The organism is Arthrobacter sp. ISL-28 (assembly GCF_018613875.1).
GTDB lineage: Bacteria > Actinomycetota > Actinomycetes > Actinomycetales > Micrococcaceae > Arthrobacter.
This window is the reverse complement of record NZ_JAGGPJ010000006.1, coordinates 11,002-197,080: the sequence shown is the minus strand read 5'-3', so window position 1 is coordinate 197,080 and position 186,079 is coordinate 11,002. Positions and strand designations below refer to the sequence as shown.

At 65.0% G+C, this 186,079-nt stretch carries 187 protein-coding genes, 3 tRNA genes and 3 pseudogenes; 117 read left to right on the top strand and 76 right to left on the bottom strand.

What is annotated here, in order from left to right; genetic code table 11:
* The 4 genes from J7E80_RS04920 to J7E80_RS04905 form a co-directional block, all read right to left on the bottom strand.
* The coding region (locus tag J7E80_RS04920) for a DUF222 domain-containing protein (RefSeq protein WP_215050356.1) at window positions 1-798 on the bottom strand (798 nt) is incomplete at its 3' end.
* A gap of 157 nt (window positions 799-955) precedes the next feature.
* The gene (locus J7E80_RS04915; protein ID WP_215050355.1) at window positions 956-1,531 is read right to left on the bottom strand and encodes a hypothetical protein; all 576 of its coding nucleotides are present in this window, start codon (window positions 1,529-1,531) and stop codon (window positions 956-958) included.
* A gap of 116 nt (window positions 1,532-1,647) precedes the next feature.
* A complete protein-coding gene (locus J7E80_RS04910; RefSeq protein ID WP_215050354.1) occupies window positions 1,648-1,914 on the bottom strand; it encodes a GlsB/YeaQ/YmgE family stress response membrane protein in 267 nt (88 codons plus the stop codon).
* 144 nt (window positions 1,915-2,058) lie between these two features.
* Window positions 2,059-2,889, bottom strand: coding sequence for an aldo/keto reductase (locus tag J7E80_RS04905; RefSeq protein WP_215050353.1), 831 nt, complete (start codon window positions 2,887-2,889; stop codon window positions 2,059-2,061).
* 204 nt (window positions 2,890-3,093) lie between these two features.
* Between J7E80_RS04905 and J7E80_RS04900 the strand changes: the two genes are divergently transcribed.
* Entirely contained in the window at window positions 3,094-3,291 is a 198-nt protein-coding gene (locus J7E80_RS04900) for a hypothetical protein (protein ID WP_215050352.1), read from the top strand.
* Window positions 3,292-3,373: 82 nt separating this feature from the next.
* On the opposite strand, the gene J7E80_RS04895 is transcribed toward J7E80_RS04900, so the two are convergent.
* Both J7E80_RS04895 and J7E80_RS04890 read right to left on the bottom strand, forming a co-directional pair.
* Window positions 3,374-4,345: an aldo/keto reductase gene (locus tag J7E80_RS04895; RefSeq protein ID WP_215050351.1), complete on the bottom strand. Its 972-nt coding sequence runs from the start codon at window positions 4,343-4,345 to the stop codon at window positions 3,374-3,376.
* A 17-nt stretch (window positions 4,346-4,362) separates the two neighbouring features.
* Window positions 4,363-5,232 carry an aldo/keto reductase gene (locus tag J7E80_RS04890; protein ID WP_215050350.1) on the bottom strand — a complete coding sequence of 290 codons (870 nt, stop codon included), beginning with the start codon at window positions 5,230-5,232 and terminating at the stop codon, window positions 4,363-4,365.
* A gap of 489 nt (window positions 5,233-5,721) precedes the next feature.
* Between J7E80_RS04890 and J7E80_RS04885 the strand changes: the two genes are divergently transcribed.
* Both J7E80_RS04885 and J7E80_RS04880 read left to right on the top strand, forming a co-directional pair.
* Window positions 5,722-5,916: a hypothetical protein gene (locus J7E80_RS04885; protein ID WP_215050349.1), complete on the top strand. Its 195-nt coding sequence runs from the start codon at window positions 5,722-5,724 to the stop codon at window positions 5,914-5,916.
* Window positions 5,913-6,155: a hypothetical protein gene (locus J7E80_RS04880; protein WP_251036452.1), complete on the top strand. Its 243-nt coding sequence runs from the start codon at window positions 5,913-5,915 to the stop codon at window positions 6,153-6,155. The genes J7E80_RS04885 and J7E80_RS04880 overlap by 4 nt, the downstream gene beginning before the upstream one ends.
* Window positions 6,156-6,338: 183 nt before the next feature.
* On the opposite strand, the gene J7E80_RS04875 is transcribed toward J7E80_RS04880, so the two are convergent.
* Window positions 6,339-6,548, bottom strand: coding sequence for a dodecin (locus tag J7E80_RS04875; RefSeq protein ID WP_215050348.1), 210 nt, complete (start codon window positions 6,546-6,548; stop codon window positions 6,339-6,341).
* 106 nt (window positions 6,549-6,654) lie between these two features.
* The gene (locus J7E80_RS04870; protein ID WP_215050347.1) at window positions 6,655-7,356 is read right to left on the bottom strand and encodes a FadR/GntR family transcriptional regulator; all 702 of its coding nucleotides are present in this window, start codon (window positions 7,354-7,356) and stop codon (window positions 6,655-6,657) included.
* A gap of 159 nt (window positions 7,357-7,515) precedes the next feature.
* Here J7E80_RS04870 and J7E80_RS04865 point away from each other — a divergent pair, with 159 nt between their 5' ends.
* From J7E80_RS04865 to J7E80_RS04835, 7 genes are all read left to right on the top strand, one after another.
* Window positions 7,516-9,030 carry a four-carbon acid sugar kinase family protein gene (locus tag J7E80_RS04865; RefSeq protein WP_215050346.1) on the top strand — a complete coding sequence of 505 codons (1,515 nt, stop codon included), beginning with the start codon at window positions 7,516-7,518 and terminating at the stop codon, window positions 9,028-9,030.
* A 66-nt stretch (window positions 9,031-9,096) separates the two neighbouring features.
* Window positions 9,097-9,999, top strand: coding sequence for an NAD(P)-dependent oxidoreductase (locus tag J7E80_RS04860; protein ID WP_215050345.1), 903 nt, complete (start codon window positions 9,097-9,099; stop codon window positions 9,997-9,999).
* Between the two features lie 191 nt (window positions 10,000-10,190).
* Window positions 10,191-11,066 carry a class II fructose-bisphosphate aldolase gene (locus J7E80_RS04855; RefSeq protein ID WP_215050344.1) on the top strand — a complete coding sequence of 292 codons (876 nt, stop codon included), beginning with the start codon at window positions 10,191-10,193 and terminating at the stop codon, window positions 11,064-11,066.
* 96 nt (window positions 11,067-11,162) lie between these two features.
* On the top strand, window positions 11,163-12,479 hold the full coding sequence (locus tag J7E80_RS04850) for an acyltransferase (protein ID WP_215050343.1): 1,317 nt from the start codon (window positions 11,163-11,165) through the stop codon (window positions 12,477-12,479).
* Complete coding sequence (locus J7E80_RS04845; RefSeq protein WP_215050342.1) at window positions 12,476-12,829, top strand: GNAT family N-acetyltransferase; 354 nt, start codon at window positions 12,476-12,478, stop codon at window positions 12,827-12,829. The genes J7E80_RS04850 and J7E80_RS04845 overlap by 4 nt, the downstream gene beginning before the upstream one ends.
* A gap of 204 nt (window positions 12,830-13,033) precedes the next feature.
* Complete coding sequence (locus tag J7E80_RS04840; RefSeq protein WP_215050341.1) at window positions 13,034-13,507, top strand: hypothetical protein; 474 nt, start codon at window positions 13,034-13,036, stop codon at window positions 13,505-13,507.
* The gene (locus J7E80_RS04835; RefSeq protein WP_215050340.1) at window positions 13,504-13,776 is read left to right on the top strand and encodes a hypothetical protein; all 273 of its coding nucleotides are present in this window, start codon (window positions 13,504-13,506) and stop codon (window positions 13,774-13,776) included. Before J7E80_RS04840 ends, J7E80_RS04835 begins: the two co-directional genes overlap by 4 nt.
* Before the next feature lie 61 nt (window positions 13,777-13,837).
* On the opposite strand, the gene J7E80_RS04830 is transcribed toward J7E80_RS04835, so the two are convergent.
* Window positions 13,838-14,317, bottom strand: coding sequence for a hypothetical protein (locus tag J7E80_RS04830; protein ID WP_215050339.1), 480 nt, complete (start codon window positions 14,315-14,317; stop codon window positions 13,838-13,840).
* Window positions 14,318-14,787: 470 nt separating this feature from the next.
* Here J7E80_RS04830 and J7E80_RS04825 point away from each other — a divergent pair, with 470 nt between their 5' ends.
* The 6 genes from J7E80_RS04825 to J7E80_RS04800 all read left to right on the top strand — a co-directional run bounded on the left by J7E80_RS04825 (window position 14,788) and on the right by J7E80_RS04800 (window position 22,730).
* Window positions 14,788-16,299, top strand: coding sequence for an aspartate aminotransferase family protein (locus J7E80_RS04825; RefSeq protein ID WP_215050371.1), 1,512 nt, complete (start codon window positions 14,788-14,790; stop codon window positions 16,297-16,299).
* Complete coding sequence (locus tag J7E80_RS04820; protein ID WP_215050338.1) at window positions 16,296-17,720, top strand: lysine N(6)-hydroxylase/L-ornithine N(5)-oxygenase family protein; 1,425 nt, start codon at window positions 16,296-16,298, stop codon at window positions 17,718-17,720. Before J7E80_RS04825 ends, J7E80_RS04820 begins: the two co-directional genes overlap by 4 nt.
* Complete coding sequence (locus J7E80_RS04815; RefSeq protein WP_215050337.1) at window positions 17,717-19,411, top strand: IucA/IucC family siderophore biosynthesis protein; 1,695 nt, start codon at window positions 17,717-17,719, stop codon at window positions 19,409-19,411. The genes J7E80_RS04820 and J7E80_RS04815 overlap by 4 nt, the downstream gene beginning before the upstream one ends.
* The gene (locus tag J7E80_RS04810; protein WP_215050336.1) at window positions 19,408-20,007 is read left to right on the top strand and encodes a GNAT family N-acetyltransferase; all 600 of its coding nucleotides are present in this window, start codon (window positions 19,408-19,410) and stop codon (window positions 20,005-20,007) included. The genes J7E80_RS04815 and J7E80_RS04810 overlap by 4 nt, the downstream gene beginning before the upstream one ends.
* The gene (locus tag J7E80_RS04805) at window positions 20,004-21,791 is read left to right on the top strand and encodes an IucA/IucC family siderophore biosynthesis protein (protein WP_215050335.1); all 1,788 of its coding nucleotides are present in this window, start codon (window positions 20,004-20,006) and stop codon (window positions 21,789-21,791) included. The genes J7E80_RS04810 and J7E80_RS04805 overlap by 4 nt, the downstream gene beginning before the upstream one ends.
* 153 nt (window positions 21,792-21,944) lie before the next feature.
* Entirely contained in the window at window positions 21,945-22,730 is a 786-nt protein-coding gene (locus tag J7E80_RS04800) for an SDR family NAD(P)-dependent oxidoreductase (RefSeq protein ID WP_396020726.1), read from the top strand.
* On the opposite strand, the gene J7E80_RS04795 is transcribed toward J7E80_RS04800, so the two are convergent.
* Both J7E80_RS04795 and J7E80_RS04790 read right to left on the bottom strand, forming a co-directional pair.
* Window positions 22,669-23,772, bottom strand: coding sequence for an FUSC family protein (locus J7E80_RS04795; RefSeq protein WP_215050370.1), 1,104 nt, complete (start codon window positions 23,770-23,772; stop codon window positions 22,669-22,671). The two genes, J7E80_RS04800 and J7E80_RS04795, sit on opposite strands and share 62 nt — an antisense overlap.
* A 216-nt stretch (window positions 23,773-23,988) precedes the next feature.
* Window positions 23,989-25,587, bottom strand: coding sequence for an MFS transporter (locus J7E80_RS04790; protein ID WP_215050334.1), 1,599 nt, complete (start codon window positions 25,585-25,587; stop codon window positions 23,989-23,991).
* Window positions 25,588-26,006: 419 nt separating this feature from the next.
* Here J7E80_RS04790 and J7E80_RS04785 point away from each other — a divergent pair, with 419 nt between their 5' ends.
* Both J7E80_RS04785 and J7E80_RS04780 read left to right on the top strand, forming a co-directional pair.
* Window positions 26,007-26,513 carry a DUF2231 domain-containing protein gene (locus J7E80_RS04785; protein ID WP_215050333.1) on the top strand — a complete coding sequence of 169 codons (507 nt, stop codon included), beginning with the start codon at window positions 26,007-26,009 and terminating at the stop codon, window positions 26,511-26,513.
* Window positions 26,514-26,837: 324 nt separating this feature from the next.
* Entirely contained in the window at window positions 26,838-27,098 is a 261-nt protein-coding gene (locus J7E80_RS04780) for a hypothetical protein (RefSeq protein WP_215050332.1), read from the top strand.
* A gap of 120 nt (window positions 27,099-27,218) precedes the next feature.
* On the opposite strand, the gene J7E80_RS04775 is transcribed toward J7E80_RS04780, so the two are convergent.
* The gene (locus J7E80_RS04775; protein WP_215050331.1) at window positions 27,219-29,987 is read right to left on the bottom strand and encodes an ATP-dependent DNA ligase; all 2,769 of its coding nucleotides are present in this window, start codon (window positions 29,985-29,987) and stop codon (window positions 27,219-27,221) included.
* Between the two features lie 40 nt (window positions 29,988-30,027).
* Here J7E80_RS04775 and J7E80_RS04770 point away from each other — a divergent pair, with 40 nt between their 5' ends.
* Window positions 30,028-31,281, top strand: a complete 1,254-nt coding sequence (locus tag J7E80_RS04770) for a Ku protein (RefSeq protein WP_215050330.1) — start codon at window positions 30,028-30,030, stop codon at window positions 31,279-31,281.
* A gap of 41 nt (window positions 31,282-31,322) precedes the next feature.
* Here J7E80_RS04770 and J7E80_RS04765 read toward each other — a convergent pair whose 3' ends face one another.
* The 7 genes from J7E80_RS04765 to J7E80_RS04735 form a co-directional block, all read right to left on the bottom strand.
* Window positions 31,323-31,589: a Rho termination factor N-terminal domain-containing protein gene (locus J7E80_RS04765; RefSeq protein WP_215050329.1), complete on the bottom strand. Its 267-nt coding sequence runs from the start codon at window positions 31,587-31,589 to the stop codon at window positions 31,323-31,325.
* A gap of 24 nt (window positions 31,590-31,613) precedes the next feature.
* Window positions 31,614-32,084, bottom strand: a complete 471-nt coding sequence (locus J7E80_RS04760) for an SRPBCC family protein (protein ID WP_215050328.1) — start codon at window positions 32,082-32,084, stop codon at window positions 31,614-31,616.
* Between the two features lie 216 nt (window positions 32,085-32,300).
* Entirely contained in the window at window positions 32,301-32,579 is a 279-nt protein-coding gene (locus J7E80_RS04755) for an HPr family phosphocarrier protein (RefSeq protein WP_076799084.1), read from the bottom strand.
* A gap of 55 nt (window positions 32,580-32,634) precedes the next feature.
* Entirely contained in the window at window positions 32,635-34,692 is a 2,058-nt protein-coding gene (locus tag J7E80_RS04750) for a fructose-specific PTS transporter subunit EIIC (protein ID WP_215050327.1), read from the bottom strand.
* A 2-nt stretch (window positions 34,693-34,694) separates the two neighbouring features.
* Complete coding sequence (locus J7E80_RS04745) at window positions 34,695-35,693, bottom strand: 1-phosphofructokinase family hexose kinase (protein WP_215050326.1); 999 nt, start codon at window positions 35,691-35,693, stop codon at window positions 34,695-34,697.
* A complete protein-coding gene (locus J7E80_RS04740) occupies window positions 35,690-36,496 on the bottom strand; it encodes a DeoR/GlpR family DNA-binding transcription regulator (protein WP_215050368.1) in 807 nt (268 codons plus the stop codon). Before J7E80_RS04740 ends, J7E80_RS04745 begins: the two co-directional genes overlap by 4 nt.
* A gap of 278 nt (window positions 36,497-36,774) precedes the next feature.
* Entirely contained in the window at window positions 36,775-37,032 is a 258-nt protein-coding gene (locus tag J7E80_RS04735) for a DUF6458 family protein (protein ID WP_215050325.1), read from the bottom strand.
* Between the two features lie 170 nt (window positions 37,033-37,202).
* On the opposite strand from J7E80_RS04735, the gene J7E80_RS04730 reads away from it, so the two are divergent.
* The 3 genes from J7E80_RS04730 (at window position 37,203) to J7E80_RS04720 (ending at window position 41,473) form a co-directional block, all read left to right on the top strand.
* On the top strand, window positions 37,203-37,835 hold the full coding sequence (locus tag J7E80_RS04730) for an alpha/beta hydrolase (protein WP_215050324.1): 633 nt from the start codon (window positions 37,203-37,205) through the stop codon (window positions 37,833-37,835).
* A 383-nt stretch (window positions 37,836-38,218) separates the two neighbouring features.
* Window positions 38,219-38,965, top strand: a complete 747-nt coding sequence (locus tag J7E80_RS04725) for an HAD family phosphatase (protein WP_215050323.1) — start codon at window positions 38,219-38,221, stop codon at window positions 38,963-38,965.
* Between the two features lie 138 nt (window positions 38,966-39,103).
* On the top strand, window positions 39,104-41,473 hold the full coding sequence (locus tag J7E80_RS04720; protein WP_215050322.1) for a glycoside hydrolase family 65 protein: 2,370 nt from the start codon (window positions 39,104-39,106) through the stop codon (window positions 41,471-41,473).
* A 49-nt stretch (window positions 41,474-41,522) separates the two neighbouring features.
* Here the strand turns inward: J7E80_RS04720 and J7E80_RS04715 are convergent, their stop codons facing one another.
* Window positions 41,523-42,845 carry an MFS transporter gene (locus tag J7E80_RS04715; protein WP_215050321.1) on the bottom strand — a complete coding sequence of 441 codons (1,323 nt, stop codon included), beginning with the start codon at window positions 42,843-42,845 and terminating at the stop codon, window positions 41,523-41,525.
* A gap of 61 nt (window positions 42,846-42,906) precedes the next feature.
* Here J7E80_RS04715 and J7E80_RS04710 point away from each other — a divergent pair, with 61 nt between their 5' ends.
* From J7E80_RS04710 to J7E80_RS04690, 5 genes are all read left to right on the top strand, one after another.
* A complete protein-coding gene (locus J7E80_RS04710; protein WP_215050320.1) occupies window positions 42,907-43,497 on the top strand; it encodes a hypothetical protein in 591 nt (196 codons plus the stop codon).
* A gap of 153 nt (window positions 43,498-43,650) precedes the next feature.
* Window positions 43,651-44,478: a hypothetical protein gene (locus J7E80_RS04705; RefSeq protein WP_215050319.1), complete on the top strand. Its 828-nt coding sequence runs from the start codon at window positions 43,651-43,653 to the stop codon at window positions 44,476-44,478.
* Entirely contained in the window at window positions 44,462-45,211 is a 750-nt protein-coding gene (locus tag J7E80_RS04700; RefSeq protein ID WP_215050366.1) for a LamB/YcsF family protein, read from the top strand. The genes J7E80_RS04705 and J7E80_RS04700 overlap by 17 nt, the downstream gene beginning before the upstream one ends.
* On the top strand, window positions 45,186-45,848 hold the full coding sequence (locus J7E80_RS04695) for an allophanate hydrolase subunit 1 (protein WP_215050318.1): 663 nt from the start codon (window positions 45,186-45,188) through the stop codon (window positions 45,846-45,848). Before J7E80_RS04700 ends, J7E80_RS04695 begins: the two co-directional genes overlap by 26 nt.
* Entirely contained in the window at window positions 45,845-46,759 is a 915-nt protein-coding gene (locus tag J7E80_RS04690; protein WP_251036447.1) for a biotin-dependent carboxyltransferase family protein, read from the top strand. Before J7E80_RS04695 ends, J7E80_RS04690 begins: the two co-directional genes overlap by 4 nt.
* On the opposite strand, the gene J7E80_RS04685 is transcribed toward J7E80_RS04690, so the two are convergent.
* Window positions 46,746-48,944 (bottom strand): M1 family metallopeptidase, encoded by a 2,199-nt coding sequence (locus J7E80_RS04685; RefSeq protein WP_215050317.1) that lies wholly within the window; start codon window positions 48,942-48,944, stop codon window positions 46,746-46,748. The genes J7E80_RS04690 and J7E80_RS04685 overlap by 14 nt on opposite strands.
* Before the next feature lie 176 nt (window positions 48,945-49,120).
* Window positions 49,121-50,458: a DUF445 domain-containing protein gene (locus J7E80_RS04680; RefSeq protein ID WP_215050316.1), complete on the bottom strand. Its 1,338-nt coding sequence runs from the start codon at window positions 50,456-50,458 to the stop codon at window positions 49,121-49,123.
* A gap of 50 nt (window positions 50,459-50,508) precedes the next feature.
* On the opposite strand from J7E80_RS04680, the gene J7E80_RS04675 reads away from it, so the two are divergent.
* The 4 genes from J7E80_RS04675 to J7E80_RS04660 all read left to right on the top strand — a co-directional run bounded on the left by J7E80_RS04675 (window position 50,509) and on the right by J7E80_RS04660 (window position 53,061).
* Window positions 50,509-51,384 (top strand): glycerophosphodiester phosphodiesterase family protein, encoded by an 876-nt coding sequence (locus J7E80_RS04675; protein WP_215050315.1) that lies wholly within the window; start codon window positions 50,509-50,511, stop codon window positions 51,382-51,384.
* Between the two features lie 56 nt (window positions 51,385-51,440).
* Complete coding sequence (locus tag J7E80_RS04670; protein WP_215050314.1) at window positions 51,441-52,217, top strand: AzlC family ABC transporter permease; 777 nt, start codon at window positions 51,441-51,443, stop codon at window positions 52,215-52,217.
* Entirely contained in the window at window positions 52,214-52,525 is a 312-nt protein-coding gene (locus J7E80_RS04665) for an AzlD domain-containing protein (RefSeq protein ID WP_215050313.1), read from the top strand. The genes J7E80_RS04670 and J7E80_RS04665 overlap by 4 nt, the downstream gene beginning before the upstream one ends.
* 200 nt (window positions 52,526-52,725) lie before the next feature.
* The gene (locus tag J7E80_RS04660; RefSeq protein ID WP_215050312.1) at window positions 52,726-53,061 is read left to right on the top strand and encodes a hypothetical protein; all 336 of its coding nucleotides are present in this window, start codon (window positions 52,726-52,728) and stop codon (window positions 53,059-53,061) included.
* 99 nt (window positions 53,062-53,160) lie between these two features.
* On the opposite strand, the gene J7E80_RS04655 is transcribed toward J7E80_RS04660, so the two are convergent.
* Complete coding sequence (locus J7E80_RS04655; RefSeq protein WP_215050311.1) at window positions 53,161-53,385, bottom strand: hypothetical protein; 225 nt, start codon at window positions 53,383-53,385, stop codon at window positions 53,161-53,163.
* 264 nt (window positions 53,386-53,649) lie between these two features.
* On the opposite strand from J7E80_RS04655, the pseudogene J7E80_RS24570 reads away from it, so the two are divergent.
* From J7E80_RS24570 to J7E80_RS04640, 3 genes and pseudogenes are all read left to right on the top strand, one after another.
* Window positions 53,650-53,964, top strand: a pseudogene (locus tag J7E80_RS24570) (GAF domain-containing protein); the annotation flags it as partial.
* Complete coding sequence (locus tag J7E80_RS23685; RefSeq protein ID WP_251036446.1) at window positions 53,964-54,371, top strand: ANTAR domain-containing protein; 408 nt, start codon at window positions 53,964-53,966, stop codon at window positions 54,369-54,371. The pseudogene J7E80_RS24570 and the gene J7E80_RS23685, both read left to right, overlap by 1 nt.
* Window positions 54,372-54,417: 46 nt before the next feature.
* Complete coding sequence (locus tag J7E80_RS04640) at window positions 54,418-54,708, top strand: hypothetical protein (RefSeq protein ID WP_311380762.1); 291 nt, start codon at window positions 54,418-54,420, stop codon at window positions 54,706-54,708.
* Window positions 54,709-54,755: 47 nt separating this feature from the next.
* On the opposite strand, the gene J7E80_RS04635 is transcribed toward J7E80_RS04640, so the two are convergent.
* Complete coding sequence (locus tag J7E80_RS04635; RefSeq protein ID WP_215050307.1) at window positions 54,756-55,376, bottom strand: TetR/AcrR family transcriptional regulator; 621 nt, start codon at window positions 55,374-55,376, stop codon at window positions 54,756-54,758.
* A gap of 110 nt (window positions 55,377-55,486) precedes the next feature.
* Here J7E80_RS04635 and J7E80_RS04630 point away from each other — a divergent pair, with 110 nt between their 5' ends.
* Together J7E80_RS04630 and J7E80_RS04625 are read left to right on the top strand one after the other, a co-directional pair.
* Entirely contained in the window at window positions 55,487-55,819 is a 333-nt protein-coding gene (locus J7E80_RS04630) for a thiamine-binding protein (RefSeq protein WP_215050306.1), read from the top strand.
* A 72-nt stretch (window positions 55,820-55,891) separates the two neighbouring features.
* A complete protein-coding gene (locus J7E80_RS04625; RefSeq protein WP_215050305.1) occupies window positions 55,892-56,569 on the top strand; it encodes an O-methyltransferase in 678 nt (225 codons plus the stop codon).
* 136 nt (window positions 56,570-56,705) lie between these two features.
* On the opposite strand, the gene J7E80_RS04620 is transcribed toward J7E80_RS04625, so the two are convergent.
* Window positions 56,706-58,886: an FG-GAP-like repeat-containing protein gene (locus tag J7E80_RS04620; protein ID WP_215050304.1), complete on the bottom strand. Its 2,181-nt coding sequence runs from the start codon at window positions 58,884-58,886 to the stop codon at window positions 56,706-56,708.
* Window positions 58,887-59,572: 686 nt separating this feature from the next.
* Here J7E80_RS04620 and lepB point away from each other — a divergent pair.
* Window positions 59,573-60,019: a signal peptidase I gene (gene lepB / locus J7E80_RS04615; protein WP_311380763.1), complete on the top strand. Its 447-nt coding sequence runs from the start codon at window positions 59,573-59,575 to the stop codon at window positions 60,017-60,019.
* Window positions 60,020-60,306: 287 nt separating this feature from the next.
* Complete coding sequence (locus tag J7E80_RS04610; protein WP_251036444.1) at window positions 60,307-61,539, top strand: acyl-CoA dehydrogenase family protein; 1,233 nt, start codon at window positions 60,307-60,309, stop codon at window positions 61,537-61,539.
* 142 nt (window positions 61,540-61,681) lie between these two features.
* On the opposite strand, the gene J7E80_RS04605 is transcribed toward J7E80_RS04610, so the two are convergent.
* Together J7E80_RS04605 and J7E80_RS04600 are read right to left on the bottom strand one after the other, a co-directional pair.
* Window positions 61,682-62,809, bottom strand: coding sequence for a YihY/virulence factor BrkB family protein (locus J7E80_RS04605; RefSeq protein WP_215050302.1), 1,128 nt, complete (start codon window positions 62,807-62,809; stop codon window positions 61,682-61,684).
* Between the two features lie 140 nt (window positions 62,810-62,949).
* Complete coding sequence (locus J7E80_RS04600; protein WP_215050301.1) at window positions 62,950-63,924, bottom strand: hypothetical protein; 975 nt, start codon at window positions 63,922-63,924, stop codon at window positions 62,950-62,952.
* 191 nt (window positions 63,925-64,115) lie between these two features.
* Between J7E80_RS04600 and J7E80_RS04595 the strand changes: the two genes are divergently transcribed.
* Complete coding sequence (locus tag J7E80_RS04595) at window positions 64,116-64,667, top strand: hypothetical protein (RefSeq protein WP_215050300.1); 552 nt, start codon at window positions 64,116-64,118, stop codon at window positions 64,665-64,667.
* Window positions 64,668-64,735: 68 nt separating this feature from the next.
* Here the strand turns inward: J7E80_RS04595 and J7E80_RS04590 are convergent, their stop codons facing one another.
* Window positions 64,736-65,827 (bottom strand): NAD-dependent epimerase/dehydratase family protein, encoded by a 1,092-nt coding sequence (locus J7E80_RS04590; RefSeq protein ID WP_215050299.1) that lies wholly within the window; start codon window positions 65,825-65,827, stop codon window positions 64,736-64,738.
* A gap of 351 nt (window positions 65,828-66,178) precedes the next feature.
* On the opposite strand from J7E80_RS04590, the gene J7E80_RS04585 reads away from it, so the two are divergent.
* Window positions 66,179-66,943 (top strand): sigma-70 family RNA polymerase sigma factor, encoded by a 765-nt coding sequence (locus tag J7E80_RS04585; RefSeq protein WP_311380761.1) that lies wholly within the window; start codon window positions 66,179-66,181, stop codon window positions 66,941-66,943.
* Here the strand turns inward: J7E80_RS04585 and J7E80_RS04580 are convergent.
* Window positions 66,838-67,782 (bottom strand): glycosyltransferase family 9 protein, encoded by a 945-nt coding sequence (locus tag J7E80_RS04580; protein WP_215050297.1) that lies wholly within the window; start codon window positions 67,780-67,782, stop codon window positions 66,838-66,840. The two genes, J7E80_RS04585 and J7E80_RS04580, sit on opposite strands and share 106 nt — an antisense overlap.
* A gap of 116 nt (window positions 67,783-67,898) precedes the next feature.
* On the opposite strand from J7E80_RS04580, the gene J7E80_RS04575 reads away from it, so the two are divergent.
* The 7 genes from J7E80_RS04575 to J7E80_RS04545 are packed head-to-tail and all read left to right on the top strand — an operon-like array spanning window position 67,899 to window position 74,712.
* Window positions 67,899-68,447, top strand: a complete 549-nt coding sequence (locus J7E80_RS04575; RefSeq protein WP_215050296.1) for an HAD-IIIA family hydrolase — start codon at window positions 67,899-67,901, stop codon at window positions 68,445-68,447.
* A complete protein-coding gene (locus J7E80_RS04570; RefSeq protein WP_215050295.1) occupies window positions 68,444-69,517 on the top strand; it encodes a glycosyltransferase family 9 protein in 1,074 nt (357 codons plus the stop codon). The genes J7E80_RS04575 and J7E80_RS04570 overlap by 4 nt, the downstream gene beginning before the upstream one ends.
* A complete protein-coding gene (locus J7E80_RS04565; RefSeq protein WP_215050294.1) occupies window positions 69,517-70,602 on the top strand; it encodes a glycosyltransferase in 1,086 nt (361 codons plus the stop codon). Before J7E80_RS04570 ends, J7E80_RS04565 begins: the two co-directional genes overlap by 1 nt.
* Window positions 70,599-71,852, top strand: a complete 1,254-nt coding sequence (locus J7E80_RS04560) for a glycosyltransferase (protein WP_215050293.1) — start codon at window positions 70,599-70,601, stop codon at window positions 71,850-71,852. Before J7E80_RS04565 ends, J7E80_RS04560 begins: the two co-directional genes overlap by 4 nt.
* Window positions 71,849-72,574, top strand: a complete 726-nt coding sequence (locus tag J7E80_RS04555; RefSeq protein ID WP_396020725.1) for an SIS domain-containing protein — start codon at window positions 71,849-71,851, stop codon at window positions 72,572-72,574. Before J7E80_RS04560 ends, J7E80_RS04555 begins: the two co-directional genes overlap by 4 nt.
* Entirely contained in the window at window positions 72,571-73,950 is a 1,380-nt protein-coding gene (rfaE2, locus tag J7E80_RS04550) for a D-glycero-beta-D-manno-heptose 1-phosphate adenylyltransferase (RefSeq protein ID WP_215050292.1), read from the top strand. The genes J7E80_RS04555 and rfaE2 (J7E80_RS04550) overlap by 4 nt, the downstream gene beginning before the upstream one ends.
* Window positions 73,951-74,010: 60 nt before the next feature.
* Entirely contained in the window at window positions 74,011-74,712 is a 702-nt protein-coding gene (locus J7E80_RS04545; RefSeq protein ID WP_215050291.1) for an SDR family oxidoreductase, read from the top strand.
* Here J7E80_RS04545 and J7E80_RS04540 read toward each other — a convergent pair.
* The gene (locus tag J7E80_RS04540) at window positions 74,678-75,889 is read right to left on the bottom strand and encodes a glycosyltransferase family 9 protein (RefSeq protein ID WP_215050290.1); all 1,212 of its coding nucleotides are present in this window, start codon (window positions 75,887-75,889) and stop codon (window positions 74,678-74,680) included. The two genes, J7E80_RS04545 and J7E80_RS04540, sit on opposite strands and share 35 nt — an antisense overlap.
* Before the next feature lie 223 nt (window positions 75,890-76,112).
* Between J7E80_RS04540 and J7E80_RS04535 the strand changes: the two genes are divergently transcribed.
* The 3 genes from J7E80_RS04535 to J7E80_RS04525 all read left to right on the top strand — a co-directional run bounded on the left by J7E80_RS04535 (window position 76,113) and on the right by J7E80_RS04525 (window position 80,250).
* Window positions 76,113-77,606 (top strand): aldehyde dehydrogenase, encoded by a 1,494-nt coding sequence (locus J7E80_RS04535; RefSeq protein ID WP_215050289.1) that lies wholly within the window; start codon window positions 76,113-76,115, stop codon window positions 77,604-77,606.
* Between the two features lie 59 nt (window positions 77,607-77,665).
* Complete coding sequence (gene rfaE2, locus J7E80_RS04530) at window positions 77,666-79,189, top strand: D-glycero-beta-D-manno-heptose 1-phosphate adenylyltransferase (RefSeq protein WP_215050363.1); 1,524 nt, start codon at window positions 77,666-77,668, stop codon at window positions 79,187-79,189.
* Window positions 79,190-79,302: 113 nt separating this feature from the next.
* Window positions 79,303-80,250, top strand: a complete 948-nt coding sequence (locus tag J7E80_RS04525) for a spermidine synthase (protein WP_215050288.1) — start codon at window positions 79,303-79,305, stop codon at window positions 80,248-80,250.
* A 28-nt stretch (window positions 80,251-80,278) separates the two neighbouring features.
* Here the strand turns inward: J7E80_RS04525 and J7E80_RS04520 are convergent, their stop codons facing one another.
* On the bottom strand, window positions 80,279-81,196 hold the full coding sequence (locus J7E80_RS04520; protein WP_215050287.1) for a LysR family transcriptional regulator: 918 nt from the start codon (window positions 81,194-81,196) through the stop codon (window positions 80,279-80,281).
* Window positions 81,197-81,326: 130 nt separating this feature from the next.
* Between J7E80_RS04520 and J7E80_RS04515 the strand changes: the two genes are divergently transcribed.
* Complete coding sequence (locus tag J7E80_RS04515) at window positions 81,327-82,079, top strand: 3-hydroxybutyrate dehydrogenase (RefSeq protein WP_215050286.1); 753 nt, start codon at window positions 81,327-81,329, stop codon at window positions 82,077-82,079.
* 24 nt (window positions 82,080-82,103) lie between these two features.
* A complete protein-coding gene (locus tag J7E80_RS04510) occupies window positions 82,104-82,736 on the top strand; it encodes a flavin reductase family protein (RefSeq protein WP_215050285.1) in 633 nt (210 codons plus the stop codon).
* Window positions 82,737-82,824: 88 nt separating this feature from the next.
* Here J7E80_RS04510 and J7E80_RS04505 read toward each other — a convergent pair whose 3' ends face one another.
* From J7E80_RS04505 to J7E80_RS04495, 3 genes are all read right to left on the bottom strand, one after another.
* The gene (locus tag J7E80_RS04505; protein ID WP_215050284.1) at window positions 82,825-83,037 is read right to left on the bottom strand and encodes a helix-turn-helix domain-containing protein; all 213 of its coding nucleotides are present in this window, start codon (window positions 83,035-83,037) and stop codon (window positions 82,825-82,827) included.
* 48 nt (window positions 83,038-83,085) lie between these two features.
* Window positions 83,086-83,340, bottom strand: coding sequence for a hypothetical protein (locus J7E80_RS04500; protein ID WP_215050283.1), 255 nt, complete (start codon window positions 83,338-83,340; stop codon window positions 83,086-83,088).
* Window positions 83,341-83,643: 303 nt separating this feature from the next.
* A complete protein-coding gene (locus tag J7E80_RS04495; protein WP_215050282.1) occupies window positions 83,644-84,561 on the bottom strand; it encodes an SDR family oxidoreductase in 918 nt (305 codons plus the stop codon).
* A 168-nt stretch (window positions 84,562-84,729) separates the two neighbouring features.
* On the opposite strand from J7E80_RS04495, the gene J7E80_RS04490 reads away from it, so the two are divergent.
* Window positions 84,730-85,578 (top strand): IclR family transcriptional regulator, encoded by an 849-nt coding sequence (locus J7E80_RS04490; protein ID WP_251036443.1) that lies wholly within the window; start codon window positions 84,730-84,732, stop codon window positions 85,576-85,578.
* Between the two features lie 44 nt (window positions 85,579-85,622).
* Here J7E80_RS04490 and J7E80_RS04485 read toward each other — a convergent pair whose 3' ends face one another.
* Window positions 85,623-87,143, bottom strand: coding sequence for an amino acid permease (locus J7E80_RS04485; RefSeq protein WP_215050281.1), 1,521 nt, complete (start codon window positions 87,141-87,143; stop codon window positions 85,623-85,625).
* Between the two features lie 264 nt (window positions 87,144-87,407).
* Between J7E80_RS04485 and J7E80_RS04480 the strand changes: the two genes are divergently transcribed.
* The 4 genes from J7E80_RS04480 (at window position 87,408) to J7E80_RS04465 (ending at window position 93,386) form a co-directional block, all read left to right on the top strand.
* A complete protein-coding gene (locus tag J7E80_RS04480; RefSeq protein WP_215050280.1) occupies window positions 87,408-89,147 on the top strand; it encodes an HNH endonuclease signature motif containing protein in 1,740 nt (579 codons plus the stop codon).
* Window positions 89,148-89,547: 400 nt separating this feature from the next.
* The gene (locus J7E80_RS04475; protein WP_215050279.1) at window positions 89,548-91,245 is read left to right on the top strand and encodes a urocanate hydratase; all 1,698 of its coding nucleotides are present in this window, start codon (window positions 89,548-89,550) and stop codon (window positions 91,243-91,245) included.
* Window positions 91,246-91,394: 149 nt separating this feature from the next.
* Window positions 91,395-92,987 (top strand): histidine ammonia-lyase, encoded by a 1,593-nt coding sequence (gene hutH, locus J7E80_RS04470; protein WP_215050278.1) that lies wholly within the window; start codon window positions 91,395-91,397, stop codon window positions 92,985-92,987.
* A gap of 162 nt (window positions 92,988-93,149) precedes the next feature.
* Entirely contained in the window at window positions 93,150-93,386 is a 237-nt protein-coding gene (locus J7E80_RS04465) for a hypothetical protein (protein WP_215050277.1), read from the top strand.
* 113 nt (window positions 93,387-93,499) lie between these two features.
* Here the strand turns inward: J7E80_RS04465 and J7E80_RS04460 are convergent, their stop codons facing one another.
* Entirely contained in the window at window positions 93,500-93,760 is a 261-nt protein-coding gene (locus J7E80_RS04460) for a hypothetical protein (protein ID WP_215050276.1), read from the bottom strand.
* A gap of 202 nt (window positions 93,761-93,962) precedes the next feature.
* Between J7E80_RS04460 and J7E80_RS04455 the strand changes: the two genes are divergently transcribed.
* The gene (locus J7E80_RS04455; protein ID WP_215050275.1) at window positions 93,963-95,267 is read left to right on the top strand and encodes a cation:proton antiporter; all 1,305 of its coding nucleotides are present in this window, start codon (window positions 93,963-93,965) and stop codon (window positions 95,265-95,267) included.
* 183 nt (window positions 95,268-95,450) lie between these two features.
* Window positions 95,451-97,640: a transglycosylase domain-containing protein gene (locus tag J7E80_RS04450; protein WP_215050274.1), complete on the top strand. Its 2,190-nt coding sequence runs from the start codon at window positions 95,451-95,453 to the stop codon at window positions 97,638-97,640.
* A 74-nt stretch (window positions 97,641-97,714) separates the two neighbouring features.
* On the opposite strand, the gene hutG is transcribed toward J7E80_RS04450, so the two are convergent.
* Both hutG and J7E80_RS04440 read right to left on the bottom strand, forming a co-directional pair.
* On the bottom strand, window positions 97,715-98,749 hold the full coding sequence (gene hutG / locus J7E80_RS04445) for a formimidoylglutamase (RefSeq protein ID WP_215050273.1): 1,035 nt from the start codon (window positions 98,747-98,749) through the stop codon (window positions 97,715-97,717).
* A 139-nt stretch (window positions 98,750-98,888) separates the two neighbouring features.
* Entirely contained in the window at window positions 98,889-100,331 is a 1,443-nt protein-coding gene (locus J7E80_RS04440) for an NCS2 family permease (protein ID WP_215050272.1), read from the bottom strand.
* Window positions 100,332-100,439: 108 nt separating this feature from the next.
* Here J7E80_RS04440 and J7E80_RS04435 point away from each other — a divergent pair, with 108 nt between their 5' ends.
* The gene (locus J7E80_RS04435; RefSeq protein WP_215050271.1) at window positions 100,440-101,039 is read left to right on the top strand and encodes a copper resistance CopC family protein; all 600 of its coding nucleotides are present in this window, start codon (window positions 100,440-100,442) and stop codon (window positions 101,037-101,039) included.
* Between the two features lie 51 nt (window positions 101,040-101,090).
* On the opposite strand, the gene J7E80_RS04430 is transcribed toward J7E80_RS04435, so the two are convergent.
* Window positions 101,091-101,732, bottom strand: coding sequence for an FAD-binding protein (locus J7E80_RS04430; protein ID WP_215050270.1), 642 nt, complete (start codon window positions 101,730-101,732; stop codon window positions 101,091-101,093).
* A gap of 425 nt (window positions 101,733-102,157) precedes the next feature.
* Here J7E80_RS04430 and J7E80_RS04425 point away from each other — a divergent pair, with 425 nt between their 5' ends.
* On the top strand, window positions 102,158-103,195 hold the full coding sequence (locus J7E80_RS04425; protein WP_215050269.1) for a universal stress protein: 1,038 nt from the start codon (window positions 102,158-102,160) through the stop codon (window positions 103,193-103,195).
* A 3-nt stretch (window positions 103,196-103,198) separates the two neighbouring features.
* A complete protein-coding gene (locus J7E80_RS04420; RefSeq protein WP_215050268.1) occupies window positions 103,199-105,898 on the top strand; it encodes a PEP/pyruvate-binding domain-containing protein in 2,700 nt (899 codons plus the stop codon).
* Window positions 105,899-105,928: 30 nt separating this feature from the next.
* On the opposite strand, the gene J7E80_RS04415 is transcribed toward J7E80_RS04420, so the two are convergent.
* A complete protein-coding gene (locus J7E80_RS04415; protein WP_215050267.1) occupies window positions 105,929-106,594 on the bottom strand; it encodes a DedA family protein in 666 nt (221 codons plus the stop codon).
* A gap of 172 nt (window positions 106,595-106,766) precedes the next feature.
* Between J7E80_RS04415 and J7E80_RS04410 the strand changes: the two genes are divergently transcribed.
* The 3 genes from J7E80_RS04410 (at window position 106,767) to J7E80_RS04400 (ending at window position 109,832) form a co-directional block, all read left to right on the top strand.
* A complete protein-coding gene (locus tag J7E80_RS04410) occupies window positions 106,767-107,918 on the top strand; it encodes a hypothetical protein (RefSeq protein WP_215050266.1) in 1,152 nt (383 codons plus the stop codon).
* A complete protein-coding gene (locus tag J7E80_RS04405; protein ID WP_215050265.1) occupies window positions 107,915-108,979 on the top strand; it encodes an ABC transporter ATP-binding protein in 1,065 nt (354 codons plus the stop codon). The genes J7E80_RS04410 and J7E80_RS04405 overlap by 4 nt, the downstream gene beginning before the upstream one ends.
* Window positions 108,980-109,046: 67 nt before the next feature.
* Window positions 109,047-109,832 (top strand): ABC transporter permease, encoded by a 786-nt coding sequence (locus tag J7E80_RS04400; RefSeq protein ID WP_251036467.1) that lies wholly within the window; start codon window positions 109,047-109,049, stop codon window positions 109,830-109,832.
* Window positions 109,833-109,865: 33 nt separating this feature from the next.
* Here J7E80_RS04400 and J7E80_RS04395 read toward each other — a convergent pair whose 3' ends face one another.
* Genes J7E80_RS04395 through J7E80_RS04385 form a run of 3 tightly spaced genes read right to left on the bottom strand, consistent with a single transcriptional unit; the run spans window position 109,866 to window position 112,266 of the window.
* Window positions 109,866-110,786, bottom strand: a complete 921-nt coding sequence (locus J7E80_RS04395; RefSeq protein ID WP_215050263.1) for a cation diffusion facilitator family transporter — start codon at window positions 110,784-110,786, stop codon at window positions 109,866-109,868.
* A 10-nt stretch (window positions 110,787-110,796) separates the two neighbouring features.
* Entirely contained in the window at window positions 110,797-111,225 is a 429-nt protein-coding gene (locus J7E80_RS04390; protein WP_215050262.1) for a metallopeptidase family protein, read from the bottom strand.
* Between the two features lie 9 nt (window positions 111,226-111,234).
* A complete protein-coding gene (locus J7E80_RS04385; protein ID WP_215050261.1) occupies window positions 111,235-112,266 on the bottom strand; it encodes a DMT family transporter in 1,032 nt (343 codons plus the stop codon).
* A 239-nt stretch (window positions 112,267-112,505) separates the two neighbouring features.
* Here J7E80_RS04385 and J7E80_RS04380 point away from each other — a divergent pair.
* From J7E80_RS04380 to J7E80_RS04335, 10 genes are all read left to right on the top strand, one after another.
* A tRNA-Glu gene (locus tag J7E80_RS04380) sits at window positions 112,506-112,578 on the top strand.
* A 95-nt stretch (window positions 112,579-112,673) separates the two neighbouring features.
* Window positions 112,674-112,747: transfer RNA gene (locus J7E80_RS04375), tRNA-Asp, on the top strand.
* Window positions 112,748-112,795: 48 nt separating this feature from the next.
* Window positions 112,796-112,871: transfer RNA gene (locus J7E80_RS04370), tRNA-Phe, on the top strand.
* A gap of 831 nt (window positions 112,872-113,702) precedes the next feature.
* Window positions 113,703-115,298 (top strand): glycoside hydrolase family 68 protein, encoded by a 1,596-nt coding sequence (locus tag J7E80_RS04365; RefSeq protein ID WP_215050260.1) that lies wholly within the window; start codon window positions 113,703-113,705, stop codon window positions 115,296-115,298.
* Between the two features lie 350 nt (window positions 115,299-115,648).
* The gene (locus J7E80_RS04360; protein WP_215050259.1) at window positions 115,649-116,104 is read left to right on the top strand and encodes a hypothetical protein; all 456 of its coding nucleotides are present in this window, start codon (window positions 115,649-115,651) and stop codon (window positions 116,102-116,104) included.
* 83 nt (window positions 116,105-116,187) lie between these two features.
* Window positions 116,188-116,640, top strand: coding sequence for an Asp23/Gls24 family envelope stress response protein (locus J7E80_RS04355; RefSeq protein ID WP_215050258.1), 453 nt, complete (start codon window positions 116,188-116,190; stop codon window positions 116,638-116,640).
* A complete protein-coding gene (locus tag J7E80_RS04350) occupies window positions 116,637-116,828 on the top strand; it encodes a hypothetical protein (RefSeq protein ID WP_215050257.1) in 192 nt (63 codons plus the stop codon). The genes J7E80_RS04355 and J7E80_RS04350 overlap by 4 nt, the downstream gene beginning before the upstream one ends.
* Entirely contained in the window at window positions 116,825-117,205 is a 381-nt protein-coding gene (locus J7E80_RS04345; RefSeq protein WP_215050256.1) for a hypothetical protein, read from the top strand. The genes J7E80_RS04350 and J7E80_RS04345 overlap by 4 nt, the downstream gene beginning before the upstream one ends.
* On the top strand, window positions 117,202-117,849 hold the full coding sequence (locus tag J7E80_RS04340; protein WP_215050255.1) for a DUF6286 domain-containing protein: 648 nt from the start codon (window positions 117,202-117,204) through the stop codon (window positions 117,847-117,849). The genes J7E80_RS04345 and J7E80_RS04340 overlap by 4 nt, the downstream gene beginning before the upstream one ends.
* Complete coding sequence (locus J7E80_RS04335) at window positions 117,846-118,457, top strand: hypothetical protein (RefSeq protein ID WP_215050254.1); 612 nt, start codon at window positions 117,846-117,848, stop codon at window positions 118,455-118,457. The genes J7E80_RS04340 and J7E80_RS04335 overlap by 4 nt, the downstream gene beginning before the upstream one ends.
* Before the next feature lie 122 nt (window positions 118,458-118,579).
* Here the strand turns inward: J7E80_RS04335 and J7E80_RS04330 are convergent, their stop codons facing one another.
* Complete coding sequence (locus tag J7E80_RS04330) at window positions 118,580-120,538, bottom strand: glycoside hydrolase family 13 protein (RefSeq protein WP_215050253.1); 1,959 nt, start codon at window positions 120,536-120,538, stop codon at window positions 118,580-118,582.
* Between the two features lie 149 nt (window positions 120,539-120,687).
* On the opposite strand from J7E80_RS04330, the gene J7E80_RS04325 reads away from it, so the two are divergent.
* The 5 genes from J7E80_RS04325 (at window position 120,688) to J7E80_RS04305 (ending at window position 125,299) form a co-directional block, all read left to right on the top strand.
* Window positions 120,688-121,974 carry an ABC transporter substrate-binding protein gene (locus J7E80_RS04325; protein ID WP_215050252.1) on the top strand — a complete coding sequence of 429 codons (1,287 nt, stop codon included), beginning with the start codon at window positions 120,688-120,690 and terminating at the stop codon, window positions 121,972-121,974.
* A gap of 7 nt (window positions 121,975-121,981) precedes the next feature.
* A complete protein-coding gene (locus J7E80_RS04320) occupies window positions 121,982-123,019 on the top strand; it encodes a carbohydrate ABC transporter permease (RefSeq protein ID WP_215050251.1) in 1,038 nt (345 codons plus the stop codon).
* Complete coding sequence (locus tag J7E80_RS04315; protein ID WP_215050250.1) at window positions 123,016-123,903, top strand: carbohydrate ABC transporter permease; 888 nt, start codon at window positions 123,016-123,018, stop codon at window positions 123,901-123,903. Before J7E80_RS04320 ends, J7E80_RS04315 begins: the two co-directional genes overlap by 4 nt.
* Window positions 123,900-124,166 (top strand): hypothetical protein, encoded by a 267-nt coding sequence (locus tag J7E80_RS04310; RefSeq protein ID WP_215050249.1) that lies wholly within the window; start codon window positions 123,900-123,902, stop codon window positions 124,164-124,166. Before J7E80_RS04315 ends, J7E80_RS04310 begins: the two co-directional genes overlap by 4 nt.
* A gap of 80 nt (window positions 124,167-124,246) precedes the next feature.
* Window positions 124,247-125,299 (top strand): LacI family DNA-binding transcriptional regulator, encoded by a 1,053-nt coding sequence (locus tag J7E80_RS04305; protein WP_215050248.1) that lies wholly within the window; start codon window positions 124,247-124,249, stop codon window positions 125,297-125,299.
* A 3-nt stretch (window positions 125,300-125,302) separates the two neighbouring features.
* On the opposite strand, the gene J7E80_RS04300 is transcribed toward J7E80_RS04305, so the two are convergent.
* Both J7E80_RS04300 and J7E80_RS04295 read right to left on the bottom strand, forming a co-directional pair.
* Window positions 125,303-126,205: a hypothetical protein gene (locus tag J7E80_RS04300; RefSeq protein ID WP_215050247.1), complete on the bottom strand. Its 903-nt coding sequence runs from the start codon at window positions 126,203-126,205 to the stop codon at window positions 125,303-125,305.
* Window positions 126,206-126,235: 30 nt separating this feature from the next.
* Window positions 126,236-127,042, bottom strand: coding sequence for an exodeoxyribonuclease III (locus J7E80_RS04295; RefSeq protein WP_215050246.1), 807 nt, complete (start codon window positions 127,040-127,042; stop codon window positions 126,236-126,238).
* A 259-nt stretch (window positions 127,043-127,301) separates the two neighbouring features.
* Here J7E80_RS04295 and J7E80_RS04290 point away from each other — a divergent pair, with 259 nt between their 5' ends.
* From J7E80_RS04290 to J7E80_RS04270, 5 genes are all read left to right on the top strand, one after another.
* Window positions 127,302-128,801, top strand: coding sequence for a CoA-acylating methylmalonate-semialdehyde dehydrogenase (locus J7E80_RS04290; protein WP_215050245.1), 1,500 nt, complete (start codon window positions 127,302-127,304; stop codon window positions 128,799-128,801).
* Complete coding sequence (locus tag J7E80_RS04285; RefSeq protein WP_215050244.1) at window positions 128,801-129,910, top strand: enoyl-CoA hydratase/isomerase family protein; 1,110 nt, start codon at window positions 128,801-128,803, stop codon at window positions 129,908-129,910. Before J7E80_RS04290 ends, J7E80_RS04285 begins: the two co-directional genes overlap by 1 nt.
* The gene (mmsB, locus tag J7E80_RS04280) at window positions 129,903-130,865 is read left to right on the top strand and encodes a 3-hydroxyisobutyrate dehydrogenase (RefSeq protein WP_285291807.1); all 963 of its coding nucleotides are present in this window, start codon (window positions 129,903-129,905) and stop codon (window positions 130,863-130,865) included. Before J7E80_RS04285 ends, mmsB begins: the two co-directional genes overlap by 8 nt.
* A 41-nt stretch (window positions 130,866-130,906) precedes the next feature.
* A complete protein-coding gene (locus J7E80_RS04275; protein ID WP_215050243.1) occupies window positions 130,907-131,686 on the top strand; it encodes an enoyl-CoA hydratase in 780 nt (259 codons plus the stop codon).
* Window positions 131,687-131,748: 62 nt separating this feature from the next.
* On the top strand, window positions 131,749-132,504 hold the full coding sequence (locus J7E80_RS04270; protein ID WP_251036462.1) for a type II CAAX prenyl endopeptidase Rce1 family protein: 756 nt from the start codon (window positions 131,749-131,751) through the stop codon (window positions 132,502-132,504).
* 63 nt (window positions 132,505-132,567) lie between these two features.
* Here the strand turns inward: J7E80_RS04270 and J7E80_RS04265 are convergent, their stop codons facing one another.
* A complete protein-coding gene (locus J7E80_RS04265; RefSeq protein ID WP_215050242.1) occupies window positions 132,568-132,831 on the bottom strand; it encodes a hypothetical protein in 264 nt (87 codons plus the stop codon).
* A gap of 170 nt (window positions 132,832-133,001) precedes the next feature.
* On the bottom strand, window positions 133,002-133,325 hold the full coding sequence (locus J7E80_RS04260; protein WP_215050241.1) for a helix-turn-helix transcriptional regulator: 324 nt from the start codon (window positions 133,323-133,325) through the stop codon (window positions 133,002-133,004).
* Between the two features lie 340 nt (window positions 133,326-133,665).
* Here J7E80_RS04260 and J7E80_RS23675 point away from each other — a divergent pair, with 340 nt between their 5' ends.
* The gene (locus J7E80_RS23675) at window positions 133,666-134,010 is read left to right on the top strand and encodes a DUF1508 domain-containing protein (RefSeq protein WP_251036460.1); all 345 of its coding nucleotides are present in this window, start codon (window positions 133,666-133,668) and stop codon (window positions 134,008-134,010) included.
* A gap of 2 nt (window positions 134,011-134,012) precedes the next feature.
* Entirely contained in the window at window positions 134,013-134,714 is a 702-nt protein-coding gene (locus J7E80_RS04250) for a PAS and ANTAR domain-containing protein (RefSeq protein ID WP_215050240.1), read from the top strand.
* Window positions 134,715-134,763: 49 nt separating this feature from the next.
* Here the strand turns inward: J7E80_RS04250 and J7E80_RS04245 are convergent, their stop codons facing one another.
* A complete protein-coding gene (locus tag J7E80_RS04245) occupies window positions 134,764-135,270 on the bottom strand; it encodes a MarR family winged helix-turn-helix transcriptional regulator (RefSeq protein WP_215050239.1) in 507 nt (168 codons plus the stop codon).
* A gap of 3 nt (window positions 135,271-135,273) precedes the next feature.
* Window positions 135,274-137,049: an AMP-binding protein gene (locus tag J7E80_RS04240; protein ID WP_215050238.1), complete on the bottom strand. Its 1,776-nt coding sequence runs from the start codon at window positions 137,047-137,049 to the stop codon at window positions 135,274-135,276.
* Window positions 137,050-137,253: 204 nt separating this feature from the next.
* Between J7E80_RS04240 and J7E80_RS04235 the strand changes: the two genes are divergently transcribed.
* Window positions 137,254-138,387: an acyl-CoA dehydrogenase family protein gene (locus J7E80_RS04235; RefSeq protein ID WP_251036459.1), complete on the top strand. Its 1,134-nt coding sequence runs from the start codon at window positions 137,254-137,256 to the stop codon at window positions 138,385-138,387.
* Here J7E80_RS04235 and J7E80_RS04230 read toward each other — a convergent pair.
* The 6 genes from J7E80_RS04230 to J7E80_RS04205 all read right to left on the bottom strand — a co-directional run bounded on the left by J7E80_RS04230 (window position 138,384) and on the right by J7E80_RS04205 (window position 143,667).
* Window positions 138,384-138,542 (bottom strand): hypothetical protein, encoded by a 159-nt coding sequence (locus J7E80_RS04230; protein ID WP_215050237.1) that lies wholly within the window; start codon window positions 138,540-138,542, stop codon window positions 138,384-138,386. The two genes, J7E80_RS04235 and J7E80_RS04230, sit on opposite strands and share 4 nt — an antisense overlap.
* Before the next feature lie 191 nt (window positions 138,543-138,733).
* Window positions 138,734-138,937 (bottom strand): cold-shock protein, encoded by a 204-nt coding sequence (locus tag J7E80_RS04225; protein ID WP_013599688.1) that lies wholly within the window; start codon window positions 138,935-138,937, stop codon window positions 138,734-138,736.
* Between the two features lie 274 nt (window positions 138,938-139,211).
* Window positions 139,212-140,270 carry an NAD(P)-dependent alcohol dehydrogenase gene (locus J7E80_RS04220; protein ID WP_215050236.1) on the bottom strand — a complete coding sequence of 353 codons (1,059 nt, stop codon included), beginning with the start codon at window positions 140,268-140,270 and terminating at the stop codon, window positions 139,212-139,214.
* A gap of 63 nt (window positions 140,271-140,333) precedes the next feature.
* On the bottom strand, window positions 140,334-141,287 hold the full coding sequence (locus J7E80_RS04215; RefSeq protein WP_215050235.1) for a carbohydrate ABC transporter permease: 954 nt from the start codon (window positions 141,285-141,287) through the stop codon (window positions 140,334-140,336).
* Window positions 141,284-142,252: a carbohydrate ABC transporter permease gene (locus J7E80_RS04210; protein ID WP_215050234.1), complete on the bottom strand. Its 969-nt coding sequence runs from the start codon at window positions 142,250-142,252 to the stop codon at window positions 141,284-141,286. The genes J7E80_RS04215 and J7E80_RS04210 overlap by 4 nt, the downstream gene beginning before the upstream one ends.
* Before the next feature lie 65 nt (window positions 142,253-142,317).
* Window positions 142,318-143,667: a sugar ABC transporter substrate-binding protein gene (locus tag J7E80_RS04205; protein ID WP_215050233.1), complete on the bottom strand. Its 1,350-nt coding sequence runs from the start codon at window positions 143,665-143,667 to the stop codon at window positions 142,318-142,320.
* Window positions 143,668-143,934: 267 nt separating this feature from the next.
* Between J7E80_RS04205 and J7E80_RS04200 the strand changes: the two genes are divergently transcribed.
* The gene (locus J7E80_RS04200; protein WP_215050232.1) at window positions 143,935-144,858 is read left to right on the top strand and encodes an AraC family transcriptional regulator; all 924 of its coding nucleotides are present in this window, start codon (window positions 143,935-143,937) and stop codon (window positions 144,856-144,858) included.
* A 124-nt stretch (window positions 144,859-144,982) separates the two neighbouring features.
* Here J7E80_RS04200 and J7E80_RS04195 read toward each other — a convergent pair whose 3' ends face one another.
* From J7E80_RS04195 to J7E80_RS04185, 3 genes are all read right to left on the bottom strand, one after another.
* Window positions 144,983-145,294, bottom strand: a complete 312-nt coding sequence (locus tag J7E80_RS04195; RefSeq protein ID WP_215050231.1) for a hypothetical protein — start codon at window positions 145,292-145,294, stop codon at window positions 144,983-144,985.
* Window positions 145,295-145,429: 135 nt separating this feature from the next.
* Entirely contained in the window at window positions 145,430-146,056 is a 627-nt protein-coding gene (locus tag J7E80_RS04190; RefSeq protein ID WP_215050230.1) for a response regulator transcription factor, read from the bottom strand.
* Entirely contained in the window at window positions 146,053-147,270 is a 1,218-nt protein-coding gene (locus J7E80_RS04185) for a sensor histidine kinase (RefSeq protein ID WP_215050229.1), read from the bottom strand. Before J7E80_RS04185 ends, J7E80_RS04190 begins: the two co-directional genes overlap by 4 nt.
* A 217-nt stretch (window positions 147,271-147,487) precedes the next feature.
* Here J7E80_RS04185 and J7E80_RS04180 point away from each other — a divergent pair, with 217 nt between their 5' ends.
* A complete protein-coding gene (locus J7E80_RS04180; RefSeq protein WP_215050228.1) occupies window positions 147,488-148,078 on the top strand; it encodes a heme-binding protein in 591 nt (196 codons plus the stop codon).
* Between the two features lie 9 nt (window positions 148,079-148,087).
* Entirely contained in the window at window positions 148,088-148,963 is an 876-nt protein-coding gene (locus J7E80_RS04175; RefSeq protein ID WP_251036442.1) for an ankyrin repeat domain-containing protein, read from the top strand.
* Window positions 148,964-149,078: 115 nt separating this feature from the next.
* Here J7E80_RS04175 and J7E80_RS04170 read toward each other — a convergent pair whose 3' ends face one another.
* The 3 genes from J7E80_RS04170 to J7E80_RS04160 form a co-directional block, all read right to left on the bottom strand.
* Complete coding sequence (locus J7E80_RS04170; protein ID WP_215050227.1) at window positions 149,079-150,275, bottom strand: acetyl-CoA acetyltransferase; 1,197 nt, start codon at window positions 150,273-150,275, stop codon at window positions 149,079-149,081.
* Window positions 150,272-150,967: a CoA transferase subunit B gene (locus J7E80_RS04165; RefSeq protein WP_215050226.1), complete on the bottom strand. Its 696-nt coding sequence runs from the start codon at window positions 150,965-150,967 to the stop codon at window positions 150,272-150,274. The genes J7E80_RS04170 and J7E80_RS04165 overlap by 4 nt, the downstream gene beginning before the upstream one ends.
* Window positions 150,968-151,039: 72 nt before the next feature.
* Window positions 151,040-151,756, bottom strand: coding sequence for a CoA transferase subunit A (locus J7E80_RS04160; protein WP_215050225.1), 717 nt, complete (start codon window positions 151,754-151,756; stop codon window positions 151,040-151,042).
* Window positions 151,757-151,945: 189 nt separating this feature from the next.
* Between J7E80_RS04160 and J7E80_RS04155 the strand changes: the two genes are divergently transcribed.
* Both J7E80_RS04155 and J7E80_RS04150 read left to right on the top strand, forming a co-directional pair.
* Entirely contained in the window at window positions 151,946-152,719 is a 774-nt protein-coding gene (locus J7E80_RS04155) for an IclR family transcriptional regulator (protein ID WP_215050224.1), read from the top strand.
* A gap of 81 nt (window positions 152,720-152,800) precedes the next feature.
* Complete coding sequence (locus J7E80_RS04150) at window positions 152,801-153,703, top strand: NADP-dependent oxidoreductase (RefSeq protein ID WP_215050223.1); 903 nt, start codon at window positions 152,801-152,803, stop codon at window positions 153,701-153,703.
* Between the two features lie 164 nt (window positions 153,704-153,867).
* On the opposite strand, the gene nadE is transcribed toward J7E80_RS04150, so the two are convergent.
* Window positions 153,868-154,689, bottom strand: coding sequence for an ammonia-dependent NAD(+) synthetase (gene nadE, locus J7E80_RS04145; protein WP_215050222.1), 822 nt, complete (start codon window positions 154,687-154,689; stop codon window positions 153,868-153,870).
* A 76-nt stretch (window positions 154,690-154,765) separates the two neighbouring features.
* Complete coding sequence (locus J7E80_RS04140) at window positions 154,766-155,788, bottom strand: LacI family DNA-binding transcriptional regulator (RefSeq protein WP_215050221.1); 1,023 nt, start codon at window positions 155,786-155,788, stop codon at window positions 154,766-154,768.
* Between the two features lie 67 nt (window positions 155,789-155,855).
* Between J7E80_RS04140 and J7E80_RS04135 the strand changes: the two genes are divergently transcribed.
* The 5 genes from J7E80_RS04135 to J7E80_RS04115 all read left to right on the top strand — a co-directional run bounded on the left by J7E80_RS04135 (window position 155,856) and on the right by J7E80_RS04115 (window position 160,130).
* Entirely contained in the window at window positions 155,856-157,103 is a 1,248-nt protein-coding gene (locus J7E80_RS04135; RefSeq protein WP_215050220.1) for an FAD-dependent oxidoreductase, read from the top strand.
* A 40-nt stretch (window positions 157,104-157,143) separates the two neighbouring features.
* The gene (pyrE, locus tag J7E80_RS04130) at window positions 157,144-157,716 is read left to right on the top strand and encodes an orotate phosphoribosyltransferase (RefSeq protein WP_215050219.1); all 573 of its coding nucleotides are present in this window, start codon (window positions 157,144-157,146) and stop codon (window positions 157,714-157,716) included.
* A gap of 105 nt (window positions 157,717-157,821) precedes the next feature.
* Complete coding sequence (locus J7E80_RS04125) at window positions 157,822-158,604, top strand: GAF and ANTAR domain-containing protein (protein WP_215050218.1); 783 nt, start codon at window positions 157,822-157,824, stop codon at window positions 158,602-158,604.
* An 88-nt stretch (window positions 158,605-158,692) separates the two neighbouring features.
* Complete coding sequence (locus tag J7E80_RS04120; protein ID WP_215050217.1) at window positions 158,693-159,031, top strand: hypothetical protein; 339 nt, start codon at window positions 158,693-158,695, stop codon at window positions 159,029-159,031.
* Between the two features lie 58 nt (window positions 159,032-159,089).
* Entirely contained in the window at window positions 159,090-160,130 is a 1,041-nt protein-coding gene (locus tag J7E80_RS04115) for a thioesterase domain-containing protein (protein WP_215050216.1), read from the top strand.
* A 7-nt stretch (window positions 160,131-160,137) separates the two neighbouring features.
* Here the strand turns inward: J7E80_RS04115 and J7E80_RS04110 are convergent, their stop codons facing one another.
* Window positions 160,138-160,968: an HAD-IIA family hydrolase gene (locus J7E80_RS04110; protein ID WP_215050215.1), complete on the bottom strand. Its 831-nt coding sequence runs from the start codon at window positions 160,966-160,968 to the stop codon at window positions 160,138-160,140.
* 53 nt (window positions 160,969-161,021) lie between these two features.
* Between J7E80_RS04110 and J7E80_RS04105 the strand changes: the two genes are divergently transcribed.
* The 3 genes from J7E80_RS04105 to J7E80_RS04095 all read left to right on the top strand — a co-directional run bounded on the left by J7E80_RS04105 (window position 161,022) and on the right by J7E80_RS04095 (window position 163,305).
* Window positions 161,022-161,717 (top strand): RNA methyltransferase, encoded by a 696-nt coding sequence (locus tag J7E80_RS04105; RefSeq protein WP_215050214.1) that lies wholly within the window; start codon window positions 161,022-161,024, stop codon window positions 161,715-161,717.
* A 134-nt stretch (window positions 161,718-161,851) separates the two neighbouring features.
* Window positions 161,852-162,871, top strand: coding sequence for a class II fructose-bisphosphate aldolase (gene fbaA, locus J7E80_RS04100; RefSeq protein WP_215050213.1), 1,020 nt, complete (start codon window positions 161,852-161,854; stop codon window positions 162,869-162,871).
* Window positions 162,872-162,873: 2 nt separating this feature from the next.
* Window positions 162,874-163,305: a DUF3151 domain-containing protein gene (locus J7E80_RS04095; protein ID WP_215050212.1), complete on the top strand. Its 432-nt coding sequence runs from the start codon at window positions 162,874-162,876 to the stop codon at window positions 163,303-163,305.
* Between the two features lie 116 nt (window positions 163,306-163,421).
* Here J7E80_RS04095 and J7E80_RS04090 read toward each other — a convergent pair whose 3' ends face one another.
* Entirely contained in the window at window positions 163,422-164,057 is a 636-nt protein-coding gene (locus tag J7E80_RS04090) for a uracil-DNA glycosylase (protein WP_215050211.1), read from the bottom strand.
* A 359-nt stretch (window positions 164,058-164,416) separates the two neighbouring features.
* Here J7E80_RS04090 and J7E80_RS04085 point away from each other — a divergent pair, with 359 nt between their 5' ends.
* From J7E80_RS04085 to J7E80_RS04065, 5 genes are all read left to right on the top strand, one after another.
* Window positions 164,417-165,706: an adenylosuccinate synthase gene (locus J7E80_RS04085; protein ID WP_215050210.1), complete on the top strand. Its 1,290-nt coding sequence runs from the start codon at window positions 164,417-164,419 to the stop codon at window positions 165,704-165,706.
* Between the two features lie 213 nt (window positions 165,707-165,919).
* Window positions 165,920-166,399 (top strand): hypothetical protein, encoded by a 480-nt coding sequence (locus J7E80_RS04080; protein WP_215050209.1) that lies wholly within the window; start codon window positions 165,920-165,922, stop codon window positions 166,397-166,399.
* Window positions 166,400-166,485: 86 nt separating this feature from the next.
* Window positions 166,486-167,034 (top strand): RNA polymerase sigma factor, encoded by a 549-nt coding sequence (locus J7E80_RS04075; protein WP_215050208.1) that lies wholly within the window; start codon window positions 166,486-166,488, stop codon window positions 167,032-167,034.
* Window positions 167,031-167,693 carry a hypothetical protein gene (locus J7E80_RS04070; protein ID WP_215050207.1) on the top strand — a complete coding sequence of 221 codons (663 nt, stop codon included), beginning with the start codon at window positions 167,031-167,033 and terminating at the stop codon, window positions 167,691-167,693. Before J7E80_RS04075 ends, J7E80_RS04070 begins: the two co-directional genes overlap by 4 nt.
* 204 nt (window positions 167,694-167,897) lie before the next feature.
* Entirely contained in the window at window positions 167,898-168,323 is a 426-nt protein-coding gene (locus J7E80_RS04065; RefSeq protein WP_215050206.1) for a CoA-binding protein, read from the top strand.
* Window positions 168,324-168,343: 20 nt separating this feature from the next.
* On the opposite strand, the gene J7E80_RS04060 is transcribed toward J7E80_RS04065, so the two are convergent.
* Window positions 168,344-169,372: an isopenicillin N synthase family oxygenase gene (locus J7E80_RS04060; protein ID WP_215050205.1), complete on the bottom strand. Its 1,029-nt coding sequence runs from the start codon at window positions 169,370-169,372 to the stop codon at window positions 168,344-168,346.
* Window positions 169,373-169,417: 45 nt separating this feature from the next.
* Between J7E80_RS04060 and J7E80_RS04055 the strand changes: the two genes are divergently transcribed.
* Together J7E80_RS04055 and J7E80_RS04050 are read left to right on the top strand one after the other, a co-directional pair.
* On the top strand, window positions 169,418-169,822 hold the full coding sequence (locus J7E80_RS04055) for an MmcQ/YjbR family DNA-binding protein (RefSeq protein ID WP_215050204.1): 405 nt from the start codon (window positions 169,418-169,420) through the stop codon (window positions 169,820-169,822).
* Window positions 169,815-170,087, top strand: a complete 273-nt coding sequence (locus J7E80_RS04050; protein ID WP_215050203.1) for a DUF1990 family protein — start codon at window positions 169,815-169,817, stop codon at window positions 170,085-170,087. The genes J7E80_RS04055 and J7E80_RS04050 overlap by 8 nt, the downstream gene beginning before the upstream one ends.
* Before the next feature lie 609 nt (window positions 170,088-170,696).
* On the opposite strand, the gene J7E80_RS04045 is transcribed toward J7E80_RS04050, so the two are convergent.
* The gene (locus J7E80_RS04045; protein WP_215050202.1) at window positions 170,697-171,731 is read right to left on the bottom strand and encodes a zinc-dependent alcohol dehydrogenase family protein; all 1,035 of its coding nucleotides are present in this window, start codon (window positions 171,729-171,731) and stop codon (window positions 170,697-170,699) included.
* Between the two features lie 569 nt (window positions 171,732-172,300).
* Here J7E80_RS04045 and J7E80_RS04040 point away from each other — a divergent pair.
* Window positions 172,301-172,864, top strand: a complete 564-nt coding sequence (locus tag J7E80_RS04040) for a DUF2511 domain-containing protein (protein ID WP_311380760.1) — start codon at window positions 172,301-172,303, stop codon at window positions 172,862-172,864.
* Window positions 172,865-172,939: 75 nt separating this feature from the next.
* Here the strand turns inward: J7E80_RS04040 and J7E80_RS24215 are convergent, their stop codons facing one another.
* From J7E80_RS24215 to J7E80_RS04025, 3 genes are read right to left on the bottom strand one after another with little or no spacing between them, the layout of a single operon-like run.
* Window positions 172,940-174,454 carry an amino acid ABC transporter permease/ATP-binding protein gene (locus J7E80_RS24215; protein WP_215050201.1) on the bottom strand — a complete coding sequence of 505 codons (1,515 nt, stop codon included), beginning with the start codon at window positions 174,452-174,454 and terminating at the stop codon, window positions 172,940-172,942.
* A 27-nt stretch (window positions 174,455-174,481) separates the two neighbouring features.
* Entirely contained in the window at window positions 174,482-174,790 is a 309-nt protein-coding gene (locus J7E80_RS04030; RefSeq protein WP_251036441.1) for a transporter substrate-binding domain-containing protein, read from the bottom strand.
* Entirely contained in the window at window positions 174,777-175,337 is a 561-nt protein-coding gene (locus J7E80_RS04025) for an ABC transporter substrate-binding protein (RefSeq protein ID WP_215050199.1), read from the bottom strand. The genes J7E80_RS04030 and J7E80_RS04025 overlap by 14 nt, the downstream gene beginning before the upstream one ends.
* 172 nt (window positions 175,338-175,509) lie before the next feature.
* Between J7E80_RS04025 and J7E80_RS04020 the strand changes: the two genes are divergently transcribed.
* The 7 genes from J7E80_RS04020 to J7E80_RS03990 all read left to right on the top strand — a co-directional run bounded on the left by J7E80_RS04020 (window position 175,510) and on the right by J7E80_RS03990 (window position 181,591).
* Window positions 175,510-176,223, top strand: coding sequence for a GntR family transcriptional regulator (locus tag J7E80_RS04020; RefSeq protein WP_215050198.1), 714 nt, complete (start codon window positions 175,510-175,512; stop codon window positions 176,221-176,223).
* A 220-nt stretch (window positions 176,224-176,443) separates the two neighbouring features.
* Entirely contained in the window at window positions 176,444-177,463 is a 1,020-nt protein-coding gene (locus J7E80_RS04015) for an agmatinase family protein (protein ID WP_215050197.1), read from the top strand.
* A complete protein-coding gene (locus J7E80_RS04010) occupies window positions 177,456-178,499 on the top strand; it encodes a threonine/serine dehydratase (protein ID WP_285291799.1) in 1,044 nt (347 codons plus the stop codon). The genes J7E80_RS04015 and J7E80_RS04010 overlap by 8 nt, the downstream gene beginning before the upstream one ends.
* A gap of 26 nt (window positions 178,500-178,525) precedes the next feature.
* Window positions 178,526-179,350, top strand: a complete 825-nt coding sequence (locus J7E80_RS04005; RefSeq protein WP_215050195.1) for a carbon-nitrogen hydrolase family protein — start codon at window positions 178,526-178,528, stop codon at window positions 179,348-179,350.
* A gap of 99 nt (window positions 179,351-179,449) precedes the next feature.
* Window positions 179,450-179,893: a RidA family protein gene (locus J7E80_RS04000; RefSeq protein ID WP_215050194.1), complete on the top strand. Its 444-nt coding sequence runs from the start codon at window positions 179,450-179,452 to the stop codon at window positions 179,891-179,893.
* The gene (locus tag J7E80_RS03995; protein ID WP_215050193.1) at window positions 179,890-180,363 is read left to right on the top strand and encodes a VOC family protein; all 474 of its coding nucleotides are present in this window, start codon (window positions 179,890-179,892) and stop codon (window positions 180,361-180,363) included. Before J7E80_RS04000 ends, J7E80_RS03995 begins: the two co-directional genes overlap by 4 nt.
* Before the next feature lie 315 nt (window positions 180,364-180,678).
* A protein-coding gene (locus J7E80_RS03990; RefSeq protein WP_396020724.1) for an IS5 family transposase occupies window positions 180,679-181,591 on the top strand; the annotation gives its coding sequence in 2 pieces (ribosomal slippage) (window positions 180,679-181,055 and window positions 181,054-181,591; 915 coding nt in all).
* A gap of 170 nt (window positions 181,592-181,761) precedes the next feature.
* Here the strand turns inward: J7E80_RS03990 and J7E80_RS24565 are convergent.
* From J7E80_RS24565 to J7E80_RS03975, 3 genes and pseudogenes are all read right to left on the bottom strand, one after another.
* Window positions 181,762-182,142 (bottom strand): ChbG/HpnK family deacetylase, encoded by a 381-nt coding sequence (locus J7E80_RS24565; protein WP_215050192.1) that lies wholly within the window; start codon window positions 182,140-182,142, stop codon window positions 181,762-181,764.
* Window positions 182,142-182,354 (bottom strand): annotated as a pseudogene (locus tag J7E80_RS24560) (ChbG/HpnK family deacetylase); the annotation flags it as partial. The pseudogene J7E80_RS24560 and the gene J7E80_RS24565, both read right to left, overlap by 1 nt.
* Window positions 182,355-182,681: 327 nt before the next feature.
* On the bottom strand, window positions 182,682-184,094 hold the full coding sequence (locus J7E80_RS03975; protein WP_215050191.1) for an MFS transporter: 1,413 nt from the start codon (window positions 184,092-184,094) through the stop codon (window positions 182,682-182,684).
* 382 nt (window positions 184,095-184,476) lie between these two features.
* Here J7E80_RS03975 and J7E80_RS23655 point away from each other — a divergent pair.
* Window positions 184,477-184,685 (top strand): annotated as a pseudogene (locus J7E80_RS23655) (Tn3 family transposase); the annotation flags it as partial.
* A gap of 422 nt (window positions 184,686-185,107) precedes the next feature.
* Here J7E80_RS23655 and J7E80_RS03965 read toward each other — a convergent pair.
* Complete coding sequence (locus J7E80_RS03965; RefSeq protein WP_215050189.1) at window positions 185,108-185,536, bottom strand: hypothetical protein; 429 nt, start codon at window positions 185,534-185,536, stop codon at window positions 185,108-185,110.
* 159 nt (window positions 185,537-185,695) lie between these two features.
* On the bottom strand, window positions 185,696-186,079 hold a 384-nt coding region (locus tag J7E80_RS03960; protein WP_215050188.1), incomplete at its 5' end, for a hypothetical protein.

The window sequence follows — 186,079 nt, the reverse complement described above, 5'->3', positions numbered from 1 at the left end:
GTGGAGCATGGCGGGGTGGGCGGTGGGGCGGTTTTTGTCCAGGGCGGTGGTGATGATGGTTCCGGCGCGGGAGGCGATGGTTCCGGCGGCCAGGACCGCGGCGGTGTGTTCGCAGTGCGGGGGTGTGGGCTGGCCGGTGATGCCGGTGCGGGGGAGTACGGCGGTGGCCACGGCGAGGCGGCGGCGGGCTTCGGCGGCGCTGATCCGCAGCCTGACGCGCAGGAACTCGGCGGTGTTCCGGCACCCGTCAGCCACCGGCCCCGGGGCGGGCACCGCCACTGGTGCGGCGGCTTCGGCCCCGGCGGTTTCGGTGCCCCAGCCGGTGGTCCAGCCGGCTGCTTTGAGGGCTGGTCCGGCGGCGTTGATCGCCGCAGTGCGTGTCCTGTCCACCACGGCCGTGGCGAGCAGCTGGAGGTGGCCGACCCGGCGGGAGAGCCCCTCAACGAGGTCGGCGAAATCCGCTGCGTCACCGAATCCGGCCAGTGTCAGCTCCTCAGGCATGCTCTCAACCGCGGCCTCCGCCAACGCCAGACACCGGCGCAGGTCCTCCAACGCCCTGCCTCTGAAGGCAGTATGCCCGCCGGAGAAGGGGGTGGGAGCGAAGTGGCCGCCGGTGAGGGAGCCGCCGACCGAAGCACCGCCGTCGGACGAAGAAGTGTCCGCAACGGCGGTGCTGGAAAGGTGGCCAGGAGCGATAGCCCTGGAGCCAGGGACGCCACTGCGCAACAAACCGGTACGCCGGCGGGGCACTGATGCCCGGCCCGCTGTACCAGCTCTGCGTCCCCCAACGGCGTCCATACGAAGACTCTGCCAGCGGGGTCCGACAATTTAGGGCCCGGGCACCGATCTTTAAGACGGGTGTAGCGTCAGCATTTCGCCGATACTGAACGGAAGGCATGCATATAGTTCCTGAACAGAGTTCGAGAACAGAGCCCATGCACAGGCCGAACCTTGGTTAGTGCCTCTTGGAGTCCACGTTTGTGGCGGCCCCAGCGTCAGTGGCACCACCTTCGTCAGACCAGTCCTGACCCATTGCATCGTTCCGGGCAGGATCGGACTCAACATCAGAAGTAGTGCCGAGATTTACTGTCTCCGGGTGCGTGCTGTGAGCGGGAACGTGCCCGCTGCCCAGCGTATCGCCGCCGGCCCCCGCACCGGTTGAAGCGCCGGTCCCTGAAGCGCCGGTCCCTGAAGTGCTGGTCGCGGACGCGCTAGTCCCGCTTGAGACGGATGTTCCGACTGAGGCGGACGTTCCACCTGACGTGGCGTCGGCTGATTTGGAAGCGTCGCGGTGTATGGCCGAGCTGAGCACGGTTCCGGCGCGGCGTGCTGCTTCGGAGAGCTGGTCGCCCACCTCAGGTGCCTTTTCCTTGACGACCTCGGTGGCTGCGGTGACCTTGTCCTGGACGGGCTTGCTGTCCCAAATGCTTGTTGCCCGTGCTTTGAGTTTGTCGTACGCGGCCCGGCCGGACCTGGATCCGAGAACGTAACCTGCAGCAATTCCGGCGCCGAAGAGAAGTTTGGATTTCATGATGAACTCCTGCTCTTGAGAGGGGTATGTAGATGGAGAAAGTTCAGCCGATGAAGCCTTGCTATGGAAACGGCCCCGGGAAAGTGTCCCGGGGCCGGTTTCCTGCCGTGCTCCGCCTAGCGGACGCTGCGTCGATTGGTGACCATGCCGTAAATCAGCAGGACGATGATTGCCCCGCCGATTGCCAGCAGCCACGTCTGAAGTGAGAAGAATTCCTGGAGTCCGGTGCCGAAAATAAGGCTGCCGAGCCAACCGCCGAGGAATGCTCCGACAACACCAAGCAGCAGTGTGACGAGAATGCCGCCGCCCTGCCGGCCGGGGAGGATCGCCTTAGCAATGGCTCCGGCAATGAGGCCCAGAATCAGAAATGCGAAAAAACCCATTTTATCGTTCCTTCTTCTTCATAGAGGAGGCACCCGGTGTGCCGGGTACGCTTCGTCCTTCTCCCTAATACTAAACATGCTTACTATTTTTCTGCCAGTTGGTTTTCAAAGAATCCTGCCTCGGAGGGGTGTCTCAGGCCGGCCTCAATGCCCTTGGACATCTGAGTTCACGCCCGCCTCAGGCCCTTCATCCAGCGTGTCTATGGCTGTCAGGTCCTCGTGGTCCAGAGTGAAACTAAAGACGTCGATATTTTCTTTCATCCGCTGCGCGTTGCCGGACTTCGGGATGGCCACCAAGCCCTGTTGGATATGCCAGCGGAGCACCACCTGGCTCTCCGTTTTGCCGTGTTTTCTCGCAATTCGCGTGAGCACAGGCGCGGACAACAGGCCAGAACTTGCCCCGAGCGGGCTGTACGACTCCGTGACTATCCCGTGGTGCTCGTGGTAGGCGCAGTCGGCCGACCGCGTGACCGAAGGGTTGAGCTGGATCTGGTTGACGGCGGGGACCACTTCGCTTGCCCACATGAGCTGTTCAAGGTGGGATGGTTTGAAATTCGACACGCCGATGGAACGTGCTTTGCCCTCGGCCTGAAGCCGTTCAAACGTCTTCCACGTCGAGATGAAGTCGCCGCGACGGGGGAGCGGCCAATGGATCAGCAGCAAGTCCACGTAGTCCATATTCAGTCGTTTGAGCGAGCCCTCCAGGCCGGCCACAGCCCTGTCCTCGCCTTGGAACTCACCGTCGAGTTTGGTGGCGATGAAGAATTCTTCCCGGTCTAATCCGCTTGCGCGGATTCCTTCGCCTACTCCGGCTTCGTTGCCGTATTTCACAGCAGTATCAATATGGCGGTATCCGGCTTCCACAGCACGTACGACGGCGTCCGCCACCTCGCGGTCGTTGAGCGGCCAGGTGCCAAGCCCGATTTGCGGTATCCGGTGGCCATCGTTCAGCTCGATTAGCGGTGAGAGTGCCATGCGCAAAGTCTTTCCTATGATCAGGCTTTTGCACAGAGGTGGTCTGGCTCTGCCTGTTCCGGCAGCGGTAGTACTGGTCCTCTGGACTATCCGATGCTGCGCTGATATCCCTTGAAGGTCACCGGTACATGGGCAACGGACCGGGCGCACTGCTTGACCTGCACCTGATGACGGGCAATTCCACGCGAGCACAAGGAGTCCCTCATGAGCGAAACACCCGCCGATCCATCCCAAAGCCCTGGCGAGGGATTTCCGTTTGACCCCACCCAGGATCCGCCCCTGGAAGATCCCGCCGTCCCGCCGCAGGATTCTCCGGGACCGCCAACGGGACCATCGGGCCAGCCTGATGATCCGGCGCTGGAAGATCCGCAGCACCCGCCAGCCAGGAACCGACCGGAGTAATCTATGCCAGGGCAGGCCGCCGCCAGGCAGGGCCATTATCAGGTAGCGCCATCACCAGGCACTGCCCTCACCAGCCGGGCCATCACCATGCGTAGTCTTCAGGGGCGGTGCGGTGGCCCGGGAAGATGCTGTCAAGGCGCTTGAGCGCGTCTTCGTTCAGCGTGACATCCAGGGCCCGAATGGCGGCGTCGAGCTGATCCTGCGTGCGGGGGCCAACGATCGGGGCGGTGACCGCGGGTTGGTGCAGCAGCCAGGCGAGGGCGACATCGCCGGGCTCGTGGCCCAGTTCCGCGGCGAAATCCTCGTACTCGCGGATCTGGACGGAGTGCTTCTTCAGCGTTTCCTGGGCGCGCCCCTCAAGGCGGCGAACGCCGTCGTGCTCCTTGTTCAGCACCCCGCCGAGAAGGCCGCCCTGTAGGGGAGACCAGGGAATAATTCCGAGTCCGTATTGCTGCGCGGCCGGGATCACCTCAAGTTCCACGTTCCTGACAATGAGGTTATAGATGGACTGCTCGCTGACCAGGCCGGTGTAGTTGCGCCGGGCGGCGGACTCCTGCGCCTGGGCGATGTGCCAGCCGGCGAAGTTGCTGCTGCCCGAATAGAGGATCTTGCCTTGCTGGACCGCCACCTCGGTCGCCTGCCAGATTTCGTCCCAGGGCGTGTTCCGGTCCACGTGGTGGAACTGGTAGAGGTCGATGTAGTCGGTCTGCAGGCGCTTCAGGCTGGCATCGAGGGCCCGGCGGATATTGAGTGCCGAGAGCCTGGACTCGTTGGGCCGGTCCGTCATGATGCCGTAGAGCTTGGTTGCGAGCACAGTGCATTCGCGGCGCTCGCCGCCTTTGGCGAACCACCGGCCAATGATTTCCTCGGTCCGGCCGCGGTGCTCCGCCCCGCCATAAACATTGGCTGTGTCGAAGAAGTTGATCCCGGACTCCAGTGCGGAATCCATGATGGCATGGGACGCGGCCTCGTCAGTTCGGGGGCCGAAATTCATGGTGCCGAGGCACAGCCGGGAGACTTTCAGGCCGGAGCGGCCCAGATGGGTGTACTTCATGCAGTGCCGTCCTTGGGCTAGAGCTGGGTAAAGGCGGCAACGGCGGGATCCGCGCCAACCCGGGCATCGGCCTCCAACGCGTTGACCGCCTCGATTTCTGCGGGACCCAGGGAGATGGACGCAGCTGCGATGTTCTCCCGCATGCGGGCGGAGTCGGCGGATTTCGGAATGACGATGGTTCCGGCCGCGAGGTGCCAGGCGAGGACGATCTGAGCGGGAGTGGCGCCCCTGTGCTCGGCCAGTTCCGTCACGGACTTGGCGTTCAGGTCGGCGCCCTGGCCCAAGGGGCTGTAGGCCTCGACTGCGATGCCATGTGAACGGCACTTCGCGGCCAGTGCCGACTGCTGGAATGTCGGGTGGAGCTCGATCTGGTTCACGGCCGGAACGATCTCCGCTGCCGCCAGAAGAGTGTCCAGATGCTCTTCTAGGAAGTTGGAGACGCCGATGGCCCGGACCTGGCTGTTGGCGTAAATCTTTTCCATGGCTTTCCAGGCTTCGGTGTAGAGCCCCTGCGAGGGTACCGGCCAGTGAATCAGGTAGAGGTCAACGTAGTCGAGGCCGAGGGTTTTCCGGCTGTTCTGGAAGGCCTCGTGCGCGTTGCCCTGTTCGCCGTTCCGAAGCTTGGTGGTGATGAACAGTTCTTCCCGTGGAATGCCCGAGGCTGCGATCGCCGCTCCCACCCCTGCCTCGTTCCGGTAGGCTGCGGCGGTATCGATGTGCCGGTAGCCGGCATCGAGGGCGTCCTCAACGATCCGCTGGGTCTCCTCCGGCGGCACTTGGAAGACGCCGAACCCCAGCTGGGGAATGGTAATGCCGTTGTTCAACGTGAGCCGGGGGATGTCCAGGCTCTGGGCGGCAGGGTTGGTGGATTCAGGTGTCAGGGACATGACGGTTCTTCTCCTCGGGGCTCACGGTATCGGAAGCGTTCAGGGACTCGGAAGGTTTACGGGATGTGGCTCTTGGTCGAGCCTATGCACCAGGACGGCCTGCGTCAGCAGTTGTGTGTGCGTGATCCAGGCCCGCGCCGGGAAGAAATTGCCCGGCTCGCAGGTGTGAGCACTGACTACTACACGCGCCTTGTGTTTTCTCCGCAAAACCTGGCTCGCCCTCTGCTGACGCGCTGGCCCTGTTGGGCAGCCTGGGCGCGGAAACGGCGGACGGAGGAGGAGGCAAAGCGCTCCGACGCACCAAGCACGCCCGCCGAAGTGGGAGACCGCTCCACGGCCGCACGGCTCAAACCTTTCCTAGGAGAGCGGCCCGTTGTGCTGCTGCCCATACTCCAGAACGGATTCTGGCCATCCGCCCATTGGGAGTGCGCAGCCACCTTCTTAGCCTTAGAGGAGACCTTCTTCGACCACCAAGGATGGCATTCAACGATGAAACGCATCGCATTGCTCAAGGCACGCCAGGCGCCAGCCGCTTCGACCGGAGCCCACTGCCCGGTATCGGGCCTGTGGACTCCGGACGAGTCGCCGCAGGAAACCCACATGTTCTTCGAGGGCCAGGTCCTTCCCGCCTATCAAGGGGCACCCACGCTATGGCGCCGTCGGCAGGGCAGCCGGGAATCATGAGGTCCCATGTGGGGCTGCAGCAGCGCCCTGCCACAGCCGCCACCCCGCTGGCGCCACACCGTTGGACGGAACTGGCGCCCGGCGAAGAGGTGTGGGTGGAAAGGGCCGGCTACGGCTTCGACTCCGCGCACGTCGACGAGGTCTCCCAGCATCAGGAGCTTCTCTGGGTAGAGTTTGCAGGGCAGGGCCGCCGTCTGTTGTGCGGCGGCGACCCCGTCCAGGTGTGGGCTAAGGACTGATCTGACCAGCTGGGCTGCAGCATCTGGGCCGCCGGCCCTGAATTGTCAGCCCTGACTTGCCAGCCCTGACTTGCCAGCCTGAACTTCAGACTGAACTGTCAGCCCGAATTATCGGAAAATGAATGGTCGGAAATGGCGGAATAAGCCGCACGCCGGAACCGGCGGTGGCAAACAGGGCCGGAGTCAGCGCTCCAGCCGGAAGCCGAGCTTGATGGTGACCTGCCAATCGGCAACCTGGCCGTTGTCGAGGTGGCCGCGGATCTCCTTGACCTCGAACCAATCGAGGTTCCGCAAGGTCTTTGCGGCCTCGGCCAGTCCGTTTCGGACGGCAGCGTCCACGCCTTCGGTGGAGGTCCCGACAATTTCAGAAATGCTGTAGGTGTGATTAGACAACTTCGCTCCTCGTGATCGCCATCGATACCCGGCTGCGGGCCGTTCCTGCAGAGTATCGGAACGAGCGGCCCGGAACTAGGTTTTCGGAAGGAAGGGTTTTCGGGTCTCAGCTTTCAAGGACGTAGCTTCGGAGATCGTCCAGGGTCTGCTGCATGTGGGCATCCATCGCATTCCGGGCACGCTGGGGATCGCGCGCAGCCAGTGCCTCGAAAATGTTCTGGTGATGGCCGATTGCATGCTCCTGGATCTGCGGCACCTTGGAGGTTTCCGTGCGGCGCTTTTCCAGAACCCGGTGGAGCGGTTCGAACAGGACCGCCACAAACACGTTCTCGGAAGCATGCAGGATCAAATCGTGGAAGGCGAGGTCGGCCGCCACAAACCGGGTTACATCGTTTGCCCGGTGGGCGCCCCGCATGTCCTCCACGCGGCCGCGGAGTTCCTCGAGTTCGGCATCGGTGATCCTTTGTGCGGCAAGTTCGCAGGCGCCGGTTTCCAGCATCCGGCGCAGCTCAATAAGCTGAATAGCGGCTGCGGGGCCGTTCTGTCCCTCTGAAGCGGCCCGAAGCACGGCCTCGAGGGATGACCAGCGGTTCAGCGGGTTCACAAACGTGCCGCGGCCACGCTCCACACTGAGGATCCGCTGCGCTTCAAGCGTCTTCATGGCCTCGCGGACGGTCATCCGGCTGACCTCGTGGCGTGCACTGAGTTCCAGCTCGCCGGGCACGCTGGCGCCCGGCGGAAATTCGCCGGCAATAATGCGGTCCAGGAGTTCGTCTGCAACGACGCCCACCAATGATTTGCGTGCCATTTTCCCCGTTCAGTGATTCGCGATCATATGTCTGACAAGTCTACTTGCGCCCGGCTGTGCGTTATGCCACACTAGCATCAAATGCTAGATGTCTGACATCTGATCGAGACATCTCAGAGAACTTTCCGCAATATAGATTCGAACACAATGGAGTGCACTGTGCCCCTTGAAGCAGACATCCTGGCCCCCTACCCTGCGGAGCTCCAGATCCCGGCGCGGCTCGTCGCCAGCTCGCTTGCCGCTTCCGCTGCAACGTCCCCGCGGGTGCTGGTGGTCCTCGACGACGACCCCACCGGAACCCAGTCCGTTTCCGATCTGCCGGTGCTCACCCGCTGGGAAGTAGAAGACTTCACCTGGGCCTTCAATCAGGGTAAGGCCGCCGTATACGTCCTCACCAACACCCGCAGCCTGGATCCGGCAGAAGCCGCGGCTCGGAACGAAGACATTGTCCGCAATGCCCTGGCGGCCGCACGTGCCACCGACGGTGAGGCCGCAGTCCGGCTTGGCTTCGTCAGCCGCAGCGATTCGACGCTGCGCGGGCACTTCCCGCTTGAACCCGACGTCATCGCCGCCACCGTGGCCGCCGAGAGCGGCGAGATGACTGACGGTGTCGTGATTGTCCCCGCCTTCCCCGACGCCGGACGTGTCACCATTGGCGGCATCCACTACATGCGCGGAACCGGGAACGACGCTGGCCAGCTCACGCCGGTTGCGGAGACCGAATTCGCCCGGGATGCGACGTTCGGCTTCGCCAATTCGGAAATGGCCAAGTACGTCGAGGAGAAATCGCATGGCCGCTTCGCCGCGGAGTCGGTGATCGTGCTGGACCTCAACATCATCCGAGCTGGTGCCGCCGGCAACGGCGACGCGGGTGATTCCGAGGTGTCCGCCAAGGCCATCGCCGACGCCATTGAGCCGGCCACCGCCTCGACGCCGATCGTGGCCGACATCGTCACCGAAAATGACCTCCGCGCGCTCGCCCTCGGCCTGGAGGAAGCGGAGCGCCGCGGCAAGAAGCTGCTTTACCGCGTTGGCCCGCCCTTCGTCCGCGCCCGGATCGGGCAGGAGATCCGGACCGAACTCAGCGGCGAGGAAGCCTATGCCGGCAACGTCCCGTCGGAAGCCGGCGGCTTGATCGTCGTCGGTTCGCACGTGGGTGTGACAACGCGCCAGCTGAAGGTCCTGACGGACCAGCACAGCGCAGCCCGAATCGTGGAGATCGACGTCGAGAAGCTGCTCGGAGATGCCGCGGACGCCTACCTTGATGAGACGGTGGACGCCGTCGTCGAGGCCCTCCACAGTGGGGACGTCATCGTCCACACAAGCCGCCTGCTCATCAAGACGGAGGACCCCGCCGAAAGCCTTCGGATCGCGCGCACCGTCTCTGCCGCCGTTGTCGCGGTGGTGAACCGGACGCTGAAGACGTTCCCGCCGCGGTTCGTCATTGCCAAGGGCGGCATCACGTCCTCGGATGTGGCTGCATACGGCCTGGAAATCCGGCACGCGATCGTCCGCGGGCCGATGTTGCCGGGCATCGTCAGTCTGTGGGAACCGGTGCATGGTCCGGCCAAGGGCATTCCGTACATCGTGTTTGCCGGCAACGTCGGCGACGACGATTCGCTGGCCCATGTAACCCGCAAGCTCAGCAACACCTTTGCCCCACGTACCCCCTAACCTCGCTACCTCGGCCAGGGAACCCGGTCCGCGTGGGCCCAGGCTCGATCAGAATTGGAGAACATCATGACCTCGAACTACACCGTCACGGTCCTCGGCCTGGGCGCCATGGGCCTGCCGATGGCCACCCGCCTGGCCAGCCAGCTCACCGTCCACGGCTTCGACATCGCTGAGCCCCGGCTGCGCCTCGCAGAGGACGCCGGCGTGCACACTTTCTTCTCGGCGCGCGAAGCCGCCCAGGACACGGACGCCCTGTTGCTGGCCGTCCGTAACAGCGAACAGCTCAACGACGTCCTCTTCGGCGAGAACGGCGTGGCGTCTGTGCTGAAGCAGGGCGCTGTCGTCATCCTGACGAGTACTGTGGGCACCGATGCCATCCCGGCCACTGTCGCGCGCCTGGCAGAATACGGCGTCGCACTGGTCGACGCGCCGCTGTCCGGCGGTCCCAAGCGCGCCGGCGAGGGGGACCTGCTGATTGTAGTGGGCGCCGAGCCCGCCGCCCTCGAGTCAGCACGGCCCGTACTGGAGCTGCTCGCGTCCACGCTGACCGTTGTGGGCGACAAGCCCGGCGACGGCCAGGCACTGAAGACCGTTAACCAGTTGCTCTGCGGCATCCATATCGCCGCCGCCGCTGAGGCCATGGCGCTGGCCGATGCCCTGGGCCTGGACCAGGCGAAGACCCTCGCGGCCCTCGAAGTCGGGGCAGCCGGTTCCTTCATGCTTTCCAACCGCGGACCGCGCATCCTGGAGGCGTACACGGAGGAAGGCGCCGAGGTTCTCAGCCGCCTGGACATCTTCGTCAAGGACATGGGAATCGTGGGCAAGGCAACCCGTGCTGCCGGCTTGGCGGCACCCGTTGCCGCCGCCGCCGAGCAGCTCTACCTGCTGGGCCAGGCCCACGGCCTTGCCGCAGCCGACGACTCCGCGGTTATCAAAGTAGTGGCCCCGGCCAAGCGCACCGTCGCCTGATCTGGCGCCGTACACCACACACCCTCGGAAACTCCGACGACGGCGGTCCCCCCTCCGCCGTCGTCGGCCGCCGATCATAGAACTGCTGACTGCGAAGCTTGTCCTGAAGGAGAACCCGACGTGAACGCCCTGACCGTGCAGGCAACCGCCGCCGCAACCACCGCCGAGCCGATGGAACGGGTGGCAGGCTGATGCGCGCGCAGCTCGACGAGCTCGTAGGCTCCGCCCTCCAGCAGGGCGCTGCAGTGCCTGCCTTTACCTGCTACGACTTCACCACCGCGCTGGCGGTAGTGGGCGCCGCCGAGGAGGCGGGCCGCGGCGTGATCCTCCTCGTGGCTCCCAAGACCGCCGCCACCACGAATGGACTGAGGCTCATTTCCGCGCTGCGCGGCCTGGCCGATGCCGCCTCGGTTCCGGTTGCCGTGCAGCTGGATCATGCCTCGGACATTAGCGTCATCACTGCCGCGGTCACAGCAGGGGCGGATTCGGTCCTGGCGGACGGCTCATCCTTGCCTTACGAGGAGAACATCGCGCTGGTTCGCGACGTGCAGGCGGCCCTGGCCGCCCAGGGAAGCGCCGGCGTCGTGATTGAAGCGGAACTCGGCGGGCTCGCCGGTGATGAGGACCGGGCCTTCGGGGCTGATCCCGAAGCGCCCTCCGCCGGAAACGATGTGGCCGGCCTCACTGATTCCGCGCAGGTGGAGGATTTCGTGGCAAGGACGGGTGCGCAGTTGCTGGCCGTTGCGGTGGGCAACGTCCACGGAAAGTACAAAGGCAAGCCAGAACTGCGCTGGGACGTCCTGCAGGACATCGCCGTGCGCACGCACATCCCGCTGGTGCTCCACGGGGCATCCGGAATTCCGGCCGAGGAACTGGCCAAATCCCCGGCCATGAACGTAGGCAAGGTCAACTTCAACACCGAACTGCGGACCGGCGTCCTTTCCACTCTTGAGGCACAGACGGCTGCACACCGGGCCGACGGTGAGGACCTCCAGGGCCTCCTGGCCCGTTGGAACGAGTCCGCCAAGGATTTTGCCGCGTCGGCGCTGGCCATCTTGAGCCGCTGATTGCTGGCACGCCCTCGATTGCTGGCACGCGCCCGGGCGCGGGCGGACAATGGACGTGACAACAACGTTCGCCAGACGCGTTGATGAGGTGCGCCGATGGAGGGTTCATTGCAGCGGGCAGGGTCCGGTGGTGCTACGGCTGCGCCGGAGCGTGACCTGGCCATCGATCTGGCGCGGTTTGTCTGCCTCGTACTGGTAGTGGTTGGACACTGCATGATGGCCAGCCCGGTGCTGCATCCTGACGGCACGGTGACCACGGAAAATACGCTGGGGGAACAGGACTGGTTTGAGCCGGTCATCTGGATCTTCATGGTGATGCCGCTGTTCTTTGTGGCCGGCGGCATCACCGGGCTGCAGTCATGGCGCCGCATGGTGGCCCGCGGGGGAACTGTCTACGAGTTCGCCCAGACGCGGCTGCTGCGCTTGATCCGGCCGGCCTCGGCGCTGCTGGCCGTGATGTTCGTCGGTTTGTGGGGCGCGCTGCTTCTCGGCGTTGATCCGCAGGTGGTGGAACTTATGGCCAGCGGGGCAGGCATGCCACTCTGGTTCCTGGCCGCCTACCTTGCCGCCCAGCTGAACATCCCGCTCCTTGCCCAGCTTCATCAGCGCGCACCGTGGCTGACGTTGGGCGGCCTCGCGGCGCTTGTTATTGCGGTCGACTGTTTCCGCGGTGCCATGCCACTGTTCGCCTATGTCAACATGCTCTTCCTCTGGTGTGCCGTGCAGCAGCTCGGCTTCTTCATGGCCGACGGATATCTCGCCAGGCTCAGCAATTCGTTGCTGGTCGGGCTGATCCTCGCCAGCAACCTGCTGCTTCTCGTCCTCACAGGCCTGGGTCTGTACCGGGACAACATGCTGGTCAACCTGAACCCGCCCAATTTCTGCCTGCTGCTGCTGGGCGTGTCCCAGGCCGCTACCCTCCAGCTTTTCCGCCCGGCGTTGGACCGGATCGCGTCCGTTCACTGGATCCTGGCGATCGTGACCCTGGTGGGGCGCCGCGCGATGACGATCTACCTCTGGCATCTGCCGCTGCTCGCCGCCATGGCCGGGCTGCTCCTGCTCACTGATTTCCCCAAGCCTGCTTCCGCCACCGCAGAATGGTGGTGGTCGCGGCCCTTGGTGCTGCTGGGCGTCAGCGTCCTGCTGCTGCCGGCCATCGCACTGTTCGGGCGGCTCGAGGAACGGCCGACAGCGGCAGCCCATTCGCGCGGGCGGCCCCCTGCCGCCGTGGTGACTTCCGCCGTCGTCGTCTTTATCCCCGTGGTGGACGCTGCGTTCAACGGGCTGACGCTGACGCTGCTGGGTGGGGGTGCCGCGTGCTTCACCCTTGCCGTCCTGTTGCTGGGACGGGTGCCCGCGCGCGTGCCGGAGCCATTGCCAGCACCGTCATTAAGTGCCAATCTCGAACCATGACGGAGAACACGGTATCCACTGAGGACAAATTCACCGCGGATGTCTCGACCTTCCGGAACGATGCACTTCACCGCTATGAGCTGCATGTCGGCGGGAAGCTGGCGGTGGAAGTCAGGTTCGTGGACAAGCCTGGCCACGTTGACTTCATCGATACCCAGACGGCCGAGGAATTCCAGGGACAGGACCTGGCGAAGGTGCTGGTGCACTTTGCCCTGGACGACGTCGTGGCCGCGGGGAAGCGGATTATCCCGCATGACCCGTTTACGGCAGGCTACCTTCGCCACCACGAGGTTTACACACAGTGCATTGACTGGCCGGAGGAGGCTGCGCCCAAGCTCCTCGGAACGTGACAGCTGTGACCGGTTAGCGTCTGCGAGTCGGACCGAATGGTGGCCGGCGGGATGTGCTGTGCCTCGTCTGTGCCTGTCAGTCGGGGTCTGATGGGTGGATGGGCAGTCGGCCTGGGCCTTCGAGCTTGTGGCCTACACAACAATTTCGTACGATTTCAGTCTGGGCTATGCAGTTGGCTTACGGACTTTCTCTTGGAGAATTCTTTGAATCACAAACTGCGTGTCCTTGTACGGGTGGATCTTGATCCGGGGCGTGTCACCCTCGAGATTGGTGGTTGCCTGACCCAGGCGAATTTCCCCGTCCTGCTTCATCTTCTGCTTCGCGCCCAGCGGCTGGCCACCAGCCCCAGCATCACCCTGGACTTCCGTGACGTAACGCATCTAGAGCCGTCCGTGCTGTCCTACCTGCAGCACGTCGCACTTCCTGAATCGCACAGGGACAGCCAGCAGGCGGACGTGCACCACGAACTGGGAAATGCTGCTGCAGCCCTCGAGGAAGCAGAGACATTCGAGCTGACACTCCTCGAGCCCGATGAACTCCCGGTCTGCCCCATCCACTCCGGCGAGACCGGCCTGGAGTTAGTGCCAGGGATGCTGCCGCTGACCGGGGCCGCCGGTCACCGGCCCGTCCCCGGGGGAAAACTCGCCGGACTGGTTGAAGCGGGAAGTGCCAGATGAACGAGCGTGAGCTTGCCCGATACCTCGACGAAACGGTCGATCCGGCCGAGACAGTGGCCGCCCTGCCCGAATCCGCGCTCGCTGATCTGGCCGATGCTCTCTACCGTCACCTGGATACGCCCAGCCCGCCCTTCGGCGCCCACTCGTGGTACATCCAGGTCACGGATGAGCTGCGGATGCGGCGGCTGACGGCGGCTGAGCTCGAGGCTGCAGGGTCTGACGATCAAGGTTCGGCAGGGGCAGCAGGGCGCGGGTTCCCGACCGTATAGCGCGTCTCAGCGCTGGGTGGATTGATCGGGGTGGACTGCCTGAGTTGATAGCCTGCGTGGATTACCACGGCGGCGGCTGCTGCTCGCGGGTGCGGCGCCATTGCGTCGCGTGCCAGAGCAGGAGTCCCAGCAGGCCGAGGAGGCCGGCGAACAGCAGGAAGGGCGCGAAGGACATCCACATGTAACCCAGCTGCGGTGACTCGGCCGGTATGGGTGTGTTGAGGGTTTCCTGGGCAATCGTGAAGGCCCCGAACGCGGCCAGGATAAGACCTGCGACCAGGACCCAGAGCGCCACGATAAACGGGTTGACGGAGAAGCGGCCCGGCGCGCTGAACCCGGCTCCGCCCGCCTCTTCGGCACCCCATTCGCCGTTGCCAGGGCTAAGCCTCGCTGGGCCGTTGGAGCCAGGGCGGCCGTAGGAGCCGGAGCTCGGGGATCCGGGCGGGGAGTCGCCGCCCCGATGCCCACGCCCGAAACGGGTCGGATTTTCCCGCGCATCAATCTCGCGGAAGTCGATCGGGTCAGAACCGGCGTCGGACATGCCCCCTGCTTCCTGCCGTGCCCGGGCTGCACCGCTGGCCCGGGCCTCTTGAAACCTTGAAGGCACTCTACCCCGGACGTCTTCCGGCGGCCACAGCTTCCTCCGTCCGCGGCTGATCGCGGGACCCGCCGGAGGGGAACTTCGGGCGGATCCCGGCTAAAACGGGACATTATGTGGCGCGTGTGCCCAGTGGGAAAGTCAATGACGCGCGCTTTACGAGCAAATTCCGCGTCATTTCGGGGTTTTTAGCAATTACATCATAAAAGTTTGACTAAAAGGTTGTCCTAAGTAAGGCTTGCCTTGCTCCTTGAGAGTTCCCGAAGCCCGAGAAAAGGATGACCGCCGTGACGTTGCTGCCGCCTGTCCATGAGAGACCAGCGCATGACACATCAGTTGAAGAAGGATCTGGCGATGAGAGTCGCGCGAATGAGGCGCGGACCGATCAGGCTTATCCCGATTTCGGCTCCCGGATAGAGCTCGCGCTGTCCGCCACCAACCACCTCTTCAATGCCCGAAATGCCCCGCGGTACGTGGCGCAGGTGCTCCAGGGAGTCACAGCTGTGGCCACCAAACTTGAGCGGACCACGCAGCCGTTTACCGGCGTCGGACCGGCCGAAATGAAGCGCCGTGTGGGTGCCGTCGACCTGGACCGGCCACTTCCGGACACGGCTGCCGCCCTCGAGGAACTCGAGGACGTCTACCTCCGCGATGCCGTCTACTTCCACGACCCCAGGTACGCCGCCCACCTGAACTGCCCTGTAGTCATCCCGGCGCTCGTGGGGGAGACGGTCCTCTCGGCCGTGAACTCGTCCATGGATACCTGGGACCAGAGCGCAGGCGCCACCATGATTGAACGCCGCCTCGTGGAATGGGCGGCAGAACGCCTGCAGCTCGGCTCCGCGGCGGACGGCGTGTTCACCTCCGGGGGGAGCCAGTCCAACTTCCAGGCGCTCCTGATTGCGCGCAACCACGCCGTGGCGGCGCTGCGGCAGGACCCGGATGCAGCCGGGCTCAGGCTCCCGGCACTGCTGGACAGGCTCCGCATCTTCACCTCCGAGGACAGCCACTTCAGCATCAGGAAGTCGGCCTCCATGCTCGGGCTGGGCTTTGATGCGGTCGTTCCCGTCCGCTGCGGAACCGACCACCGCATGGATCCGGCCGCCCTGGCCGGGGCCTTGGCTGAAGCGCGCACCGCGGGACTGGTGCCCATGGCTGTGGTGGCCACGGCCGGAACCACGGACTTCGGTGCAGTGGATCCGCTCCCGGAAACCGCCGCGCTGGCACGCGCCTACGGAGCCTGGTTCCACGTGGATGCGGCATACGGCGGCGGCCTCATAGTATCCGGGCGCTACCGGCACTTCCTGGCGGGAGTGGGGCTGGCGGACTCCGTCACGGTCGACTTCCACAAGACGTTCTTCCAGCCGGTCAGCTCAAGCGCGCTGCTGGTCAGCGACGGCGCCATGCTCCGGCACGTCACCTACTACGCGGACTACCTGAACCCGGAAGCCGCGGCCCTTGCCGAGATTCCCAACCAGGTGGACAAGAGCATCCAGACCACCCGGCGCTTTGACGCGCTCAAACTGTGGCTCACACTGCGGACCATGGGGGCGGATGCCATCGGTGCGCTGTTCGACGAGGCAATCGACCTCGCCTCGCGGGTGGGTGCCCTGTTGGCGGCTGACGCTGACTTCGAGCTGGCGGCCGAGCCCCAGCTCAGCACTCTCGTGTTCCGCTACCGGCCGGTGCTCGACGACGGGACCCGGCTTTCCGAGGACGGTGCGGACGCCCTCAACCCGGCCATCCGGGCGGCCGTCTTCGCCTCGGGTGACGCCGTGGTGGCGGGAACCAAGGTGGGCGGCCGGCACTTCCTGAAGTTCACGCTGCTCAACGCCGAGGCCACATTGGAGGACATTGACCAGATCATCGGGCTCCTTCGCCGGACCGGTGCCGCACTGTTGAACGGTCAGGAGGCAGCCGCATGAGCACGTCTGAACTGGGCACGTCTGGCACTGCCCGCGTTTACGACTTCGCGGGGATCGGCGTCGGGCCGTTCAACCTGGGGCTGGCAGCGCTGAGCGAGCCGGTCGTGGGACTGGATGGCGTGTTTCTGGAACGCCGCACCTCGTTCGACTGGCACCCGGGCATGATGCTGGAGCCCGCACACCTGCAGGTTCCCTTCATGGCGGACCTGGTGACGCTTGCAGATCCCACGTCTCCCTACTCCTTCCTGAACTTCCTCAAGCAGACCGGGCGGCTCTACCGCTTCTACATCCGGGAAAACTTCTATCCGCTGCGGGCTGAGTACAACCAGTACTGCCAGTGGGTGGCGGGGCAGCTGGATTCCGTCCGGTTTGGTACGGACGTCCGGGAAATTACGTACGACGACGGCGTGTACCGGCTTGCGCTGGAAGGTCCGGAGGGTCCTGAGGTGCTGCTCGCGCGGCGCCTGGTGCTGGGCACGGGAACCACGCCGTATATCCCTGAGGCCTGTGCGGGCATCGCGGAGGGCGGCGGGCTTGTCCTCCACAATGCCGACTACCTGTCGAGGAAGAGTGAGCTCCAGCAGCAGCGGAGCATCACCATCGTGGGCAGCGGCCAGAGTGCCGCCGAGATCTATTACGAGCTGCTGCAGGAGATCGACGTCTACGGATACCGGCTGAACTGGGTGACCCGCTCGGGCCGTTTCTTCCCCTTGGAGTACACCAAGCTCACCCTGGAAATGACGTCTCCGGAGTACGTGGACTACTTCCACGGGCTGCCGCAGGAACGGCGCGACGCGCTGATCCGCAGCCAGAAGAACCTCTACAAGGGCATCAACTCCGAGCTCATCGACGCCATCTACGATCTGCTGTACACCAAGAGCCTGTCCGGCATGACCGATACCAGGCTGCTGACGCACTCTGCACTGACCGGAGCCTCCTGGGATCCTGCGTCATGGACGCACACGCTTGAGCTGCAGCATGAAGAACAGGGCGCCAGCTACACGATCGAGAGTGAAGCCGTGGTTCTCGCCACCGGCTATGAGTACCGTGAACCCGCCTTCCTGACCGGGATCCAGGACCGTATTTCCCGGGACGGCAGCGGCCGGTTCGCCGTGCAGCGCAACTATTCGACCGGCGTCGAACCCGGCGAAATCTTTGTCCAGAACGCCGAACTGCACACGCACGGCTTCGTCACGCCGGACCTCGGCATGGCCGCGTACCGGAATTCCTGCATCCTGCGCGAAATAACGGGCCGCGAGGTCTACGCCGTGGAGCGCAGCATCGCCTTCCAAAAGTTCGGAGCACCCGACGCCGTTCACCAGACAGATGACATCCAACACCTACCCGAGCAGATGGAGTTTTCCATGTCCCAATTCCAGTCAACCAGCCAGGCAGCCTCCCAGATCGGGGAAACCGCATGAGCACGTCTGCAGCCATCGACCTGCAGGTCCTGTCGGACGCGGCCCATGTTGACGCGGTGCTGCGCTGCTGGGTTCGCGAGCGCAATGTTACCGTGAGCGAGGACGGCATCTTCACCCCTGTCCCAGGCACGCCGCTGAACGTGAGCGCCCGCTGCACCCACCTCTCCCGGACAGGTCTGCACAGCTTTACCGACGTCGCGGTGGTGCAGCCGGACGGCACCCGGCAGGAAGTAGGCGCCGAGGAACTGCTCGCGCTCCTTACCGCCGGGGCAGACGAGGAGGAACGTTTCCTCCTGCTGCAGCGCACGGGGGAATCGATCGGTAACATCAGCATCTTTGCCGCGCAGGAGCGGAGTGCTGGCTTGGACCGTCCCCTGTTCCTGGACGGTGAGCGGTCCCTGCTCCTTGGCCATCTGCAGCACCCGGCGCCCAAAAGCAGGGATGGACTTAGTGCGGCTGAACTGGAAGCGTACTCGCCTGAGTTCGGCGGCCGCTTCCAGCTGCACTGGTTCGAGGCCCACCGCTCAGTGGTCACCCAGGACCAGGCCGAGGCCGCCCCTTCCCTCGGGGGCAAGGACGTGCATGAACTGCTGGCCGGGATCGCCGGACACAGCCCCGCACACGGTCACGTGCTGATCCCGGCACACCCTTGGCAGGCGATGGCCGTGCAGCAGCGCACCGCCGTTCAGGAACTGATGGCCGCCGGGCTGCTCCGGCCGCTGGGTCCCCTGGGCGATGAATGGTGGGCCACCTCGAGCCTGCGCACGCTCTTCCACCCGGGCCACGCTGTCATGCTGAAGCTGTCCATGGGGCTGAAAATCACCAACTCCGTCAGGGAGGCAACCGCCACCGAGCTCAAGCGGGGCGTCGAAGTGAACAGGCTGATTGATGCCGGCTACATCACCCACGGCGACCCCGGCTTCACCATCGTCAGGGATCCGGCCTGGGCCGGCGTCGTGGATCCCTCCGACGCCACCGGCGGAACCCTGACCGGGCTCGACGTCTCCCTCCGCGAGGTCCCGGACGGCGTGGAACGTATGGTGTGCCTGGCCGGACTGATCGCACCATCGGCACCCTCCAGCCCGGACCGGTGGGGCCCAAGCCTCCTGGCCCGCTGGTGCACCGACCCCGTGGCCTGGCTTGGCACGTACATCGACCGCGTCCTGGTGCCCATGGTGAGCCTGTACGCTAGCACCGGCGTCGGACTTGAAGGCCACCAGCAGAACACCCTGGTGCGCCTGGACGCCGACGGCACCATCACCGGGGGAGCCTACCGCGACAACCAGGGCTACTACCTGGCCGCGTCCCGCCTGGCTGACGTCCTGGCCTGCACCGGCGAGGAGGGCAGCACCTTGGCCGTCGTTGAGGACGGCATCGTGGACGACCGGCTCACCTACTATCTCCTGCACAACCAGGTGCTCTCCCTCGTTGGGTCGATGGCGGCCGAAGGGATGGCGGATGAGGAAATCCTGCTGGCAGTGGTACGCGAGCGGCTGGAGGCGGCACTCCCCGCCCTGGCTAAAGCGGGCCCGGCCGGCGTGCGCTTGGTAACCCGCTGGTTGAACGCCCCGTCCCTGCCGTGCAAGGCGCATCTGGCGACCCGGCTGGCCGGAATCGACGAGGTGGTGGCACCACTGGACGCACAGTCCGTTTACCTCGATGTTCCCAATCCCCTGGTGGTCCGGGCATGACGGCGTTGACGTGGAGCCGCGACCTTGTGCTGGAGGGGCTGGTCCTGCGCCTGGCCGCCCCGGCCGACGCCGAGGGGCTGGCTGCGCTCATGGCCGAGCCCGACGTTGAGCAGTGGTGGCACCAGGCGTGGGAGCCGGAGAGATGGGCGGAGTGCATCAGCGGCTTTCTCGAGGACCCCGACAGCCTCGCGCTGGCGCTGACCGAAGGGGACCGCGTAACGGGCTACGTTGAGGTGTACCGCGTGGCAACCGACGTCCTGGGCCGGCACATCAGCCACACCCGGACGGACTTGGGGATGCACCTCGCCCTCGCGGAAGGCGTGCGGGGCCGGGGCTTGGGTGCACGCCTGATCAGCGGTGTCCGGGAGAGGGCCCAGCAGATCTTGGACGGCTGCGGGCGTCTCGTCGCGGAGCCTGACCTCAGGAACCAGAGGTCCCACCGCGCCTTTGCCGAAGCCGGGTTCCAGGCCATTGGCGCTGTTCAACTTCCGGACAAGACTGCCTGGTTAATGGCTGCAGAGCCGGGGCTGTTTCAGCCTCACCCGGCACGCCATGGGTTCGCGGGTGCGTTTGGCCGTAAAGGAGCACAGCCATGACCCATCTGCCATCTGCAAGGCTCCTGGCCAAGCTGATCGGAGCCCTGCTTTCCGAGGAACTGCTGAGGGCCGAATCCACCGGGACGGACGGGTGTGAATCCGCGGGAGCGAATGGGCGGGAAAAGGCCCGGCTCCTTCGGCTCGACCTCGATTCTGCCTCGTACCTGTTCCATGCCAGCCGCACAGGCTTCGGCTCCTACACTGTGGATGCGGAGACTATCCGCAGGGTGAGCCGTGGCGTTCTGGGCGACGACGAGAGCGAACCGGCGGATGATCCGGGCCGGTTCGTGGTGGATGCCGCAAGTGCGCTAGGACTGACCGGGACAACCGTGGCCAACTACATGGCTGAACTTTCCGCTACGCTCGCCGCCGATGCACATCTGGCAGCAACAGGAATTTCGGTGAAGGAACTGGTTCGTCTTCCGCACGCGCACATGGAAGGACAGTTGACCGGCCATCCCCTGCTGGTCGCCAACAAGGGGCGGCTCGGGTTCTCCGCCTCCGACTGCACACAGTATGCCCCGGAAGCCTGCACTCCGCTGCGTCCCGTATGGCTGGCCGTATCCAGGCGGCTGGCCGAGTTCCGGTCCGTGCCCTCGGTCTCGGAGCTGGAATTGATCGAACGTGAACTCGGTCCCGTGGTACAGGAACGCTTCACGGCGCTCCTGCGGGAGACCGGCGCAGACCCGTCCGGCTACGTGCTGCTCCCGGCGCACCCCTGGCAGGTGGACCACGTGGTCCGGCAGCTATGGTCCGGCAGCGTGCTGTCCGGCCAGATCATCGTCCTGGGGGAGGCGGACGACCGGTACCTCCCCACACAATCGATCCGCACCCTGGTGAACATTGATGAACCCGCCAGGCTGCAGGTCAAACTGCCGTTGAAGATCCTCAATACCTCGGTTTATCGGGGCATTCCGCGGCACTGTTCGCTGGCGGCACCAATGACCACGCATTGGATGCGCTCCATCTGGGACAAGGATCCACTCCTGGCGAACCAGACCGTACTGCTGGGGGAGGTAGCCTCCGTCACGGTCCGCCATCCCCATCTGGCCGACTACCCGGGGGTGCCGTATCAGTGGGACGAGACCCTGGGCTGCATCTGGCGTGAACCTGTGGACCCCTTCCTGGGAGAGGGCGAGACAGTATGGCCCCTGGCGATGGTCCTGCATGAGGACCCGAGGGGCGATACGGCGATCGCCGCCCTTGCCGAGCTCTCCGGCCGTGAGCTGACGGAATGGCTCAGCGCCCTGGTGTCCGTTACTGTACGGCCGCTGCTGCACTTGCTGCACACCTACGGGGTGAGCGTGAACCCGCATGGGGAGAACCTGATGGTCATTTGCGACGCCGAGGGGATGCCGAGCCGGCTGGTCATTAAGGACCTCGTGGACGATGTCTGCGTCAGCACGGACCCTGTCCCCGAGCGGTCCTGGGAGCCGGACGGCCACGTCCGTGTCCTGCCGCGTAAGCCGTGGCACGTGCTCCGGCAATACATCGTGGACGCGCTGTTCCTCGGCGTCTGGGGTCCGCTGGGGGAGCTGATGGATGGCCACGGGCTGCCCGCGACATCAGCGGAGCTGTGGAACCTGACCCGGCAGGTCATCACGGAATACGCGGACTCCCATCCCGGGCAGGCTGCCCGGCTTGAAGCTACGGGTTTCCTGGGACCGGAGTTCGGGCGCTATCCGCTCAATGGGTACCGCCTGCGTATGGGTTACACCGACCTCGACACCCGGCCGCCTGTTCCGCGCGCCGGAACGATGCCGAACCCGATGTACCGGCCCTGAACTGCGCTGCCGGGCCTGGGCATGCCCAGCCCGGCAGCGCAGACCCGGGAGGGCAGTACGGGCAGCGCAGTGCTGAGAGGCGGGCCTGCCCAGACCGGGCACGGCCCGCTCCCGCCCAGCGTGTCCCGGGAAGGGCGGCGCTAAGCTAGCGTCATGATGACAGCCCTCATTACCGGTGCCACGGCGGGGCTCGGCGCGGAATTCGCGCGCCAGCTTGCAGAGCAGGGCCACAACGTGGTGCTCGTTGCCCGCGATGAGTCGCGTTTGAAGGCGACCGCAGCGGAGCTTGAACGGCGATACGGGACCACGGCGGAGGTGCTGTCCGCGGACCTGACGGACGACGCCGGTGTGGCCGCCGTCGTCGCCCGTCTCTCCGACGCCTCCCGTCCCGTGGAGGTGCTGGTGAACAATGCCGGGATAGGGCTGCTCAAGGACTTTGACCAGAACAGCATCGAGGACGAGAAAAGGCATCTGAAGCTGCACGTCCAAACGGCCATGGAGCTCAGCCACGCGGCCCTGCAGGGGATGCTGGACCGCAACTCCGGCCGGATCATCAACGTGGCGAGCGTGGCCGCGTTTCTTCCCCGCGGCTCCTATTCGGCGGCGAAGGCATGGCTGCTGACCTTCAGCCGCTGGGCCAACATCGCGTACGCACCGCGGGGGATCAAGGTCACCGCAGTCTGCCCCGGGTTTGTCCATACCGAGTTCCACGACCGGATGGGGATGGATAAATCCGTCGCACCGGGCTGGACCTGGCTGCGTCCGGGGAGGGTGGTCCGGGAAGGCCTGGCGGACAACGACCGGGGCAAGGCTGTCTCTGTCCCCACGAAGCGCTATAAGATCCTTGCCGCCGCGGCGCGGATCCTGCCGGACCGGATCACGGCAGGCCCGCCGCGGAAACCGAAGGAGCCGGGGCAGGATTCCGGCGCGACCGGATAAACACGACCACGAGGATGCCGGTGACGGCCCCGACCAGGGTCTCCACCCCGCGCTCGGCAATAAGGATGTAGGGATCGTCCGGCGCGGCCAGCTGGGTCGTCAGGAGGATGACCGGGGTGAAGGAGACCATCGCCAGCCCATAGTGCCGGGCCATGAACAGCTCAGTGGTGAACTGGAAGATGATCACCAGGACCGCGAGGACGGCTGCTTCGGCGCCCGGGAAGAGGCTCAGCGGTGCCCAGGGGCCCGGCAGGAGCACGACGGCGACAATCACCAGACCGAGCAGCGTTCCGATGATGCGGTGGATGCCGCGGTGGACGCTGCTCGGCAGGTCGGCGCCCGCGAGCGGGACGGCGGCGGCTGCCATGGCCCAGTGCGGATGGCCGCTGCCGGTCAGGACACCGATGCTTCCTGCTACGCCGACAGCCAGCACATATCGCGCGGCGTGGACGGCGGCCCGCCGCCGCAGCCGTCCATGCAGCCGGACGGCTTTCCTGGCTGCGCCGGGGTGCCACACGCGGCCGCGGACCCAGCCGACGAAACCAACGAAGAGCGAGAACGCGGCCGAACCCGCAGCGATGAGCAGGGCAACGTACCAGGGAACACCGGTGGGGACCGAGGCGCACGCGCCGAGCGCGAGGATACCGAAAAACGGGCCGTTGGGCTTGAGCCGGACCTTGTCCGAGTACACGGACGCCAGGCCGGCGAACAGCGCTTCGACGGCTACCAGCCACCATGAGTGGAGGTGGTTGACGGCGAGGAAAACACCCACACCTACGCCGGAAAGAAGCACGAGTGCGGCCTGCAACTGGTGCCTGAGACGGAGCTGGTGGGGCTCGTTCCGCCCGTACATCCCCGTCAGCGCGCCGAAGACGGCGTAGGTAATCAGGTCCGGCCGGCCGGCCAGGAGAAGGAGGAATGAAGGCACCGCGACGCTAACGGCCACGCGCAGTGCGGAGAGGTGGTCGTTGTTGGCCGGGCCGAGGCTGTGGAGTTGCCGGACATGGCGCAGGACAGGCCGCACGGCACTACCTCCCACCATGTTGACGATTGCCGCCCCGGCCGGAGCAGGCACCCTAGTGAAAATAACACCGCGGATACACCACGCAGTGGCTAGGACGACACAGTTGTTAATGCATCGCGGGTTATTGCATTGCCGCACATGGTGTCCGGACAAGGCGAAGACCTGCCCAACGTGCTTCCCCCAAGGTCAGCACGCCGGACAGGCCTTCATCACCGACGCGGGGCTGTTAGCGCATCAGGCGTTGGCAGGGACCTTGTCCTCCTGCGCCTCCAGGATGGCCTTCTCCGCGTCCACGGCCTCGAACGGCAGTTCGTCGAGGTCAAGCAGCGGGTTCACGTCCTGGCCGGCCACCAGTTCCCGTGCTTCTGCCGGCGTGTCCACACTCGGCATGGAACCCGGCAGCGGGCGACGCGCGGATTCCTTCAGGAAGTAGATGGCGATCGCACCAACGGCCGAGGTGGCCATCAGGTAGTAGGCCGGCATCATGTCGTTGTCCGTGGCAGAGATCAGTGCGGCAACGATGAACGGGGTGGTTCCGCCGAAGATTGCTACCGAGAAGTTGTAAGCGATCCCCATTGCGCCGTAGCGGCTGGCCGTGGGGAACTGGGCCGGCAGTGCCGATGCCAGGTTCGCGACGTAGAACGTCACGGGGAAGGCCACGAGGGCCAGACCCGCCAGCGTGGACCAGGTGCTGCCGATACCGATCAGCATGAACGCCGGGGCGGCCAGAACGATGGTGCTGACCGCGCCGATCCAGAGGACGGGGCGGCGGCCGATCCGGTCGGACAGCTTGCCGGTCAGCGGGATGCACAGGCTCATGATGATCAGGACGGGAATGGTCAGCAGGGTGCCATGGACAGGGTCGTAGCCCTTGGCCTCGGTGAGGTACGTCGGCATGTAGGACGTCAGGGCATAACCCGCGGTATTGGCGGCTGCCACGAGGATCATGGCCACGATGAGTGAGCGCCAGTAGGCCCTGACGATTCCGACCGGGCCCTTGACGGCGGCAGCGTCTCCGGCTGAACCGTCCTTGGCCTGCTCCTCCTGGGCATCCAGGGTTGCCTGGAACTGCGGGGATTCCTCGATCTTATTCCGGAAGTACACGGCGATGAGGCCGAGCGGGCCGGCAATAAGGAACGGCAGGCGCCAGCCCCATTCCTCCATCGCGGACTGGCCCATCGTCAGCTGGAGCACGGAAACCAAAGCTGCACCGAGGGCAAACCCGAGGTAGCTGCCGAGGTCCAGGAAGCTGGCGAAGAAGCCGCGTCGCTTGTCCGGAGCATATTCGCTCACGAATGTGGTGGCGCCTGCATATTCACCACCCGTGGAGAAACCCTGGACGATCTTGAGCAGCACCAGGAGGGCAGCCGCCCAGATACCGATCTGCGCGTAACCCGGAAGCAGGCCAATGGCGAACGTGCTCGCGGCCATCAGCATCAGCGTGGCGGCGAGAACCTTCTGGCGGCCGATCTTGTCACCGAGCCAACCAAAGATCACGCCGCCCAGCGGACGGGCGATGAAGGTAGCGGCAAACGTGCCCAGGAGGAACAGCGTCTGAACCTTGGCATCGGCCTCGGGCAGGAACACGGGCCCCATGGTGGTGATCAGGTAGCCGAAAACGCCGACGTCGTACCACTCCATGGTGTTGCCGACGATGGTGCCGCCGAGGGCTTTTTTCAGCATGGGCTGGTCTACGACGTTGACGTCGGACTCCTTGAGCCGGCGACGTGGGAGTAGCTTTGGTTTCTTCACACCCTGGGGTGCCACTTGGTTGGTTCCGCCGGCGTTCATGACGCCTGCTGAAGAGTCGGTCGTGCTTCGGTCTATGGGCATTTGGGCGACTCCTGTGGAGGTCATTTGCTTGCGACTTGTAGCTGCCCCGCTCCGGGCAGGCCTTCAATTTTACGGGATTTCCGTGGTAAGCGAGAGTTCAGTGGCGTAGGATGGCCCGTTTTAGGCGCCACCACGAACGGGACGCCGGACTTGGTTTGCCTGATTTCACCGCGTCATCCCGCGGAATTCGGCGTCCCCGCGGCATCGTTACCAAAAAGTTTTGCTCGGCCGCCAGTTTCGGCCGTTTTTTGGGGGTATTGGCCTCACTTTGCTGACCCTCTCGGACCCTGATTGAACCGTTCGACGCCGGTGCTCGTCTGATCGGGTAAGCCCGGTTGGGCGGTCCGGGACATCGGTTCAGATTCTGGTATTTCGAGACAGGTATTTCCAGAAGGGTTTTCCAGACAGGGGTGTTGGGCATGGACTATGTAGTCAGCGGTCTGCCATTACATGTGCTGCTGGTGCATGGCACCGTGGTTATTGTTCCGATGGCCGCCGTGTGCACCGTGCTCAGCATCGTCTGGCCGGAAGCCCGGAGGCGGCTGGGAATTGTGACCCCGCTCCTTGCCCTGGCAGCGCTGGTGATGGTTCCGATTACCCAGCAGGCCGGAGAGTGGCTTCTGCAGCGGGTGGATACGACTCCTGCCATCACCACCCACTCCAACCTTGGCGCCACACTGCTGCCGTGGGTCATCGGCGTCTTTCTCGTGGCCATGGCACAGTGGCTGTGGTTCCGGTACGGGGCCACACAGGCCGATGGGATCCGGAGGAAGCTCGGAACCGCCGGCTCCCGCATAGCGGGCGCGGTCGCCGTCGTCCTGGTTCTTGTCCTGTGTGGCGGAACGGTCTACAAGGTGGTGGAAATCGGGGAAGCCGGATCCCGTGCCGTCTGGGAGGGTTCCTTCAGTAATGATGCCCAGGATTGAATGGCTGGTGGGGGTTCCGGCCCGGCGGGTTTCTGCCTATCGTGGATCCATGGGAACACTGATCTTTGAGTAGTTGGCCGGCTGGCTGCCATCGGTAAATGCCGAGGCTTGCCCGTCCCGTCAGCTGCACCACAAAAGTCCACGCCTGTTGAGGCCTCGCCTCCGGGATGTTCCCGGTCTCGCCGGAACGTTTACCCTCCGGCCAATCGGCAACCCGAAGGCAGCCCCCAAACGGCATCAACCTTCCGTGATTCCAGCAGGCAGGCTCGAATCACGGCCCTAAATATGGGTGAACACTTCGTCTCATAGCGGAAGGAAGAACAAATGGCTGACATGAGTAAAGGACACTCCATCAACCCCGAGACGGCCGCACATTTGGCCGAATCCATGGACAGGCCGCCGCTGCCCACCCCGGAAACCCTCACCATCACGGCGGCCATGGGCGGAGGGCGTCAGTGGCCCGACGGCAATGGCAAGCGCCGTCATCCCAAGGACCGCGGTTCAAGCCATGGCCGCATGGGACAGGGGGCCGCGGTGACGGCGGTCCACCGGACCAGCCGTCCCCAGATGCCGCACTCGTCCTGAGCTGCTCAGGACCAGCAAATGGCCTGAGGATACGCAAAGGGCCTGGCGACGCGTGAATTCGCGTGTCGCCAGGCCGTTTCCGCGTCCGGGGGGCTTTGTGCGTCCCAGGAAGTCGAGCGGTCAGGGGCGGGCGGATTCGGCGATGACGTCCTCCGGCTTTTTGTCCAGCCGCCAGCCGCGCCACACCGGGTGCCGGAGTTTTCCGCTGCCGGTCCATTCCCCAAACGTGACTTCACCCACCAGGTCAGGAGTCACCCAGCGGGCGCCCGCCGCGTCGAGGGCAGGCACCTCCTCGAAGGGGGAGGTCTTCCGGGCCAGTCCTTCCATGGTTTGCCGCAGTTCGTTCAGCTCGCGGGTGCTGAAACCGCTGCCGACACGGCCCACATAGCGCAGCTTCTCGCCGTCCGGCACTCCCAGCAGCAGCGCCCCTACCGTATTGGACCGCTCGCCCTTGCCGGGCCGCCAGCCGCCCACCACGACTTCCTGGGTCTGTTCGATCTTGAGCTTGATCCATGACCGGCTCCGCTGGCCGCTTACATAGCGGCTGTCAGTGCGCTTGGCCATCACGCCTTCTAGGCCGAGTTCCCGTGCGCTTTCCAGGATGTGTTCCACCCGCTCGTCCAGTGTTTCGGACAGCTGCACCGGGCAATGGGACGGCCGGTAGAAGTCGGCGAGCCGCTCCCTCCGTTCCATGAGGGGGCGCCTGCGCAGGTCTTCGCCGCCTTCCGCGAGCAGGTCGAACAGCATGAGCCGCACCGGAATCGAGGCCCGGGCCTTCTTCACGTCACCCGGTTTGGTCAGCTTCATCCGTCCCTGCAGGAGTCCGAAGTCCGGCTTCCCGCGGGGCCCGACGGCGACGATCTCACCGTCCGCGATGAAGTCCTGCGGCGGCCAGCAGTCCCGGTCCGTGAGTTCGGGGTAGCTCGCGGACATGTCGTTGCCGTTCCGGCTGAGCAGTCGGATTTTCGTGCCTTCCGCAACCACCAGGGCCCTGATCCCGTCCCACTTGAGCTCGAATAGCCAGTCGCTGCCGGGAAGGTCAGCGGTGGTTCCCGCTGTTGCCAGCATCGGGGCGGGGTCCTCGGTGATGGTGCTCCTGGTCGGCGAGGTGCTGGCTGCGGTCTGGGTGGATTCGGCCCGGCTCGGCATGGCCTTGGCTGCCAGTTTGGCTGCCGGCTTAGTTGTCGGTGGAGCAGCGCGCTTGCCGCGGATACCCGAGGGCTTGTCCATCAGATGGATGAGCCACTGGCTTTGCTCGCCCTGGGCCTGCCCGGTGTGGATCAAGGCGAATCTCCGGGTGCCCCCGAGCCCGCCGCCTTTCCGGCCGGTCAGCGTGGCGATGACTTCCTTGCCGTTGACCCACTTCTCCAGTTCGTAGACGCCCTTATCCCAGATGCTGACTTCCCCGGCACCGTACTGGCCCTTGGGAATGGTGCCTTCGAAATCGGCGTAGTCCATCGGGTGGTCCTCAGTCTGCACGGCCAGGTGGTTCTTGGCACCCGTCTCCGGCACGCCCTTTGGCAGCGCCCACGAGACCAGCACGCCTTCGTGCTCAAGCCGGAAGTCGTAGTGGAGCCGGCTGGCGTGGTGCTCCTGGATGACGAAGATCTCCTTGGCCCCCTGGGTCCCGGCCTGGATTCCGGGTTCCTCCCCGCCGCTGGCCTTGCCCCCGTTTCCGGCACGGCCGCTGCCGGCTGCTTTGGCTGAAAAATGCTTCTCGGCGGTAAACGGCTCCGGCGTCTCGCCCGGGTCCCGCAGTGAGCGGTACTTCTCCAAACGCGTGTCGCCGTGTCCGCCGCTATGGCGCGTGCCGCCGTCGGGCTTTCCAACGCCGGACTTTCCGGCGCCCGATCCTCCAGAGCCGGGCCCTCCGGACTCCGACTTTCCGCCCTGGCGGCCGGAACCCTCATGCCCCGGCGTGCGGTGACCGGCGCTGTCGGCCCCGTCGCCGTCGATGCCGCTGCTGTCCGCACCGGAGTGCTTCGGGCCCGCGCGTCCGCTGTGCGCGCTTATCGCGGCGAACGGATCCTTGCCATCCTTGACCCGGCGCATGACCTCCTCGTAGCCGAGCTGCCTGAGGGAAGGGGAGGCCAGTTCACGCCACGTCCGCGGCGCGGCCACGGTGGGCGTCAGACGCCCGCGCAGGGAGTAGGGAACGATGGTGGTCTTGGCCGCGTTGTTCTGGCTCCAGTCCACCAGGACCTTGCCGGCCCTCAGCGACTTTTTCATGTCGCTGACGGCAAGGTCAGGGTGGTCGGCCTCAAGTGCCCGGGCCAGTTCGTGGGCGAAATCGGAAATCTGGTCCGACGACTGCGTGCCGTTCAGCCCGGCATAGAGGTGGATGCCCTTGCTGCCGCTCGTTACCGGCACCGGATCGAGTCCCACATCCTCCAGGATGGCCTTGGCCAGCCTGGCCACTTCCGCGCATTCCGCCAACCCTGCGCCTTCGCCGGGATCAAGGTCCAGGACAATCCGGTCAGGAGGCAGGGCGTTGCCGTGCGAGTCCACCCTCCACTGCGTTACGTGGATCTCCAGCGACGCGATCTGCGCCAGCCAGGTTAGCGTCGCAGGGTCGTTGACCAGTGGATAGTAGTTGGTGCTGGTTTTGTGGGTGATGGCGGCCCGCGGAACCCAGCCGGGAGCGGATTCGTCGAGGTTTTTCTGGAAGAACACCTGCCCGGGCTCTTCCGCGGTTCCCACACCGTTGACCCACCGCTTGCGCGTCGCCGGCCGGTTGGCGGCAGCCGGGATCAGGACCGGCGCCACCGTGGCGTAATAGGCCAGGACATCTGCCTTGGTGGTGCCGGTGGCAGGGTAGAGCACCTTGTCCAGGTTGGTTACCGTCAATTCGCGGGCGCCGACCCGGACCCGTTCCTTACTGCCGGCCACAGGGCTTCACCTCCGGCGCAGTGTGATGTTCACTTGTCTCATGAGAGCGATCTGGAAAGGCGCCATTGCGTTCGGGCTGGTCAATGTCCCGGTCAAGGTGTACAGCGCCACCGAGGACCACGACATCAGCCTCCATCAGGTGCACAACGCCGACGGCGGCCGGATCCGCTACCAGCGCCGCTGCGAGGTCTGCAGCAAGATCGTGGACTATGCCGATATTGAGAAGGCCTACGAGAGCGACGGCCGGACCGTCATCCTTACCCGCGAGGAACTCAAGTCCATTCCCGCGGAAAACAGCCACGAGATCGAAGTGGTTCAGTTCGTGCCCTCCGAGCAGCTCGATCCCATCATGTTCGAGAAGAGCTACTACCTGGAGCCTGACTCGAAGTCGCCCAAGGCCTACATGCTGCTGCGCCGGGCGCTCGAGGACACCGATCGGGTGGCGATCGTGCAGTTTGCGCTGCGGGACAAGACCCGGCTGGGTGCTTTGCGGATCCGGGACGACGTCCTGATGCTCCAGGCCCTGCTCTGGGCCGATGAGGTGCGGGAAGCTGAGTTTCCTGCCCTGGACACGTCCATCCGGATCTCCGCCCAAGAGCGTGAGATGTCCGCCGCGCTGGTGGAATCCATGGCCTCCGACTTCGAGCCGGAGCAGTTCACGGACGACTACCAGGCCCAGCTGCACCAGCTCATCGAGGCGAAGCTGGAGAAGGGTGACGCCCTCGATACGGAAGAGACGTTCGGAGTGGAAGCCGCGGAAACCGGCGGTGAGGTGATTGACCTCATGGAGGCGCTCAAGCGCAGCCTGGACCGGAAACGGGGAGCAGGTGCCGGGTCGGACGAGGTCGAGACCGAAGGGTCCGAGATTGAAGAGGCCGGGTCCGAGGCGACCGGGTCTGAGGATTCCGAACCGGCGAAGACCGGGTCGAGGACCGCAGGTAGGACCAAGGCCGGGGCAGAGGCCAAGGCCGGGAGCGCCGGCAGGGGCACGTCCGGCAGGAGCACATCCAGCACGAGCACAGCCAGCAAGGGCACATCGGGCAGGGGTGCCGCCTCCAAGACGGACGATGCCAAGACCGACGACGCCAAGACCGGATCCGCGAAGACTGCGTCGCGGTCCACCTCCAAGCCTGCTGCCAAAACCGCCACGAAGACGGGAACGGCGGCGAAGACTGCCGCCAAGACAACTGCCACCAAGACGGCTGCCAGTAAGACAACTGCCAGCAAGACGGCCGCCACTAAGACGGCCGCCAAGACCGGTACGGATGCCAAGACCGCGCGGAAGGGCGCCTGAGAAATCGGACGCCCTGTCCACGGATCCCATGCGCGCCCCGCTCAGGAGTTTCTGAGCGCGGAAATGAGTTCGCTCTTTTTCTTGCCCGAGTAGCCCTTAAGGCCGATTTCCTTGGCTTTGGCTTTCAGCTGGTCCACGGTCCAGTCATCGTAATCACCGGACTTGCCGCCTTTGCGGCCAACATCGGACCGGCCCTTCTTAGCGGCCGCGTTGGAGATGCGGGCTGCCTTCTGCTTCGAGGCTCCGTCCTCACGGAGCTTTTCGTACAGGTCGGGATCCTTCACGCTGGGGTTCTTTTTCTCAGGCATGGCTACCTCCGCGGAATATGGTGGTTACGGGGCGTCGACTTCGCCGCGTTGAATAGACGCCCGCCAGGCGCCGGTCTCGATGCCGCGTGATTCGATGAACTCCTTGAATCGCAGCAAATCTGTCGAGACTTGGGTTTCATCCACGTGCGCGGCGGCGCCCGTCCTTTCAAGGAGGCCCTCCGGCTCCCATTCGAGTTCCACGTTTACCCGGCACAGATCCTCCCCGAGGCTTTCGAAGGTGACCCTGCCGGCGTTGCGTGGCTTGTCTTTGCTGACCCACGCAATGCACCGGTCCGGCGTCTGCTCAAGGATTTGCGCGTCGTATTCGCGCTTGATGTGGGCCACCCGCGTCCGGAAATGCAGTGAGGTCTCGTCGATCTGCTCGACAGACTCGACTCCCTTCATGAACTGCGGAAACGATTCGAACTGCGTCCACTGGTTGTAGGCGGTGCTGACGGGAACTTCGACCTCGATGCTTTCGTGCAAAGTTGCCACTGTGTCATCCTCCTTCAGCCCGGGTCTCCCGGGGCGGTCTTGAACGGCGTGGGCCTCAATTCCAAGCTAGTAGGGCTGAAGAGCAAAAACAAGGAACTGATAAGTTTGCTTACCAGTCGGGATGTGCGGTCCGGAAACGCCAACGGCCGGCTCCTGCGCAGGACCCGTTTGTGGGGAAACTGCGCAGGAAGCCGGCCGTCGTGTGCCTGCTACGGGCTATTCGGCGTCGTGGTCCGTCTCAAGGATCTGGACCAGGCGGTCGAGGGCTGCATCGGCGCCGTCGCCCTCGGCCCGGAGCACCACAACGTCACCGTGGGATGCGCCAAGGCTCATGAGGGACAGGATGCTGGCGGCGTCCATGGCTTCGTCGGCCGGCTCACCTTCACGGGCGATGGTGATGTCAAGGTCAAACTCGCCGGCTGCTTCGGCGAAGATGGCTGCCGGGCGTGCGTGCAGGCCTACTCGGCTGGCGACGGTTGCGGTACGTTCGGACATTTCTGCTCCTTGCTATGCGGTGTGGGGCGGGTGCTGCTGAGGATCAGCGGGCGGATCAGACAGTTACTGGAACTCGCTCCACGGTATCAACGGACTTGCGGACGGCCCAGCGCTTGAGGGCGATCACGACGAGCGCGGTGACCACCATACCGGCCAGGATAGAGACGATGAACATCACCACGTTGCCGATGGCGAAGAACACGAAGATTCCACCGTGCGGTGCCTGAGACGTAACTCCGAATGCCATGGAGAACGCCCCTGTGACTGCGCCGCCGACCATGCTGGCGGGAATGACGCGGAGCGGATCGGCTGCGGCGAACGGAATGGCACCTTCCGAGATGAAGGAGGCTCCCAGCAGCCAGGCTGCCTTGCCGTTTTCGCGCTCAGCCAAGCTGAAGAGCTTCTTGTCCAGGACGGTGGCCAGGGCCATCGCCAGCGGCGGCACCATGCCAGCAGCCATCACGGTGGCCATGATCTGCCAAGGTGCCTGGTTCGTGGCGCTGCCTGCGCTCAAGCCAGCAACCGCGAAGGCGTAGGCGACCTTGTTGACCGGTCCGCCGAGGTCGAAGCACATCATAAGGCCGAGGATGATTCCGAGGACCACGGCCGAGGCGCCGGTCATGCCGGAGAGCCAGCCGTTCAGGGCAGCGGTGAGGCCTGCGATCGGGCCTCCGAGAACCATAAACATCAGGCCCGAGGCGGCAATGGATGCCAGCAGCGGAATGATGACGACGGGCATCAGTCCGCGCAGCCAGCGCGGTACGGCCCAGCTGCCGATCACGTGGGCGATGTAGCCGGCGAGCAGGCCGCCGACGATACCGCCGAGGAAGCCGGCACCCATGAAGCCTGCCACGGCACCGGAAACGAAGCCTGGCGCAATGCCGGGCCTGTCCGCTATGGCGTAGGCGATGTACCCTCCCAAGGCCGGGACCAGGAAGCCCATGGACAGGGCGCCGATCTTGAACATCACGGCTCCCAGGTAGATGGCAAGGCCGCCCTCGGGAAGGTTGCCGAAGTTGTTCTCGACAACTACCTTGTCAGCGACTCCGGTGATGTCGTATCCGCCCAGCAGGAAGCCCAAGGCGATCAGCAGACCGCCGCCGGCAACGAACGGAATCATGTAGCTGACGCCGGTGAGCAGCGCCCTCTTCAGCTTCTGGCCGATGTGCTCGCCCTTTTCGGCGGCTTCCTGCTCGGCCTGCTCTTCGGCGCCGAAGTGCGGCACACGGCGGGCGTTGGGGTTGTCCGCGGCGTCCAGCGCTTCCTGCACCATCTTGGCGGGCTCGTCGATCCCGCGCTTGACTGGGGCGTTGATGACGGGCTTGCCGGCAAACCGCTCCTTGCCGCGCACGTCAACGTCCACGGCGAAGATCACGGCGTCGGCCGCGGCGATGACGGCCGGGTCCAGCGGCTTGGCGCCCGAGGAACCCTGGGTTTCCACCTGCAGGTCAACGCCCACTTCCTGGGCTGCTGCCACGAGGGAGTCGGCCGCCATGTAGGTGTGTGCGATGCCGGTGGGGCAGGCCGTGACGGCCACGAGCCGCTTCGGGCCGCTCTTTGCGGTAGCGCCGCCGGTAGCCCCCGGCATCCCGGCTGCTGATGCTCCTTCGCCGCTGGCCACCGGCTCGCCGGATGGCGTGGCGGCTGCGTGTGCAGCCGGCTTGTCAGCCAGCGCGCCTTCGACGAGTTCAACGATTTCCGCCTCGCTGGATGCGGAGCGCAGCGCCCCGGTGAAGTCCTTCTTGATCAGGGAGCGGGCGAGCTTGGACAGGAGCGTGAGGTGCTCCTGGTCCGCTCCCGCGGGCGCTGCGATGAAGAAAATGAGGTCGGCGGGGCCGTCCTTCGCTCCGAAGTCGACCTTCTGCGAGAGCCGCGCCATGGCGAGCGTCGGCTCAATCACTGCAGTCGAGCGGCAGTGCGGGATCGCAATGCCGCCGGGAACGCCGGTGGCGGTCTTCTGCTCGCGGGCGAAGGCATCGGTGAAGAGGCCTTCTACTTCGCTTGCGCGGCCAACGGCGGCAACCCGGCCTGCAAGATGCCGGATCACGTCCTCGGGCGAATTGCCCAGGTTCTGGTCGAGCTCGACCAGGTCGGTAGTGATGAGCTGAGTCACTGTCAATCCTTCCGGAGAGCCGTGATGGTTACGGCGTCGGGGGTGGTTTGGTGGACTGCCGGAACAGTGGAGCCCGGCAGGGAAGCGGCTGCGGCGCCATGCGCCACAGCTTGTCGGAGGCAGTCAGCCGGGGCGGCGCCCTGGCCTGCGGCGAGCAGATAGCCAGCCAGCGACGAGTCGCCCGCGCCGACCGTGCTGACCGCGGTGACCGGCGGATGCGTGGCGAGCCACGCGCCGTCGGCCGTCACAAGGACAGCGCCCTTTGATCCGAGCGTTGCCAACACGGCCCCCACACCGGAACGCACGACGGCGGCGGCGGCCGCCGCAGCAGCCTCCGGATCCGCTTCGAGTTCCTCAGCCGTGCTCACCGAGGCGAAGCCTGCTGCGGCCGCGAGTTCCGCAAGCTCCTCGGCGTTGGGTTTGAGCAGATCCGGTTTCCCGGAGACTGCCCCTGATGCACCGTCCGCGATGGAGGCTGCGAGCGGTGCCCCGGAGGAATCGACGGCGATCTGCGGGACGCTGTTTCCAGGGCCTGCGGAACGGAGCCTCCGAGTGATGGTGGCGTAGAAATCGGAGGGAACGCCTGGTGGGAGCGATCCGGCGAGGACAACCCAAGTGGCACCCTTGGCGCGTTCGAGAAGCAGCCGGATGAGCGCCTCCTGTGCGTCCTCGTCGAGCACCGGGCCGGGCTCGTTGATCTTGGTGGTGACACCGCCGGGCTCGGTGAGCGCCACGTTGGTCCGCAGCGGCTCGTGAATGGCCATGGCTGCGAAAGGGACCCCCGCCTCCTGCAGGCCGGAGATGACGGGATCGGAGTCGCCGCCGGGGAGCACAGCGATGGTCTCAAGCCCGGAAGCCACCAGCGCCCGGGACACGTTGACTCCCTTGCCGCCAGATTCCTGACTGACGGAGACGGCGCGCTGTACCTCGCCGCGTTCGAGCGGGCCGGATAGAGCCACCGTGCGGTCCAGGCTGGGGTTTGCCGTGAGGGTGACAATCATGCGACCACCACCTCAACGCCGGCTTCTGCAAGGGCCGCGGTTAGTTCCGGGCTGGGTTGGCGGTCTGTGATCACGGTGTCCAGATCTTTCAACGAGGCGAACTGGACAAGCGTTTCCGCGTCCAGCTTGGACGAATCGGCCAGCACCACAATGCGGCGGGCCGAATGGACGAAGGCAGCCTTGACAGCGGCTTCTTCAGGATCGGGTGTGCTGAGGCCAAAGCTTGCGTGGATACCGTTGGTCCCCACGAATGCGATATCAGGGCGGAGCTTGTATGCAGCGTCCACGGTTACCTGGCCGACGGCTGCCTGGGTGAGTCCGCGGACCCGGCCGCCGAGGATCTGCAGTGCGATGCCCGGCGTGCTGGCCAGTTTGGCGGCGATGGGAACGGCGTGCGTGATGACCACCAGCTCCTGGTTCTTTTCAGCTCCCTTGGCTGTTGTTCCCGCGCTGCGGCGGGCCAGGAGGTCCGCAAGGACCTCCGTGGTGGAGCCTGCGTCCAGGACGATGCTGCTCGAGGGGCCCTGCGGCAGGAAGGCAAGGGCGGCGTCCGCGATCCGGAGCTTCTGCGCCTGCCGCTGGATGGTCCGTTCCAGGATGCTTTCTTCCGTAGTGCTGAAGCGGTCGGCGGAGACGGCGCCGCCGTGGACCCGGCGGACGGTGCCGGCCAGTTCAAGGGCGGCGAGATCGCGGCGGACGGTTTCGGTGGTGATGCGGAAGCGTTCTGCAAGGTCAGTGACGCTGGCGCGGCCGCTGGCTGCCACGAGCCCTGCGATCTGCTGCTGGCGCTCCTCGGCGAACACATACCCTCCATTGCGTAAGTACTGCTTCACGTAAGTCCTGCAAAATCACCCGGTCACTACAGGATCGACGGCCAAGTTCCCGGGAATGGGTTCCCAGTGACTGCCATCACATAATCTGTAATTACCTGACTTTATCTTCGTTCTTGTTGCTTTGTCAATGAAAAACAACATGAAACCAAAATGCCGGGCCGGACCCGGAGGTCTGGCCCGGCAAACCGGCATTCGATCTGGAACTTCACGGCCGCCCGCTCCGCGGGATGGAGGTACTGGGGAAGGTGTTAGACCGTGCCGTCCTGGCTTTCGTTGCGGGTGATGCGTTCGCCGGTGTTGGGGTCCACCACCGAGCGGGTCTCGCTGGTGCGGCGGGTCCTGCCCGGGGATGCCAGGACCAGGGATGCGATCAGTCCGATGAGGCCAACAACCATCAGGATGTAGCCGATCAGAGTCTGGTCGACGTTGGGAATGAGGCCGGGGGTGACGGCCCAAGCGAGGATGGCACCCAAGGCGATAAGGAAGATGGCGGAACCGATTCTCATGACGTGCTCCTTGCATTGGCGGGCTTCTCGCAACTTGGTAAGCATGGCCTGCAATGCACCACTTACTAAGCATGCTGTTAATCGTCAGGCTACATCGCGGAAAACACTCTTTCAATCAAACGCGCAGGTCAGGCCCAAGATCAGTTGGCTGGACTGGCTAGGCTGGTCCGATGGAAACAGTCGTCTGGTCGCGGCCGGAAAAGGAGCGTGCCGGCACGCCATTACTGGTGATGATGCACGGCTATGGCACCGACGAGTCACGGATGGTGAACCTGTTCGACTACCTTCCGCCGGAATTTACCTGCGCGGCACTGCGCGCCCCGATGCCAATTGCCAGCGGCTACGGCTGGTTCCTCCTCGACTACTTCCTCACCAACGACTTTGCCGACGTTATTGGAGCCGCCAACTCGGTCTTTTCGTGGATCGACTCGGTCAAGGGCGGGCACAGCAGCGTGAGCCTGCTGGGGTACTCGCAGGGGATGGCGATGGCCAGCACGCTGCTGCGGCTGCGGCCCCGGGACTTTCCTGCCGTCGTCGGGCTTTCCGGTTTTGTCCTGGACAATGACCTCCTGGCCTTGAGTGAATCCTTTGACGCACCGCCGCCGTTTTTCTGGGGGCGGGACAAGGCGGACATGGTCATCAATGACGAAGCCATCGCCTATACGGCGGAGTGGCTGAACGCCCATACCCAACTGACGGCGCGGACCTATCCCGGAATGGGCCATGCCATGTCCAAGACGGAGATGGTGGACGTCAGCGCGTTCCTGCGCCACTACGTCCTGTCACCGGCCCCGCGGCCGTAAAGCTTCAGCCGGTTTTAAACACCGGTTTTAAAAACAGTTGCCGGGCAAATTTGTGAGCGCTTACACTCATCATCGGCCACGACCACTGTCTTGGCCTGAGCGTCGAAAGGGCTGGGCCGCGCATGCAAGCTGCAGGAACAGGCCGCAGGGACCGGGCGGTGAACCGCGGTGCGTTTGCCCTGATCGGGCAACGGCCTCATCATGGTAGTAGACGTTTCTCAGAGCGCCTGCGCATGTACCCACCTGAACGCGCCCTCCGGGTGCCCCCTCAGTCGAGGCACTGCGCCGTACGACGCTCCACCCGCGGTCGCCGACGCCGCACCTCCTCCCCGCATGGTCCCCAACCACTGCTGTCCGTCACCCGAAAGGACACTGCATCAGGCATGACTGATCTTCTGAACACCAGCCCCGGCAATACCCCGAGCAGCTGGGCGGACGCGTCCGCCATTCTCTTCGACCTCGACGGCGTGCTCACACCTACGGCAGTGGTCCACGAGCGGGCGTGGCAGGAACTCTTTGACGGCTACCTTGAGTCCGTTCCCGGGAAGGCCGGCTACCGCGAGAGCGACTACTTCGACCACATTGACGGCAAGCCCCGGTTCGACGGCGTGCGTGATTTCCTGACCTCGCGCGGCATCGAGCTCGCCGAGGGTCCCACGGATGACCACCCGGACAACGAGACCGTCCAGGGGCTGGGAAACCGGAAGAACAAGATCTTCAACGACATCGTCAGCGCCGGCGTTGAACCCTACGAGGGATCGGTGCGCTTCCTGGAAGCCGCGCTGGCCCGCGGACTGAAGGTCGCCGTCGTCTCCTCCTCCCGCAACGCACCTTCGGTGCTGCGTGCCGCGGGACTGGACGTCCACTTCCCTGTGGTGGTGGACGGCGTCGTGGCAGCGGCCGAAGGCCTGCCGGGCAAGCCCAGCCCGGCAACCTACGACTATGCGGCGAGGCTCCTGGAGCTGCCCAGCGAAGAGTGCGTGGTGGTCGAGGACGCCGTGTCAGGCGTGCAGGCCGGCAGCGCGGGAAGCTTCCACTCCGTCATCGGTGTGGACCGCGGCGCCGGGCGCCAGACGCTGATGGATGCGGGCGCCACGCTCGTGGTCAACGACCTCGGCGAACTCCTCTAGCCCCGCTTCACCCGGTAGCCCCCTTCCCGCTACCCCCTTCCCGCTACCCGCTTCACCCGGTAGCCCCCCACTTCCCCGCGCAGCCCCGCCAGGTCCCCAACCCCGGCGGACCCTCCAACCGCCTAAGGAACGCCACTCATGGCACTCATTACCGCTGACCGAGCCCGCTTCCCCAACGATCCCTGGAAGCTCGTGGAAACCAGCCATGCCCCCGGCGATGCCGGAACGCTGGAAACGCTCTTTGCCCTTGGCAACGGCCACCTCGGCATCAGGGGTGCCCATTGGACGGCGGCTGATGCCGAACTTCCGGGCAGCTTCATCAATGGGTTCCACGAAATCTGGGACATCAAGCACGCCGAAAACGCCTTCGGCTTCGCGCGCACCGGGCAGCGGATCCTCTACATCCCCGATGCCAACAACTTCACGGTGATCGTCGACGGCGAGACGCTCAGCCTCGCTGAATCCACCGTGCTGGAATACCGCCGCGCCGTTGACTTCGCAACCGGAATTTACGAGTGCCGCGTGGTGTGGCAGTGCCGTTCGGGCGCGACCGTCACCACGGTGGAACGCCGCGCTGTGGGCTTTGAGTCGCGCGGCTGCCTCGGCATCTCCCTGGAGCTCTCCGCGGACCGGGAAGTCTCCGCCGACGTCACATCATCCGTGGTCAACCGGCAGGACCAGCCGGTGGATGACCACTCCGCGCACGATCCGCGCCGGGCAGGCCGGCACGCCGGGCGCGTCCTGCTGCCCGTGAGGCTGGACGGCGGCGACGGCTCGCTCCGCCTCTCCTGGGAGGCCGCGGAGTCGAAGCAGCGTGTAGGAATCGCCGTCGACCATTGGACTTCGGCGGGTCACCAGCCGTTCGACACCCTGGTGGACCAGGACAACAGCAGCGTCCGGTATGTGCTGGCTGTTGGAGCCGATGAACCCTTCCGGCTCGAAAAGAGCGTCAGCTATGCGGTGGCCGGCGGCACCCGCGAGGGCCTGCCGGGCACGGCGGATGCCGAGGCCGGACAGGATCCGGCCAACGTGGCTGAAGCCGGCCTGAAGTCAGTGGGTGAGGTCTTCGCGGAGAGCGAGGCCCACTACCGCGACTACTGGTCCACCACCGACATCAAGGTGGGTGGCCAGCCTGAGCTGCAGCAGGCCATCCGCTGGAACCTTTTCCAGCTCGCCCAGGCCACGGCCCGCGCGGGCGTAGCCGGCATTCCGGCCAAGGGGGTCAGCGGCTCAGGTTACGAGGGGCACTACTTTTGGGATCAGGAGGTATACCTCCTCCCGTACCTGTCATACTCAAACCCCGACGGCGCCCGCCAGGTTCTGGAGTTCCGTCACGAAATGCTGCCGGAGGCCAAGATCCGGGCTAAGGAGCTCAGCGTGGACGGGGCGCTGTTCCCGTGGCGCACGATCAACGGCTTGGAGGCCAGCGCGTACTATGCTGCCGGCACGGCGCAGTTCCATATCGCCGCGGCCATCGCCTTTGCCGCCAACCGGTACGTGTGGGCCAGCGGCGACGCCGAGTTCCGCAGCGGAATGGGGGCGGACCTGCTGATCGAAACCGCGCGCATGTGGGCGTCGCTGGGCTTCTTCGGCAAGGACGGCCAGTTCCACATCCACGGCGTGACCGGCCCGGACGAGTACACAGCTGTGGTGAACGACAATCTTTACACCAACGTCATGGCACGGTTTAACCTTCGCGCCGCCGCGGCGCTGGACCACCCGGAAATAGATGAAGCCGAGCGGCAGCTCTGGGAGGCCGCCGCTGCCCGGATGCAGCTGCCGTTCGACGAGCGCTTCCAGGTGTACTCCCAGGACAACGACTTCATGACCCTGGAGGCGTGGGACTGGACGACGCCCCGCTCCAAGTACCCGCTGCTGCTGCACTTCCACCCGCTCGTGATCTACCGGCACCAAGTGCTCAAGCAGGCGGACACGGTGCTTGCCATGTTCCTGCAGTGGCAGGACTTCACTGCCGAGGAGAAGCGCCGCGCCTTTGATTTCTACGACCCCATCACCACCGGTGACTCCACGCTCTCCGCGTGCGTCCAGGGCATCATGGCTGCTGAAGTGGGCTACCGCAAAGCGGCCCTGGAGCACTTCACCAATGCCGTGTTCATCGACCTGGATGACTCGCACGGCAACACCATCGACGGCGTGCACATTGCCTCGACAGGCGGCGTGTGGAGCTCCCTGGTATGCGGCTTCGCCGGCCTCCGGGATCAGGGAGCGGTCCCGTACTTCGACCCGCGGCTCCCCGAGGAATGGGACAGCCTCTCCTTCCACCTGAAGGTCCAGGGAAGGCTGCTTCTGGTGGACCTTGACCACGCCGGCATCGCCCTGCGCGTGCTGGAAGGGGAACCGCTGGACGTCGACGTGCGGGGGGCGGTGCACACTGTCGGCGCCGATTCCGTCCGCGTGGACCTCGCTCCGGTGGAAGTCCCGGAACCATCGGTGTTCCCGAGCGGTCCTCCCACGGCAAGCATTCCCGTGGTCCGCACACGCGCCTGACGCATGTGCGCTGGCGCACCTGATGAGCAGTTGGCCGGTGGCCCGTCTGTTAATTGCTGACTTCGGCGTCCACGGAAAAATCATGCCGCCGATCCAGCGGGTGGGCTATCTCGTCCGTGGGCATCTTGGCGGCAAGCATAGCCACGACGGCCATCACGGGGCACACGCCTCCGGCAAAGAGGAAGATGGCCCAGATCGGAAACACTTCCGCAGCAGGACCCGCCAGTGCCATGGAAACAGGCATCAGGGCAAGGGAGACAAAGAAATCGAGGCTTGAGACCCTGCCTAGCAAGTATGCCGGCACCCGCCGCTGAAGCAAGGTTCCCCAGATCACCATGCCCACGCTGCCGGTGGCGCCGAAGATAAACACCGCCGACGCCAGCAGCCAGAAGCTGTCAATCATTCCCACTGCCGCCAGCGGCAGGGTGCCGGTGCCCCAGGAAACCATCATTACCGTCAGGTACCGCCGGGGCAGCCGGAAGGAGGCGGTAATGAGGGAGGCGAGGGCGCTGCCCAGTCCCATGACAGCCAACAGGAAGCCAAACATCCTGGAGTCGCCGTGCAGCTGGTCGCGGACAACGAACGGTAGCAGAACTTCGATGGGGCCGATCAGGAAAAGCACGGAAATGCACGCCCACAGGAGAGTCCAGAGCAGCCAGGGTGTCTGCAGCGTGTAGCTGATGCCTTCACGGAGATCCCGGAAAAACGAAGCCCTTCCGGGTTCTTCTCCGGCCGCCGCTTGTCCGGGGGCAGCCTCCTCCCCGTTGCCGGGAGCGTCGAGCGCATGCTGGCCGAGGAAATTCAGAATGACGAAGGCCAGCAGGTGGCAGGCGGCCACCCCAGTGACGGCATGCGACGGCGACAGCGCGGCAACGATGATGCCGGCCGCTGCGGGACCCGCCGCCTGCTGCAGCATGGGACGCATGGTCCCTTCCATGCCGTTAGCCGCGAGCAGGTCACCGGGCGGCAAGATGCGCGGCAGGATCGCTGAGTACGCCGGGTAGAAAAACGCCGCGCCTACGCCCAAGACGAAGGCGCCAGCCGCAACGTGCCACAGCTGCAGCCAACCCGTCAGGGCCAGACCGCTGATGCTGGCGATCACTCCCAGATTGGCGCCTTCCACCCCGATGATCAGCAGCCGCTGCGGAAACCGGTCGGCGGCGATTCCGCCGGCCAGGACGAACGCGACCAGCCCCACACTTCCCGCCGCGGCCACCAGGGACAGCTCAAGAGGGCCGCCACCGAGATGGATGACCTGGTACACCATGGCCACGGCCCACATTCCGGAGCCGAAAATGGATACCGCCAGGGCGGAGATCAGCACACGGTACTCACGGTGGGCGAAGGGGCGGAGGGCTCGGGGGAGGGACACGGAGCAAGTTTAGGCCGAGCCTGTCTGCAGGGGAACGCCCCCTCCGGGTTAGGCTCGGGGCATGGGGAACACAACCGCGGGATCGTGGCGGCGCGGCGTGGCGCTGATTGGGGCCAATTACGGGCTTGCACTGCATCCCGTGGACCGGAACGGCGTTCACGTTCCCGGTGAGCCCGCGAGCTGTTTCGCTTCCTTCTGGACGGCCGAGTGGTCCAAGTGGGGATCCGGGGCGGCGTTGCTCGTGGCAACGCTCCAAGGATGGCGCAGTTATGGCTCGAACGAGTTTTTTGCCGCAACTCTGGCCACTGAACTTGCCCGGTACCTCCCCGAGGCCGCGCGCTTTCCGCTTAATGCCATCAGCCACACCCAGGATGATTTCACCGTGCAACTGGACCTTGAGCGCGGGTTCAGCGCGACGGGGAGCCGGGCGGCGCTCGAAATCTCCGGCGTCCTGGACCGGCGGCAGTTCTCGGCCCCCGACGTCCAGCTTGGACCGGCCGGTGCGTCGATGACTCATGTCTACCTCCCGTGTGGAGAAGGCAGGCTATCGGAGTTCGGCGTTGAGTGGCCGGGGGCCCCCACGGTCTATCCCGGGCCGCGCGGGCCGTCGTCGTCCGCCTACCTGGCTGTCGCCGAATCCTGGGTGGTCTAGCGGCGGGCCCTGGCTGCGGGGGCCGCCCTCTTTGCGGCCAGGGCGTCCCTCTGGCTGCTGTGCCCAGGGTCCGGCTGCAGGATCAGGGCGTGGCCTAGTGTTAAGGCAAGATGACAGCAACCGGCTGTCGGCTGTTCCGAAGTAGAGGTGAAGATGGCCAAGCGACGCAACCCGGCGATGAAGATCGCGCAGGAAACAGCCCACAATGCGGTGTTCGACGCCCACGGCAATCCCAAGCCCGGCGTCCACAATCTGTTGCTGCGGGCAGTAGAGATCCAGCGGCCGCTGGTTCTGGCCAACATCCGAAGGCTGCAGCGTCGTTATCCCAATGCTTCCGCCGCGCAGCTTGCGGAGAGGCTGGAACGCGACTACCTCTCGGCGGTTACGGGCGGCGGTGCACTGGTGGGCGCCACGGCCGTGGTCCCGGGTGTCGGAACCATTGCCTCACTGGGCCTCTCCGCCGCGGCCACCGTGGCGTTCCTCGAAGCGACCGCGCTCTATGCGACGTCGCTGGCCGAGCTCCACGGGATCAGGATGACCGACCCGGACAAGGCAAGCACCATGGTCATGGCCGTGATGCTGGGCGAAGAAGGGACCTCCCTGCTCGGCTCGCTCAGCGGCCAGGCGCTCGGCAAGGGAAAGGGCGCCACCCAGGCCTGGGGAAACGTCCTGGCGCGGAGGATGCCTTCAGGTTTCGGTTCCGTTCGGCAGCGCGTCCAGAGAGTCTTCCTGCGGAGCCTGCTGAAGCGCCAGGGAACAGCGCTGTTCGGCCGGGCGCTGCCGTTTGGAATCGGCGCGGTAGTGGGCGGCGCGGGCAACCTCATGATGGGACGGGCCGTCGTGACGAACGCCAAGGCGGCATTCGGCCCGATGCCGGACACCATTCCAGGGGAATTAAACGCAGCAGCGGCGACATCGCCGGACGAAACAGAGCGGCTGAACCAGCCGCTGGAAGGCGGCAATGGTGGATCTCAACGCTGATCTCGGCGAATCCTTCGGTTCGTGGACCATGGGCGACGACGCCGCCATGTTCCAGCTCGTCACGAGTGCGAATGTGGCCTGCGGCTTTCATGCCGGGGATCCCGTCACCATGCTGGACAGCTGCCGCGCAGCCTTCGAACTGGACGTGACGGTGGGCGCCCATGTGGGCTACCGGGACCTCGCGGGCTTTGGGCGGCGGTCCCTGGACATGACATTCGACGAACTGTTCGGCGATGTCCTGTACCAGTTGGGAGCGCTGGATGGAGTGGCCCATGCGGTGGGAGCCTCGGTGGACTACGTCAAACCGCACGGCGCCCTGTATAACAGGACGTTCCGTGATGCCGAGCAGGCGGCGGCCGTCGTCGCCGCCATCCAGGCCTACGATCCTGGCCTGCCAGTGCTCGGCCTGCCGGGCTCCGAGCTTCTGAAGCACGCCGAGGAAGCGGGCCATCCCGTGTTCCGCGAGGCGTTTGTTGACCGCGCCTACCTGCCGGACGGCACCCTGGTGCCGCGCTCGCAGGAAGGCGCGGTACTGCACGATGTCGGTCCGATCGTCGAGCGGGCCGTCCGGCTCGCGCTGAAGGGCGAGGTAGTGGCGGTGGACGGCACGGTGGTGCGGGTTGACCCGGATTCGCTGTGCATCCACGGCGATACGCCCGGCGCCGTGGGCATGGCCGCAGCCGTCCGCGCAGGCCTGCAAGAAGCCGGTGTGGAGCTTGAGCCCTTCGCCTGAGAGGTTCACGGTGCTGCCGTACGGGGACGCCGCCTTCCTTGTGGAGCTGCCGGATCTTGCGGCCGTCATCGCGTATTACCGCGGTATCCTCGGGCCCGGGGCCTCCGGGTCCCCGCAGCCCTTTCCCGCAGGGATCGTCGACGTCGTGCCGGCCGCCCGGACCGTGCTGGTGACCTTCGAACCGGAGGTTATGCCGCCGTCGGACGTCCTGGCCTGGCTGTCGGCAGTGACTCCGGATGCAAGCCCCGCGACGTCCGGGTGTGAGGTGGAGATCGACGTGGCCTACGGCGGCGCCGATCTGGCCGCGACTGCCCGCCTCCTCGGCATCAGCGAGGCCGACGTCGTCAGATGCCACAGCGGCTCGCGCTGGACGGCCGCGTTCGCGGGCTTCGCGCCGGGGTTCGTATACCTGGCGACGGACCACGACCGTCTGCACGTGCCCCGCCGTGCCACGCCGCGCACTGCTGTGCCGGCCGGGTCAGTGGGGCTCGCCGGTGAATTCAGCGGCATCTATCCCCGCTCTTCGCCGGGTGGATGGCAGCTCATCGGAACCACGGCGGCGGTTCTCTGGGATTCGGCGCGGCCGGAACCGGCCCTGATCCGCCCCGGAGACACCGTCCGGTTCAGGGAGGCATGATGGGGATTGTGGTGATGAACCCCGGTCCGCTGACACTCGTCGAGGATCTGGGCAGGCGGGGATCGGCGGCACTGGGCCTCAGCCCCTCCGGTGCACTGGACCGGGGTGCACTGGTGCTCGCCAACGCGCTGCTCGGAAATGCGCATGGTGCACCTGGACTGGAAGTGCTGCTGGGCGGACTCCGGCTGAGGTTCGTGACGGGAACCAGCGTGGCCGTCACGGGCGCCGAGGGCAGTGTCACCGTCAACGGCAGCGACATTGCACTAAACCAGGCCGTCCGGGTGCCGCCCGGAGGGGTAATGGCTTTTGCGCCCCCTGCCTTCGGAATCCGCTACTACCTTGGCGTTTCCGGCGGCATCGCTGCCCCTGCGTTGCTGGGATCGTGCAGCGCGGATCTGCTGTCCGGCGAAGGCCCGCCGCCGTTGAAAGCCGGGGACACCCTGGCTGTCGCCCGGAACTTCCGGCCGGTCCCGGGACTCGGAGACCCGGCGGCGGCGCCGGGGTTTCCAGCCTTGTCGGCTGACCCCCGGGTTTTCCGCCGTGCGCCGGACCCTGACCGGCCCCTCACCGTGCGCGTGGACCGTGGACCCAGGGCTGACTGGTTCGACGCCGAATCCCTCCGCCGGCTGACCGGGCAGCTCTGGGCTGTGTCGCCGGAGTCCAACCGAATCGGTGCCCGGCTGCTGGGCAGGCCGCTCAACCAGCGCCGAACGGACGAACTACCCAGCGAAGGTGCCGTGCACGGCGCACTGCAGGTGCCGCCGTCGGGCCTTCCGACGGTGTTCCTGGCAGACCATCCGGTGACCGGAGGCTATCCCGTGATTGCCGTGGTGAGGCGGGCGGACCTGGACCTGCTGGGCCAGGCCAGGCCCGCCCAGCAGATCCGTTTCCTCGGCTCTATCGAGGCTTGATCCCGGGCTGAAGCCGCTGCTCCAGCAGCCGTGCCGTCTCCGGTGTAGCGGTTGGATGCGGGAGAGCTTGGCGGGATACTGAGCTGAGTGCGCCCGGCTTGGACGGCGTGAAGAGCCAGCTGGTGAAGAACCCGGCCAGGTCCTGGCCCGAGAGCCGTTCGGCGAGTTTGATGAAGTCCGCGGTGGAAACGTTGCCGCCGGCCGAGGACTCCGTCCACTCCTCCAGGATGTCGAAGAAGACCTCGTCACCCACCATGGTGCGCAGGGCGTGCAGCGTCATGGCGCCCCGCACGTACACCGCTATGTCAAACAGGGCTGCAGCGCCGGGATCGCCGATCGTGACCGTCCAGAAGGGGGCCTCGGCAGGGACCACGGTGGCGTAGAAGTCGAAGATCTGCTGCGGCGTTTCCCTTCCCTCGTGCTCACTCCACAACCACTCGGCATAGGTGGCGAAGCCCTCGTTCAGCCAGATGTCGCGCCAGGACTCCACAGCAAGGTTGTTGCCCACCCACTGGTGAGCCAGTTCGTGGACCACCACCGAGTCGCCTCCTTGCTGGTTCATGAAGAAGTATTTGGAGTAAATGGGCCGTGTCTGGTTCTCGAGCGCAAAGCCCAGGTCGAGGTCATCCACAATGCCGCCGGCCGCCTTGAAGGGATATCGGCCGAAGTACCCGGAGAGGAAGTCGATGATTTCGGGCTGCCTCGTGAAGGACGCCTGCACGCGGGCGCCCAGGGCCGGAGGGCGGTCCGCCCCCGCGGTCCACCCGGCCTTGTTTGGCGGGCTTCCTTCGGGTGGTCCCGAAGCAGCCCAGCCATCCATGGTGTTCCCGTCATCCTCAAAGGATGTGGTGCCGTCCCCGGTCGAGACTGTGATGTCGTCAACGAACACGCCGTCAAAAGACAGCACGTTGTCACTCATATAGGTGATGGATATTTCCACTTTCTTCCCGGCGAAACGGCTGAGATTGACGCCCCAGGATTCCCAGCCGGTGCTTGGACCTGTGGCGGCCCACCACTGTCCCGTGCTGCCGGTTGACTTGCACGTCCCGTCGCCCTTGTCGGTCAGATAATGCGTCAGGAAGGGGTGCAAAGCCAGCCGGGCGGGGCAGGCGATCCCCGGATTTCCGCTGGTGTGGCCGGTGTCGTCCTTCAGTGTGGTCCAGTTGTCCGAGCCCGCGGAGCGTGCTTCCACGAACGTGAAGTCAAACTGGCTTTCGATGTTGCGTTGGAGCCAGAAGGAGAGGGCGGCTCCGGCCTTTGGGACGCTGACGGTTCTGGTGAGGCGGGTGTAGAAGTTCTCGCCGCTGTGGGACCAGGCGAAGTTCTTGCCTGTTTTTGCCTCCACGATAGGCGTGAAGAGGTCGGGATCGATGGCGTCAACATACCTGATGCGGTCCTTTGTGTATTCGCTGAGCTTGAACTGACCCACGCTGGCGGTCGCCAGGTATGTTGCCATCGGTTCCTCCGCCCGCCACGTCCACGTGGCCTTGCCGTCCGCTGAGTTATGGTCGGCCAGCACTCCGTTGGCAACCACCTCCAGGCCCTCAGGGACAGTGATTCGGAAGGTGAACGCCGCCTTGTCCAGGGGATGGTCGTTGGCCGGGAACCATGTGGCCGCCACGTGCGGCTGCCCGATCACCAGCGAGCCGTCGTCCGTGTGGAAGAACCCCGAGGGACCGAATTGGTCGTTCAAAAGCCGTGGCACGCCGTCGTACGTCACTTTCAATTCGAAGTCGGTCCCGTTTCTGATGCCGTCCGCAGATGTTACCGTGAGCTCGCTCCCGCTCCGGGTGTACATTGCTGCCCTGCCGTCGACGGTGATGGACCGTACGTTGAGTCCGTCCAGGTCCAGGTTTAAGGACGAAAGATTTTGCGTTGCGCGGGCCCGGACAGTGGCAGTGCCGGCAAGGACATCGGTCGCCGGGTCATAGCTGAGGTCAAGAAGGTAGCGCGAGACATCGTAGCCGCCGTTGCCGTCCAGCGGATAGTACGGATCGCCCATTCCAGGGGCCCCGGGCTGGAAGTTGCCGACAGGCTTGACGGAGGGGACGACGCCGGCCGCTGTCGCCGGCACGGCCAGGGCCGTGGCCAAAATCAGGCAGGAAAGCAAGAGGCCAGCCCTTCGGGAGGGCCGGCCAAGGCGGGCACGCTGGTCCGCCGCTGATGTGTTGGGCAAGGGTTTCATGGCTCCTCGTTCGGAACTCCACGGAAGGATTCTGCGCCGGGTCCTTGCTTGCGCGGTGACGAGGCGTGATCGGCGGCGGAAAGGCCGGGCGTTATGTAGGCATCAAAATGCGCCTGACAGCCTTGCCCTGTCAAGGGAGATTTGGTCGGTGGCCGGTCTGCGGGCCGGGATGGGGCTCAGCCGAACGCCAGATGCGCCACCGTGAAGATCGTCAGGCCTGCCAGGGATCCCACAACCGTGCCGTTGATCCGGATGAACTGCAGGTCCTTGCCCACCTGGAGCTCGATCTTCCGCGAGGTCTCTTCGGCGTCCCAGCGGGCCACGGTTTCGGTGATCACGGCCGCAATGTCGGAGCGGTAGGTCCGGACCAGGTAGCCCGCGGCATCGCCGATCCAGGCGTTGACCTTACCGGCCAGTTCGTCGTCGCTGACAAGCCGCGTTCCGAAATCGCGCACGGCGGCCTTGAACTTCACGGTCAATTCGCTGTCGGGATCGTCGACGGCGGTAAGCAGTGCGCTCTTGATGGTCGCCCAGGTGCGCGATGCGAGTTCTCGGACCTCGGGATCGCCGAGGACCTGCGCCTTGATGCCTTCGGCGCGGGCGATCATTGCCGGATCATACTGGAGGTCCTGGGCCAGGTCCGTGAGGTACTTGTCGATGGACTGGCGCACCTGGTGGTTTGGATCCGCCTGAACGGCGCGCGTGAACTTCAGGAGCTCCACATAGACCTTGTCTCCCACGAGGCCGTCCACGAAGCTGGGCACCCACTGCGGGGAGCGGTCGGTGACGAGGCGGCTGACTGTCTCATGGTTGGCCGCCATCCAGTCCGCCGCGCGGTCCACCAGCAGGTCAATAAGTGTGTGGTGGTGCCCTTCGGCGAAGATCCGTTCGGCCATCCGTCCCACCGGCGGTCCCCATGGCGGGGCGAGCAGGTGCCGTCGGACCATGCCTTCGATGACTGCCTGGACGTCGTCGTCGTTCAGTACCTTGAAGGTTCCGCGGATGACGGCGGCGCCCTCCTTGGCCACCCGTTCGGCGCCGCCCGGACCGGACAGCCACTGGCCCGCCCTGCGGGAAATGTTGATGCTTGTGAGCTTGTCCCGCACCACCTGCTCGGAGAGGAAGTTGGTCTCCACGAACTCTCCCAGCGAGGCGCCGATCTGATCCTTGCGGCGCGGAATGATCGCGGTGTGGGGAATTTTCAGGCCCATCGGGTATTTGAACAGGGCTGTCACGGCGAACCAGTCTGCGAGGGCGCCCACCATCCCGCCTTCTGCGGCAGCCCGGACATATTCCAGCCAGGGATACTGCTTCTGCAGGGCAAACGCGAACACGAACACAACCGCCATGGCGATCAGCAGGGAGAGCGCCAGGAGCTTCATTTTCCGCAGTGCTGCCGCCTTTTCAATGTCACCGGCACTGAGCTCGTGCGGCGCGGCGGGGGACGGGGCCAGGAGGGGCGGGCCGGCGGGAGGAGCGGCTGTTTGCGTGGTTGGCTCAGAGTTCACCTGCATGTGCCAAGCCTAGTCCCGCTTACCGGGCAGCAGTCGGCTAACGTGTCAGCATGACAACCGACGAGTCAGTTCCAGCCCGTCCCTTGGTCTACGCGCACCGGGGCGCCAGCGCGGCCTTCGCGGAGCACACCCGGGCAGCCTACCTCCGGGCGCTCGCCGATGGAGCCGACGGCGTGGAATGCGATGTGCAGCTCAGCCGGGACCAGCATGTGGTCCTGTTGCACGACGCCAACCTGGACCGCACCTCGGACGGCACCGGCCCTGTAGCGGAGCGGACGATTGATGAACTGCGGCGGCTGGATTTCTCGTCGTGGAAGGGCGTCCGGATTCCGGAGGCTTACGGAGCGCGCTCGGAACAGTTCCTGACCCTTCCCGACCTCCTGGACCTTCTCCGGGAATCCGGGCGGGACATCGGGCTGGCCATCGAACTGAAACACCCCAGCCCGTACCAGCTGAAACTCGAGGACCGGGTGCTGGAGGTCCTCCGGACCGAGGGCTGGGATCCGCGGACGTCCAGGCTGGGCAACATCAGCATCACGTTCATGAGCTTCAGCCCCGACGCCGTGCGGCATTTGTGCAAGACGGTTCCGTCCAAATACATCTGCCAACTGGTGGATGACATTAACGTTTCTGAAATCCGGGAAGTATGGGGCCTTGGCCCGTTGACAGGCGGAGCCGTGGCCAACGTCCTGAGGGCCGCCCAGCTTGAGGGCGAACGGATCATCAACGACTGCGAAGTCGGCATGGCCGGGCCAGGCATCGAGTACGTGCGCGAGCACGCCCGCACCGTCCAGCGCTGGCTGGATTCGGGCCGCAGGTTCCGGGTATGGACCGTGGACGCCGAGAACGATGTGGCGCTCTGCCAGGGGTTGGGGATTCACGAGATCACCACCAACAAGCCTGCCCATGTGCTCGCCCAGCTATAACCTCCTTCGCTATGGCCGGCTTCGCCCAAGAGCCGCCGCTGTGGTTGAGTGATGTCATGCGCAACACCTGGCCCGCCCGGCTCCTGGAATCTCCGGCTGTCCGGGTAGGCCTCTCCGTCAGCGTGGCCACTGGCCTGTACGGCGTTTCATTCGGCGCCCTGTCCATCACTTCCGGACTGGATTTCTGGCAGACGATGGCCCTGAGCCTGCTGCTGTTCAGCGGGGGACCGCAGTTCGCTTTCATCGGCGTGGTGGCCGGCGGTGGATCGGGGCTGGCCGCCATGGGGGCCGCGACCCTGCTCGGGATGCGCAATGGAATCTACGGCATGCAACTGAACGTGTTGCTCCACCCGAAGGGCTGGCGCAGGTACGCGGCGGCGCAGCTGACCATCGATGAGTCCACGGCCACGAGCACGGGGCAGACAGATCCCGCCGAACAGCAGCGCGGATTCTGGGCCGCGGGGATCGGGATCTTTGTCTTATGGAACATCTTCACCGCCGTCGGGGCCCTCGCCGGGGGCGCCCTGGGTGATCCGAAACAGTGGGGACTCGACGGCGCTGCCGTGGCAGCGTTCCTGGGCCTGCTGTGGCCACGGCTGAAGGGCAGAGAGCCCGTGGCCATCGCCGTCGTGTGCGCGCTGGCCACCGTACTGGCAGTGCCGTTTGTTCCTGCCGGGGTCCCGATCCTGATAGCTGCGGTGGTGGCCGCCCTCATAGGGTGGTTCAGTCATGGACCCAGGGACGAAGGGCTGGAGCCTGATATCGATCCCTACACCGAACACCACCACGGCCCGCACCGGCAATCCGGATCTGTCGGGGGGAGCGGCGCATGACCCTCTGGGGATGGCTCCTTTTGTCCTGCCTGCTCGCCTACGCCTGGAAGCTCGCGGGTTACTTTGTCCCCGCCAGCCTGCTGAAAAATCCCCGGATGTCGCGGGTTGCCGGAACAATGACCATCGGCCTGCTGGCTTCGTTAACCATCGTCAACGCTCTGGCGTCGGGCCAGTCCCTGGTCCTCGACGCCCGGCTGGGTGCCCTGGCTGCCGCCGCGGTCGCGCTCCTCTTCCGTGCACCCTTCCTGGTGGTCGTCCTTGCCGGCGCGGGAACTGCGGCCCTGCTGCGGCTTACGGGCTGGAACTGAGGAGAGCCGCTGCTCTGCATGGAGCCTGCGGCGTAGCAGGGCAACCGGATTGTGCCCTGCCGCCGGCTCCTGGCGGCGACACCCAGCCCCGATTCAGCTGGCTCTGGCGGGCTCCGGCATTGACGTGCCGGGCGGGGTGTGAATGAGTAGATCGTAGGACGACGCCTGGTGTTGTTGAATTCGGAGAGGACCGACTGACGATGAGTGACAAATCAGCCCCGGAGGAATCAGCCTCCAAAAAGGAAGCCCATGAGAGGAGTGGAGCCCCTTATATTGAAGTGAGCGGTTCCCAGGCCACCAGGGAACTCCGCGATACGTCCCGCCGGCGGCGCGAGGCGGAGGAGAAGCTGCAGCAGCATCTAATGGAGGCGAAGGAGCACGCGCATGACGCGGAGCACCATGCCCATGGGAAGGCGCATCCGAAGGCAGCAGGCGGGGGCCACGATTCGGGCGCTCACGGCGAGGGCTCCCATGAGACAGGTTCCCGCAAAACCGGGGCACAGAACGCCGACTCCAAACACGCCGAGGACTCCTAGGATTCCCGGCGCAGCACTGTCCATCCTGTGGAGGATTCCCGGCGCAGGATTGTCCGGCGCAGGATTGTCCAGCGCAGGATTGTTTAGGGCAACCTGGGATCAGGCTGCGCCGTAAGCGTCAGGAGAGCCGGGCATGGCGCGCCTGGCCAGTTCTTCAGTAGCGAGGTCGTACCAGTCCTGGGCTCCGATGACCGGTTTGAGGGTGTCCAGATTCCGGTACAGAGCGTCCACGATTATGCCGAGTTCATCGGTGGAGGCTGCTGTCAGGGTTTCTTCCGGATCAGCGGACTGCCTCATGAAGTGTGTCAGTTGTGAGCGGTTCATGATGACGCAGCCTGCCGAACATATTCACACGTAATGAGTGCCATGGTTTGCTCCATGCATGGAAAACTACCGCAATGAAAATTACCGCAATGAAACTACCGGGGCTGGCTGCCTAACCCACTGGTGTGCCCAGCATACTGTGCCCGCCACTTCAACGGAATATCCCGGCACCTTCCTCATCCCACCGGGGTATCCAACGGATAAGCTGGGATTGACGTCAGGTAGCGGAGAGGAGGCCGTGGATCCAGTGAATTCAGGTGAGCCATGGAAGTAAAGCTTCCGCTGGCAGACGAACTCGTCGCGGTTTTCGCCCGTGCTTCAGAACTGTTACTCACGGATGAAACGGTTGAAAGGGCGCTGCAACTCATCACTGCTGCCGCGCATGCGGCTATTCCCGGAGCTGCCGGGGCCGGCGTCACCCTCATCGGCCGCGACGGTCGGAAACGCACTGCTGCGGCATCAGATGATTCCGTCGCGAAGGCCGATTCCCGCCAGTATGAACTGGGAGAGGGGCCATGCCTCACTGCGTGGGCCACCGGGGAAGCAGTCTTGGTGGCGGACATCCGCTCCGATCCGCGATGGCCGCAATGGTCGGAGGCAGGGCAGGAGCTGGGCTTTCTCTCGTCAGTCAGTGCCCCCTGCTGGCTGGCGGTACTGCCCTCGGGGCGGTCAAGGTCTACTCCCGACAGGCGGATGCTTTCAGCGACGCCTCAGTCCGGCTGATGGAGCTTTTCGCCGCCCAGGCAGCAATCTTCATCTCGAACGCCCAGGCCCGCGAGAGCGCCCAGCAGCTGAGCGGAACCCTGCGTGAAGCCTTGTCGAACAGGGAAGTCATCGCAGCCGGCCGGGGCGTCCTCATGGAGCGGCACGGAATAGATGAAGAAACCGCAATGCAGCAACTGATGACTGAATCTCGGCGGGCTCGGAAGCCCCTGCGGGAGGTGTCTGCTGCGATCGTGGACTCGGCTCTTCGGACCGGCGGGTGATCGGAGGTGCACCTTGGCCCTAGGAAAGGACGAGGATGACCAACGCGTGCGCTCCGCCGATGCCTATCGGGCCGCGCAACTTAGCATGGAGGAACTCTGGCTGAGGTACTTCACCATGGGCGGGATGGCCGGACAGTTTGAAATCGAGGCCTATCTCCATGGCGTCATCGCGCTCCCGCCGCTTCAACGCGACATCTTGACGCATGCCCTCAATGAGCGGCTGGATGAGCTCGATTCCGAAGAACGGCGGGCTTCCTATAGCAATGATTCAGAGGATGCCATGAGTTCCGGCGAGGACAGCGCCGGGCAGGAGGATCCCGACCACGACGAACAGTAGGGCGAGGAGCAAACCGGGCGACCTGCCCGCCTACTCGAACTGCCCGCCTACTCGAACTGCATGCCGGGGAGGGGCATCTGGGGCGGCAGCGGCCGGCCCGGACGCTCCGAACGGATCGCGTCCTCGATGAGGGCCGCCGGTCGCCGCCAGGCCTCGGAGCCCGGTTCCATCGTGTCAACCACGCCGATCAGCATGGCAAGTAGCCTCACCATGTCCGTCAGCGAGATGTCCACCCGGAGGGTGCCTTGGCCCTGACCCCGGCCCAGGAGAATGCCCACGGATTCAATCAGGCTGCCCGTGATGCCTGTCAGCAGGTCACGGCGTCCCGCTACGGCGCCCAGCAGATTGGCATTCTCACTTGCCGCCGCCATGATCGCGTCGATGACGCGGAAGAGCCCGTCCGCCGCGTCCTGCCCCGCGAGTGCGACGTCGATGACCGGATCAACGGTGAGCCGGAGCTGGCGGTTCAGCGCAGCGAGGACAAGCTGTTCCTTGTCTGAAAAGTTGCGGAAGAGCGTTGCCGGGCCGACGCCGGCGGTGGCGGCGATGGTCTGCAGCGGGACATCCGGGCCGTAGTCGCGGAAGCATTCACGGGCGGCGTTGATGATCTTGTCCACGTTCCGCGCAGCGTCGGCACGAAGGGGTTTGCGCTCTACTGCGAGGTTCATAGCAAAAGGTTAGCAACGCGGTGTCCCGCCGACTTCGTTACCGAGTGGTAGCGCCAAATATGACGAGGGACACCCCGCCGGCCACTTTAGCGGCATGCCAGACTAAACCCATGTTGCTTGCATTTTCAGTTGCCCCGTCCGGAGTTCCCGCCGATCCGGCCTACGCCAAGGCGGGAGGTGACGCGTCTGTCCAAGATGCAGTTGCTGCCGCCGTCAGGATCGTCCGCGAATCCGGGCTGCCCAACCAGACGGACTCCATGTTCACCACGATTGAGGGTGAATGGGATGAGGTATTCGATGTAGTTAAACGCGCTGCCGAGGAAGTGGGGAAATACGGCAGCAGGGTTTCACTGGTGATCAAAGCCGATATCCGGCCTGGCTTCTCCGGCGAACTTACAGCCAAGGTGGATCGCCTGGAGAACGCGATCACCGGGCAGTCCTGAGACGTCCGGGCTGGTCCGGAGGGTAACCACCGGGCCCTATCCCGGACGTTCCGTTGCTGGGAGACTGGGGCCATGTTTGAACACAAGACCCGACCCGAGTGGGTGGCCGTAGAGGAATTCCTGTCCGACGTCGTCGTCCGTCCCGACGGCGCGCTGCAGCGCGCGGTGCAATCCGCTGCCGACGCCGGCCTGCCGCCGATTGAGGTGACCCCGAACGCCGGCAAGCTGCTGAAACTGCTTGTCAAGAGTTCCGGAGCCCGCCGCGTGCTGGAGATCGGCACCCTGGCCGGCTTCAGCACGATCTGGATGGCCCAGGCGCTTCCCGACGACGGGTGGCTGGTGACGTGCGAGTACCTCGCCAAACACGCGGACGTCGCGCGGGCGAACGTGGACGCGGCAGGGCTCGGCCACAAGGTGGAGATCCGGGTCGGAGCCGCACTCGACACGCTGGCCGCGCTCGAGGCGGAGGGAGCCGACGCCTTCGACTTCGTCTTCATCGATGCGGACAAGGAGAACGATGCCCATTACCTGGACTGGGCGGTCCGTCTCGGCAGGCCGGGAACCACCATCGTGATGGACAACGCGGTGTGGGAGGGCTCGGTACTGGACCCTTCAATGGACGAGGTTAATGCGCCGGGGATCCTCAATGCCCTGAAGCTGATGGGGGAGGACAGCCGGCTCGACGCCACAGTCATCCAGACGGTGGGCTCCAAGGGCTGGGACGGCTTCGCCCTGGCCGTTGTTCTCTAGGGCCAGGGCTGCTGGAGCCACCGGCTGAATGCCCCAGCAAAAGCACCAAAAGCACCGCCCCGCCAAAAGCACTGCCCGCGTACTGGGTGTACGCGGGCGGTGCTTTTGCTGGTCAGGCTGTAAGCCTTATGGTGCGCTAACTGATGGAGTTCATCGTGTTCCAGCCGGTTCCTACCTGGAGGTTTCCGACGAAGCTTCCGGTTCCGCTGCCGCGGTACAGGAAGAGCCGTCCGCTGGAATCCCGGGCCATCAGGTCGGCCTTGCGGTCGCCGTTGAAGTCACCGGGGGCCATGATGCTGTTCATGGCGTTCCATCCGTTGCCGATCTGAACCTTTCCGAGGAATGCGCCACCTCCGTCGCCGCGGTAGAGGAAGAGGTTTCCGGCCGCATCGCGGGCCACGAGGTCGGCCTTGCCGTCACCGTTGAAGTCGCCTGGAGCGACGATGCTGTTCATACCGCCCCAGCCATTGCCGATCAGGGCGTTGCCAAGGAAGCCGCCGCCACCGTTGCCGAAGTAGAGGAACAGGTTCCCTGCGGCATTGCGGGCTGCCAGGTCGATCCGGCCGTCGTTGTTGAAATCGCCGGGGCCAAAGATGGCGTTCAAGGTGTTCCAACCGTTGCCGATCTGGATCTTTGCACCGACTCCGCCTGCGCCATTGCCGCGGTAGAGCCACAGCCGTCCGCTGGTGTCGCGGGCTACGATGTCGGCCCTGCCGTCACCGCTGAAGTCGCCCGGGCTCACGATAGACGTCATGGTGTTCCAGCCGCTGCCGACCAGGGACTTTCCGATGAAGCCACCGGTGCCGTTGCCCCGGTAGAGCCAGAGCCGTCCGCTGGAGTCGCGGGAGACCACGTCGGCCTTGCCGTCGGAGTTGAAATCCTGCAGTTTGGCCTTCGCCGCTGTCACGCTCTGACCGATGTGCAGGGTCCGGGTCGCAGTGGTGCTGACGTTGCCGGCAGTATCCGTCGCGCGGACGTTGAAGATGTGCGCGCCGTTGGCCTGTGCGTCCCACGTCTTGGGCGAGGCGCAGGTGGCATCCCATGTCGCGTTCGTCGGCAGCAGCTGGCATTCGAACCGCGCCTGAGCGTCAGCACTTCCGAAGTGCAGCGTGGGAGTGTTGTCCAGGCTGGGCGTGGACGGGAGCGGGGTCGTCAGGGCGACGGTGGGCGCCGTGGTGTCCACCGTGAACCTGAGCGTGGCGGACGTCAGATCACCCGCGCGCGCCTGCACGGTGTGGCTGGCTTGGGCAAGCGATGCCAGCCTCAGCGAGTATGTCGAGCCCGTTACCGTGGCGGCGAGCGGAGCGCCGCCGTCGACGATGAGCTCCACGGGACCCTCGGTGCCAGCGGGAAGGGTGCCGGTCAGGGTGGGCGCAGTGACGTTCGTGATGTTGTCCGTGCTGGAGCGGCCGCTGTCACTGGCGGCTGCCAGATCAGGGGTGGAAGGTCCGCCGTCGGTGCCCTCTGCAATCAGGCCCTGGACCGCGAACTGGGTTACCGTCAGAGTGTCGATGCCGGGGCCGCCGACGTCGGGCCCGGTAACGACCACGGCGTTGAGGCCTGAAGGGGCACCTGTCACTGTGCCAGGAGCATTAATATCCCCAATGGCTCCTGCCGGGGCATTCGTCTGGTGCAGGAAGGCGGCGGTTGTTCCGCTGCCGAAGTCTCCGAGGAACGCGGCGCCGACTGCTGCCCAGTCGCAGGGAACGGTTGGACTCGGAGTGCAGACTCCGGCGTCAATCGTCTCGTTGATCACTCCCACGCCTTCTTCGTCGACGGCCTCGAAGGTGTGGGAACCATATGGGTGCTGGATGGTGTAGTTTTCGCCAGCTACCAGGTTGCTGAGCCGGAACCGGAGCCTGGCGAAGCCCTGCTGATCGCCGTCGATCACGGCCTCATTGGCGTGGGCTGCTTCGAGGGCGGCCTCATAGAGATCAAGGTTGCCGCCGGAGGCCTCAGCGGCGAACCAGAATGCCTCGTCCGGGAAGTTGTCGGGGTAGGACGCAGGCTGGTCCGGGTTCGGCGGTTCCGCGAGGCAGCCCATGCCTGCTTCGTAGCAGAGCTGCAGTTTGACGGTTCCGTCTGAATACCAGGTGGGGAAACCGTTCGCCTCATCAATGGGTCCGACGCCGGCAGTTTCGGCGCTCGCGGGAACGGCAGCCAGCGGCGCCAGGGAAGCGGCCAGCAGGGCGCCGGCGACAACGGCGGCGAGACGGCGGGAGGTTGTTGTCGTCGGCTGACGGTGGGCTGGCCGGGACGCTGTGAAGCTGCGCGCTCCGTCTCGCGTCTCGGGCCGGTCTACGGACTTGGAAAACATGGTGACTCCTTATGGACACTCGATTAGTGGCCCCCAGTACCTTCAAGGCCAGGCGGGGAATTGGATTCCCAGCCACCGCCACATTTGCTCAGGGACCTTGGATTAATCTCGGATCGGAGTAAGCGAAAATATCGCCGTTTTCCAAGGTATTTACTGTTGGTTAGCGCTGGAAATAGCGGGAAAAACACCGCTTGCAAGAGGACGCCGGGCCCGCGCCGCTGGGGATATGGCGCCGGACCCGGCGGGGGCCTGTCCTGACCCGGTAGCAGCCACTCTCGCCGGTTCCGGACATTCAAAGAATGCCTCCCGTTGCTTATGAAATCCCGGGCTGGCAGGGGCGCAATCCCCTCAAACAGTGTTCGGTGCCTCCTCGTATCCGTGACCCCACCGGCCCCAGAAGTTAAGCCATCGATTTGAGGGGGCCATTGTGGGGGTGCTCCCGAGGCTGTATACCAGCAGGACCCCTACAGCCAGTTTTTCCCAAGAACAGCCGACCATGCTCAGGGCAGCCGATCGAAGGAGGCGTAGCCATGTCCGTGTCCGGAGGGCGGGTTCGGCTTCGCCGGCCCGTACATGACGGCACGTCCCGAAGGGGACGGCTAGCCAGCAAGACAGGCCCACGGCATAGCAGCCCGGACGGAAATTCCCGGCAGGGATTCTGGGGGAGGAAAACCCCGACGGCGGCGGTGCTCGCCGCCGGTTTGCTCGCCACGCGATTGTGGATCCTTGAGCCGATGACGGTCAACTCCGAAAGCATGGAACCCGCGGTGCCCACGGGAAGCACCATCCTGCTGTACAAGCCGGGCCCGATCCTTGCCGGGGTCCATGCCGGAGATCTTGTGGTCTTCACCAGCCCGGAAGACGGACACCCGGCGCTGAAACGCGCCATCGCCTTCCGGGGCCAGTCTGTCGCGATCGAGGACTCTGTGCTGATGGTGGACGGTGTGCCGCAGCTCGAGCCCGGAGTCGACGGCCGCCGCATTGATGGCACCTACTTCGGGCCTGTCACGGTGCCTGAAGGCCACGTCTTCGTCCTCGGCGACAACAGGTCCGGTTCCATCGACTCGCGCATCTACGGCAGCGTCCCGCTGGAGAACGTGCGGGCCACCGTGCTGTGGCCGCCAGGAGGTTAAGGCCCGGCAATAGCCAGGGTCACGGTGCGGGGGACCTCAGTATGCTTGGTTTATCGTGGCCGGCCGTCCCCGGGCCGGAACCGGGCAATAGCAGCGGAGGAAGAAATGAAAGCGTTCCAGACTCTGGCAGGCAACCTTCAGATGGTCCTCCCTGACCCTGCTCGAACTCCACCTGCAGGGGAAGCCGGCGCACTGGAACCTAGTAGGTACCATGGCTGCCTCGGCCTCGGTGACTTCCGCCACGGAAGACTTGGCAGTTGATGACGCCGGGCAGCAGCGAGCGGAACATGAAACCGTCGCACCGCCGCTGGCAGGCGGTCCGCATCAGCTCGACGCCGGATCAGCTCGCAGAACTTGATCCCACCCTCGAGTCAATCGCCGCGGCAGTGGGAGACGTTCCGGCGCTCCTGGCGGCCGCCCATGAGGCAGGCCGGTTTGCGCCAAAGCCGGGCGACGGCGGTACGGCCCGCCTCTGGGAGTTGCTGGCTTCTGTTGCATCCATCGACGTGGCAGCAAGCCGTGTTCTTGAACCTCATCTTGACGCGGGTGCCATCCTTTTTCAGGCAGGAAGAGGCGACTCCTTCACGGGCACGTGGGGTGTCTTCGTCGCTGAAGGCCCTGGCACCCGCCTGAACGCTGAGTATCGCTCCGGCGCAAATCAGCCTGCTCAGACCTCCACCGCGGGCGGCCAGGCGCAGCTCACGGGGTCCAAGCCTTGGTGCTCCCTGGCGCAATTCGTGGACCACGCTGTCGTCACCGCCCATACATCCAATGGAGGTCGGGGCGCCTTTGCCGTTGACCTCAGGGATGCCGGTGTGACGTGCACGGACCCCGAATGGACCAGCCGGGGTTTGAGGGAAATTCCCAGCGGGACGGTCCATTTCGACCGCGTGCCCGGCATGCAGCTTGGCGACGAGGGCTGGTATTTTCAACGCCCCGGTTACGCCTGGGGCGGCATCGGGGTGGCGGCCTGCTGGCTGGGGGGTGCAATTGCTGTGGGCCGGTATTTCAAGGCGGCCCTGATGAGGCGGGCGCAGTCCCAGCGGGCGCCCGATCAGGTGGCCCTTGCCAGCCTCGGGGAAGTGGACCGGATCCTCACCTCCACCATCCAGTACCTCGCCCGAGCCGCAGAACAGATCGACAGCGGTGTGCTGGGCAACGCCAGGCCCGCCCCTGATGACCGGCAGCCTCCTGAACCTTCTCGTCCGCCTGAAGCAGGGAAGCCTGACGCTGGCCCCTCTGATCCAGGGAAGCCTTCAGCGGAGGCGGGGGCAGAAACCGGAAGTGGGCCGGGCGCCGGTGCGTGGAGCGAGGCGCTCCGCGTCCGCGGGACAGTTGCTGCCGCCGTCGACCGCGTCCAGCTCCTGGTCGGCAGGAATCTGGGGCCCGGGCCGCTGGCCTTCGACGAACGGTACGGCAAGTGCACCGCGGACCTTTCGCTTTACGTCCGCGAGCACCGTGCGGCGCGGGATGACGCCCAGCTCGGCGCACTCACACTGAAGGGGGAGCATACCTGGTGACGTAATGGCACGGGGACAGCGGCGGGTCAGCTTGGGAGGATGCGGCTGGCTGAAAGCCAACAGAGCGGGGAGCGGCCGGCGGCCGCTCCCCGCTCTGTTGCTTTATTGGCGCACAGTTCGTGGGTGTTGGTCCGTCAGCGCATTATTTGCCGTCGCGCCGGCTTGCCCCCCGCCGGCCGTCGTCATCCATGCCGTCATGGCCGTTCTGCTGATTGGCGTGCTGCTCACGGAGTTCGCGCCCGTGCCGGACTTCTTCCTCTTCCTGAGCCTGGATTTTGTCGCTCTTCTTTGTGTCACGAGGCGGCAGTTGGATGGTCTCCTCGGCTTCGATACCCGCCTGGAGCTGGCGCCCGCGTTCCATCTCGGCGTCGATCTCGGCGCCAAACAGCAGGGACATATTCAGGATCCAGAGCCACAGGAGCATGACGATCACGCCGCCGATTGCCCCGTAGGTCTTGTTGTAGTTGCCGAAGTTGGCCACGTAGAAGGCAAACCCCAGTGACGCCAGCACGAAGACCATCAAAGCAATGAACGAGCCGACGCTCATCCAGCGGATCTTGGGCTGCCTGACGTTGGGGGTGGCGTAATAGAGGATCGCGATGACCACAATCACCAGCAAGACGATGACCGGCCATTTTGCTATGGTCCAGACCGTAAGGAACAAGCCACCGAGTCGGAGAACGCCGCCTACGGCTTCGGCCACCGGTCCGCTGACCACCAGCATTACGGCGAGCAGCGCAACAATGATTACGGACAGCAGCGTGACGCCGAGCATGGTTCCCCGGAGCTTGACGAAACCGCGGCCTTCGTCGATTTCGTAAACCCTGTTCATGGCCCGCCCGAACCCGTTCACATAGCCGGAAGCGGACCAAAGAGCTGTCGCGAGACCGATGACCAGGGTGAAGCCGGCCGCCGGGGAACTGGTTAGTTCCTCGATGGGTCCGCGGACAGCATCCATGGCGGTGCCGGGTGCGATGCCCTGCACGATCTCCAGAAGGGCTCCGGTGGTTTTTTCCGCCTGGCCAAAGATTCCCAGGAGCGAAACCAAGGCGAGCAACGCCGGGAACATCGAAAGGACGGCATAGTAGGTGAGGCCGGCGGCGAGGTCGGGGCACTGGTCCCTGCTGAATTCGCGGAGCGCCTTTTTGGCAATGTACTTCCAGGACGGCTTGGACAAATCCGTGGGGCTGTCAGGTTTCCGTTCATCGTCCGGGGCGGGCGCTGTGGACGCCTTGGCCGTGCTGGTATCAGGGGCTTCATTCGTGGCCATGGGGACCATCCTTTCGGCACGTGCAGGCCAGCAGGATCCTGTTTGGGGTGCTGCCGGCACGCAATCAACTGGAGCAAGGTTGGCGGACGTTATCCTGGGCCTCGGTGTTCTTCGGAACGGCACGCATCGTTTCGTTTGGCCTAACGGCGGTCGGTTCGATCGTGCGTGCGCGGGTCGCTGCCCATGGGATCGTCGGCAAGCTGTTTGCCCGCAAGGGGATCATCCGCAATCTGCGTTCTTGACTGTGGATTCTCGGTCAGCTGTGGGGAGTCCAAGGGGTTGGGGGTCTGGGGTCCGGCAACGGACTCAGCCGTCCCCGGCAGTCCGGCAGTGGTGGCATCGGGGCCAGGAAGATGCACCGGTGGTTGGGGGACAGCGGTACCGGGCGCCGGGACGAAGCTCGCGGAAGCGGCGTCGGGACTCGGGAGATCCGCCGGCGGCGGCACGGCGCTACCGGCCGCGGCGGCGGCAGTCGAGAGTCGACGAGTCTCCGCCGGCCAGCTCGGGAATCCGTAGTTGGCGGCATGGCCGGGAACATCGGGCGCTCCGGCGCCCAGCCCACGGGCAAGCCTTCCGGCCAGGACACCCGCACCTGCGGCGAGCAGGAGAAAAGTTCCCGGACGCTGCCTGGCGAAGGACTTTACCTCATCCAGCAGTGAGCCTGGATCTCTGCCGTCAAGCCACGTGGCCGCCGCAGAGGAGCGTTCGGCGGCCTGCCGGACCAGGTCGGAGGCAATGCCAGGCTGATCCGACGTCAGCGCCATGGAATGCAGTTCATCGGAGAGGGCCCGGAGGCCCGAGGCCGCCTTTTGCTGCTGGCTCACGGCTTGGTCGGTCAGCTCGGATTTGGCTTGGTACAGGAGATCCCGGGCGCTCGACTTCGCCTCGGCAGCGACGTTGGCGGCCTCGGTTTTTGCCGTTGTTGCCACGGCACGTGCGGAATCGGTCGCCTGACGGGCAACGTCCGCTGACTCTTCCTTGGCGGTCTCCCCCTTGGACGTGGCCGGCTCCTCAACGCCGAACATGTTTTGCGCTGCCGGGTTTTGAGCGTCCGAGTACTGGGGGGCGGCCGTTTCAGGGTAACTCCCGTCCTGCTGCCATGGGTTCTCTGTCATCATCGCTCTCTCTCAAAGAAGGTGGGTTGCTGATCACAACCGGCGTTACTCGCTGTAAAATAGTAAGCATGATTACTATTAGATAGTAAGTATCGATTGCCCTTAGTTCAATCGGCCGCGAGCTGAGGCCTGCAACGGGCCCTCTACGCATTGGCCGGCCCGTGCTGGAATTGGAGAGAGGTGGATCCACGGTGGAGACAGCTGCCTGGATTTGGATCGTTGTTGGGATCGTCGTCGTCGCACTCATCGTCCTGCTCGTCATGACGAGCCGGAAGCGCAAGGAGGCGTTTAGGCAGAAGCGGGACGAAGCCAACCGTCAGCACGCTGCGGAAATCCGCAGGGAGGCGGAAAATACGGAACTTGAGGCCCGGGAAAACGAGGCCCGCGCGCTCCGGGCCAAGGCGGACGCAGAGAAGGCTCAGGTTGAGGCTGCGCGTCTCAGCCAGGAGGCCGAGCAGCGCCAGTCGGAGGCGCAGGGTCTTCGAACCGATTCAGAGAAGCACATGACCAAAGCGAACGCGCTCGATCCGGACGTAGATGAGGACGGTAACCGGCGTAGCGGGACGGTGCTGGATCCTGATCAGCGGACAGATGCTGCAAGGGCGGATGCTTCCAGGTCGGATGCTGCAAGGACGGACATCGACGCGGGACGCGATTCGCAGGCTGGCGCCACCGCCCCGGATGTCCGGGCGGACGGAGAGGCAAATCCCACCGACACCCGCCGGAACAGCCCCCGCGAGTAGCGGCTCGTCAGCGTGCCGTCTGGCTGGCCTCGTCCCTGTGCCGGCCGCCGTAGTACCCGCCGCCGTAGTCACCGCCGAGGCAGCCATGGGCGAGCCAAAGCTGCTGCTGCCTGCCGCAGTGGGCGCCGGGGCTTGAGCGGCGGGGACGGGGCAACGCCGGCTCCTTTTCCCATGCCCTCGATGACTTCCTTGACGGCGTCCAAAGATGAAATCCGCGGCTCCCAGCCCAGTTCCTTGCGGGCCCGTGCTGTTTCCATGATTGGGGCACCTGCCGCCATCTCGACCCACCCGGAATCTGTCTTCTGAAGCCTAAGCCGCCACGTGGCATCAACGAAGGCGTGCAGGAACCGTACTGGAATGGGGAGTATGCGCCGGGCGTGGAAGATCCGGGCAAGGTTCTGGGGGGTGATGACCGGTTCGGCCGCCACATTGAAAGCTCCAGTTGCCCTGCGTTCCAGGACCCGCCAATAGGCGTCTGCGACGTCGTCCGCGTGCACCGCCTGGAAAACCAACTCGTTCGGAATGGGCAGAATGGGCAGGGCCGGGCGGCGCGGCACAAACTTCGGGTGGACCAGGCCCAGGAAATACCTTCCGATCTCACTTCCTGCATCGTGCTGGAAGATCAGCCCGGGACGCAACCAGGCCACAGCTATGGAAGGGTTGTCGGCCGCGAAGCGGTGCAGGAGCGCTTCCTGCTCGGCTTTGTCCCGGCTGTAGTGGGAGCCCGCCATGCCGTGGACGGGCCAGCCTTCATCCACCCGGCGGTCCTTGTCCGCCTTGCTGTAGGCACCGACGGACGAAGCGCACACCAGATGGCTGACTCCTGCCTCTTTGGCCGCGGCCAGCACGTTGGCGGTGCCCGTAACGTTGGTGCGGTGCAGCAGTGCAAGATCCCGGTTGGGCTGGACCTGCCATGCCAAATGCACCACAGCGTCTGCTCCGGCGAATGCGGCGCGAAGGCCGTTGCCAGGTTCGCCGTCGAGGCCCACGTCTGCCGCATGCCATTCCACCCCGGAGTACGGAGCCTGAGAGGTGTCCGGGATCCGGCGGCTGATGCCCACCAGTTCAAGCCCGCCCGGCAGTTCCGCAGATTCCTGCTGCAGCCTTCGCAGCAGAGCCGTGCCCGCATTGCCGCTCGCTCCCGTGATGGCGATCCGCATGTCATTACCTCCGTGCTCGCGTTGAACTTCCAGCGGCCCGTTCTGATTCCGCCAGAGAGATTCCGCTGGGGAATAGGTGCTTTCCTGAGCCTATCCCCGATAGCCATTGTGTAATAAGCACGCTTATGTTCTCCTACTTCTAAGTCTTGCCGCAGGCTTTCCAGAGATCCACACTCAAAGGAATCCCCGACAATGCCAGAGAATCCTCCCCTCATCTCTGCGGATGTGACATCCGAATGCAGCCGTGAACTTCAATTCGAAGCCACCGGGAGCGGGTCCGTCGTCGTGGGCTCTTCCCGGCGAAAGGTGCCACGGGCAGGCCGTCTCCATGACGCTTTTCAGAATCAGTTGGTGCTGAATTACCTCGACTTGGCGGAGGCCCTTGCTTCGCGTTATGCCACGCGGGGCAGGGACCGGGCCGACCTGGTTCAGGTGGCTTACCTTGGACTGGTCAAGGCCGCCAGAGGATATGACGAGAACAAGGGCGAGAGCTTTCCCGCCTATGCAGCCCCGACGATCAGCGGGGAGCTCAAACGCTTCCTCAGGGACCGCTGCTGGACGGTGCGTCCCCCACGCCGCGTCCAGGACATCCGGACACACCTGCAGCGTACTGCCCCGGACCTTGCCCAATCCCTGGGAAGGGTCCCCACCGCACAGGAATTGGCAGGTGAATTGGGTGTATCGATCGAGGACGTCAGGGAAGCCCAGGCAGCGGGAAGCAGCATGCATCCCGATTCACTCGACAACGCGGATCCCTGGGGTGGACCGCCGTTGGCAGAAGTGCTGGTTTCACCGGACGCCCCCATCGAGCGCCTGGAAGAACTGGTCTGCCTGAATGAGGCAATCCAGGAACTGGATCCGGAGGACCGGGAAATGCTCTACCGGCGTTACTTCCGTGAAGAGACGCAAACCGAACTGGGCCAACGGTTTGGGATCTCCCAGATGCAGGTGTCGCGTCGACTGTCCCGCATCCTTGTCCGCCTGCAGCACCGGCTCCTGGCCGAGGAAGATCAGGGCAGCGGGAGCCCGCGGACGGCAGCGAGCACGTCCTCCACTGAAACAGCCAGAAGTGCCGGGTCCGGCGTGGCGGCGAAAGTGTCGCCCCGGCGCGCTTGAGCATCGGTGAGCACAACGTGCGGCCCCGGCGGTGGCCCCCACACTTCCACCGGCGCGGGTCCGAACAGTACAACCGAGGGCCGTGAATATGCCGAGGCAAGATGTGCTGCGCCGGTGTCGGCCGAGACTACGAGCCTGGCCCCCGCAACGGCCGCCACGAATTCCGTCAGCCCCAATCTTCCAGCCAGGACGTGCTGCTCTCCGAGGCCGGACCGGCGGGCAACATCAAGCGCCCGGGGGCGCTCCGCCGTACTTCCGGTGAAGACGACATTGTGCCCGTCGGCGGCCAGTTCCCGGGCAACCTCGGCAAACCTCTCAGCAGGCCACAGCCGGCTCCCGTAGGCTGCGCCCACATGAAGCACCGTGGCGCCGGGGCAGGGACTGGGAACCCCCGGCGGGAGCAGCCGGTAATCAGCGGGTTCGGCTTCAATGCCGTGCCACTGCAGCAGGCGGGTCCACCGCTCGCGTTCATGGATGTCCTTGATCCACACCGGGCCAGGCCTGCCGTCAGCATGGTGCCCGACGATGGTACGCGGCCTGATCTCAGCCAGCCGGTCGTCACTTTCCGGCCCGCTGCCGTGAAGGTTCACCGCCACGTCCACCCGGCCGGCTTCGATGGGAATCGGAACGTCCAGGCCGTGCGTGGGGAGCAGTTCGTACCCGCCCACCAGATCCAGAGCCTCCGCGAGCCAGCCCTGAGCGGCATAGAGCAGCCGGTGCTCCGGGAAAGCCCGCCGAAGTGCGCGGAGCGCCGGCACAGCGACCAGCAGGTCGCCGAGCTTCAGGGCACGCAGAACCAGCAGGACCGGCTCTTCCGGATTGCGATTCAATGCTTCCACTGCCTGGCCTCCTTAGCTGAAGGACCACCCGTTCGGGCTGCCTGACGAGGAGTCTAGTCCGAAGAAGTAGGCGGCCGGTTGTTTAGGTCTCTGCCAGAGGGGGAACGAAGGGGTGTATGGCAAGCAACGCTTCTCCGCACGCTTCTGCGCTCAAAGCTGTGCTGTTCGACCGGGACGGCACGCTGGTTGTGGACGTGCCCTACAACGGGGATCCCCAGAAGGTCAGGCCGTTCCCCGGTGCGCGGAAAGTCCTGGACGAGCTGCGCCGCCGGGGACTGGCGACGGGCGTCCTCAGCAACCAGTCAGGGATTGCCCGAGGCATCCTGACCCCAGACGAGGTCGATAGCGTCAACGCGAGGGTGGAGGACCTGCTCGGCCCCTTTGACGTTTGGGAAGTGTGCCCGCACGGCGACGGCGATGGCTGCGGCTGCCGTAAACCAGCCCCCGGGATGATCCGCAGTGCCTGCAGCCGGCTCGGCATCGACGCATCGGAGGCGGCGTTCATCGGCGACATCGGCACCGACATGGAGGCGGCGCGGGCCGCCGGAGCCAGGGGCGTGCTCGTACCCACAGCGCTAACACGGGACGAGGAGGTGGCTGCGGCCAGCGAGGTTGCGGTGGATCTGGAGCAGGCAGTCGCGCTGCTGCTCCGGGGACCGGCATGAGCCGGGTGCTGGTGGCGCGGCTGGACAGCGTCGGCGATGTCCTGCTCGCCGGCCCCGCCGTCAGGGCAGTAGCAAACGGCAAGAGGGCCGACGGCGGCAGCCCCAACGACGTGGTGGTGCTCTGCGGGCCACAAGGGCAGTCGGCGGCCTCGCTGCTGCCCCATGTTTCGGATGTTTTCGCCTGGGACAGCCCGTGGATCGCCAATCCCGCGCCGCCCATGACCGGAACGCACCTGGAAACCCTCGTGAACTTTGTCCGCAACTCCCGGATCGCTGAGGCCGTCATCCTCACGTCCTTCCACCAGTCCCCGCTCCCGTTGGCGCTGATCCTGCGGCTGGCAGGGGTGGGTCGCATTACCGGGGCGTCCACCGACTACGCCGGATCACTCCTGGACGTCCGGCTGAGGCCTGGCGAGGACTTTCCCGAAGACCAGCCGGAAGCCGTTCGGGCGCTGGGCATAGCCCGGGCAGCAGGCTTCCAGCTCAAGGCGGGCGACGACGGGAAACTCATGGTCAAGGATCCGCCCGACGTAAAGCATCTGGTGGGTGAGGGGCCTTATGTGGTGGTGCACCCGGGAGCAACGGTTCCGGCACGGGCCTGGCCTCCGCTGCATCACGCTGCGGCGGTGGAACTGCTGGAGGGCGTAGGCCACCGCGTGGTCGTGACCGGGGGACCCGGGGAAACAGAACTCACCGCAACGGTGGCCGGCCCGTCCGGCATTGATCTTGGCGGGCAAACGGACTTGAGGACCCTCTCCGGAGTCTTGGCGAACGCGGCGGTGGTGGTTGCCGGCAATACCGGGCCCGCCCACCTGGCGGCCGCCGTCGGGACGCCGGTGGTGAGCCTGTTTTCGCCGGTAGTCCCGGCCGTCCGCTGGGCGCCCTACGGCGTTCCGTTGGAACTGCTCGGTGACCAAAATGCACCGTGCCGCCTGACCCGCGCCCGGATTTGCCCCGTTCCGGGGCATCCGTGCCTGGGCTCAGTATCGCCGGAGCAGGTGGTGGAGGCGGTTGAACGACTCATGCGCGGGGTTTCTTCCCTCAGCACCCGGAGAAAGGTCCGTATGTAATGAGAATTCTCCTCTGGCACGTGCATGGATCCTGGACGGACGCGTTCGTCCGGGGCCGGCACGAATACCTGCTGCCGGTCCTGCCCGACGGCGGCCCCTGGGGCCTGGGCCGCGCTGGCCGGAACTGGCCGGCGTCAGTCCGCGAGATCTCGCTGGCGGCGCTGGACGCGGACAGCATTGACGCCGTCGTCCTGCAGCGTCCCGGGGAAGCAGCTGAGGTGGCCAGGGTGCTGGGGCGGCGCCCCGGCGTCGAACTGCCTGCCGTATACGTCGAGCACAACACGCCGAAGGGCGATGTCCCCTTCACAGTGCATCCGCTCGCCGGCCAGCGTGAGATTCCGGTGGTCCACGTAACCCATTTCAATGAGCTGTTCTGGGATAACGGCGGGTCGCCGACCACCGTGATTGAGCATGGCATCCCCGACCCCGGCTACCGTTACACCGGGGAGATTCCGGAGCTGGGGGTGGTGGTGAACGAACCGGTCCGCCGGGGGAGGGTGACCGGAACGGACCTGCTGCCCGGTTTCGCGGCGGCGGCTCCACTCCAGGTCTTCGGGATGGGCTGTGATGACCTGCATGCCAGCACCGGGATCGGGCCGACGAGGCTGAGGATCCGGGGAGACCTGAAAACAGCAGAGCTCCACCGGGAACTGGCCCGCTGCAGGATCTACCTCCACCCGCTGCGGTGGACCTCGCTGGGACTCTCGCTGCTGGAAGCGATGCATCTGGGCATGCCCGTCCTCGCCCTGGCGACAACTGAGGCCGTCCGCGCCGTGCCTGCCGAAGCCGGCGGGATCTCCACGGACGTTCACGAACTGCGCCGCTGCGCCGAACTCCTCATCAACGACCCCGAAGAGGCGCGCCGCCGGGGCAAGTCGGCCCGGGAGGCTGTGCTGGAGCGCTATGGCCTCGACCGCTTCCTGGCCGATTGGGACATGCTGTTGGCAGAGCTCAGGGCCGGGCCCCGGCGGCGGAATGCGGTGCAGGGACTTTTGGCGGGGCAGGAAACTTCAGCGGGGAACGGACCATCGATGGGGCCCGGAACCGAGCCCTTAACGCCGGCGCGAGAAAGGAATACCCATTGAGGATCTCAATGATTTCAGAACACGCCAGTCCATTGGCAGCGCTTGGCGGAGTGGACGCGGGAGGGCAAAACGTCCACGTGGCCGCACTGTCCATCGCCTTGGCCCGGCGCGGCCACCGCGTCACGGTCTATACCAGGCGCGACGCGCCGGACTTGCCCGCAAAGGTGCGGGTGCAGCCCGGGCTCGAGGTGGTTCACATCGACGCCGGTCCCGCTTCGCACGTGCCGAAGGACGAACTGCTGCCCTTCATGGGCGCGCTCGCCGACGGGGTGGCCCGGGACTGGGGGAACTCCCCGCCGGACGTGGTCCACGGCCACTTCTGGATGTCCGGCATGGCCGCGCTGGACGCGGGACGCCGCCAACCCGCCGGGTTCCGTGTTCCAGTGGTGCAGACGTTCCATGCCCTCGGCACGGTCAAGCGGCGGCACCAGGGCGCGGACGACACGAGTCCCGCCGAGCGCCGGTTCCTCGAGCCATCCGTGGGACGGTCGGCGGACCGGATCATCGCCACCTGCTCGGATGAGGTTTTCGAGCTGAAATCGATGGGGATTGACACGGGAAAGGTGTCCATCGCACCGTGCGGGGTGGACCTGGACCTGTTCTCCGGCGCAGGGCCAGCTGATTCCAAGACCCGTTCCCACCGCATCCTGTCCGTGGGCCGCCTGGTCCCGCGCAAGGGTGTGGATCTCGTGATCCGGGCACTCGTGCACCTCCGGGATGCCGGGTTCGAGGACGTCGAGCTCCTCATCGTTGGCGGTGGCGGAGCGGCAGACGGACACGATCCCGAGGCGCGCCGGCTCCTGGATCTGGCACGGGACCTTGGCGTGGCGGACCAGGTGGAGCTCCGCGGCCAGGTGCCGCGCGAAGCCATGCCCGGGATTTTCCGCAGCGCCGACGCGGTTGCCTGCACGCCCTGGTATGAGCCTTTCGGCATCGTTCCGCTGGAGGCCATGGCGTGCGGAATCCCCGTGGTCGCCGCAGCGGTCGGCGGCCTAACGGACAGCGTGGTGGACCACGGAACAGGCCTGCATGTGCCGCCCAAGGATCCCGAAGCCATTGCTGACGCTCTGGCGACGCTGCTGGCCAGCCCCGAACTTCGCACCAAGCTTGGCCGGGCCGGCGAGCGGCGGGCGAAGGCCCGCTATTCCTGGAGCCGGGTCGCGGCGGAAACGGAAAAGGCGTACCAGCTGGCCATCGCGGGAGCCGCAGACGCCGCCAGTCTGGAACCGATGGAAGGAGCGGCACTGTGACAACGGAATGGTCCTTGCAGGAAGCTGAGCTTCCGCCCCTGCGGCCGGTCGATGCCGCCACTACGGCCTTGACGAACCCGATGCCCGGACTCGGCGCGGACATCACCAACCCCGCGCCTTCCCGGGAGGCCGTTCGCGTCCACCTGGAAAATGTCCTGCCTGCGCTGCGGTCGCTTGAGAGGCAGGCTGACCGGTTGGCGGCATGGGGCGTTGAGCTGGCCCAGCGGCTGCTCAGCGGCCAACGCCTGCTGACGGCGGGGAACGGCGGCTCGGCCGCCGAAGCCCAGCACCTGACCGCCGAACTGGTGGGCAGGTTCGACGGCGAACGAGTGCCTTTCTCGGCGATCTCGCTGCATGCGGAAAGTTCCGCCGTGACCGCCATCTCCAACGACTACGGCTATGCGGAAATGTTCGCCAGGCAGGTGCGCGCACACGGACGGTCGGGGGATATCCTCATGCTGCTGTCCACGAGCGGAAAAAGCCCCAACCTGCTGCGCGCGGCGGAGGTGGCCGCACGGCTCAACGTCACAACCTGGGCGCTCACGGGACCCGCGCCCAATCCGCTGGCATCCTGCTGCGACGATGCCGTGGCGATCGACGCCATATCCGCCAACGCCCAGGAAGGGCACCTGATTGCCCTGCACGCCATATGCCGGGCATTGGAGGCCGAGGTCGCCCGGAAGAGCCGGGCAGCCAGCGGACTGGAGGCTGATCACGGATGAGGATCACGGTGGTGGGTGACGTTCTGCTGGACGTCGACCTGGCCGGAGAGGCGACCAGGCTGTGCCCCGACGCCCCGGTGCCGGTGGTGGACATCGCTGACGTCAGGAGACGGGCGGGCGGCGCCGGGCTGGTTGCCCGGATGCTCGCCCAGGACGGCCACCGGGTCACCTTGGTGACGGTGCTTTCCGACGACGACGCATCCCTGGAATTGGAGGGGGCGCTCGCCGGCATACGAGTGGTGGCCGGGCCCTCGGATGCCCGGACCCCGGTGAAGACCCGTGTCCGGGCGGGCCGCCACCCTGTGGTCCGCGTAGACGAGGGCTGCGAGCGTCCGCCGGTTCCCGCTGCCACGGCAGCGATGCTGAAGGCCATTCAGCAGGCAGAGGTCATCGTCATTGCCGACTACGGCCGGGGGGTGGCGGCGAATCCTGACATCCGGTCCCTGCTCGTGACCCTGGCACACGACATTCCGATCGTGTGGGACCCGCACCCCTCCGGCGCAGTTCCGGTGCCGGGCGTAGCGGTGGTTACCCCGAACCTGGCGGAGGCAGCCAAAGCCGCGGGCATTGCCGCGGAAACCCTGGAGGAAATAGCCGAAGTGGGCACGGCGCTGCTGGACCGCTGGCAGGGCAAGGCCGTGCTCGTGACCATGGGGGAGCGGGGCGGGCTGCTGGTGGGGCTACGGAACCGCTCGCCGCGGACTTTCCCGGCTCCTTCAACCACTGTCAGTGATCCGTGCGGTGCCGGAGACAGGCTGGCAGCCAGCCTGGCGGTGCACCTGGCCAGCGGCCGCGACCTTGACGACGCCGTGGAGCAGGCAATCCACGAGGCGGCGGCCTTCCTGGGCGCCGGGGGAGTGGCCTCCCTTCCAGACCGTCACCGGCCAGCATGGCACAACAGAGTCTGGCGCCGCCGACGGGACGAGGACGCCCTGGAACTGGCGCGGAGGGTCCGGGCGAACGGCGGAACGGTGGTGGCAACCGGCGGCTGCTTCGACCTGCTGCATGCCGGCCATGTCCGGACACTGTCTGCAGCCCGGGAGCTCGGCGACTGCCTCATCGTGTGCCTGAACTCGGACGAGTCAGTGCACAGGATCAAGGGCGAGCCGAGGCCGATCGTGAGTCAGCAGGACAGGGCCGAGCTCCTCCTTGCCCTCGAATGCGTGGACGCCGTGATGGTCTTTGAGGAAGACACCCCGGAGGCGTGCCTGGACCTGCTGCGCCCGGCTGTCTGGGTGAAGGGCGGGGATTATCAGGCATCCCGGCTGCCCGAATCCGATCTGGTCGAAAGCTGGGGCGGACAGTGCGTCACAGTGCCGTTCCACCAAGCCCGGTCCACGTCGCTCCTGGCGGATGCGCTGGCGAAGGTCAGCTGAGGCACCGTTAAGGTCAGCCGGCGCACGAGACACACCTGGAACCCGAACGAAAGGAACACCATGAATGAATCGACTTTCCGGCCCGGCCGCGTCCTGGTCACGGGCGGAGCCTCCGGCCTGGGGGCCGCCGTCGTGGATGCCGTGCTGAAGGCGGGCGGAACGCCGGTCGTGCTGGACCGGGACATCCGGAACGTGGCGGCGGCGAAGGCCTTCGAGGTGGACGTTTCAGACCGTGCGGCGGTGGAAGCGGCAGTGCGGGCAGCGGCGGAAACGCTCGACGGGCTTGATGCCGTGGTCACGGCGGCCGGAATAGACCGCTGCGGGAAGCTCGAGGATGTGGCCGCGGACGAATGGGAACGCGTCATCGGAGTCAACCTCCTGGGGACGGTCTCTGTGGTCCGCGCGGCACTGCCCTACCTGAAGGAATCCCGCGGCCGGGTGGTGACCATCGCGTCCACGCTGGGCAAGCGGGCGCTTCCGGAGGCTACGGCCTACTGCGCCTCCAAGTTTGGGGTGGTGGGCTTCAGCCATTCCCTTGCAGCCGAGACGGGAGGCGAGATCGGCGTGACCACCATGATTCCGGGCGGCATGAAGACCCGATTCTTCGACGACCGCGCCGAGCAGTACAAGCCGCAGGACGATTCCCGCCTTAACGATCCCGCCAACGTTGCCCAGGCCATCCTGTTTGTGCTGTCACAGCCCACGGGCTGCGAAATCAGGGAAATGCTCATCTGCCACGAGGATGAAGGCTCATGGCCGTGAGCTGGCGGACGTCCTCGTAGACGGCTTCGGGGGCGACCGCCTCCACGGTGGACTCATCGTGCTGGCACCGCGGGGCGGTCCAGCCCACCTGGGTGACGTCGATCCCGCACACCGGGCACTGCGTGGCCCAGCCGAGGTGGATCCGGTGCAGGCTGCGTCCCAGCGGAGCGGCGTTGATGGCGTTGCCGGTCCAGAAGACGCCCACCGTGGGCGTGCCGAGTGCTTGGGCCAGGTGCCGCGGACCGCTGTCGTTTGCCACCATAACGCTGCAGCCGGCAAGGAGTGCCGCGAGCTCGCCCAGACTGAGCTTGCCGGCTAGGGACTCGACCTGCGGCGGGGTGCCGCGCCCCCCGTTGCCGGCTGCCTGGCCTGCTTCTTGGACGCGGCCGACGGCGAGCTCCACCACTGCTTCGGCCAGTTCCTTTTCGCTGTGGTCGCCGATTACCAGAACCCGGAAGCCGTCGTCGGCCGCTTGGTGCGCGACCGCCGCGAACCGTTCCGCCGGCCAGCGCCGCCGTGGATCGGTGGCGCCGGGATGGATCACCACGGTGCCTTTGGCCTCGGGAGCCTGGGGCGGCATGTGCAGCCTCGGTGCGAGCTGCTGGCTGAACTCCGGCAAGGCGCAGAGCCGGGCCTCCAGCTCAAGGGGCGGCGCGCCGGCGAACCCCGCCACCTCGAGAGCGCGCAGCGGTTCGTGCTGGTAGTACAGGTAGGGCACGGTCCGCTCCAGCCGCGCGGCGTCCGGGGTCCTGGTTCCCACGGTGTGGCGCGCCCCGAGCCGGAGCAGGAACGGGTTGGAGTAGCGTCCGCCACCGTGCAGCTGGACGGCGAGGTCGAAATGCCTGGCCTGCATGCCGGCGAAGAATCCCGCCAGCTCCCCCTCGTCCTCGGCGCCCGGCCGGACACCCTCGGAGAACGGCAGAATCACGGTCTCGTCCACCGGCCCTTCAGTCTGGGACAGCAGCTCGGCGTGGATGGGCGTGCCCAGCAGCGTGAGGGAGGCCTGGGGATACGCGGCCTTGAGCGCAGCGACGGCGGGCAGCGCGAACATCAGGTCGCCCAGACCCCCGCCGCGAAGCACAGCGATCCGCGAGACCCCGGTGAATTTTTCCAGGACCGGGCCCACGGCGTACCCGGTGGTGCGTGCTCCGCCGAAGTCGGCGTTGAAGTCTTCCATGGCGTCAGCCCCTTCGGCTCCGGACGGATCAGGGTCGGGTGTGGCAGTTCCGGTGGAGCCACCATACGGCCCTGTCCCGTCCCGCCGCCAGCACCGAAACTCCCGGCGGCGCAGACGTGTAAACCGCCAAAGGCGGGGTACGGATGAGTTCAGGAGCGGCACGACCCGGGACGGCACCAACAAAAGACACAGGGAACAGCGACCTGCGCAGCGAGGAGCCACATTGAACACGACCACCCAGACTTTCCTGTCCACTGCACCGGAGGTGCTGACCATCCGGAATCCCCGCACGGGCGACGTCATAGGACGCTTTCCCTCGGCCCGGGCCGAGGACGTGGCACAGGCCGTTAAGACGGTGCGCGCCGCGCAGCCCGCCTGGTCCGCCACACCGCCGGCGGAACGCGGGAAGCTGCTGCGCGCCGCCGCCGCTGCCCTGGAAGAGGCTGCGGCGGAACTGGCGGACATGAACGCACGCGAAACGGGACGCCCCAAGGACGAGGCCCGTGCCGGGGTGGCTGCAGGGGTATCCACCCTGGAGCAGTACGCCGAGCTCGGCCCGGTGCGCCGCGGCCACAGCCTGCGCGGCAACATGCTCGCCGCCGACTATACGGTGGCCGAGCCCCGCGGGGTGGCCGTCCTGCTGACCCCGTGGAATGACCCCGTCGCCGTGGCCTGCGGCCTGATCGGCGCCGCACTGGTCACCGGCAATACCGCCATCCACAAGCCCAGCGAGCGCTGCCCCGGAGTGGGCGAGCGGCTCGGGCAAGTGCTGGCGTCCGCCATCCCCCCGGGCGTGCTGCTGACCCTCACCGGAGGGGCCGACGTCGGCTCCCTCCTCACGCAGCAAGCTTCCGTCGACGTTTTTGCACACGTGGGATCCAGCGGCACCGGTGCCCGCATTGAGCAGGCAGCCGTGCTGACCGGGGCCCATGTGATCCGGGAAAACGGCGGCAAAGACCCGCTGCTCGTGGACGAGGACGTGGATCCCCGCTGGGCTGCAGAGCAGGCAGCCATCGGTGCCTTCAGCAACAGCGGCCAGATTTGCACGTCGGTGGAGCGGATCTATGTCCACCGCGCGGTTGCCGAACAGTTTTGCGAGGCCCTCACGGAGCAGGCTCGGAATCGCAACCGCGACGGCGGGATCGCACCCCTCGTGGACACGCGCCTTCGTGAGACTGTCCACGGGCACGTTGCGGAGGCACTGCAGCTCGGCGCGCGGGTGGCGGAGGGCGGGACGGTACCGGACGGTCCCGGCGCCTTCTATCCCGCGACGGTACTGCTGGACTGCACGGACACCATGGACGTCATGGCGGAGGAAACCTTCGGCCCGGTGGCCCCGATATGCGTTGTGGACAGCTTTGACGAGGGCCTGCGGCTGGCTGCCGCCGGCCGCTACGGGCTGGCGGCCTCCGTCCTGACGGGAAGCATCGCCCATGCCCAGCAGGCGATCGCGGCCCTTCCGGTGGGGACCGTCAAGATCAACGAGGTGTTCGGCGGAGCGCCGGGCGGTGCGTCCCAGCCCCGCGGTGATAGCGGGCACGGTTTCGGTTACGGGCCGGAGCTTCTGGATGAGTTCACCCGGGTCAAAGTGGTTCATATCGCGGCGCCGCCGCCGGCCCCGGCAGGGTCAGGTCCGGCAGGGTCAGGTCCCGCAGGGTCAGATTCAGCAGGGCCCGGTCCGGCAGGCTCCGCCGCAGCGGAAGGCGCTGAAAAATGACCGCCCGGGAAGGCACGGCCGGACAGGGCCTGCCCGACGGAAGCCTGCCGGACCGAAACATGCCGGACGGAAGCCTGCCCGAGCTCTCGGAGCAGCGCGGCCTGGCGGCGTGGCTTCCGCAGCGGCTGGCCGAGGAGCGCCCCGCAATTCTCGTGGTGGGCGACCTGATTCTCGACGGCTGGTGGAGCGGCCCCAGCGACAGGATGTGCCGTGAGGCGCCCGCCCCCGTGGTGGACATCGACCGGCGCGAATTTTCCCCGGGCGGCGCCGCGAACACCGCCATGAACCTGGCCGCGCTGGGAGCCCGGGTCAGCGTGGCCGGGATCATCGGAACGGACGACGCCGGCAAGGAACTCAAGCGCCAGCTGGTCGCGGCGGGCGTCGACACGAGCCTGCTCACGGAGCATTCGGACATGGTCACCACCACCAAAATCCGGATCAGCAGCGGCGGGCAGGTCCTGCTGCGCTTCGACGATGCTGCCGCCAAAATCCCGGAGGAAGCCCTGGTGCGACTCGCCGCCGCGGTGCCTGCCGCCGTCGGACGCCAGAATGCCGTGGTGATCTGCGACTACGCGACCGGGGTCCTGGCGGAGCCGGTCCGCGGACAGCTCGTCGGCCACCTCTCGCGGCGCGGGCCGGACCAGCTTGTGGTGGTGGATGCGCATGATCCGCGTCCGTGGGCCGGCCTGCAGCCGGACCTCGCGACCCCCAATTCACAGGAGGCGGCAAGACTGCTGGACCGGCGCCTCACCGGCGGGCCGGAGCGCGCCGCCGTTGTCATGGAGCACGGGCAGCAGCTGCTGCAGGCCACGGGGGCGCGGGCCGTCGTGATTACCCTCGACCGTGACGGCACCGTCCTGATTCCGGCCGCCGGCAACACTCACCGGACCTGGGCGAGGCCAGTTGCCGAGAAGCAGGCCTCCGGCGCGGGGGACACGTTCGTGGCCGCCCTGACGCTGGCACGCACCGCTTCGCTGCCGCTGACCACGAGCCTGGACCTTGCACAGGCAGCCGCGGACGTCGTGGTCCATCACCCGGGGACATCCGTCTGCGGGACGGACGAGCTGGGCCGCTACCTCGAGAGCTTCGCGGACACAGCTCTGACAGCCGACGAGCTGGAACGGCACATCCGTGCACACCGCAGTGACGGCCAGCGCGTGGTGCTGACCAACGGCTGCTTCGATGTCCTGCACCGCGGCCATACCCGCTACCTGAACCAGGCCAAGCAGCTGGGGGACATCCTGGTGGTGGCGCTCAACAGTGACGACTCGGTGCGCAAGCTCAAAGGACCGGGCCGTCCCATCAACAGCGTTGCGGACCGGGCGGCCGTGATCGCAGCCCTGAGCTGTGTCGATTACGTCACGGTCTTCGACACGCCCACGCCCATCCCGCTGATCGAGCAGCTGCGCCCGGAGATCTACGCCAAGGGCGGCGACTACACTCCTGAAATGTTGGCCGAAACCCAGGCTGTGGAGGCCTACGGCGGGCGTGTTTCCATCCTGGACTATGTGGCGGAGCGCTCCACCACGGCCATGGTCGAACGCATCCGCAACGGCCAAGATGCTGCGGTGCCTGAAACGTAGCCGAATCTGACGGAGCCCGGGGATGGCGGGGAAACGGGATCCGGGTTCCCGCGGGTCCAAGCAGCGGTGCCGGTCAACTAGGGTTGAAGCATGACCGAAGCGGCGGAAGACTGATGGCACGGCGCGGCAAGTCAGCCGGCAAACCGGGCTCCAAACCCGGCGGCAGGACGGCGGCCACGGCGGTCCGCGGAGTGGTGGAACTGCCCCGGGGTGGCCGCCCGCGCGGCCCGGTCGAGGGCGTCTACTACATCGACACCGGGGACTGCGAGCTGATTGCGGACCAGGACAACTCCACGGGCTGGCTGCTGCGGATCAACGGCGTCATGAGTTCGCACATCGACCTCGCCGATCCGTTGTTCCTCGACTTCGAATACATGCGCTGGATGGCCGCACTCATTGAATCCCGCTGGCCCCCGGAGTCCCGGCCCAAACTGCGCGGACTCCACCTTGGCGGCGGAGCGTGTTCGCTGGCGCGCTACTTCCACGCCGCCTATCCGGAGTCCCGGCAGGTTGTGGTGGAGCTGGACGGAAAACTCGCGGAGTTCGTCCGCGGCTGGTTCGACCTCCCCAAGGCCCCGCTCCTGCGCCTGCGCGTCGGGGAGGCCCGGGCTGTGACGGAAACGCTGACCCCGGAGACGCGCGACTTCATCATCCGTGACGTTTTTGCCGGTGCGCTCACGCCTCGCCCGCTGACCACCAGCGAGTTCAACGCCCACGTGCGACGGGTGCTGGCCCCTGGCGGCCTCTATGTCGTGAATTCCGGGGACGGGCCCGACCTGAAGAACGCACGGGAGGATGCCGCCACCATCGCTGCTGCCTTTGAGCACACCATGATCATTGCTGATCCTGCCATGCTCAAGGGGCGTCGCTACGGCAATATGGTGATGGCCGGCAGCGACCAGCCGTTCGACGACGATCCCGGCCTGGCGCGGCGGCTCCTGGGCGGCGCGATGCCGGCCCACATCTGGGACGACACCAAGGTGCGGGCGTTCGCCGCCGGCGCACCGGTCCGCCACGACCCATCGCCTCCGTCGCCCCTGCCTCCATCCACTGCTCCGTAGCTGCCCTTCTCACGGGTCAAAAGGGCAGCTACGGAGCAGCCGATGAGCTTTTCCCGCGGCCAAGGAGCCACTCCCGGTTCGCCGTCACCTCTTCCCGCAGCGCGTGCACCACGGCTGCAACCGCGGGCCGCCGCAGGGAGTCGGGCCGCAGCACCATCCAGTAGGGAAGCCGCTCCGCGAAATGCTCCGGCAGCAGGCGCACGAGGTCATCGTGCCGGTCGCCCATGAAGCACGGCAGGAAGCCAACTCCGGCTCCTGCCCGCGTTGCCTCCACATGCACGAACACATTGGTGGAAGTCACCCCGTCCCGCATGGCAGGCACCATGCGCCGCGGGGCGTCGAGGTCGTCCACCTGCAGCATGGAATCCACGAAGTACACCAGCGGATGCGTCGCCATGGCGTCCACCGAGTCCGGTGTTCCGTTCTGCTCCAGATACGAGCGGGAGGCGTACATGCCCAGCATGTATTCGCCCAGGCGGAACGCCTCGGCCCGGTGCACCTGCGGTTCGCCCACCACCACTTCGATGTCGAGCCCGGAGCGCTGCTGCAGCGCCCGCCTCGTGACGGTGACGATTTCCACGCTGAGACCGGGATGGTCCCGGCGCAGCTTCGCCACCGCCGGAGCGGCGATATAGGCGCTGAAGCCGTCAGTCGCGGTCATGCGGACGACGCCGGTGACGGGGTCGGGCGGGCGGCCGGAAGGCCCCAGCGCGCGCACCGCGGTTTCCACCTGTTCCGCGACTATGACGGCCTGTGCACCGAGTTCGGTCAGCTCCCAGCCGCCCGCGGCGCGGGAGAGGACCCGCCCGCCGAGCGCCTTTTCCAAAGCGGCAATCCTGCGCGAAACGGTGGTGTGGTTGAGCCCCAAAGCCTGGGCCGCCGTCGTGAATTTTGCCGAGCGGGACACCGCGAGCAGCACGAGCAGATCATCGGGGTTGGCTTCCATATCTGCAATTTTGCACGAATCAAGTGCCCGATTAGCCATTGAACCGAAAACTTTCTGCAGCAATACTCAGGTGAATCGGAAGTGCCGTGATCCATGGCACGTGTCAGCGTGGACACTTTGAGGAGCAGATATGAGCGCAAAAACCCTTAACGGCCGCAAGGCCATGGTCACCGGAGGTGCCAGCGGCATCGGAGCGGCATGCGCGCGGGAGCTCGCAGCACGGGGAGCCAAAGTGGTGGTGGCTGATGTGGATGAAGCGGGCGCCGCCGCCCTCGCTGACGAGCTGGGCGGCACGGCCTGGGCCGTGGACCTGCTGGATGTGGACGCTTTGGCGGCGGTGAGCCTGGACTGCGACATCCTGGTGAACAACGCCGGCATCCAGCGGATCAGTCCCATCGAGGACTTCGATCCGGAAGCCTTCCGCCGGGTCATCAGCCTCATGCTCGAAGCGCCGTTCCTGCTGATCCGGGCGGCCCTTCCGCACATGTACGCCAACGGCTTTGGCCGGATCATCAACGTGTCGTCCGTGCACGGGATCCGGGCATCCCCCTTCAAAAGCGCCTACGTTTCCGCAAAGCACGGCCTGGAAGGGCTGAGCAAAGTGACGGCGCTGGAAGGCGGGGAGCACGGCGTCACATCCAACTGCATCAATCCCGGGTATGTCCGCACGCCGCTCGTCGAAAAGCAGATCGCGGACCAGGCCCGGGTCCACGGCATCCCCGAATCCGAAGTCCTCGCCAAGGTGATGCTCACCGAATCCGCCGTGAAACGGCTGGTAGAGCCTGAGGAAGTCGCGTCGCTGGTTGCCTGGCTGGCTTCCGACGACGCCGGCATGGTCACCGGCGCGAGCTACACCATGGATGGCGGCTGGTCGGCACGGTAGAAACCACCCCGCTAGGCTGGGGGCATGCGCAAGGATTTCAGTCCCGCTGAGTTGCCCTCTGCGGACTTCTACCGGCTGCTGACGGCCGTTGTGGTTCCCCGCCCCATCGCATGGGTGTCCAGCACATCCCCTGAGGGCGTGGACAATCTCGCGCCCCATTCCTTCTTTACCGTTGCCTCGGTGACGCCGCCGATCATCCAGTTCACTTCGGTGGGCAGGAAGGACTCGCTGCGGAATATCTCGGCACGCGGGGAGTTCGTGGTTAATCTCGCGCCGGCTGATTTCATGGCCGAGGTCAACGCGACGGGCACCAACTTCCCGCCGGATGTCAGCGAGTTCGACGCCGCCGGCCTAACCCGCGAACCGGGTCTGACGGTCAGTGTGCCGCGGGTGGCCGAGTCTCCCGTAGCCCTCGAATGCCGGTTGTATTCGACCCTGGAAATGGGCGACTGCGTCCTGGTGTTCGGCGAGGTCACCCATGCCGCGGTCTCCGCTGAGGTCCTGGAAGGCAGCCACCCGCGGATCGACCTGCTCGGACCCGTTGCGCGGCTCGGGCGGGATGAATGGGGGCACCTGGGCGAAGTTCAGGAGCTGGGGCGGATCCGCAAGGCCGACTGGCCGGGGGATTTCCGACGGCGGGACGTGCCGCAGGTCTGACATGCCGCAGGTCGGACGCAGCGCAGACCGGACGTGGCGAGCTCTGCCAGTCAGCCGCCGCCAATCAACCCGGCTGTGAGCCGGGCTCCTATTCAGCGGGGACTTCGGATTCAGCGGGGACTTGGGACTGCCTGATGTACTCCTCCACGGCCGATTCGGGAATGCGGTAGGACTTCCCGAATCTGACGGAGGCCAGGGCGTGGGACTTGACCAGCCGGTAGACAGTCATCTTGGACACCCGCAGGGCAGCCGCGACTTCGGCGATGGTCATGTAGGCGGTGGGCAGGTTTGCAATGGACATCGAAGCGCACTCCTTGGTGGTGCCGGGACGGGATGCTGGCGCCGCCGGCTATTCCGGCCGCCTCAGTTGCCGGTAGTCGTAGAAAAACATCTGTCCGCCGGACCTCAGGCCTACTGAATTGCCGTTCCGCATTTCAACGAGGCCTTCCTGCCGGCCGTTGAACGGGTCATCGCCAACCAAGACGTCGCCGATCTTGTAGGGGATGGCAGCCGTGCGTGCGCGGCTCAGGGCTTTAGCAAGGAACCCGGACAGTCGTCCGGCTCGGATGGATTGGGCCGGGGCTTCGGCCGTGAACTGGATCATCGGAACCACTCCTTCGCAGTGTGTGACCAAGCGTCGATTCACTGGCGGTGCGGAATTCGGTCGCGTTTGTCGGAGAGGGTCTCCGAGCCGGGGTGCACCGTCCGGACAAGGCTAGTCAGGGACACCAAGAGTCACACGAGTAGCAACTACCTCAGTTTCCTCCGCAGCGACTCTTGCTTACCTCCGCGTACTACTTGCGTTTTGGCGGCCGCCGAGGCACATTTCCCTGCCGCGGAACGTCGCTTTGGCGGCACGTCGCCTTGGCGCGTACATCGCGCTGGTCCGGCACAAATAAAGCGCGGTTCAGCGGTAGCCCTGGGGGTCCGCAGGCAGGCCCGCGTCCTGGACCTCGACCAGATAGCGCCAGCAATCCGGGCGCGAGCCGTCGACGTCAGTGAAGCCGTAGTCGCGGGCCAGGCCGCCGGAAGAAAACGAGCCGCCGGTGCGGTGGTGGAGGGCAGGATCAGCCGCGAGCGCCGCAACAGCGCGGCCGACGAAGCGCGGACTTTCCGAAATGGCGGCGAAATGCGGGTTGACGGCTGCACCGTCCCGCCAGTTCGCTTCGCTGACTCCGTAGTGCTCCAGCATCATTTCCGAGCGCATCCATCCGGGCGTCAGGGCAACGGCGGTGCACTGGAAGGGTTTGAGCTCCTCGGCCTGGCTGAAGGCGAGCCGCAGCACCGCGCTCTTGGCCAGGTCGTAAAAGGCTGAGAGCCTGTAGTGGTCTGCGTTGTACTCCCGGGTGCCGTCCGTCATCTCCACAACAAGCCCGCCTGGGCGGCGGATGAGCAGGGGTAAGGCGAAATGGCTCGTGACCAGATGCGTGTCCACGGCACCGTGCAGCATCCGCAGTCCGGCATCGAGGTCATGCTCCCAGACGGGCGTGTTCCATTGGACGAGGTTTTCGCCGCCCCAGACGTCGTTGACCAGAATATCCAGCTGCCCGTGGTCGTCATCAATCCGCCGAACAAGCTGTTCCACCTCGGCCGCGTCCAGATGGTCCACCTCGACGGCGATCCCTGTGCCGCCTGCGGCCGTCACCAGTTCAGCTGTCTCTTCGATCGTCTCCGACCGCCCGTAGTCAGAGCGACTGTGCCGCGTGGTGCGGCCTGTGCAATAGACGGTCGCCCCTGCTTCACCGAGCGCTATCGCTGTTCCCCGCCCCGCGCCACGCGTTGCGCCGGCTACGAGGGCGACCTTTCCTTCCAGCGGGAAGTCCATGCCTAACCCTAACCCAGGAGCCTTCCCCGCCCCCCGGAATTGGGGAGCTGTCTGGCTTCCCAGACAGCAGGCCTTGGCGACTGCAGCCCATCGCGCTTGAGAAGGTGCACGATTAAGTACGGTATCCCGGACTGGATCTCTTCCGGGGCCAGAATGACGGAGGAAAAAATGGCAGACAGCATAGCCCCGCGGCGGGAAGCAGCGGCGCCGGCGACAGCGGGACTTTCAAGGACGGTGAAGGTGACGTCGAAGGTGCCGGCGGCGGAAAATACCCTCCGCATCCTCAAACTGTTGGCCTCCAAGCGGGGGCCGATGGCGGCGTCGAATATTGCCACCGCGCTGGGACTGCCGCGGTCCAGCGTTTACCACCTCCTCGGGGTGATGGAGGCGAACGGTTTTGTCCTGCACCTGCATGAGGAGCAAAGATACGGCCTTGGCATCAGCGCCTTTGAGCTCAGTTCGGCCTATTCACGGCAGGAACCGCTGTCCCGGCTGGGGCGGCCGATGCTCGCCTCCCTGGTGGATGTCATCGGCGAAAGTGCGCACCTGGCCGTCCTGCACGGGCGCGACGTCCTGTATATCGTCGAGGAGCGGGCCAAGAACCGGCCGTCTTTGGTGACCGACGTCGGCGTCCGGCTTCCGAGCCACCTCACCGCGAGCGGCCGCGCCATTCTGGCCGCGCTGCCCAAGTCCCAGGTCCGGGCGCTGTACCCGAACGCTGCTGCGTTCAGCGCCCGGCATGACGTGGAGGGCGCCATCATGAAGTACTCGGCGCTGTCCTCGCACCTTGACCAGGTCCGCCAGCGCGGGTACGCCACGGAACACGGTGAGGTGACGCCCGGTTTCGGCTCCATCGCGGCCGCCGTCACGGACCACCTGGGATGGCCGACGGCGGCAGTCGCCGTCACGTTCCTCGAGGACAAACTGCCGCCGGACCAGTGGCCTGCGCTCGCGGCCAGGGTGCAGAAGGTTGCCGATGAGCTCTCGGTCCGGATCCACGGCCGCCCGGCCCGTTAGTCCTGCACGGGGCCGGGCAGCCGGAGCGCTCTATGCGAAGGCGCTTACAGCGACGCGGGCGCGGGGGATGCCTTAGCAGTGTCCACCATGGGGAGCGACGCTGTTTCATCCACGAGATCCGCACGCACTAGGCCGTCGCCGCGGACCCACAGGCGGTAGGCCAGCAGCAGCAGGCCCAGCCAGACGGCGCCAACGTAGAGGGCCACGCGGGTATCTTCGAAGACTCCCAGGATAACAATCACCATGGCCATGAAACCGATGGCCAGGACCGACGCCGCAGGCCACCAGGGGGAGGGGAATTCCGACGCCCGCAGGCCCTTGCGGGCGATCTCGCGCTTCATCGCAACGTGCGAGGCAAGGATCATCACCCAGACCCACACCGTGGCGAAGGTGGCGATGGAGGCGATCAGCACAAAGACGTCCTCCGGAATGGCGGCGTTCAGAACGACGCCCACCAAGAGGATGCCGGTCATCATCACCACTGTCATCCAGGGAACCCCGTGGCGGGAGACCTTGGCGAAGCTCTGCGGTGCATGGCCCTGGCGGGAGAGTCCGAACAGGATGCGCCCGGCTCCGAAGATGTCGCTGTTAATCGCGGACAGCGCAGCGGTGATCACCACCGCATTAAGGATGTGCGGCGCGGCAGGGACGCCCAGCCCGCTGAAGATCTGCACGAACGGGCTGCCATTGCTGCCTACTTCATTCCACGGGAACAGGCTCATGAGCACTCCAAGGGTCAGCACGTAAAACAGGAGCACGCGGACGGGAACGGTGTTGACCGCCTTCGGGATCACTTTTTTCGGGTCGGCGGCCTCGCCGGCAGTGATGCCGATCGTTTCAATCCCGCCGAAGGCGAACATCACGACGGCGAACGAGGCCAGGAGCCCCTCGAAGCCGTGGGGAAAGAAGCCGCCGTGTTCGACGAGATTGTCCAGCCCTGGAGCCACGGCTGACCCTCCTCCGGCCTGGAAGCCGAAGACAATGATGGCGGCGCCGCCGGCGATCATCCCGATGATGGCCGCAACCTTGATCAGGGAGAACCAGAATTCCAGCTCGCCGAACACCTTGACGTTCAGCAGGTTCAGTGCGGCCAGGAAGAAGATGATGGCGAGGACCCAGATCCAGCGCTCAACGTCCGGGAACCAGAAGCCCATGTAGATGCTGAAAGCCGTGACATCGGCGATGGCCACAATCGCCATCTCGAAGACGTACGTCCAGCCCGTCACGAAACCGGCGCGCGGCCCCAGATAGCGGCTGGCGTACTGGCCGAAGGAGCCGGACACGGGATGGCGCACTGCCATTTCACCAAGGGCGCGCATCACCATGAAGACGGCAGCACCACCGATCATATATGCCAGCAGCACGCCCGGCCCGGCCTTTTGGATGGCTGAAGCGGAACCGTAGAACAGGCCCGTGCCGATCGCCGACCCCAGTGCTATGAAGCGGATGTGGCGCACGTTGAGTCCGCGGTTCAGGAAGGTGTCTGCGGCCTTTTCAATGGCTGAGCCGGGGGAGGCCGGGGCCCGGTGTCCCGCCGTCTGACCGGCAGTTGGGGTTTGTTGCATGCGAATACCTTCTCGTCTTTGGGAGGGGGGATCGCTATCCAGCAGACCATTTTCGGACTGTAGGTGATGAGCCTCACGGGGCTTTGGTGTCTTTGATTCCAGACTGTCCGGGGTGCTGCTGAGGCGGGATTTCCCGGCAGGCACGGTTCCGGGGCCGGCGCGAATGGACCGCTGCGGGAAACAGCGAACGGACATTGCAGCGCGGCGCCGTGACCCGATGCCTGCGCCATCAATAATGTCAGTGCCTCCTGAGATGCTTTGCCCATGGAAAGCAGAGCCGCTGTAGAGACGTTGGAGGCCGTCGAGGCTTCCGTCGCTGCGCTGGCTGCTTTGGTCCGTCGCGCGGCGAACAACTCGTGCTTGGCTGCTGCGGACCCTCTTCGTGACCAGGCGGATGCGTGTCTGGACGGCCTGACTGAGGTGGCCCGGGTGGAAGCAAGAATGGCCGCCCTGAAAGTACACCTCGCCGCGGGATATGCCGATGCTGCCATGGCCATGACGGCACCGGCCCTGTCCCCACAGGAACACGCCTGCCAAGAGATGGCCGTGACCGCTGAGGTTGCGTGCGTCCTGACGGTCAGCGAACGCACCGCCGGCACACTCCTTTCCGAAGCCCGCACACTCACCACCGCCCTGCCGCTGACATTGTCCGCGTTGCGGGCCGGAAGCATTTCATGGCAGCACGCACGGGTCATGGTCGACGAAGCCGCCAATCTCGACAGGGTAGGGGCTGCGAGGATGGAGGCGCATTTCCTGGACCAGGAGGCGCCCACCCCGGCGCGGGGCTGCCCGGCCGGGGAACTTGTACCCGCAAGATTCCGCGCAAAGGCGCGGATCTGGCGGGAACGGCACCACCCCGTCAGCATTGAGAAGCGCCATTCCCGCAGCGTCCTTGACCGGCGGGTGGAGTACGCCCCCGACCGCGACGGCTTGGCCTGGTTTTCTGCCTACCTGCCTGCCGGCCAGGCCGCCGGCATCTGGGACCGCACCACCGCCGCCGCAAGAGCCCTGCAGGGACCGGAGGAAGCGAGGACGCTTGCCCAGCTTCGTGCCGATGTCGCCGCCGCGTGGCTCCTCACTGCCGAATGCGAACGAACGCCCTCCGTCAACAGTGAGGGCAGCGAGGACGGCACCCTCGAGGACGGCGCCCTCGTAGGCGGCATACTGGACGGCGCGACGGCAAGCCATCCGCCGTTTAGCCATGTTCCGTCCCCGGCAGCCCAGGTCCTCATAACCGTTCCGGTGTTCTCGCTGCTCGGCTTGACCGAGGAGCCGGCCGTGCTGGACGGGTACGGCCCCATTCCGCCGTCCATGGGGCGCGCCCTTGTTGCGGACGGGGCGTCGTCGCTCCTGAGGGTGCTGACTGATCCGCGTGATGGTGCCCCTTTGGAGATCGGACGGACCAGCTACCGGATCCCCAAGGCGCTGCGGCAATGGCTGCGGTTGAGGGATGGGAAATGCCCGTTCCCCGGCTGCAACAACCATTCCCTGGACAACGACGCAGACCACCTCCTTGCCTGGGCAGACGGCGGGTCCACCGGGATCAGCAACCTCGGTCAGCCATGCCCCAAACACCACCGCCTCAGACACGCCACCGCATGGACGCCCACCGCTGCCAGCGCCAACGATCCGCCCGGCTGGACCTCACCTACAGGCCGCAACTATGCCAGTGAACAACCCGACTGGGAACCACCTCAATGGCCAAGAGAGATCCTTGCCAAGGCCAACAACCTTGGCCCCGGAATGCCCGGAATGCCCGGAATGCCCGGAATGCCCGGAATGCCCGGAATACCCGAACAGTCAGACAACAAGCGTGGCCACCCCGTGGCCGTGCCCGTGGCTCCTGGGGTGGACGGTGACCCCGACGTGGCGACAGACGTGGCGACAGACCCGGCGACAATCGAGGACCTGCCGCCCGAGGTTGAGCTGACAGATGATCCCGTAGCCGAGGACCCGTTCCGTGACTGGGCGCTCTTTCTGTCCTCCGAGGCATACGCGGCCTAGGAAAACGCAGCCCCTTGCGACTGGTCCTGCCTTGCAATCGTCCTGCTTGCACGTCGATCTGCTATGCACTGGCGGTAGCCGGTGTCCGTGAGCGGCTCGATGGCCGCCGGGATGGATCACGTGAATCTCCGACGACGGCAGCCGCCTTCACATCCCGTAAGGAAAAGACTCCCGCCTGACAAGTGGCCGGCAAGCGTCCGCAGGATCGCGTGCTGCGGCGACCACTCATGCGAATCCAAGGCGCCCCGCGAACTAACACGGTCCCGGTCTGGCAGGCGCGTACACCGTCTGGAATACCGGACAGGGGCGTTCCGAAACCCCTGTTTACGCTGCCGGGGAGGGGCTTTAGTTGATACAGAAGCACTTCACCGAACCACCCAGCAACTCGAAGGAGCCCCTCATGGCACCCGCCGATTTCACCACCGGTGCCCGCCCGGTCAAAGCAGCCCGCGGCACCGAGCTCACCGCCAAGTCCTGGCAGACGGAAGCCCCGCTGCGCATGCTGATGAACAACCTGGACCCTGAGGTCGCCGAACGCCCGGATGACCTGGTGGTCTATGGCGGCACCGGGCGTGCGGTCCGGTCCTGGGCGGCGTTTGACGCGATCATCCGCACCCTGGAGAGCATGGAAAAGGACGAGACCCTGCTGGTTCAGTCCGGCAAGCCGGTGGGTGTGTTCCGCACCAACGAGTGGGCGCCTCGCGTACTCCTGGCCAACTCCAACCTCGTGGGTGACTGGGCGAACTGGCCTGAATTCCGCCGGCTCGAGGCCGAGGGCCTGATGATGTACGGCCAGATGACCGCCGGGTCCTGGATCTATATCGGCACCCAGGGCATCCTGCAGGGCACCTTCGAGACCTTCGCCGCGATCGCCCGCAAACTCACCGGGGACGAGAACGGCACCCTCGCCGGGACCCTGACCCTCACCGGTGGCTGCGGCGGGATGGGCGGCGCCCAGCCGCTCGCCGTCACCCTGAACGACGGCGCGTGCCTGATTGTCGACGTCGACGAGACCCGCCTGCGCCGCCGCGCCGGCAAGCGCTACCTGGACGAGGTCGAAACGGATCTCGACGCCGCCATCGCCAAGGTGCTTAAGGCCAAGGAAGAGCGCCGCGGCTGGTCCGTGGGGTACGTGGGCAACGCCGCGGAGGTGTTCCCCGAGATCCTGCGCCGGCACAACGCCGGCGAGCTCACCGTGGACATCGTCACCGACCAGACCTCCGCCCACGACCCCCTGTCCTACCTCCCCGAGGGCATCTCCGTCGCGGAATGGCACCGCGAGGCCGCCGCGGACCCGGAAGGCTTCACCAAGAAGGCCCAGGCATCGATGGCAAAGCATGTCCAGGCCATGGTGGAATTCCAGGACGCCGGCGCCGAGGTGTTCGACTACGGCAACTCGATCCGCGACGAAGCCCGGAAGGGGGGCTACACCCGGGCCTTCGAATTCCCCGGCTTCGTTCCGGCCTACATCCGCCCGCTGTTCTGCGAGGGCCTGGGCCCGTTCCGCTGGGTGGCTCTCTCCGGAGACCCGGAGGACATCGCCGTCACGGATGCGGCCATCAAGCAGCTCTTCCCGGAGAACAAGCACCTGCACCGCTGGTTAGATGCCGCAGGTGAACGCGTGGAGTTCGAAGGCCTGCCCGCCCGCATCTGCTGGCTGGGCTACGGCGAACGCGCCAAGGCCGGGCTCCTGTTCAACCAGCTCGTCAAGGAAGGCAAGGTCAAAGCGCCCATCGTGATCGGCCGCGACCACCTCGACTCCGGCTCCGTTGCCTCCCCCTACCGGGAAACCGAGGCCATGGCCGACGGCTCGGACGCCATCGCCGATTGGCCGCTGCTCAACGCGCTGCTCAACACCGCCTCCGGGGCCACTTGGGTCTCCCTCCACCACGGCGGCGGCGTGGGCATCGGCCGCTCCATCCACGCCGGCCAGGTCTCCGTCGCCGACGGCACCGACCTCGCAGCCCAGAAACTCGAACGCCTCCTCACCAACGACCCCGGCATGGGCGTCATCCGCCACGCCGACGCCGGCTACCCGCGCGCCGTCGAGGTCGCCAAGGAACGCGGCGTCCGCATCCCCATGACAGAAACCCGCTAACCAGGGTCCAAACATCCATCGATTGCTCCGTAACTGCCGTTCTGAGCCTCCAAAAGGGCCCTTACGGAGCAATCGATCCCCACGATCCCCTAACCTCGCAAGCTCGGCCCAGGAACCCTGCTTGCGTGGCCCCCAGAGAAGTAGGAATCATGACCATCACTACCCAACAACCGCTGACCGTTACCCTCGGCTCCAGCGGCGTCACTCCCGAGGATGTCGTCGCCGTCGCCCGCCACGATGCCAAGGTGACCGTCTCCCAGGAAGCCCTCGACACAGTGGCCAAGGTACGGGCCCACATCGACGACCTCGCCTCCAGTGACGTTCCCGCCTACGGCATCTCCACGGGCTTCGGGGCGCTGGCCAACCGGCACATCCCGAACGAGCTTCGGACCCAGCTGCAGAAGTCGCTCATCCGCAGCCACGCAGCGGGCATGGGCCCGGCGGTGGAGCGCGAAGTGGTCCGCGGCATCATGTTCCTGCGCGCCAAGACCCTGGCCTCCGGCCGTACCGGCGTCCGCCCCGTTGTCCTGCAGACCATGGTGGACGTGCTCAACGCCGGCATTACTCCGGTGGTCCGCGAATTCGGCTCGCTGGGCTGCTCCGGTGACCTTGCGCCCCTCTCGCACTGTGCCCTGGTGCTGATGGGCGAGGGCGAGGCGACGGGCCCCGACGGCGAGCTTTACGGCGGCAAGAACGGGCGCCCCGTGGCCGAAGTCCTCGCCCACCATGGGATCGAGCCGGTCACCCTCGCGGAGAAGGAGGGCCTGGCACTTGTCAACGGCACTGAGGGCATGCTGGGCATGCTGCTCATGGCCATCGCGGACATCCGGCAATTGCTGACGACGGCGGATATCACCGCAGCGCTCAGTGTCGAGGCGCTGCTCGGCACCGATCAGGTGTTCCTGCCGGAACTCCACGCGGCCCTGCGGCCGCACCCCGGACAGGCCGCCAGTGCCGACAACATGCTGCGGGTCCTGTCGAATTCGCCGATCGTGGCGTCGCACCGTGTGGGGGACTCCAAGGTCCAGGACGCCTACTCGCTGCGCTGTGCTCCACAGGTGGCGGGGGCGGTGCGGGACACCGTGGACCATGCTGACCTCGTGGCGTCCCGCGAGCTCGCGGCCGCCATCGACAACCCGGTGGTCCTGCCGGACGGGCGCGTCTCGTCCAACGGCAACTTCCACGGCGCGCCGGTGGGCTACGTGCTGGACTTCCTGGCCATCGCCGTGGCGGACCTAAGTTCCATCGCCGAGCGGCGCACGGACCGGATGCTGGACCCGGCCCGCTCCCACGGACTGCCGGCATTCCTGGCGGGTGACCCGGGCGTGGATTCGGGGCTGATGATCGCCCAGTACACCCAGGCGGGCCTGGTCTCGGACAACAAGCGGCTGGCGGTTCCTGCCTCGGTGGACTCGATTCCGAGCTCCGCGATGCAGGAGGACCATGTCTCGATGGGCTGGCACGCCGCACGCAAACTCAGGAAGGCAGTCGAAAACCTGCGCCGCGTCCTGGCGATCGAACTCGTGACGTCGGCACGTGCCATCGACATGCGCACGCAGCTCTCCGGGGGAGCCCTGACACCGGGCCCCGCGGGGACGGCCGTCATCGCCGCGCTGCGCAACGTCGTCGACGGTCCGGGCACAGACAGGTTCCTGTCGCCTGAGCTGGAGGCAGCTGACCGTTTGGTGGCGTCCGGCGAGGTGCGCGCCGCTGCCGAATCCGCCGTAGGGATTCTTGCCTGAGGCTGAACAATGTGCGGCGCCGGGAAACTTTTTCCGGCGCCGCCGAAATACTCTGCAACGCGACCGGCACACGCGTGCGGAGTGTAGTAGAACTGAAGGTGTAGTAAAAGTCACATCAAAGATGCTGTGGCGCACGAACATCACAAAGGGGTAGAAGTTCAAATGAAAGCACGTGGGGCAGTCCTATCCAGGCGCATCGCACATGCTGCTACGGTTTCCGACTGGGGATCATTGCAGCCTGGCGAGCGGGTCGAGATCATCAAGCACGCGCATGTCATTGCGGCGGGCGAGGTTGAGGAGATCTCACGGAGCGGTAACGTCCTCTGGCTTGTGGGCAGCGGGCATTCCGACTCGCAGCCCTTCATGAAGTCCGACGGCGTGCAGGTCCGGCGGGCCTAGCCGCCCGTACCATCATCAAATACTAGGGTTTACGCACAAAAAAGCCCCCGACCGTGGGATCATCCGGTGCTGTTCAGCAACGGATGAGGCCAGAGGCGGGGGCTTTTTGCGTGCTAGGCTGCGATGTCTTCGTGCGTTTCGCCGAAGGGGACAGACTCGTCGAGGGCGACGGTGTACCGGCCCGCCTCATACCGGGTGACCCGGATGCCGCAGGTGCCCTCCTGGGCGGCTGTTTCGATCAGGGATTCGACTGCAGATTCCAAACCATCGTGGACCTGGTCCGCGCTGGTGAAGGCCAGGTGGATGGACCGGGAATTCGACGAGCTTGACGCGGATGACGAAGCGGTTGGGCGCTCCATTGTTGCTGTGCTCATGTACCGACTTTCTGTGTTTCGTGCCGAGACCGGAGCCAAGTCTACCCCCGCGTATCTTTAAACGTAAGATGACTGGCATTTAACCTGCTTGGCCGGCTCTTTCTCGCTGGTTCCACACCAGTGCGAAAGCTCCCGTCGGGATTGACCCGGCCGCTAATGTGGGTCAGACCCGCGCATACCCGGAATGAACCAGGAGGCGACAGTGTTTGAAGCCCCAAGCATCATCTTCGTCGCGGCCGGTGTCGCCGTTTTCGTCGCCGCAATCCTGCCCAAGCTCCTCCGGAACGCGCCGTTCTCCATGCCCATGGTGTTCCTGGCCGCCGGGTTCGCCGCCTTCAGCCTGCTGGGCGGTCTTCCTGATCCGGACCCTGTCCTGCACGCAGATTTCACGATGCACCTGACGGAAGTCTGCGTCATCATCTCGCTCATGGGTGCAGGGCTGGCCCTGGACCGCCCGATTGGCCTCCGCCGCTGGGCCACCACCTGGCGAATGCTCGGGATTGCCATGCCGCTGTCCATTCTGGGCCTGACAATCCTTGGCCTATGGGTCCTTGGCTTGGGACTGGCTGCCGCCCTGCTCGTCGCAGCCATCCTGGCCCCCACGGACCCCGTCCTGGCTTCCGAGGTCCAGGTCGGCGAGCCGGCCGATGAGGACGAAGAAACGGACAAGGAGGACGAAGTCAGGTTCGGGCTGACCTCCGAGGCAGGACTTAATGACGGCCTCGCCTTCCCGTTCGTTTATTTGGCTATCGCCATGAGCGTCGTGGGCACGTCGCCGTCGGCATGGTTCCCTGGGTGGTTCGCCGTGGATGTCCTGTGGCGGATTGGCATGGGGATGCTTCTGGGGTACGGGACCGGCAAGGCTCTGGCCAGGCTCTTCTTCTCCGCGCGGCATGACAGCATCCGCCTCTCCAACCACTCCGAGGGATTCGTCGCGCTGGCCGCCACGTTCCTGGCGTACGGCGTGACCGAGATGGTCGAGGGCTACGGCTTCATCGCCGTCTTCGTGTGTGCCGTGACCATCAGGGCCGCAGAGCACACTCACGGTTACCACCGCGTGTTGCACGCCTACGTGGAACAACTGGAGCGGCTGATGACCGTCGTGATCCTGGTCCTGTTCGGCGGAGCGATCGCAAGAGGCCTCCTGGCGGGAATGGGCTGGGCCGAGATAGGGGTGGCGCTGGCCTTCCTGCTGCTGGTCCGTCCGCTGTCCGGCTGGCTGGCCCTCGCCCGAGGCAAGACCGGCCCGCGGGAACGGACCGCCATTTCCTTCTTCGGCATCCGTGGCATCGGCTCGCTGTATTACCTGTCGTATGCGCTCGGCAAGGGCGAGTTCGGGCCCCAAGCGGATTACCTTTGGGCGCTTGTCGGCCTGGTGGTGGCCGCGTCAGTGCTGCTGCACGGTGTCACGACTGCCCCGGTGATGTTGCGGCTGGACCGGCTTCGCGAGCGTCGGGCGGCCGAGGAATTCGGGGACGAAGGAAAGGCGCCGCACACTCCGGTCTAAGACGGTCACTCCCGTCTACGACAGTGGGCTGGCGGTGGTGGGCTGGCGGCGGTGGCCGGCCGAGGTGGGTTGTCCGGTGCCTCCTGGCCGGGATGGCACGCCGGGCTGGGTGGCGGTGTGTGGATAGGGTGACAGGGCGGCGCGTATCCTGAAGGCAATCAGGATGCGTGGTGAGCTGGAAGAATGAAGAAGTTTCTGTCCAAGACGGCTGGGGCCTTGGCTGGGATGCTCGGGTTCCTGCTGGTCAGCGGCATCTGTGGAGTCCTCGTGGCCAGTTTCCTCGTGCCGGCGGCCGCCCTCGCCGGCACCACGGTCAGCCGGTCGATCTCCTATTTCAACAGCCTTCCCACTGAACTGGCGGTGGATCCGCCGGCGCAAACCACCAGGATGGTGACGTCGGACGGAAAACCGATCGCCATTTTCTATACCGAAAACCGGGTGCGTGTTCCGCTCCGACAGATGTCCCCGTTTATCAAGGATGCGGTTATTGCGATCGAAGACAGCCGGTTCTACGAGCACAGCGGCGTGGATACCCAGGGCGTTCTGCGCGCATTGACGAGCAATCTCACCCGGGGGGAGCGGCAGGGCGCGTCAACCCTGACCCAGCAGTACGTGACCAACGTCGTCAATGAATCAAAGATCTCCGCCGGTCGTGAAGAGCAGGTGATCCTCAGCGGACAGAAGAACATCGGGGACAAGCTGCGCGAGATGCGGCTGGCCATGGCTCTGGAACAGAGATACACGAAGGACCAGATCCTCGAGGGTTATCTCAACATTGTCTTCTTCAACCGCAGCGCCTACGGAATTGAGGCGGCCGCCCGGCACTTCTACAGTGTTCCGGCGAGCAAACTCACCTTGCCGCAGGCGGCCCTGCTGGCCGGGCTGGTCAACAGCCCAAGTTTCTACGATCCGGTGACCAATCCGGAGAACTCCCTCGCGCGGCGCAACCAGGTCCTGCAGGCGATGCTCGAACAGGGCAAGATCACCAGGAAGCAGTATGTCGCCGCGAAGGCCACGGGCGTGGCCCTGAAGCTGAGGCCATCCAACCAGGGCTGCGCCGCCGCAACGATGGCCCCCTATTTCTGTGACTACGTGAGCCATCTGATCCTGAACAACCCCGCGTTCGGCCCGGACACCGAAGCGCGAGAGCAGAAGCTGTACCGCGGCGGGCTGACCATCACCACCACCCTTGACAGCCGCCTGCAGGCCGCGGCCCAGGCCCAAGTGGACGCGACGGCAGGGGATAACCCTGGCAGGTGGGGGGCGTCCGTGATCTCGGTCCAGCCGGGTACCGGCAAGATCCTCTCGATGGCGCAGAACACGGTGTTCCTGCCCCAGAAGGGGAAGTTCGACACGCAGCTGAATTTCAACGTGGATTCCCAGGACCCCAATGGCAATGATCTTAACGGCGCCGGGGGCTTCCAGCCAGGCTCCACCATGAAGCCGTTCACCTTCGCGCAATGGCTCAACGAGGGCAAGAAGATCACGCAGGTCGTGGACGCGTCCAAGCGGGAATATCCGCTCGGATTCAAGTGGCGGTCCTCCTGCGGGAAGGTCCTCGGCGCCTACAGCACCAAGCAGCGCAAGGCAGGACTTGAAGCCGCCGATGATCTGCAGAACGCCTCTGCCGGTTACTACCGGAAGATGCCGGTCAACTACGGGCTCTACAACTCCATCAACACCGCCACATTTGCCTCCGCGGCACAGCTGGACTTCTGCGGAATCCAGAAAATGGTCGACGCAGTGGGTATCCACAGCGGGCTGGACGGCTCCCGGGTCAACATGCACCAGCTGGGCAATATCCTCGGAGGTACGGCTGTGGCCCCGCTTCAGATGGCCAACGCCTTCGCCACGTTCGCCGCCGATGGCCAGTACTGTGCGCCGATGGCCATCCTTCGGGTGGCGGACCTCGCGGGAAAGCCGCTTCCCGGCCAGAAGCCCAGCTGCAAGGACGCCGTCGACCGGGAGGTTGCCCGCGGCGTGAATGCGGTGCTTCAGGACGTCCTCAAGGTCGGGTCCGGAATTTACATCAAGCCCAAGATCAAGAGCGGCATGCCGATTGCGGCCAAGACGGGCACGAACAACAGCAACGGTGCCAGCTGGGTGGTGGGCTACACCACCGGGCTGGCCACGGCCTCCTTCTTCGGCGACGCACTGGAGGGGCAGAAGCGGCCCGGCCGGAACCTCACCATCAACGGAAAGTTCTACGACCGCGTCGACGGCTACATGATCGCCGGGCCGCAGTGGTCTCAGTACATGAACAAGGTGGCCGGACTGTATCCCGCCGAGGCATTCCCCAAACCCGCTGCCTCCATGATCAAGAAGGTTCCCGCGCCGCGCCCGTCAGTGCGGCACCGCAACAAAGCCCGCTGACAGGTCTGATCGGAGCGACAACCGGTACGATCCGGGTCCGTCCACCGGGCCTGGCGGAGGCCCGTCCTGACGGGCTAAGCCAGCAGGGTGTTGATCAGCCGTGCCGCCACGAGGGCTGTGCGGCCGTCGACGTCGAAAGCAGGGTTCAGCTCCGCCACATCCGCGTGCAGCAGCTTTCCGCTGGCGGCCGCCTGGCGGCAGGCGGCGCTGATGATCCGCAGCGGGACACCGAACGCCGCCGGCGCGCTCACCCCCGGAGCCACCGCAGCCGGCAGCACATCAAGATCAATCGTCAGGTACAGAACGTCAATGTCGGCCAGGAAATCCGCCACAAAAGCATGCACCGCGTCCGGAGTGCAGTCCTCGTCCACGAGATATTTCACGCCCAGGCGGTGGGCGGTGTTGAACAGAGCCTGCGTGTTGTTCGGTTCGGAAAGGCCGACGACGGCGTACTTCAGTTCGCGCCCTGCGGCAGCTTCCGCCCGGGCCATCTGGAGAAACGGCGTGCCGGAACTGGGTGCGGCCTCATCGCGGAGGTCGAAGTGGGCGTCCAGGTTGAGCACCCCGAGGCGCTTGCCGCCGCGCACGGCTTCGGAGCCGGCGACGCCGAGGTAGCTCGCGAAGGCGGTCTCGTGGCCGCCGCCCAGCAGCAACGTCAGGTTGCCGGCGTCGAGCAGTGCCGAGACTGCGACCCCCGCCCTTGCCTGGCCCGCTTCGAGTTGGCCGTCCCGGACTGCCACGTCGCCGGCATCCAGGACGGGTCTGCCCAGATGGAAAGCCAGCGGGCCCAGTGCACTGCGGATGGCGGCCGGTGCTTTTGCGGCGCCGGTCCGGCCCTTGTTGCGCCGGACGCCCTCGTCGCTGCAGAAGCCGAGGACCACGGCCGGGCGGGCCGGCCGGTCAGAAGGGGCAACCCCGGCGGCGGAGGAGGCGCTGACAGGCGGGGCAACCCTGACTGGCGGATCGGCCCGGAACGGACTGACGCCGCTGCGGACTTCCCCGTAAGGGGTCACGGCCTGCCACCACCGGCGGTGTGCTTCGCCGTCGCCGTCGAAACGGCCCGTCCAGGAGTGCGGATGAACGTCGACGGCGAGGGCGGGAAAATCCATGTTCCAAGCTCACCTCAACGGCAGGTCGAAAACCAGCCATGCCGCCGTCGTCCTGTCTGTAATCCCGGAAACCCTTACCGCGAGATGGCATGTGGCGGCAGTGTCGAGCGGCCTCTACAACCCGATCTGGACGAGGCGCCTACTCCATGCCCAGAGCCTGCTCGATGGGCCCGATGCCGAAGAACAGGACGAACGCGGCGGCCACAGCCCACATGAGCGGGTGGACGTCGCGGGCCCGGCCCTGGAAGGTCCGGATGAGGACGTAGGAGATGAATCCAGCGCCCAGGCCGTTGGCGATCGAGTACGTAAACGGCATCAGCGTGAAGGTCAGGAAGGCCGGGAGGGCGATGCCCCAGTCCGTCCAGTCGATCTTGCCCACTTGGGCCGCCATCATGAAGCCCACCACCACCAACGCGGGGGCCACGGCTTCGAATGGCACCAGGTTGATGAGCGGGGTGAAGAACATGGCTACCAGGAACAGCAGGCCGGTCACGATCGAGGCCAGGCCGGTCCGCGCTCCTTCGCCGATGCCGGCGCCGGATTCGACGTAGATCTGGTTGGAGGACACGGACGCGCCGCCACCCACAATGGCGCCGAGTGCATCGACCTGCAGCACGCGGTCGACGTTGGGGATGTTGCCCTCCTCGTCCACCGTTCCGGCTTCATTGGCCAGGCCCACCATGGTGCCCATGGCGTCAAAGAAGATGCTGAGCAGGATTACGAAGGCCAGAAGGGTTGCGGCGAGAAAGCCGAGGTGTTCGAACGCGCCGATGGGATTGGCCTTTCCAAGGAGGGAGAGGTCCGGGGCCGCCCATTCCGTGAATGTGGGGGCAACGAGGGACCAGCCTTGCGGATTGTAGTTTTCACCGTCAACGCTGGGACCGATATGCAGCGTGAATTCAAGAATCACGGACAGGATGGTGGAGGAGACGATGCCGATCAAAATGGCGCCCTTGACGCCGCGTACCAGCAGGCCCATGGTCAGGACGAGTCCGAACACGAACACCAGCGTGGGCCAGCCGAGGAGCTTGCCGTCAAAACCGAGACCCACCGGGACTGTGGTGCCGGCGACGTCGGGGATGCGGCGCACAAAGCCCGCGTTGACCAGTCCGATCAGGGCGATGAACAGGCCGATGCCCACCACAATCGCCGTCTTGAGGCCTTCGGGCACTGCCCTGAAGACGGCCGTCCGGAAGCCGGTGAGCACGAGGATCAGCATGGTGAGGCCAGAGAACATCACCATGCCCATCATGTCCTGCCAGGTAAGGCCCGGATTGGTGGCGACAGTGACCGCCACGAAGGCGTTGACCCCAAGTCCGGTGGCCATCGCGAACGGGTGCTTGGCCCAGGCGCCCATGAGGATGGTCAGGATGCCTGCCACGAACGCGGTGGCAGCCGCCACGGCCGGAAAACCGAGGCTGGCTCCGGAGGAATCCGGGCCGGAAAGGATCAGGGGGTTCAGCACCACGATGTAGCTCATCGCGAAGAATGTCGCAAAACCGCCGCGGATCTCTCGGGAGAAGTTTGACCCCCGTTCGGAAATCTTGAAGTACCGGTCCAGTGCAGAGCCCTGCTTAAGCATTAGTCCTCCGGGAGATTTTGGGGTTGGTTGCATCCTATTGGGTCGCGGGGATGCCCCAGGCAAATTCGCCTAGTCTGTAAGGAAGCCAACACGAGGAGAAATCCGCCCATGCGTTCCATCCGCCAACTGCTGACCGCCATCCTTGGTGCCGTCGCTTTTGCTGCTCTGCTTTTGGCCGCCGTTCCGGCCTATGCCCACGACGCTGCCGAGTCAAGCAGCCCGGCCGACAGCAGCACCGTGGCCGCCCCTCCGGCCAAGGTGTCCATCACGTTCAACAGGGACCCCCTGGGCCTGGGCTCGCAGGTCAAGGTCAGCGATGCCGCCGGCACTGACTGGGCTGACGGCAAGGTGGAGATCGTGGACAACGTGGCCTCGCAGAAGCTGCGCGACGGCGCGCCCGCAGGCAAGTACACCGTGGTGTGGCGTGTGGTCAGTTCGGACTCGCACCCCATTGAGGGGACGTTCACCTTCACGGCGACGGCGGGGGCAACGGGCTCGACGGCGGCCCCGGTTCCCACGGTCGGCACGCCCGAGCCCGGCGTCACCCCGGCGCCGGAGGTCGCACCGGATACCTCTGAACCGTTCCCGTGGAGCGTCGTGATGTTTGGTGTCGTGGCGGCGGGACTCCTTGTGACGCTCGCTGTCCTGGCACGCCGGAAAATCGTTACCGGCAACGACGATGAGGATCCCGGCGCCGGCACACGCTAGACCGGCACACGCTGGTCGCGAAGCCTGGACGGGGAAACTATACGACCCGCCTTATAGGGGTGCGGGGAGGGCTGCGAAGCTTCCGGTCAGGACGGACGGGACGCTGTCCGGATGAACCTTGGCCGAGATAGCCTGGCCCACCACCTTGGCCTGCCGCAGCATTTCCTTGGGGGTGGGGGTGATGAGCTCACCCACTCCCACCAGATAGATGCCGATGGCGCGCATGGCGGCCACCAGATTCTGGCCCACCGAGATGCCGAGATCGGTGAGGATGCGGCGCAGCTGGCTGTTGGCGCAGCGCGTGAGGACGATGTGGTCTGCCAACAGCACGCCATCGGGGGTATGGACGGCCCAGCGGTGAAGGGCGGAGTCAGCTGTCCCGGAGCCCATTTTGTCGAGCAACACCGCTGACGTGTCATTCCGGATATCCAGCTGGTGGCTTGCGGCGTAGTTGCGGAGGTGGCGGAGGATCTCGTTGCGCTCCTCCCGCGAGGAGGCGCCCGGCGTATCGCACCGTTGCAGGGGCGCTGTCTGGGGGGCCTGGTTAGCGCCGGGGGACTCCAGGCCGCTCACGATGATCGAATCCACTCCACGGCGCCGGAGTTCGGTGGCGATGGCGAGACCGGGAAGGCCCGCGCCGATGACCACCGTGGTGGTCCGTTCAGCCCTGCTGAGACCAGGCGTGCTTGACACTACAGCTTCCTCCTCGAATTTTTCGAAGTGCAGGGCGGGCACGCCCCGCACGGCCCGCTGCCCCAGCAAGCAGACACAAAAGATGGTCCGGAGCCGCGTTCAACACAATTCCGGATCAACAGTGCCTCGAAGACTACAGAGTTTTTGTGGCGCTGGGTAGCCCTCGCGGAACATGTCTGCAGGAGCCGCCCGGAACAGGGACGAGCCCCGGACGGCAACGCTGCATGTGGGCGCAAGAAAGCGCAGGTCAGGCGGTCGGAGAGGCCCGCCTGGCGTGCTTGCTAAGTACTCGCCGACCGAGAATAGTTGTGCTTAACAGCAGGCCTTTTACCACCGGGCAACAACGGCCTGCCGGTGCCGGCGAGGGTGCCTGAATCTGGCAGAATAGCCGCATCATCAGGGCAGTACGCGAGGAGGCGGACCCAATGGACGCACATGAGATGCATCCGGACCCGGCATGGGATGGCGACCGCAGGTCGGCCAGGCCCGACGGGATAGTGGTCGGCGTCGACGGCTCTGACCATGGGCAGTGCGCCCTGGTTTGGGCTGCCCGCGAAGCCGAGCGCCGCCGTCGTCCGCTCCATATAGTCACCGCTTACTCGGTTCCCATCTTCGCCGCGTCAGGCCTTGATGGCGGATACGCCACGGTGGACGACTCGGTGATCCGCGAGGGCGCCGAGGCCATCCTGAAACACGCGGTGGACAAGGTTGCTCGCTATACCATCGACGTCAGCGCCAGCGTCGAAAACGGTGATGCCTCCGGAGTGCTGCTGGAAATGTCGGAAACCGCGGAACTCCTGGTTGTTGGAACCCGCGGCCGTGGCGGCTTCGTGGGCCGGCTCCTCGGCTCCGTCAGCAGCGCGCTGCCGGCGCACGCCAAGTGCCCCACCGTGACCGTGCCCCTGATCTGCGCGGACAGGCTGGGTGAAACCACGCAGGACAAACACATCCAGGCGGAACAGGCCAAGGCCGGCCGCGGTCCCGTGGAGAATATCGTCGTGGTGGGTGTGGACGGTTCGGAACAGGCCCGTGTCGCAGTGCTGGAAGCCGCGGCCCAGGCCGAACGCCTCGCCGCGCCGCTTCGGGTGATCTGCGCCGTGCCCCAGTACAGCGGATCCTTGGCGTGGGTTCCGGCCCCAATGGACAGGGAGGCGCTGTTCGCGGACATCCAGCTCCAGCTGAAGGCCGGCGTCGCCTGGCTGCAAAGCCACTTCCCGCGCCTCGTCATCGAAACCCGGCTCCTGGACGGCTCCCCCGTGGACGTACTCGTTGAGGCCAGCCGCCATGTGGAACTGGTGGTGGTAGGCACCCGCGGCCGCGGCGGTTTCACCGGGATGCTCCTAGGGTCCACTTCCGACGGCGTCCTGCACCACGCCAAGAGTCCCGTCATGGTCGTGCCGGACCGGGATGACCCACGGCTCGCAGACCGCAGCAGCTTCGGACCCATGCTGGGCGCCGCATAATCCATGGGCTCGCTGGTTCTCGGCCTGAGCGGGATCAATGCCAGCATGCTCTCCCGTGTTGGCGGTAAGGCCGCCAACCTCGGCGAGCTTTTGTCTGCCGGTCTGCCGGCGCCGGAGGGCTTTTGTCTCACCACTGAGGCATATCGCCAGGCGACGGTGCCGCTCGGCCTCGAGGACGTCCACCACGCCCTGCACGCCACGGCGGCCGACGATCTTGTCACGCTCGCCAGGCTGGCAGGCCGCGCCCGCGGCATGATTACGGCGGCCGAACTGCCGGCAGGAATCGCCGGCGAGGTGCAGGCGGCCTACGCGGCGCTGGGTGGAGCAGAGCGGCCCGATGTTCCGGTTGCGGTCAGATCATCGGCTACGGCGGAGGACCTGCCGTTCGCCAGTTTCGCAGGCCAGCAGGACACCTACCTGAACGTGGTGGGCGCCGACGCCTTGCTGGCCGCCGTACGCAACTGCTGGGCCTCGCTCTGGACGGATCGGGCGGTTGCTTACCGGGCCAGCCGCGGCATTGACCCGTCCGCGGTGGCGCTCGCCGTCGTCGTGCAGCGCATGGTGGACGCTGCATCAGCGGGGGTCATGTTCACCGCGAACCCTCTGACCGGCCGCCGCCGTGAGACGGTGATTGACGCCAGCCCCGGGCTGGGCGAGGCCGTGGTGTCCGGCGCCGTCAATCCCGACCACTTCGTGGTGGACAGCGTGTCCGGGAGAATTGTGGAGCGCCGGCTGGGAGACAAGCGCCTCGTCATCCGCCCGCTGCCCGGAGGCGGCACCGAAAGCGTGGACCACACTGCAGCGGAGGAAAAACCCTGCCTCACGGACCGGCAGGTTCGGGAGCTGGCCGCGCTGGGCGGCAGGGCCGAAAACCACTTCGGGGCACCGCAGGACCTGGAATGGGCCATCGACACCGAGGGCGGGGCCTGGCTGACGCAGTCCCGACCCATCACCACGCTCTACCCCGTGCCCGCAGTTACCCGGCCGCCCGGCGCACCGCCGCCGGTTGACGGCACCAGGGTCTTTCTCTGTTTCAGCCTGGCGCAGGGGCTCACCCGGCCCCTGACCCCTATGGGCATCGCGGCCTTCCGGCTCCTCGGGTCCTCGGTGGCCCGTGCGGCAGGATTCGAAGTACCCGACACCCGGACGGGTCCTCCACCATTCGCCGAAGCGGGCCAGCGCATCTTCGTGGATCTGACGGCTGTGGCGCGGAGCAGCGTGGGACGCCGGATCGTCCCGAAGGCCTTCGACGTCATGGAGGCGCGCTCCGCGGCCGTGCTGCGCCGGCTCTTTGACGACCCGCGTTTTTCGATCACCCGCCGCACGCCCTGGGGCCTCCTAAAGCATGTGGTGCCCGTGGCCATCCACGGGCGCGTGCCTGAGTCCCTGCTGCGTGCCCTGTTCCGGCCAGGAGCCGCGCTGCGCCGCGTCGAGAAGTTCAGCAAGGAATTCAACAAGGCCCTGGAACTTCCGGCCCCGGTTTCTGCCCGGCAGCGGCTTGACCATGCCGAGCGGGTGCTCTCACACGTTTTTCCGATCGTTCCGTCGATCCTGCCCCTGCCGGCTCTTGGCTTCGCGCTGTTGGCGCTCGCCGGGAAACTGCTGGGCGGACCCAGACGGCGAAGCGATCTGCAGCCCATTCTTCGCGGGCTGCCAAACAACGTCACCACGGAGATGGACCTGGAACTGTGGCAGCTGGCCACGGAGATCCAGGCCGACCCCGAAGCACGCAGGATGTTTGCCGACCAGCCGCCCGCGGTGCTCGCGCAGCGCTTCAGCGCGGGGGAGTTGGCCCCAGCGGTGCAGTCGGGCCTGAGCCGCTTCCTGGAGCGCTACGGTCACCGTGCAGTTGCAGAAATCGACGTCGGCATGCCCCGCTGGAGGGACGACCCCACCCACCTCCTCGGCACCCTGGCAAATTACCTTCGGCTCGAGGACCCCACACTGGCCCCGGACCGGCAGTTCCGGAAGGCGGAGGCTGAGGCGGAGGCCCAGATTGCCCGGCTCGTGGCCGAGGCGAAGTCCAGGGGACGCGTCCGCGGTGCGGTTGTCCAGGCGGCGCTCAGGCGGGCGCGGCTCTACATCGGTCTGCGTGAACGCCCCAAATACCAGATCGTCCTGGCACTGGCGGAAGTCCGGCGCCAGATGGCCGAGGTGGGTGCTGAGCTGGCTGCCGCGGAACGGATTGCGAGGGCGCACGACGTCTTCTTCCTCGACTTTGCCGAGGTGCGGCAGGCCCTGGACGGCGCTGACCTGCAGGACCTCGTGGCTCGTCGGCAGGGAGCCTACTACCTGGAGCTGGAGCGGCGCCACATTCCCCGGCTGCTCCTTTCCGACGGCACCGAGCCGGAAACCCTGCTTTCCGGCGGTGCAGCCGCCTCGGACGGTGCCCTGACCGGAAGCCCCGCGTCCGCGGGAACAGTAACCGCCCCGGCGCGAGTCATCCTGGACCCGGTGGGGGCACACCTGGAACCGGGCGAGATCCTCGTGGCGCCCTCCACGGACCCCGGCTGGACTCCGCTCTTCCTCACGGCCGGCGGCCTGGTCATGGAAATGGGCGGCCCAAACTCACACGGCGCGGTGGTGGCCAGGGAGTACGGCATCCCCGCCGTGGTCGGCGTCGCGGACGCAACGTCGCTCCTGCGGACCGGCCAGCAGATAACGGTCGACGGCGGCGCCGGCACGGTGGCTCCCGGCAGTTAGCGGATCCGGGCAGTTAGCGGGTCCCGGCAGCTAGGGCTGTGGCCGTTCGGCAGCCGTCTTCCTTCGCCGGACGTAGCGGATGATGAGCCAGGCGACGAAGATGGCCAGGCCCGCGTAGACGGCGTAGTTGAGGTACCGCGAGTACTGTTCGACCATCGAATACTGGCGGCCGAGGAGTGCACCCAAACTGAGCAGCACACCATTCCAGATGCCGCTTCCGGCGATGGTGAAGAGGCTGAACGTCACCAGATGCATCCGCTGGGCCCCTGCCGGCAGCGAAATGAGGCTGCGCACGCCAGGAAGCAGCCGGCCGAAGAAGATCGCGGATTTCCCATGGCGCCGGAACCAGTCATTCGCGCTTTCGAAGTCTTCCTGCTCCACGAGGGGCAGTTTGGACAGCAGCCGGATGGATCGCTCGAGCCCCACCTTCGCGCCCAGGAAATACAGTGCAAGGGCACCCAGATAGGCGCCAAGCGTGCTCGTGCCCAGGACCAGGCCCATGTTCAAGGTTCCCTGCCGGGTCAGGAATCCTGCGAGGGGAAGGATGACCTCGCTGGGGATGGGCGGAAACACCGTTTCGGCCAGTGTGAACAGCCCGACGCCCCATTCGCCCAACGCGTCGATGCCCTGGGCCGCTAAGCCAACGATGCCGGTCATCTCATCCGCCGCACTGGCGGGGGCATTGAAGTTGCGCATTGGCTCAGGCTCCTGAAGCTGAATAGGGGCGTCCTGTCCAGTCTCGCGCAGTAAGCGAACTTCCGAAAGCTGGCAGGCCGGCTGGGGGCTGCCAGCTGAATGGGGGGGCTGTCAGGAGATGTGCCGAGGCGTACTCTGAGGATATGAGCTGCGACGTCGGAGCGGAGTTGAGATGACCCCCAAGTGGCTGCGGTGGACGCCCGCCGCGGCCGTTCCTGCTGTAATCGCTGCCGGAGTGCTGACTGGATCCGTGCCCGCGAGCGCCCGGGACCCGCTGCCAGACAAGACACCGGCGCAGGTGCTCGCCATGATCAGCCAGCACTCCACCAAGTCCCTGTCGGGGACCTTGGAACAGACGTCCGAGCTCGGTCTGCCGGACGTTCCTCAGATTGGACCGACTGCAGGGGCCGGCGCCGGTTCGATTGCCGAACTGCTGGCCGGGCCGCACACTGCACGGGTGTACGTCGACGGACCCACCAAGGTGCGGATCCAGGTCATGGACCGGCTCGCCGAGCGGGACGCAGTGCGGCAGGGCAACGAGCTGTGGCTGTACAACTCCAGGGACAACACGGCCACCCACGTGACGCTGCCGGACAAGGCCGCAGGCCACAAGCCACCAACATCGCGGATGCCGGGAACTGTGGCCACGCCGGAAGAACTGGCCGCCCGGATGCTGGCAAAGATCGACTCTTCCACAGAGGTGACCGTGGGTGAGGACGTCGAGGTGGCCGGGCGCACGGCCTACAGCCTGAAGCTGACGCCGCGCTCGCAGGGAACGCTGGTGGATTCCGTGGCCATCGCCGTCGACGGGGAGAAGGGTCTGCCGCTCAGTGTGGAAGTGCGGGCACGGGGGCAGGCAGAGCCGGCGTTCCGGACCGCATTCTCCAGCCTGACGCTTGAGGCGCCGGACGCGGGACTCTTTGACTTTACGCCGCCGCCAGGCGCCACGATCAAGGAAATGGTGCTGCCGCAAATACCCCATGCCAAGCACATGCCCCATCTAAAGAAGGACATGGGCAGGCATCACGCGGAGGGTAAGGCTCCCACGGCCGCCGGAAAGTCTGTGTCGGTGACCGGCTCCGGCTGGGAGACCGTCGTCGGCTTCCCGGCGCGCGCTGGTGCCCCGAATGGTGCTCCGTATGCCGCGCCATCAGTCGATTCTTTGCTGCAGGACCCGCTGCTGCGGCAGGCCACTGTCACTGTTCCCGGCGGCAGGGCGATTTCGACGTCCCTCGTAAACGTCCTGCTGACCGATGACGGCCGAGTTTTCGCCGGATCCGTGCCCTTGGAGCGGCTGCAGACAGCCGCCGCCGCCGCGAGGTGACTTCCGCTGACCGGGGCTCCGGACTCGCCATCGAGACCAGGGGGTTGACCAAGCGCTTCGGCCACCAGTTGGCTGTCAACAGCATCGACCTGGCGGTGCCGCAGGGCTCCGTCTTCGGGTTCCTCGGCCCCAACGGCTCGGGGAAGACCACCACCATCAGAATGATGCTTGGTCTGGCCTCGGCGTCGGCAGGATCGGTCCGCGTGCTCGGGCTGGAGATGCCCCGCCGGATCGATGAGGTGCTGCCGCGAGTCGGTGCCCTGGTGGAGGGCCCGGCGTTCTATCCGTTCCTCTCCGGGGCAGCAAATTTGCACCGCTTTGATGCCGCGGACCGGCATTCAGTGCCCGCCACGCGGCGGGCCCGGGTGGCGGAAGCCCTCGACCGGGTCGGGCTGTCACACGCTGCCCGGAAGAAGGTTCGGGCCTACTCGCTCGGCATGAAACAGCGGCTGGGAATCGCCAATGCGCTGCTTTCCCGCAGGGAGCTGCTGGTGCTCGACGAGCCCACCAACGGGCTGGATCCGCAGGGCACCAGGGAGGTGCGCAGCCTTGTCCGGTCCCTGGCAGCGGATGGTGCCACGGTGTTCGTTTCCAGCCACCTGCTCGCCGAAGTGGAGCAGATCTGCACGCATGCAGCCATCATGAGCGCGGGCCGCCTCGTGGCCCAGGGGCCCCTGCCGGAACTCCGCCAGGCCGGGTCAGCGCAGCTTCGGCTTCTCACGCCCGACGCCGGAGCGGCCTCGGACGTTCTGGTCCGGTTCGGCATGGCTCCGGTCGTGGGGCATCCGGTCGCGGGGCATCCGGACGGCAACGGCGCCGTCATCACCGCAACGTTCCCCGACGGGGACGGGCCGGCAGACGACTCCGGCGTCGCGGCAGGGACAGTCACACCGAGACCCGTCACGCCGGGGACAGTCCCGCCGGGACGTGTCACGCCGGAGGCAATCGTTGCGGCCCTCGTGGCGGACGGCGTGCGGGTCCGCGGCTTCACGGTGGAGCGCGGCAGCCTGGAAGAGCGCTTTGTGGCGCTGACGGGGGAGGGGTTCGATGTCGCGCAGTGATGGCTCCGGAAACGTGGCCGGGGAGGCCCGTCGGCCGCCGTCGAGCGCCTCGCTGCTGGGCTCGGAGATGAAGCTGCTGTTCCGCCGCCGGAGAACCCAGGCCCTGCTCCTGGCGCTGGCCGCGATCCCGGTGATGATCGCCGTCGTGGTCCGCCTCTCCTCGTCCGTTCCGGCGGGCAGGGGCCCCGCCTTCCTGGACCGCATCACGCAGAACGGGCTCTTCGTCGGTGTGACGGCGCTGATCGTGGCTGTGCCGCTGTTCCTGCCGCTGACCATCGGCGTGGTGGCCGGTGACACCATTGCCGGAGAGGCCGGCCACGGAACCCTCCGCTACATCCTCGTGGCTCCCGCCGGCCGCGTGCGGCTGCTCCTGGTGAAATACATTGGGGCGATAGCGTTCTGCATTGCGGCCCCGTTGGCGGTGGCGCTCGCCGGGGCAGGAATCGGTGCGGCGCTTTTCCCGATCGGCCCGGTAGCCCTGCTGTCCGGGGACGTGGTGGAGCCCGGCGAAGCACTGGTCAGGATGCTGCTGATTGCTGCCTACCAGACGGTGTCGCTGCTGGGACTGTCCGCGATCGGGCTTTTCCTGTCCACGCTTACCGACGTGCCAGTCGGAGCCATGGCCGCCACGATCGTCCTGTCGGTGGCGTCGCAGGTACTGGACCAGTTGCCGCAGCTGGAGTGGCTGCACCCGTGGCTGTTCAGCCACTACTGGTTCGGTTTTGCAGACCTGCTGCGCCAGCCCATCGGCTGGGAGTCATTCACTGACAACGCCATGCTGCAGGCGGGCTACATCGCGGTATTTGGCGCCCTCGCCTATGGCAGGTTCGTCAGCAAGGACGTGCTGTCCTAGCAGCGGACGGGTCAGGCGGACGGACCCGGCCGCTCAGGCGTGCTGGTGCGACTCGTGCTCGGAATGGCTGGCGGGTTCGAGCTGGAAGGTGCAGTGTTCCGTGTCGAAATGGGAGCCAAGGCAGATGGCGAGCTTGTCCAGCACTTGGTCCGCACCCCGGGCGCTGAGCACGGCATCCTCCACCACCACATGGGCGGAAAACACCGGCACGCCGGAGGTGATGGTCCAGATATGGATGTCGTGGACAGCCACCACGCCGGCTACGGACAGGATGTGTTCGCGGATCATCTGGACTTCCACGCCCTTCGGAGTGGCCTCCAGGAGGACATCCACCACGTCCCGCAGCAGGTGCCAGGCCCGCGGCAGGATCATCAGGGCGATGATCACCGAAGCAATGGTGTCCGCGGGGTAGTAGCCGGTGAGCATGATCACCACCGCGGCGGCGATAACGGCGAAGGACCCCAGCAAGTCGCCCAGGACCTCAAGGTAGGCGCCGCGCACGTTGAGGCTTTCCTTCTGGGCACCCCGCAGGATCAGCAGCGAGACCAGGTTTGCGGCAGCACCGAGGACGGCGGCGAACAGCATGATGTCCGTCTGCACTTCAGGTGCGACGCCGATGCGGCGGATGGCCTCGGTGAAGATGACCACGGAAATCACGACGAGGACCAGGGCGTTCGCGAGGGCTGCCAGGACTTCTGCGCGCTGATAGCCGTATGTCCGCAGGTCGCTGGCGGGACGGGCAGCGATCCACGCGGCGAGGAGCGCGATGAACACGCCGGCTGCATCCGAGAGCATGTGTCCGGCGTCGGCCAGCAGCGCCAGCGAGCCCGACAAGGCAGCTCCGACCACCTGGACAAGCACTACGGCCACCGTGATGGACAGGACGGCGAGCAGCCGGCGGCGGTGCCTGCCGGTCGCCGTGAGGCCGTGGGCGTGGTTGTGGTCGTGTGCCATGCCTACAAGGCTAGTCCCAACCGAGTTCGTGCAGCCTCTCGTCGTCGATGCCAAAATGGTGGGCGATCTCGTGGACCACCGTCACGGCCACTTCCTCCACTACGTCCTCGCGGGTGGAGCAGAGGTCCAGGATGGGCTGGCGGTAAATCGTGATGCGGTCCGGGAGGGAGCCCGCGCCCCACCAGGAGTCCCGTTCAGTCAGCGGAACGCCTTCATAGAGCCCCAGGAGCACGGTGTCCGGGTCCTCGCCGGGCCGGGGCGTGTAGTCGTCCTCGATGAATACGGCAACGTTGTCCATGGTCCTTGCGATATCTGCCGGGATCCTGTCCAGGGCGTCACTCACCGCCGCCTCGAAGTCGGACTCCGACATGTCGAAGCCCGAGGAGTCATCGGTGCCGTCCGGAACGATGGGAAGTCCTGGCGGCAGGTTTGCGGGCATATCCAAACTCTAGCGGGATCTCCTCCGCGTGAGTCCAACGCCCAGCAGGCAGATGGCGCCGCCTACGAGTCCCCAGACCGTGGGGACTTCGCTTAGCACGAGCCAGGAGATCAGCACTGTGGTGCCCGGTACCAGATACGTCGTGGCGGCCAGCTTCCCGGCGTCGATCAGGGACAGGGCGTAGGCCCAGGTGGTGAACGCAATGGCGGTGGGGAAGACGCCCAGGTAAACGAGCCCCAAGGTGGCCGGAAGGGGTGCCGCCTGCAGTTCCGTCACCAGTTGGCCGCTGAACGGCAGGCAGCACACCAGCCCCACCATGATGCCGAACCAGGTGGCCTGCCTCGCGGGGAATTGCCGCAGCACCGGTTTCTGGATGATGACGCTGACGGCGGCGAGTCCAGCAGCGAGGAGGCACAGCAGCACGCCGGCCACGTCCGCCGTCGACCGTTGCCCCGAACCGAGCGCGATCACGGCAACGCCCCCGAACGCCACAAGGCTTCCAATGATGAGCCAGCGCGGGAACCCCTCCTTGAGGATGACGCCGGCCATGACGGCCACGAGGATGGGGCTGACGTTGATCAGCAGGGCGCTGGTCCCGGCGTCGAGCACGTGTTCGGCGGCGTTCAGGGCAATGTTGTAGCCGCCGAACCACATGACCCCGTACGCCAGGATCGGCCACCACTCGCGTCCCTGCGGCAGTATGCGCAGTTTGGGCAGAACCACTGCTCCCAGCACGACGGCGGCTATCGCCAGCCGCCCGAGGGTCAGTGGACCGGGCGAGAAGTTGGGACCCACGGCGCGGATGCCGACGAACGCGGACGCCCAGAGGATAACTGTGATCACGACGGCGGCGACGCCAAGTTTGTTGACGGGCCCCCTTGCCGGGGTATCCGGGCGGACCGGGGTGGCGGGCACGGTCGGGAGGGCTGAGGTGGCGGGCCTGGCCGGGCGAGCTGAAGCGGCAGGGGACGACGCGGCGGACGACGGATCCTTGTGGGGGCCTGGGGGCTGCGTGTTGCTGGTGTCAGCGGTGGTTGCCATGGTGCCAATGTAGCCCCGTTCCGCGTCCCGGGGCTGGCGGAAATCGGCCACATCTAGGCGAGAAACTGCCAATTTTCCGCCGCCCCGGGACGGCCTGGGACCTGGTTTCCCGGCCGATTTTGGATTTCCCCGGGGTAGGCCCTATAGTTTTAGAGGTCCAGTTCGGAGCAACTCGGAGGGACAAAAACGAAAGGCTTCGGCCCTTTATTTTTGCCCTGAATGAGTCGGATTGAGTTCAGGCCCCCATCGTCTAGCGGCCTAGGACACCGCCCTTTCACGGCGGCGGCACGGGTTCGAATCCCGTTGGGGGTACGCAAGGAAGTGGTCAAACCAGGTGTAAAAGTCTGGTAGGCTAAAGGCCTTGAAAAATTGCAGTAGCGATACTGCGAACAGCAAGAAACAAGCAAGGCCCTGTAGCGCAGTTGGTTAGCGCGCCGCCCTGTCACGGCGGAGGTCGCGGGTTCAAGTCCCGTCAGGGTCGCTCTGAGTGCCGGAAGACATTTCGGCTCTCATGGTGACATGTCACCTAGGCTCTGTAGCTCAGTTGGTAGAGCGTTCGACTGAAAATCGAAAGGTCACCGGATCGACGCCGGTCGGAGCCACCAGCTAGAACCCCGCAGTCCCGTGTTACACGGGAGCTGCGGGGTTTTTTCGTTAACCACGTTCGTCAGCCCCGGGCGTGGGGGTTATGGCGTGGACGCTGAAGCGGCCTCGTCATAAAACCCTCAAAGTACGACAACCCGCCAAGTACGACGGCGCCCCTCATCTTCCGGTGCGGGGCGCCGTCGCCTTGTGGGGTTTGGCTTGCGCACGGGGTTGCCCAGTTCGCGGAGGGGTCTTGGTGGTTTCACGCGCCCACAGGGCACCGGCGATGGCGAGGACCGAGGAGCCGGCGACGGTCCAGGCTGCGGGGGCCCCCGGCGGAGGCGAGTCCGAAGGACTGCATGAAGGTGTTGGTGAAGATCACAATGCCGGTCCGGCTCCGGATGATCCCCGTCACCTCCGCCTGTGATGCCCATTGCTCCGTAACTGCCGTTTTCGCGGTCGAAAAGGGCCGTTACGGAGCAGTGGATGAGTGAGCCAGGTCGCAGGGGATGAATGAGACAAATTTGTTAAGCAGCATTTGACTCATTAATGTCACCGTGTCACGCGCGCGCGAACGAAAGATGTAAGCGCTTGCACATGAAGCCCGGCGCGACACGCCCGGCTCCCAAAACCGTGTTGAACTCGGCTGACAACGTTGTCTAGCGTGGAGTCCGGGCCGGGAAACGTACCAACCTTCCGAGCCATCCAAACGGGGTCCTACCCAAATCCCGTTCTCCCTCGACACAACGGCGTCCTCGATGACGCATGCCGTGTCACGGGGTCTCCGGAGTGCGGGGAACAGGGCACCAGCCCGTCTTCCACGAAATGTAACTCCGCGAGAAGAGCACAACATGCACAAGCACCCCAACGCACACCGGATGCTGCGGTGGCGACCCGCCGCCGCAGCTCTGGCGGCCGCTGTCGCAGCTTCGACGTTCCTTGCCATGCCTTCGGCACAGGCAAACGAACCGTCGGATCCGCCGGCCAGCCAGCAGATGCCAGCCCCTACTCCGGGCTTCCCCCTGCCCACCAAGCACACGCAGAAGGCCTACGACCCTGCCTCGGACTTCACCGCGAAGTGGACCCGCGCTGATGCCAAGCAGATCATGGCGCAGAGCGACTCGACGGTGAAGCCGGGCCAGAACTCCATGAGCCCGGATGTCACCATGCCGGAGATCCCCGAGGATTTCCCCGCCATGAATGATGACGTGTGGGTCTGGGATACCTGGTCCCTGACGGATGAGCACGCCAATCAGATCAGCTACAAGGGCTACGACGTCATCTTCTCCCTGGTCGCTGACCGCCACGCCGGCTACGGCTTTGACCAGCGCCACTGGAACGCCCGCATCGGCTACTTCTTCCGCAAAACCAACGCCGATCCGGCCAAGGACAAGTGGAACTACGGCGGACACCTCTTCGTGGACGGTTCCTCCATCGGCAACACCGAATGGTCCGGCTCCACCCGGCTCATGCAGGGCAACCAGGTGAACGTGTTCTACACGGCCACCACGTTCTACGACGTCAAGGAGCGCAACGCGGGCGGAGGCGGAATCGCCCCCGATGCAGCGATCGCCAAGGCCCTGGGAACCATCCACGCTGACAAGAACGGCGTCACCTTCGACGGCTTCAAGCACACCAAGCTGCTGGAACCGGACGGAAAGATGTACCAGACCAAGGAACAGAACCCGGGCTTCGCCTTCCGTGACCCGTACACCTTCGCCGATCCGGCACACCCGGGCAAGACCTTCATGGTCTTCGAGGGCAACACCGGTGCAAAGCGAGGAGACTACCGCTGCGAGAACGAGGACCTTGGCTACCGCAAGGGTGACCCGAACGCTGAAAGCCTCGAAGATGTCAACAACAGCGGCGCGTACTACCAGACCGCCAACGTCGGCCTGGCAGTGGCGGAAAACAAGGACCTGACCAAGTGGAAGTTCCTGCCGCCGATCCTCTCCGGCAACTGCGTCAACGATCAGACCGAACGCCCGCAGATCTTTATCCAGAATGAAGGTGGCAAGAACAAGTACTACCTGTTCACCATCAGCCACCAGTTCACCTACGCGGCAGGCATGCGAGGGCCCGACGGCGTCTACGGCTTTGTGGGCGACGGTGTCCGTTCCGACTACCAGCCTATGAACAACAGCGGCCTGGCCCTCGGTTCCCCGACAGACCTGAACCTGCCGTCGGAGTCCCCGGAAGCCCCGACCCCGCAGCAGAACGGCCGGCAGTTCCAGGCCTACTCGCACTACGTCCAGCCGGGCGGACTGGTCCAGTCCTTCATCGACAATGTGAACGGCGTTCGTGGCGGCTCCCTGTCGCCCACCGTGAAGATCAACTTCCGGGATGGCGTATCAACTGTTGACCGCACCTTCGGCAAGAACGGCCTCGGCCCGTTCGGCTACCTCCCCACCAATGTCCACGTTGGCGGCGAAGGCCTCTACAAGTAAAGCGGACCTACCTGTAGGCCGGTAATACGACAGCAATTCGGCGGAGGCGCCCGGAACCATTCCGGGCGCCTCTTGCCTCTTAAGACCCGGTATCTGCACGTTAAGACCGGCACCCACAGCTCTATTAGGAGCTCCGTATATATACCGAATGACGCATGCCGCCAGGCCCCACGACCACTGGTTCGGACCACGAGGGTCAGGCGGTATGGTTGCAGGCCGTCGGCTGTCAACTTGGAAAGCGGGCCGCCGCCCCGGCTAGACTCGCACCCCGGGGGACACCCGGGCGGCCCGTACGCCCGGCCAGACAAGGCCGTCGCATGGCGGCGGAACCGAACCAGGAAATGTGAACCGTGAAAAACTTTGCCCGTCCGTTGACCGCCTCCGCCCTCTTCACTGTCATGGCACTTACCGCCTGCTCCGCCCCAACCGCCGGGAGCGCGCCGTCGTCCTCGTCTTCCGGCGATTCTTCGAGCAGCCCTTCGGCGGCGCCGGCCACGAGCGCGTCAAACGGCGCTTTTGGCGGCTTCGCCACGGCTGAAGAGGCGTGCGCCACTATTTCCGAGCAGGCCACCGGAGCCTCTCTGTGGCCCATGTCCGCTGCCCAGGGCAAGACCGCCGAGCTTGAGCAGAAGAAGGCAGAGCTCAGCGACACGGTGAAACGCGTTCCCGACACACTGAAGGCGGACTTCACCAGGCTGAATGAAGTGGCCGTGGCCGGGCTGAGTGACCAGACCGTATATTCAAGCGGCAAGTTCCAGGAGGCCATGGCCCCGGTGACCAAATGGCTGGCCAGCAACTGCGCCTAAGCATCCAGCGAATCGGGCCGGTGCACCCCTGACGTTGTCCGACCTAGGGGATAGGGTTGTGTTCAACAGAAGGGGAGCGCCTGATGGAATACCAGAATCCGGATCCTGCCGGCATCCGCACGCAAGCGGCCCTCAGCCAGACCGGCGGCGGACGGACAGTCATTTCTGAAACAGCGGTGGCCAAGGTGGCGGGAATCGCCGCCCGTGGCGTGCCCGGCGTCTACTCCCTGGGAACCGGCTCGTCCCGGGCGCTGGGCGCTATCCGGGACGCGGTCGGAAGCTCCGACCATGCGGCAGGCGTACATGCCGAGGTCGGCGAAACCCAGGTCGCTGTTGATATCACCCTGGTCGCGTCATACGGCACCCCGCTGCACTCCCTGGCCAACCAGGTCCGGGCCGCCGTCTATTCGGCAGTTGAGAAACTCGTCGGCCTGCAAGTCATCGAAGTGAACGTTGAAATCAACGATGTCTATATCGCCCCGCCCGTGAAACCGGCGGGACCGGCGGCAGCGTCTGAGAGGGAGGGGACCCTGTGAGCATGACGGTCGTGGGCATCGGAATTGGCGCGTTCGTGGCGTTCATGTCTCTACAGTTCGGCCTGTGGGGGTTCCTGATTTCCCTGCTCTTCATGGGCATAGGTGCCCTGCTGGGCCGCGCCGCAGAAGGGAAACTCGACCTGCGCAGCGTCCTTGACGCCCTCAGCGGGCGGCGCTCCTCGTCATGACCCTGGACGCCGAAACCACTCCCAGCCGGCTGTACAACGGCCACAACCGGATCAGCACGCAGGCCCTGACAAGCCTGGCCAAGGCGGCCGCGGGGGATGCCCTGGGAATTCCCCCGCACAACGTCCGCGCTGACTGGTCCGACGACGACGGCCTGCTGGCCTTGTCCCTTGTCACGCCTATCAAGATCCCCGCCTTGACGGCGGTTCTCCGGGACCCGGCGCGGGTCGCGGTTTTCGGCGGCCCCATCTGGGAGCGGGCCGTTGCCGCCAAGTCCGAGATCCTGACGAAGGTCACCGAACTCAGCGGTGCACGCCTGAGCAGGGTCGACATCCGCATCAGCGGCGCGCACGTCACCGAAAGGGGCCGGGTCCGTTGAGCTCAGTCATTGAACAGCAGCACCCGGCGGGTGAAGAGCCGGGCAACGCCGCGGAGCCCGCCCAGGCCGAGTCTTTCGACATGCGCCGCGTCCTGGACCGGGAGACCCATTCCTCACGTGCCGCAGCAGCCGGGATCGCCGCCGTCGTCGTCATTCTCTTCTCCCTCTACGGGCTCCTTGAATCGGCGGTTCGAGCCATCGGCCAGCCGCCATGGCTTATCGACCCCCAAACTGCGGCCGAACGAATCGTTGCGCTTCCGAACGGCATCCCGCCCCTCCTGCTGGGGGTCACCGGCGCTGTGGTCACGGCGGTTGGCCTGTTCTTCTTTCTCAGCGCCATATTGCCCGGCCGCCGGGCAAGGCATCTGCTTGAAGAGCCCCGCATAGCTGTGGTGGTCGACGACGAAGTCATAGCGTCCGCCCTGGCACGCCGGGCCCGCCTTGTGGCCAACGTCATGCCCGAGCAGGTCATGGTGGTGGTGTCCCAACGCCACGCTGTGGTGAACGTGCGCCCAACTTCCGGTGTGCCCGTGAGCGAGAATGCGATCCGGGAGGCCGTCGAGGATGAACTCCGTGCCATGGCTCCGATCCCCATGCCTGCCGTCCGGGTCAACCTGGCCACATCGGGGGTGATTGGGGCATGAACAGCACCCCGCGGCTGCTCAACAGGGTTCTCATCGGCATTCTCGGCCTCCAGTTGCTGGCTGTCGGCATCCTGCTCATGCTGCTGGCCACGGTTCCCGCCGTCGGCATCTGGTGGAAGGCATGGTCCGGAGGCGTCTGGGATGCGGCCAACCGGCTTTTTGAAGGGACGAGGTTTCCGGGCCGTCCGGAAAGCTGGCTGTGGATCGTCCTGGCACTTGTCCTGATCCTGCTGATAGGCCTCATGGTGGCCTGGGTTGCCCAGCAAGGAAAAGGGCGCTCTGACCTCTTGCTGGCCGCCGAGGATCCGGGCGGCGTCCCGGGAGACGTGCGGATCGGCGGCGGAGTGGCGGAGCAGGCGCTGAAAAATGCGCTCGCTGAACGTCCGGACCTCGCAGGCGCCTCGGTCACCACCTATGAGGTCCGCGGGCAGCCGGCCCTCAAAATCCGCCTTCATCCTCGGCCCGGGGTCGCACCGCACCTCCTCGCGGCGGACGCGTCTGCCCTCGCGGCAGCCTTGGACCAAGTCGTAGGCCAAAGGACGCCCGTGCTGGTGCACATCGCCTCCGGAGCCCGCTCACGCTTCAGCCGCGCCGAGCGCGTCCGCTGAAGGTTGCCTCCTGCCTCGTCCGGCGGCGGTTCCGTTTTGCTCGCGAGTGAGCGCTGAATAAGAGAGCGCTGCGTTCCCAAACGGGCACGCAGCGCTCTTCAGTTGACCACTCTTCTGACGGGTTACCCAGCCACCAGGTATGCCGCGCAGTTCGGTGCAATCACCGCATCGTCGGCTTCGGTTCCAACTACTCCCGCCGCACTCGAAAGAATCACGCGGTAGCCGTCCGGAACGAGGGTCGGCTCTGTGCCCAGGTTGGCTACCACCAGGATGTCGCGGTTCTGGAACGCCAGAACGCCCAGCTCGGGATCGTGGTTGTCGGCCCAGCAGAAGGTGCCGGAGCCCAATCCATGGACCTTACGCAGTGAGAGCGCCGACCGGTACAGCTCCAAGGTGGAGCCCTCGACGCCGTCCTGCCGGTCCGCGGCCAGCTTTCCGAAGGATTCGGGCTGGGGCAGCCACGGCGGGGCGGGCGGGCGGTGACCCGTCCCGCCGTCGGACGTCCCGCCGTCGAACGTTGCGCCGGAAGGCAACCCTGGCGGTGTGTAGGCGTCAGCGAAACCGAACCCGGGCTCATCAGCTTTCCACGGCAGCGGAACGCGGCAACCGTCGCGCCCGCGCTCAACGCCGTCGGTGCGGAAAAACGTCGGGTCCTGGCGTGCTTCCGCGGGTACCGCAGTATGCTCCGGAAGGCCCAGTTCCTCGCCCTGGTAGAGGTACGCCGAGCCCGGCAGGGCCAAGGACACGAGGCTGGCCGCACGGCCGCGGGCCACGCCCAAAGCGGCATCCGGCTGCTCGTCGTCGGCGGCAATGCCCTTCGGGAAGGTGGTGGGATCCGACAGCCCGAAGCGGCTGGTGTGGCGCACCGTATCATGGTTGCTCAGCACCCAAGTGGTCGGCGCACCTACGGAGGCCGCCGCTTCAAGCGACTCTTCGATGGCCACCGCCATCCGGCCAGCATCCCAGCCGGCCAGGAGGAAGTCGAAGTTGAAGGCCTGCTGCATTTCGTCCTTGCGGACATACCGTGCCAGGCGCTCCGCCGGTTCGACCCAGGCTTCGGCCACGAGCATGCGGTCGCCGTCGTACTCGGCCAGCACCCGGTTCCAGTCCCGGTAGATGTCATGGACGCCGTCCTGGTCAAAGAAGGGCGAGGGCGGATACAGCGGCGACACCGGCTCGTGAAGCCTGCCCCCGCCAGGGGCGTCAAGCACCGAAACGCTAAGCCGGGCAGCGTCATCTGCGCCGGCGGAACCGGCGGCGAGGCTTGCGCGGTGCGCGGTGTGGGGCTCCGCGGCCTCGGAATGCGTGCCGGGGGCATCCGGGAGATGCCCGGCGTCGGCGGAACCCTCCACCATGGCGGCCACGCCGTCCCAGTCCGGCAGCCCGGCCTCCTTGACCATTCCGTGCGCCACATCCACCCGGAAGCCGTCCACTCCGCGGTCCAGCCAGAAGCGGAGTACGGAGCGCATCTCCTCCTGCACTTCGGGGTTGTCCCAGTTGAGGTCCGGCTGCTTGGTGTCGAAAAGGTGCAGGTACCAGTCGCTGGGGCTTCCGTCCGGGTTGGTGGTCCGTGTCCAGGCAGAGCCGCCAAAGATGGACTTCCAGTTGTTGGGGGCGATGTTGCCGTCGCCTGATCCTGCTACTTCGTCCTTCCCCGGCCTGAAGATGTAACGGTCGCGCTCCCTCGACCCAGGCCGCGCGGCCAGCGCCTCCTGGAACCACGTGTGTTCATCCGAGGTGTGGTTCGGCACCAGGTCCACAATGACCTTCATGCCCAGGCCGTGAGTTTTTTGCAACATGTCGTCGAAGTCATCGAGGCTGCCGAACATCTGGTCCACTTGGCGGTAGTCGGCCACGTCGTAGCCGGCGTCCGCCTGAGGCGATTTATAGAACGGCGAGAGCCAGACGGCGTCGACGCCCAGCTTCTTCAGATAGGGCAACCGTGCGGTGACGCCGGGCAGATCTCCCATGCCGTCGCCGTTGCCGTCTGCAAAGGAGCGCGGGTAAATCTGGTAGACCACGGCGCTGGCCCACCACGCCCCGATGTCCGAGCCGGGCGTCGCAATCGGGCGATAAGTCATGGTTGCCTTTCCGGTAACAATTCGGTGTAAGCGCTTGAACAAATAGGTGTAAACGCTTGCATTTCCTCCGGCAACGTTACTAGTGTGAGCGTCACCACATCAACCGCACACTGATCTTTTGTTGTCACTCAGCGAGGAGTCTCCTGCCAATGAAAACGCCCAACTTCTTACTGCCGGTAGCTACTGCCGGCGTTCTCGCCCTGACGCTCTCCGCCTGCGGTGGCGGCGGCGGCGGCGGCACGCAGGCCGGTGGCGGCGATGCCGCCGCCGGCTTGGACGGCCGCGGTCCCATCACCTACGTCCAGGGCAAGGACAACAACAACGTAGTGCGCCCCATGATCGCAAAGTGGAACGCCGCGCACCCCGACGAGAAGGTCACCTTCAAGGAGCAGACGGACCAGGCTGACCAGCAGCACGACGATCTGGTCCAGCACTTCCAAGCCAAGGACGCCAACTACGACGTCGTAAGTGTCGACGTCGTGTGGACGGCAGAGTTCGCAGCCAAGGGCTGGCTGCAGCCGCTCAAGGACCAGATGGCGATCGACACCTCCGCCATGCTTAAGCCGACTGTGGACGCTGCAACTTACAAGGGAACGCTCTACGCAACACCCAAGGAATCCGACGGCGGCATGCTCTACTACCGCAAGGACCTCGTGCCCACCCCGCCGAAGACTTGGGACGAGATGATGCAGATGTGCTCCATCGCCAAGGAGAACAAGATCGGCTGCTTCTCGGGCCAGTACAAGCAGTACGAGGGCCTCACGGTGAATGCTTCGGAAGCCATCAACTCCGCCGACGGTTCGGTGCTGGACAAGGACGGCAAGCCCAGCCTGAACACCCCCGAGGCCAAGGCAGGTCTCGAAAACCTCGTGAAGGCCTTCGAGAACGGCAACATTCCGAAGGAAGCCATCACCTACCAGGAAGAGGAAAGCCGCCGGGCCTTCCAGTCCGGGAACCTGCTGTTCCACCGTAACTGGCCGTATGCGTACAGCCTCATGGCAACTGAAGGTTCGTCGAAGGTGAAGGACAAGTTCGCCGTTGCCCCGCTTCCAGGCAAGGACGGCCCGGGCGCATCGAGCCTGGGCGGCCACAGTGCCGGGATCAGCGTGTACTCGAAGAACAAGGCGACCGCAAAGGATTTCATCTCGTACATCGCTTCTGAGGAAAACCAGAAGTTCTATGCTGTCCAGGGATCGCTGGCGCCCGTACTGGCCAACCTCTACGACGATCCCGCACTGGTGAAGAAGCTTCCGTACCTGCCCACGCTGAAGACTGCCATCGAAAACGCCGTGCCCCGCCCGGTCACGCCGTTCTACCCGGCGGTAACCCAGGCGATCCAGGAAAACTCCTACGCGGCCCTCAAACGTGAGAAGTCTGTGGAGCAGGCACTGTCTGACATGCAGAAGTCCATCGAATCCGCCGGTGCGGGATCGTAGTCCAGCCATGGCAACCGAAGTAGGCTCGACGCCGGTCAAGGCACCGGCGTCGGGCGGTACCCCGATACACCACGGGCCCAAGGGCGTGGGTGAGGACAACAAGATCCTCAGCCAGGGCAAATGGGCCACCTGGCTGCTGGCTCCGACCATCATCGCGCTTGCCGTGGTGATCGTGTACCCGATCATCAGCGCCATCGTGATGTCCTTCCAGAAGGACGCGGGGCTGGACCCTGCGACCGGCCTGTTCACGGCCGGCGGCCCAGCCGGCATCCAGAACTACGTCAACTGGATCGCGCAGCAGTGTGCAGCCCCCGGCGGCGGGACCGTTGCGTGTCCGCCCGGAACCCTCGGAGCTCAGTTCTGGTCCGCCACCCAGACCACGTTCATCTTCACGATCATCACGGTCACCCTGGAAACCGTTATGGGTTTCTGGATGGCCATGATCATGGCCCGGACCTTCAAGGGCCGGAGCCTGGTTCGTGCAGCCGTCCTGGTGCCGTGGGCCATCCCCACGGCGGTGACGGCACAGTTGTGGCTCTTCATCTTCGATTTCCAGGGCATCGCCAACAAGATCTTCAACACCTCCATTTTGTGGACCGGAAGCGAGTGGCCGGCCAGGTGGGCGGTCATCATCGCGGACACCTGGAAGACCACGCCGTTCATGGCGCTGCTGATCCTGGCAGGCCTGCAGATGATCCCGGCCGAGGTCTATGAGGCGGCCAAGGTCGACGGTGCTTCGGCCTGGCAGCGGTTCCGGATGATCACGTTGCCGCTGGTGAAGCCCGCACTGATGGTGGCAATCCTGTTTCGTACCCTCGACGCGCTGCGCATGTTCGACCTGCCGTACATCCTCACGGGCGGCGCGAACAACACCACCACATTGTCCATCCTGGTGATCAGCCAGATCCGGCAGGGGTTCAATGCTGCGGCGGCGCTGTCCACCATCACGTTCATCATCATCTTTTTGGTCGCTTTCATCTTCGTCCGTTTCCTTGGGGCGAACGTTGTGGAGCAAAGCGGCGCCACCGGTAAGGGGAAGAAATGAGTACCGGGACAGCACTCCGGGCGGAGCAGGACAGGGGCCGTCGTCTGGCTCAGAACAGGGAGAAATGGGCGCAGGGCCGCACCTACATCAGCGCGGCCGTCATCCTTATCTGGTGCCTGGCGCCCGCGTACTGGATGGTCGTCGTGGCCTTCCGCGAGGTCGGCTTCACGTACGACACCTCGATTCTCCCCACCCATGTCACGCTGGACAACTTCGTCACGGCGTTCGACACGTCCTTCGGCAACAGGTTCGGGCAGGCGCTGCTGAACAGCATCTTCATCGGCGTGGTGGTTACCGCCATCTCGCTGCTGATCGGCGTTTTCGCGGCGTATGCGCTGGCCCGGCTGAACTTCCGGTTCAAGTTCCTGGTCCTGGGCTTCATCCTGGGTGCCTCCATGTTCCCCGGAGTCGCGCTGATCACGCCGCTGTTCCAGCTGTTCACCAACATCGGCTGGATGGGAACCTACCAGGCCCTGATCATTCCGAACATTTCGTTCGTCCTGCCGCTGACCGTCTACACCATGACGTCCTTCTTCCGCGAAATGCCGTGGGAGCTTGAGGAATCCGCACGGGTTGACGGGTGCACCCAGGGGCAGGCGTTCCGGAAGGTGATCATGCCGCTCGCGGCGCCGGCCATCTTCACCACGGCCATCCTTGCGTTCATCTCCTCCTGGAATGAATTCCTGATCGCCAGCCAGCTGTCCAGCGATGCAACCCAACCGGTGACGGTGGCCATTGCTAACTTCGCCGGCGCGCAGCCGCAGCAGATCCCGTACACGGCCATCATGGCCGCAGGCACCATCGTGACCATTCCGCTGGTCATCCTCGTGCTGATCTTCCAGCGCAAGATCGTAGCCGGCTTGACAGCGGGTGCAGTCAAGTGACGGGCGGAGCAGCACCGCAGGGCAAGAAGCCCGATGCCTGGCTCGGGCATAAGCGTGTCCGGTCCGGCGAGGACTTCGACATCATCATCGGATTCCTGGGCTTCTCGGCTGTGGTGCTGCTCGTCGTCACCGTCTGGATGGAGGTGACCGCCCAGCCCGCACTCGGCTGGGCGCTCGGCCTGCTGGCCGTCCTGCTGGCGCTCTACGGGATGACCAGGCTCCGCCGGCGCCTTCCCGCACGCACCGCGACGCGGCGCAACTGACACGGGCCAGATTAATATGGTTTCTTGCCGCCGGGAGAACATCATGGCGGAAATCTGCATAAGGGCTTGGAAAGGACACCGTGGCGCGCACACCTGACCGGGCTCAGCGCGGCGGCCACTCGGGAGTGAGCATCGAGGACGTGGCGGCCGCCGCGGGTGTGTCTACAGCAACGGTGTCCCGCGCGGTCCGCGGCCTGCCGAGGGTGTCCCCGGCGACGAGGCAAAAAATCCTTGAAGTGGCGAGTGCGCTCGGCTACGTGGCCTCCTCGTCGGCGTCGGGCCTGGCCACGGGCCGCACCAAGACCATCGGAGTGCTGGCTCCGTTCGTCAGCCGCTGGTTCTTCTCCAAGGCGATAGAAGGGGCGGACCGCGAGCTGCATGCGCGGCAGTACAACCTGTCCCTGTTCAACCTCGGCGGCCATGGCAGCCACCGGGAGCGGCTCTTCAGCAAGACCATGGTCTATAAGCAGATCGACGCGCTCCTGGTCCTTTGTATGGCGTTGTCCCATGAGGAGCTCGATCACCTGCAGAAGATCGACATTCCACTGGTAGTGGTGGGTGGCCATGTCGAGGAATGCGCCTACATCGGCATCGACGACTACGCCGCCGCGTCCGCCGCAGTGAAGCACCTCATCGATCTCGGCCACCGTGACATCGCCTTGCTCCATGGCGACGACGAAACGGATCTCAACTTCGACGTCCCGCGGGTCCGCATCCTGGCATTCCAGGATGTGATGGCGGCTGCGGACCTTGAGGTCCGCCCGGAGTGGGATGAATGGGGCGACTTCACCGTCCGCAGCGGCCAGGAAGCGTTCAGGCGGCTGTGGGGGCAGCCCGGGCCGAAGCCGACGGCAATCTTCTGCGCCTCCGACGAAATGGCCATGGGGGTCATTTTCGAGGCGAACCGGGTGGGCGTCCGGGTTCCGGAGGATCTTTCGGTCATCGGCATCGACGACCACGACTTTTCCGACGCCATGGGGCTCACCACTGTGGGCCAGCGGCCGGATGAGCAGGCCGAGCTGGGCACCAAGATGCTCCTGGATGAACTCGTCGGTATCACGGGCGCGGTTCACTCGGTCGTCGCACCCCACCGCCTCATCGTCAGACGCACGACAGCGGAACCCCGCGCCTAGCGGTCAGGATGCCCGCGCCAGCTGACGGATGGGGATCCAGCGTGATGCGAGCCTGCGGTATGCGGCGGCGGCGCCGGTCATGTCGCCTTCGGCGAGGCACTCAATGCCAAGGCGCACGTCCATGGGCGATTCATCCGGATACACCTTATCCGCCACTGCGCCGTAGTCCAGTTCCACCATGGAATCAGCGTGGAAGAGCTCCAGCCACTCGGTGAGTTGGGTGAGGTCGTCGAGCATATCGAGGTCGGGGGCCGCCAGCGCCAGGTTCGCCACGGCGTAGCGCAGCCGGTCGAGGGCTTCGCCTATCGGTGCCCAGACGCGAACGGTCAGGATCCGGCCGCCGGCCTCCACCACTTCCTGCGGATCAGACTCAAGGAACAGGGAGAACCAGCTGAAGGGGATGCCCCACGTGGACGCCCTGGTGTGCACCCGGGTGGCGCCTTCCCGGGCGCTGACCAGGTCGATTCGTTCCTGATGCCTGTCCCGCTGCTGTTCCGGAATCAGGAGCTCAGCAAGCGGTCCGTGGATTCCCTCCATCAGCGCGTTAGCCGCCAGGCCGGCCCGCAGCACAAGCTGGCTGGGGCAGTAAAGGAGCGCAGCGCCGTCGGACGTTTCTTCGGCTGCGGCGGAATCGTTGGATTCGTCCGCCACCGGCACGCCCGGCGCCCGGGTCACGCGCACCAGGTCGGTCCGCCCGGTCGGGAACGGGTCGCCGCCGGGCCGGGTAATGCGTCCCAACGACGCCAGCAGTTCGGCGTTCTCGACGGCGGCGCGGGACGCCGCCCGCTCGCCGGCGGCCTTGAGCGCCGGACGCTGGTCCTCGGGGAAGGCGTCCAGAGGTTCGTAGACCCGCAGCGTGGACGAGAACGGCAGGCCGGCCTGCCCGCGGTAAAGGCTTCCCGTCATGAATGCCTGCCTGTCATGAATATGTCCCCATCAGTCGGCCAGCTCCACGAGCACGGGGGCATGGTCAGAGGCGCCCTTGCCCTTGCGCTCCTCACGGTCAATGGAGGCTCCGGTTACCCGTGCGGCAAGGGCAGGCGAGGCCAGGATGAAGTCAATCCGCATGCCTTCCTTCTTGGGGAAGCGCAGCTGCGTGTAGTCCCAATAGGTGTAGACACCGGGACCGGGGGTGTATGGGCGGACCACATCTGCGTAGCCCACCTGCTCGAATGCCTGGAAGGCCGCGCGCTCAGGTTCACTGACGTGGGTGTACCCCTGGGTGAGGAACAGGTCGATGTCCCAGACGTCGTCGTTCGTGGGAGCGATGTTCCAGTCGCCCATCAGGGCGATCTGCGCGTCAGGATTGTCGGAAACCCAGCCGGCCGCGACGTTTTTGAGGGTGTCCAGCCATTTCAGCTTGTAGGGCATGTGCTCGTCATTCAGGGCGCGGCCGTTGGGGACGTACAGGCTCCAAACCCGGACGCCGCCGCAGGTGGCCGCCATGGCACGCGCTTCCTGAATCGGGTCCGCCCCTGCCTTGCCAAACACGGGCTGGTCCACAAAGGCGCGTTCGACGTCGTCGAGCCCCACCCGGGAGGCAATCGCCACGCCGTTCCACTGGTTGAGGCCGTAGTGCGCCACCTCGTAGCCCATCCGTTCGAACAGCTCCCACGGAAAGTTGTCGTCCTTGCACTTGGTTTCCTGGATGGCAAGGACATCGCAGTCAGAGCGCCGCAGCCAGGCCTCCACACGGTCGGCACGGGCACGGAGGGAGTTCACATTCCAGGTAGCTATCTTCACAGTCCTAACTTACCGAACTTGGGGCCGGGATGAATGGGGCGCAAGGGGGAGTGCCCGCAGAACAGGGGCACTTTGGCACGGACACGCCGGGAGAAGGAGACGCCACGCCGTGAAAGCCCGTCAAAGTGCCCCACGACGGCGATACGCGCCATCGGTGCAGGGGTGTCCGTTACGATTTTTGGACTCTGGAATTTAGTAGGAACTCCGAGTATATTCAGCTCCAAGATGACCTGGGTCACATGCAAAGGAGCATTCCATCATGGTTCGCGAACTATCCCACTACGTTGACGGCCACAGGGTCGACGGCACCTCCGGCCGGTTCAGCGACGTCTATGACCCCTGTACCGGGGAGGTCCAGGCAAGGCTTCCGCTGGCCAGTGCCGAGGAGGTCCGCAACGTCATTGCCAGCGCGGAGAAGGCCCAGCTCGAATGGGGCGCCATGAACCCCCAACGGCGTGGGCGCATCCTGCTCAAATTTGTCGACCTCGTGAACGAGAATCTGGAGGAGCTTGCCAGACTGCTCTCCTCGGAGCACGGCAAGACTATTGGCGACGCCAAAGGGGACATCCAGCGTGGCATCGAGGTCGTGGAATTCGCCGCCGGTGCGCCCCACCTGCTCAAGGGCGAGTTCTCCGACAATGCGGGCTCCGGCATCGACGTCCATTCCATGCGCCAGCCTCTGGGCGTGGTCGCGGGCATCACGCCGTTCAACTTCCCGGCCATGATCCCGCTCTGGAAGTCCGGACCCGCCCTCGCCGCCGGCAACGCCTTCATCCTCAAGCCCTCCGAGCGTGACCCGTCGGTGCCGCTGCGGCTGGCCGAACTCTACTCGCAGGCCGGCGTACCGGACGGCGTGTTCAACGTGGTCAACGGCGACAAGGAGGCCGTGGATGCGCTCCTCGAGGACGACCGGGTCAAGGCCATCGGCTTCGTGGGCTCCACGCCCATCGCCCAATACATCTACGCGACCGCCGCCGCCCACGGCAAGCGGGCCCAGTGCTTCGGCGGCGCCAAGAACCACATGGTAATCATGCCGGATGCGGACCTGGACATGGCTGCCGACGCCCTGATCGGTGCGGGCTACGGGTCCGCCGGGGAACGCTGCATGGCCATCTCCGTTGCTGTTCCGGTGGGGGAGGACACCGCAGACCGGCTCGTGACACGGCTCCAGGAACGGATCAAGGGCCTGAAAGTGGGCCACAGCCTGGACAAGGATTCGGACTTCGGGCCCGTGGTGAACCCAGCTGCGAAGGAACGCATCGAGGGCTACATCCAGTCCGGCATCGACGAAGGCGCCACCCTGGTGGAGGACGGCCGCGGACTGACGGTGGAAGGCTACGACAGCGGCTTCTGGGTCGGGCCCACGCTGTTCGACAACGTCACCAAGGACATGAAGATCTACAAGGAAGAGATCTTCGGTCCGGTGTTGAGCATCCTCCGCGCGCCGGACTATGACGAAGCCCTCCGCCTCTGCAGCGAGCACGAGTTCGGCAACGGTGTGGCCATTTTCACCCGCGACGGGGACGCCGCCCGCGACTTCGCCAGCCGCGTGCAGGTGGGAATGGTGGGAATTAACGTGCCCATCCCGGTGCCCATCGCCTACTACACGTTTGGCGGCTGGAAGGCGTCCGGCTTCGGTGACCTGAACCAGCACGGCGCCGACGCGTTCCGCTTCTACACCAAGACCAAGACCGTGACCACCCGCTGGCCCTCCGGTATCCGCCAGGGCGTCAGCTTCCACATGCCGGAAGGAAGCTGATGACGGAACAGACCGCCGATTCCCAAGGCTCCCAATCCATAGCCGCCGGCGTAGGTCACACCGACGGAGAAGTGCTGTTTGAACAGCGTGGCCACCTCGGCGTCATGACGCTGAACCGGCCCAAGGCCGTCAACGCACTGAATGCCGGCATGGTGGCTGCCATGCTGGAGCGGCTTGTCGCCTGGGCAGACGACGACGGCGTAGCCGCCGTTCTGGTGCAGGGTTCCGGTGAGCGGGGCTTGTGCGCGGGCGGAGACATCGTAGCCATCTACCGGGATATCCTCGCCGGCGGCGACGAGACCGCCGGCTTCTGGGAAGCGGAGTACCGGCTGAACTCACTGATCTCCGGCTACCCCAAGCCGTATGTGGCGTTCATGGACGGGCTCGTCCTGGGCGGCGGCGTGGGCATCTCCGCCCACGGTTCAGTCCGCATCGTCACCGAACGGACCAGGACCGGCATGCCGGAAACCACCATAGGGTTCGTACCCGACGTCGGAGGCACCCTGCTGCTGTCGCGCTCGCCGGGGGAAGCGGGCACGCATGCGGCCTTGACCGGGGCTCATTTGGACGGCGCAGATGCGCTGTTCCTCGGCCTCGCGGACCACTTTGTCCCGTCTGGAAGGCTCGCCGACCTCGCGGCGGCGCTGGAACACGAAAGGCCGGAAGCCGCCGTCGGACGCTTCGCCGAAAAGCCGCCCGCCTCCAGGCTGGAGGCGCAGCGGGACTGGATCGACCCCAGCTATGCGGTGGACGACGCCGAGGAAATCCTCCGACGGCTGCGGGTAGCGGGAGGCGAGGCGGCAGAAGCGGCAGACACCATCGAGGCGAAATCACCCACGGCGGTGAAGGTTGCGCTCGCCTCCCTGCGCAGGGTCCGTGGACTGAGCCTGGACGAGGCGCTGGCACAGGAATACCGGGTGGGCCTGCGCTGCCTCAGCGGACATGACTTCCGCGAAGGGATCCGCGCACAGGTGGTGGACAAGGACCGTAACCCGCGATGGCGGCCGCCCACGCTGTCGGACGTGCACGCGGACGACGTCGAGCGGTACTTTGCGCCGTTGGGGGACAAGGAGCTGGTTCTGTTGGAAAGGGAGACGGATCATGCCTGACGAAGCGACACCGGACGATGCAGGAGCCGCAGACGATTCTGCGGGCAGGAAGGAACACATTGCGTTCCTGGGGCTGGGGCACATGGGCGGACCCATGGCGGTCAACCTCGTGAAGGCCGGCTACACCGTGGCTGGATTCGACGTCGTGCCCGCGGCCCTCGACGCCGCGCGTGAGCATGGCGTCCCCACCGTCGGCAGCGCCGCCGAGGCCGTGACCGGAGCGGACGTGGTCCTGACCATGTTCCCCAGCGGGCAGCACGTGCTGGACGCCTACCAGGGCACGGATGAACGGCCCGGGCTGCTCGCGGCGGCAGGCCCGAACACTATGTTCCTGGACTGCTCCACCATCAACGTCGACGAGGCCAGGGAGGCGGCCAGACTGGCCCTTGACGCCGGGCACCGCTCGGTGGACGCGCCGGTCTCCGGCGGCGTGGTGGGAGCCGAAGCCGGCACGCTGACCTTCATGGTGGGCGCGCTGCCGGAGGATTTTGAGACGGTGCGGCCCCTGCTGGACGTGATGGGCAAGCGCGCAGTCCTCTGCGGGGACCACGGCGCAGGCCAGGCGGCGAAGATCTGCAACAATCTCATCCTGGGCGTGTCCATGATCGCGGTGAGCGAGGCGTTCGTGCTGGGCGAGAAGCTGGGGCTGACGCACCAGGCGCTGTTCGACGTCGCCTCCGCAGCGTCCGGCCAGTGCTGGGCGCTGACCACGAACTGCCCCGTTCCGGGGCCGGTGCCCACCAGCCCGGCCAACCGCGACTACCAGCCAGGATTTGCCGGGGCACTAATGGCGAAGGACCTCAAATTGGCCCTGAACGCGGTTCAAAGCACCGGGGTTGCCGCCCGCATGGGCCCGCTGGCCTCCGAGATCTACGATGCCTTCGCCGCCGAAGGCGGAGCCGGAAGGGATTTCTCCGGCATTATTACCGACATTCGCGACAAATCCGCTAAGTAGGCTTAGTTTTGGTAGCAGAACCAACCACGTGAGAGGCACGCATGACGCAGGAGTACGGGAACATTCTGGTGGAGCGCCGCGGGCGCGTGGGACTCGTGACCCTGAACCGGCCGGAGGCACTGAACGCACTGAACAAGGCGACCCTGGATGAGCTCGTAGCCGCGGTGTCTGCGATGGACACGGATCCCGAGGTGGGCGCCGTGGTAATCACCGGCTCGGGGAAGGCCTTCGCGGCCGGTGCCGACATCAAGGAAATGGCCTCCAAGGGCTACATGGAAATGTACGACGCCGACTGGTTCCGCGGCTGGGAAGACCTCACCAGGCTGCGGATTCCGCTGATTGCGGCGGTTTCCGGGTTCGCCTTGGGCGGGGGCTGCGAACTGGCGATGATGTGTGACTTCATCATCGCCGGGGACAACGCGAAGTTCGGCCAGCCCGAAATTAATCTTGGAGTGCTGCCTGGAATGGGCGGCTCCCAGCGGCTTGCCCGCGCTGTGGGCAAGGCCAAGGCGATGGACATGATCCTGACCGGCCGGTTTGTCGACGCAGAAGAGGCGGAGCGCTCCGGACTGGTCTCCCGGGTGGTGCCGGCCGCGGACACCGTGGAGGAGGCCCTGAAGGCCGCCGAGGTCATCGCCTCTAAATCCAAACCCGCCGCCATGCTGGCCAAGGAAGCGGTCAACGCGGCGTTCGAGACCGGTCTTGCCCACGGGGTGCTGTTTGAGCGCCGGCTGTTCCATTCGCTCTTCGCCACCGAGGACCAGAAAGAAGGCATGGCGGCTTTCTCGGAGAAGCGCCAGCCGGAGTTCAGGCACCGGTGAACACCCCCCTTGCCGTGCAGCGCACTGTCAAGGGGACTTCCCTGCGCGTGATTCCCGCCGCGATGATGTCGCTGTCCGGCTTCATCCTGTTTGCGCTACACCAACTTGTTCCCGGCTACGCTCTCCTGGCGGCTTCGCTGGTGGTCGCCGCGCTCGTTGACCGGGCGCTGTTCCGGGATCTGGTCCTCATTGCGGCCGGAATCTCAGTGATCAGCGCAGTTCCCATTACCACCGACGTCAGCACGGAACACATGCTCGTGATGGGTTCCGCCATGATCCTGGCCGTGGGGATTCCCTATGCAGTGTCGCGCTGGGTCACCAAGGAGCACGCCGTGGTGTTTCCGGTCATGACCGGGAACAAGTGGACGCGCGGAGAGAAGTGGTATCTGCCTGTTGTGTTGGTGCTTGGCTACGCCGTGCTGCCCGTGTACATGATTCGGACGGGCGTCTATGCCAACTGGCCGGCGGTGCACGACCCCGACGGCATCGCGCGGCTCTTCATCGGAACCAACGCACTGGGCATATGGGACGAGCTGTTCTTCATTTGCACGTGCTTCGCGCTGCTGCGCCGTCACCTGCCCGACTGGCAGGCCAACCTCCTGCAGGCAGTGCTGTTTACGTCCTTCCTGTGGGAGCTGGGATTCCGTGCCTGGGCGCCGCTGTTCATCTTCCCGTTTGCGCTGCTTCAGGCGCGCATTTTCACGATTACGAAGTCGCTTTCCTACATTGTGGCCGTCCACCTGCTGTTCGACTTCGTGCTCTTCCTCGTCCTGCTCCACGCCCACAACCGGGCCTGGTTCGACATCTTCCTGTACTGAGCCGCTGACCACGGATCGGGCCTATCGAGATCAAGGGGCTCAACCGGCGGCGCGCTGACCGAGCTAGACCTGGTTCGTCGCCTCAGCCTGTGCATGGGCTCCGAAAAGCCACGCCGCTACGTCGCTCCGAAGCACCTGGTGTGGGCTCCCTGTGGCGCTGACACTGCCTGTCGGCACGTAGTAGCCTCGGCCCAAGCCAGGCCCTCCTGCGGCGCGGTCCAGCGCCTGCACGATCTGCCGGCTCAGGTGGCCCCGCGGTCCCGCGGACCGGATCTCTTCAAGCTCGTCAGGCGTAAGACGCCCCAGCACAGCTGCAATGTCGGCCACGATAATTCCCTTCTCACCCGGTACATCCCCACGCGTACCTGAAATGGCAACGCTAAGCTGCGGCCGTTAACGGCAGGTGAAATTCCGACGTCGATCAGCGAAAGAAGCGGATCCGCAGGGCGAGCCTCGAACTCGGCAGGCTAGATCAGCGGCGGACCCGGGCACCTCGATCAGCGGGAGGCTGCCGATAGCAAGCCCGCGGAGCCAAGGAGCCCGCCAGCTGCTTCGAGGACCCCGCTCACATCTGAGCAGGAGAGCTCGTAGAACAGGCGGCCGTCCTTGCGGGAGGGGATGACCAGCCGCTGTCGCCGGAGGATTCCCAAGTGTTGGGACAGGTTTGAGGCCTCAAGGCCAGTGTCGTCCCGCAGACGGCTCACGGCCACGGGTCCTTCAACCAGCATCTCCAGAATAAGGACCCGCGCGGGGTGGCTCATCGACTTGAAGAGGTCTGCCTTCACATCGGACAGGACCAGGGCACCTGGCATGTCATCCATCGTGGATTTTCCTCCGCTGCAGTCCCAGGCCGATACAGGCGCCGACGAACGACCGGCGCCTAGATACCAGTCTAGAGACGGAGTGGTCTATCCCCAGCCTGCGCCGATTACCTCGTTCGCAATCCTTCATCATTACCGCGCACTGGCGCCTTGCAGGGACGGTCCAAGTGTGGACTGCCCTTGCCAAGTGCGTCCAAGTAGTTCACAATTTCATAAATTCATCAATTCGCGCCCTCCATCATCTGCGGCGTGATGAAGGAACCCTTCGACTGCTTCCGGTGCCGACGGTGTCATCGGAAGCCTGGTATTTCTCTTGATCGAGGAGGACTTTGTGGCCGGCATGTTCGAACTTTTCATTGATGCAGACGCTTCATTCAGATTTCAGCTTACGGCCCCGGACGGGACCGTAATGGCGGTATCCCGGGCTTTCCCGGATAAGGCCGCCGCGGTGGAGGGGATTGCAGCGGTGCGCGAATACGCGGGCATGGGTCACGTGCGCGAGCTTTCAGCGGCACCGCCCGGCCGCCAGGCGCCGAACCACCCGGCCACGGTCTCCGCAAGCGGGGCAGGTCCCGGGATGAGGCGAGCGCTTCCGGTCCGCCCTGATACGCGGCTGGCCCTGAAGATTTCGGGGCACCGGTCCCTCGTTTCCTCGGCGTCCAACGGACACTCGCCTGGCGTTTGACTATGACCGAACAGGGGGCGGCTAACGGAGCGAACCAGCCGAAGAGCGTAACGACGTATTCCAGTGCCTTGGGGGAGGCGGGCTGCACTGCCGGGACGTTCCGCTACGATGCCGAGTCCCAGGATCTCCAGTGGTCCGATGAGCTCTATGCCCTCCATGGGTACTGCCGCGGGGAGATCGTGCCCACTATTGAACTGTTGTATTCCCATAAGCATCCCGAGGACCGTGACCGTTGCCGGGAGGTGTTCGTCTCAGCGTGCGTTTCCGGAGGATATTTCTGCAGCTACCACCGGCTGATTGACTCCCGGCTGCGCGAGCACCGCGTCCTTACAGCAGGGGAGGCGGTAGTGGAGGACGGTGTCCTGCGGTCAGTGGACGGCTTCATCATCGATCTCACCCGTACGCTTCATTCGGAGACGGAACGGGCTTCCCGGGAGGCTGTGGAAGGCGCTATCGGCACAAGAAGCACCATAGAACAGGCCAAGGGCATACTGATGGGGATCCTCCGCATTGGCTCAGATGCCGCATTCAACCTGCTTGCCACCCACAGCCAGCACACCAACATCAAGGTCGCCAGCACCGCCGCGGACCTCGTGCAGCTTGCCAACGATCCCCATCAGATTGCCCTGCTGGACGCGTTCGTGGAGGAACTGCACCGTCCATCCGGGCGTGGCGCGGGACGGGATGCCGTGCCGGGCCATTAGGTGTAGGGCCTCAGGTGTGCGCACCGGCGAGAACCCGGCAGGTCCGGGATCACCCGGAAAAGTCCCCTGCCTGGCGGCGGAAGTTGCCCAGGATCCTGATCAGCTGGTCCACCTCGCTGTCCGCGAAGCCGGACCGGCTGAACACCTCGGTGTTGAGTACCGCCGTCGCCCTTTTGGCAATGGTGCGCCCCTCGGTAGTGAGCTCGATCAGTGTGGTGCGCCCGTCGGTGGGGTGCGGTGAACGGACCACCAAGCCAGCCTTTTCGAGCCGGTCGACGGCGTTGGTCACCGACGTCGGATGGACCTGGAGCAGGGCGCTCGCCTTGTTCATTGGCAGCGCGCCGCTCCGGGCGAAACTGAGCAGGGCGAGCAATTCGTAGCGGGCAAAGGTCAGGCCGAAGGGCTTGAGCGCGCCTTCGATGCGGGCCAGGAGGATCTGCTGCGTGCGCATGATCGCCGTGATGGCGGCCATGGGCGCGGCGACGTCACCCCAGCCGTGGCGTTCCCAGTTCCGCTGGGCGTCGCCGATGGGGTCGCGGGGCAGTGGTGTTCCCATGGCTCATCCATTGCCCTTCAGGCCGGGAAAGTCAGCTTCCGAATATTCCGTACCCAGGCCCTGGGGGACGCGGGTGCTGGAGGCGGAGGTGCCGGAGACAGGTGTGCCGGAATCAGGGGCGCCGTGCCGGACCTCCTCGCTGTGCCGCAGCTCGACGCGGCGGATCTTGCCGGAAATCGTCTTCGGCAACTCCGCGAATTCGATCCGGCGGATGCGCTTGAAGGGCGCCAGGTGGTCCCGGCAGTAGCGCAGGATCTCCTCCGCGAGCTCCGGCCCCGGCTCATGGCCGGCCGCGAGGACCACGAACGCCTTGGGGACAGACAGCTTGACGGGATCCGGGGAGGGGACGACGGCGGCCTCCGCCACCGCCGGGTGCTCGATCAGCACACTCTCCAGCTCAAACGGGGACAGCCGGTAGTCGGAGGACTTGAAGACGTCGTCGCCTCGCCCAACGTAGGTGATGATGCCGCGCTCATCCCGGCTGGCCATGTCGCCTGTGTGGTAGTAACCGCCGCGGAAAGCGTCCGCCGTCTTTTCCGGATCGCCGTAGTACGCCTTCATGAGCCCCACCGGGCGGGGGTCCAGACGCAGGCAGAGCTCGCCGTCGTCGGCTTCTTCTCCGGTGGCGGGGTCGACGAGAACCACGTCGTAACCTGGAAGCGGCTGGCCCATGGCTCCGGTCTTGACCGGCTGGCCCGGGGTGTTGGCCACCTGGACCGTGGTCTCGGTCTGGCCGAAGCCGTCGCGAATGGTCTGGCCCCAGGCCCGCTGGACCTGCCCTATTACCTCGGCGTTGAGCGGTTCTCCCGCGGACACCACCTTGGCCGGCGGATTCTTAAGGAGCGTGAGGTCCGCCTGGATGAGCATCCGCCAGACCGTTGGCGGGGCGCAGAAGCTGGTGACCTTCTCGCGGTCCATCTGCTCCATCAGGGCACGGGCGTCAAAGCGGTCGTAGTTGTAGATGAAGACGCAGGACTCGGCGATCCACGGGGTGAACACGTTCGACCAAGCATGCTTGGCCCACCCTGGGGAGGCCACATTCAGGTGCACGTCGCCGGGTTCTAGGCCAATCCAGTACATCGTGGAGAGGTGCCCCACCGGGTACGACGTGTGCGTGTGCTCCACGAGCTTGGCCTTGGACGTGGTGCCCGAGGTGAAGTACAGGAGCAGGGTCTCGTCGGCCTTCGTGGGGGCGTCGGGGGCGAAATCCACGGGGTATGTTGCGGACCCTGCGTACTGCAGGGCGCCCGGGGCCGGCGTTCCGGCGCCGGCATCGCCGACTTCAATCAGCGTGTAGTTCCCCGGAACCTCAGCAAACTTTCCGATGTTGGAACTTCCGACGGCGGCCCATGCCGCTTCGCCGCGCTCCACGCGGTCCTTCAAATCAGCCGGGCCCATCAGCGTGGTGGTGGGAATGAGCACGATGCCCAGCTTGATGCCTGCCAGCATGAGCTCCCACAGCTCCACCTGGTTGCCGAGCATGATGATCATCCGGTCCCCGCGCTGCATTCCTTGGCCGCGGAGCCAATTGGCCACCTGGTTTGAGCGTGCCGACAACTCCGCGAAGCTACGGCGCGTGGCCGAGCCGTCCTGTTCGACGATCACCAGCGCGGGATTGCCGCCTGTAGCCGGATCCGCCGCGACGGCGTCAAACCAGTCCAGCGCGAAATTGAACTCCTCGAATTGTGGCCACCGGAAGCTGCTACGAGCCTGCCCGTAGTCCTCGCGCAGGGCCAGCAGTTGGTCGCGTGCTGCACGGAAGTCATCAGTGACTGTCATGGGGCACCTTTCGCCTTGGGATGCACATCCTAGTGATCCATATCACTCTGCAATATACTAGGACATCCAAGGGTTTGAAAGAGCGAAGGGACTGTGCCCGTGCAGCCACAAGGACGTGACAGCGGACAATCATCTGGTGAGACGGTGCCGGGCGTGGGGCCCGGTCCTGCGGCGCCGGCACCTCCCTTTCCCGACGCCGACCTCATGTACATCGCGGACCTGCTCGCTCCCGACGAGCGGAAGCGCTACCTGGACATCCGGCAATTCCTGCAGGCCAGCGTCCGGGCGCAGTCCATCGACTACTGGAACCGCGAGGAGTTCCCGTTCGGGCTGCTGGCCGAGATGGGGAAGCGCGGGCTGGGCGGGCTGCAGACAGACGGCACGTCCAAGCTGTTCAAGGGCCTCATGTACGTTGAGGTGGCCCGCGCCGACGTGTCGCTTTCCGCCTTGGTCGGCATTCACAACGAGCTGATTGTGGGCATGATCCATGAGCTCGGCTCCGACGAACAGAAACGGCGCTGGCTCCCCGGGCTGACCGCGTTCACCCAGCTGGGAGCCTTCGCGCTAACCGAGCCGGACCACGGATCGGACATTGCCGGCGGCCTGGCCACCACGGCCCGGCTTGAGGATGGCGAGTGGGTGATCAGCGGCGCCAAGCGGTGGATCGGAGCCGGCACCATCGCTGATTTTGCCCTCGTCTGGGCCCGCGATGAGGCCGACCAGCAGATCAAGGGCTTCATCGTGGAGACCGACCGGCCCGGGTATTCCGCCACCAAGATCTCGAACAAGATCGGTCTGCGGATCATGCAGAACGCCGACATTCTGCTGGATAACGTCCGGATACCGGAGACCAACCTGCTCCCCGGAGCCACGGATTTCTCCAAGGCGAACGCGCTCCTGCGGGATTCACGTGCCTGGGTGGGGTGGCAGGGCGCCGGGATCCAGCTGGCCGCATTCGACGTCGCCCGCTCCTACTCCCTGCAGCGCCGGCAGTTCGGCAAGGAACTGGCCCGCTTCCAGCTCATCCAACAGCAGCTCGCCGAGATCCTGGGCAATGCCTCCGCGTCCCTGGCCCTGATGGTCCAGCTCGCCCGGATCCAGGAGGAAGGCAAGCTGGAGATGGCCCAGGCCGCCATGGCCAAGGCCACCACCACCCGGCTGGCCCGCTCCTCGGTTGCCATGGGGCGTTCCCTGCTGGGCGGCAACGGCATCAGCAGCGACTTCGAGATGGGCAAGCTGTTCGGGGACGCCGAAATCCTGTACACCTACGAGGGCAGCTACGAGATCAACTCGCTGATCGTGGCCCGGGCGGTCACCGGGAAGTCGGCCTTCGTTTAGCGTGCGTGCGGGGCCGCTTCGGTCTTTGCCGCTTCGGTCTTTGCCGCTTCGCGGGCCGCCGTTTCGCGGGCCGCCGTTTCGCGGGCCGCGGCTTTGCGGGCCGCGGCTTCGATCCGGTCTGGCCCTTGGAGTACGACAACCCGGCAGTTCTGCACCAGTTTGCCGCGCCGGCAGGACGCGCAGGCACGGGATGACGGGCCCGTTGGGGCTTGGAACAGGGGGAATGCGGTGCAGAAATGCCCGAGGGTGGCGGAACTTCCGGCGTCCGGCGATGCGGCTGGGTCCGCAGAGCGCAAAAAACTGCCCGGGACGTGCTTAACAGCATGTCCCGGGCAGTTGTCTAAGCTTACAGCGGGCGAATATTCTCAGCCTGCGGGCCCTTGGGACCCTGGGTCACATCGAATTCGACTTTCTGGTTTTCATCCAGGGAGCGGTAGCCGCTGCTGGCAATTGCCGAATAGTGGGCGAAAACATCTGCTGATCCGTCATCCGGAGCGATGAAGCCGAAGCCCTTTTCGGCGTTGAACCATTTAACTGTGCCTGTTGCCATTGCTAACTTCCTTTGTAACCCTTTTTCTGGTCCTGCTCCGACGGCAGGCAGATGCGGAGACTGTCTTCCGCTGTCTCAAACCTATGGGCAGCGCGCGGAGCGTGCAATAGCTGCCGTCATCATCTGTCCCTTCCGTCACGGGAAATTCCGCCCAAAACGGTGCATCGGACGGATTTTTCCTCGATTCGATGGACAGATTTCTAGTTTTCGATGCATGATTTTGGTGCATCTGTGTGGCCAGGCGGCCGAGGCAGGGCCGCTTCCCGAGCGTTCATCAGCGGCCTGGGTAGACGACGGCTTTGAGCTGTCCGGGCTGTTTGCCCGCTGTGAGTGCTTCTTCCGCTTCGGCGAGGCTGAATTTGCCGGTGACGAGGATGTCCAGGTCCACCTTGCCGTCGGCGATGAGCTGGATGGCCAGGGGCCAGGTGTTGGTATAGCGGAACACGCCGGAGAGCCAGATCTCCCGGTTCTGGATGAACGAAACGGGGAGTTCGACGTCGTCGGCTCCGAGACCCACCAGGATGACCCTTCCGGCCGGTCCGACGGCTTTGATGCCGGAGCGGACGGCCTGCGGGGCGCCGGAGGCGTCGATGAAGGCGTCCACGTCCAGTCCGTCCACGCTGTCGGTTTTGGGGTTGAGCGCGTGGGTGGCGCCGTGTTCCAGGGCGAAGGCGAGCCGGTCCTGGGCGATGTCCGTGATGTAGATGTCGGTGGCGCCGAAGGCGCGGGCGGCCTGGGCGGCGATGATCCCGATCGGGCCGGCGCCGGCTATCAGGACCCGGCTGCCGGGCTTGATTTCGGCGCGTTCGCAGGCCCAGAGCCCGACGGAGAGCGGCTCGATGAGGGCTGCGGCCTCGTCGCTGACGCTGTCCGGGATGTTGTAGGCGAAGTCGGCCTGGATGGTGACGTATTCGGCGAAGGCGCCGTGGATCGGCGGGGTGGCGTAGAACTCGATGTCGGGGCAGAGGTTGTAGCGGCCGGCTTTGCACTGTTTGCAGGTGCGGCAGGGGCGCTGGGGTTCGACGGCGACGCGCTGGCCGATGCGGGCGGGGTCAACGGCGGTACCGACGGCGGTGATCCGGCCGGAGAGTTCGTGGCCGAGGATCAGCGGGTGGTCCACGACGTAGTCGCCGATCCGGCCGTGTTCGTAGTAGTGGACGTCGCTGCCGCAGACGCCGACGGCGGCGACCTGCACCAGGACCTGGTCGGGCCCGGGCTGCGGGATGGCCAGGGTTTCCATGGCCATGTCGCCCTGGCGTTTCAGGACGGCGGCCCGCATGGTGGCCGGTACTTCCGCCCCGAGCGCGGGGGACTGTGCGGTGGGTGTGGTCATTGAAGTAATCCTCTGGAAGTCGGAGTTGAGGGGTTGGCTATTTGACGGCGCTACTTGACCGCGTTACTTGACGGCGCCGAGGGAGAGGCCCTGGACGAGTTTGTCCTGGGCGGCGAAGCCGGCGAACAGTACCGGGAGGGAGATCACGACGGCGGCGGCGCAGACCTTGGCCAGGAACAGTCCTTGGCTGGAGACGAAGCCGGTCAGGAAGACCGGGGCGGTGCCGGCGACGACGCCGGTGAGGACCCGGGCCAGGAGGAGTTCGTTCCAGCTGAAGATGAAGCAGATCAGGGCGGTGGCGGCGATCCCGGGCATGGCTACGGGGGCGATGATCTTGCGGAGTGTCAGGAGCAGGCTGGCGCCGTCGATCTGTGATGCCTCGAGTATTTCCACCGGTACTTCGGCGAGGAAGGAGCGCATCATCCAGACGGCAATGGGCAGGTTCATGGAGGTGTACATCAGGATCAGGAACCAGATGTTGTCCAGGGCGCCGGCGGTCTTGGCGAAGAGGAACAGGGGCAGGACGGCGGCGACGACGGGCATCATCTTGGTGGAGAGGAAGAAAAACATCACGTCGGTCCACTTCTTCACCGGCCGGATCGACAGCGCATAGGCGGCCGGGACGGCCAGGGCCAGCACCAGGACGGTGGACAGGATCGAGGCGGTCGCGGAGTTGATCAGCGGCGGCCACGGGCTGACCCCGGAGCTGGCCCCGAAGAATTCCTTGTAGGCGTCCAGGGTGAGATTCGCAGCGACCGAGGGCGGGTTCGTTGCGGCGTCCGTCTCGGAGTGGAAGGACGTCAGGATCATCCAGAGGACCGGCGCTGCGAAGAGCAGGGCCAGGGCCCAGGCCGCGGCGCCCGCGGCGGTGTTGTTCCGGGTGGGGTCCATCCGGGACTTGCCACGGCCGGACATCTTGAAGCCGAACCAGGCGAAGCCACGGCGGCGGGGTCCGGTGTTCAGGGCGGTCGGGCCGGGGACGGAGTTCTTGGGCGCGGCTGGGGTGAGGGTGCTCATCGTGCTGCCTCCTTCTTGAAGAGCGAGAAAACGGTGCGGAGGGCGAAGGTCGCCACGATGATGGTGCCGATGACCACCACGACGCCGGCGGCGGAGGCCAGGCCGTATTCGTTGGCGAAGTAGAACGTCTGGTAGATGGCGTAGGGCAGGTTGGCCGTGCCCAGGCCGCCGGAGGTGAGGGTGAAGACGGCGTCGAAGTTCTGCACGATGTAGATGGCTCCGAGCAGGCCGCCGAGTTCCAGGTACTGGCGCAGGTGCGGCAGCGTGAGGTGGGTGAATATATCCCAGGGGCTGGCGCCGTCCATCTGGGCGGCTTCGACGGTGTCCATGGGTCGTGACTGCAGGCCGGCGAGCAGGATGAGCATCATGAACGGCGTCCACTGCCAGACCAGCGACACGATGACGGCCATCAGGGGCGCCTGGGAGAGGAGGTCCGGCTGGGGCGCGCTGTCGCTGCCGAACAGGGACCAGATCCAGGTCAGGATCCCGTTGATCAGCCCGTAGGTGGGGTTCAGCAGGGCGTGCTTCCAGATCAGGGCGGCGGCGACCGGGACCACGAGGAACGGTGCGATCAGCAGGGTGCGGGCCAGGCCGCGGCCGATGAACTTCTTATCCAGCAGCAGGGCCAGTCCCAGGCCGATGAGAAGGCTGGCCAGGACCACGGAGACCGTGAGGACGATGGTGGTGAAGATGGCCTGGCGCAGGTCGGCGTTGGTGAGGACCTGAACGTAGTTGTCGAAGCCGGCGAACCCGGTCTGGTCCGGGCGGAGGCTGTTCCAGTTCAGGAACGAAATGATCAGGGTCACCACGAACGGAAGCTGGGTGACGATGATGAGGAAGATCAGGGCCGGCAGCAGCGGCGCACGCCGTGCCCAGGCCAGTGCGCGTTCACGCGATCTGGCGTTCTTGGAAGGTGTGGGTGCGCTGTGTCCGGGACCGGCGACGCGCGCTGTTGCGGTAGTCATGATGTTCTCCTGCGGTGCTGTGGCCCGCCATCGGGCGGGCCACCGGACCATTGGTGGATTGGTGGTTACTTCTTGTACTTGTCGCCGATTTTCTGAGCGGCTTCCTGGCCCTTGGCCAGCGCATCGGCCACGGATCCCTGCCCTGCAATGGCGGAGCTGACACCCTGGGAGACAGTGGTGCCCAGATCAGCGAACTCGGGAATGCCGACGAACTGGATGCCCACGACCGGGCGCTCCTGCACGCCGGGATTCTTCGGATCCGCGTTCTCGATGGCAGAGCGTTCGGCCTTGAAGAACGGCGCGGCCTTCTGGAAGTCGGCGTTCTCATAGGTGGAGATGCGCTTCCCGGACGGAACCTTCGCCCAGCCCAGCTTGGACGCCACGAGTTCTTCATACTTCTTCGAGCTTGCCCAGGCGATGAATTTGCCGGCAGCATCCTGCTTCTTCGACGCTGCCTGGACGCCCCAGGACCAGGTCCACAGCCAGCCCGAAGAATCCGTCTTCTTCACCGGCGCCTGGGCGTAGCCGATCTTGCCCTTCACCGGGGAGGCATCGGCTTCCAAAGCGCCTGCTGCGGAGGTGGCGTCGTACCACATGGCAACCTTGCTCTGGCTCATGTTGTTCAGGCACTCGGTGAACCCGGCCTGCGCAGCGCCGGCCTCACCGTGCTTGCGGACAAGGTCCACGTAAAACTCGGTCGCTTCAGTGAATTCGGGGGAGTTGACCTTCGCGTTCCAGTCCTTGTCGAACCAGGTGCCGCCGAAGGTGTTCACCACGGTGGTCAGCGGCGCGAAGACCTGGCCCCAGCCCGGCTGGCCGCGCAGGCAGATGCCCTTCATTCCCGGCGCCGCGCCGTCGGCCTTCGCTGCCAGATCGGCGATCTGGTCCCAGGTCGGCTTCTCCGGCATCGTCAGGCCCTTGGCCTCGAAAATATCCTTCCGGTACATCAGGAACGAGGACTCCCCGTAGAACGGTTCACCGTAAAGCTTGCCGTCCTTGCCCGTAAGGGATGCCGTGTAAGCCGGAAGAATGTCCCCCTGGTTGAACTCGGCGTCCTTGGCCACACTGTCGAGCGGCGCCAGCCAGCCGTTCTCCGAGTAGAACGGGATCTCGTAGTTGGACAGCGACGCCACATCGTACTGGCCGGCCTGGCTGGAGAACTCCTGGCTGATCTTGGCCCGGACGTCGTTCTCCGGCAGCACGGTGTAGTTCACCTTGATCCCGGTTTCCTTAGTGAAGTTATCCGCCGTCAGCCTCTGCAGGTCCTCCATCTGCGGGTTGTTCACCATCAGGACATTGACGCTGTTCTGCTCACCCGCGGCGCTTCCGCCGCCGGCACCTGAGCAGGCTGTGGCGGAAAGGGCGATGCACAGGGCACCTGCGGCCAGTGCTGCGACGCGTATTTTTGGGCGCATTAAGGACTCCTTTGTTCTTGGCTTCATGGGGGCCAGTGCACGGATCAACAGCTGCGTTGTCCGGGACTGGAAGTGGTGGGACTTGTGTCCCACGGGGTGTTTGTACTTCAACGTTAGGGATCAGGAGCCCGCGCAACTAGCACGCTGCTTGCTGGGTTTTGATACTAATTTTCCAGTGGCTTCGGCAAGAGGAGCGGTATCCTTGGGGGAGAGGACCGTCCGTCCGTCCAGATTTCATAACTGTCTGCGCCCTGTTAAGGAGTATCCATGGACGCTGCCGCCTCCAAGCAGGACGCCACTGCACGGCTGGCCGAGCGGCTCTTGGGAATGCGGGCCGACCGTGAAGTGATACCGGCCGATCCTCATCACTCGGTGCGCTGGCATGAACATGACTACCCCAGCGCGATCGCGCGGTGGAACTACCATCCCGAGTATGAGATCCACCTGATCAGGAAAGGGACCGGCAAGTTCATCGTCGGGGACCATATCGGGACGTTCGAGGCAGGCCATGTTGCGCTCATCGGATCGGGGCTGCCTCACGACTGGGTCAGCGACCTGGACCCCGGCGAGCTTATCGAGCGGCGCGACGCCGTTATTCAGTTCGACGGCAAATGGTTTCACCAGTGTGCTGCGCTGCTTCCGGAACTGGACGAGGCGAAGCAGCTACTTGAGGAGTCCGCCAGGGGTATCCAGTTCCTTGGGCAATCGGCGGCAAGAGCAGCGGAAACGATTGAGGCCATGGGCGCATCCCACGGCCTGGAACGGCTCCATCATCTGATTGGACTGTTCACAACCCTCGTCCGGGCCCCGGAACCGGAGCGACGGTACTTGGCGGATGAATGGTTCAGGCCGCAGCTGGACAGCCAAGCGGCTGCCGTCGTGGACATCGTGCTCGAATACGTCTTCACCAACCACGCCGGGGTTATCAGGATGTCTGAGGCCGCCGCTTTGGTCGGAATGACCGAGCCAACCTTTTCGAAATACTTTAAGCGGGCAACCGGACAGAATTTCAGCGATTTGGTCCGGAAGCTCCGTCTGGCGCATGCCCGCCGCCTCCTGGAACGCAGCGATATGGCGATTTCCACCATCTGCTACGAGGTGGGCTTCTCCAATCTTTCCAACTTCAACCGGCAGTTCCTCAACGAAACCGGAGCAACTCCGCGCGAGTACAGGTCGCGGGCGGCCAAGTAACCGTCCCGGCGGCACCCGTGCACCGTCACGGTCCGGGCAGGCGGTCGGCCCGTTGCGCAGCCTCGTGATGGTGCCTCCGGCCAGCCCTTTTCCTGCGCCTCGATCCGTCCGCCCCCGACTCGCCCTAAGGGACGTCCTCGCCCTTGTCCTCCCACATCACATCAAGATTGCGGAAGACGGGATCCCCATCACAGAGGGCAGCCATTTTCGCGGCGAATTCGGACGTCTCCGGCCGGCTGGAGTTTTCCATGGCCGAGTCGTACGAATCGAATTCCACGATAGTGAGGTAGGTTCCCGGACGGTCCCGGTCCGCGGTGGCCATGATGTGGCGGAACGTCGGCGGCGTGCTCCCTTCAGTCCTTGAAGGGCGGCCCAGTTCTTCAATCTCCTTGATGCGGGAGGTCTGGAATTCGATGATCTGAACAAACCCGGCCATGACGACTCCTTGACGGTGGTGGATGATGATGCCGATCACCGTAGACCGCGGTCCGCGCTCCCGCAATAGCCCGGCATGGAGGAGCGCGGATTCGTCCCGCGGTCCCAGCAGCTTTGGCCCCAGCAGCTGCAGGCCCTAGCGCATGCCCTCCCGACGGATGGCGGTGGCGATTGCCGCCGCCCTGGTCTCCACCCCGAGCTTGGCGTAGATGTGGGCCAGGTGTGTCTTGACCGTGGCCTCGGAGATGAAGAGCCGCTGGCCGAGTTCCCGGTTGCTGAGCCCCTCGGTCAGGAGGCTCAGTAACTCGGCCTCGCGCGGCGTCAGGACTTCGTCGGGGTTGCGCAGCTGCTGGAACAGCCGGGAGGCCACCGGGGCGCTCATCACGCTCTTGCCCTGAACGGCGCCACGGATTGCGGCGAAGATCTCCTCCGGGGCGGCGTCCTTGAGCAGGTAGCCCATGGCACCCGCGTCCACCGCCCGGACGATGTCGGCGTCGGAATCGTACGTCGTGAACACGAGGACCGCTTGCCTGCCGTTACGCTCGCGGATTCTCCGGATGGCCTCGATGCCGTCCATCCCGGCGCCCATGGCCAGGTCCATCACCACCACGGCAGGGGAATGTTCCTCCACCATCGCCAGGGCTTCTTCGCCCGATGCCGCCTCGGCCACGACTTGGATGTCCGGCTGGGTGCCCAGCAGGGCTTTCAGCCCGCTCCGGACCACGAAATGATCGTCCACGAGGAGTACGGTGATTGACCTCATGCATCCTCCTGACGGGCCCGCTGCACCGGGAGCTGAGCGGCCACGATGGTCCCATCGCCCGGTGCGCTTTCCACCGAGAATACGCCGCCCAGCTGCTCCACCCGCTGCCGCATGGCCCTCAGCCCGTATCCCCCCGAGTCCGACGGCGGTGCTGCCGCTTCGGGATCAAAGCCCGTGCCGTCGTCGTAAATATCCAGGGTGATGGCGTCCGGGAGGAAACCGAGCGTCACCGTTGCGGTCGTGGCGGACGCATGGAGTTGGATGTTCGCCGCCGCGCTCTGCACCACCCGCAAGAGGGCATGGCGGATGTCGGCCGGAACGGGCCGCGGCTCACCAGTGACCAGGAGCCGGGCCCCGGGGACGTACTGGGACGCCGCCTGCAGGACTGCCGTGGGAAGGGGCGAATTGTCGAGCCCGGGCGAGGCGAGTTCGTGGACGAGGCTGCGCGTCTCGGACAGGTTTCCGCGCAGCAGCTCGGTGGCCCGGTCGAGGTCCTCCCGGGATGAGGGGCACGGCCACGAGCGGTTCGCCGCCTCCAGGAGCAGCAGGCTGCTGGCCAGGCCCTGCGTTACAGTGTCGTGGATTTCGCGGGACACGCGCTCCCGTTCGGCGATGGTGCCCGCCCGGCGCTCGCTGGCCGCCAGCTGTCCCTCGGCCAGGGATACTTCAGCGTGGAGGCGGCGCTGCTCCGCGGCGTCGTGCTCGATGCGGTCATAGATCAGCGTCAGCATGACGCCGACGGCGAGCGGGCCGAGCAGCATGGCAAGGTCGGTGCCGTTGCTGAGCCGGAACAGGCCGACGGCGGTGGCGGCTGTCGTCGCGCCCGCCGCAGCATAGCCCACAGCACCCGTGAAGGCCGTGCGGCAGAGAAAGAAGAGCGCGAAGGAACACCAGGCGAAACTCGGCGCAGCGATGACCAGCACGGCCCACAGCCCCACGAGGACAAACATCCAGACAGCCCAGGGGCGCCGGCGCTGGGCAAGCACTGCGATGACGGTGTAGAGAATGCAGGCGGCTGCTGCCAGAGCCAGGACGAAGAGATTGTCCGCCGGGCTGTGGCGCATCACATAACGCACCGCCGAAGCCACCAACAGGACTGCGAATCCAAGGTGGACGGCGGCGTCGATCCTGCCGAGGGCGCCTGTTGTTGCTGCGTGGCCTGGCAGATTTTCGGGGGCGGTGGCCGGGGCGGGGCCGGTGGTTGGGGTAGGCATGGGATCCGGTTTCCGGTGGAGGGAGTGCTACCCACCATGCTATTGCCGGCGCCGTTGCTGGTCTCTCAGCCTTTTGGCTGATACGGCTGGCCTTATGGCGGAGCCAGGCCCCGCCGAAGGCCCGATGTGTGCCTTCCCGACTGACGGCACGATGGAAACGTACCCGACTCAGCCGCCGAGTTTCGGCTGAGGTCCAGCGCCATACAGGAGAACTGCCGTGAAGAAGTCCAACAAGGTTTTTGCCGCCGCCGCAGCCGGAGCACTCGTCCTCACGGCGGGTGCAACCGCCGCCGCCAACGCCGGGACAGCTGCGCCGGTGCCGGCCTCCGCCCCGGTTGAGGCGCCTGCTGTTGTACCGGTCGCGGATATTCAGCCGGTGGCCGACAGCGTCCTTTCGCAGAACAGGATCAGCATCGGCGCCTCAGCAAAGGCCGTGGGCGCAGCGCTTGCCAAATGCCAGGCGGACAAGCTGCCGTTCGTGAGCGTGGCCCTGGTGGACCGCTTCGGCACAGTCCAGGCCGTCCTCCGAGGAGATAACGCCGCCGAGCACACCATCGAATCCGCGAAGCAGAAGGCCTACACCGCTGCCGCCTTCGGGGTTCCGACGAGTGAACTCGCCAAGCGCATCACAGGCAGCGGCCCCAGCATCGCAGACCTGCCCGGCACGCTGTTCTTGCCTGGCGGGGTCCCGCTCAAGGTCAACGGCGTTTCCGTGGCCGGGATCGGCGTGGGCGGCGCACCTGACGGCAAGCTAGACGAAGCCTGCGCGGCCGCCGGTGCCGCTGCCATTTCGGGCGCTGCTGAGTAGGCTCGGCTTATGGCGCGGTTCAGGGCGCGGTTCAGGGCGCGGTTCAGGGCTTGCCTCAGGGCTGCCGACCGGCCAGGAGTCCTGCCGGCACACGCCCGGATGGTCGCCGCGAAGGCTGTGGTGGCCGCCGTGGTGGTGTCGGTGCTGGCGGGCTGTAGCCCGGGCGGCACGGGTGCCAGCTCCGTTTCTCCGGACGGCGGCTCAGGCCGTGGTTCTGACCTTGGGGCTTCCAGCACCGCCTCGGACAGCCCGGCAACGGACAGCCCGCCCACCATCGGACCCTCGGCGTCTGGCACATCGCGACCCGCCCAGCCCTTGCGGGCGAAGCCAAAGCCGCCATCCACGCGGGCATCGGCTGCCACGTCCCGGCCAGCCCTGTCACCCGAAGCGCAGGCGGAGCTCGACCAGCAGCTGATTCTTGCGGCCAAAGCCAACAATGCGCCGCTGGTCAAGCGGCTGATCCAAGCGGGCGGCAACGTCAACGCCAAGGACTCCATCCAGGATTCGGCATTCCTCTATGCGGGAGCGGAAGGTTTCAACGAGGTGCTTCGGCTGACCCTGGCCAATCGCGCGGACGTGTCCAGCACCAACCGTTTCGGCGGAACTGCGCTCATTCCGGCCAGCGAACACGGCCACGTGGAGACTGTCCGGATTCTCATCGCGGCCGGCGTCCCGGTCAACCACGTGAACAATCTCGGCTGGACCGCGATGCAGGAGGCAATCCTCCTTAATAAGGGCGGGCCGAGGCAACAGGAAGTGGTCCGGCTGCTTCTGGCTGCCGGCGCCGACCCCACCATCCGTGATCCAGAAGGCCGGACGGCCTTGGACAACGCGGAGCGGCTCGGCTTTGCCGAAATTGCCCGGCTGATACGGGTCCACGGCTGACAGGCGGCCGGGGTGTGCTGAACCGGCCCGGTTTTGGCCGCGCCGCCTGAGATAATGCGCCTGCCCGGTGGGGCGGGCGCATCAAAACTGGGCTGGTTCGGCAGCCGTCGGAGCTTTAGACGGCCTCAAGCACGCTCACGTAGTTGGCAATCCCTACGCCGCCCATGTTCTGAACCGCAGCGCGCCGGGGGGTGGCCAGCTGCATGTCGCCCGCGGTGCCGCTGAGCTGCATGGCAGCGATGACTTGCTGGGAAACGCCTGTCGCTCCGACCGGGTGGCCCTTGGCCTTGAGACCGCCGGAGACGTTGACAGGCAGCTTGCCGTCCTTGAACACCCAGCCTTCCTCGAGGGCGCGGGCGCCCTGGCCTGGCTCGGTCAGGCCCATGGCCTCGTACATGAGCAGCTCCGCGATGGTGAAGCAGTCGTGGACTTCGGCGAAGTCCAGGTCCTCCAGCCCCACACCGGCCATAGCCAGGGCACGCTGCCAGGAAGCCCGGGTGGCGGCGAAGGCGGTCGGGTCGCGTCGTTCTGCCGGGAAGAAGTCATTGGCATGGCCGAAACCTGCGAGCCGAACGGGAGCGGCGGCACCGGCTCCTGGCGACCTGGAGAGCACGACGGCTGCGGCGCCGTCGGACACGGGGGAGCAGTCGGTGCGGCGCAGCGGGTCGGCCACCATCGGGTTCTTGTCCGAGACCGTGCGGCAGAACTCCTCACCGAGGTCCTTGCGGAGCTGGGCGTAGGGATTGTCTACGCCGTTGCGGTGATTCTTGGCGGCGATGGTGCCCAGTACGTCGCCGAGGTTCCCGACTGCGGCACCGTAGCGCTTTTCGTAGTGCCTGGCGACGTCGGCGAAGAGCCCGGTGAAGCCTGTAGTGGAGGTCTGGCCGGCCATGTCGTAGTCCGCCCCCAGCAGTGCCGCGCCCACGACGTCGGCTCCGGCCTGCGTCATCTTCTCGGCGCCGATCACGAGTACTGTTTTCGCAGTCCCCGCCAGCAGCGATTTGGTGCCCTGCTGGAAGGCCGCCGATCCCGAGGCGCACGCGTTCTCCACCCGTGTGGCGGGCACGTTGGCCAGTTCCGGTGAGACCTGCAGGGCCAGTGAGGACGGGAAGGCCAGCGGCATCATGCCGGAGTTGAACTGGCCGAAGTAGATTTCGTCGATCTGGGCAGGCTCGATGCCGGCGTTGGAGATGGCTTCGGTGGCGACCTGGACGATCAGTGATTCAAGTGTTTCGTCGGTGAGTTTGCCGAAGCGGCTGTGGCCCCACCCGGTGAGTAGGACGTCTTTGCCGAACTGTTCTTTCAGGCTCATGCTGTAGCTCCTTGCAGGGCAGGGGTGGTGTTTCCAAGTGCAATGGTGAACTCCGCCTCGGTCCTTTCCTGGATCTCCTCCACGGTGACCCCGGGCGCGAGGCGCGTGAGTGTGAGCTGCCGCCCGCCGTCTGTTTCTTGTTCGTGCCTCACCAGGTCAAAAACCGCGAGGTCGCTGATGATCCGATCCACCACGCGGAGGCCGGTGAGCGGAAGGGTGCATTCCTTGACGATCTTGGCGGTGCCGTCCTTGGCGTTGTGCTCGGTCAGAACCACGACCCGCGGGGTCCCGGCGACGAGGTCCATGGCCCCGCCCATGCCCTTGACCATCTTGCCGGGGATGGTCCAGTTGGCGAGGTCGCCGGCGCCGGAGACCTGCATGGCGCCCAGGATGGCAACCTTCACGTGGCCGCCGCGGATCATGCCGAAGGAGATGGCGGAGTCGAAGATGCTGCCGCCGGGGAGGACCGTTACGGTCTGTTTGCCGGCGTTGATGAGGTCGGCGTCTTCCTCGCCCTCGAACGGAAACGGGCCCATGCCGAGGAGTCCGTTCTCGCTCTGCAGGACGACGCGGACGCCGTCGGGCAGGTTGTTGGCGACGAGCGTGGGGATGCCGATGCCCAGGTTCACGTAGTCGCCGTCGTTCAGTTCCTCGGCCGCGATGGCAGCCATTTCATCCCTGGTCCAGGCCATGGGGTTCTCCTAGGTGGTCGAGTGGGGGCTTAAGTGTTCGTTCGCGCTGAAGGATTCGCGCTGAAGGAATGGTTAGGCGGGGACGGGCTCCGGCCGTGGTCGGACGGTCCGCTGCTCGATGTCCTTGGCCCTGCCGCTGGCCCGGACAAGGTGCTGGACGTACACGCCGGGCGTGACGATGTGGTTGGGGTCCAGCATGCCGGGCTCCACAATCACCTCTGCCTCGGCGACGGTCACGGCTCCCGCGGTGGCCACGACCGGGTTGAAGTTCCGGGCGGTGTAGCGGTAGATCAGGTTGCCGTCGGTGTCTGCGGTGTGCGCGTGGACGAGCGCGACGTCGGCGCGGATGGCGCGCTCCTGCACGTACGTTTCGCCGTCGAACTCCGCGAGCGGCTTGCCTTCTGCAACAAGTGTGCCCACGCCGGTCTTGGTGTAGAACGCCGGAATGCCGGCGCCGCCGGCGCGGAGGCGTTCGGCGAGGGTGCCCTGCGGCGTGAACTCCACCTCGAGCAGCCCGGCCAGGTACTGCTCGGCGAACAGTTTGTTCTCGCCCACATAGGATGCGATCACTTTCTGCACTTGGCCGGCTTCGATCAGGATGCCGAGGCCTTTGCCGTCCACGCCCATGTTGTTGGACACCACTGTCAAGCCGCGCACGCCGGAATCCCGCACGGCCTCGATCAGGTCGGCAGGGATGCCGCTCAGGCCAAAACCGCCGACGGCGAGAGTCATGCCGTCCTGCAGCACACCGTGAAGGGTGTCGGCAGCGCCGGATTTCAGTTTGGACATCGCATCTCCTCGTTGAGCTGTGGGTTGTCTGCTGTCTGCTATCCACTTTGTGGACCTAGTTGCTGAGGTAAGAGCGTACGGGGGCTGGAATAAGGCTGTCAATGACGATTATTGGGCAATATCATGCCGGTTTTACAGTGTGGACGGTAGGCTTAGTAGTATCCACAATATGGATGATTGAGGAGAAAAATGAGCCAGATGCCCGTCCAGGGAGCCCAGGTGGTCAGCCGCGTAGCGGGACTGTTACGCATTGTGGGCCGCCGGCCCGAGGGAAGTTCCCTCGTGGAGCTGGTGCGTGAATCCGGGCTCACCCGGCCCACGGTCCACCGGCTCCTCACCTCCCTCGCTGCGGAAGGACTCCTGGACCATGACGCCAAGACCGGCAAGTGGGTCCTTGGCCCGGAGATTCTGCTGATGGGATCGGTGGCCTCGGCGCGCTTCCCTTTGGAGGATATCGCCAGGCCCAGCCTGCGCCGGCTTGCCGAGGAAACCGGCGAAAGCGCCTTCTTCTCCATCCGCAGGGGAGCCGAGACCGTCTGCCTGCTGCGCGAGGAAGGCAGCTTTCCGGTGCGCTCGTTCGTGCTGCATGAGGGCGTCAGGTTTCCGCTGGGCGTAGCCTCGGCCGGCACCGCCATCATGGCGTTCCTGCCGGAGGCTGAACAGGAGCAGATCCTGGCCGACTGGCCAGCCCACGCCGGCACGTTTGCGCAGGGCCATACTGAAGCCGTGGTCCGGGCCAACCTGCAACGGACCCGTGAGACGGGGTACTCGGTCAATCCCGGGCTGGTGCTGGAAGGCAGCTGGGGGATGGGGGCTGCAGTGTTCGATCCGGCCGGACGCCCGGCCTGGGCTTTGTCCCTGACTGGCATTGAGCCGCGCTTCCGCGAAGACCGGCAGGAGTTCCTGGGCAGGCTCCTGATGGAGGAGGCCCACCGCATCACCCTGCAGCTGGGTGCCGCATAAACGTGCCTGGCTGTTGTGGTCCACAGGGCCCCTGCCTACTCTTGCAGTAAACCGCCGGACACAATCCAAGGAGCCATGGCCATGAGCACCAGGATCTACTTCGAGGAATACGGCAGCCCGCAGGTCCTGAAGGTGGGAACGCAAGAACTGCCCGAGGCCGCGGAGGGGCAGGTCCGGGTGGAATTCCGGGCGGTCAGCGTCAATCCCATGGACTGGAAGCTCGTGGCCGGACACCTGAGACAGTGGGTTCCGCTCGACCTTCCGGTCGTGCCAGGCAGCGAGGCGGCAGGGGTGATCACGGAGGTAGGTCCGGATTTCGAAGGATTTGCCGTAGGTGATGAAGTCATCTGGAGCGGCTTCCTTGGCGGGTACCGCACCGAGGCCTTGGTGCCGGCGGAGGAACTGACACCCCTGCCGGTGGGCGTCGACTTCGAACAGGCAGCCTGCATTCCGGTGGCCGGCGGCACCGCGTACTCGGCCCTCAAGCAGCTTGACGTCAGCGAGGGGGACACCGTCCTGATCCACGGCGCAGCGGGCGGCGTGGGATCAGCCGCGGTCCAGATCGCCCAGGTCTTCGGAGCCCAGGTTATTGGCACGGCCTCCGAGCCAAACCATGAGTTCCTGAGCCAACTGGGGGCCCTCCCCGTCATGTATGGTGCCGGGCTGGTGGAACGGGTGCAGGCCCAGGGCAAGGTGACGGCCGTCTTCGACACAGCGGGCACGGAAGAGTCGGTCGCGGCGACACTGGAACTCCTCGAGGATCTTGGCAGGGCAGTCATCACGGTGCCAGGGCAGCAGTCAAAGGAAGCCGGGATCAGCGCCGTCCGGCAGATGGAGGGGCGCGTCGCGGACGTCGCGACATTGGCTGCCGAAGGCCAGATCACCTTCACCATTTCCCACCGGATGCCGCTGGTCGAAGCCGCCGATGCCCTCGAGATCAGCCGCTCAGGCCACACCCGGGGCAAGATCGTGCTGCTGCCCTAGGAATCCTGCGGGCGCATCGCCGTCTGCACCCGCTGAACCTCCCGCCCCCGCCGCCTATACGGGCCATTTCGACACGGACACGCCGGGCGCAAGGCATCGGATGCCCGGGCGGGCGCTCAATGTGGCCCACGACGGCGGCCTGCAGCTAAGTGCGACGGTCGCCGCTACTTCCACCACGTATCGAAGATGGTGACGGGAACGGTGCGCTTGTGCCGGGTGCGGAGGTACTTTTCCTCGATGAGGGCTGCCGCACTTTCGGGGATTTCGCGGCCCTCGAGGTAGTCGTCGATCTGGTCGTAGCTCACGCCGAGTTCGTCCTCGTCCGTGCGGCCCGGCCTGTCATCGAGGAGATCGGCCGTGGGGATCTTCTCCCAGACCCGGGCGGGCGCACCGAGTTCGGCGAGCAGTGCACGGTTCTGGCGCTTGTTCAGGCCGAAGAGCGGAAGGATGTCCGCGCCGCCGTCGCCATACTTGGTGAAGAAGCCGGTCACGGACTCGGCGCCGTGGTCCGTGCCGATCACAAGGTAGTTGTGCTCCCCGGCCAGGGCGTACTGGGCAATCATGCGGGTCCGTGCCTTGGTGTTGCCTTTGTGGAAGTCTGAGATCTCAGCCCCGACGGTCTTTGCGAACTCGTCTTCGAAGCCGTCCACAGCCGCCGAGATGTTGAACGTCCATTCCCTGGTGGCCCGGATGAAGTCCAGGGCGGCCTGGGCGTCGTCTTCGTCGTGCTGCACGCCGTAGGGGAGGCGGAGTGCCACAAAGCTGGCGTCCGTGCCCTCGGCCTGAAGCTCCTCGACAGCGAGCTGGGCGAGGCGGCCGGCCAGCGATGAGTCAAGGCCTCCGGAAATGCCCAGGACAAAGCCGTGGGTCCGCGTAGCCCTGAGGTACTCCTTCAGGAAATCTACGCGTTTGCGCACCTCCTCTGCAGGGTCGATCCGGGGCTGTACGCCCATTTCCTTGATGATCTTGGCCTGGAGTTCGCGCATGTGCCCCAGCCTAGTCAGCGGGGTCGGGAACACTCAACTGACATTGCCGCGCCGGGCGGAATGCGTCGCGTATCAGCTACGGAACGCGGACCGGGCCGGTGGATCCGCGGATCGTGAGGTGGGTGGGCATAACGGCAAGTCGCCGGGTGGGGCCACCCTGCAGCGGATTGAGTTGGGCCAGCAGCATGGAGACAGCCACACGTCCTGCCTGCTCGATCGGGGAGGCGATGGTGCTGAGCGGCGGATTGCAGAAGTCCGCACCGAAGATGTCATCGCACCCAAGGATGCTCATGTCCTCCGGCACGCGAACGCCCCGCTCCCGCAACCGCTGAAGCATGCCGATGGCCAGGAGGTCGTTAAAGACTATGCATGCCGTGGCGCCCGTGTGGGCAGCGGCATCCGCGGCCGCGGCCCCGGAGGTGGTCTTTGGGGCAAACGGACCCACCCGGAAGGTGGTCATCCCGCGTTCCCGGGTTTCGTCCTCGAAGGACTTCCAGCGCTTGGCATTCGACCACGAGCTCGCCGGCCCCCCGACGAAGCAAACCTTCGAATGCCCCAACGAGGCCAGATGCTCAAGCGACTGAACAATGGCGGTCGGCGTGTCAATGACCACGGTGGGGGCATTCGCGGAGGCCCGGTTTATGGTCACGATGGGGTGGGCTGCCGCAGACTCCGCCAGCTGGACATCCGTGAGACGGGAGGCAGCCAGGATGAAGCCGTCGGCCGAGCGCCGCATTTTGTGCAGGGCCTCTCCCTCCATCTCTGCCGATTCTTCTGTGTCCACGAGCAGCTGTGTGTAGCCAGCTGCCTTCAGCTGGTGCTGGGTGCCCCGGGTGATATCGAAATAGAACGGGTTGGTGATGTCCGGGACCAGAACGGCAATGGCCTGCGTCCGGCCGGAGCTCAGGCCCCGCGCCTGCGAACTCGGAACGTACTTCAGCTGGGCCGCGACCTGTTGGATCCGCTCGCGCGTCATCCGGTTGACCCTGTCCGGATTGGACAACGCCCTGGAAACCGTGGATGTGGCAACTCCCGCCAACTCAGCCACATCACGGATAGTCGGTGTCCTGTCCGGGGACGGGAGTTCCACGCCTGTCATTGGCCCAGCCGCAGGGGCTGAGCTGCTACTTAGTTGGAATGAGCCGGGACAGGCGTAGCGTTGTTCCATGGAGACAACGGGATGCGTCGTGGTTGGCGGCGGTCCGGCGGGCATGATGCTGGGCCTCCTGCTGGCGAGGGCCGGAGTGAAGGTCACCGTCCTTGAAAAGCACGGCGACTTCCTGCGCGATTTCCGTGGCGACACGGTCCATGCCTCGACCATCCGGCTCATCGACGAACTTGGACTGGGTGATGAGTTCCGGGAGCTCCCGCAGAGCCGGCTGGGGAGCGTCGCGTTCCCGGCGCCCGGCGGCGGCATGATCACGCTGGGTGATTTTTCCGGCCTGAAGCCGCCCTACAACTACATTGCCATGATGCCGCAGTGGGACTTCCTGAATTTCCTGGCCCGCACCGCCGCCGAGGAGCCCTCGTTCACGCTCCTGATGGAACACAAGGCGACGTCGTTGATGTACGACGGCGGCCGGGTCACCGGCGTGCGCTACCGGACCACAGCGGGATCCGAGGGGGCGATCCGGGCAGATCTTGTGGTGGCGACCGACGGCCGGCATTCGCTGCTCCGGCAAGCCGCAGGGCTCAAATCCAAGGAATTCCCGGTGCCCTTCGATACTTGGTGGTTCCGACTGCCGCGCTACGCGTCCGAGCAGGGTGAGGTGGCCGGCATCGTTCCCGCGTTTGGGGACGGCGACGCCGTGATCGCCTTGTTCCGGGACGATTACTACCAAATGGGCTACTTCGCCCCCAAGGGCGCAGGCCAGCGTATCCGCAGCGAGGGAGTGGAACGGTTCCGGGAACGGATTGCAGCGCTCCGGCCGGACCTGGCCGACCGCGTCGACGCTGTCCGGTCGCTGGAGGACCTCCATTGGCTGGACGTCCGGCTGGACAGGCTGCGGCGCTGGTACGTGGACGGACTGCTGTGCATCGGCGACGCCGCACACGCTATGTCGCCCGCCGGAGGCGTAGGCATCAACCTCGCCATCCAGGACGCCGTCGCAGCGGCGGCCCGGCTCGCGCCCGCGCTGCTGCACGGCAATGTCACCGTGCAGGACCTTGCCGCCGTCCAGCGACGCCGGATGCCGCCCACCGTCATCATCCAGACCGTCCAGCGGGGCATGCACCGGGCCGTGTTCGTCCCCCTGTTCAGCGGAAGGCGGTCCGGCGCGCCTCCCTTCATGCAGTTCGTCGGGCGGCATTTCCCGGCCATGCGGCGCGTTCTGCCTCGGCTCATTGCCATCGGACCCAGGCCTGAGCACGCCCCGGCGTTCGCCCGCCGGGAGGCGCGGCGGCCCACTGTCTAGGCGGTCTGACACAAACCGGCCAGCCACTAAACTGGAACCCATGACTCCCACGCCTGACGCCGCTGCTGCCCGTGCCCGCCTGCTTGAGCTGATCAAGGAACTCGCCGTGGTCCGCGGCAAGGTCATCCTGTCCAGCGGCGCCGAGGCCGATTACTACATCGACCTGCGCCGGATCACCCTCCACCACGAGGCTTCCAGGCTGGTCGGCCAAGTCATGCTTTCCCTCATTGACGACGCCGGTATCGACTTTGAGTGTGCAGGCGGACTGACCATGGGGGCCGACCCCGTCGGAACGGCCGTCATGCACGCCGCCAGCGACGCCGGCCGCACTGTCGACGCGTTCGTCGTCCGCAAGGCACAGAAGTCCTACGGCATGGGCCGCCAGGTCGAGGGCCCGTCCGTTGAGGGCCGCAAGGTCCTGGTGCTGGAGGACACCTCCACTACGGGCGGCTCGGCACTGACCGCCGTCGAGGGTGTCCGGAAGGCCGGGGGCAACGTGGTGGCCGTCGCGGTGATCGTTGACCGCGACACCGGGGCCAAGGAAAAGATCGAAGCGGAAACGGGCGTTCCGTATCTGTTCGCCTTCGGAAAGGACGAGCTCGGCCTGAGCTGAACAGGTGCTCTTGTGGACGGCGATTGCCGGGTGACCTAGTATTTCCGTACCCCGCATCCGTTTCCCCATTTGGAGCACCCGCCCATGCCGACGCCTGATCCAGCCATGACCAGCACCGGTCGAGCCCTCAACAGCGCTGAACAGATCCAGAACCTCATTCTGGAGAGTGCGGACTTTGAGGCCTTCCTTAACGAGCTCGCCCGGTACTCCGCCCACCAGGTGGCAGGCGACGGCGACGATGCCCTGTGCGGGATAACGCTCCTGCGGGACCGCAAGGCCGCCACCATCGGGTGGAGCAGCGACTCGGCCCGTGAAGTCGATGAAATCCAGTACTCGCTGTCCCAGGGGCCCTGCCTCACCGCCGCGGAAGAGGAACGCGAGATCCATGTTCCGGACCTCTTCGAAGAGGACCGCTGGGGCCCCGATTACGCCGACGCCGTCGCCGCACACGGACTGCGGTCGGTGCTGTCGCTGCCGTTCAACCTGCAGGGTGATGCGAAGGCCGCGCTGAACCTCTATTCGGATGTCCCGTACAAGTTCGATGAAAAGGCGGCGGCACGCGCGAGGGGCTATACGCGGGAAATCTCGCAGGCCCTGCGTCTGGCCGTCAGGTTTTCCCTGCACACGGACAGCGCCACCAACCTTCGCGCCACGCTGGAATCACGGACCATCATCGATATTGCCGTGGGAATTGTCATGGCACAGAACCGGTGCGGCCAGGAGGCTGCCGTCCGGATTCTCAGGGACGCGTCCAGCAACAGCAACATCAAGCTAAGGGACATCGCCAAGTCGCTGGTGGATTCGGTGGGCGGCACTGGCACCCGGACCCACTTCGAAGAGCCGGGGCCAGTGCAAGACCGCAGACAGGGCCAAAGCCAAGCCGGGTGATCCGTCCCGCGCTTGTGTGGATGGCTGGCGCGGGCTACGCTGGCCAAGGTTGAGCCGTCGGCCATAGACACCCTTTTTTGGAGTACCTATGGACAACCAGCTCGACTTCCCCGTTAATATCGACGACTCCGTCGGCGGCCTCCAGATCGATAGCCGCGGGAGCCTCACCCAGGATTCCTGCCCAGACTTCACTGCGCTCCTGTATCCCGCGCAGCTGACCGCAGCCCTCGGAACTGCAGGGGTCCGCCCGCTGTCCAACTACTCCTCCGAGGAGCTGCTCGCGGCCAGCAACTCCCTCTTCGAACTGCTGGACGACCCCGCCGGCCACTTCGGCACCGAACTGCTAGCCCAATACGATGCCATCTGCGGGGAGCTTGACCGGCGTGAGGTCTCCGGAACAACGGCGAAGCACGCCGCGGGCAGCTGACCGCACCGCGGCATCAAGGAATTGCCCCAGGCCGAGGAACTGTGCCTAGGGTAGATGAGTGCCGTATGAAGGATCCGCAGGTCCGGAGCAGCGGCCGGGTACGGAAGCGACCCGGCTACTCCGGCACGCCTCCGAGCTGAAGCAGTTCTCCCGGCGGGCCTTCCTCACCGGTGCCGGGTCGGCTTCGGTCCTGGCCACCGACATGCTGCTGACGCAGCAGATCCAGGCCGAGCGCCGGGTCCACAAGATCCTGGCGGTTGAGGACGATTTTGCCCAGCGCTACTTCCCGAATGCCAGTTGGTTTCTGTTCCCGGGCTACAAGACCAGCTGGGAAGAAGCCCAGTGGATTCTGAACTCGCTGCGCGGAACCCTCCGGGAGCGCGGCCAGCTGGCGGCGGTCGGCTACTCGAACCTGGGGCTGGACATCGACCAACTGGTCATCGCGGTGATCGAACATGTCCGTGCCAGGAACCTGACCACACTCTACTTCTACGGCCACAGTTTCGGCGGCATGGTGGCAACACAGGTGGCAGCCCGGCTTCTCGAACTGCACGGCGTCGAGGTGGAGTTCATCGTGCTGGACTCCAGCCCGTACAGCAAATTCGACGTCCTGGACCAGAGCTGGTTCGACGGGGTGGTGTTCCTTTACGAGCGCGGGTTCCGGGTGCCGTCGGTCCTGCGGGGAGGCTACGAACTGGGGGAGCGGGTGGTGCACAAAAACGAGCGCACCTGGCGGCAGATCCTGGACCAGACGCTTGAACAGCTGACTCCCATCGCGCCGTCCAGCATCCTCATCCAGTCAGAGTCCGCCTACATTTACCACTTCGACGCCACGCGGTTCGCCGGCCGGATCGGGGATGCCCGCATGGCCTATATCGGGAATCCCAGGGACCAGACCGTCAATTACGAGACGGCACACCAGTCCTGGGCACGGACGTTCGCTGCGAACATGGCCTCGTCGGACCTCAAGACGGAAGGTGCCCTTCCCGCGCACGCCAGCCCGGGCTGGAACCCGTTCGTCTACCGGCCCATCCTGGCCAGGCTGCAGGATGAAATCTTCCCGCTGCCCGGGGGCGGCGGGAAGATGACTCCGTACTAGCCGGGCGTCAGATCTGGCTCTTGAGGTCCGCGACGGAATCCAGGACCTGGTTGGGCCGGAAGGGGTAGGAAGCGATTTCGTGGCGCTGAGTGATGCCGCTGAGCACCAGCACCGTGTGCAGGCCGGCTTCCATGCCCGCAATGATGTCTGTGTCCATCCGATCACCGATCATGGCGGTGGTCTCCGAATGGGCGTCGATCTGATTCATGGCGGAGCGGAACATCATCGGGTTCGGCTTGCCCACAATGTACGGCTCCCGGCCGGTGGCTTTCGTGATCAACGCGGCGATGGCTCCCGTGGCCGGCATGGGTCCATCCTTGGACGGACCCGTGGCATCCGGGTTGGTGGCGATGAAGCGCGCCCCGGCCAGGATCAGGCGGATCGCCATGGTGATCGCCTCGAAGGAGTAGGTACGGGTTTCGCCGAGCACCACAAAGTCCGGGTTCTGGTCGGTGAGGATGAAGCCTGCCTCGTGTAGCGCCGTCGTGAGTCCTGCTTCGCCGATCGTGTAGGCGCGGTTGCCGGAGTCGGAGCCGTGCACCTGGTCCTTGAGGAACTGTGCCGTGGCCAGCGCCGACGTCCAGATGTTTTCTTCCGGGATCTCGAGGCCCGAGGCGCGCAGCCTGGCGGCCAGGTCCCGGGGCGTGAAGATGGAGTTGTTGGTCAGCACCAGGAAGCGCCTGGATGTGTCCACCCACCGCTGGATCAGCTCAGCGGCGCCGGGGACAGCGTGGTTCTCATGCACCAGGACGCCGTCCATGTCGGTCAGCCAGCACTCGATTTCCTGGCCGCTCCGGTAGACCGCTGCCGATTCCTTTACCTGGTCCGCTTTTGCCATGTCGTTCCTCCGCCGGTGATGAATGCTTCTGGAGCCCAGTCTAGTGTTGAGGGGTGACTCAGACGCCCGGGACCCCAGCAGACCCCCAATCCACCGCAGAGGAAACCCAGGAGCCCAAGGCGGAGGTCGGCGTCGGGCCGTGGGAAGGCGAGTGGCCGGAGGGCGACCACTGGGACCCTGACCTCCTGGCGGACGGGGACCGCCGCAATGTGGTGGACAAGTACCGCTACTGGAAACATGACGCGATCGTGGCGGACCTGGATTCCAAACGCCACGAATTCCATGTGGCCATTGAGAACTGGCAGCATGACCTCAACATCGGGACCGTCGTGCGCACCGCGAATGCGTTCCTCGCCAAGGAGGTCCACATCATCGGCCGACGGCGGTGGAACCGCCGAGGCGCCATGGTCACCGACCGCTACCAGCACGTCCGCTACCACCCCACCGTGGACGAGTTCGTGGCCTGGGCCCGGGGGGAGGGGCTGGCGATCATCGGCATCGACATTTTCCCGGACTCCGTGCCGCTGGAAACCTACGAACTGCCCCGCAATTGCGTCCTCGTCTTCGGCCAGGAGGGCCCTGGCCTGACCCCCGAAGTGCACGAGGCCGCGGAGGCCACCCTTTCGATTGAACAGTTCGGATCCACGCGCTCCATCAACGCGGGCTCGGCGGCGGCGATTGCCATGCACGCTTGGGTGCGCCGGCACGTGTTCGGCCAGCACGTCCAGCTCCGCCAGGATGGTGTGTGAATGCAGCAACTATTACCCGCCTGAGTGACCCGAACAACGGCCCGTGCCAAGAAATGACTAGGATGGTTCGTAGCCGACGAGGTTTACTCCAGGGTCAACCCAACCCGCAGACGAAATTCACTTTAGGAGTCAGCATGCCCATTGCAACCCCAGAGATCTACGCCGACATGATCGACCGCGCAAAACAGGGCGGCTTCGCATTCCCGGCGGTCAACGTCACCTCTTCCCAGACCCTGAACGCGGCCCTCCGCGGCTTCGCCGAGGCTGAGTCCGACGGCATCGTCCAGGTGTCCACCGGCGGTGCCGCATACTGGTCCGGCGCCTCCACCAAGGACATGGTTGCCGGTTCGCTGGGCTTCGCCGCGTTTGCCCGCGAAGTGGCCAAGAACTACAACGTCAACATCGCCCTGCACACGGACCACTGCCCCAAGGACAAGCTGGACGGCTTCGTCCTGCCGCTGCTGGCCGCGTCCGAGGAAGCCGTCAAGGCCGGCAAGGACCCCATCTTCAACTCGCACATGTGGGACGGCTCCGCCGAGACCCTGGACGAGAACCTGCGCATCGGGCGCGATCTGCTGGCGCGGGCTTCCGCCGCCAAGATCATCCTCGAGGTTGAAATCGGTACCGTGGGTGGCGAGGAAGACGGCGTGGAGCACGAGATCAACGAGAAGCTGTACACCACCGTCGAGGACGCCCTGGCCACCATCGAAGCCCTCGGCGCCGGCGAAAACGGCCGCTACATCACCGCCCTGACCTTCGGCAACGTGCACGGTGTGTACAAGCCCGGCGGTGTGAAGCTGCGCCCGGAAATCCTCAAGGACATCCAGGCCCAGGTCGGCGCCAAGATCGGCAAGGACAACCCGTTCGACCTCGTGTTCCACGGCGGCTCGGGCTCCTCCGATCAGGAAATCGCGGACGCTGTTTCCTACGGTGTGATCAAGATGAACATCGACACCGACACCCAGTACGCCTACACGCGTCCCGTGGCGGACCACATGTTCCGCAACTACGACGGCGTGCTCAAGGTTGACGGCGAGGTCGGCAACAAGAAGCTCTACGACCCCCGCGTCTGGGGCGCCTCAGCCGAAGCCGGCCTGGCCGCCCGTGTTGTTGAAGCTGCCCAGCAGCTCGGCTCCACCGGCAAGACCTTCTAAGAATGTCCGACGAGTTCCGCAAGAACCTGATGGGTCCTGAGCCCACGCTCCTGCCTGCCGAGACCGAGGTCTACGAACAGCTGGACGCGGGCCAGGAGGCACTGGACCTCGTGGAAAAGCACCCGACGTCTTCGTTGCTCTGGGCCGTGCTGGCCAAGGAAGCGTGGACTGAGGGCCGCACCATCGACTCCTACGCCTACGCCCGTGTGGGCTACCACCGCGGCCTGGACTCGCTCCGCCGGAACGGCTGGCGCGGCGTCGGGCCCATCCCGTGGGAGCACGAGCCCAACCGCGGGTTCCTGCGCGCACTGTATTGGCTGGGGCGCGCCTCCGCAGCGATCAACGAGGCTGAGGAGCCGGAGCGGATCGAGAAGTTCCTCAACGACTCGGACCCTTCGGCCAAGGCAGCCATCGAGGGTGAAAACCTCAACTGATTTAAGTGCGACGGCGGGCGGCCACCTTTTTTTGAAAGGTGACCGCCCGCCGTCGTTCGTTCAGCTGGTCGAGCCTGTCGAGACCCTTGATTTCGACAAGCTCAATGAGCGGGGACTCAGCTGGCGGCTTTTGCCAAGCCGGTGCGTGCCATGGCGTCCGCGTACACAACATGCATTTCGTCGAGGTACTGCTGCTGGCGGGCCGGTGTGCCGGCGAACGCCCGGCCGCTGAGCGAGCGGACCTTGTAGGTCTTCAGGCCGCGGCGCCAGAGCAGCGGTACCTCGGTCTTAAGCAGGAGTCCGGCAAGCCGGTTGGCTTCGGTGCCGTGGGCCACGATCACGGACGCGCGGGGCACGAGCGCCAGGAACTTCAGCAACGGCTTCAAGCCGGCCGAAATCTGGTCCGGCGTGAACTTGCCGTTCGGCTCGCCCGGAACGTGCCACGGGTGCACGTTCCACGGCATGATGAACTCGGGCCGGAGCCCCAGCTTCCACTGCACACCGAGCATGCGCGTTGCGGCCTCGTCGTCCCCCGGCGTGATGAAGCCGGAGGGCGAGGCAGCGCCGATGTTGGAGTAGAGGCTGATGATGCGGCATTCGTCGACATCGTGCATGGGGTCGACATAAGGCACCTGGGTACCAGGCTTAAGTCCCTGCAGGGAGTCGCACAGCTCATTAACAGCTGCGACATTAGGTTCGTAACGGCGGCTCAGGAGTTGTTCACGGAAAGATTCAGTAGCCATGGCTGTCATGTAAGTGCTGTGTCTCCTGCGGGGATCGGTCACGCTGCCATACCGGAAAGCGGGCGCGCCAAGTCCGGGATGGTTTGAAATGTGGTGTGGATCGATTCCTGGTCGATCCTTATCAGTTTAGCAAGCCACACGAAATGCCGGTTCCGCCCCGGCGCCCCGAGGCCTGAAAGCAAGAGTTCAGCGGCATATCGGCTAAACTTGGGTCGTAAGAGCCCCGGAACTCTTGCGTCTTCGCTCAATGGCCAACGCCATGCGTGCGGGCGATGAACTTCGGGGCATTCTCATGAACGGCGCTGTGCTGTGGCGGATCCACTTGGTGGGTCGGCACTGGGCGGCCCGAACGAATGGGGGAGGATCCCATGCCAGCAATCGTGATCGTCGGAGCCCAGTGGGGCGACGAAGGCAAAGGTAAGGCCACTGACCTGCTCGGCGGCCGAGTCGACTACGTGGTTAAGCCGAACGGCGGAAACAACGCCGGGCACACCGTCGTCGTGGGCGGTGAGAAGTATGAGCTCAAGCTCCTTCCTGCCGGCATCCTGAGCCCGAACGCGGTTCCGATCATCGGCAACGGCTGCGTGGTGAACCTCGAGGCTCTGTTCCAGGAGATCGATGGCCTCGAAGCCCGCGGCGCCGACACCTCTAAGCTGCGCGTCTCCGCCAACGCCCACCTCGTGGCTCCCTACCACCAGGTGCTGGACAAGGTCACGGAACGTTTCCTCGGCAGCCGCGCCATCGGCACCACGGGCCGCGGGATCGGCCCGGCCTACATGGACAAGGTGGCCCGCCTCGGCATCCGCGTCCAGGACGTCTTCGACGAGTCCATCCTGCGCCAGAAGGTCGAAGGCTCGCTGCGCCAGAAGAACGAACTCCTGGTCAAGGTCTACAACCGCCGCAGCATCATCGTGGAGGAGATCGTGACCTACTTCCTCTCCTTCGCGGAGCGGCTGCGCCCCTTGGTCATCGACAGCACCCTCGTACTGAACACCGCCCTCGACGAAGGCAAGGTGGTGCTCATGGAGGGCGGTCAGGCCACATTCCTGGATGTGGACCACGGCACCTACCCGTTTGTCACGTCCTCCAACCCGACGGCCGGCGGCGCCTCGGTGGGGTCGGGCATCGGGCCCACCCGCATTTCGCGTTCCATCGGCATCATCAAGGCCTACACCACGCGCGTCGGCGCCGGCCCGTTCCCCACGGAGCTGTTCGATGAGATGGGCGTGTACCTGCAGAAGACCGGCGGCGAGTTCGGCGTCAACACGGGCCGTCCGCGCCGCTGCGGCTGGTACGACGCCGTCCTGGCCCGCCACGCCTCCCGCGTCAACGGGTTCACGGACTACTTCGTCACGAAGCTGGACGTCCTCACGGGCATCGAACAGATCCCGGTCTGCGTGGCCTATGACGTCGACGGCGTCCGGCACGATGAAATGCCCATGACCCAGACCGAGTTCCACCACGCCAAGCCCATCTTCGAGTACTTCGAAGGTTGGACCGAGGACATCACCGGCGCCCGCACGATCGCGGACCTGCCGGAGAATGCCCGGAACTACGTGCTGGCCCTGGAGAAGCTGTCCGGCACACGCTTCTCGGCAATCGGCGTGGGCCCGGACCGGGACCAGACCATCGTGGTCAACGACCTCATCAACGACTGACACCACGCTCTTTCCATAGAAGTACGACGGCGGCGGGCCACCTTTATCAGGTGGCCCGCCGCTGCCATACGTTCTCCCTGGTCAAATGAATCTCCGGGTGCGCGTAACCAACGGTCCTCCTGCCGCGATTACGTAGGTGTAAGCGCCGGGACGGTCGCCGCCCCCATCGGCTTCCGCCCCGGCCTTCAACCAACCAAAGGATGTTTTTTTCTTATGAAGAGTGTTAGCAAGACCACCAAGATTGCTGTCGGCGCCGCCATCATCGCTGTCGGAGGTTTCTCCAGCATCGGGCTGGCGAATGCAGCCCAGGTTGCCAGCTCACAGCATGCAGAGGTGACCCCCGCTACGCCCGCCGTTCCCGCTACTTCCGAGGCCCCGGCTGTGCCCGCAGTTCCGGCGTCCCCGTCCGTCAAGTCTGACGCTGACGCTGACGCTGCGACGGACGACGACTCCGCTGAGGCCAAGCTTGACGCTTCAGGCGCTGACAGCAACGCCAAGGCCGAGCTGAAGGCAGCGATCCCCGCTACCCCCGCCGTTCCCGGTGGTGCAGGCGTTCCGGCTACCCCTGCCACCCCGGCTGTCCCGGATGTTTCGGAGCAGGTTGGCAAGCCGGCCGCGCCGTCGGTGTCTGCCGATGCCGAGGTCCGCGCTGAGGCAGACGCTTCTGCGGACCTGCCGAAGTCCGGCAAGTAACAAGGGACTTCCCGACTAGGGGCTTACGGTGTGCGGCGGCTAGGCTTACTACCGCCGCACACCAGCAGCAAGGGAAGGACAGCTCCTTGGCAGCTCAGCTGACCGATGACGAATTGTCGGCAGCCCTTGCCGGCGAACCTTCCGGCTTCAGCGCCGTCTACAGCACCATGTCGCCCGCTGTGCTCGGCTATTTCCGGGCCCGCGGCGTGGATGATCCCGAAGCGTTGACACAAGACGTGTTCGTGGATGTCCTTCCAAAACTGACGGGTATCAAAGGCGGCCACGCTGGCCTCCGGACCTTCCTTTTCTCCATTGCACATGCCCGGCTCGTGGACTACCGCCGCCGGTCCGCCAGAACTCCGCAGCTGACGGAATACGACCCGTTGCAGGACAGGCGGTTTTCGAACTCTGCCGAGGACGACGTCCTCGGCTCGCTGGGTGGCATCTCGTCCACCCTCTCCATGCTCAACGACGAGCAACGGGAGGTCCTGATCCTGCGGATCGTCGCGGACCTCTCCGTCGAACAGGTGGCCGGCATCATGAACAAGACCCCGGGCGCCGTCAAACAGCTTCAGCGGCGCGGGCTCATCGCCTTGCGCGAACTCGTCAAGGATAAGGACCACACGCCATCATGAGTGCCACGCCGACGGGCCGGGAAGACGGCGAGATCCAGGCGATTCTCCGCGATTCCGGCTTCGAAGAGGACGCTGATCTCCGCAGTACGCTGGAAGACCTGCGTGCACTCGCGCTGGAGGGACCGCCGGAACCCCGAGCGGACCTCAGGGCCCTGCTAACGCCGGGGGTGTCCAGCCTTGAACCAGCCTGCCGCAGGAGGCAGCGCAGGATGGGCGTTGTCGTCGGCGCCGCCGTGGTTGGAGCGATGGGCCTCGGTGCCGGCGCCGTTGCCGCCTCCAGCGAAGATTTCCGCCGTAGTGTGGGCCACACCGTGGTGCAGTTTTTCCCGGCCGCTGATGACGCCACCGCTCCCAAGAAGGCTGACGTTGTGAGTCCTTCACCAGCGGATGTGCCGGTCCTGCCGATGCCCTCGCCTGCTCCCTCGACGACGGGGGCCGCGTCGCCCACCGAGGCGTCACCAGGCCAGACCGCCCGTGTGACCCCGCGCGCCCCCGGCAACGGAATAACCCTTCCGGGTGACACACGGACCAAAGGCCGAGCGGTCTCGTCGCAGTTGCCGGACGTCCCTGGCACGAGCCCGAAGCTGCCGTCAGACCCGCGGACAGCGGTCCCCACCCAGCCGGCGCCCATCGAGCACCCGACCCCGGCTAAGCCGTAAAGCCACGATGGAAAAACTTTTCAATCTTTTTTTGAGATCCGAGTAACCTGGCGAGCGTTCCCGACGATTACCTCTATGAAAGAGCCGGGCTGGAAGGTGTCCCCCATCAGTTTCCAGCCCGGCACTTTCACTTTCCCGGTGCCGCAGCCATTCATTCATTTGTTCGGTAAACCGGACGAAACGCCGCAGGCGTAGGCTAGATGCATGGCACACGTTAACGATCCAGCAGTCATCGAACGCCTCATGCGAACCAAAGGGACATGGGCCATCGTCGGTCTCAGCACCAACCAGTGGCGGTCGGCCTATGACGTGGCCCTGTATGTCCGCGACCGCATGGGGATGGAGATCATCCCGGTTAACCTGCATGGGGACGACGTCCATGGGGAAAAGGGGTACCGGTCGCTGGCCGAGATTCCGCAGGAAAAGCACCCGATCGACGTCGTGGAGTGCTTTGTGAACTCCCAGAAGGTGGGACCTGTCATCGATCAGGCAATCGCGGTGGGAGCCAAGGCGGTTTGGCTTCAGCTGGGTGTTTTCGACGACGCCGCCGTAGAGCGTGCCAAGGCCGCCGGGCTGGACGTCGTGGTGAACTCCTGTCCTGCCCGCGAAGGCTGGCACTTCGGGCTCTAAGCTGGCAACTGGTGCTGTGATCAGGCCTTCATAAACTCCGGGTAGTGGCGCTCGGTCACATCAGGATGGGCGCGCATCCGCCCCTTGAGCATGTTCAGGCCAAAGGAGGCGAGCATCGGGTTGGCGGGGTCATCGGAAATCCCGCGGGCCTCTGCCTTCAGCTTCGGTGGAAGGGGTACCGGATCGATCACCGCGTCCAGCCGTGGCGACCAGAAGAACGGTACAGAGTAACGATCCACACCTGGGGGCGGTGCCTGCACCCGGTGGATGGTGGCGGCCAGGTAGCCCTCGGTGGCCACTTCCAGCATTTCGCCAAGGTTCACCACAAGAGCTCCGGGAAGGGGTTCCACGGGAACCCATTCGCTGGCTCCGGGCGGAAGTACTTCCAGTCCGCCCACATCATCCTGAAGCAGGAGGGTGACAAAGCCGTAGTCCGCGTGCGATCCGACACCCTGATCGCCTGCCGCTTCCACCACCCCGCCGACGTAGTGCACCAGCTTGCCCATCCACGCCGGTGTATCCCGGAAGGGTTCGTCAAAGTAGTCCTCCGGCAGCTCGAGGGAGACGGCGATCGCCCGCAATAGTTCATTCCCCACCTTGGACATCAGCTCCGCCCAGCCCATCGCCGCCGGCTCCAGCTCGGGCAGCGCTTCATCCGGCCACATGTTGGGGCCCTGGAGGAGCCAGTACGGCTGCTCAGGGGGATAATCCGTGACGGGTTCGCGGTCAGGGGAGTAGTCGATCTGCTCCCGTGCGTCCGCCCTTCCCTGCGTGATTTCCGTCCCCATCCGGGTATAGCCGCGGAAATGCGGCGAGAGCCGGTTATCCAGCTTCATCCGCTCCTCGAGGGGCAGATCAAAGAAGCGCTTGATGATTGCCAGCAGATCCTCTGCCTGGCCAGGAGCGCCCCCGTAGCCGGTGACTTGGAAGAAGCCAACCCGGTGCGTGGCATCGCGGAGCTGCTCAATGAATTCCGGACTGAATGACCCATCGGCCTGACGTGCGGCGCCCAGGTCCAGCACGGGTATGGTCTCCTGAACAGGTGACATGCTCGCAGACTAGCACCGTGGAAGAAGGCTTTGTAGGCTCGCTGCATGGATCCAGCTGAATTGAGGGAAATCTGCCTGTCGTTTCCCGGTGCCTTCGAGGACTTTCCCTTCGGCCCGGAAACATCCGTCTTCAAAGTCCGGGCGGCAGTATCCGGAGGCGCCCGGCAGGAGGCCAAAATGTTCGCGGCGTCCACGATGGATCTGGCCGACTGGTCGGTGAGCCTCAAGTGCGAGCCCGCGCTGGCCGAGCAGCTCCGGGCGGCGCATCCCGAAATCACCGGCGCGTGGCACATGAACAAGACACACTGGAACGGCGTCCGGCTCGACGGTTCCCTGCCTGATTCCATGATCCGCGACATGGTGGAGGATTCCTATGACCTCGTGGTCGCTTCACTGAGCCGCAAACAGCGGGAACAACTCGGTTGGGCCCGGCTGGTGGGCAATGACTGAAAAGCGTCTGGCTCGAGGTGAACTCAACTATCCGGGCATCGGTTCCACAGAGGACGGACCCCCGCCGAAGGGTTTCCCGTGCCTGGTGACGCAGGCGTACCTCGGTGAGGGCCTCGCCACGTACCGCAGGGTGGCCCAGGGCATTCTCACCTGGGAACTGCAGCGCCGGTCCGGCCTGAAGGTCCGGACCGAGTCCGACGTCGTGGTTCCCGGCGCGCGCGTGGTGAGCGGATTCGGCGTCGGGCCGTTCCGTATTACTCTCTGACACACGGTTGTCACGAGCTAACAAGGAGATCCGGATCTGCTTTGGGGGATCCTTGTTAGCTCGAGGCAACCGGACTCCTGAAGCACCTGGCGAGCAGTGGGCAATGCGGCCAGTGCATCGCCAACCGCCCCCGCCCCTCGCTCCTTTTAGCACCGCGCATCCGCTTCTGCATGCACTCGCCAGAGTGCGTGGGAGAAAAAAATTGCAGCCCGAAGGCTGCAATGGCTTGGCCACTTGTGGCCGGATACTGGTCACTGATGTCCAGTGATAGGAAGCGAGTGGGCTGGCTGGGCGCTCTCAGCACCTCTGCAGCAGCGAAACTAGCCATCAACGCAGCGGAAAGCCGGACTGTCCCGCTGCGGGCTGTTTCTGGGCTATCGCTGGTCACCTTCCGCCCAAACTGGCCCGTTGTCGGTCAGCGCTGTTTTTGCTGGACGAAATGAGGTCAATCTTGACCGGTCTTGGTCCAGTTGTGGGCAGGTATTGGGCGTGGCGCGGAATGCTGGCCAGATTTCGGCCGGATGAGGCACCTGGTCGCCACAGAGGTCGCCGAGCACTATCTGGTGCAGGTCTGGCCAGCAGAATAGCGATCTTTCGTCGTCCGAAGTATCAGCGTGTCGGATCGATCATGGTCATGCCCGCGACGTTCGCGGTGTCAAGGCGTGGCAGCATGTCAGCCGCCTCGTCCAGGCCGATGATGCGCTCGATGAGCTTCTGAGGTTCAAGTGCCCCTGATTCGATCAGGGCCAGCATCCCTTGGTAGTCTGCCACGGGCATTCCGTGGCTTCCGAACACGTCCAGTTCCCATGCGATCACGCGGGCCATGGGCACGCGGGGGTGACCCTCAACGGGCGGTAGTAGGCCGACCTGGACGTGCCGGCCGCGGCGGCGAAGGCTCAGGAGCGCGTCGGCGCAAGTCTGCTCGCTGCCGACGGCGTCGATGGAAACATGGCTTCCTCCCGCGATCGCGTGGACCTGTGCCGGGATGTCTGAGCCGTCCGCGACCAGGACGTGGTCGGCGCCGAGGGAAGCCGCCGCATCGAGGGCGCCTGTGTTCCGGTCGATGGCGATGACCTTGCCGCCGAGCGCCTTGGCGATCATGACGGCACTGAGCCCCACACCGCCTGCCCCCACGATGGTGACCCATTCTTCGGCGACGAGGCGGGCCCGTCCGGTGAGTGCACGGTAGGCGGTCGCGAAACGGCAGCCCAGGCTGGCCGCTGCCTCGAAGCTGACGCCTTCGGGGATTGCCACGAGATTGGTGTCCGCGGCGTGGATCATGACTTGTTCGGCAAAGGAACCCCAGTGGGTGAAGCCTGGCTGTTGCTGCTCCGGGCAGACCTGCGCGTTGCCGGAGAGGCACCACTCGCAGGCCCCGCAACCCTCGACAAAGGGCGCTGTCACGCGGTCGCCGACAGCCCACCGCGTCACACCGGGACCGACAGCGGCGACGACGCCGGCGAACTCGTGGCCAGGGACGTGGGGCAGTGCGATCTCGTCATGACCGGCCCAGGCGTGCCAATCGCTGCGGCACAGCCCGGTGGCGGCGACGGTGATCACCACGCCACCTACCGGCACTTTTGGTTCTTCAACTTCTTGAACCGCCAGCGGCCCAGCGATCCGGTCCATGACAATCGCGCGCACATGTCCTCCACATACTTTGGTTCGCCCCGCTCCGATCGGTGGGGGTCTGGCGACATCCTCGCACGCCGCGTTGACTCAGTGAAACTTACTGCGGCCGGTGGAGCGGCAGGAGGGTCAGGCCGATGTCATGTGCCGCACCAAGAGCAATCCAACCGGAGTGACGTTCGAAGCATGGGTCAAGAAATGACAGGTTCCGGTGAAGTTTTCGGGACCTTCGCGGAGACCGTTGAAGAGCTTGCGTCCGTGGACTGCTCCTGACTCTGAATCGAAGAAGACATGAGCGGCTGTTTGTCGCACGCGCCGCACCTTCGCCGCGTGCCTACGCTAGCCTCGTTGACGACCAGGATTCGTCTTGGGTTTGAGTTTGAGTCCCACAGCTCCCCCACCTGACTGCACCACGCTGGGTGGAACATCACGCCGGTCCTCGTAGCGTAAACCTGCCCGGGGCCGATTAGCGGGGCGTTATCGGCCGGGTGGTACCCCATGCCGGGCTCTTCCTTCACGAGCACACCCATCTCGTCGGCGCGTTTGTAGGCCAGGGCCACGCTGTTCTTCGTCCGCTTCTTCGGGTGACCAAGGCGGAGGCCGCCGCCCAGGCTGAACTTCCCAATGCGCCCATCTGGAAGGGCATGACTTTCAAAGGCGTCGTCGTTGACGAATCCGAGATCTGCGTTGACCGCACCTGGGCTCCAGGAGGAGGTCCGGATAAGCTCGGCGGGAACGCCGGCTACGTCGTCGTCAGCTTTCCCGCGGTCACACTGGGCAAACCACAGGACGAAACCTGTGCAGGCTATGCACCAGCAGCTGCCAAGGCACCCACCGAGGTCGAGGTGCCCTCTGCGGTAGCCAATGATCCAGGTCTTCTCGTCAGCACCACGTTCGGAGATAAGTGGCCGCTGACAGTTCCTTACGTCGTGGCCCACTGTGAGGACATCACGGTAGCCGGCCGCCACCTGCAGGTGGCCACCGTCGTCGATGCTCCGGACGGCAAGACGTACGCAGCCAATGGCACAGCCAAGGATCACGGCAACTATCTCGACATTGATCCAATCTGGGCGGCGAATCCGGGTGTCTCCGGTCTGAAAATCAACATCAGCCCTGTCATTGATGCGGCTCTTGCACTTTGCAAATGACCTCGCCAGCCTCTGTTGCCTGCGGTGTTACCTAGCAACTCCAAGGCAAGACCATAACGCTGGGCACCTAGGACCTCAGACTTTCACGCGGTCCAAAAAGGTGCGGGTGCGCTCCTTCCGTGGGGAGGAAAATATCTCCACCGCCGGCCCCTGTTCGCCGATGACACCCGACTCCATGAATACAACCCAATCCGCAACTTGCTCTGCGAACCGCATTTCGTGAGTGACGATTACCATGGTCAGCCCGTCAGCGGCCAGTTCAGCCATGACTCGAAGGACCTCGTCTATCAGTTCGGGATCAAGTGCCGAGGTTGGTTCATCGAAGAGTACGACATCCGGTGACAGGGCCAGGGAGCGGGCGATGGCCACACGTTGCTGCTGGCCTCCCGAAAGCTGATAGGGATATTTCGAAGCGTGCTCGCCCATCCCGACCTTGCGGAGCAATGTAAGTCCGTGTGCCTTAGCTTCGGACCGTGACATCCGACCGAGGTCAACGGCGGCGAATATGACGTTGTCCAGAACCGTCTTATGTGGGAAGAGATTGAACTGTTGGAAGACCATACCGATGTGCTGCCTTTGGGCGGCGATGACTGAGTCGGGAGATGGTACATAATGTCCGGTCTTTGTTTTCCCGTAGCCGACGGGTTCCCCTTTGAACAGGACTTCGCCCCCATCGATGCTTTCCATCGCGTTCAATGTGCGGAGGAAGGTGGTCTTGCCGGACCCCGAGGGTCCAATGATGGCGATCACCTCCCCCTTGTGGACGTCCAAGTCAACACCGCCCAGTACTCGGGTACTCCCGAAGCTTTTGGTCGTGCCCCTTGCCGAGAGAAGGACTTCTCCGTGGTGCTCCTTTTTCTCACGCCCGATTTGCGCTGGAAGTAGGACGGGCTCGGATGCAGATGAAGTTACTGCAGAACGGCGATTGCCAACGTCAAGTCGACGCTCGAGCAGCTTCAACCCGCCGTCGAAGACGGTTACGAGCATTACGTAGAACACCGCAACCACTAGGAGAGTTTCAAGCACTTTGAAGTTCTGGTTATACAACCGTTGTCCCACCATCAGGAGTTCGGTAAGCGCGATAGCTGAGACCAGAGACGTAAGTTTGATGATCGTCACAAGTTCATTGCCAAGGGTCGGCAGAGCTACACGGAACGCCTGGGGGATTACAACGTGGAGCTGTACAGAACGCCATCTCAGACCCAGTGCCCTGGCAGCTTCTCCCTGGCCCTTTGCTACAGAAAGAATGCCGCCGCGGTGAATTTCGGAGATATAGGCGGTTTCAGAAAGCACTAATGCGATCAAGCCGGCGACAAAGGGATCTCCGACAATCGGCTTTAGCTCGGGAAAAGCCGAGGGTGCGTTGTAAACGAAAATTAGCAAAACCAACAACGGCAGACTGCGGAATAACCACACATAGGTCCCTAACGCGGCTGACAACACCCGAAACTTTGACTGCCGGCCAAGAGCTACGAGCATGCCCAGAACCGTGGAGATCATCCACGCCAACAACGAAAGTTGCACAACCTTCAGAGCAGCCTCCCAAAATGGGCCATACCCCAGCAGGCTTATCGTGTATTTCCAATCCATTTTTAACTCCTGCTCTCTGGCGTATCGCTATTTGCCGAGAATCTCGGAGACCTGGGATTCATCCGGTTCCTCGAGGTTGTAGGTGGACAGAAGCTTCTGATAGGTACCGTCCTCTTTGAGGTCCTTAAGCCCCTGTTCAAGCTTCCCCTTGAGCTCGGTGTTGCCCTTGGTAACGGCGAGGCCTACCGGAATCGGATACAAAAGTTTGGTGCTAGTAACCTTCACGGCACCCTGTGTGCTCTCACTGACGCGACCCGCCACAGCCGCATCGCTGATCTGCGCGTCCACCTGGCCTGAGACCAAAGCTTGGGTTGCCTCCGGGTCAGGCACGCGCATCGATGGCGGCTCGCCCCGATTCCACGCACTTACCGGCCTCGGCTTCAAGATTCTTGCTGGGAACGCCGCCCTTAATAACGGCGACTTTTTTGCCACAAAGATCACCAATATCAGACAACTTTTCGCCGGACGCCTTGGTCAGGATGGAGCTTCCAGTCGAGAAGTAGGGGATGTAGTCGACTTCCTTGGCTCGCTCTGCAGTGATGTAAAGCGCGGAAGCAATTACGTCAAAGCTCCGCGACTTCAACCCGGGGATTAGTTGCTCGAAGCGTGTGTCCTTGTAGTCGACCTTCATATGGAGTTTGTCCGCGATGGCTTTGGTGATGTCCGGGTCGAACCCGGCAGGAGTTGATCCCTCGAAGTACGCATACGGGGGGTAGGTCAGGTCGGACCCTACGACGAGCGACTGGCCTGCCGACCCGCTCGAAGCGTCACTGCTTGAGCAAGAAGCCAGAAGAAGGCAGGCAGCCGTTGCGCCGGCAGCGATTGCGAAGTTTCGGCCGAGCGACCCGGCGGACGTCCGACTAGATAGGGGAGTCCGTGTCATGCGGATCACAGTAGCGATTGTTCAGCAATCACGTCAATGCCCGAGCCGAAATTCTTTCCTGCCCCACCATCAAGCCAGGCGTTATGCGGGTGTGGACCTGCTTTCTTGCCGGTTGGAGCGCTCTGTGCTTTGATTAGAACCAAGCAGGATTGTTCAGCAAAAAGGAGTTATCGTGAGTAATGCGACTTCCGGCCAATCGCAAGTGGCTGGATCTGCCGACGTTCTGACCGCCGATCGGGTGGCGGCCGCTTTGCGAGATGACATACTCCGCGGAGTCCTGAAACCTGGTGCACGACTGAAGGACTTTGAGCTCGCAGAACGCTTCGACGTTTCTCGGAACACCCTCCGAGAAGCGGTGAAACAACTAGGGACCGCGGGCCTGGTTACAACTCGACTGAATGCTGGAAGCGCTGTTCGTCGACTATCAGAAGCCGATGCCCGTGAGATCTACATAATTCGCAGAACTCTCGAGCTCTCCGGCGTTGACAGCCTTTCCCGCGCTGGAGAGGCGCAGATGCTGAACATCTCTGCCGCAATCGAGGAAGCGAGGCGAGCAGCTGCGGAAAGTGATTGGAGTGAGCTAAGTACTGCGAGCTTGCGCTTTCATCAGGCCGTCGCTGCACTGAACGGCTCAGCAAGGCTGGATGCCTTTTTTGCGAATGTTCTGGCACAGCTTCGACTGGTCAACTGGGTGATGACGGATGAACCTTCGTTCCAAATGCAGTGGGTAGATAGAGACAAGGGCATCGCGGACCTGCTGCTGCAGGGCAACCGCCACGAGGCGCACATCAAGTTGAGCCGGTATCTCGATGACTCCGAAGCCCTCATTATCAACGCCATTCGCCGTTCACCTGATGGACTGGCGTCTGCATCTACATCCAGCTGACCAAACCAATGAAGTAAGTTCCTGCCCTTAGCAACGCATCAGGCTAGGGATGCTCTCGAGTAGGTCATTAGGCCAGCAGCCCCGATGGCTCTGGGGAGGCAGCGGGCGCTGGCTCGCTGCCCCCAGCCACAGGATCAAAGGCATTTGTCCGTCATGAACTTGGCTTCGTCATGAGGCCACCATCGCTGAACTCCAGGGGTGGAAAATTGAAAGGAAGAGCATGGCAAACTATCGCGCAGAGGCTGCGGCGACGGAAATTTTGTACGGGGATACTCCAACAGCTTTCGGGGTTCCTTCCGTTGACCCTGCAGACCTGCATGGAATCGACATCGCAATCAGTGGTGTTCCGTGGGAAGGCAGCCCCACGTGGGCAGGATGGACGGGCTGCATCATCGCGCCGAAGACCATTCGTGATGCGTCGGTAAGACTGAGCGGTTTTCAGCCCGAATATGGCATCGACGCTTTCGAATGGCTGACTTTGGGCGACTGCGGCGATGTTGTCGTCAATATGCAGGATCAGCCTGGAAGTTTTATCAGCATCGAGCGCCACATTGCGAAGATCATCAACGGCGGCGCATTCCCTCTAACCTTCGGCGGTGACCATTCGATCGCCTACCCGATTGTCAAGGCCATCACCGAGACGACCGGCAAGCGCATTGGTGTTGTTCATCTTGATGCTCACTTTGATAACAAGGACGTTTACGAGGGCGACCGGTTTGCCCGGAATTGCCAGTTCCACCGGATGGCAGAACTCGACTTGGTAGACCCCACGACCATCGTTCATACGGGAATCCGGGGACCTCGAAACACCAAGGGCCAATGGGAGTATGCGCGAGAAGTCGGGGCTCAGATCCTGACCATCAATGACGTTCGCGATCGTGGCATTGAGGCCATTATCAAGGAAGCCCACGCGCTCGCCAGCAAAGGCACGGACGGAGTGTATGTCTCGATTTGCAGCGACGTTATCGAAGCAGCCTTCAACCCTGGCGGTCCGCCTGACCCGAACGGTCTCACCACCTACGAGCTCTTCCGTGCTGTCCGCTACCTGGGACAGCAGTCCAACCTTGTTGGCTACGATCACTGTGAAGTGCTACCCCCGCTCGACCCCACGTCCCTGGCGTCGCATACGGCCGCTTGGGCAGCTATCTACATGCTCGGTGGCATGGCTTCGCGTCTCAAAGAAGACCGGGAACAGGGTGACAAGTCCATCTCCTTGACCGAAAGCACTATTAATGCCTGACCATGCTGATGTCCAGGGATCAGGCAGGCCCTCGGGCCTGCCTGGCACTGGCGACGTCGTAGCTGCCAGTGCGAGAGTCGCGAAGTGGGTTCATCAGACACCCCTGATGACCAGCGCCAGTATCGATCAACTCTGCGGCCGGCAGGTCTTCTTTAAATGCGAGAATCTCCAGCGCACCGGTTCCTACAAAGTGCGAGGAGCCACGAATCACATTGTTGCCTTACGGGAGCAGCTTGGAGATCAGTTGACGGGAGTTGTCGCCGCTTCCAGCGGCAACCATGGGCAGGCCGTCGCCTACGTGGCCCGCATGCTCCGGATTCCTGCAACGATCGTGGTCCCCAAGGACATCTTGGGGGTCAAGCTATTTGGCTTGCGCGCCCAGGGCGCTCACATCGAGATGATCGATGGGGGGAGTGACGACCTCAATGCGGCCTCGACCGCAATTGCCCGTTCAAGTGGGTATCACGAGATTCCACCCTACGACCATGCGCTGACAATTGCAGGTCAATCAACATGCTTATATGAAGCTGTCACTCAGCAGAACATGACCGAACTTGACGTTGTTTTGTGCCCTGTTGGCGGTGGAGGCCTTACGGCAGGTACCGCACTGGCCCTCGAAGCAACTCATTCGCCGGCACGCCTGATTGCCGTCGAGCCAGAGGGAGCCGACGACACGTACCAATCCTGGAAGCTGGGCCGCCGCATATCTATTGAAGGGCCAGCAACAGTCGCCGATGCCCTTCGATCGAACAGCCCAGGGGAACTCACATTCGAAATTATGAGGCGCCGCCTCCACTCCGTCGTGACGGTGAGCGACCAGGAGATAAATGCTGCCATGCGTCTTATCTGGGAGCGACTCAAATTGGTGGTTGAACCTTCCGGTGCCGTTCCGCTGGCGGGTCTGCTAAACCGAGATATCCCAGGAGGCGGACCAGCCCTTGTAGTTTTGACCGGGGGCAATGTCGAGTTCCCGTTACCCCAGCCACTGCCGGAAGACAGTCGTAGCCGGATGGGCACAATAGCCACCCTGCAATAATGGTCAACTAACAGAATGGAGTCGCTATGAGAATAGCGGTCGCTCAATTTACGTCCACTCCAAACGTTCGGTCTAATCTCGATGTCTGCGTGGAATTCATTCAGGATGCACGGGAATCCGGGGCGTCACTCGTGGTTTTCCCCGAGGCATCGTTGTGCCCGCCTCCTGGAGAATTCGATCCGGCAGCGGTAGCCGAGCCGATCGACGGCCCGTTTGTAGCTGGGTTGCGCACCGCGGCGCGGGACAACGCTATCGGTGTTGTCGTCGGAACTTTCACGCCTGGCCCCGAAGGGCGCCCTTACAACACCGTAGTTGCAATCGGAGACGATGGGTCGTTGATGGGCCGCTACGACAAGCTCCATCTGTACGATGCGTTTAACGTCCAAGAATCAAAGCAAATCACCCCTGGGCCTCATCCCGACAGTCGCGGCGAACTCCTCACCTTTCAAGTCGGGGACATTACCTTTGGCGTTGCGACTTGCTATGATCTGCGATTTCCTGAACTCTTTCGTGCTCTTATTGACACCGGTGTTCAGGCAATTATTCTTCCCGCCGCATGGATGACGGGATCCTACAAAGAGGTTCATTGGAAGACGCTAACGGCAGCAAGGGCGATTGAGAACACTGTCTACGTCATAGCGGCCAATCAAGGCCCGTTTTGGAGTGTTGGGAACAGCAGCATCATCGATCCTGTTGGCAGAGTCGTTGCCCAGGCTGGCGACAAGCCGGAGTTAATTACCGCGGTTGTAGATGCTGAAGAGGTACGACTTGCGCGAAGGCTGAACCCGTCCGTGAACAATAGAAGGTTCCATGTGCAATTACGCAACAATCCTCTGATACAGCCCACGTAAAGGCTTAAACGAACTATCACACCCGCAACGTCAATCTATCCGATCCGGAGATCCAATTCTTGTTCGCCGAGACCAATACATTTTAGGAAGAGAATAAAAATGGCTACCTATATTGCCGGATCCAAAAACCCGGCCCCAGCTGGCCCGTACAGTCATGCAGTGCAGGCCGGACCCTTTATAGCCACCGCCGGACAAGTAGGCGTGGATCCGCGGACAAGCCTGCCGGTAGGAGAGGGTGTTGCAGAACAGACACGCCAGGCTATTCGCAATCTCGCTGCCGTCTTGGAAGAGTCCGGTGCAGACCTCACATCGATCTTCCGAGTGGGAGTGTTTCTCACCGATGAAGCAGACTTCGAGGTTATGAACGCGGTGTACCGTGAAATGATGCCATCCCCCTTTCCCGCAAGAACCACCGTATTCGCTAAACTCATGCCAGGGCTTAAGGTGGAAATCGATGCCCTAGCATACGCCAATGTTCCCGGTGCTGGCGCCGGAGCAACAACAACGGCGGCAGCGACGAACTCACAAGCACCGAGAACATGAACAACGCTCCCCACGGCGCCCGATTCGGCCACGTCAATGTAATTGCCGCCGATTGGCGGCGACTCGCTGACTTCTATCAGCGAGTCTTCGGGTGCGAAGTTGTCCCGCCAGAGCGCGACCAAGGCGGTCCGGATCTTGAGCGGGGAACCGCTGTTCATGGGGCGGCGTTGCGTGGCGTGCACATGCGACTCCCAGGTACCGGCGACACCGGACCGACCCTTGAGATCTACACGTACCGTGAGAACGTGGAGGGTGGTACGCCGACAGCCAATCGTACCGGCTGGGGTCATATCGCGTTCATGGTCGACGACGTAGACGCCGCGCGGGAATCCGTGCGTAAGAACGGTGGGGCGAGCGTCGGCGACATTGTCACCTTCCAAACGAGTGATGGTCGTCAAGTCACGTGGTGCTACGTTAGCGATCCGGAAGGCAACTTTATCGAGCTGCAAAACTGGTCCACTCGCAGCTAGCCAAAGCGTTCTTCCCACACCTCCAGATGATCAGGATCGTTAAAGGCCATTGGTTTGTGGAGGGACGTCGAGATGTCAGCATCCGGCTGACCTGCATCAACATCTACTTCTATTCGTCCCACTCGGACGCCGATAACCTAGATTATGACAAGCTGAGGCGAAGAGGGCCCCTGATCAGTGCTGCAAACCTCCGGTGGACGACCGACTAACGGGCTGGGACGAAGGACAGCTCATCGTGCCTCGCAATGCCAAAGTACTGGCCGGGTTACCGCGATCTGCGGCTAGGGTGTGTTGCTAAACCCCTTTGAGGTCCGGATGCGGTTGTCTGGGGTGGTGGGCAATCGTTCTCTGGTATCTGATGAGGTGTGGGCCGTGATCGGGCCGTTGTTTCCGGCATGGAAAGGCAACGGGCGCCCGGTCGTGGACCGCCGTCTTGTCGTGGAGGGCACGGCGTGGAAATTCCGGACCGGGGCGCCCTGGCGGGATCTTCCCGAGCGATTCGGGAATTGGAACACGGTCTTCAAGAACTTCGACCGCTGGGCCAAAGACGGCACTTGGACGAGGGTGCTCGAACATGTCCAGGCCCGTGCCGAGACCCTCGGCGACCTTGACTGGATCGCGTCAATTGACTCCACGATCGTGCGCGTCCACCAGCACGGTGCGACACTTCCCCGCCACACAGGGGGAGCTCTCGAATTACATGAAACTCGGCCTTGAACCGCCTGACCATGCGATCGGACGCTCCCGCGGCGGACTGACGTCTAAGCTTCACATGGCCACTGGCAAGGGGCGGATGCTCTCAGCCGTCCTGACCGCCGGCAACATCAACGACATGACCATGATGGCCGCCACGCTGGAACAGATCCGGGTTCCGCGCCCGGGACGGGGAAGACCGCGCACCCGCCCGGACCGGCTCCTGGCAGACAAGGGCTACACTTCCAAGGCCAACCGCACCTGGCTGGCCGACCGAGGCATCAAGGCAACCATCCCGGAGAAGTCCGACCAAACGGCCAACCGGAAACGGAAGGGCTCCTCCGGCGGACGGCCGCCAGCGTTCGATGCCGAAGCCTACAAGGGACGCAACGTCGTAGAACGTGGATTCAACCGGCTCAAGAACTGGCGCGGTCTGGCCATGAGATCCGACAAGACCGCCCGCAACTTCCTGGCCGCCGTTCAGCTCGCAGCATCACTCGCTTGGCTAGGAGCCAGCTTTAGCAACACACCCTAGGGCGGTGCTTGGACGCCGTATCCGGTCACGGCGATCTCGTTGTCCTCTATTGCCTGGCGAAACGCCGGCGACATGAGCACGTCGTAGTCAGAGCTACGGACCTTAGACCCCTCGTCGCACGGGTTGTTCCCGGCTGGATGCACGGCCCATTCGCTAAGACCCTGCGGGAGCTAGCGGACGGCATCGATCAAGTGTTGGAGTTTGTCATCGATTGGCACGCTGAAGCTGTCGAGGAACGGCTGGTTATGGGCAACTCGTCCGTGAGAGCTCAGCTGCTGTCGGCCGTAATCAGTCCAGGCTCGAAGTTCGACGTGATACTCCTCTGCAAGATGCAGCGTGGCGTCGAATATGTCCTCTCGCCCACCATCAGCAAGGCAGTGCCAGTCCAGATGGGTAACGCGTATGCCAGCCTCGAGCGCCTTCTCGAGCTGTGCCCGGAACTCGACCGCCACATCGTCTGTCCGCGCCTGCGCCAAGAGTTCTGTTCGGTGGTCGATGGCGCGAGCAGCCCATCCCGCTGAATACTGCCGCCTCCAGTGAGTGGCGACCATGCCGAGTCCGGGAAGTCTCGGGTCAATGTCAGATGTACCCCAACGTGGATTTCCGTGTGATCGCGAAGGGTGGTCAGCGCCAAGTCACTCCCTGGGCAGACGACCATGACACTGCCAGATGCGGCCACGCCGTGTTCGATCGCCTCAATCGCGGGCTCTACCGCTTCTGGATAGATTCCGATGTCGTCAACGTTGATTAGCAAGCTCCGCATCCGAACATTATTGGCGGTGAGTGTTCGGGCTTTTCTGCCGAGGAAGAGGATTGTACCGGCGATGATTACTGGTGCAGCTGCTGCTGGGAGGAATCCCCATTGCAGTGAACCGGCAAGAACCAGTCCCAGCAAGGCTATGGATACCGGTTCCAGAATGACTCTGGGCAGTTCAAGTACGGAGCTTACCCGCCCCAGTAGGTGGCTCGGGCGGCGGGTCTGAATGAACGTTAGGCGTGCCTGCAGCTGTGCTGTAGGCACGCCTACCCCAAACCAGGGCAAGAATGATGGCTCTTAGCTCTGACTCGAAGTCACCGTGCAGTCCCTGTGTCAGTGGGAGAAGTTTGCTGAGATTTCGGCGAGGGTGCGCCCCTTCGTCTCAGGCGCGAGCCATTGCGAGAGGACTGCGCCGAGTAATGCGACGGCGGCGGCTACGACCATGGTTGCGCCCATGCCGATGTTGGCGATCGCCCATGGCAGGGCGAAGGTGCCGAGTGCGGCTCCGATGCGGCTGAAGGACGCGGCGAAGCCCATGCCGACGCCACGCAGGTGGCCGGGGAATACCTCGGCCGGATAGACCTGGGTCATCGTGGTGTAGCCGGCATTGAAGTAGGAGAAGGCGAGAAACAGGACGAGCACGAGGATCGCTGGTGCGTTCCCCCAGACTCCGATGACCAGCAGGATGCCCGCGCAGAGCCACTGCCCGGGCACAGTGAGGATTCGGCGACCGAGCTTGTCAATCAGAAGTACGCTGGTGACAACGCCCGCGACCGCAAGTGCGGACAGGCCGACTCCACCGGCCCAGCCGCCGCCGAAGCCGAATTGGTTGAGCACCTCGTCGGCGAAGGTCGCGATCGCGAAGTACGGAGTGACCGCGCAGAACCAAAAACCTGCAGTGAAGACGGTGGCGCGCCAGTACTGCCTCGAGAACAGCATTCCGAAGGAGGCGTTCTTGATTTTGGTCCCACTCTTCGCGGCTTGGGCCTCCTGGATCATCCTCAGATCCATCTCTCCGGTGATGCTGTCGTGCATCTGGGGCGATTCGATATATCGGTGTGCGATCGCGAGTGCTTCATCGTGCCGTCCCTTCGTAATGAGCCAGCTCGGCGATTCGGGGAGGCCCAAGCGGGCGAGGAACAGGACGAGTGCGAGTATCGCGCAGGTGCCGAGTACGAGGCGCCATGGGGTGCCGGCGTCGTGCAGGAGCGTGCCGATGATGAATGCCGCCATGAAACCGACGTACCAGGCGATCAGGGTCAGCCCGAGCAACCGCCCGCGGAGCTTTGGAGGGGAGAACTCTGATAGCAATGGCCCACCGATTGAGTACTCGCCGCCGATCGCGACGCCCATTAAGAACCGGATGGCGGCCAGCTGGATCACGGCCCCGTCTCCGGAGGTTATGAAGAACTGGGCCGCTGAGGCGACCAGGAACAGGCCCATGTCCACGAGGAACATGGGCTTGCGTCCGAACTTGTCGGTAGCCCAGCCGGCCAGCGGGGAGCCGACGAAGATACCAACCAGCGGGCCTGCAGCGATCATGCCCAGAGATAGTGCGTCGAGCTGGAGATCTGACCGCATGGATCCGGTGACGGGGCCGATGATTCCGAGGATGTAACCATCGAGGAACATCCCGCCGATGAAGACAGCGACAAGCCGCACCATGAAGCGGCGTTTGAACTTGGAGCTGGTCTCTTTTGATATGGAGGTGTCGACGGAGGCCGTCGTCCCGGTCGGATAGATCATAGAGATTTGTTCCCTTCTGACGTCAGCGCAAACCGCTGACGCCGTTTCCTAGACGCACCGACAGCCGCAGCCCTTAGCGACCGGTGGACGATGCCGACTGGCTTGACGCCAGCCGGTATTGCCGCGCAGGACTCGCGAGATGATTTCGGCGTCGTCATGTATCACTGCTCTTCGAGATGGATACAGGAAGGCCTTGGTTTCCACCCTCGCGCCGAACCATCGAGATCAAACCTCGAGACCGGGTCGGCAACGTGTGACATATGACTCATATACCAGAGAACTCTAAGGGTCCCATCCTCATCCGGTCAAGTGTTTGATATGTTAATTGGTTGTATCCGTCGGCTCACCGGGGTCTGTCTGAACCGGCGCAGGTTCCGTGCCGCAGTCATACGAGTTGCGGGGACGCGTAGTGGACCGCCTCGAATTCGGCCGGCGTGGCCATTTGCGATGGCTGCCGTGGACCTGCAGGGGCGAAGCCCGCAACACGTTGGCCAGGGCAGTGTTCTTCAACCGGCTCCGCGAGATCCGCGACCGTTCCTTCGAACAGCAACGCTACGTGCCAGCGGACTGAATCTGCTCACCGGCGGGATGGACTCGTCCACGCGCTCAGCCTAAGGGACCAGGACCAAAACGGACCTTCGCTGCGCTCCGGCCCGTCACAAGCAAGCGGCGAGTCGCGGGTGGTCCTGATTCAAGCCGTCACACCGGTCTTGAATCACGTTGACATATTCATCGGGCCGCGACTCGCTTAACTGCTATCGCTGCGGTTCTGCAGATCGATCGCCGTCGGGATCATGCTTACGTCTAGAGGGCTCCAAACTTCTGACGCAGCTCTTGTAGCTTTTCATCGAGCGTGACCTCGTTTAAGTCCAAGATCATTACGTCGCCAACCAGTGGCCGAAATCCGATGTCACTCCAAACCCTTCTGAGCTTGGACTCAGCGCTCTTCCGGGCCGACCCGTCTGAATCGTCCATGGGGGCCGGATAGGTCGCTACGAAGTCGGCACCGGGGCTTAGTGAGCTAATGACTTCTGCAGCAAACCAGCGGCCAATGCCTCTCCCCTCCACCCTTTTGCCATCTGTACCCTGTTGAGGATAAGAAAATCTTGCCCAAAACCCTCGACCTCATCCTCGACTTCTTCGGTTGGGCATCCGGACACAGGATCAATGACGGCCGCGCTAACGGCGTGCAGATCAGGCTCCAGCGAATCTAAGATGTCGAAGACCGCTGGCTCACCCAGACGGCACTTCACGACGTGTGCATGACCGACAATTTGGGCATCGTCCTCATCCTCGAGGTCAGCGCTGTCGTCAGCGAAGTAGACGGCAGCATGCCACTGTTCCACTAGGCGCTGCTCCGGAAAGCTGAGTTCCCTTCGCGAGTTCAACTCGATGCGGAGCTGACCGCCGTTCTCTCCATCCACAATCCCTGAAAGGTCCATTTGGGAATGCTAAGCGTTGAGTCGATTAAGCCTTGCCACTATAAAAGTGCGTCAACCCGGTAGGAGCAACACTTAACCTTGGCGGCGGGAAGGCGCACCGTAATCCAGGGCATGCAGGAAGCTAGAGTCGCTAACGGTAACGGACGGTTGGCACCCAAGTCATTGCGCAGAACCGAACCTGATGGTGAAAGCCTCTGATTTTGTCTCGTCTCCAGCACAAAGAAATGGAGGGTAGGAGGTCTGTTCCTCTGGTCCCATGATGGTCACAGTGCCCCCATCTCTGCTGAGATTGACGTTGTTGTCACCTTCGGCCAGGGTCGGAAATCCCGGTTGACCTGGTCCTGGGCCATTCACAAAAAGAAAACTGCAGTCTTTCGGCGAACCGTTCACGATCTGAACCGGCGTTCTGAGGGGGAAGGTCACATCTACCGGACGATTTACTGAATGACCGTCGATATCCACCACGGCAAATGTTCCATCATCGGTGTCTTTCAAGGTCATCACCACCGTTGGCGGAGGGGGTTTGGGGTTGGGGTTGGGGTT

Bases quoted from the DNA above. Each gene is read 5' to 3' on its own strand.
- J7E80_RS04915 (WP_215050355.1), bottom strand. From the start codon at position 1,531: ATGAAATCCAAACTTCTCTTCGGCGCCGGAATTGCTGCAGGTTACGTT.
- J7E80_RS04910 (WP_215050354.1), bottom strand. From the start codon at position 1,914: ATGGGTTTTTTCGCATTTCTGATTCTGGGCCTCATTGCCGGAGCCATT.
- J7E80_RS04905 (WP_215050353.1), bottom strand. From the start codon at position 2,889: ATGGCACTCTCACCGCTAATCGAGCTGAACGATGGCCACCGGATACCG.
- J7E80_RS04900 (WP_215050352.1), top strand. From the start codon at position 3,094: ATGAGCGAAACACCCGCCGATCCATCCCAAAGCCCTGGCGAGGGATTT.
- J7E80_RS04895 (WP_215050351.1), bottom strand. From the start codon at position 4,345: ATGAAGTACACCCATCTGGGCCGCTCCGGCCTGAAAGTCTCCCGGCTG.
- J7E80_RS04890 (WP_215050350.1), bottom strand. From the start codon at position 5,232: ATGTCCCTGACACCTGAATCCACCAACCCTGCCGCCCAGAGCCTGGAC.
- J7E80_RS04885 (WP_215050349.1), top strand. From the start codon at position 5,722: ATGAAACGCATCGCATTGCTCAAGGCACGCCAGGCGCCAGCCGCTTCG.
- J7E80_RS04880 (WP_251036452.1), top strand. From the start codon at position 5,913: ATGAGGTCCCATGTGGGGCTGCAGCAGCGCCCTGCCACAGCCGCCACC.
- J7E80_RS04870 (WP_215050347.1), bottom strand. From the start codon at position 7,356: ATGGCACGCAAATCATTGGTGGGCGTCGTTGCAGACGAACTCCTGGAC.
- J7E80_RS04860 (WP_215050345.1), top strand. From the start codon at position 9,097: ATGACCTCGAACTACACCGTCACGGTCCTCGGCCTGGGCGCCATGGGC.
- J7E80_RS04855 (WP_215050344.1), top strand. From the start codon at position 10,191: ATGCGCGCGCAGCTCGACGAGCTCGTAGGCTCCGCCCTCCAGCAGGGC.
- J7E80_RS04850 (WP_215050343.1), top strand. From the start codon at position 11,163: ATGGAGGGTTCATTGCAGCGGGCAGGGTCCGGTGGTGCTACGGCTGCG.
- J7E80_RS04845 (WP_215050342.1), top strand. From the start codon at position 12,476: ATGACGGAGAACACGGTATCCACTGAGGACAAATTCACCGCGGATGTC.
- J7E80_RS04835 (WP_215050340.1), top strand. From the start codon at position 13,504: ATGAACGAGCGTGAGCTTGCCCGATACCTCGACGAAACGGTCGATCCG.
- J7E80_RS04830 (WP_215050339.1), bottom strand. From the start codon at position 14,317: ATGTCCGACGCCGGTTCTGACCCGATCGACTTCCGCGAGATTGATGCG.
- J7E80_RS04820 (WP_215050338.1), top strand. From the start codon at position 16,296: ATGAGCACGTCTGAACTGGGCACGTCTGGCACTGCCCGCGTTTACGAC.
- J7E80_RS04815 (WP_215050337.1), top strand. From the start codon at position 17,717: ATGAGCACGTCTGCAGCCATCGACCTGCAGGTCCTGTCGGACGCGGCC.
- J7E80_RS04810 (WP_215050336.1), top strand. From the start codon at position 19,408: ATGACGGCGTTGACGTGGAGCCGCGACCTTGTGCTGGAGGGGCTGGTC.
- J7E80_RS04805 (WP_215050335.1), top strand. From the start codon at position 20,004: ATGACCCATCTGCCATCTGCAAGGCTCCTGGCCAAGCTGATCGGAGCC.
- J7E80_RS04800 (WP_396020726.1), top strand. From the start codon at position 21,945: ATGATGACAGCCCTCATTACCGGTGCCACGGCGGGGCTCGGCGCGGAA.
- J7E80_RS04795 (WP_215050370.1), bottom strand. From the start codon at position 23,772: ATGGTGGGAGGTAGTGCCGTGCGGCCTGTCCTGCGCCATGTCCGGCAA.
- J7E80_RS04790 (WP_215050334.1), bottom strand. From the start codon at position 25,587: ATGCCCATAGACCGAAGCACGACCGACTCTTCAGCAGGCGTCATGAAC.
- J7E80_RS04785 (WP_215050333.1), top strand. From the start codon at position 26,007: ATGGACTATGTAGTCAGCGGTCTGCCATTACATGTGCTGCTGGTGCAT.
- J7E80_RS04780 (WP_215050332.1), top strand. From the start codon at position 26,838: ATGGCTGACATGAGTAAAGGACACTCCATCAACCCCGAGACGGCCGCA.
- J7E80_RS04770 (WP_215050330.1), top strand. From the start codon at position 30,028: ATGAGAGCGATCTGGAAAGGCGCCATTGCGTTCGGGCTGGTCAATGTC.
- J7E80_RS04765 (WP_215050329.1), bottom strand. From the start codon at position 31,589: ATGCCTGAGAAAAAGAACCCCAGCGTGAAGGATCCCGACCTGTACGAA.
- J7E80_RS04755 (WP_076799084.1), bottom strand. From the start codon at position 32,579: ATGTCCGAACGTACCGCAACCGTCGCCAGCCGAGTAGGCCTGCACGCA.
- J7E80_RS04745 (WP_215050326.1), bottom strand. From the start codon at position 35,693: ATGATTGTCACCCTCACGGCAAACCCCAGCCTGGACCGCACGGTGGCT.
- J7E80_RS04735 (WP_215050325.1), bottom strand. From the start codon at position 37,032: ATGAGAATCGGTTCCGCCATCTTCCTTATCGCCTTGGGTGCCATCCTC.
- J7E80_RS04730 (WP_215050324.1), top strand. From the start codon at position 37,203: ATGGAAACAGTCGTCTGGTCGCGGCCGGAAAAGGAGCGTGCCGGCACG.
- J7E80_RS04725 (WP_215050323.1), top strand. From the start codon at position 38,219: ATGACTGATCTTCTGAACACCAGCCCCGGCAATACCCCGAGCAGCTGG.
- J7E80_RS04720 (WP_215050322.1), top strand. From the start codon at position 39,104: ATGGCACTCATTACCGCTGACCGAGCCCGCTTCCCCAACGATCCCTGG.
- J7E80_RS04710 (WP_215050320.1), top strand. From the start codon at position 42,907: ATGGGGAACACAACCGCGGGATCGTGGCGGCGCGGCGTGGCGCTGATT.
- J7E80_RS04705 (WP_215050319.1), top strand. From the start codon at position 43,651: ATGGCCAAGCGACGCAACCCGGCGATGAAGATCGCGCAGGAAACAGCC.
- J7E80_RS04690 (WP_251036447.1), top strand. From the start codon at position 45,845: ATGATGGGGATTGTGGTGATGAACCCCGGTCCGCTGACACTCGTCGAG.
- J7E80_RS04685 (WP_215050317.1), bottom strand. From the start codon at position 48,944: ATGAAACCCTTGCCCAACACATCAGCGGCGGACCAGCGTGCCCGCCTT.
- J7E80_RS04680 (WP_215050316.1), bottom strand. From the start codon at position 50,458: ATGCAGGTGAACTCTGAGCCAACCACGCAAACAGCCGCTCCTCCCGCC.
- J7E80_RS04675 (WP_215050315.1), top strand. From the start codon at position 50,509: ATGACAACCGACGAGTCAGTTCCAGCCCGTCCCTTGGTCTACGCGCAC.
- J7E80_RS04670 (WP_215050314.1), top strand. From the start codon at position 51,441: ATGCGCAACACCTGGCCCGCCCGGCTCCTGGAATCTCCGGCTGTCCGG.
- J7E80_RS04665 (WP_215050313.1), top strand. From the start codon at position 52,214: ATGACCCTCTGGGGATGGCTCCTTTTGTCCTGCCTGCTCGCCTACGCC.
- J7E80_RS04660 (WP_215050312.1), top strand. From the start codon at position 52,726: ATGAGTGACAAATCAGCCCCGGAGGAATCAGCCTCCAAAAAGGAAGCC.
- J7E80_RS04655 (WP_215050311.1), bottom strand. From the start codon at position 53,385: ATGAACCGCTCACAACTGACACACTTCATGAGGCAGTCCGCTGATCCG.
- J7E80_RS23685 (WP_251036446.1), top strand. From the start codon at position 53,964: ATGGCCGCAATGGTCGGAGGCAGGGCAGGAGCTGGGCTTTCTCTCGTC.
- J7E80_RS04635 (WP_215050307.1), bottom strand. From the start codon at position 55,376: ATGAACCTCGCAGTAGAGCGCAAACCCCTTCGTGCCGACGCTGCGCGG.
- J7E80_RS04630 (WP_215050306.1), top strand. From the start codon at position 55,487: ATGTTGCTTGCATTTTCAGTTGCCCCGTCCGGAGTTCCCGCCGATCCG.
- J7E80_RS04625 (WP_215050305.1), top strand. From the start codon at position 55,892: ATGTTTGAACACAAGACCCGACCCGAGTGGGTGGCCGTAGAGGAATTC.
- J7E80_RS04620 (WP_215050304.1), bottom strand. From the start codon at position 58,886: ATGTTTTCCAAGTCCGTAGACCGGCCCGAGACGCGAGACGGAGCGCGC.
- J7E80_RS04610 (WP_251036444.1), top strand. From the start codon at position 60,307: ATGAAACCGTCGCACCGCCGCTGGCAGGCGGTCCGCATCAGCTCGACG.
- J7E80_RS04605 (WP_215050302.1), bottom strand. From the start codon at position 62,809: ATGGCCACGAATGAAGCCCCTGATACCAGCACGGCCAAGGCGTCCACA.
- J7E80_RS04600 (WP_215050301.1), bottom strand. From the start codon at position 63,924: ATGACAGAGAACCCATGGCAGCAGGACGGGAGTTACCCTGAAACGGCC.
- J7E80_RS04590 (WP_215050299.1), bottom strand. From the start codon at position 65,827: ATGCGGATCGCCATCACGGGAGCGAGCGGCAATGCGGGCACGGCTCTG.
- J7E80_RS04575 (WP_215050296.1), top strand. From the start codon at position 67,899: ATGGCAAGCAACGCTTCTCCGCACGCTTCTGCGCTCAAAGCTGTGCTG.
- J7E80_RS04570 (WP_215050295.1), top strand. From the start codon at position 68,444: ATGAGCCGGGTGCTGGTGGCGCGGCTGGACAGCGTCGGCGATGTCCTG.
- J7E80_RS04565 (WP_215050294.1), top strand. From the start codon at position 69,517: ATGAGAATTCTCCTCTGGCACGTGCATGGATCCTGGACGGACGCGTTC.
- rfaE2 (WP_215050292.1), top strand. From the start codon at position 72,571: ATGAGGATCACGGTGGTGGGTGACGTTCTGCTGGACGTCGACCTGGCC.
- J7E80_RS04545 (WP_215050291.1), top strand. From the start codon at position 74,011: ATGAATGAATCGACTTTCCGGCCCGGCCGCGTCCTGGTCACGGGCGGA.
- J7E80_RS04540 (WP_215050290.1), bottom strand. From the start codon at position 75,889: ATGGAAGACTTCAACGCCGACTTCGGCGGAGCACGCACCACCGGGTAC.
- rfaE2 (WP_215050363.1), top strand. From the start codon at position 77,666: ATGCCGGACGGAAGCCTGCCCGAGCTCTCGGAGCAGCGCGGCCTGGCG.
- J7E80_RS04525 (WP_215050288.1), top strand. From the start codon at position 79,303: ATGGCACGGCGCGGCAAGTCAGCCGGCAAACCGGGCTCCAAACCCGGC.
- J7E80_RS04520 (WP_215050287.1), bottom strand. From the start codon at position 81,196: ATGGAAGCCAACCCCGATGATCTGCTCGTGCTGCTCGCGGTGTCCCGC.
- J7E80_RS04515 (WP_215050286.1), top strand. From the start codon at position 81,327: ATGAGCGCAAAAACCCTTAACGGCCGCAAGGCCATGGTCACCGGAGGT.
- J7E80_RS04510 (WP_215050285.1), top strand. From the start codon at position 82,104: ATGCGCAAGGATTTCAGTCCCGCTGAGTTGCCCTCTGCGGACTTCTAC.
- J7E80_RS04505 (WP_215050284.1), bottom strand. From the start codon at position 83,037: ATGTCCATTGCAAACCTGCCCACCGCCTACATGACCATCGCCGAAGTC.
- J7E80_RS04500 (WP_215050283.1), bottom strand. From the start codon at position 83,340: ATGATCCAGTTCACGGCCGAAGCCCCGGCCCAATCCATCCGAGCCGGA.
- J7E80_RS04495 (WP_215050282.1), bottom strand. From the start codon at position 84,561: ATGGACTTCCCGCTGGAAGGAAAGGTCGCCCTCGTAGCCGGCGCAACG.
- J7E80_RS04490 (WP_251036443.1), top strand. From the start codon at position 84,730: ATGGCAGACAGCATAGCCCCGCGGCGGGAAGCAGCGGCGCCGGCGACA.
- J7E80_RS04485 (WP_215050281.1), bottom strand. From the start codon at position 87,143: ATGCAACAAACCCCAACTGCCGGTCAGACGGCGGGACACCGGGCCCCG.
- J7E80_RS04480 (WP_215050280.1), top strand. From the start codon at position 87,408: ATGGAAAGCAGAGCCGCTGTAGAGACGTTGGAGGCCGTCGAGGCTTCC.
- J7E80_RS04475 (WP_215050279.1), top strand. From the start codon at position 89,548: ATGGCACCCGCCGATTTCACCACCGGTGCCCGCCCGGTCAAAGCAGCC.
- hutH (WP_215050278.1), top strand. From the start codon at position 91,395: ATGACCATCACTACCCAACAACCGCTGACCGTTACCCTCGGCTCCAGC.
- J7E80_RS04465 (WP_215050277.1), top strand. From the start codon at position 93,150: ATGAAAGCACGTGGGGCAGTCCTATCCAGGCGCATCGCACATGCTGCT.
- J7E80_RS04460 (WP_215050276.1), bottom strand. From the start codon at position 93,760: ATGAGCACAGCAACAATGGAGCGCCCAACCGCTTCGTCATCCGCGTCA.
- J7E80_RS04450 (WP_215050274.1), top strand. From the start codon at position 95,451: ATGAAGAAGTTTCTGTCCAAGACGGCTGGGGCCTTGGCTGGGATGCTC.
- hutG (WP_215050273.1), bottom strand. From the start codon at position 98,749: ATGGATTTTCCCGCCCTCGCCGTCGACGTTCATCCGCACTCCTGGACG.
- J7E80_RS04440 (WP_215050272.1), bottom strand. From the start codon at position 100,331: ATGCTTAAGCAGGGCTCTGCACTGGACCGGTACTTCAAGATTTCCGAA.
- J7E80_RS04435 (WP_215050271.1), top strand. From the start codon at position 100,440: ATGCGTTCCATCCGCCAACTGCTGACCGCCATCCTTGGTGCCGTCGCT.
- J7E80_RS04425 (WP_215050269.1), top strand. From the start codon at position 102,158: ATGGACGCACATGAGATGCATCCGGACCCGGCATGGGATGGCGACCGC.
- J7E80_RS04420 (WP_215050268.1), top strand. From the start codon at position 103,199: ATGGGCTCGCTGGTTCTCGGCCTGAGCGGGATCAATGCCAGCATGCTC.
- J7E80_RS04415 (WP_215050267.1), bottom strand. From the start codon at position 106,594: ATGCGCAACTTCAATGCCCCCGCCAGTGCGGCGGATGAGATGACCGGC.
- J7E80_RS04410 (WP_215050266.1), top strand. From the start codon at position 106,767: ATGACCCCCAAGTGGCTGCGGTGGACGCCCGCCGCGGCCGTTCCTGCT.
- J7E80_RS04400 (WP_251036467.1), top strand. From the start codon at position 109,047: ATGAAGCTGCTGTTCCGCCGCCGGAGAACCCAGGCCCTGCTCCTGGCG.
- J7E80_RS04395 (WP_215050263.1), bottom strand. From the start codon at position 110,786: ATGGCACACGACCACAACCACGCCCACGGCCTCACGGCGACCGGCAGG.
- J7E80_RS04390 (WP_215050262.1), bottom strand. From the start codon at position 111,225: ATGCCCGCAAACCTGCCGCCAGGACTTCCCATCGTTCCGGACGGCACC.
- J7E80_RS04385 (WP_215050261.1), bottom strand. From the start codon at position 112,266: ATGGCAACCACCGCTGACACCAGCAACACGCAGCCCCCAGGCCCCCAC.
- J7E80_RS04365 (WP_215050260.1), top strand. From the start codon at position 113,703: ATGCACAAGCACCCCAACGCACACCGGATGCTGCGGTGGCGACCCGCC.
- J7E80_RS04355 (WP_215050258.1), top strand. From the start codon at position 116,188: ATGGAATACCAGAATCCGGATCCTGCCGGCATCCGCACGCAAGCGGCC.
- J7E80_RS04345 (WP_215050256.1), top strand. From the start codon at position 116,825: ATGACCCTGGACGCCGAAACCACTCCCAGCCGGCTGTACAACGGCCAC.
- J7E80_RS04335 (WP_215050254.1), top strand. From the start codon at position 117,846: ATGAACAGCACCCCGCGGCTGCTCAACAGGGTTCTCATCGGCATTCTC.
- J7E80_RS04330 (WP_215050253.1), bottom strand. From the start codon at position 120,538: ATGACTTATCGCCCGATTGCGACGCCCGGCTCGGACATCGGGGCGTGG.
- J7E80_RS04325 (WP_215050252.1), top strand. From the start codon at position 120,688: ATGAAAACGCCCAACTTCTTACTGCCGGTAGCTACTGCCGGCGTTCTC.
- J7E80_RS04320 (WP_215050251.1), top strand. From the start codon at position 121,982: ATGGCAACCGAAGTAGGCTCGACGCCGGTCAAGGCACCGGCGTCGGGC.
- J7E80_RS04315 (WP_215050250.1), top strand. From the start codon at position 123,016: ATGAGTACCGGGACAGCACTCCGGGCGGAGCAGGACAGGGGCCGTCGT.
- J7E80_RS04300 (WP_215050247.1), bottom strand. From the start codon at position 126,205: ATGACGGGAAGCCTTTACCGCGGGCAGGCCGGCCTGCCGTTCTCGTCC.
- J7E80_RS04290 (WP_215050245.1), top strand. From the start codon at position 127,302: ATGGTTCGCGAACTATCCCACTACGTTGACGGCCACAGGGTCGACGGC.
- J7E80_RS04285 (WP_215050244.1), top strand. From the start codon at position 128,801: ATGACGGAACAGACCGCCGATTCCCAAGGCTCCCAATCCATAGCCGCC.
- mmsB (WP_285291807.1), top strand. From the start codon at position 129,903: ATGCCTGACGAAGCGACACCGGACGATGCAGGAGCCGCAGACGATTCT.
- J7E80_RS04275 (WP_215050243.1), top strand. From the start codon at position 130,907: ATGACGCAGGAGTACGGGAACATTCTGGTGGAGCGCCGCGGGCGCGTG.
- J7E80_RS04270 (WP_251036462.1), top strand. From the start codon at position 131,749: ATGATGTCGCTGTCCGGCTTCATCCTGTTTGCGCTACACCAACTTGTT.
- J7E80_RS04260 (WP_215050241.1), bottom strand. From the start codon at position 133,325: ATGGATGACATGCCAGGTGCCCTGGTCCTGTCCGATGTGAAGGCAGAC.
- J7E80_RS23675 (WP_251036460.1), top strand. From the start codon at position 133,666: ATGTTCGAACTTTTCATTGATGCAGACGCTTCATTCAGATTTCAGCTT.
- J7E80_RS04250 (WP_215050240.1), top strand. From the start codon at position 134,013: ATGACCGAACAGGGGGCGGCTAACGGAGCGAACCAGCCGAAGAGCGTA.
- J7E80_RS04245 (WP_215050239.1), bottom strand. From the start codon at position 135,270: ATGGGAACACCACTGCCCCGCGACCCCATCGGCGACGCCCAGCGGAAC.
- J7E80_RS04240 (WP_215050238.1), bottom strand. From the start codon at position 137,049: ATGACAGTCACTGATGACTTCCGTGCAGCACGCGACCAACTGCTGGCC.
- J7E80_RS04235 (WP_251036459.1), top strand. From the start codon at position 137,254: ATGTACATCGCGGACCTGCTCGCTCCCGACGAGCGGAAGCGCTACCTG.
- J7E80_RS04225 (WP_013599688.1), bottom strand. From the start codon at position 138,937: ATGGCAACAGGCACAGTTAAATGGTTCAACGCCGAAAAGGGCTTCGGC.
- J7E80_RS04220 (WP_215050236.1), bottom strand. From the start codon at position 140,270: ATGACCACACCCACCGCACAGTCCCCCGCGCTCGGGGCGGAAGTACCG.
- J7E80_RS04215 (WP_215050235.1), bottom strand. From the start codon at position 141,287: ATGAGCACCCTCACCCCAGCCGCGCCCAAGAACTCCGTCCCCGGCCCG.
- J7E80_RS04210 (WP_215050234.1), bottom strand. From the start codon at position 142,252: ATGACTACCGCAACAGCGCGCGTCGCCGGTCCCGGACACAGCGCACCC.
- J7E80_RS04205 (WP_215050233.1), bottom strand. From the start codon at position 143,667: ATGCGCCCAAAAATACGCGTCGCAGCACTGGCCGCAGGTGCCCTGTGC.
- J7E80_RS04200 (WP_215050232.1), top strand. From the start codon at position 143,935: ATGGACGCTGCCGCCTCCAAGCAGGACGCCACTGCACGGCTGGCCGAG.
- J7E80_RS04195 (WP_215050231.1), bottom strand. From the start codon at position 145,294: ATGGCCGGGTTTGTTCAGATCATCGAATTCCAGACCTCCCGCATCAAG.
- J7E80_RS04190 (WP_215050230.1), bottom strand. From the start codon at position 146,056: ATGAGGTCAATCACCGTACTCCTCGTGGACGATCATTTCGTGGTCCGG.
- J7E80_RS04185 (WP_215050229.1), bottom strand. From the start codon at position 147,270: ATGCCTACCCCAACCACCGGCCCCGCCCCGGCCACCGCCCCCGAAAAT.
- J7E80_RS04175 (WP_251036442.1), top strand. From the start codon at position 148,088: ATGGCGCGGTTCAGGGCGCGGTTCAGGGCGCGGTTCAGGGCTTGCCTC.
- J7E80_RS04170 (WP_215050227.1), bottom strand. From the start codon at position 150,275: ATGAGCCTGAAAGAACAGTTCGGCAAAGACGTCCTACTCACCGGGTGG.
- J7E80_RS04165 (WP_215050226.1), bottom strand. From the start codon at position 150,967: ATGGCCTGGACCAGGGATGAAATGGCTGCCATCGCGGCCGAGGAACTG.
- J7E80_RS04160 (WP_215050225.1), bottom strand. From the start codon at position 151,756: ATGTCCAAACTGAAATCCGGCGCTGCCGACACCCTTCACGGTGTGCTG.
- J7E80_RS04155 (WP_215050224.1), top strand. From the start codon at position 151,946: ATGAGCCAGATGCCCGTCCAGGGAGCCCAGGTGGTCAGCCGCGTAGCG.
- J7E80_RS04150 (WP_215050223.1), top strand. From the start codon at position 152,801: ATGAGCACCAGGATCTACTTCGAGGAATACGGCAGCCCGCAGGTCCTG.
- nadE (WP_215050222.1), bottom strand. From the start codon at position 154,689: ATGCGCGAACTCCAGGCCAAGATCATCAAGGAAATGGGCGTACAGCCC.
- J7E80_RS04140 (WP_215050221.1), bottom strand. From the start codon at position 155,788: ATGACAGGCGTGGAACTCCCGTCCCCGGACAGGACACCGACTATCCGT.
- J7E80_RS04135 (WP_215050220.1), top strand. From the start codon at position 155,856: ATGGAGACAACGGGATGCGTCGTGGTTGGCGGCGGTCCGGCGGGCATG.
- pyrE (WP_215050219.1), top strand. From the start codon at position 157,144: ATGACTCCCACGCCTGACGCCGCTGCTGCCCGTGCCCGCCTGCTTGAG.
- J7E80_RS04125 (WP_215050218.1), top strand. From the start codon at position 157,822: ATGACCAGCACCGGTCGAGCCCTCAACAGCGCTGAACAGATCCAGAAC.
- J7E80_RS04120 (WP_215050217.1), top strand. From the start codon at position 158,693: ATGGACAACCAGCTCGACTTCCCCGTTAATATCGACGACTCCGTCGGC.
- J7E80_RS04110 (WP_215050215.1), bottom strand. From the start codon at position 160,968: ATGGCAAAAGCGGACCAGGTAAAGGAATCGGCAGCGGTCTACCGGAGC.
- fbaA (WP_215050213.1), top strand. From the start codon at position 161,852: ATGCCCATTGCAACCCCAGAGATCTACGCCGACATGATCGACCGCGCA.
- J7E80_RS04095 (WP_215050212.1), top strand. From the start codon at position 162,874: ATGTCCGACGAGTTCCGCAAGAACCTGATGGGTCCTGAGCCCACGCTC.
- J7E80_RS04090 (WP_215050211.1), bottom strand. From the start codon at position 164,057: ATGACAGCCATGGCTACTGAATCTTTCCGTGAACAACTCCTGAGCCGC.
- J7E80_RS04085 (WP_215050210.1), top strand. From the start codon at position 164,417: ATGCCAGCAATCGTGATCGTCGGAGCCCAGTGGGGCGACGAAGGCAAA.
- J7E80_RS04080 (WP_215050209.1), top strand. From the start codon at position 165,920: ATGAAGAGTGTTAGCAAGACCACCAAGATTGCTGTCGGCGCCGCCATC.
- J7E80_RS04070 (WP_215050207.1), top strand. From the start codon at position 167,031: ATGAGTGCCACGCCGACGGGCCGGGAAGACGGCGAGATCCAGGCGATT.
- J7E80_RS04065 (WP_215050206.1), top strand. From the start codon at position 167,898: ATGGCACACGTTAACGATCCAGCAGTCATCGAACGCCTCATGCGAACC.
- J7E80_RS04060 (WP_215050205.1), bottom strand. From the start codon at position 169,372: ATGTCACCTGTTCAGGAGACCATACCCGTGCTGGACCTGGGCGCCGCA.
- J7E80_RS04055 (WP_215050204.1), top strand. From the start codon at position 169,418: ATGGATCCAGCTGAATTGAGGGAAATCTGCCTGTCGTTTCCCGGTGCC.
- J7E80_RS04050 (WP_215050203.1), top strand. From the start codon at position 169,815: ATGACTGAAAAGCGTCTGGCTCGAGGTGAACTCAACTATCCGGGCATC.
- J7E80_RS24215 (WP_215050201.1), bottom strand. From the start codon at position 174,454: ATGGATTGGAAATACACGATAAGCCTGCTGGGGTATGGCCCATTTTGG.
- J7E80_RS04030 (WP_251036441.1), bottom strand. From the start codon at position 174,790: ATGCGCGTGCCTGACCCGGAGGCAACCCAAGCTTTGGTCTCAGGCCAG.
- J7E80_RS04025 (WP_215050199.1), bottom strand. From the start codon at position 175,337: ATGACACGGACTCCCCTATCTAGTCGGACGTCCGCCGGGTCGCTCGGC.
- J7E80_RS04015 (WP_215050197.1), top strand. From the start codon at position 176,444: ATGGCAAACTATCGCGCAGAGGCTGCGGCGACGGAAATTTTGTACGGG.
- J7E80_RS04010 (WP_285291799.1), top strand. From the start codon at position 177,456: ATGCCTGACCATGCTGATGTCCAGGGATCAGGCAGGCCCTCGGGCCTG.
- J7E80_RS04005 (WP_215050195.1), top strand. From the start codon at position 178,526: ATGAGAATAGCGGTCGCTCAATTTACGTCCACTCCAAACGTTCGGTCT.
- J7E80_RS04000 (WP_215050194.1), top strand. From the start codon at position 179,450: ATGGCTACCTATATTGCCGGATCCAAAAACCCGGCCCCAGCTGGCCCG.
- J7E80_RS03995 (WP_215050193.1), top strand. From the start codon at position 179,890: ATGAACAACGCTCCCCACGGCGCCCGATTCGGCCACGTCAATGTAATT.
- J7E80_RS24565 (WP_215050192.1), bottom strand. From the start codon at position 182,142: ATGGTCGCCACTCACTGGAGGCGGCAGTATTCAGCGGGATGGGCTGCT.
- J7E80_RS03975 (WP_215050191.1), bottom strand. From the start codon at position 184,094: ATGATCTATCCGACCGGGACGACGGCCTCCGTCGACACCTCCATATCA.
- J7E80_RS03965 (WP_215050189.1), bottom strand. From the start codon at position 185,536: ATGGACCTTTCAGGGATTGTGGATGGAGAGAACGGCGGTCAGCTCCGC.